Annotated in this window: 192 protein-coding genes and 8 pseudogenes (1 of these 200 cut by a window edge); 97 read left to right on the top strand and 103 right to left on the bottom strand. The window is 70.5% G+C overall.

Going from position 1 to position 230,686, the window contains the following annotated elements; all coding sequences use genetic code 11:
- Positions 1-576, bottom strand: the 5' portion of a protein-coding gene (locus tag J7E88_RS02220; RefSeq protein ID WP_215176609.1) for a sensor histidine kinase KdpD. It extends 537 nt beyond the left edge of the window; 576 of the gene's 1,113 nt are visible here — the first part of the coding sequence; its start codon is at positions 574-576; the stop codon falls past the left edge of the window.
- A 5-nt stretch (positions 577-581) separates the two neighbouring features.
- Positions 582-1,283: a response regulator transcription factor gene (locus tag J7E88_RS02215; protein ID WP_215176608.1), complete on the bottom strand. Its 702-nt coding sequence runs from the start codon at positions 1,281-1,283 to the stop codon at positions 582-584.
- Between the two features lie 375 nt (positions 1,284-1,658).
- Here J7E88_RS02215 and J7E88_RS02210 point away from each other — a divergent pair, with 375 nt between their 5' ends.
- Positions 1,659-2,051: a VOC family protein gene (locus tag J7E88_RS02210; RefSeq protein WP_215176607.1), complete on the top strand. Its 393-nt coding sequence runs from the start codon at positions 1,659-1,661 to the stop codon at positions 2,049-2,051.
- On the opposite strand, the gene J7E88_RS02205 is transcribed toward J7E88_RS02210, so the two are convergent.
- Positions 1,991-2,737: a helix-turn-helix domain-containing protein gene (locus tag J7E88_RS02205; RefSeq protein WP_215176606.1), complete on the bottom strand. Its 747-nt coding sequence runs from the start codon at positions 2,735-2,737 to the stop codon at positions 1,991-1,993. The genes J7E88_RS02210 and J7E88_RS02205 overlap by 61 nt on opposite strands.
- A gap of 31 nt (positions 2,738-2,768) precedes the next feature.
- Positions 2,769-3,992, bottom strand: coding sequence for a YihY/virulence factor BrkB family protein (locus J7E88_RS02200; RefSeq protein WP_215176605.1), 1,224 nt, complete (start codon positions 3,990-3,992; stop codon positions 2,769-2,771).
- A gap of 17 nt (positions 3,993-4,009) precedes the next feature.
- On the opposite strand from J7E88_RS02200, the gene J7E88_RS02195 reads away from it, so the two are divergent.
- From J7E88_RS02195 to J7E88_RS02135, 14 genes are all read left to right on the top strand, one after another.
- Positions 4,010-5,650 (top strand): acyl-CoA dehydrogenase family protein, encoded by a 1,641-nt coding sequence (locus J7E88_RS02195; RefSeq protein WP_215176604.1) that lies wholly within the window; start codon positions 4,010-4,012, stop codon positions 5,648-5,650.
- A 315-nt stretch (positions 5,651-5,965) separates the two neighbouring features.
- Entirely contained in the window at positions 5,966-7,246 is a 1,281-nt protein-coding gene (locus J7E88_RS02190) for a GAF domain-containing protein (protein WP_308307238.1), read from the top strand.
- A gap of 212 nt (positions 7,247-7,458) precedes the next feature.
- Positions 7,459-8,028, top strand: a complete 570-nt coding sequence (locus J7E88_RS02185) for a GNAT family N-acetyltransferase (RefSeq protein ID WP_215176602.1) — start codon at positions 7,459-7,461, stop codon at positions 8,026-8,028.
- Between the two features lie 110 nt (positions 8,029-8,138).
- Positions 8,139-8,222: a putative leader peptide gene (locus J7E88_RS37270; protein WP_310650533.1), complete on the top strand. Its 84-nt coding sequence runs from the start codon at positions 8,139-8,141 to the stop codon at positions 8,220-8,222.
- A 116-nt stretch (positions 8,223-8,338) separates the two neighbouring features.
- The gene (locus J7E88_RS02180; protein WP_215176600.1) at positions 8,339-10,036 is read left to right on the top strand and encodes a nitrite/sulfite reductase; all 1,698 of its coding nucleotides are present in this window, start codon (positions 8,339-8,341) and stop codon (positions 10,034-10,036) included.
- The gene (locus J7E88_RS02175) at positions 10,033-10,212 is read left to right on the top strand and encodes a hypothetical protein (RefSeq protein ID WP_215176598.1); all 180 of its coding nucleotides are present in this window, start codon (positions 10,033-10,035) and stop codon (positions 10,210-10,212) included. Before J7E88_RS02180 ends, J7E88_RS02175 begins: the two co-directional genes overlap by 4 nt.
- Positions 10,209-10,904, top strand: coding sequence for a phosphoadenylyl-sulfate reductase (locus J7E88_RS02170; protein WP_215176596.1), 696 nt, complete (start codon positions 10,209-10,211; stop codon positions 10,902-10,904). The genes J7E88_RS02175 and J7E88_RS02170 overlap by 4 nt, the downstream gene beginning before the upstream one ends.
- On the top strand, positions 10,886-11,470 hold the full coding sequence (gene cysC / locus J7E88_RS02165) for an adenylyl-sulfate kinase (RefSeq protein WP_215176594.1): 585 nt from the start codon (positions 10,886-10,888) through the stop codon (positions 11,468-11,470). Before J7E88_RS02170 ends, cysC begins: the two co-directional genes overlap by 19 nt.
- The gene (gene cysD, locus J7E88_RS02160) at positions 11,467-12,405 is read left to right on the top strand and encodes a sulfate adenylyltransferase subunit CysD (RefSeq protein WP_215176592.1); all 939 of its coding nucleotides are present in this window, start codon (positions 11,467-11,469) and stop codon (positions 12,403-12,405) included. The genes cysC and cysD overlap by 4 nt, the downstream gene beginning before the upstream one ends.
- Positions 12,406-12,407: 2 nt before the next feature.
- Positions 12,408-13,751, top strand: a complete 1,344-nt coding sequence (locus J7E88_RS02155; RefSeq protein ID WP_215176590.1) for a sulfate adenylyltransferase subunit 1 — start codon at positions 12,408-12,410, stop codon at positions 13,749-13,751.
- Positions 13,752-13,969: 218 nt separating this feature from the next.
- The gene (locus J7E88_RS02150; protein WP_215176588.1) at positions 13,970-15,079 is read left to right on the top strand and encodes an aliphatic sulfonate ABC transporter substrate-binding protein; all 1,110 of its coding nucleotides are present in this window, start codon (positions 13,970-13,972) and stop codon (positions 15,077-15,079) included.
- A 36-nt stretch (positions 15,080-15,115) separates the two neighbouring features.
- A complete protein-coding gene (locus J7E88_RS02145; RefSeq protein WP_215176587.1) occupies positions 15,116-15,904 on the top strand; it encodes an ABC transporter ATP-binding protein in 789 nt (262 codons plus the stop codon).
- Complete coding sequence (locus J7E88_RS02140; protein ID WP_215176586.1) at positions 15,891-16,787, top strand: ABC transporter permease; 897 nt, start codon at positions 15,891-15,893, stop codon at positions 16,785-16,787. The genes J7E88_RS02145 and J7E88_RS02140 overlap by 14 nt, the downstream gene beginning before the upstream one ends.
- Positions 16,788-16,795: 8 nt before the next feature.
- Positions 16,796-17,578, top strand: a complete 783-nt coding sequence (locus J7E88_RS02135) for a sirohydrochlorin chelatase (RefSeq protein WP_215177395.1) — start codon at positions 16,796-16,798, stop codon at positions 17,576-17,578.
- Positions 17,579-17,629: 51 nt separating this feature from the next.
- Here J7E88_RS02135 and J7E88_RS02130 read toward each other — a convergent pair whose 3' ends face one another.
- From J7E88_RS02130 to J7E88_RS02110, 5 genes are all read right to left on the bottom strand, one after another.
- Positions 17,630-18,226, bottom strand: a complete 597-nt coding sequence (locus tag J7E88_RS02130; protein WP_215176584.1) for a TIGR03086 family metal-binding protein — start codon at positions 18,224-18,226, stop codon at positions 17,630-17,632.
- Positions 18,227-18,287: 61 nt separating this feature from the next.
- Complete coding sequence (locus tag J7E88_RS02125) at positions 18,288-18,932, bottom strand: DsbA family protein (RefSeq protein ID WP_215176582.1); 645 nt, start codon at positions 18,930-18,932, stop codon at positions 18,288-18,290.
- Between the two features lie 125 nt (positions 18,933-19,057).
- Complete coding sequence (locus J7E88_RS02120) at positions 19,058-19,462, bottom strand: DUF4440 domain-containing protein (RefSeq protein WP_215176574.1); 405 nt, start codon at positions 19,460-19,462, stop codon at positions 19,058-19,060.
- Positions 19,455-20,003: a DUF1697 domain-containing protein gene (locus J7E88_RS02115; protein ID WP_215176572.1), complete on the bottom strand. Its 549-nt coding sequence runs from the start codon at positions 20,001-20,003 to the stop codon at positions 19,455-19,457. The genes J7E88_RS02120 and J7E88_RS02115 overlap by 8 nt, the downstream gene beginning before the upstream one ends.
- Before the next feature lie 186 nt (positions 20,004-20,189).
- Positions 20,190-21,389 (bottom strand): S8 family peptidase, encoded by a 1,200-nt coding sequence (locus J7E88_RS02110; protein ID WP_215176570.1) that lies wholly within the window; start codon positions 21,387-21,389, stop codon positions 20,190-20,192.
- 377 nt (positions 21,390-21,766) lie between these two features.
- Here J7E88_RS02110 and J7E88_RS02105 point away from each other — a divergent pair.
- Positions 21,767-22,138: pseudogene (locus J7E88_RS02105) on the top strand (hypothetical protein); the annotation flags it as partial.
- Between the two features lie 408 nt (positions 22,139-22,546).
- Here J7E88_RS02105 and mgt read toward each other — a convergent pair.
- The 4 genes from mgt to J7E88_RS02085 all read right to left on the bottom strand — a co-directional run bounded on the left by mgt (position 22,547) and on the right by J7E88_RS02085 (position 27,381).
- Complete coding sequence (gene mgt / locus J7E88_RS02100; protein WP_374196208.1) at positions 22,547-23,758, bottom strand: macrolide-inactivating glycosyltransferase; 1,212 nt, start codon at positions 23,756-23,758, stop codon at positions 22,547-22,549.
- 586 nt (positions 23,759-24,344) lie between these two features.
- On the bottom strand, positions 24,345-25,637 hold the full coding sequence (locus J7E88_RS02095; protein WP_215176566.1) for an ABC transporter substrate-binding protein: 1,293 nt from the start codon (positions 25,635-25,637) through the stop codon (positions 24,345-24,347).
- Positions 25,637-26,479, bottom strand: coding sequence for a carbohydrate ABC transporter permease (locus J7E88_RS02090; RefSeq protein WP_215176557.1), 843 nt, complete (start codon positions 26,477-26,479; stop codon positions 25,637-25,639). The genes J7E88_RS02095 and J7E88_RS02090 overlap by 1 nt, the downstream gene beginning before the upstream one ends.
- Complete coding sequence (locus tag J7E88_RS02085) at positions 26,476-27,381, bottom strand: carbohydrate ABC transporter permease (protein WP_215176556.1); 906 nt, start codon at positions 27,379-27,381, stop codon at positions 26,476-26,478. The genes J7E88_RS02090 and J7E88_RS02085 overlap by 4 nt, the downstream gene beginning before the upstream one ends.
- Before the next feature lie 158 nt (positions 27,382-27,539).
- Here J7E88_RS02085 and J7E88_RS02080 point away from each other — a divergent pair, with 158 nt between their 5' ends.
- Entirely contained in the window at positions 27,540-28,400 is an 861-nt protein-coding gene (locus J7E88_RS02080; protein ID WP_215176554.1) for a phosphotransferase enzyme family protein, read from the top strand.
- A gap of 467 nt (positions 28,401-28,867) precedes the next feature.
- Here J7E88_RS02080 and J7E88_RS02075 read toward each other — a convergent pair whose 3' ends face one another.
- Positions 28,868-29,593, bottom strand: a complete 726-nt coding sequence (locus J7E88_RS02075) for a 3'-5' exonuclease (RefSeq protein ID WP_215176552.1) — start codon at positions 29,591-29,593, stop codon at positions 28,868-28,870.
- 117 nt (positions 29,594-29,710) lie between these two features.
- Positions 29,711-30,946, bottom strand: a complete 1,236-nt coding sequence (locus J7E88_RS02070) for an SAV2148 family HEPN domain-containing protein (RefSeq protein ID WP_215176551.1) — start codon at positions 30,944-30,946, stop codon at positions 29,711-29,713.
- A 525-nt stretch (positions 30,947-31,471) separates the two neighbouring features.
- Here J7E88_RS02070 and glgX point away from each other — a divergent pair.
- Together glgX and treY are read left to right on the top strand one after the other, a co-directional pair.
- Entirely contained in the window at positions 31,472-33,592 is a 2,121-nt protein-coding gene (gene glgX / locus J7E88_RS02065; RefSeq protein WP_215176550.1) for a glycogen debranching protein GlgX, read from the top strand.
- Positions 33,593-33,798: 206 nt separating this feature from the next.
- On the top strand, positions 33,799-36,261 hold the full coding sequence (gene treY, locus J7E88_RS02060; protein WP_215176549.1) for a malto-oligosyltrehalose synthase: 2,463 nt from the start codon (positions 33,799-33,801) through the stop codon (positions 36,259-36,261).
- Here the strand turns inward: treY and J7E88_RS02055 are convergent.
- The 3 genes from J7E88_RS02055 to J7E88_RS02045 all read right to left on the bottom strand — a co-directional run bounded on the left by J7E88_RS02055 (position 36,218) and on the right by J7E88_RS02045 (position 38,341).
- Positions 36,218-37,171: a cytochrome P450 gene (locus J7E88_RS02055; RefSeq protein ID WP_215176548.1), complete on the bottom strand. Its 954-nt coding sequence runs from the start codon at positions 37,169-37,171 to the stop codon at positions 36,218-36,220. The genes treY and J7E88_RS02055 overlap by 44 nt on opposite strands.
- A 71-nt stretch (positions 37,172-37,242) precedes the next feature.
- A complete protein-coding gene (locus J7E88_RS02050; protein WP_215176546.1) occupies positions 37,243-37,635 on the bottom strand; it encodes a hypothetical protein in 393 nt (130 codons plus the stop codon).
- Between the two features lie 157 nt (positions 37,636-37,792).
- Positions 37,793-38,341, bottom strand: a complete 549-nt coding sequence (locus tag J7E88_RS02045; protein ID WP_215176545.1) for a DUF1707 and FHA domain-containing protein — start codon at positions 38,339-38,341, stop codon at positions 37,793-37,795.
- Between the two features lie 333 nt (positions 38,342-38,674).
- Between J7E88_RS02045 and J7E88_RS02040 the strand changes: the two genes are divergently transcribed.
- On the top strand, positions 38,675-39,571 hold the full coding sequence (locus J7E88_RS02040) for a GNAT family N-acetyltransferase (RefSeq protein ID WP_215176543.1): 897 nt from the start codon (positions 38,675-38,677) through the stop codon (positions 39,569-39,571).
- Between the two features lie 115 nt (positions 39,572-39,686).
- Here the strand turns inward: J7E88_RS02040 and J7E88_RS02035 are convergent, their stop codons facing one another.
- Positions 39,687-41,054 carry a GH1 family beta-glucosidase gene (locus J7E88_RS02035; protein ID WP_215176542.1) on the bottom strand — a complete coding sequence of 456 codons (1,368 nt, stop codon included), beginning with the start codon at positions 41,052-41,054 and terminating at the stop codon, positions 39,687-39,689.
- 156 nt (positions 41,055-41,210) lie between these two features.
- Between J7E88_RS02035 and treZ the strand changes: the two genes are divergently transcribed.
- Positions 41,211-42,914, top strand: coding sequence for a malto-oligosyltrehalose trehalohydrolase (treZ, locus tag J7E88_RS02030; RefSeq protein WP_374196221.1), 1,704 nt, complete (start codon positions 41,211-41,213; stop codon positions 42,912-42,914).
- A gap of 20 nt (positions 42,915-42,934) precedes the next feature.
- Here treZ and J7E88_RS02025 read toward each other — a convergent pair whose 3' ends face one another.
- The 3 genes from J7E88_RS02025 to J7E88_RS02015 all read right to left on the bottom strand — a co-directional run bounded on the left by J7E88_RS02025 (position 42,935) and on the right by J7E88_RS02015 (position 45,953).
- Positions 42,935-44,056: a Xaa-Pro peptidase family protein gene (locus tag J7E88_RS02025; protein ID WP_215176541.1), complete on the bottom strand. Its 1,122-nt coding sequence runs from the start codon at positions 44,054-44,056 to the stop codon at positions 42,935-42,937.
- Positions 44,057-44,255: 199 nt separating this feature from the next.
- A complete protein-coding gene (locus J7E88_RS02020) occupies positions 44,256-45,227 on the bottom strand; it encodes a DUF1444 domain-containing protein (RefSeq protein WP_215176540.1) in 972 nt (323 codons plus the stop codon).
- A 105-nt stretch (positions 45,228-45,332) separates the two neighbouring features.
- Positions 45,333-45,953 carry a nucleoside/nucleotide kinase family protein gene (locus J7E88_RS02015; protein ID WP_251022003.1) on the bottom strand — a complete coding sequence of 207 codons (621 nt, stop codon included), beginning with the start codon at positions 45,951-45,953 and terminating at the stop codon, positions 45,333-45,335.
- Between the two features lie 45 nt (positions 45,954-45,998).
- On the opposite strand from J7E88_RS02015, the gene J7E88_RS02010 reads away from it, so the two are divergent.
- Both J7E88_RS02010 and J7E88_RS02005 read left to right on the top strand, forming a co-directional pair.
- Positions 45,999-46,367 (top strand): VOC family protein, encoded by a 369-nt coding sequence (locus J7E88_RS02010; protein ID WP_215176536.1) that lies wholly within the window; start codon positions 45,999-46,001, stop codon positions 46,365-46,367.
- Between the two features lie 32 nt (positions 46,368-46,399).
- Positions 46,400-47,887, top strand: coding sequence for a hypothetical protein (locus J7E88_RS02005; RefSeq protein WP_251022002.1), 1,488 nt, complete (start codon positions 46,400-46,402; stop codon positions 47,885-47,887).
- On the opposite strand, the gene J7E88_RS02000 is transcribed toward J7E88_RS02005, so the two are convergent.
- Entirely contained in the window at positions 47,884-49,062 is a 1,179-nt protein-coding gene (locus tag J7E88_RS02000) for a lactonase family protein (protein WP_215177381.1), read from the bottom strand. The two genes, J7E88_RS02005 and J7E88_RS02000, sit on opposite strands and share 4 nt — an antisense overlap.
- 297 nt (positions 49,063-49,359) lie before the next feature.
- Between J7E88_RS02000 and J7E88_RS01995 the strand changes: the two genes are divergently transcribed.
- The 5 genes from J7E88_RS01995 (at position 49,360) to J7E88_RS01975 (ending at position 53,010) form a co-directional block, all read left to right on the top strand.
- Positions 49,360-49,632 carry a hypothetical protein gene (locus J7E88_RS01995; protein WP_215176534.1) on the top strand — a complete coding sequence of 91 codons (273 nt, stop codon included), beginning with the start codon at positions 49,360-49,362 and terminating at the stop codon, positions 49,630-49,632.
- A 103-nt stretch (positions 49,633-49,735) separates the two neighbouring features.
- Positions 49,736-50,545, top strand: a complete 810-nt coding sequence (locus J7E88_RS36930; RefSeq protein ID WP_215176533.1) for a MerR family transcriptional regulator — start codon at positions 49,736-49,738, stop codon at positions 50,543-50,545.
- Positions 50,542-51,531, top strand: a complete 990-nt coding sequence (locus J7E88_RS01985; protein ID WP_215176532.1) for a BtrH N-terminal domain-containing protein — start codon at positions 50,542-50,544, stop codon at positions 51,529-51,531. The genes J7E88_RS36930 and J7E88_RS01985 overlap by 4 nt, the downstream gene beginning before the upstream one ends.
- A 199-nt stretch (positions 51,532-51,730) precedes the next feature.
- Positions 51,731-52,765 carry a helix-turn-helix transcriptional regulator gene (locus J7E88_RS01980; protein ID WP_308307234.1) on the top strand — a complete coding sequence of 345 codons (1,035 nt, stop codon included), beginning with the start codon at positions 51,731-51,733 and terminating at the stop codon, positions 52,763-52,765.
- On the top strand, positions 52,762-53,010 hold the full coding sequence (locus J7E88_RS01975) for a DUF397 domain-containing protein (RefSeq protein WP_215176531.1): 249 nt from the start codon (positions 52,762-52,764) through the stop codon (positions 53,008-53,010). The genes J7E88_RS01980 and J7E88_RS01975 overlap by 4 nt, the downstream gene beginning before the upstream one ends.
- Positions 53,011-53,074: 64 nt before the next feature.
- Here J7E88_RS01975 and J7E88_RS01970 read toward each other — a convergent pair whose 3' ends face one another.
- Both J7E88_RS01970 and J7E88_RS01965 read right to left on the bottom strand, forming a co-directional pair.
- Entirely contained in the window at positions 53,075-54,445 is a 1,371-nt protein-coding gene (locus tag J7E88_RS01970; RefSeq protein WP_215176530.1) for a PQQ-binding-like beta-propeller repeat protein, read from the bottom strand.
- A gap of 169 nt (positions 54,446-54,614) precedes the next feature.
- Positions 54,615-54,764 (bottom strand): annotated as a pseudogene (locus J7E88_RS01965) (peptide-methionine (R)-S-oxide reductase); the annotation flags it as partial.
- A 29-nt stretch (positions 54,765-54,793) separates the two neighbouring features.
- Between J7E88_RS01965 and J7E88_RS01960 the strand changes: the two are divergent.
- Together J7E88_RS01960 and J7E88_RS01955 are read left to right on the top strand one after the other, a co-directional pair.
- Positions 54,794-54,910, top strand: a pseudogene (locus tag J7E88_RS01960) (DUF397 domain-containing protein); the annotation flags it as partial.
- A 133-nt stretch (positions 54,911-55,043) separates the two neighbouring features.
- Positions 55,044-56,246, top strand: a complete 1,203-nt coding sequence (locus J7E88_RS01955; RefSeq protein ID WP_215176529.1) for an SUKH-4 family immunity protein — start codon at positions 55,044-55,046, stop codon at positions 56,244-56,246.
- 90 nt (positions 56,247-56,336) lie between these two features.
- Here the strand turns inward: J7E88_RS01955 and J7E88_RS01950 are convergent, their stop codons facing one another.
- The 6 genes from J7E88_RS01950 to J7E88_RS01925 all read right to left on the bottom strand — a co-directional run bounded on the left by J7E88_RS01950 (position 56,337) and on the right by J7E88_RS01925 (position 62,730).
- Positions 56,337-58,148 (bottom strand): hypothetical protein, encoded by a 1,812-nt coding sequence (locus J7E88_RS01950; RefSeq protein ID WP_374196207.1) that lies wholly within the window; start codon positions 58,146-58,148, stop codon positions 56,337-56,339.
- Complete coding sequence (locus tag J7E88_RS01945) at positions 58,145-59,206, bottom strand: ATP-binding protein (RefSeq protein WP_215176528.1); 1,062 nt, start codon at positions 59,204-59,206, stop codon at positions 58,145-58,147. Before J7E88_RS01945 ends, J7E88_RS01950 begins: the two co-directional genes overlap by 4 nt.
- Before the next feature lie 163 nt (positions 59,207-59,369).
- Positions 59,370-59,777, bottom strand: coding sequence for a peptide-methionine (R)-S-oxide reductase MsrB (gene msrB / locus J7E88_RS01940; RefSeq protein ID WP_215176527.1), 408 nt, complete (start codon positions 59,775-59,777; stop codon positions 59,370-59,372).
- Positions 59,778-59,788: 11 nt separating this feature from the next.
- A complete protein-coding gene (gene murC, locus J7E88_RS01935; RefSeq protein ID WP_215176523.1) occupies positions 59,789-61,183 on the bottom strand; it encodes a UDP-N-acetylmuramate--L-alanine ligase in 1,395 nt (464 codons plus the stop codon).
- An 83-nt stretch (positions 61,184-61,266) separates the two neighbouring features.
- Entirely contained in the window at positions 61,267-61,737 is a 471-nt protein-coding gene (locus J7E88_RS01930) for an indole-3-glycerol phosphate synthase (protein WP_215176522.1), read from the bottom strand.
- Positions 61,738-61,929: 192 nt separating this feature from the next.
- Positions 61,930-62,730, bottom strand: a complete 801-nt coding sequence (locus J7E88_RS01925) for a pyrimidine reductase family protein (RefSeq protein WP_215176521.1) — start codon at positions 62,728-62,730, stop codon at positions 61,930-61,932.
- Between J7E88_RS01925 and zapE the strand changes: the two genes are divergently transcribed.
- The 3 genes from zapE to J7E88_RS01910 all read left to right on the top strand — a co-directional run bounded on the left by zapE (position 62,729) and on the right by J7E88_RS01910 (position 65,775).
- A complete protein-coding gene (zapE, locus tag J7E88_RS01920) occupies positions 62,729-63,844 on the top strand; it encodes a cell division protein ZapE (protein ID WP_215176519.1) in 1,116 nt (371 codons plus the stop codon). The two genes, J7E88_RS01925 and zapE, sit on opposite strands and share 2 nt — an antisense overlap.
- 35 nt (positions 63,845-63,879) lie before the next feature.
- The gene (locus J7E88_RS01915) at positions 63,880-64,308 is read left to right on the top strand and encodes an OsmC family protein (protein ID WP_215176513.1); all 429 of its coding nucleotides are present in this window, start codon (positions 63,880-63,882) and stop codon (positions 64,306-64,308) included.
- Between the two features lie 108 nt (positions 64,309-64,416).
- Positions 64,417-65,775, top strand: a complete 1,359-nt coding sequence (locus J7E88_RS01910; RefSeq protein WP_215176511.1) for an alkaline phosphatase PhoX — start codon at positions 64,417-64,419, stop codon at positions 65,773-65,775.
- Positions 65,776-65,893: 118 nt separating this feature from the next.
- Here the strand turns inward: J7E88_RS01910 and J7E88_RS01905 are convergent, their stop codons facing one another.
- Positions 65,894-66,307: an organic hydroperoxide resistance protein gene (locus J7E88_RS01905; protein ID WP_215176509.1), complete on the bottom strand. Its 414-nt coding sequence runs from the start codon at positions 66,305-66,307 to the stop codon at positions 65,894-65,896.
- A gap of 123 nt (positions 66,308-66,430) precedes the next feature.
- On the opposite strand from J7E88_RS01905, the gene J7E88_RS01900 reads away from it, so the two are divergent.
- Positions 66,431-66,955: a MarR family winged helix-turn-helix transcriptional regulator gene (locus tag J7E88_RS01900; protein WP_215176507.1), complete on the top strand. Its 525-nt coding sequence runs from the start codon at positions 66,431-66,433 to the stop codon at positions 66,953-66,955.
- Between the two features lie 148 nt (positions 66,956-67,103).
- On the opposite strand, the gene J7E88_RS01895 is transcribed toward J7E88_RS01900, so the two are convergent.
- Together J7E88_RS01895 and J7E88_RS01890 are read right to left on the bottom strand one after the other, a co-directional pair.
- Positions 67,104-68,417, bottom strand: coding sequence for a S1 family peptidase (locus J7E88_RS01895; RefSeq protein ID WP_215176505.1), 1,314 nt, complete (start codon positions 68,415-68,417; stop codon positions 67,104-67,106).
- 155 nt (positions 68,418-68,572) lie between these two features.
- Positions 68,573-69,076 carry an AraC family ligand binding domain-containing protein gene (locus tag J7E88_RS01890; protein WP_215176503.1) on the bottom strand — a complete coding sequence of 168 codons (504 nt, stop codon included), beginning with the start codon at positions 69,074-69,076 and terminating at the stop codon, positions 68,573-68,575.
- A gap of 191 nt (positions 69,077-69,267) precedes the next feature.
- Here J7E88_RS01890 and J7E88_RS01885 point away from each other — a divergent pair, with 191 nt between their 5' ends.
- Positions 69,268-70,155, top strand: coding sequence for a polysaccharide deacetylase family protein (locus J7E88_RS01885; protein ID WP_215177377.1), 888 nt, complete (start codon positions 69,268-69,270; stop codon positions 70,153-70,155).
- Positions 70,156-70,174: 19 nt separating this feature from the next.
- Here the strand turns inward: J7E88_RS01885 and J7E88_RS01880 are convergent, their stop codons facing one another.
- The 3 genes and pseudogenes from J7E88_RS01880 to J7E88_RS01865 all read right to left on the bottom strand — a co-directional run bounded on the left by J7E88_RS01880 (position 70,175) and on the right by J7E88_RS01865 (position 72,855).
- Positions 70,175-70,378, bottom strand: a complete 204-nt coding sequence (locus tag J7E88_RS01880; protein ID WP_215177370.1) for a hypothetical protein — start codon at positions 70,376-70,378, stop codon at positions 70,175-70,177.
- An 865-nt stretch (positions 70,379-71,243) separates the two neighbouring features.
- Positions 71,244-72,134: pseudogene (locus J7E88_RS01870) on the bottom strand (ATP-binding cassette domain-containing protein).
- 43 nt (positions 72,135-72,177) lie between these two features.
- Positions 72,178-72,855, bottom strand: coding sequence for an AIM24 family protein (locus J7E88_RS01865; protein WP_215176501.1), 678 nt, complete (start codon positions 72,853-72,855; stop codon positions 72,178-72,180).
- A gap of 79 nt (positions 72,856-72,934) precedes the next feature.
- Here J7E88_RS01865 and J7E88_RS01860 point away from each other — a divergent pair, with 79 nt between their 5' ends.
- The 8 genes and pseudogenes from J7E88_RS01860 (at position 72,935) to J7E88_RS01825 (ending at position 82,691) form a co-directional block, all read left to right on the top strand.
- Positions 72,935-73,690 carry a peptidyl-tRNA hydrolase gene (locus tag J7E88_RS01860; protein WP_215176499.1) on the top strand — a complete coding sequence of 252 codons (756 nt, stop codon included), beginning with the start codon at positions 72,935-72,937 and terminating at the stop codon, positions 73,688-73,690.
- A gap of 739 nt (positions 73,691-74,429) precedes the next feature.
- Entirely contained in the window at positions 74,430-74,840 is a 411-nt protein-coding gene (locus J7E88_RS01855; RefSeq protein WP_215176497.1) for a YciI family protein, read from the top strand.
- Between the two features lie 8 nt (positions 74,841-74,848).
- Positions 74,849-76,018, top strand: a pseudogene (locus J7E88_RS01850) (RNA polymerase sigma factor); the annotation flags it as partial.
- Between the two features lie 507 nt (positions 76,019-76,525).
- On the top strand, positions 76,526-77,299 hold the full coding sequence (locus tag J7E88_RS01845) for a DUF4142 domain-containing protein (RefSeq protein WP_215176495.1): 774 nt from the start codon (positions 76,526-76,528) through the stop codon (positions 77,297-77,299).
- Between the two features lie 198 nt (positions 77,300-77,497).
- Positions 77,498-79,057 (top strand): DUF692 domain-containing protein, encoded by a 1,560-nt coding sequence (locus tag J7E88_RS01840; RefSeq protein WP_215176493.1) that lies wholly within the window; start codon positions 77,498-77,500, stop codon positions 79,055-79,057.
- Positions 79,058-79,062: 5 nt separating this feature from the next.
- Positions 79,063-80,067, top strand: a complete 1,005-nt coding sequence (locus J7E88_RS01835) for a TIGR04222 domain-containing membrane protein (protein ID WP_215176490.1) — start codon at positions 79,063-79,065, stop codon at positions 80,065-80,067.
- Positions 80,068-80,141: 74 nt separating this feature from the next.
- Complete coding sequence (locus tag J7E88_RS01830) at positions 80,142-80,948, top strand: TIGR04222 domain-containing membrane protein (protein WP_215176488.1); 807 nt, start codon at positions 80,142-80,144, stop codon at positions 80,946-80,948.
- Between the two features lie 123 nt (positions 80,949-81,071).
- Positions 81,072-82,691 carry an alpha/beta hydrolase gene (locus J7E88_RS01825; RefSeq protein ID WP_215176486.1) on the top strand — a complete coding sequence of 540 codons (1,620 nt, stop codon included), beginning with the start codon at positions 81,072-81,074 and terminating at the stop codon, positions 82,689-82,691.
- Between the two features lie 178 nt (positions 82,692-82,869).
- Here J7E88_RS01825 and hemQ read toward each other — a convergent pair whose 3' ends face one another.
- Both hemQ and hemG read right to left on the bottom strand, forming a co-directional pair.
- A complete protein-coding gene (gene hemQ, locus J7E88_RS01820) occupies positions 82,870-83,583 on the bottom strand; it encodes a hydrogen peroxide-dependent heme synthase (RefSeq protein ID WP_215176484.1) in 714 nt (237 codons plus the stop codon).
- Between the two features lie 4 nt (positions 83,584-83,587).
- Complete coding sequence (gene hemG, locus J7E88_RS01815) at positions 83,588-85,015, bottom strand: protoporphyrinogen oxidase (RefSeq protein ID WP_215176482.1); 1,428 nt, start codon at positions 85,013-85,015, stop codon at positions 83,588-83,590.
- Between the two features lie 141 nt (positions 85,016-85,156).
- On the opposite strand from hemG, the gene J7E88_RS01810 reads away from it, so the two are divergent.
- From J7E88_RS01810 to J7E88_RS01800, 3 genes are all read left to right on the top strand, one after another.
- Positions 85,157-86,125 carry a DUF4349 domain-containing protein gene (locus J7E88_RS01810; protein WP_215176474.1) on the top strand — a complete coding sequence of 323 codons (969 nt, stop codon included), beginning with the start codon at positions 85,157-85,159 and terminating at the stop codon, positions 86,123-86,125.
- A gap of 27 nt (positions 86,126-86,152) precedes the next feature.
- A complete protein-coding gene (locus J7E88_RS01805; protein ID WP_215176472.1) occupies positions 86,153-87,529 on the top strand; it encodes an FAD-dependent oxidoreductase in 1,377 nt (458 codons plus the stop codon).
- 95 nt (positions 87,530-87,624) lie between these two features.
- Positions 87,625-88,137: a hypothetical protein gene (locus J7E88_RS01800; RefSeq protein WP_215176470.1), complete on the top strand. Its 513-nt coding sequence runs from the start codon at positions 87,625-87,627 to the stop codon at positions 88,135-88,137.
- A 60-nt stretch (positions 88,138-88,197) separates the two neighbouring features.
- Here the strand turns inward: J7E88_RS01800 and hemE are convergent, their stop codons facing one another.
- Positions 88,198-89,226 (bottom strand): uroporphyrinogen decarboxylase, encoded by a 1,029-nt coding sequence (gene hemE, locus J7E88_RS01795; protein ID WP_215177368.1) that lies wholly within the window; start codon positions 89,224-89,226, stop codon positions 88,198-88,200.
- Positions 89,227-89,393: 167 nt separating this feature from the next.
- Between hemE and J7E88_RS01790 the strand changes: the two genes are divergently transcribed.
- The 5 genes from J7E88_RS01790 to J7E88_RS01770 all read left to right on the top strand — a co-directional run bounded on the left by J7E88_RS01790 (position 89,394) and on the right by J7E88_RS01770 (position 97,029).
- Positions 89,394-90,065, top strand: coding sequence for a DUF3000 domain-containing protein (locus tag J7E88_RS01790; RefSeq protein ID WP_215176468.1), 672 nt, complete (start codon positions 89,394-89,396; stop codon positions 90,063-90,065).
- Between the two features lie 263 nt (positions 90,066-90,328).
- The gene (locus J7E88_RS01785; protein WP_215176464.1) at positions 90,329-90,991 is read left to right on the top strand and encodes a response regulator transcription factor; all 663 of its coding nucleotides are present in this window, start codon (positions 90,329-90,331) and stop codon (positions 90,989-90,991) included.
- A 525-nt stretch (positions 90,992-91,516) separates the two neighbouring features.
- Positions 91,517-92,803, top strand: coding sequence for a ribonuclease D (locus J7E88_RS01780; protein WP_215176462.1), 1,287 nt, complete (start codon positions 91,517-91,519; stop codon positions 92,801-92,803).
- Between the two features lie 885 nt (positions 92,804-93,688).
- A complete protein-coding gene (locus J7E88_RS01775; RefSeq protein WP_215176460.1) occupies positions 93,689-94,903 on the top strand; it encodes an acetyl-CoA C-acyltransferase in 1,215 nt (404 codons plus the stop codon).
- A complete protein-coding gene (locus J7E88_RS01770) occupies positions 94,900-97,029 on the top strand; it encodes a 3-hydroxyacyl-CoA dehydrogenase NAD-binding domain-containing protein (RefSeq protein ID WP_215176458.1) in 2,130 nt (709 codons plus the stop codon). The genes J7E88_RS01775 and J7E88_RS01770 overlap by 4 nt, the downstream gene beginning before the upstream one ends.
- Before the next feature lie 71 nt (positions 97,030-97,100).
- On the opposite strand, the gene J7E88_RS01765 is transcribed toward J7E88_RS01770, so the two are convergent.
- The 5 genes from J7E88_RS01765 to J7E88_RS01745 all read right to left on the bottom strand — a co-directional run bounded on the left by J7E88_RS01765 (position 97,101) and on the right by J7E88_RS01745 (position 103,785).
- Positions 97,101-98,168 carry a C40 family peptidase gene (locus J7E88_RS01765; protein WP_215176456.1) on the bottom strand — a complete coding sequence of 356 codons (1,068 nt, stop codon included), beginning with the start codon at positions 98,166-98,168 and terminating at the stop codon, positions 97,101-97,103.
- Positions 98,169-98,188: 20 nt separating this feature from the next.
- The gene (locus tag J7E88_RS01760; RefSeq protein WP_215176454.1) at positions 98,189-98,671 is read right to left on the bottom strand and encodes a poly-gamma-glutamate biosynthesis protein PgsC/CapC; all 483 of its coding nucleotides are present in this window, start codon (positions 98,669-98,671) and stop codon (positions 98,189-98,191) included.
- Positions 98,668-100,182 (bottom strand): poly-gamma-glutamate synthase PgsB, encoded by a 1,515-nt coding sequence (gene pgsB / locus J7E88_RS01755; RefSeq protein WP_215176452.1) that lies wholly within the window; start codon positions 100,180-100,182, stop codon positions 98,668-98,670. The genes J7E88_RS01760 and pgsB overlap by 4 nt, the downstream gene beginning before the upstream one ends.
- Before the next feature lie 3 nt (positions 100,183-100,185).
- Positions 100,186-102,411 carry a HAMP domain-containing protein gene (locus J7E88_RS01750; protein WP_215177365.1) on the bottom strand — a complete coding sequence of 742 codons (2,226 nt, stop codon included), beginning with the start codon at positions 102,409-102,411 and terminating at the stop codon, positions 100,186-100,188.
- A gap of 207 nt (positions 102,412-102,618) precedes the next feature.
- Complete coding sequence (locus tag J7E88_RS01745; RefSeq protein ID WP_215177363.1) at positions 102,619-103,785, bottom strand: CapA family protein; 1,167 nt, start codon at positions 103,783-103,785, stop codon at positions 102,619-102,621.
- A 59-nt stretch (positions 103,786-103,844) separates the two neighbouring features.
- On the opposite strand from J7E88_RS01745, the gene J7E88_RS01740 reads away from it, so the two are divergent.
- Positions 103,845-104,834 (top strand): hypothetical protein, encoded by a 990-nt coding sequence (locus J7E88_RS01740; RefSeq protein WP_251022000.1) that lies wholly within the window; start codon positions 103,845-103,847, stop codon positions 104,832-104,834.
- A 51-nt stretch (positions 104,835-104,885) separates the two neighbouring features.
- Here J7E88_RS01740 and J7E88_RS01735 read toward each other — a convergent pair whose 3' ends face one another.
- Positions 104,886-105,977: a hypothetical protein gene (locus J7E88_RS01735; RefSeq protein WP_215176451.1), complete on the bottom strand. Its 1,092-nt coding sequence runs from the start codon at positions 105,975-105,977 to the stop codon at positions 104,886-104,888.
- A 107-nt stretch (positions 105,978-106,084) separates the two neighbouring features.
- On the opposite strand from J7E88_RS01735, the gene J7E88_RS01730 reads away from it, so the two are divergent.
- Both J7E88_RS01730 and putP read left to right on the top strand, forming a co-directional pair.
- Positions 106,085-106,468, top strand: coding sequence for an NYN domain-containing protein (locus J7E88_RS01730; RefSeq protein ID WP_215176450.1), 384 nt, complete (start codon positions 106,085-106,087; stop codon positions 106,466-106,468).
- Between the two features lie 476 nt (positions 106,469-106,944).
- Positions 106,945-110,523: a sodium/proline symporter PutP gene (gene putP / locus J7E88_RS01725; RefSeq protein WP_215176449.1), complete on the top strand. Its 3,579-nt coding sequence runs from the start codon at positions 106,945-106,947 to the stop codon at positions 110,521-110,523.
- Between the two features lie 492 nt (positions 110,524-111,015).
- On the opposite strand, the gene J7E88_RS01720 is transcribed toward putP, so the two are convergent.
- The 9 genes from J7E88_RS01720 to ngcE all read right to left on the bottom strand — a co-directional run bounded on the left by J7E88_RS01720 (position 111,016) and on the right by ngcE (position 123,208).
- Positions 111,016-112,530, bottom strand: a complete 1,515-nt coding sequence (locus tag J7E88_RS01720; protein ID WP_215176448.1) for an amino acid permease — start codon at positions 112,528-112,530, stop codon at positions 111,016-111,018.
- A gap of 261 nt (positions 112,531-112,791) precedes the next feature.
- On the bottom strand, positions 112,792-114,708 hold the full coding sequence (dxs, locus tag J7E88_RS01715) for a 1-deoxy-D-xylulose-5-phosphate synthase (RefSeq protein ID WP_215176447.1): 1,917 nt from the start codon (positions 114,706-114,708) through the stop codon (positions 112,792-112,794).
- A gap of 170 nt (positions 114,709-114,878) precedes the next feature.
- A complete protein-coding gene (locus J7E88_RS01710; RefSeq protein ID WP_215176445.1) occupies positions 114,879-116,171 on the bottom strand; it encodes a sugar ABC transporter permease in 1,293 nt (430 codons plus the stop codon).
- Positions 116,168-116,956: an ATP-binding cassette domain-containing protein gene (locus tag J7E88_RS01705; RefSeq protein WP_215176443.1), complete on the bottom strand. Its 789-nt coding sequence runs from the start codon at positions 116,954-116,956 to the stop codon at positions 116,168-116,170. The genes J7E88_RS01710 and J7E88_RS01705 overlap by 4 nt, the downstream gene beginning before the upstream one ends.
- A gap of 203 nt (positions 116,957-117,159) precedes the next feature.
- A complete protein-coding gene (locus J7E88_RS01700; RefSeq protein ID WP_215177360.1) occupies positions 117,160-118,224 on the bottom strand; it encodes a substrate-binding domain-containing protein in 1,065 nt (354 codons plus the stop codon).
- Positions 118,225-118,393: 169 nt separating this feature from the next.
- Positions 118,394-119,593: an ROK family transcriptional regulator gene (locus J7E88_RS01695; protein WP_215176440.1), complete on the bottom strand. Its 1,200-nt coding sequence runs from the start codon at positions 119,591-119,593 to the stop codon at positions 118,394-118,396.
- Positions 119,594-119,843: 250 nt separating this feature from the next.
- Complete coding sequence (locus J7E88_RS01690; protein WP_215176439.1) at positions 119,844-120,788, bottom strand: carbohydrate ABC transporter permease; 945 nt, start codon at positions 120,786-120,788, stop codon at positions 119,844-119,846.
- 14 nt (positions 120,789-120,802) lie between these two features.
- Positions 120,803-121,735 (bottom strand): carbohydrate ABC transporter permease, encoded by a 933-nt coding sequence (locus J7E88_RS01685; protein ID WP_215176436.1) that lies wholly within the window; start codon positions 121,733-121,735, stop codon positions 120,803-120,805.
- Positions 121,736-121,765: 30 nt separating this feature from the next.
- Positions 121,766-123,208, bottom strand: a complete 1,443-nt coding sequence (gene ngcE / locus J7E88_RS01680; protein WP_215176435.1) for an N-acetylglucosamine/diacetylchitobiose ABC transporter substrate-binding protein — start codon at positions 123,206-123,208, stop codon at positions 121,766-121,768.
- A gap of 501 nt (positions 123,209-123,709) precedes the next feature.
- On the opposite strand from ngcE, the gene J7E88_RS01675 reads away from it, so the two are divergent.
- The 4 genes from J7E88_RS01675 to J7E88_RS35445 all read left to right on the top strand — a co-directional run bounded on the left by J7E88_RS01675 (position 123,710) and on the right by J7E88_RS35445 (position 130,324).
- Complete coding sequence (locus tag J7E88_RS01675) at positions 123,710-127,552, top strand: GH92 family glycosyl hydrolase (RefSeq protein ID WP_215176433.1); 3,843 nt, start codon at positions 123,710-123,712, stop codon at positions 127,550-127,552.
- 137 nt (positions 127,553-127,689) lie between these two features.
- A complete protein-coding gene (locus J7E88_RS01670) occupies positions 127,690-128,622 on the top strand; it encodes a VCBS repeat-containing protein (RefSeq protein ID WP_215176427.1) in 933 nt (310 codons plus the stop codon).
- Between the two features lie 452 nt (positions 128,623-129,074).
- Positions 129,075-129,785 carry a hypothetical protein gene (locus J7E88_RS35450; protein WP_251021998.1) on the top strand — a complete coding sequence of 237 codons (711 nt, stop codon included), beginning with the start codon at positions 129,075-129,077 and terminating at the stop codon, positions 129,783-129,785.
- Entirely contained in the window at positions 129,782-130,324 is a 543-nt protein-coding gene (locus tag J7E88_RS35445; protein WP_285427500.1) for a TatD family hydrolase, read from the top strand. The genes J7E88_RS35450 and J7E88_RS35445 overlap by 4 nt, the downstream gene beginning before the upstream one ends.
- Before the next feature lie 520 nt (positions 130,325-130,844).
- Here the strand turns inward: J7E88_RS35445 and J7E88_RS01660 are convergent.
- Positions 130,845-131,339, bottom strand: a complete 495-nt coding sequence (locus J7E88_RS01660) for an SMI1/KNR4 family protein (protein ID WP_215176426.1) — start codon at positions 131,337-131,339, stop codon at positions 130,845-130,847.
- Positions 131,329-131,880 (bottom strand): hypothetical protein, encoded by a 552-nt coding sequence (locus tag J7E88_RS01655; RefSeq protein ID WP_308307229.1) that lies wholly within the window; start codon positions 131,878-131,880, stop codon positions 131,329-131,331. The genes J7E88_RS01660 and J7E88_RS01655 overlap by 11 nt, the downstream gene beginning before the upstream one ends.
- 75 nt (positions 131,881-131,955) lie before the next feature.
- Here J7E88_RS01655 and J7E88_RS01650 point away from each other — a divergent pair, with 75 nt between their 5' ends.
- The 3 genes from J7E88_RS01650 (at position 131,956) to J7E88_RS01640 (ending at position 133,819) form a co-directional block, all read left to right on the top strand.
- Positions 131,956-132,339, top strand: a complete 384-nt coding sequence (locus tag J7E88_RS01650) for a DUF4240 domain-containing protein (RefSeq protein WP_308307228.1) — start codon at positions 131,956-131,958, stop codon at positions 132,337-132,339.
- Between the two features lie 239 nt (positions 132,340-132,578).
- Positions 132,579-132,986, top strand: a complete 408-nt coding sequence (locus J7E88_RS01645; RefSeq protein WP_251021996.1) for a hypothetical protein — start codon at positions 132,579-132,581, stop codon at positions 132,984-132,986.
- Positions 132,987-133,057: 71 nt separating this feature from the next.
- The gene (locus tag J7E88_RS01640; RefSeq protein WP_215176425.1) at positions 133,058-133,819 is read left to right on the top strand and encodes a DUF4253 domain-containing protein; all 762 of its coding nucleotides are present in this window, start codon (positions 133,058-133,060) and stop codon (positions 133,817-133,819) included.
- Between the two features lie 59 nt (positions 133,820-133,878).
- On the opposite strand, the gene J7E88_RS01635 is transcribed toward J7E88_RS01640, so the two are convergent.
- From J7E88_RS01635 to acnA, 8 genes and pseudogenes are all read right to left on the bottom strand, one after another.
- Positions 133,879-134,274 carry a DUF5958 family protein gene (locus J7E88_RS01635; protein ID WP_215176424.1) on the bottom strand — a complete coding sequence of 132 codons (396 nt, stop codon included), beginning with the start codon at positions 134,272-134,274 and terminating at the stop codon, positions 133,879-133,881.
- Entirely contained in the window at positions 134,271-134,927 is a 657-nt protein-coding gene (locus tag J7E88_RS01630) for a Fic family protein (protein WP_251021995.1), read from the bottom strand. The genes J7E88_RS01635 and J7E88_RS01630 overlap by 4 nt, the downstream gene beginning before the upstream one ends.
- Positions 134,924-135,529 (bottom strand): hypothetical protein, encoded by a 606-nt coding sequence (locus tag J7E88_RS01625; RefSeq protein ID WP_251021994.1) that lies wholly within the window; start codon positions 135,527-135,529, stop codon positions 134,924-134,926. The genes J7E88_RS01630 and J7E88_RS01625 overlap by 4 nt, the downstream gene beginning before the upstream one ends.
- 188 nt (positions 135,530-135,717) lie before the next feature.
- The gene (locus J7E88_RS01620; protein WP_215176423.1) at positions 135,718-136,635 is read right to left on the bottom strand and encodes a hypothetical protein; all 918 of its coding nucleotides are present in this window, start codon (positions 136,633-136,635) and stop codon (positions 135,718-135,720) included.
- The gene (locus tag J7E88_RS01615) at positions 136,632-138,146 is read right to left on the bottom strand and encodes a S1 RNA-binding domain-containing protein (RefSeq protein ID WP_215176422.1); all 1,515 of its coding nucleotides are present in this window, start codon (positions 138,144-138,146) and stop codon (positions 136,632-136,634) included. The genes J7E88_RS01620 and J7E88_RS01615 overlap by 4 nt, the downstream gene beginning before the upstream one ends.
- A 41-nt stretch (positions 138,147-138,187) precedes the next feature.
- Positions 138,188-138,331, bottom strand: coding sequence for a helix-turn-helix domain-containing protein (locus J7E88_RS01610; protein WP_251021993.1), 144 nt, complete (start codon positions 138,329-138,331; stop codon positions 138,188-138,190).
- A 14-nt stretch (positions 138,332-138,345) separates the two neighbouring features.
- Positions 138,346-138,690, bottom strand: a pseudogene (locus J7E88_RS37265) (DUF6188 family protein); the annotation flags it as partial.
- A 487-nt stretch (positions 138,691-139,177) separates the two neighbouring features.
- Positions 139,178-141,907 (bottom strand): aconitate hydratase AcnA, encoded by a 2,730-nt coding sequence (gene acnA, locus J7E88_RS01605; protein ID WP_215176420.1) that lies wholly within the window; start codon positions 141,905-141,907, stop codon positions 139,178-139,180.
- 394 nt (positions 141,908-142,301) lie between these two features.
- On the opposite strand from acnA, the gene J7E88_RS01600 reads away from it, so the two are divergent.
- Both J7E88_RS01600 and J7E88_RS01595 read left to right on the top strand, forming a co-directional pair.
- Positions 142,302-142,550, top strand: coding sequence for a hypothetical protein (locus J7E88_RS01600; RefSeq protein ID WP_215176419.1), 249 nt, complete (start codon positions 142,302-142,304; stop codon positions 142,548-142,550).
- Between the two features lie 99 nt (positions 142,551-142,649).
- Positions 142,650-142,838, top strand: coding sequence for a hypothetical protein (locus J7E88_RS01595; protein WP_215176413.1), 189 nt, complete (start codon positions 142,650-142,652; stop codon positions 142,836-142,838).
- 191 nt (positions 142,839-143,029) lie between these two features.
- Here the strand turns inward: J7E88_RS01595 and J7E88_RS01590 are convergent, their stop codons facing one another.
- Entirely contained in the window at positions 143,030-143,410 is a 381-nt protein-coding gene (locus J7E88_RS01590) for a hypothetical protein (RefSeq protein ID WP_251021992.1), read from the bottom strand.
- Positions 143,411-143,895: 485 nt separating this feature from the next.
- Between J7E88_RS01590 and J7E88_RS01585 the strand changes: the two genes are divergently transcribed.
- A complete protein-coding gene (locus J7E88_RS01585; RefSeq protein WP_215176411.1) occupies positions 143,896-145,425 on the top strand; it encodes a UDP-N-acetylglucosamine 1-carboxyvinyltransferase in 1,530 nt (509 codons plus the stop codon).
- Between the two features lie 267 nt (positions 145,426-145,692).
- On the opposite strand, the gene J7E88_RS01580 is transcribed toward J7E88_RS01585, so the two are convergent.
- The gene (locus J7E88_RS01580) at positions 145,693-146,094 is read right to left on the bottom strand and encodes a hypothetical protein (RefSeq protein ID WP_251021991.1); all 402 of its coding nucleotides are present in this window, start codon (positions 146,092-146,094) and stop codon (positions 145,693-145,695) included.
- Positions 146,095-146,545: 451 nt separating this feature from the next.
- On the opposite strand from J7E88_RS01580, the gene J7E88_RS01575 reads away from it, so the two are divergent.
- From J7E88_RS01575 to J7E88_RS01545, 7 genes are all read left to right on the top strand, one after another.
- On the top strand, positions 146,546-147,052 hold the full coding sequence (locus tag J7E88_RS01575) for a hypothetical protein (protein ID WP_215176409.1): 507 nt from the start codon (positions 146,546-146,548) through the stop codon (positions 147,050-147,052).
- Between the two features lie 349 nt (positions 147,053-147,401).
- Positions 147,402-147,797, top strand: a complete 396-nt coding sequence (locus tag J7E88_RS01570) for a hypothetical protein (protein WP_215176408.1) — start codon at positions 147,402-147,404, stop codon at positions 147,795-147,797.
- A 268-nt stretch (positions 147,798-148,065) separates the two neighbouring features.
- Positions 148,066-148,206 (top strand): hypothetical protein, encoded by a 141-nt coding sequence (locus J7E88_RS01565; RefSeq protein WP_215176407.1) that lies wholly within the window; start codon positions 148,066-148,068, stop codon positions 148,204-148,206.
- On the top strand, positions 148,203-149,180 hold the full coding sequence (locus J7E88_RS01560; protein WP_308307227.1) for a hypothetical protein: 978 nt from the start codon (positions 148,203-148,205) through the stop codon (positions 149,178-149,180). Before J7E88_RS01565 ends, J7E88_RS01560 begins: the two co-directional genes overlap by 4 nt.
- Before the next feature lie 325 nt (positions 149,181-149,505).
- Positions 149,506-149,751, top strand: coding sequence for a transposase family protein (locus J7E88_RS37260; protein ID WP_215176406.1), 246 nt, complete (start codon positions 149,506-149,508; stop codon positions 149,749-149,751).
- Positions 149,724-149,906, top strand: a complete 183-nt coding sequence (locus J7E88_RS01550) for a transposase (RefSeq protein ID WP_215176405.1) — start codon at positions 149,724-149,726, stop codon at positions 149,904-149,906. Before J7E88_RS37260 ends, J7E88_RS01550 begins: the two co-directional genes overlap by 28 nt.
- A 254-nt stretch (positions 149,907-150,160) precedes the next feature.
- Positions 150,161-154,603, top strand: a complete 4,443-nt coding sequence (locus J7E88_RS01545; protein WP_251021990.1) for a hypothetical protein — start codon at positions 150,161-150,163, stop codon at positions 154,601-154,603.
- 43 nt (positions 154,604-154,646) lie between these two features.
- On the opposite strand, the gene J7E88_RS01540 is transcribed toward J7E88_RS01545, so the two are convergent.
- Positions 154,647-154,949 (bottom strand): hypothetical protein, encoded by a 303-nt coding sequence (locus tag J7E88_RS01540; protein ID WP_215176404.1) that lies wholly within the window; start codon positions 154,947-154,949, stop codon positions 154,647-154,649.
- Between J7E88_RS01540 and J7E88_RS35440 the strand changes: the two are divergent.
- Positions 154,840-155,560, top strand: a pseudogene (locus tag J7E88_RS35440) (DDE-type integrase/transposase/recombinase). The gene J7E88_RS01540 and the pseudogene J7E88_RS35440 overlap by 110 nt on opposite strands.
- Before the next feature lie 245 nt (positions 155,561-155,805).
- On the opposite strand, the gene J7E88_RS01530 reads toward J7E88_RS35440, so the two are convergent.
- The gene (locus tag J7E88_RS01530; RefSeq protein ID WP_215176403.1) at positions 155,806-156,330 is read right to left on the bottom strand and encodes an SMI1/KNR4 family protein; all 525 of its coding nucleotides are present in this window, start codon (positions 156,328-156,330) and stop codon (positions 155,806-155,808) included.
- Between the two features lie 152 nt (positions 156,331-156,482).
- Complete coding sequence (locus J7E88_RS01525) at positions 156,483-156,863, bottom strand: hypothetical protein (protein WP_215176401.1); 381 nt, start codon at positions 156,861-156,863, stop codon at positions 156,483-156,485.
- A gap of 904 nt (positions 156,864-157,767) precedes the next feature.
- On the opposite strand from J7E88_RS01525, the gene J7E88_RS01520 reads away from it, so the two are divergent.
- The 3 genes from J7E88_RS01520 to J7E88_RS01510 all read left to right on the top strand — a co-directional run bounded on the left by J7E88_RS01520 (position 157,768) and on the right by J7E88_RS01510 (position 165,217).
- Positions 157,768-159,831, top strand: coding sequence for a SpoIIE family protein phosphatase (locus J7E88_RS01520; protein WP_251021989.1), 2,064 nt, complete (start codon positions 157,768-157,770; stop codon positions 159,829-159,831).
- A gap of 614 nt (positions 159,832-160,445) precedes the next feature.
- On the top strand, positions 160,446-164,432 hold the full coding sequence (locus J7E88_RS01515; protein WP_215176399.1) for a glycoside hydrolase family 2 TIM barrel-domain containing protein: 3,987 nt from the start codon (positions 160,446-160,448) through the stop codon (positions 164,430-164,432).
- A gap of 329 nt (positions 164,433-164,761) precedes the next feature.
- The gene (locus J7E88_RS01510) at positions 164,762-165,217 is read left to right on the top strand and encodes an SPW repeat protein (RefSeq protein ID WP_215176396.1); all 456 of its coding nucleotides are present in this window, start codon (positions 164,762-164,764) and stop codon (positions 165,215-165,217) included.
- Positions 165,218-165,303: 86 nt separating this feature from the next.
- On the opposite strand, the gene J7E88_RS01505 is transcribed toward J7E88_RS01510, so the two are convergent.
- The 3 genes from J7E88_RS01505 to J7E88_RS01495 form a co-directional block, all read right to left on the bottom strand.
- Entirely contained in the window at positions 165,304-166,782 is a 1,479-nt protein-coding gene (locus J7E88_RS01505) for an MFS transporter (RefSeq protein WP_251021988.1), read from the bottom strand.
- 372 nt (positions 166,783-167,154) lie between these two features.
- Complete coding sequence (locus J7E88_RS01500; RefSeq protein ID WP_215176392.1) at positions 167,155-167,553, bottom strand: RidA family protein; 399 nt, start codon at positions 167,551-167,553, stop codon at positions 167,155-167,157.
- A complete protein-coding gene (locus J7E88_RS01495; protein WP_215176390.1) occupies positions 167,550-168,674 on the bottom strand; it encodes an acyl-CoA dehydrogenase family protein in 1,125 nt (374 codons plus the stop codon). Before J7E88_RS01495 ends, J7E88_RS01500 begins: the two co-directional genes overlap by 4 nt.
- A gap of 132 nt (positions 168,675-168,806) precedes the next feature.
- On the opposite strand from J7E88_RS01495, the gene J7E88_RS01490 reads away from it, so the two are divergent.
- Both J7E88_RS01490 and J7E88_RS01485 read left to right on the top strand, forming a co-directional pair.
- Entirely contained in the window at positions 168,807-170,423 is a 1,617-nt protein-coding gene (locus J7E88_RS01490) for an AMP-binding protein (protein ID WP_285427496.1), read from the top strand.
- A gap of 4 nt (positions 170,424-170,427) precedes the next feature.
- Positions 170,428-171,243, top strand: coding sequence for a PaaX family transcriptional regulator C-terminal domain-containing protein (locus tag J7E88_RS01485; protein ID WP_215176388.1), 816 nt, complete (start codon positions 170,428-170,430; stop codon positions 171,241-171,243).
- Here J7E88_RS01485 and J7E88_RS01480 read toward each other — a convergent pair whose 3' ends face one another.
- Positions 171,244-173,547, bottom strand: coding sequence for a bifunctional salicylyl-CoA 5-hydroxylase/oxidoreductase (locus J7E88_RS01480; RefSeq protein ID WP_215176386.1), 2,304 nt, complete (start codon positions 173,545-173,547; stop codon positions 171,244-171,246). It abuts the gene before it with no gap.
- A gap of 1 nt (position 173,548) precedes the next feature.
- A complete protein-coding gene (locus tag J7E88_RS01475; protein WP_215176384.1) occupies positions 173,549-174,376 on the bottom strand; it encodes an enoyl-CoA hydratase family protein in 828 nt (275 codons plus the stop codon).
- Between the two features lie 222 nt (positions 174,377-174,598).
- Between J7E88_RS01475 and J7E88_RS01470 the strand changes: the two genes are divergently transcribed.
- Positions 174,599-175,018, top strand: coding sequence for an ATP-binding protein (locus tag J7E88_RS01470; RefSeq protein WP_215176382.1), 420 nt, complete (start codon positions 174,599-174,601; stop codon positions 175,016-175,018).
- A gap of 213 nt (positions 175,019-175,231) precedes the next feature.
- Here J7E88_RS01470 and argF read toward each other — a convergent pair whose 3' ends face one another.
- The 17 genes and pseudogenes from argF to J7E88_RS01385 all read right to left on the bottom strand — a co-directional run bounded on the left by argF (position 175,232) and on the right by J7E88_RS01385 (position 200,488).
- Positions 175,232-176,239: an ornithine carbamoyltransferase gene (gene argF, locus J7E88_RS01465; protein ID WP_215176380.1), complete on the bottom strand. Its 1,008-nt coding sequence runs from the start codon at positions 176,237-176,239 to the stop codon at positions 175,232-175,234.
- 62 nt (positions 176,240-176,301) lie between these two features.
- The gene (locus tag J7E88_RS01460; protein WP_215176378.1) at positions 176,302-177,534 is read right to left on the bottom strand and encodes an arginine deiminase; all 1,233 of its coding nucleotides are present in this window, start codon (positions 177,532-177,534) and stop codon (positions 176,302-176,304) included.
- 642 nt (positions 177,535-178,176) lie between these two features.
- Entirely contained in the window at positions 178,177-180,750 is a 2,574-nt protein-coding gene (locus tag J7E88_RS01455) for a polynucleotide kinase-phosphatase (RefSeq protein WP_215176376.1), read from the bottom strand.
- Entirely contained in the window at positions 180,747-182,222 is a 1,476-nt protein-coding gene (locus J7E88_RS01450; protein ID WP_215176374.1) for a 3' terminal RNA ribose 2'-O-methyltransferase Hen1, read from the bottom strand. Before J7E88_RS01450 ends, J7E88_RS01455 begins: the two co-directional genes overlap by 4 nt.
- An 87-nt stretch (positions 182,223-182,309) precedes the next feature.
- On the bottom strand, positions 182,310-183,215 hold the full coding sequence (gene mmuM, locus J7E88_RS01445; protein ID WP_215176373.1) for a homocysteine S-methyltransferase: 906 nt from the start codon (positions 183,213-183,215) through the stop codon (positions 182,310-182,312).
- A gap of 15 nt (positions 183,216-183,230) precedes the next feature.
- Positions 183,231-184,154: an LLM class F420-dependent oxidoreductase gene (locus J7E88_RS01440; protein WP_215176370.1), complete on the bottom strand. Its 924-nt coding sequence runs from the start codon at positions 184,152-184,154 to the stop codon at positions 183,231-183,233.
- 119 nt (positions 184,155-184,273) lie between these two features.
- Positions 184,274-184,801 (bottom strand): DUF6099 family protein, encoded by a 528-nt coding sequence (locus tag J7E88_RS01435; protein ID WP_215176369.1) that lies wholly within the window; start codon positions 184,799-184,801, stop codon positions 184,274-184,276.
- Positions 184,802-185,058: 257 nt separating this feature from the next.
- On the bottom strand, positions 185,059-185,391 hold the full coding sequence (locus J7E88_RS01430; RefSeq protein WP_215176368.1) for a nucleotide pyrophosphohydrolase: 333 nt from the start codon (positions 185,389-185,391) through the stop codon (positions 185,059-185,061).
- Positions 185,388-186,557 (bottom strand): AAA family ATPase, encoded by a 1,170-nt coding sequence (locus J7E88_RS01425; RefSeq protein ID WP_215176367.1) that lies wholly within the window; start codon positions 186,555-186,557, stop codon positions 185,388-185,390. Before J7E88_RS01425 ends, J7E88_RS01430 begins: the two co-directional genes overlap by 4 nt.
- A gap of 56 nt (positions 186,558-186,613) precedes the next feature.
- A complete protein-coding gene (locus tag J7E88_RS01420; RefSeq protein WP_215176365.1) occupies positions 186,614-187,012 on the bottom strand; it encodes a cell division protein SepF in 399 nt (132 codons plus the stop codon).
- Positions 187,013-187,097: 85 nt separating this feature from the next.
- Entirely contained in the window at positions 187,098-192,482 is a 5,385-nt protein-coding gene (gene pulA / locus J7E88_RS01415; RefSeq protein ID WP_215176364.1) for a pullulanase-type alpha-1,6-glucosidase, read from the bottom strand.
- Between the two features lie 98 nt (positions 192,483-192,580).
- Positions 192,581-193,963 (bottom strand): annotated as a pseudogene (locus J7E88_RS01410) (alpha-amylase family protein); the annotation flags it as partial.
- Positions 193,964-194,417: 454 nt separating this feature from the next.
- A complete protein-coding gene (locus J7E88_RS01405; RefSeq protein WP_215176363.1) occupies positions 194,418-195,482 on the bottom strand; it encodes a LacI family DNA-binding transcriptional regulator in 1,065 nt (354 codons plus the stop codon).
- Positions 195,470-197,119, bottom strand: coding sequence for a glycoside hydrolase family 13 protein (locus J7E88_RS01400; RefSeq protein WP_215176362.1), 1,650 nt, complete (start codon positions 197,117-197,119; stop codon positions 195,470-195,472). Before J7E88_RS01400 ends, J7E88_RS01405 begins: the two co-directional genes overlap by 13 nt.
- Before the next feature lie 47 nt (positions 197,120-197,166).
- Positions 197,167-198,078, bottom strand: coding sequence for a sugar ABC transporter permease (locus J7E88_RS01395; protein ID WP_215176361.1), 912 nt, complete (start codon positions 198,076-198,078; stop codon positions 197,167-197,169).
- A gap of 22 nt (positions 198,079-198,100) precedes the next feature.
- Entirely contained in the window at positions 198,101-199,108 is a 1,008-nt protein-coding gene (locus J7E88_RS01390) for a carbohydrate ABC transporter permease (protein WP_215176360.1), read from the bottom strand.
- A 105-nt stretch (positions 199,109-199,213) separates the two neighbouring features.
- Positions 199,214-200,488 (bottom strand): extracellular solute-binding protein, encoded by a 1,275-nt coding sequence (locus tag J7E88_RS01385; RefSeq protein WP_215176358.1) that lies wholly within the window; start codon positions 200,486-200,488, stop codon positions 199,214-199,216.
- 350 nt (positions 200,489-200,838) lie between these two features.
- On the opposite strand from J7E88_RS01385, the gene J7E88_RS01380 reads away from it, so the two are divergent.
- The 3 genes from J7E88_RS01380 to J7E88_RS01370 all read left to right on the top strand — a co-directional run bounded on the left by J7E88_RS01380 (position 200,839) and on the right by J7E88_RS01370 (position 204,057).
- Entirely contained in the window at positions 200,839-201,873 is a 1,035-nt protein-coding gene (locus J7E88_RS01380) for a LacI family DNA-binding transcriptional regulator (protein WP_215176357.1), read from the top strand.
- Positions 201,874-202,519: 646 nt separating this feature from the next.
- Positions 202,520-203,212: a TetR/AcrR family transcriptional regulator gene (locus tag J7E88_RS01375; protein ID WP_215176356.1), complete on the top strand. Its 693-nt coding sequence runs from the start codon at positions 202,520-202,522 to the stop codon at positions 203,210-203,212.
- On the top strand, positions 203,212-204,057 hold the full coding sequence (locus J7E88_RS01370) for an endo alpha-1,4 polygalactosaminidase (RefSeq protein WP_374196205.1): 846 nt from the start codon (positions 203,212-203,214) through the stop codon (positions 204,055-204,057). The genes J7E88_RS01375 and J7E88_RS01370 overlap by 1 nt, the downstream gene beginning before the upstream one ends.
- A 48-nt stretch (positions 204,058-204,105) precedes the next feature.
- On the opposite strand, the gene gdhA is transcribed toward J7E88_RS01370, so the two are convergent.
- Complete coding sequence (gene gdhA, locus J7E88_RS01365; protein WP_215176355.1) at positions 204,106-205,461, bottom strand: NADP-specific glutamate dehydrogenase; 1,356 nt, start codon at positions 205,459-205,461, stop codon at positions 204,106-204,108.
- A 168-nt stretch (positions 205,462-205,629) separates the two neighbouring features.
- The gene (locus J7E88_RS01360) at positions 205,630-207,288 is read right to left on the bottom strand and encodes an FAD-dependent monooxygenase (protein WP_215176353.1); all 1,659 of its coding nucleotides are present in this window, start codon (positions 207,286-207,288) and stop codon (positions 205,630-205,632) included.
- 257 nt (positions 207,289-207,545) lie between these two features.
- Here J7E88_RS01360 and J7E88_RS01355 point away from each other — a divergent pair, with 257 nt between their 5' ends.
- The 7 genes from J7E88_RS01355 (at position 207,546) to J7E88_RS01325 (ending at position 212,820) form a co-directional block, all read left to right on the top strand.
- Positions 207,546-208,664, top strand: coding sequence for a SchA/CurD-like domain-containing protein (locus tag J7E88_RS01355; protein ID WP_215176352.1), 1,119 nt, complete (start codon positions 207,546-207,548; stop codon positions 208,662-208,664).
- 80 nt (positions 208,665-208,744) lie between these two features.
- A complete protein-coding gene (locus J7E88_RS01350; protein ID WP_215176351.1) occupies positions 208,745-209,188 on the top strand; it encodes a cupin domain-containing protein in 444 nt (147 codons plus the stop codon).
- Positions 209,185-210,453, top strand: coding sequence for a beta-ketoacyl synthase (locus tag J7E88_RS01345; protein WP_215176350.1), 1,269 nt, complete (start codon positions 209,185-209,187; stop codon positions 210,451-210,453). Before J7E88_RS01350 ends, J7E88_RS01345 begins: the two co-directional genes overlap by 4 nt.
- Complete coding sequence (locus J7E88_RS01340) at positions 210,450-211,697, top strand: ketosynthase chain-length factor (protein ID WP_215176349.1); 1,248 nt, start codon at positions 210,450-210,452, stop codon at positions 211,695-211,697. The genes J7E88_RS01345 and J7E88_RS01340 overlap by 4 nt, the downstream gene beginning before the upstream one ends.
- A gap of 11 nt (positions 211,698-211,708) precedes the next feature.
- Positions 211,709-211,966, top strand: a complete 258-nt coding sequence (locus J7E88_RS01335; RefSeq protein ID WP_215176348.1) for an acyl carrier protein — start codon at positions 211,709-211,711, stop codon at positions 211,964-211,966.
- Position 211,967: 1 nt separating this feature from the next.
- Positions 211,968-212,447, top strand: a complete 480-nt coding sequence (locus J7E88_RS01330; RefSeq protein WP_215176347.1) for an SRPBCC family protein — start codon at positions 211,968-211,970, stop codon at positions 212,445-212,447.
- Between the two features lie 40 nt (positions 212,448-212,487).
- Entirely contained in the window at positions 212,488-212,820 is a 333-nt protein-coding gene (locus J7E88_RS01325; RefSeq protein ID WP_215176346.1) for a TcmI family type II polyketide cyclase, read from the top strand.
- 63 nt (positions 212,821-212,883) lie between these two features.
- Here J7E88_RS01325 and J7E88_RS01320 read toward each other — a convergent pair whose 3' ends face one another.
- Both J7E88_RS01320 and J7E88_RS01315 read right to left on the bottom strand, forming a co-directional pair.
- Complete coding sequence (locus J7E88_RS01320) at positions 212,884-213,912, bottom strand: methyltransferase (protein WP_215176344.1); 1,029 nt, start codon at positions 213,910-213,912, stop codon at positions 212,884-212,886.
- Between the two features lie 68 nt (positions 213,913-213,980).
- Entirely contained in the window at positions 213,981-215,051 is a 1,071-nt protein-coding gene (locus tag J7E88_RS01315; protein WP_215176343.1) for a nitrous oxide reductase family maturation protein NosD, read from the bottom strand.
- A 151-nt stretch (positions 215,052-215,202) separates the two neighbouring features.
- Here J7E88_RS01315 and hemC point away from each other — a divergent pair, with 151 nt between their 5' ends.
- Positions 215,203-216,138: a hydroxymethylbilane synthase gene (gene hemC, locus J7E88_RS01310; RefSeq protein ID WP_215176342.1), complete on the top strand. Its 936-nt coding sequence runs from the start codon at positions 215,203-215,205 to the stop codon at positions 216,136-216,138.
- A gap of 36 nt (positions 216,139-216,174) precedes the next feature.
- Here the strand turns inward: hemC and J7E88_RS01305 are convergent, their stop codons facing one another.
- On the bottom strand, positions 216,175-216,771 hold the full coding sequence (locus J7E88_RS01305) for a hypothetical protein (protein WP_215176340.1): 597 nt from the start codon (positions 216,769-216,771) through the stop codon (positions 216,175-216,177).
- Positions 216,772-216,936: 165 nt separating this feature from the next.
- Here J7E88_RS01305 and J7E88_RS01300 point away from each other — a divergent pair, with 165 nt between their 5' ends.
- On the top strand, positions 216,937-217,797 hold the full coding sequence (locus J7E88_RS01300) for a metallophosphoesterase (RefSeq protein ID WP_215176339.1): 861 nt from the start codon (positions 216,937-216,939) through the stop codon (positions 217,795-217,797).
- 111 nt (positions 217,798-217,908) lie between these two features.
- Here J7E88_RS01300 and J7E88_RS01295 read toward each other — a convergent pair whose 3' ends face one another.
- Entirely contained in the window at positions 217,909-218,799 is an 891-nt protein-coding gene (locus J7E88_RS01295) for a trypsin-like serine protease (RefSeq protein ID WP_215176338.1), read from the bottom strand.
- 247 nt (positions 218,800-219,046) lie between these two features.
- Between J7E88_RS01295 and J7E88_RS01290 the strand changes: the two genes are divergently transcribed.
- Together J7E88_RS01290 and J7E88_RS01285 are read left to right on the top strand one after the other, a co-directional pair.
- Positions 219,047-219,487 carry a hypothetical protein gene (locus J7E88_RS01290; RefSeq protein WP_215176337.1) on the top strand — a complete coding sequence of 147 codons (441 nt, stop codon included), beginning with the start codon at positions 219,047-219,049 and terminating at the stop codon, positions 219,485-219,487.
- A 252-nt stretch (positions 219,488-219,739) separates the two neighbouring features.
- Positions 219,740-219,940 carry a type II toxin-antitoxin system VapB family antitoxin gene (locus J7E88_RS01285; RefSeq protein WP_215177341.1) on the top strand — a complete coding sequence of 67 codons (201 nt, stop codon included), beginning with the start codon at positions 219,740-219,742 and terminating at the stop codon, positions 219,938-219,940.
- Between the two features lie 62 nt (positions 219,941-220,002).
- On the opposite strand, the gene J7E88_RS01280 is transcribed toward J7E88_RS01285, so the two are convergent.
- Both J7E88_RS01280 and J7E88_RS01275 read right to left on the bottom strand, forming a co-directional pair.
- Positions 220,003-222,780 carry a SpoIIE family protein phosphatase gene (locus J7E88_RS01280; RefSeq protein ID WP_215176336.1) on the bottom strand — a complete coding sequence of 926 codons (2,778 nt, stop codon included), beginning with the start codon at positions 222,778-222,780 and terminating at the stop codon, positions 220,003-220,005.
- 248 nt (positions 222,781-223,028) lie between these two features.
- On the bottom strand, positions 223,029-223,697 hold the full coding sequence (locus tag J7E88_RS01275) for a metalloregulator ArsR/SmtB family transcription factor (RefSeq protein ID WP_215176332.1): 669 nt from the start codon (positions 223,695-223,697) through the stop codon (positions 223,029-223,031).
- A gap of 95 nt (positions 223,698-223,792) precedes the next feature.
- On the opposite strand from J7E88_RS01275, the gene J7E88_RS01270 reads away from it, so the two are divergent.
- Together J7E88_RS01270 and J7E88_RS01265 are read left to right on the top strand one after the other, a co-directional pair.
- The gene (locus J7E88_RS01270) at positions 223,793-225,151 is read left to right on the top strand and encodes a rhodanese-like domain-containing protein (protein ID WP_215176321.1); all 1,359 of its coding nucleotides are present in this window, start codon (positions 223,793-223,795) and stop codon (positions 225,149-225,151) included.
- Complete coding sequence (locus J7E88_RS01265; RefSeq protein ID WP_215176319.1) at positions 225,148-226,425, top strand: MFS transporter; 1,278 nt, start codon at positions 225,148-225,150, stop codon at positions 226,423-226,425. Before J7E88_RS01270 ends, J7E88_RS01265 begins: the two co-directional genes overlap by 4 nt.
- Positions 226,426-226,509: 84 nt before the next feature.
- Here J7E88_RS01265 and J7E88_RS01260 read toward each other — a convergent pair whose 3' ends face one another.
- Entirely contained in the window at positions 226,510-226,647 is a 138-nt protein-coding gene (locus J7E88_RS01260) for a hypothetical protein (protein ID WP_215176317.1), read from the bottom strand.
- A 10-nt stretch (positions 226,648-226,657) separates the two neighbouring features.
- The gene (locus J7E88_RS01255) at positions 226,658-227,731 is read right to left on the bottom strand and encodes an Lrp/AsnC family transcriptional regulator (protein WP_215176315.1); all 1,074 of its coding nucleotides are present in this window, start codon (positions 227,729-227,731) and stop codon (positions 226,658-226,660) included.
- Positions 227,732-227,835: 104 nt separating this feature from the next.
- Between J7E88_RS01255 and J7E88_RS01250 the strand changes: the two genes are divergently transcribed.
- The 3 genes from J7E88_RS01250 to J7E88_RS35430 all read left to right on the top strand — a co-directional run bounded on the left by J7E88_RS01250 (position 227,836) and on the right by J7E88_RS35430 (position 229,458).
- Positions 227,836-228,225, top strand: a complete 390-nt coding sequence (locus J7E88_RS01250; protein WP_215176313.1) for a VOC family protein — start codon at positions 227,836-227,838, stop codon at positions 228,223-228,225.
- 97 nt (positions 228,226-228,322) lie between these two features.
- Positions 228,323-228,832 (top strand): hypothetical protein, encoded by a 510-nt coding sequence (locus J7E88_RS01245; protein ID WP_215176311.1) that lies wholly within the window; start codon positions 228,323-228,325, stop codon positions 228,830-228,832.
- Positions 228,829-229,458: a hypothetical protein gene (locus J7E88_RS35430; RefSeq protein WP_251022156.1), complete on the top strand. Its 630-nt coding sequence runs from the start codon at positions 228,829-228,831 to the stop codon at positions 229,456-229,458. Before J7E88_RS01245 ends, J7E88_RS35430 begins: the two co-directional genes overlap by 4 nt.
- A gap of 253 nt (positions 229,459-229,711) precedes the next feature.
- On the opposite strand, the gene J7E88_RS01235 is transcribed toward J7E88_RS35430, so the two are convergent.
- Entirely contained in the window at positions 229,712-230,275 is a 564-nt protein-coding gene (locus tag J7E88_RS01235) for a GNAT family N-acetyltransferase (protein ID WP_215176309.1), read from the bottom strand.
- Positions 230,276-230,686 lie beyond the last annotated feature (411 nt).

The following is a 230,686-nucleotide window of genomic DNA, read 5'->3' as shown; positions in this document are numbered from 1 at the left end:
ACGGATCTGGCGGAAGTACCGCTCCGGGTCCTGGACGACACCGTCCTCCAGCGCCTCCGACATGGCGCGCAGCCCGGCGAGCGGCGTGCGCAGGTCGTGGGAGATCCAGGCGACGAGTTCGCGCCGGGAGGTCTCCAGGGCGCGTTCGCGCTCCCGCGAGGCGGCGAGCCGCTCACTGGTCGCGGCCAGCTCCCGGCTGAGCTCGTCGAGTTCGGCGGTCGACGAACGGCCCGGCGCGGCGAAGGAGCCGCCGTCACCGAAGGAGCGTGCCGCGCGGGCGAGTTCCCGGCTGCGGGCGACGACCCAGCGGCCCAGCAGCAGCGCCGTGGCGAGCGAGACGACGGCGGCCATGGCCACGACCATGGTGACGACGGTCAGGTCGTGCGCCGACAGGAACATGGCCTGGGCGACCGCCAGGGTCCCGGCGAGCATCGCCGTGACGGTGACGGCTGCGACGACGGTCAGCGACACGGCCACCGAGCGGTGGCGCAGGACCCGTAGCACCAGGGCGCCCGCCATCCCGGCGGCGGCCGCGCCCAGAAGGGCGTACAGGGCGATGAGCAGCATGTCCCGCACCGCGGTCAGTCCTCCTCGGGCACGTCGAAGCGGTAGCCCACGCCCCATACGGTGTGGATGAGACGCGGCCGGGCCGGATCGTCCTCGATCTTGCCGCGCAGCCGTCGCACATGGACGGTGACGGTGGACAGGTCGCCGAACTCCCAGCCCCACACCTCCTGCATCAGCCGCTCCCGGCCGATGGCTTCCCCCCGGTGCCGCATCAGATGGGCGAGGAGGTCGAACTCGCGCAGGGTCAGGGACAGTTCACGGCCGTCCTTGAGCGCGCGCCGGGCCGCCGGGTCCAGTTCGACGCCCCCGGCCGCGAGCACGGGACCACCGCGCCGCGCCCGCGCCGCGCCGCCGCGCCGCAGGACGGACTCCACGCGGAGCACCAGCTCGCGCGGGCTGAACGGCTTGGTCACATAGTCGTCGGCGCCGATTTCGAGGCCCAGGATCCGTTCGTCCTCGTCGCCGCGCGCGGTGAGCATGATCACGGGCACGGACGCCGCCGTCACGTCGGCGCGCAGGCGGCGGCACACCTCAAGTCCGTCCATGCCCGGGAGCATCAGGTCCAGCACGACGAGATCGGGCCTGCGCCCCGCGGCCAGCCGCAGCGCCTGGAGCCCGTCGGCCGCATGGTCCACGGCGAAACCAGCGCGCTCCAGATATCCGGTGACGACCTCGGCGACGGTGGGATCGTCGTCGACGACCAGAATCGTGTGCATACGCCCAGTGTCCTCGCCTCCGGCACCGTCGCGGGAGCGGGCCGCCTTACGAATCCATGACGGCGGGGCGCTCATGACGTGGGGCCGCGCTCGCCGGCCGACCACCGCCGTGGCCCGCCGCCGTGGCCCACCGCAGTGGCCCGGGGCCGTACCTGCCGGGCGGCAACCGCTGGGTGGCCCCAAGCAGAGCTCGCGGGCGAGCGCACCGCGACCACCACCGTGACCCCGTGGGGCCCAACGCGCCCCCGCCCGCCGACCGCCACGTACCACCGGCCGCCCAGCGCGCCCCGCCCGCCAACCACCGCCGTACGCCCCCCGCCTGGCGTGACCGATTCGTTCAAGACCGCCGCGCGGCCGCCGCCCTACCGTGGCGCCATGACTCCACGATTCGACGCCATCGGCCTCGTCGTCTCCGACATGGCCGACTCCCTCGCCTTCTACCGCCGCCTCGGCCTGGACATCCCCGCCGGGGCCGACTCCGCCCCGCACGCGGAGGCGGTCCTGCCCGGCGGGTTGCGGGTGCTGTGGGACACCGAGGAGACCGTCCGCTCCTTCGATTCCGGCTGGACCGCCCCGTCGGGCGGGGAGCGGACCGGGCTCTGCTTCCGCTGCGAGGGCCCCGCCGAGGTCGACACCCTCTATGAAGAGCTGGTCTCCGCCGGGTACCGGGGCCACCTCAAGCCGTGGGACGCGGTGTGGGGGCAGCGTTACGCGGTGGTGCTCGATCCGGACGGCATGGGAGTCTCCCTCTTCGCGGATGCCGCGTAGGCGCTGAGGGTGGTCCCGGCCAGGGCGCGCATCTCCCGGGCGAGGTGGGCCTGGTCGGCGCAGCCCGCCGCGAGCGCCGCTTCGGCGTAGGGGACGCCCCGGCGCACCAGGGCGAGCGCCCGCTGGAGCCGAAGGATGCGGGCGAGCGTCTTGGGGCCGTAGCCGAAGGCGTCGAGGGAGCGCCGGTGCAACTGGCGGGTGCCGAGTCCGGCCGCGTCCGCGGCGGCGGCGACCGTGCCGCCGGCATCCAGGTGCCGGACGATCCGCGCGTACAGCGGGTCCGGCTGCGGTGTGTGGGCGGCACGGGCCAGCGCCACGGCCTCCAGCCCGACGGCCGGGTCCGTGGCGTCGCCGACGCGCTCGGCGAGTGCGCGCGCCTTCGCCGCGCCCCACAGGTCGGCGAGCTCGACCCGCCGGTCGCGCAGCTCCTGGGCCCGGACGCCGAAGAACGCGGGAGCGGCGCCGGGTGCGAACCGCAGGCCCGCCCAGGCCTCCCCGGCTCCGCCGCCCGGGTGGTACGCCGTGGTGTCCGGTCCCGCGACGAGCAGCCGGCCCTCGTTCCACAGCAGGTCCATGCAGCCGTCGGGCAGCACCGGATGCACGAGATGAACCGGGCCGTCGCGGCGGTCCGCGGTCCTGGTCCAGGAGACGCAGCCGTCCAGCCGTGAGGGCCGTTCCTGGTACATACGACCGAGGATAGGGGCGCCGCCCCGGCTGTCACCTGCGGTTGTCGCGCCCGTTGTCCCCGGCATCGTCCCGACCGGGCTCCCGCCCAGGGTCACGCGGCTGCTGCCTGCCGTTGTCGCGACCGTTGTCCCTGGCCGTGTCCCGCCCCGTGTGCAGGCGCGACTTCACGTCGTCCGGTGGCAGGAACTTCGACCAGCGCTCGGGGAACTCGGACGGCATGTCGCCGCCGCCCTCCTCCTCGTCCTCGTCCTCGTACACATGCGCGGCCCTCGCCCGCGCCAGCAGCTCGGCGGCGTCGGCGGCGCGGGCCCGCTCGTTGGCGGCGCGGGCCGCGGCCGTGGCGACCGAGGGCCAGACCCGGTCGATGGCGGCGTTGACGGCCGCGCCGACGAGCACGGCGAAGGCCGAGATGCCTATCCACAGCAGGAACGCGATGGGTGCCGCGAGCGAGCCGTAGATGGTGGGGCCCTCGACGGTGCTGGTCAGGTAGATGCGCAGCAGGAAGCTGCCGACCACCCACATCCCGAGCGCCACGAGTGCGCCCGGCACGTCCTCCACCCATGGCGAACGCACCGGCACGGACACGTGGTACAGGGTGGTGAGGAAGGCGATGGAGAGCAGGATCACCACCGGCCAGTAGAGGAGCTCGACCACCTCCGTGCCCCACGGCATCAGCTCCACGACCCGGTCCGGGCCGACGACGGCGAGCGGCAGCACGACCGCGCCGATCAGCAGGGCGATGATGTAGAGGAGGAACGCCAGCAGCCTCGTCGCGACGATGCCGCGCTGCCCGTCCAGCCCGTACATCACGGTGATGGTGTCGATGAAGACGTTGACCGCGCGGGAGCCGGACCACAGCGCGATGGCGAAACCGATGGAGATGAGGTCCGGCCTGCCGCCGTGGGTGACGTCCTCCAGCAGCGGTTTGGCGATGTCGTTGACGCCCCGGTCGGACAGCACGGTGCCGACGGCGGTGAGGATGTTCTCCTCGATCGAGGCGACGGTGGTGGTGTTGGTCCAGTCGTCGATGTAGCCGAGCAGGCCCAGCAGGCCCAGCATCAGTGGCGGCACCGACAGCAGCGTGAAGAACGCCGCCTCGGCGGCCAGGCCCAGGATGCGGTACTCGATGCAGGAATTGACGGTGTCCTTGACCAGCAGCCATGCCATCTTCCGCTTGGAGACATTGCGGTAGAGGACTCGCGCTCGGTGGAGCCGCCCATGGGGCCGCCCGGGTGTTTCATTTGCTGCCTGCACCTCCTTACCGTATCCGCATGGCAGACAGCACCCACACAGTGACCAACCAGGCCCCGCCCCTGGTGGGGTACGACGTCTACACCGCCGATCGTGCTCTGACGGAGGCGGTCGAGCGGCATGTCGCGCCCGAACTGCGGGACGTGGCGCACGAGGAACTGTCCGCCCTCGGGCAGACGGCGGGCTCGTCACAGGCCCAGGAATGGGGGACGCAGGCCAACGAGAACCCGCCGAAACTGCGCACCCACGACCGCTACGGGAACCGGATCGACGAGGTCGACTTCCACCCCGCCTGGCACCGGCTGCTGGGCCACGGCGTCTCCGCGGGCCTGGTGAACGCCTGGAACCGGCCCGCCGGGCATGTGCGGCGGGCCGCCGGATTCCTGGTGTGGACCCAGGCCGAGGCCGGCCACGGCTGTCCCCTGTCGATGACGCACGCCTCCGTGCCCGCTCTGCGCACGGACCCGGCGCTCGCCGCGGAGTGGGAGCCGCGGCTGACGTCGACGGTGTACGAGCAGGGCCTGCGCCCGGCGGCCGAGAAGGCCGGTTCGCTGTTCGGGATGGGCATGACCGAGAAACAGGGCGGCAGCGATGTGCGCGCGAACACCACGCGCGCCGAGCCGCTGGCCGCCGACGGCGAGTACGTGCTGACCGGTCACAAGTGGTTCTGCTCCGCGCCGATGAGCGACGGCTTTCTGGTCCTCGCCCAGGCGGCAGGAGGGCTGACCTGCTTCCTGGTGCCGCGGGTCCTCGATGACGGGACGCGGAACGTCTTCAGGATCCAGCGGCTCAAGGACAAGCTGGGCAACCGGTCCAACGCCTCCAGCGAGGTCGAGTTCGACCGGACCTGGGCGAGGCGGGTCGGCGACGAGGGCCGCGGGGTGCGGACCATCATCGAGATGGTGGCCGCGACCCGGCTCGACTGCGTCCTGGGCTCGGCCGCGCTGATGCGGCAGGCGGTGGCCCAGGCCGTGCATCACTCGGCGTACCGCAGCGCTTTCGGCGGGCTGCTCATCGACAAGCCGCTGATGCGCAATGTGCTGGCCGACCTGGCGCTGGAATCGGAGGCGGCGACGACGCTCGGGCTGCGGCTGGCCGCCGCGTACGACGCCGCCGCGGATGACGCCGGGGAGCGGGCGTTCCTGCGGCTCGCGGTGCCGGCGGCCAAGTACTGGGTGACCAAGCGGTGCACGCCGGTGGTGGCCGAGTCCCTGGAATGCCTGGGCGGCAACGGCTACGTGGAGGAGTCGGGCATGCCCCGGCTGCTGCGCGAGTCGCCGCTGAACTCGATCTGGGAGGGCTCGGGCAACGTCCAGGCGCTCGACGTGCTGCGCGCGCTGCAGAGGGAGCCGGAGGCGCTGAACGCGTTCCTCAAGGAGGTCGGCACGGCGCGGGGCGCGGACCACCGGCTGGACGCGGCAATCAAGAACCTGCTGACGGAGCTCGCCGATCTGGAGGGCATCGAAGCGCGGGCGCGGCGGCTCGTCGAGCGCATGGCGCTCGTGCTGCAGGGCTCGCTGCTGGTGCGGTGGGCCCCGCCGGAAGTGGCCGACGCCTTCTGCGCCTCGCGGCTGGGCGGCGACTGGGGGACTGCGTTGGGGACGCTGCCGCACTCGCTTGACCTGGCGTCGGTGGTGGAGCGCGCCCGCGCCGTGGTGTGACGCCGAACGGGCGCGGACCGGGGTGAGGCCACCGGACACGGACCGGGGTGACGTCGAACGGGCGCGGGCCGTGGTGCGACGGCCCGCGCCCGTGACGTTTGTTGGGTGGTGCTGCGCCGACACGGCACCACCCCCACACCGGCGGACCGGTGCTCCGTCACCTTCATACAGGCGCACGTCCGTTCGCGACGGTTGCAAAGGGTTGCATCCTTGTATGGCATATGGCAGCGCGTTGTGCCCGAAGAGGGGGAGGATGGCGGGACACGCCCCAGGCCACCCCCCGCTCCGGACGCTGGCGTCACCGAGGAGGCCCCAGTGCAGAACGCAACGCTCGACCTCGCAAGGCTCGCGGCCATGGACACCGCGGAGGCCAGCAGGCTGCTGAAAGGCGTACGGGACGCGGCGCTCGCCGGACGCCGGCCGCAGGTGGGCCCCCGCACGGAGATCGACGAGTCGTGGCAGCGGATGCTGCGCGGCGGGGTGGATCCCGACCGGGACCGCAGGGCGGGCCTGCTGCCGCTGGAGGAGATCGAACGCCGCAGGCTGGCCTCGCCACTGCTGGACGTGCTGCCGGTGCTCCGCGACGGTCTGGTCTCCATCGCGGAGGCGGCGCACCACATCATGGTGATCTCGGACGCGGAGGGCCGGCTGCTGTGGCGGGAGGGCAGCGCGGCGGTGCTGCGCAAGGGCGACGCGCACGGCTTCGTCCTCGGCGCGGACTGGTCCGAGAGCGTGGTCGGCACCAACGGCGTCGGCACTCCCCTGGTGACCCGCCGTCCGGCCCACGTGCACTCGGCCGAGCACTTCGTCGCCACGCACCACACCTGGACCTGTGCGGGTGCCCCGCTCACCGATCCGCGCGACGGGAAGCTGATCGGCGTCGTCGACATCAGCGGGCCGCTGTCCACCATGCATCCGGCGACGCTCGCACTGGTCACCTCGGTCACCAAGCTGGCCGAGGCCGAGCTGCGCAACCGCCATCACGAGGCGCTGGACCGGCTGCGCAGTGCGGCGGTGCCGCTGCTGGGCCGGATCGGCGGCCGTGCCGTGGCCGTGGACGGCAACGGCTGGCCGGCCGCGGTGGCCGGGATGGCACCGCCCGGCAGACTGGCGCTCCCCAAGTCGGTGCGCGCGGGGCGGCTGTGGCTGCCGTCGCTCGGCATGTGCTCGGTGGAGCCGCTGCCGGGCGGCTGGCTGGTGCGGGTGGACGAGGAGAACGCCGGGCCCGTGGTGCCGGGGCGGGTGGTGCTGGACCTGAGCCGGCCGCGGCGGCCGTCGGTGCGGGTGTCGGGCGGCCTCGGCAGCTGGGCGTACGAGCTGAGTCCGCGCCATGCCGAGCTGCTGTACCTGCTGGCGCTGCACCGGGACGGGCGCAGCGCGGCGCAGCTGGCGGAGGACATCTTCCAGGACCGGACGCGGACGGTGACGGTGCGGGCCGAGATGTCGCGGCTGCGGCGGTATCTCGCGCAGGTGCTGGCACACCGGCCCTACCGGTTCGCCGAGGACCTGGAGGTGGAGGTGGTCACGCCGCAGGAGCCCGGTGACCTGCTGCCGCACTCGACGGCCGCGGCCGTACGGCAGGCGCGGGCGGCCTGACCCCCGCACGGCGGGCACGACCGGGCCCGACCACCGCACACCGGCACGACCACCGCACACCCGGCACCACCGACCCCACAACCCGGCACCACCTCACCCCCGGCACCACCGACCCCACCACCCCACACCCGGCACCACCGGCCCCGCGCCCGGCAGGAGCCGCCCGAAACCGGCGCTTGGCCGGATCTCGGCGGCGTGGTTGTCTGGCGCGCATGAGCATCACTGTGACCACGTGGTCCCTCCACCAGACGTCGCCCGCCGATCAGCTGCCGGCGTCCCTGCCCGAGGGGGACGTACGGATCGTGCGGGCGGAGGTTCCCTCGCCCGAGTTCAGCCGCTTCCTCTATACGGCCGTCGGTGGCGACATCTGCTGGACGGACCGGCTGGGGATGTCCTACGCCGCCTGGCAGGAATGGCTGGACCGTCCGGGCGTCGAGACATGGGTGGCGTACGACAGGGGCACTCCGGCGGGCTACGTGGAGCTGGAGGCGCAGGACGACGGCGCCGTGGAGATCGTCTACTTCGGGCTGATCCCGGCGTTCCGCGGCCGCAGGATCGGCGGGCATCTGCTGTCGTACGGTGTCGCGCGGGCCTGGGACCTGGCCGACCGCTGGCCCGGTCTCGCGCAGACGAAGCGGGTGTGGCTGCACACCTGCTCCAAGGACGGCCCGCACGCGATGGACAACTACCTGCGCCGTGGCTTCACGCTCTTCGACACCAAGGTCGACGAGGAGGCGGACGACGGGACGGCCACCGGCCCCTGGCCCGGCGCCGGCGTCTGAACGCCCCCTCAGCGGTGACCCATGACACACTGTCTCGCGATGCGGGACAGTGTTGTCCACATTTTGGATGTCGGTGGACTGAGTCCAAACTCCCATGACACGCTTCCGTCATGTCTAGCACTGGAATTGCCTTGGTGAGTCGGCGGCACGTCGACCTCGGCCGCATGTCCAGCGCCATCTGTCCGGCCTGCTGACAGCCCAGCACAGCCGCGCTTTCCCCTTCTTCACCACCGCCCTGCGCACCGTCGCGCCCTCGCCGCGAGTGTGCAGCTCAGAGCCGCCCTCCTGCAGTCTCGAAGGACATACCGCCATGGCCGCCACCCCCGAAAAGCCCGTCCCCGCGACGCCCCGACGCAAGACCGGACGCCACCGCGGCGAGGGCCAGTGGGCCATGGGTCACCACACGCCGCTCAACGGCAACGAGCAGACCAAGAAGGACGACGACGGTCTCAATGTGCGGACACGCATTGAGACGATCTACGCCCACCGCGGTTTCGACTCCATCGACGGGGCCGACCTTCGCGGACGTATGCGCTGGTGGGGCCTGTACACCCAGCGCAAGCCCGGGATCGACGGCGGCAAGACCGCGATCCTGGAGCCGGAGGAGCTGGACGACGAGTTCTTCATGCTCCGGGTGCGCATCGACGGTGGCCGGCTGACCACCGAGCAGCTGCGCGTCATCGGCGAGATCTCGCAGGAGTTCGCACGCGGCACGGCCGACCTCACCGACCGGCAGAACGTCCAGTACCACTGGATCCGCATCGAGGACGTCCCGGAGATCTGGCGCCGGCTGGAGGCCGTCGGCCTGTCGACGACCGAGGCGTGCGGCGACACCCCGCGGACGATCCTCGGCTCTCCGGTGGCCGGTATCGCCGAGGACGAGATCGTCGACGGCAGCCCGGCCATCGACGAGATCCACCGCCGGTTCATCGGCAACAAGGACTTCTCCAACCTGCCGCGAAAGTTCAAGACCGCGATCTCCGGTTCCCCGCTCCTGGACGTGGCGCACGAGATCAACGACGTCGCCTTCGTCGGGGTCGACCACCCCGAGCACGGCCCGGGCTTCGACCTGTGGGTGGGCGGCGGCCTGTCCACCAACCCCAAGCTGGGTGTGCGCCTGGGTGCCTGGGTCCCGCTGGAAGAGGTCCCGGACGCCTGGGAAGGCGTCATCTCGATCTTCCGGGACTACGGCTACCGCCGGCTGCGCAACCGCGCCCGGCTGAAGTTCCTCGTCGCCGACTGGGGCGCCGAGAAGTTCCGCCAGGTGCTTGAGGACGAGTACCTGAAGCGCAAGCTGGTCGACGGCCCCGCTCCCGAGCAGCCCGTCGAGCACTGGCGCGACCACGTCGGCGTCCACCGCCAGCAGGACGGCCGCTTCTACGTCGGCTTCGCCCCGCGCGTGGGACGTGTCGACGGCGCCACCCTCACCAAGATCGCCGACCTGGCCGCGGCGCACGGCTCCGGCCGGCTGCGCACGACCGTCGAGCAGAAGATGATCGTGCTCGACGTCGCCGAGGACCAGGTCGACTCCCTCGTGGCCGGCCTGGAGGCGCTGGACCTGAAGGTCAAGCCGTCTCCGTTCCGACGGGGCACGATGGCCTGCACCGGCATCGAGTTCTGCAAGCTCGCCATCGTCGAGACGAAGGGCCGCGGCTCCGCGCTGATCGACGAGCTGGAGCGCCGGCTCCCCGAGTTCGACCAGCCCCTCACCATCAACATCAACGGCTGCCCCAACGCCTGCGCCCGCATCCAGGTGGCGGACATCGGTCTCAAGGGCCAGCTCGTCCTCGACGACGCGGGCAACCAGGTCGAGGGCTACCAGGTGCACCTGGGCGGCGCGCTGGGCCTGGAGCCCGCGTTCGGCCGCAAGGTCCGCGGTCTGAAGGTCACCTCCGAGGAGCTGCCCGACTACGTGGAGCGGGTCCTGAAGCGCTTCGAGGCGGAGCGCGAGGAGGGCGAGCGCTTCGCGACCTGGGCGGCGCGTGCGAGCGAGGAGGCCCTGTCGTGAGCGAGCGGGCCGCCCCCTTCTACTGCCCGTACTGCGGCGACGAGGACCTGCGTCCGAGCGAGCAGGGTCACGGTGCGTGGGAATGCGCGGCATGCAACCGGGCCTTCCAGCTGAAGTTCCTCGGGCTCCTGGCCCGGGGGCTCCAGACAGACAGCAGTGGGAGGGAAGAGATATGACGACTGTTCAGCAGGACCTCAAGTCCCTTGCCGAGCAGGCCGGACGCGACCTCGAGGACGCCTCCGCGCCGGACATCCTGCGGTGGGCGGCCGACACCTTCGGCAAGCGGTTCTGCGTCACCTCCTCCATGGAGGACGCGGTCGTCGCCCACCTCGCATCCCGCGTCTTCCCGGGCGTCGATGTCGTCTTCCTCGACACCGGCTACCACTTCGAGGAGACCATCGGCACGCGTGACGCCGTGGACGCCGTCATGGACGTCAACGTCATCACGCTGACCCCGCGCCAGACCGTGGCCGAGCAGGACGCCGAGTACGGCCCGAAGCTGCACGACCGTGACCCCGACCTGTGCTGCGCCCTGCGCAAGGTCAAGCCCCTCGAAAAGGGACTGACCGCGTACGACGCGTGGGCCACCGGCCTGCGCCGCGACGAGTCCCCGACCCGGGCCGGCACCCCGGTCGTCGGCTGGGACGAGAAGCGGCAGAAGGTCAAGATCTCGCCGATCGCCCGCTGGACCCAGGACGACGTGGACGCGTACGTCGCCGAGCACGGTGTCCTGACGAATCCGCTGCTCATGGACGGCTACGCCTCCGTCGGCTGCGCCCCCTGCACCCGCCGGGTGCTTGAGGGCGAGGACGTGCGCGCCGGCCGCTGGGCCGGGCGCGGCAAGACCGAATGCGGGTTGCACGGCTGATGACGAACACTCAGAAGGACCAGGAGACCAACGTGACCGGAGCCACCGTCTGGCTCACGGGTCTGCCGAGCGCCGGCAAGACCACCATCGCGTACGAGCTGGCCGGCCGGCTGCGCGCGGAGGGCCACCGGGTCGAGCTGCTCGACGGCGACGAGATCCGCGAGTTCCTCTCGGCGGGCCTCGGCTTCAGCCGCGAGGACCGGCACACCAACGTGCAGCGGATCGGCTTCGTCGCCGAACTGCTCGCCTCTCACGGCGTGACGGTGCTCGTCCCCGTCATCGCCCCGTACGCGGACAGCCGCGAGGCCGTGCGCAAGCGCCACCAGCAGGAGGGCACCGCCTACGTCGAGGTGCACGTCGCCACTCCGGTGGAGGTCTGCTCGGTACGCGACGTGAAGGGCCTGTACGCCAAGCAGGCGGCCGGCGAGATCAGCGGGCTGACGGGCGTCGACGACCCGTACGAGGAGCCGGAGTCGCCCGACCTGCGGATCGAGTCCCAGAACCAGACCGTGCAGGAGTCCGCCCAGGCGGTTCACGCGCTGCTGACAGAGAGGGGTCTCCTGTGACCACGAGTGTGCATGTCCTGAGCGAGGGCACCGACAGCCCTTACGCCCTCTCCCACCTCGACGCGCTCGAGTCCGAGGCGGTGCACATCTTCCGCGAGGTGGCGGGCGAGTTCGAGCGGCCGGTGATCCTGTTCTCCGGCGGCAAGGACTCCATCGTCATGCTGCACCTGGCGCTGAAGGCGTTCGCACCCGCCGCGGTCCCCTTCACGCTGCTGCACGTGGACACCGGGCACAACTTCCCCGAGGTCATCGAGTACCGCGACCGTACGGTCGAGAAGCACGGGCTGCGGCTGCACGTCGCCTCCGTGCAGGAATACATCGACGCCGGCAAGCTGCGCGAGCGCCCCGACGGCACCCGCAACCCGCTGCAGACCGTGCCGCTGACCGAGGCCATCCAGCAGCACCGCTTCGACGCGGTGTTCGGCGGCGGCCGCCGCGACGAGGAGAAGGCCCGCGCGAAGGAGCGGGTGTTCAGCCTCCGCGACGAGTTCTCCCAGTGGGACCCGCGCCGCCAGCGGCCAGAGCTGTGGCAGCTCTACAACGGCCGCCACGCCCCCGGTGAACACGTCCGTGTCTTCCCTCTGTCCAACTGGACCGAGCTGGACGTCTGGCAGTACATCCAGCGCGAGGGCATCGAGCTGCCGCAGATCTACTTCGCCCATGAGCGCGAGGTGTTCAAGCGGGCCGGCATGTGGCTGACCGCGGGCGAGTGGGGCGGCCCGAAGGAGTCCGAGACGACCGAGAAGCGGCTGATCCGCTACCGCACCGTCGGCGACATGTCCTGCACCGGTGCCGTCGACTCCGACGCCACCACGCTGGACGCCGTGATCGCCGAGATCGCCGCATCCCGGCTCACCGAGCGGGGCGCGACCCGCGCCGACGACAAGCTGTCCGAGGCCGCGATGGAAGACCGCAAGCGCGAAGGGTACTTCTAGAGATGACCAGCACCACTGAGCAGCTGGCCGAGCAGCTTTCGGCCACCACCCTGCTGCGCTTCGCGACCGCCGGGTCCGTCGACGACGGCAAGTCCACGCTGGTGGGCCGGCTGCTGCACGACTCCAAGTCGGTCCTCGCCGACCAACTGGAGGCCGTCGAGAGAGCCTCCCGGGGCCGCGGCCAGGAGGCTCCCGACCTGGCGCTGCTCACCGACGGTCTGCGGGCCGAGCGCGAGCAGGGCATCACGATCGACGTCGCGTACCGCTACTTCGCCACCGCGCGCAGGCGGTTCATCCTCGCCGACACCCCGGGTCATGTGCAGTACACCCGGAACATGGTGACCGGCGCGTCGACCGCCGAACTCACGGTGATCCTGGTCGACGCGCGCAACGGAGTCGTCGAGCAGACCCGCCGCCACGCGGCGATCGCCGCGCTGCTGCGCGTTCCGCATGTGGTGCTCGCCGTCAACAAGATGGACCTCGTCGACTATGCGGAGTCCGTGTTCGCCGCCATCGCCGAGGAGTTCACGGCGTACGCGCTCGAACTCGGCGTCCCGGAGATCACCGCGATCCCGATCTCGGCGCTGGCCGGCGACAACGTGGTGGACCCGTCCGCGAACATGGACTGGTACGGCGGCCCGACCTTCCTGGAGCACCTGGAGACGGTCCCGGTCAGCCACGACCTGAGCCACTGCCACGCACGGCTGCCCGTGCAGTACGTGATCCGGCCGCAGACCGCCGAGCACCCGGACTACCGGGGCTACGCGGGCCAGATCGCGGCCGGCACCTTCCGTGTCGGCGAGGCGGTCACCGTGCTGCCCTCGGGGCGCACGTCGCGCATCTCCGGCATCGACCTTCTGGGCAAGCCGGTCGACGTGGCCTGGACGACCCAGTCGGTGACCCTCCTGCTGGAGGACGACATCGACGTCTCGCGCGGCGACCTGATCGTGCCGAGCAAGGACGCGCCCCCGACCACCCAGGATGTCGAGGCGACCGTCTGCCACGTCGCCGACCAGCCGCTCACCGTCGGCCACCGCGTGCTGCTCAAGCACGGCACCCGCACGGTCAAGGCGATCGTCAAGGACATCCCGTCCCGGCTGACCCTCGACGACCTCTCCCTGCACCCCCACCCGGGCCGGCTGGTCGCCAACGACATCGGCCGCGTGAAGATCCGTACGGCCGAGCCGCTGCCGCTCGACTCGTACGCCGACTCCCGCCGCACCGGCGCGTTCATCCTGATCGACCCGGCCGACGGCACCACGCTCACCGCGGGCATGGTCGGCGAGTCGTTCGCGTCGCCGGAGCCGGTCAAGGACGAGGGCGACGACGACGGCTGGGACTTCTGACATGACCGACATCTTCAGGACCTTCGCCAAGGAAGGCGGCCGCATCGGCAGCGGCGTCCTCGGCGCGGGCACGGGCGGGGTGGCGCGATGCCGGCGATGACGTACGCGCACTGCTCGCGCGCCCGCACCCCCCGCACCAAGCACCGACGAAGACCGCCGACGCCCCGGCCGCGTCCCACCTGACGCCGAGGCCGGGCCACCGAGAGGACAGCCCACCCGTGCCAGCCATCCGCACCACCGTCCGTCGCAGCCTCGCCGCTGCCGCCGCCCTGCCCCTGCTGGCCGTGGCGCTCACCGCCTGCGGCTACGGCTCCCAGGCGAAGGACGAGAAGGTCGCTCACGCAGCCAAGGGTGAGAAGATCGGCGGTCTGGACACCGTCAAGCTCGGGTACTTCCCGAACCTGACGCACGCGACCGCCCTGGTCGGTGACCAGGAGGGCATCATCCAGAAGGAGCTCGGCGGCACGAAGCTGTCGACGGCGACCTTCAACGCGGGTCCGTCCGAGATCGAGGCGCTCAACGCCGGCTCGATCGACATCGGCTTCATCGGCCCCTCCCCAGCGGTCAACGGCTATGTGAAGTCCCAGGGAAAGAGCCTGCGGATCATCGGCGGCTCGGCCTCCGGCGGCGTCAAGCTGGTCGTGAACCCGAAGAAGATCAAGACCCTGGACGACGTCAAGGGCAAGAGGATCGCCACCCCGCAGCTCGGCAACACCCAGGACGTCGCATTCCTCAACTGGATCGCCGAGAAGGGCTGGAAGGTCGACCCGCAGAGCGGCAAGGGCGACGTCTCCGTGGTCCGCACGGAGAACAAGGTCACGCCGAACGCCTATCTGTCCGGCTCCGTCGACGGTGCCTGGGTGCCGGAGCCGACCGCGTCGAAGCTCGTCAGCGACGGGGCGAAGGTGCTGCTCGACGAGTCGACGCTGTGGCCCGACAAGAAGTTCGTCATCACGAACGTGATCGTGTCGCAGTCGTTCCTCGAGGAGCACCCGGACGTCGTCGAGGCGGTTCTGCGCGGCACGGTGAAGACCAACGAGTGGATCAACGCCAACCCGGACAAGGCGAAGGCCTCCGCCAACGCCAAGCTCCAGGAGCTCACCGGCAAGGCGCTGCCGCCGGAGGTGATCGACCCGGCGTGGCCCTCGATCCGCTTCACCGACGACCCGCTGGCCGCGACGCTCGACGCGCAGGCAGGGCACGCGGTGAAGGCGGATCTGCTGGAGCGGCCGGATCTCGCCGGGATCTACGACCTGCGGCCGCTCAACAAGGTCCTTGAGGCCGAGGGCAGGCCCTCGTTCGCCGACGCCGGGCTCGGCGTCAAGTAACTGCCCTATCAGCCGAGTTCCCAGGAGGTGACGACCATGGCCACTGCCATCGCCAAGGCCGACGACCGCGTGCGCACCGAGTACGCGGCCCGGATCGGGCATGTCTCCAAGTCCTTCGCCGGGCCCGCCGGCACCCAGCTCGTCCTGGACGACATCACCCTCGATGTCGCTCCCGGTGAGTTCGTCACGCTCCTGGGGGCCTCGGGCTGCGGCAAATCGACGCTGCTCAACCTGGTCGCGGGCCTCGACCGGCCGTCCGTGGGGTCCATCGAGACCCCCGGCGGCCGGCCGGCTCTGATGTTCCAGGAGCATGCGCTGTTCCCGTGGTTGAGCGCGGGCAAGAACATCGAGCTGGCGCTGCGTCTGCGCGGGGTGCCGAAGGCGGAGCGCAGAGGCGAGGCGGAGCGGCTGCTGGAGCTGGTGCGGCTCGGCGGCGCGTACGGCAAGCGGGTGCACGAGTTGTCGGGCGGCATGCGGCAGCGGGTCGCGATGGCCCGTGCGCTGGCGCAGGACAGCCGGCTGCTGCTGATGGACGAGCCGTTCGCGGCGCTGGACGCCATCACCCGCGACGTGCTGCACGACGAGCTGACCCGTATCTGGAGCGAGACGAACGTCTCGGTCCTGTTCGTCACGCACAACGTGCGGGAGGCGGTGCGCCTCGCGCAGCGCGTGGTGCTGCTGTCGTCGCGGCCGGGGCGCATCGCCCGTGAGTGGACCGTGGAGATCGATCAGCCGCGGCGCATCGAGGACCCCGCCGTGGCGGAGCTGTCCGTCGAGATCACCGAAGAACTGCGTGGGGAGATCCGCCGACATGGCCAGCACTGACACGACCGCGAAGGCCACGGCCGGGAACGACGACCTCGCGGGCCTCGAAGCCGGTCTCGACGCGCTGGAGGCCGTGCAGGTCACGCGTACCCCGGTGCGCGAGGTGCTGCTGAAGAAGGTCCTCCCGCCGCTGGCCGCCGTCGCCCTGGTGCTGGTGGCGTGGCAGGTGCTGGTCTGGGCCGAGGTCACCGAGGACTACAAGCTGCCCGCGCCGTCCGCCGTGTGGGACAGTCTGTCCGAGATGTGGTTGCAGGGCACCCTGTTCGAGGTCATCTGGACGAGCGTGTCCCGCGGCCTGCTGGGCTTCCTGCTCGCCCTCGCGATCGGTACGCCGCTGGGCCTGCTGGTCGCCCGGGTGAAGTTCGTCCGCGCCGCGATCGGGCCCATCCTGTCCGGTCTCCAGTCGCTGCCTTCGGTGGCCTGGGTGCCGCCCGCGGTGATCTGGCTCGGCCTGAACGACTCGATGATGTTCGCCGTGATCCTGCTGGGCGCGGTCCCCTCCATCGCGAACGGGCTGCTGTCGGGCGTCGACCAGGTGCCGCCGCTGTTCCTGCGGGCCGGCCGCACACTGGGGGCCACCGGGCTCAAGGGCACCTGGCACATCGTGATGCCCGCGGCGTTGCCCGGATACATCGCGGGCCTCAAGCAGGGCTGGGCGTTCTCCTGGCGGTCGCTGATGGCCGCGGAGATCATCGCCTCCTCGCCCGACCTGGGCCTGGGCCTCGGCCAGTTGCTGGAGAACGGCCGCAACAACGCCGACATGGCCGGGGTGTTCTTCGCCATCATCCTGATCCTGATCGTCGGCATCGCGATCGACCTGCTGATCTTCAGCCCGCTGGAGCGGTGGGTGCTGCGCAGCCGCGGTCTCCTCGTCAGGAGCTGAAGTCCATGATGCGCAGTCCCGTCCTCCTCGTCATCGCCCACGGCAGCCGCGACCCGCGCCATGCCGCGACGGTGCACGCCCTCGTCCGGGGTGTGCGGTCGCTGCGGCCGGGGCTGCGCGTCGAGGTCGGCTTCCTGGACTTCAACCTCCCCTCCGTGACGGGCGTGCTGGAGCGGCTCGCCGCCGAGGACGTGCGCGAGGTAGTGGCGCTTCCGCTGCTGCTGACACGTGCCTTCCATGCGAAGGCGGACATCCCCGCCGTCCTGCGGCAGGCGCCCGCGTCGCTGCGCGTACGCCAGGCCGAGGTGCTCGGCCCGTCGCCGCTGCTGCTGTCCGCCGTCCACCGGCGGCTGTACGAGGCGGGGCTGACCCCCGCCGACAAGAGCTCGACCGGCCTGGTGCTGGCATCGGCGGGCTCCACGGACCCGGAGGCGATCGCAGTGATCGCCGAAACAGCGCGGGAGCTGCGGCACACCGGTTGGTGCGCCGTGCGACCTGCGTTCGCCTCCGCATCTCTGCCCCGCACCGAGGACGCGGTGCGCGAGCTGCGCGCCCTCGGCGTGCGCCGGGTGGCGGTCGCGCCGTACGTGATCGCCCCCGGCCGCCTCCCGGACCGCATCGCCGAGGGCGCGCGCGACGCGGACGTGCTGGCCGATGTGCTGGGACCCGGGCCGGAGCTGGCCCGCCTGCTGCTGACCCGCTACGACGGGGCGCGGGCGCGGGACCAGGTGCTCGCGGTGACCGCGTCGGCCTGTCTTTCCGGACCGGTCGGTCACGCGGTGACCGCATAGGTCTGCCGTCCGGACCCGGACCCGGAGCGGATCAGCCGGTAGATCAGCCGGTCACGCGGTGACGTGCGCGCTCCAGCGGGGATCGCGCCCGGCGGCCGCGAGGGCCCGCTCGAACGCCGTCGCCGACGGGGGCGCTGCGACGGGGGCGGCGAACCCGTCGTACTGCCGGTAGACCTCGGCGTGGGCGTCGACGACGGCGAGGACGAACGCGCCGGCCGCGTCGGAGATGCGGTGCTCCTGTCCGGTGGCACGGGCCAGGTCCCAGCCGTGGACGGCCAGTTCCTTGGTGATCAGGGAGGCGATCTCGCCGGCCGGCATGCCCGTGAAGCCGAGGTCCACCTCACCCGCCCACACCGCCGGGTCCGACCAGGCGGAAAGGGCGCGGTCCAGCTGCTCGGCGTATCCCTGTGCCCAGTCCCCGTCCGCCGTGAAGTCTCGACCGGTCAGTTCCTCGGGGAGCTGCTTGCGCAGGGCGCGGTGTTCCAGGCCGTGGGAGGTGTAGAGCACGAGATGGTTGACGAGCGCCGCGACGTCCCAGCCGGTGCACGGCGTCGGCCCGGTGAGCGCGCCCGCGCCCACACCCCGGGCGAGGCGTGCGGTCTCGGCGGCGCATTCCGACAGATACGGGTACACGGTGTCCTTGTCCATGCCGCACATCCTGCGCCGCGCCGTACGAGGGGGTCTTGAACAAACGCGACAGTGCGACCGGTCAGTCGAAGACGAGGTTCCCGGTGCGGGCGCGCTTCACCTCGAAGAGGTCGGGGTGGTTCGCGAGAACGCGGAAGCTGTCGAAGAGGGCGACGGCCTTCTCGCCCCTGGGGATGGCGTTGAGGACCGGGCCGAACCAGACGGTGCCGTCGACGTGGAGGGTGGGTGTGCCGACGTACCCATCGGCCGCCGGGTCCTTGCCCCTGTCGTGGCTCGTGCGGACCGCCTTGTCGTACGACGCGTCGTGTGCGGCTTCGGCGAGCGACGCGGGCAGGCCGAGCTCGGCCAGGGACTCGGCGACGACCGCGGCGAAGTCGTCGTTCCTGTCCCGGTGGATACGGGTGCCGAGTGCGGTGTAGAGGTCGCGCAGCACCCCGTCGCCGTGCTGTTCGGCAGCGGCCGCCAGGACCCGTGCCGGGCCGACGGAGCGGTCGACGAGATCGCGGTACCAGTCGGGCAGTTCGTTGCCGATGTTGTGCAGGAAGAGGCTCATCTGGCGGAACCGGAGGTCGAGCGCGCGCTCGCGCTCGACCTGAAGGATCCAGCGGGAAGTGATCCAGGCGAAGGGGCAGACGGGGTCGAAGTAGAAGTCGACGACGCTCTTGCCGGCGCTGCTTCCGCCTTCGGTGTTCGGCGCGGTGTCCATGTCGTCGACCCTAGCCAGGAAGTGGCACTCCCCCGTGGTCCACTTGACACCTGGTCCTCTGGGCCATTCCGGCGCGCGCGGCCCCCGGCTCGCTCCGCCGCCTCACCCCCGGCTCACTCACCGGCTCACTCCGCCACGGTGGGCGACGGCGCGTCCGCTTCCGCCTCCGTGAAACGGGTGCCCTGGTGGAAGTAGAGCAGCCACTCGCCGCCGGTCAGCCGCCAGATGGAGCTGCGGTGGGCGCGATGGCCGCCGGACTCGGTGTCGAAGGTCAGATGCACCACGTCGGGGGCGAGCTGCACACCCTGCATCCGGGACGCGGTGATCGGCCGGGGCGCGGGCGCGTCGTGCGACTGCAGTCCAGCCAGGATCGAGGCACGGTTCCAGAGCCGGCCCGAGGTGCCGAACTCCCCGTAATCGGGGTGGAGGAGCTGCGCGAGCAGTGCGGGCGTGGACCGCACGGCCGGGTCGAGCAGCCGGAACTCCGCCTCCATCGCGGCGTTCACGGCTTCGGTCGCTGGTTCAGTCACGGGTCTTCTCCACCAGTTCGAGGACGGTGTTCCAATTGCGGGTGGTGGCGACCACACCCTCCAGCAGCCGGGGTCGCGCCAGGGTGGCGGCGAGCTTCGAGCGGCCGAGGCCGCCCGGTGTGTACAGGTAGATGGCCCGGTCCCCGAGCCGGAACTCCTCCGGCAGGTGGGCCGCTACATCGACGGACGCCAGCCGCTCCGGCGCGATCGGCTCGGAGAGGAAGATCACGTGCAGTTGCCTGCCCGGCAGCGCGGGCGCGGGGAAGGGGCAGGCATCGGCGATCGCCCGCAGGTAGGCGCCGTCGCGCACCAGGGTGTCGACACGGAAGCCGAAGGTCTTCTCCAGGGCCGCCTCGATCCCGGCCGCGAGCGCCTGCTGGTCACGCGCCGGGCCGGCGAAGACCGCGTTGCCGCTCTGCAGATAGGTGCTGACGTCACGGTGTCCCAGATCCTCCAGAACCGCGCGGAGTTGGGCCATGGGGACCTTCTTGCTGCCACCCACGTTGATTCCGCGCAGCAGCGCCGCGTACCTCTTCGTCATGTGCGCACCTTCGTCATGCGCACACGATAAGGCGGCCGCCGCGCCCCGTGGGGGAGAGCACGGCGGCCGCCGGCTCACGGCGGGCGCGCCGCAGGGGTGCCGCTCGGGGGCCGTGGAACGGCCGGCCCGGACGACACCCCTTGGGGCCCTGCTCACGTCATGGTCGACGGGAGACAGGGCCTTTGGTCACTCGACGACCTTGAGCAGCTTGTTCGGCGTGCCCGCGGACGGGTTGGTGATCTTGTCGGCCGTGGCGCCGTCGGTGAGCGCCTTCGCGACGTCCGCCGGGGTGGCGTCCTGGTGTCCGGCGAGGTAGACCGCGGCGGCGCCGACGACGTGAGGGGTCGCCATGGAGGTGCCGGAGATGGTCTTGGTGCCCTCGTCGCTGTCGTTCCAGGCCGACGTGATGTCCGAGCCCGGAGCGTAGATGTCCACGATCTCGCCGAAGTTGGAGAAGTCCGACTGGGTGTCGTCCTTCGTGGACGAGGCGACCGTGAGGGCCTCCTGGACGCGGGCCGGGGAGCCCTGGCTCGCGTCGCTGGACTCGTTGCCCGCCGCGACACCGAAGGTGACACCGGCGGTGATCGCCTTGCGGACCGCCTCGTCGAGCGCCTCGTCGGCGCCGCCGCCGAGGCTCATGTTGGCGACGGAGGGACCCTGGTGGTTCTGGGTGACCCAGTCGATGCCCGCGACGACCTGCTCCGTGGTGCCGGAGCCGTTGTCGTCGAGCACCCGCACCGCGACGATCTTCGCCTTCTTGGCGACACCGTGCGCGGCACCGGCTATGGTGCCGGCGACGTGGGTGCCGTGGCCGTTGCCGTCGTCGGCGGAGTCGTCGTTGTCGACGGCGTCGAAGCCGTGGGTGGCGCGGCCCTCGAAGTCCTTGTGCGAGATGCGGACTCCGGTGTCGATCACATACGCCGTGACGCCTTCGCCGGCGGTGTCGGGGTAGGTGTACTTGCTGTCCCCGGCGGTGTCGGCCTGGTCGACGCGGTCCAGGCCCCAGGACGGCGGGTTGTCCTGGGTGGCGTTGATCGTGAACTTCTTGTTCTGCACGACCTTGGCGACGGCCGGGTCGGCGGCGAGGCGCTTGGCCTCGGTCTCCGAAAGGCCGCTGGCGGAGAAGCCGTTGATGGCGGAGCTGTAGTTGCGCCGCAGCTTGCCGCCGTACTCCGAGGCCAGCTCCTTCTTGTCGGCCTTCTGGTCGAGCATCACGATGTAGCTGCCTGCGACGGCGCCTTCGGCGTTCGCGCCGTAGATCTTGCCCTCGGCGGGCGCCGCGGCGCCGGCGAAGGTCGTGTTGAGAAGCGTGACTCCGGCTGCCGCCGCGACGGCCGTGATGGCCGCGGTGAGCTTCATCCGGTGGGAGCGCTTGTGAGTTGCCATGAAGAGGGGTCTCCTCGTCATCATTTGTGGGGGGATTGGCCCGCGGACGGAAATTCTCCGGGGGCTGGCTCGAAACCCTGACCGATTGACACGCTCAGATCAAGACCTTCATGTACCTGTGACTTACTCAACAAGGTTTCGCAATAAGAAATCGGCCAGGGCCTCACAAGTCGGACGCGGACCCCAACTCCCCACGGATGTAAGGGGCTTCCATCTCCTATGTCGGGGATGTGCCCCCTTCCGAAGGAGGAAGGAATTGCCGTTCGCAGTCGTCGGCCGGCAGGACGAGTCGACCTGATTACGCCCTTGGCTTCGAAACGGAAACGGCGGCGGGCCGCCGCTATTTGTGGAGCGAAGCACGAGGGAGTGTAAAAGTTATGGGGAGAGCCGGAGGAGGTCCGCTAGGGATAGCCGCGCGGGCGGGCGGCTGGAGCGCTCGGCACCGCTGGGCAGCCGAGGGGATCTGGGTGCTGTTCGTCCTGCCGGCCATGGTCACGGGATCGGCCACGGGCCGGGCCGAACTCAAGGACAGCGAGCAGCTGTCGGGCGAGACGACTCAGGCGGCCCGCATCGCCGAGGAGGCCGGCATCGACGAGACGGCGGGCGAGACCGTGCTCCTCCAGGCCCGGGACGGCTCGGTCAAGGCGACGGACCCCGCCTTCCGCACGGCCGTGGACGAGGTGATGAAAGCGGTCGACGGCACCCGTGAAGAGGATGTGCCGGGCCCGCGCGAGCCGGAGCGGGTGAGCGCGTAGCCGGGCCGTAGGCGGGGGATCCCCCGCCTACGCCTCACGTCCCGGGGCGACTCCAGCGCGCCGACGTGGGGGACGAGGGGGGACGCCGGGGGCGCCGGGGGGCGCGGAAGACCGCCCGAGCCCGGGCCCGAGAGCGGCGGCCGACCGAGGTCAACTTCTGTCGGCGATGGAGGCGTCGGGGCACGGAGACCGGACCCTCGGCAGGACGCCGAGCCGAAAGCAGCGCCCCACCGAACACAACCCCGCCGACGAACGAGGCACCGGGGCACGGAATCCGGAGCTCCGGCACGACACCGAGCCAAGAGCAGCGCCCCCACCCGACACACAACCCACCGGCGAACGAGACGCCGGGGCACGGGGGCTGCGCCTCCGGTTCGGAAAGGGCGGGGAGGGGAAACCCCCTCACGCCACCAGCTCCGCCTCGATCAGATCCGCCGCCCTCCCCGTCCCGCCCTCGTGGGACATCTCCTCCTGGATCCGGGCCAGTCGGGCCGACACCTCGCCGTCCGACACCAGCGACAGCACCGCCTCCCGCAGGTCGTGCGCCGTCGCCTCCTCCGTCGACAGGCGGCTTGCCACCCCCAGTCCCACCAGCATGTCCGCGTTGCCGAACTGGTCCACCGCCTGCGGGACCGCGACCATCGGGGTGGCCGTCGCAAGGCCCTCCTGGCTGCCGCCCGCCCCGGCATGCGTGACGAACGCGTCCGCCTGGCGCAGCACCGACAGCTGCGGCACCCAGTCGTGGACCTCCACGTTCGACGGCAGCTCGCCGAGCTCCGCCGGCGAGACATGCCTGCCGATCTGGAGCACCAGGTGCCAGCCGGGCAGCCCGCCGAAAGCCTTCACGCATTCCCGGTAGAACGCCGGCTGCTTGGTGAACGTCGACCCCAGTGACACCAGCACGACCCTTTGGGCACCTTCCGGCCGCTGCCACTCCCCCTGGTCCCCGCGGTCGCCCTGGCACGCGCCGACGAAGGAGTACACGGACTCCTCGACCCGGTCGGCGTTCGGCTGGAGGGCGCGCGGGATCAGGACGATGCTGCGGCGCGGGCGGCCGACGAACCGGTCCGGGTGCGTCGTGATCCCGTTCTCCGCCAGCCAGGCCGAGAAGCGGGCGTAGTACGCCTTGCCGCGCTCGGACGCGCGCAGATCGGCGGTCATGGACTCGGCGACTTCCTCCTCGTACCCCTCCCACGCGACCAGGTTGGGAGAGAGGGAGACGGCGGGGACGCCCCACCGGTGGGCGAGCACGATCGCCGGGTACGAGGTGATGTCGTGGATGACGAGGTCCGGCTCGTCACCGGCGAACGCCTCGGCCAGCTGCGGCAGCGCCTGGACGGCGTCAGTCAGGAACGGCTCGATGTTGTCGATCAGTTCGGTGCCCCAGGCGTCCGGATCGTCCCCCGTCGGCAGAGTCGAGGTGTAGACGACCGGTTCGGCACCGGTGGCCGCGACCCTGTCCGCGAAGGAGGCGGGGATCGCGTAACTGACGCGGTGGCCCCTGGCCACGAGCTCCCGGATCACTTCGAGACTCGGGTTCACGTGCCCGGGGGCCGCGATGGAGAACATGGCGATATGGGCGCGGTCTGTCGTCTGCGTCATGCCTTCCACCATAACGAGACGAGACGTCTCGTGCAATTATTTACGGGCGCGTGCGCCCCCCACCCGCAGCTCGGTGCAGCACCCCTTACAACCGGAGCCACTGCCCGGGCGCGACGAAGGCCGCCACCAGGCCATGACCGCCGACCGGTCAAGGCCCGCCCCGGAACGCCGCATTCAGCCGGCGCACCGGGTGACCGTCGTCGCACAGCAAGGCGTACAGAGAACCGCCGCGCCGCGGAAGCCCGTTTCGACGGCCGGCGGTACGCGCCGCATCGCCAGGTGCCGGCGGTACGCACCCAACGCCAGGTGCCGGCAGCTGCCACGTACGTCGTTCGATGCGAACGATGCCGGTGCCGACGCGCGGCACAGGGCGGAACTCCTCGCGTCGCGCCCCGTCGAGCAGGCACCCGCGCCACTGCGGTCAGTGGGCAACGGTGAGTTGTGACCAACGGCCGTAGTCGCCGCGGCGCTTGCGGGCGTACGAGACGCGCCGAATTCGGGCAGGTGACGGCCGGGGCCCGGGGGCGCGACCCGGACGAAGCATCCGGTCCGCACCCGGGAGGCCGGCACCGGGCACCGGGCACCGGGCACACCACCGTCAGCGCTGATAGCGCGCCAGCACCGAATTGCCGTCATCGACCAGCCGTTTCCGCAGCTCGCCGACGTCGATCGCGCCGCTGTAGAACTCCTGGTACGCCGGCGTCGCGACCTTGTCCTTCCACTCCGGGTAGCCGCGCACCGACTGCGCCGGAGCCGGCCGCAGATGCCGCGCGAGCGCGGCGCCCACGGCCCAGCCGTCCTTGTCGGTGTGCAGGGCCGGGGCGCCGAGGGCCTCGGTGCCAGTCGGCAGCATCCAGTCGCCCTTGGCCAGCCGCACCATGTTCTGCGGCTGGAGCATGAAGTCGATGAACTGCGCCGCCTCCCTCTTGTGCGGGCTGTCCTCGGCGATCGACAACGTCTGCGGGCTCACCCCCTGCGCCGGGCCCTCGGGGCCGGCGGGGGCGGGCAGGACCGTCCACTCGAATCCCTCGGGAGCCTGCTGGACTATCTGCTGCCGGTAGGAGAAACCCAGCGGCACCATGGCGTACTTGCCGCCGAAGAAGCCGGGCAGGGCGTCCGAACCGCCCGCGCCCAGCGTGCTGCGCGAGGCGCTCCCATCGACGTTGACCTGGTCACGGACGGTCCCGGGCACCACTGCGTCGGCGTCGGTGAACTCGATGGTGACCTTGCCGTCGCCCCCGCGGTGGAAGAGCTGACCGCCCGTGGACAGGCCGAGGTTGAGTGTCACGGACACCGGTTCCTTCAGGGGCCAAGCGATGCCGTACTTTCCCTTCCCCATGTGCTCGGTCAGGTCCTTGGTGACCTGCCGGAACTCCTCCCAGCTCCACGGCCGCCCGGCTGTGGGGACGCGGACCCCGGCGTCGTGCAGCACCTTCTTGTTGGCGATGAGGACGCGCGGCTCCTGGAGGAACGGCACGCCGTACACGCCCTCGCCGAAGGTCGTCGTCCGCCAGCTCTGCCGCGGGATGTCGGCTTTGAGCCGCTCGGGGAGCAGGTCGGTCAGGTCGGCGAGGTAGCCGCCGTACGCGAAGTCGGCGAGATCGTCGGAGGCGTCGTGGATGATGTCCGGCGCCTCGCCGCCCTCGAACGAGGTGAGCAGCTGATCGTGCACGCTGTCCCAGCTGCCCTGGACGTATGCGACCTGGACGTCCGGGTGGGACGCGTTCCACTCCTTCACCAGTTCCTTGTTGGCGTCGACCGACTCTTTCTGCCAGGCCAGGGACTGGAAGCGGAGCTGGATTTTTCCGTCGGGGCGGTCGCCGTCACCGCCGCAGCCGGTCAGGAGCAGGGCGAGAGCGGTGGCGGCCGCCGTCAGCAGTCGTGCGCGCATCAGTTCTTCACCGCCCCGGCGAGCATGCCGCCTGTGATCCGCTTCTGGATGATCGCGAAAATGACGAGTGAGGGAAGCGTCGCGAGGAACGCGGCCGCCGCGAGCGGCCCGAGATCGGCGACGCCCTCCGCGCCGAGGAAGTGTGTGAGAACGACCGGCAAGGTCTGCTTCTCCGCGGTCTTGAGCAGGACGAGCGCGAAAAAAAACTCGTTCCACGCCGTGATGAACGCGAACAGCGCGGTGGCGACGATCCCCGGTGCGAGCAGCGGCGCGGTGACCGACACGAGCGTACGCAGCCGCCCGGCGCCGTCCACGGCCGCGGCCTCCTCCAACTCGCCCGGCACCGCCCGCACATAGCCGACCAGCATCCACAGCGCGAACGGCAGCGACCAGACGACATAGACCATGACCAAGCCGGACAGGGTGTTGACCAGGTGCAGGTTCTTCAGGATCAGGAACAGCGGGATGATCACCAGAACGAACGGGAACGCCTGGCTGACCACGACCCAGCCGGTGGCCGCGGCGGTCAGTCTGCTGCGGTGGCGGGCCATCACATAAGCCATGGGCGTGGCGATGACGACGGCTATCAATGCCGCGGCGAGGGCCGCGAACAGACTGTTGCCCGCCGCCCGCAGGAGCGGCTGTTCGTCGAAGGCCTGCCGGAAGTTCTGGAGAGTCGGGTCCTGCGGTATCCAGGTGGGGTGCAGAGAGCCCAGTTCCCGCGCCGGCTTGAACGCGGTGGAGAGCAGCCACAGGAACGGGAAGGCAAGGAAGACCAAGTAGCAGAACAGCGCGACGTACTGCCCGGCGCGGCCGGACCTGCTGGTGCGCAACGCGCTCATTTCCCGTCCCCTCCCTTGAGCCGGCCCACCAGGTAGAAGGCGAGCATCACCGAGATGACGGCGACCATGACGCAGCCCATGGCGGCCGCATAGCCGAACTGGCCGTAGCGGAAGGCCTCTTCATAGGCGAAGAGCATGGGCAGCCGGGTCCGTCCGCCCGGACCGCCGTTGGTCAGCACGTACACCAGGGCGAAGGCGTTGAAGTTCCAGATGAAATTGAGCGCGGTGATAGCGAAGGCGACGGGTCTGAGCGCTGGCCATGTGACGGTGCGGAACCGGCGCCAGGCGCCCGCCCCGTCCAGTGCGGCGGCCTCGTGGAGCTCGTGCGGGGTGTTCTGGAGACCGGCGAGCAGTGCCACCGTGGTCTGAGGCATGCCCGCCCAGATGCCCACGACGACCACGGCGGGCAGGGCGGTGGCGAGGCCGGTCAGCCAGTCGCGGCCGTCACCGAGGCCCAGGTCGCGGACGGTCTCGTTGAGGATGCCGGCATCCGCGTTGTAGACCAGCCGCCACATGATGCCGACGACGACCTCGGGCATCGCCCACGGAATGATCGCGAGCGCGCGGGCGAGCCCGCGCAGCCGCAGCCGCTGATCGAGCAGCAGGGCGAGGCCGAGTGCGAGAAGGAACTGCGGAACGGTGACGCCGACCGCCCACAGCAGTCCGATGCGGAACGAGTCCCAGAACAACGTGTCGTGCAGCAGGTCCTGGAAGTTGAGCGTCCCGACCCACTCGGTTGGCTCCGTGCGGCCGGCCTGTGCGTCGGTGAAGGCCAGCGCGATGCCGTAGAGCAGCGGACCGACGCTCAGCACCAGAATCGGGATCAGCGCGGGGAGGACGAGGAACCAGGCCCCTGACGCCGGTCTCCTCCCGGACCGCGCCGTTGCGGTCGCCGATGTCACGTAGTCGACTCCTTCGGGCGGCCCGGCCCTGACCGGGTCCTGATCCGCCGCCCCGGCGGCTCCGTCATCGTGCTGACGGGTCGTCGGCTCGTCAAGACAGCGTGCGCCGATGCGAGACTTTGCCGGACAGGCGGCAGGCACGGCGCTGGGAGAGACCGATGGACGAGGCACAGGCACGCGACCTACTGGCGGCGGCCGGGCTTGCGGCCGCCGCCCAGGACGCCGCTCTCCTGGCCCTCGGCGAGAACGCAGTCTTCGCGGCCGGCGACATCGTGGTCAAGGTCGGCCGGGACGCGGAACTGCTGCCTCGCGCCGAGCGGGAGCTGGCGGTGGCCTCCTGGCTGGCGGGTGCAGGTGTCCCCGCGGTGCGCGCCGCCGAGTCGGCGCCCCGGCTCGTCGACGGCCACCCGGTCACCCTCTGGCACCGGCTGCCCGCTGCCGTGCGCCCGGCTGAACCGGCCGATCTCGCGCGGTTGCTGCTCCGTGTCCATGCGCTGGGTTCCCCTTCCTTCGCACTGCCCCGCCGCGATCTGCTGGGCGGGGTCGAGCGGTGGCTGCGGCTCGCCGGGGACTCGATCGACTCCGCCGACGCCGCCTTTCTGCGCGAACGCCGGGACGGCTACGCCGAGGCGGCGGCAGCGCTCACGCCCCACCTGCCCCCCGGCCCCATCCACGGCGACGCACTGCCCCGCAATGTCCATGTGGGCCCGGACGGGCCGGTGCTGGTCGACCTGGAGACCGTCTCCTTCGATCTGCGCGAGCACGACCTGGTGGTCATGGCACTGTCCCGCGACCGCTACGGCCTCGACCCGGCCGCCTACGACGCGTTCACCGCGGCCTACGGCTGGGATGTGCGCGAGTGGGACGGCTGCGCGGTGCTGCGCGGCGCGCGCGAGACGGCAAGCTGTGCCTGGGTGGCCCAGCACGCACCCACGAACCCCGAGGCACTCGACGAGTTCCGCCGCCGGGTGGCGTCCCTGCGCGACGGCGCCCCCGAGGTGCGCTGGTACCCCTTCTGACACCACGCCCCATCAGGTGCCGGTGCCTGCCGGGCGGCGCTCCTGTCGGCAGCGGAGGCTGCCAAGGCCACGCCCAGGACACGGACCGCCAAGACGTGAGACCCGGCGAGAAGCGGGCGCGGCGTCATGCCCCGCCTGCCTCAGGTCCCAAGACGGAGACCGCCGAAGGGCGAGGAGCGCCGAGAAGCACGGACCGCATCGGGTCCGGCCCGCCGCAGTTCCCAAGAGACGGACCGCCGGGAGGCGAGAACCGCCCCCAGGTCCTTTGACAACGACCGCCCAGAAGCACAGGCCGCATCAGACCCAGCCGCCGCACGTCCCAAGACGCCGACCGCCCGGACGCGAGAACGACCCCCAGGTCCTTTGACAACAACCGCCCAGAAGCACAGGTCGCCTCAAGGCACGGACCACAGTCGCAGCAGGGCCGGCGAAGGACACGGACCGCCGACAGGCGGGGCGGGGCCGCGTCAGGCGCCGGCCGCCCGCGCGAGCTCGCGCAGCGGCCAGGAAGCGTCCACCACGGCCTCGGGGCTTCCCTTGCGGCGCAGGAAGCTCTGAAAGTCGGCCGCCCACTGCGCGTACCAGCTCACCTGACGCTCATGCAGCAGGCCCGGGTCCAGCTGCGCCACCGACGGGTGGCGCTCCGCTATCGCCCGCGCCACAAGCACCGCGGCGAGCGCGTCCGCGTCCGCACGGTGGGCACGGTCGAGGACGACGCCGTATTCCGCGCAGACCGCCTCCAGATTGCGCTTGCCCTTGCGGTATCGGTCGACGGCGCGGTCGATCGTGTACGGGTCGATGACCGGGCCTATCGGGCGCCCGTCCAGCCGCTCGCTCAGCGAGGCGAGCCCGTACCGGTGCAACTCTGCGGTCAGCAGCGTCAGATCGAAGGCCGCGTTGTACGCGACGACCGGCACACCCCGCTGCCAGTATCCGGTCAGCACCTGGGCGACCTCCTCGGCCACCTCGCGCGCGGGCCTGCCCTCCGCCGCGGCACGTTCGTTGCTGATGCCGTGAATGGCCGACGCCTGCTCCGGAATCCGTATCCCCGGGTCCGCCATCCAGCCGCGGCCGAGCACCGGCTCCCCCGCGCGCAGTTCGACGACGGCGGCCGTCACGATGCGCGCGTCGAGCGGATCGGTGCCGGTGGTCTCCAGATCGAAGCCGGCCAGTGGTCCCCCGTGCCAGGACATGATGCCCCTCCTCCATGGTGCGATGGTGCTTCCCCCCGCTGGATCATCACCTTCCCACGCACCACTGACAACGAGGCCGCGGGCAGCGACAGGCCGGGGACGGCTGCGCCGGGCGGATCAGGACACAGGCCGCGAGTCAGCCCATACCGACTCGAACTCCTCGCGGTAGGTCTGGAAAAGTCCCGTTTCGCTGTCCTGTCCGGAGCGGACCACCGAGCGCCCGCCGCCGCGCAGGACGAGGACGGGGGCCTCCATGCCGCGGGCGCGGCGCAGATAGGACTGGACGACGGCGAGGCCGTCCGGGCCGTCGCCGTCGACGAGGTAGGCGGTGAAGCGGGGGGTCTCGTCGAAGACCTGGATCTCGAAGGCGCCGGGGTCCCGCAGCTTGGAGCGGACGCGGCGCATATGGAGGATGTTCATCTCCACGGTGCGGCTCAACTCGCCCTTTTTGATGCCGAGTTCCCGTTCGCGGCGCTTGACGGCGCTGCTGGCCGGGTTGAGGAAGAGGAGCCGGACCCGGCAGCCGGACTCGGCCAGGCGCACCAGGCGGCGGCCGGAGAAGTTCTGCACGAGCAGGTTCAGGCCTATGCCGATCGCGTCGAGGCGCCGCGCCCCGCCGAAGAGGTCCTCGGCGGGCAGCTGGCGCTGGAGTCTGACCCGGTCGGAGTGGACGGAGACGACGTCCGCGTACCGGTCGCCGACCAGGTCCTCGACGGCGTCGACGGGGAGGCGGTCCGCGGAGGGGACTCCCGTGCCGCTGCCGAGTATCTCCAGCAGGCGCGCGGAGGCGCGCTCGGCCTGGGCGAGGACGGCCTCGTTGAGTGCCCGGTTGCGGGAGACGACGTTGCGCGCGACCTCCAGCTCGTCCAGGGCGAGTTCGACGTCGCGCCGGTCGTCGAAGTACGGCTCGAAGCAGGGCCAGTGCTGCACCATCAGCTCGCGCAGCTGCGGCAGGGTGAGGAAGGACAGAACATTGTCGTCCGCCGGGTCCAGCAGGTAGCCCTTACGGCGCGAGACCTCTCGTACGGCGACCGCTCGCTGCACCCACTCCTGACCGGCCGGCCCGGCCGCCGCGACGACCCAGTCCTCGCCGTGCACGGGGTCGTAGATGGGCCGCAGCACGGCAGCGACCACTGCCCGCAACCGCTGCTCCACCAGATTCAGCCAGATGTAGGCGCGCCCGGCCCGCTGGGCGCGCGTACGCACCTCGCTCCAGGCGTCCGCGCCCCAGTCCAGCTCCGCCCCGATCTCCATCGGCCGCGCGAGCGAAACCGCTCCTGGCGGGACCTCGGCGGAGTCTCCCCCCTCATGACCCGCGTCACCGGGGGGTAGCTCCAGCCCTCCCGAGCTCACCCGCGCACCGCCTTCTGCTTCTCCTGGACGACCGTCTTCAACGATCAAGGAAGCGTACTCCGCGAGCGGGAGACGGTGCAGCAGGATGGACCGGGTTGTTTCTCAACTCCCGTGATTGTGATGTCCGTTCCGACCGGCGGAAGCTGCCGGAGTGAGCGGATTCATAGACGTCACGTCCTGTGCGGCGCGCGCAAGACCCTGCCGGTGGACCGGCAGGGGCCGCCGGGCTCACCCCGGACGATGGAGCGGAACCCGATGTTGACGGACCGTGCCGGGCGGGTGGGCAGGGCCGGGCGGGATCAGCGCGACGGTCTCGCTCCGCTCGCCGGCCGGTGCGGCGAGCGCCGGACACCCCGGCTGTACACCCGTTCGACGGATCCTGCCGCGCACATCCCCTCTTTCCCCGGAATCCGCATCGGTCACCCGGTAGGACGGTACGAAGTCCTAGGAGCTTGCCCCACTTTGGGGGAGGATCTTGGCCGAGTAGTCCCCCGCACCCGGATCAGAAATGGAAGAGTCGAATCTATGCAGGTCTGGCCGGGACAGGCGTACCCGCTCGGCGCCACCTACGACGGCGCCGGGACCAACTTCGCCGTGCACTCAGAAGCCGCGCGGCGCATCGAGCTGTGTCTGCTCCACGACGACGGCTCGGAGACCGCGGTGGAGCTGCGCGAGACCGACGCGTTCGTGCGGCACGCGTATCTGCCGGGGGTGATGCCCGGTCAGCGCTACGGCTTCCGTGTCCACGGCCCGTACGAGCCCGCACGCGGGCAGCGCTGCAATTCCGCGAAGCTGTTGCTCGACCCGTACGCGCGGGCGATCAGCGGCTCCATCGACTGGAACGAGTCGGTCTACGGCTACCACTTCGGCAGACCGGACTCCCGCAACGATCTCGACTCGGCACCGCACACGATGTCCTCCGTCGTGGTCAATCCGTACTTCGACTGGGGCGACGACCGCCTGCCGCGCACCGACTACCACCGCACCGTGATCTACGAGGCCCACGTGAAGGGCCTGACCATGCTCCACCCGGAGCTGCCGCCGGAGCTGCGCGGCACATACGCGGGCCTCGCGCACCCGGCCGTCATCTCACACCTGACGGAACTGGGGGTGACCGCGCTGGAATTGATGCCGGTGCACCAGTTCGTGAACGACCACCGGCTGGTGGACTCGGGGCTGAACAACTACTGGGGCTACAACACCATCGGCTTCTTCGCCCCGCACAATGCCTACGCCTCCTGGGGCGACCGCGGCGAGCAGGTGCTGGAGTTCAAACAGGCCGTGCGGGCGCTGCACAAGGCCGGTATCGAAGTCATCCTCGACGTCGTCTACAACCACACCGCCGAGGGCAACCACCTGGGCCCGACCCTGTCCTTCCGGGGCCTGGACAACGCCTCGTACTACCGGCTGATGGACGACCGCCGCTACTACATGGACACCACCGGCACCGGGAACTCCCTGCTGATGCGCAGTCCGCACGTCCTCCAGCTGATCATGGACTCACTGCGGTACTGGGTGACGGAGATGCACGTCGACGGCTTCCGCTTCGACCTCGCGGCGACACTCGCACGCCAGTTCCACGAGGTGGACCGGCTCTCCTCGTTCTTCGACCTGGTGCAGCAGGACCCGGTGGTCAGCCAGGTGAAGCTGATCGCGGAGCCCTGGGACGTCGGCGAGGGTGGCTACCAGGTGGGCAATTTCCCGCCGCTGTGGACCGAGTGGAACGGCAAGTACCGCGACTGCGTGCGGGACCTGTGGCGGGGCGAGCCGCGCACACTGGCCGAGTTCGCCTCCCGTCTGACCGGCTCCTCGGACCTCTACCAGGACGACGGCCGCAGGCCGCTGGCCTCGATCAACTTCACCACCTGCCACGACGGCTTCACCCTGCACGACCTCGTCTCCTACAACGGCAAGCACAACGAGGCCAACGGCGAGAACAACCGGGACGGCGAGAGCCACAACCGCTCCTGGAACTGCGGGGCCGAGGGCGACACGGACGACCCCGGGGTGCTGGAGCTGCGCGAGCGGCAGATGCGCAACTTCATCGCGACGCTGATGCTCTCCCAGGGCGTGCCGATGCTCAGCCACGGCGACGAGTTCGCGCGCACCCAGGGCGGCAACAACAACGCCTACTGCCAGGACAACGAGATCTCGTGGGTGCACTGGCCCGATCCGGGCGAGGACGAAGAGGGCTCGCTGCTGACGTTCACCAAGACGATGGTGTGGCTGCGGCGCGACCACCCCGTCTTCCGGCGGCGCCGCTTCTTCCACGGCCGGCCGGTGGAGGGCACCCACGACGAGCTGACGGACATCGCCTGGTTCACGCCGAAGGGCGAGGAGATGATCCAGCGTGACTGGCAGGCGGCACACGCCAAGGCGCTGTCGGTGTTCCTGAACGGTCACGCCATCTCCGAGCCGGGGCCCCGGGGCGAACGGATCTCCGACGACTCGTTCCTTCTGATGTTCAACGCGAGCGCCGACGAGCTGGATTTCACGATCCCCGTCAACCATGGCGAGGAGTGGCAGGTCGTGGTGGACACCGCCCGCCGCGAGGGCGTACCACCGGGCAAGGGCCCGATGGTGGCGGCCGGCGAGGTGCTGCGCCTGCTGGGCCGCAGCCTGACCGTGCTGCGCCGGCCCGCGTAGTGGCAGCCACCGCAGCCTGACCGTGCCGCGCCGGCCCGCGTAGCTCCGGCCTGACGGCACGGCGCCTCCGCAGGGCCCGTGCGGCGTCGCCTGCCTCGGGAAGCCGACCCCCCGCGGAAGTTCCCGGTGGGGCCGACGATCACTCGATCGACCGAACGGCCGGGACCTGCGGCACAGAAGCGTGCGGGGCGGGTACGTATGTTCGCATGACACCCACGGCCACCTACCGGCTCCAGCTGCAGCCGGAATTCCCGTTCGCGGCCGCCGAGGCGGCGGTTCCGTATCTCGCCGCCCTCGGCGTCTCCCATCTGCACCTCTCGCCGGTGCTGGAGGCGGTGCCGGGGTCCACCCACGGTTACGACGTCGTCGACCACGGCCGCATCCGCGAGGAGCTCGGCGGCGAAGCAGGGCTGCGACGGCTGTCGCACACGGCCCGGGAGCACGGGCTCGGTCTGGTCGTCGACATCGTGCCGAACCATATGGCGGCGGTCCCCCGGTACAACCGCGCCCTGTGGGAGGTGCTGCGCGAGGGCCCGGCCTCGCCGTACGCCCGCTGGTTCGACATCGACTGGGCGGCCGGGGACGGCAAGGTGCTGCTGCCGGTGCTGCCCGGTCGCATCGGCGGCGAGCTGGCGGAGCTGCGGGTCGAGGGCGAGGTCCTGCACCACGGGGAGCAGCGGTTCCCGCTGCGCGCGTCCACCGCGCACCTGCCGCTGCCCGCGCTGCTGGACGCCCAGTGGTACCGGCTCGCCTGGTGGCGCCTGGCGCGCACCGAGCTCAACTACCGCCGGTTCTTCACCGTCTCGGACCTCATCGGGGTCCGGGTGGAGGACCCCGATGTCTTCGACGCGACCCACGCCAAGATCCTGGAGCTGGTGCGGGACGGGGTCGTCGACGGCCTGCGGGTCGACCATCCGGACGGCGTGGCGGACCCCGAGGGCTATCTGCGCAGACTCGACGAGGCGACCGGCGGCTGGGGCCCCCTCCCACGGCCGCCGGGTCGTAGGGGGAGCTGGATCGTCGTGGAGAAAATCCTCACCGGGAACGAGCGGCTTCCGGCCGGCTGGCCCGTCGCGGGTACGACGGGGTACGACGCGCTCCGCCGGGTCGACGGCCTGTTCACGGACCCGGCCGGCGTGCGGCAACTGGTCGGCCTCTACCGGGATTTCACCGACGTGGACGACAGCCTGGGCGGCCGGTGGGAGGCGACCGCGCGGCGTGCCGCGTACGAGGTCGTGACGTACGAGCTGGCCGCCGAGACGGCGACGCTCGTCAGACTCGCCGAGCGGATCTGCGCCGCCGATTCCCGGCTGCGCGACCATGCCCCATGGGCGCTGCGTGCGGCGGTGCGTGAGCTCCTGGTCCGCGTGCCCGTCTACCGGCCGTATCGGGTCGACGCCGAGTCGGCGCTCCCCGACGACGCGGCCCGGGCGGCACGGGAGACGTTCGCGGTGGCCGACGAGGCGGCGGCGGTGGACGTGGTGCGGGACCTCGCGCTGGGCCGGCTCGGCGACGGGCCGGACCAGGTCCGGTTCCGTGCGCGCTTCGCCCAGACGGCGTCGGCGCTGCGTGCCAAGTCGGTGGAGGACACGGCCTTCTACCGGTACTCGCCGCTGATCTCGGCGAACGAGGTGGGCGGGGACCCGGGCAGCCCGGCGGTGGAGCCGGCGGCGTTCCACGCCTTCTGCGCCCGGCTCGCCCGCGACTGGGCGGACACGGGCACGGTGCTGACCACGCACGACACCAAACGCAGCGCGGATGTGCGAGCACGGATCGCGGTGCTGTCCGAATGTCCGGAGCGGTGGGCCCGGTTCCTGGAGCGGATCACCGAGGAGGCCGAGAGCCCGTCCGGGGGCGGTGGCGCGCCCGACGCGCAACTGGCGTGGGTCGCCTGGCAGACGGCCGTCGGCTTCGGTATCCCGGACGCGGACCGGCTGGAGGCGGCGCTGCTGAAGGCGGTGCGGGAGGCCGGGGTGCACACGAGCTGGACCGAGTCGGACCCGGCGTACGAGAAGGCCGTGTCGGCGTTCGTGGGGACGGGTCCGGCCGGGTCACCGCAGCGTTCGGTGGCCCGCTTCGTGCGCGAGCTCGCCCCCTATGTGCGGGCGAACGTGCTGGGTGCGGCGCTGCTGCATCTGACGATGCCGGGTGTGCCCGATGTGTACCAGGGCTCGGAGCGCGAGTTCCTGGCACTGGTCGATCCGGACAACCGGGCCCCGGCCCGCTTCGGCCCCCCGCTGCCCGACCCGTTGACCGGTGGCGCGACCGGCGGCCTGGCGGCGGACCCGGTCGGCGGCCTGAGCGCGGAGAAGGAGGCGCTGACGGCCACGGCGCTCAGACTGCGCCGGGCGCGTCCGGACCTGTTCGGCAACCGGGCGGCGTACGAACCGCTCACCGCAGCCGGCCCGGCGGCAGGGCACTGCGTCGCGTTCCGCCGAGGTGAGGAGGTGGTCACGGCCGTCACCCGGCTCTCGCTGCGCCTGGAGAGCGACGGCGGCTGGCGGGGCACGGCTCTCACGCTGCCCCCGGGCCGGTGGACCGATCTGCTGGGCGGCGACGAGGAGTTCACCGGTGAGGTGCCCGTGCCGGTGGCCGAGCTGTTCGCGGCGCGGCCCGTGGCTCTGCTCAGCCGCGTGGGCGGACCAGCAGCGCCTTGGGGGACCGGGTGATCAGGCCACTGGCGACCGGGCGGAAACCGTCGGCCCAGCGCAGCCGGGGCATCGCCTCGATCAGCGCCCGCAGTCCGTACTCGGCCTCCATGGCCGCGAGTTCCACCGCCGGGCAGCCGCCGAGACCGTAGGTCAGCTGGCCGGGGTCGCTCCTGAGCGGGTCGAAGTGGTGGGGGTCGCGGAACCGCTCGGGGTCCCGCCCGGCGGCGCCGATCAGGCAGGCGACGGCCGCGCCCGCGGGCAGCGTGCCACCGCTGAGCGCGACCTCGGCGGCAGTCCTGCGGATCACCACCAGGACGGGTGGGTCGCGCCGCAGCGACTCGGTCCAGGCCCGTGCGATCAACCGCGGATCGGTCCGCAGCGTGGCCAACCGGACGGGGTGGTCGAGCAGATTGGCGAAGAACGAGGCGAGGGCCTTCTCCCGCACCGAGATCTGGGAGACGCACCGCCCGGCGAGGAGCGCCCTGCCTGTCGTGCTCCCCCGCACGCCGACGGCGCCGGACGGCAGCCACCGGCAGTACTCCTCCACGAGGTCGGCCTGCTCGCGCCCCGCGATCCGCCGGGCGAGGACGTACGCGGTGCGCTGGACGGTCTCGCGCATGGCGTGCGGGACGGGCGCCAGATGCGCGGCGCACCCCACGTCGCCCGGCCGGTGGCCATGGGTGAAGCGAAGATCGGTCAGCGCCGTCGCGACGTCGCGGTAGCGGCTGAGCAGCCAGGCGCCGACGGACGCGTCGTAGGTGAGGGGATACTCCTCGCGCAGCCGGCGGTACCCCTCGTACAGCTCGTGCTCGTCGCCCGTCGGCAGGCCGGGCAACGGAGAGCCGGGGCGGTGCGACGCGGACCCGGCCGACGGGGCCGAGCGGGTGGGCGGGGTGGGCTCGGGGACCGGGCGTATGTCCGCGTGCATGGTGTGTGCTCCCCTGTCACGGCCGCGGTTCTCGTGCTCGCGGTTCCCTTCAGGCGACCACTGCGCCGCCGTCACCGCAGTCCGCGTACGCCCGTACGGGTGAGGTGAGGAGCGGGTACTCCATTCGGGCGCGAGGTCTGCAGCAGCCGGGCGAAGGGCCCCTCCACCAGGGGCTCCATGGCGCACCGCACCCGGCTGTTGTCGGCGAGTTCCTCCAGCCGTACCGAGGGGGCGTCCGGCCGGTCGTCGAACCGGACGACGAGGACGATCCCCTCCTCGTCGGACGGACGACCGGTCCCTGCCAGTGCCGGGGCGGCGGCCCCACCGCGGGGTCGACGGTGCCGCGACGGAGGGCCGGCCGTTCCCGTCGCGGGCGGCCGCAGGCCGGCCCCCGCCGCCGGCGGGCTCGCGCTGACCGTGCGGCGTGGCACGGTCGGCGGCCCGCCGCACACTCTGCCCGGCATGCGCGCGCCTCGCCCTGTGACGGCTGATCAGTACATGCGCGATAGCACCGCGTGATGCCGGGTGGTGCCGGGTGGTGCCCGGTCACTGGACACCGCAGGCTTATCGCAGGGAGTTGTCCCCGCCGACCGCGTCGGGGTGGCCTGTGGGATGCCGGGGTCAGCGCGCGGTGAGGCGGAAGTTCATGCTGCCGAATCCCACCATGTCACCGTCCTGGACCACGATCGAGCCGGTCACCCTGCGGCCGTTGACCGTGGTGCCGTTGGTCGAGCCGAGGTCGCGCAGGACCCACAGCGTGCCCTGGTGGCTCAGCTCGGCGTGCAGCCGGGAGACCGTGTCGTGGCTCAGCCGCAGTCCGTTGACCGGGTCGCGGCCGATGCGCAGGGGGTACGGTCCCGGCTCGGGCAGCAGCAGCGGCGGCAGCTTCTCCGCCTGCCAGGCCCTGCGCAGACGGACGGAGAAGGCCGAGACCCGCCTGACCGCGCTGTAGATGCGTCGGGAGAACCGGCCTTCGTGGACGAGGTCGGCGGTGAGCGCGTCCAACTCCTCGGAACGGCGTGCGGCCAGGACCAGTTCCATGCGGTGCACAAAGGTCTCGTGCGACAACCTGCCCTGGGCCGCGCCCTCTCTGAGCACATCGAGGACACGCTCGCGCTCGGCGTCGGACAGCCGCGCGGGATACGTGTGGGGCTCGTAGGAGGACGTCACATCGCAGATTGTCGGGCCGAAGGGGGCCGGGTGTCCAGAAGAGGGCGTGTGCCGCTGTCCGTCGCGACCGCTCTGACCTGCACGGAAGGTGGTGTTCCGCCCGCCTCGCCGCCCGATGGGGCAACGTGCGCCCCGCACAGGGACCCCGAGTGGCGGCGAAAAGGCGCTGGACCCGCGTGCGCGGCGCGGTCTAGGGTGCACCGACGCCTGTGACGACGGAAGGAGGCGAGTGCCGTGTACACCACACAAATTCTGCGCTCCCGCCCCGTCCGCCCGGCGTTCAGTGTCTGACCGGGAGCGCTCGACGCACATCTCATCCCGGAGGACTTCCTCATGACCGATCTGGTCATCCGCGCGCTCGATGCAAGCGACGCCCATCTTTTCGACACCCTGCCCGACCCTCTCGGCGCCGCCGAGGGCCACGCCCGCACCGTCCACCGCCCGCAGTGGAAGCGGGTCGCGCTGCGCGACGGCAAGGTCGTCGCCCGAGGTGCCTGGTGGGGCGGCCCGAACGACGAAACGCCCCTGAACGTCAACTGGTTCGACATCGCCGACGGCGAGGAGGAGGCGGGCGCCGAACTGCTGCGCACCGCCCCCTTCCAGGTCGAACTGGAGCTCAACCTGCCCGCCGGGTGGCGGGACGACCCGGTCGCCCGGGCGGCCGGTGAGGCCCGCGTCCGGGCGGCGCAGGCGGCCGGATTCACGGCGCTCGTCGAGCGGTTCATGTACTGCTGGACGCCCGAGTGCGGTCTGCCCGAACGGCCCGGGCGGCTCGTCTTCCGGCCGGAGCCGGACGACGCCGTGTTCTTCGACGCGCTGAAGCGCATCCACTCGGTGACGCTGGACGCCCACGCGCTGCGCGCGATCGCCGAGGGCGGTCTCGACCAGGCGGCGCAGGAGGAACTGGACTTCTTCCACTGGTGCCCGTCGCCGCGCGAGTGGTGGCAGCTGGCGCACACACCGCAGGGCGATCTGGCCGGCATCCACATCCCGGCGCACAATCCGGGCGGCCCGTGCATCGGCTTCATCGGCGTCGTCCCGGAGCAGCGCGGCCGCGGCTACGCGTACGACCTGCTCGCCGAGTGCACGCACTTCCTCGCCGAGCGGGGTGCCGAATTCATCAAGGGCGCCACCGACCAGGGGAACTTCCCGATGGCGGCGAACTTCGCCAAGGCGGGCCACCCGGTGGTCAGGGAGCGGATCAACTTCGTTCCCCCTGCGGGGAACTGAACCCACGCGGGGGTGTCCGGGCAGGCGGCCCCGGACACCCCCGTGTCACTTGCGGCCCGGGCTCTGCGCGGCGATCGTGTCCCGGCACCAACAGACCGCCCCGGACGCCCCCGTCTCACCGCCACCCGCGGCCTTTCTGCGCGGCGATCGTGTCCCGGTACCAGCGGTACGACGCCTTCGGCGTGCGCTCGAGGGTGTCGTAGTCGACATGGACGAGTCCGAAACGCTGCGACGTTCCCTCGGCCCATTCGATGTTGTCGGTGAGCGACCAGGCGACGTAGCCGCGCACGTCCACGCCCTCCGTGACCGCCTCGTGCAGGGAGCGCAGGTGGGCGTCGAGGAAGGCGATACGACGCCGGTCGTCGAGGCCGTCGTAGGAGCAGCCGTTCTCCGTGACGACGACGGGCGGCAACCGGTCGCCGTACCGGTCCTTCAGCGAGACGAGGACGTCGCGCAGGCCGTCGGGGACGACGGGCCAGCCGAAGTCGGTGCGCTCGGCGGTGGCGATCTCCCGCAGCCCGAACGGCAGTTCCGCGGGCATCGCGACGCCGCCGAAGCCGTCGAGTGCGTCGCCGTCGGGCGCGCCGACGAGCATCGGGTGGTAATAGTTCACGCCGTAGAAGTCCAGCGGCTGCGCGATGACGGCGAGGTCGTCGGCGACGGAGCCCGGCATCAGGGCGGCGATGTTCTCGTCGGGGTAGGCGCCGGTGAGCAGCGGGTCGGCGAACAGCCGGTTGGTGAGCGTGTCGTACAGCTCGGCGGCGAACCGGTCCTCGTCGGTGTCCCCGGCCGTCCACACGGGCGAGTGGGAGACGGCGAGGCCGACGGACGTGGCGCCGGCCGCACGGAGCGCCTGGACGGCGAGGCCGTGGGCGAGCAGCTGGTGGTGGGCGGCGGGCAGGGCGTCGAAGAGGAGCCGGCGGCCGGGGGCGTGCTCGCCCAGTGCGTAGCCGAGGAGGGTGACCTCGGCCGGTTCGTTGACGGTCATCCACATCGGTACGCGGTCGGCGAGGCGTGCCGTGACGGCCGCGGCGTACTCGGCGAACCGTTCGGCGGTGTCGCGGCGCAGCCAGCCGCCCGCCTCGTCGAGCGGGAGCGGGGTGTCCCAGTGGTAGAGGGTCGGCGCCGGGGTGACGCCCCGGGCGCACAGTTCGTCGACGAGCCGGTCGTAGAAGTCGAGGCCGCGGGTGTTGACCGGGCCGCTGCCCCCGGGTATCACCCGCGGCCAGGCGACCGAAAAGCGGAAGACGTCGGCGCCGAGGCCGGCGAGGAGGGCGACGTCCTCGCGGTAGCGGTCGTGGAAACCCGTGCCGCGGGCGGCGTCGGCGCCGTCCTTGATGCGTCCCGCGGCCGCGAAGGCGTCCCAGCCCGATGGGCCCTTGCCCTCGGCGTCGGCGGCTCCCTCGGTCTGGAAGGCGGAGGCGGCGGCTCCCCACAGGAAGCCGGGTGGGAACAGGGGCAGCGGCTCGGTCGGGATCGGCATGGCCCGTGACCTTAATGGCCCAAGCACGCCGCCTGAAGACCCCGGACTTGCCAGGATGGACGGGACATACGGGATCGACGGGACCGGCATCGACGACGAGGGGATGCGCCAGTGCTGTTGTTCGAGGTGTGGGCGCCGCGGGCCGAGGAGCGGGTCATGCTGTGGCTGGAGGGCGCCGAGCGCCCGATGGAGCGTGACCAGGGGCGAGTGGGCTGGTGGATCGCCGAGGCCGAGGCCGGTGACGGCGACCGGTACGGCTTCACCCTGGACGGCGGTCCCCTGCGGCCGGACCCGCGGTCGCGGCGGCAGCCGGACGGCCCCGACGCCCCGAGCGCCGTCGTCGATCACGACGCGTACACGTGGCGGCAGGAGTGGGCGGGCCGGGGGCTTAACGGCGCGGTCGTGTACGAACTGCACGTGGGCACCTTCACCCGCGAGGGCACCCTCGACGCGGCGGCCGCCCACCTCGGCGAGCTGGCCGACCTGGGCGTCACCCATGTCGAGCTCATGCCGCTGTGCCCGTTCCCCGGGGTGCACGGCTGGGGCTACGACGGAGTGGACCTGTGGGCGGTGCATGAGCCGTACGGCGGCCCGGAAGCGCTGAAGCGCTTTGTCGACACCGCGCACGGACTCGGGCTGGGCGTGGTGCTGGACGTCGTCCACAATCACCTCGGTCCGTCCGGGAACCATCTGCCCGCCTTCGGCCCGTACTTCACCGACACCCACCACACCCCCTGGGGCTCCGCGGTCAACCTCGACGCCCCGGGGTCGGACGAGGTGCGGGCCTTCCTGCTGGGCAGTGCGCTGGCCTGGCTGCGTGACTACCGGATCGACGGACTACGGCTCGACGCGGTGCACGCGCTGGCGGACACCCGGGCCGTGACCTTCCTGGAGGAGCTGTCGGCCGCCGTCGACGCCCTGGCCCGCGACCGTGGCCGCCCGCTGTTCCTGATCGCCGAGTCCGACCGGTGCGACCCGCGTACCACCACTCCGCGCGCCGAGCGGGGACTCGGGCTGCACGCCCAGTGGAACGACGACTTCCACCATGCTCTGCACGCCGCCCTGACCGGCGAGTCCCAGGGCTACTACGCCGACTTCGCGCGCGCGCCGATGGCCGCGCTCGCCAAGACGCTGAACCACGTCTTCTTCCACGACGGCACGTACTCGACGTTCCGCGGCCGCACCCACGGCAGGCCCGTCGATGTGGCCACCACGCCCGGGCACCGCTTCCTCGCCTATGCCCAGACCCACGACCAGATCGGCAACAGAGCCGTCGGCGACCGGCTCTCGGCCTCTCTCACGCCGGGTCTGCTGGCGTGCGCCGCGACCCTGGTGCTGACATCCCCGTTCACACCGATGCTGTTCATGGGCGAGGAGTGGGGCGCGGGCACGCCGTGGCAGTACTTCACCGACCACACCGATCCCGAGCTCGCCGAGGCCGTACGGGCGGGCAGGCGGCGCGAGTTCGCCGAGCACGGCTGGTCGGCCGAGGACGTGCCGGACCCGCAGTCGCCGACCACCCGGGAGCGTTCGTGTCTGGACCGCTCGGAGCGCGAGCGTGAGCCGCACGCCGCGCTGCTCGCCTGGTACCGGGAGCTGATCGCCCTGCGCCGTACGCTGCCGGACCTGACGGACCCCGACCTCGCGGCGGTGAAGGTGGCCTTCGACGAGCAGGGCCGCTGGCTGGCGTACCGGCGCGGCGATCTGCGGGTCGCGGTGAACCTCGGCAAGGAGACCGCCGTGATTCCGCTGGGCGGTGGCGGACGGATCGCCGCGGCCTGGGGCAAGGTCGAAGTCCCGGCCGGTGACGGCGCGTTGCGGCTGGCACCGGAGAGCTGCGTGGTGCTCGCCGTGTCCTGACCCGGCTACTCGACACCCGGCTACTCGACGATCGCCATCTCGCGTGAGGTGTTGTTGAAGCGGCGGACGCCGTCCTCGGTGACGGTGACGATGTCCTCGATACGGACGCCGAACCGGCGGGGCAGGTAGATTCCGGGTTCCACCGAGAAGCACATGCCCGGGACGAGCGGCTGCGCCTCGCCCTCGATCATGTACGGCGGTTCGTGGGTGGTCACGCCGATGCCGTGGCCGGTGCGGTGGATGAACAGATCCCCGTACCCGGCCTCCTCGATGATCTCGCGGGCGGCCCGGTCGACCTCCTGGCAGGCCACGCCCGGCCGCACCGCGTCCACCCCGGCCTGCTGCGCCTCGCGCACGACGTCGTGGATGTGCTGTTCGGCGACGCTCGGCTCGCCGACGTGGACGGTGCGGGTGGTGTCGGAGCCGTAGCCGTCCTTGAGACCGCCGAAGTCGAGCACGACCATGTCGCCGTGCAGGATCGTGCGATCGCCCGCCTCGTGGTGCGGGTTGGCGCCGTTGGGACCCGAGCCGACGACGGTGAAGTCGACCTGCGAGTGCCCGAACCGCAGCAGCAGCGCGGCCAGATCGGCGGCGACGTCGCTCTCCCTTCGGCCGGCGAACGGCACCTTGAGGATCTCGCCGTACGCCTGGTCCGCGGCGGCGCCCGCCGCTTCGATGCGGGCGAGTTCGCGTGCGTCCTTCACCGCGCGGAGCATGGGCAGCGCCTGCGTGAGCGACACGTACGACGCGCCGGGCAGCTCCCGCTGGAGGCCCAGCAGATGCAGGGCCCAGGTGTTGTCGCTGACGGCGAACCGGCCCGACGTGTCCATCAGCGGCGCAACGGCGGCGTAGGGATCCTTGCCGTCGGTCCAGTCCCGCACGGTCAGCGCCGGTGCGCCCGGGGCCGCCTCGGCGTCCGGCGCCTCCAGGGTGGGGACCACGAGAACCGGGTCCCGGTCGGCGGCGAGGACGAGGACGGTGAGCCGTTCGGTGGCCACGGGCCGGTAGCCGGTCAGGTGGACGAGATCGGGGCCGGGCGCGATCAGCACCCCGTCGAGGCCGGCGTCGGCCGCGGACTGGGCTGCGCGGGTCATCCTGGCGCGGTAGTCGTCGGCGGTGAACGGCGTCGGCGTGCTGGTCATGGGGCCTCCTGCGCGAGGGTCGTGGGGCTCCTGCCCGGCCTGCGGTCTGCTCCTCGGGGCATTCTGCCCGCCATCCTCCTTCGGCCCACCGACGCCCGCGAGTGCGGCCGACGCGATCCGACCGGGCCTGCCGCGCAGGCAGAGGGCGTCGGCCGTGGTCGCCCGGTGATCCGACCGGGCCAGGCCGGCCGCGCGGGGGTCAGCCGTCGTCGCCCGGCCGACCGCTCTCCTCGGTGACCAGCCGCTCCAGGAGTTCGTGGAATTCGTCGCCGACCATGATCCGCAGCCCGTCCCCGTCCTCGTCGCGGTCGCTGAGCTGGGTCAGGGTTCCGGCGCGCCACCAGTAGACGTAGGGACTGATGGCGCCCGGCGTGTCCTCGTAGCCGGTGGCCGCGAAGGAGGCCATGGCGTTCAGCGCGAGGATCATGCCGGTGTCGTGGATGGCGTGGAAGGCGAGCTGATGACGGAACGGGATCGCCACGAGCGCGCCGTCGGCCGTCAGCTCCTCGCCGGTGACCTGGCGCACGAGGGACTCCAGCGCGAGGACCCGGCTCGCGGTGTAGAAGGAGTCCCCGAGCACGACCTCGAAGCGCATTCCCTCGTCGTCGGCGACGGTCTCGTGGGCCTCGATCGGCAGGCCGCGAAGGTTGTAGAGCGCCTGGTCGCGCAGGTAGGGCAGGTCGCCGAGCGGTTCGAGGGCCTCGTCGGTGAGCATCATGACGCTCTCGGGGAGGTCCAGGGCCAGGATCTCGAACAGGCCGGGCGCGAGGGTGCGCGCGTACGCGAAGCTCTTCGGGTCGAGTCCCTCGGCGCCGACGACGCGGGGGTAGAGCTGGGCACGGATCTGCTCGGTGGGCAGGGTCTCCAGGGCGGACGGCGCGTCCATGGTGCGCAGGACCATGCCGACGTGCTGACGGACGAGTTCGGGCCAGGCGCGCGGGCCGCGTTCGTCGTTGTGGCAGACGGCGGCGAGGTTGCCGAGGCCGAACTGACGGCCCGCGCTGTCGGACACCATGTCCGAGTAGACGGTCACCTCCAGGCCCGCTTCGGCGAACGCCTCGCGCACCAGGCCGCGAAAACGCGTGCCTTCGCCCGCGGAGAAGAAGGCGAACTCGGGGTCCCGGGGCGCATCGCGTCCGTCACGCTTCGGCCCTCGCCGGAACAGCCCCACGCCGACCGCCCTTCCTGCCTGTCACTCGTCACATGTCCTTCTTCGAGCCTACCGAGCGCAGGTGAACGGCGGGACGGGCAGGTTCGGCAGCCCGCAGAGGGGCCGTCAGCTCACCGTGACCACGAGATCCGCCCGGTCGCGCCCGAGGCCGATCAGACGGGCGTTCGCCTCGTCGGACTCGCGGACCCAGCGCTCGGCGTACGGCCGCTCCTTGCCGAAGGACACATGCCGGTCGACAAGCCTGCGCACGCGCGTCGGCTCGTCGAGTTCCAGGAACCAGATCTCGTCCATGAGGGGGCGCACGCGGGCCCAGTGCCCTTCGTCGTGGAGGAGGTAGTTGCCCTCAGTGACGATGAGGGGGATCTCGGGCCCGACGGGGATGCTGCCCGCGACGGGCTCCTCGATCGTGCGGTCGAAGGCGGGCGCGTAGACCGTGGTGTCCGGCTCGGGTGCGCGCAGACGGGCGAGCAGCGCGGCGTATCCGGCGGCGTCGAAGGTCTCGGGTGCGCCCTTGCGGTGGGCGAGGCCGAGGCGCAGCAGTTCGCTCTGGGCAAGGTGGAAGCCGTCCATGGGGACGAGGACGGCGAGGCCGTCCAGCGCGGTGACCAGGCGCCGGGCGAGAGTGGACTTGCCGGCGCCGGGCGCTCCGGCAAGCCCCAGGATGCGGCGCCGCCCGGGGACGGCGAGGGCGCGGGCGCGGTCCAGGAGGTGCGGCGGGAACGTCATGGAATGCATTGTTCCACCCCGCCATCATACGTATAACGTATCCCCATGCCCCTCATCGCCTTGGTCTCCGTTGTCGTCCGCGACTACGACGAGGCCATCGCCCTCTACACCGGCGCCCTCGGCTTCGAGCTGGTGGAGGACACCGACCGCGGGGACTCCTCGCGCTGGGTGGTGGTCCACCCGCCCGGCGGCGCCGGCGGCACGGGCCTGCTGCTCGCCCGCGCCGAGGACGACGCCGAGCACGCGAGCGTGGGGGCGCAGACGGGCGGCCGGGTCGGCTTCTTCCTGCACACCGACGACTTCGCCCGCGACCGCGCCCGGATGTCGGCGGCGGGGGTGCGCTTCCTGGAGGAGCCGCGGTACGAGCCGTACGGCACGGTCGCGGTCTTCGAGGACCTGTACGGCAACAAGTGAGACCTCCTGGAGCCCCATTAGGCTTCTGCCGCATGACCGATCCTGCCCTCGACCTGCTTCGCGAGCGACCGGACCTGGCCGAACTGGCCGCGTTCCCCTTCGACTTCGACATCGGTCGCGCCGACCACGTCGAGGACGTGCACCTGGCGTCCGGTGCGTCGCTGGAGCCGGTCGCCGGTGACGACACCGGCGGCACGTACTTCGTCTGTGAGGACGGCACGGTCCTCTACGCCTCCTCCGAGGGAGATGCCGGAGTGGTCGGCGACAGCGTCTCCGAGGCACTGGAGGTCATCATCCGGCTCCCCTTCCCGGGGCACTGCCAGGGCCTCCTCCCCGACCTCGACGAGGCGGCGCTGCTCGCCGAGGTCAGCGCGGCGGACGAGGAGGCCCGTGAGTCGTTCGCCCCCGAACTGGACGCGCAGCGGGCGGCGTTGCTGAGCGGCCTCGGGCTGCCGTCCCGATCCCTCGTCGAGCTGAACGCCATGATGCACGCCGCCGCCCGGCGCACCGAGCCGGACTATCTGCTGCTCAACTCCGCCGAACTGTGCGCCTACGGGCTGCTGGACGAGGACGCAACGGAGCCGCTGCGCGACGTCGTCCTCGCCCCCGGACGGGCGGCGCTGGAGCGTATGCGGTCCGGCGGCCCGGCGGCCTGGGCGGAGGTGGACGGGGACCCGGTACTGCGGGCCGGGGTGCTGCGGGCGGCGCAGTACGACCGCCGCGTGGACGACCTGCCGCTGCTGCGCTTCCTGCTGGAAAGCGAGAACGCCGAGGAGAACGCCGAGCGGACGCGGCGATACGAGGAGCGGTGGCTCGCCGCGGTGCTGGTGGCCCTGCACGGGCGGGCGGCGGATGTGCCGCTGGTCCGGTCGGCGAACACCATGTGTGCGCCCGAGGACCCGGCGGGCGTCGTCGCGTGGGCACAGGAGCAGGACGCGAAGCGGTACGGCCCGGATGCCGCGACGGAGAGCGAGTTCACCTGGATCGACCTGGCCCGCCGCCAGGGCCGCATCGAGCACGCGCGCGTGGCGCTGATCCGCATGCTGGACGACACCGGTCCGGACGCCGAGCGGCTGCGCGCCCTCAGCCGGACTCTGGAAGACCTCGGGGACCACGGGCAGGCGGCCCGCGCCCAGTTCAACCTCGCCTCGCTCCAGGACACGGGCTGGGACCGGGCCGCGGAGACCTACGCCCTGGCCCGTGTACAACGCCGCAAGGGCGATCTCGCCGCCGCGGGCGAGGCGCTGGGGCGGGCACGGGCCGCCGTCGGCCTGCGCGACGGCGCCGCACCCGACGACACGGTCCCGGACTGGCACCGCCGTGGCCTGGGCCGGCAGATCACGGAGCAGCATCTCGAGCTCGTGCTCGCGGCGGTCGAGGCCGGCGATCAAGCCCTCGCACGGGAGACGATGGCCCACGCCAAGGTCCTGCTGAAGACGATCGCCCGGCAGTTCCGCAGCTCCTTGAGCGAACTGTCGACCCGGGCCAGGTGGGCGGTCGCGGCCCTGCCGGAGATCTAGAGCGGCAGCGCGCACGCCACCGCGGGGAACTTGAACGCCCCACCCGCCGACCGGAGTTCGCCCGTTCGCGCGTCCACGTGGAGGACGGTGACCGTGCCGGAGCGCTGGTTCGCCGCGAAGAGCAGACCGCCGGAGGGCGACAGGGCGGTCTGGCGGGGGAAGTCACCGCCGACCGGCACCGTGTCCAGCAGCCTCAGCCGGGCGCCGCCGGCCTCAACGGCGTACCGGGTGAGCGTGTTGGGGCCGCGGTTGGCGTGGTAGGCGTACGCGCCGTTCAGCGTCACCACGAGCTGTGCCGGGTAACTGGTTCCGGGGCCGGTGCCGGTCGACTGCGGCTCGCCGGGCCGCAGCGTGCCGGTCTCCGGGTCGTAGGCGCAGACCGTCACCGTGTTGTCCAGCTCGTTCGCGAGGTACGCGTGGCGGCCGGAGGGGTGGAAGGTCAGGTGGCGCGGGCCCGCCCCGGGGCGCACGGTCGCGCGGGAGACCTCCGTCAGGGCTCCGGCCCGGGTGTCGAGGCGGTAGGTGTACACGGTGTCGTTGCCGAGATCGACGGCGAGGACGTGGCCGCGGTCGGGTGTGGTGATGATCTGGTGGGCGTGCGGCGACGTGCCGGTGTGCCGGACGAGGTCCGTGCGTTCGCCGAGCGCGCCGGAGTCGTCGATGGGGTGGACGGCGACGCTTCCGGACCCGAAATTGGCGCTGAGCAGCCAGCGCCCGGAGGGGTGCACGGACAGATGGGCGGGCGCGGCCCCGCCCGTGGACCGGCTGCCCAGCACCCGGTGGCCGCCGTCGTCCGCCAGACGCACGGCGGTCACGGCACCGTCCGCACGCTCGTTCACGGCGTACAGGGTCCGCCCGGAGGGATGCACGGCCAGGTACGAGGGGTCCCCGACGCCCTCGATGACGCCCGCCCCGGTGACGTGTCCCGTCGTCTCGTCGTACGCGGCGACGCCGATCCCCGTCCCGCCCCCGTCGACGGAGGTGTACGTCCCCAGGTACAGCGGCCGGACCCGCCGGGCACGGGACGTGGGCGTGACCGCCGGCTGCGACCCCTGCGACCGCGCCCGGGGTCCGGGGTCCTCGGCCGCCCCGCACGCGGGCAGCACGGCCGCGGCGGCGACGCCCGAAAGACCTTGGAGAAAACGACGCCGGCTTGTCGCTCCCACGTTGCCCATGCCAGGCAGCCTAGCCACGAGCGGCGTCCGGCACAGGTCGGTCACTGCGCGTTCCCGCTCCTCGGCGAGCGGATCCTCGGCGCGGACGACGGTGAAGGCCAGGTCCGGACGGCGATCGAGCACACCGGCGTCGTTGCAGCCGGCGATCAGCCCGCGCACACCGTCCGGCGTGGATGCGCCGCCGGCGGCTCCGCCACCGCCGGCGTCCGGCATTCGAGGATGATGACCACATGACCGCGCACAACGATCTGGCTCCCGGGCCGGAACCGATCCCTGCGGACTGCGGGCCTCACCGGCATGCTCCTGTTCGTGGCCCTGGCCGCCGTGCTGTGGCTCGTCGCCGATGCCTTCGCGACCCGGAAGTGTTTCGACAGCGGCTACGGGTTGGGCGACAGCACCAGCATGACCGAGGAGGGTTGCGAAGTGACCGTGCGGGCCGCCGACGGCGACAGGAGCACGGTGCTCCCCACCCTCGACGAGCCGATCTCGACGGCGGCACTGATCGCGGGACTGGCCGGTGCCGTACCGCCCGGCATCTGCCTCTGGCCGGCAACACGGCGCACACGCTGACACAGCCTTGTCCTCCCGGCTCCCGGTGTGAGAGGGCGGCCTTGGGGCCGCCAATGAGTACAGCATTGGACTCTCCCACCGTGGGAGAGTCCACCATGATGGCGTGCGAGACGAACTTCTCACCATCGGGCGCTTCGCCCGCCTGTGCCGGCTCAGCGTCAAGCAGCTACGGCACTACGACGAGATGGGGCTCTTGGCTCCTGCCCGCGTGGACGCCGGCTCCGGCTATCGCTATTACGCACCTGAACAGGCACGCGATGCCCTGACCATCGCCCTGCTGCGCGAGATGGATCTCCCCTTGGCTGTGATCGCCCAGGCGCTGGCTGCCGAGCCCGAGTCCAGGGCACAGATCCTGCGCGCGGAGCGGGACCGGCTGGCCGAGCGGATCAGCAGGGACCAGGCACGGCTGGAGATGCTGGAGCGCCTGGCGGAGGGCGGCCTGCCCGGCTATGAGGTGACGATGGGCAGGGAGCCGGAGCGACGGTTGGCAGTGGTGCGAGCGGTCTGCACCCCTGCGGAGATCGGGGAGAAGGTCGAGGAGTGCGTAGGCCGGCTGCTGCCCGTGCTCGGCAAGGCGGGCATCGCATGGGAGCCGCCGCTGTGGGCGCTGTACCCGCTGGACCTGGAAGAGCGGATGCAGATCGCCGTCGGAGTGCAGACGCCGCAGGGGGAAGGAGGCACGTCCGGCGTGGAGTTCGAGGTGCTGCCCGGCGGACCCGTGGCCGAGACCGTGCACATCGGGCCCTACGCCCAGCTGCCCTTGGCCTACAACGCGCTCTTCGCCGCCATCCACGAGCGCGGTCTGCGCCCGCAAGCGCCCGTACGTGAGGCCTGTCTCGTCGGGCCGACAGAGGCACCGCAAGAGGAACTGATGACCCGGCTGATCATCCCCGTCCAGGAGAGCATGGCATGACCACGGTGAAAGACATCGATGCCCGCGGCACGCAGCACTGTGAGACGACAGCTCTGGGGGTGCTGCTGCGGCACCAAGGACTCGATCTGTCCGAGCCCATGCTCTTCGGCCTCGGCTCCGGTCTGTCCTTCATCTACTGGGACAGCAAGAACATGGGCTTTCCCTTCCTCGGGGGACGGGTCAAGCCTTTCGACCTCACCAGAAACCTGGCCACCGGGCTCGGGCTGGAGCTCCTGGTCCAGGAGACCACCTCCCCCCGCAGGGCATGGGAGAACGTGGCAGCCCCCATCGACGCCGGCCACCCCGTCGGACTACAGCTCGACAGCTACCACCTGGACTACTTCGGGTCGAAGGTGCACTTCGGCGGTCACGTCGTCGCCATGTACGGCTACGACGACCACGACGCCTACCTGGTGGACACCGACCAGCAAGGCGGAACGGTATCCACCAGCCTGACCAGCCTCGCCCAGGCCAGGGCCGCGCGCGGCCCGATGACCGCCAAGCACCGGTCCTTCACCCTCACCGCTCCGAGGAACCTGCCCTCCCCGAAGGGCCAGATCGTTCCCGCCATCACCGCCTGCGCCGACGCCTTCCTCAACCCGCCCATCGCCAACCTGGGCCACCGTGGCATCGAGAAGGCCGGCAAGCTGGTACGCACATGGCTCCAGCGGACCGACAACCCGCAACGGGACCTGCCCCAAGCCGCCCTCCTGATGGAGAAGGCCGGCACCGGCGGCGCCCTGTTCCGTAATCTCTACCGCGACTTCCTCGCCGAATGCACCCAACTACTCGACAGCAGCCACCTGCGCACCGGCCACGGGCTGTACACCGAGGCAGCCACCCTGTGGACGGAGGCCGCAGCACTGATCACGAAAGCCGGTGAATCAGGCGATGCGCAGTACCTCGCGCAGGCAGGCACCATCCTCGGCGATCTTTCCCGCATGGAGCGCGAGGCCATGCAGACGTTGAGCTGCCTGCGGGAGTGAGTCACCGAACTGCCCGCCACGTCGACGTCCGGCCCCGCCACCGCGCCACCCCGCGTACGACCAACGCCGCGTGAACACCCACCGTCCCTGGCGACGGCCCGGTGAATGCCGTCCGAACACTCCTGGCAGCCGTCGCAGCCCCCGCTGACGCGCTCGTAATTTGGCGCACATCTGTATCCGGTCAGCACGGGAGTCGGCGGTGGACGGTTTTCCCTGGGAGTCGACGATCGCCATCCTCGGTCTGGCCATCCCCTTGGCGGCCGCCGCGTGGGAGTTCGCGCTCGTCGGCCGCAAGCGTCTCGGCTACCGGATCCAGATGGACACCACCGCGCCCGACGCCGCCGAGGCCCCGCACGCCGGAGTGCTGCGGCAGATGCAGCGGGACGACGCCTCGCTGCGCGACCCCTCGTTCGCGCTGCTGCGCATCGAGAACAGCGGCTGGACCCTGATCGACTCCGACGACTACGTCTCCCAGGGCTCCACCGACGTCGGCATCGAGGTCCAGGAGGAGTTCGCGCCACGCGTGCGGTACTCGCTGCCGACGGTCGCCTCGATCGAACAGGGCAGGCGATTCCCCCCGGCGGCCTTTGTCGACCGGGCGGAAGAGGTACTGGACGCGTTCGGCACGATCAGGGGCGCGGCACGGCACCTGTCGCGGCGGCCGGGCCTGGCGACCTGGTTCCGCCAGTGGGCGGGCCTGGAGGCGGAGGCGGTGAGCCTCTACACGTACGAATGCCGGTTGATCCCGGGGCTGTTACAGACGGAGGCGTACGCGCGGACACTGTTCACGAACCAGTTGCCGCCACTGGGTGACGAGCAGATCGAGGCACAGCTCGTGGCGCGGCAGGAACGCCAGCGGTTGCTGCGGGAGCGGCCGAACACGGCGTACAGCTTCATCCTGGAAGAGCACCTGTTCCGACGGCGCACCGGCGGGAAGCAGGTCACGCTGGACCTCATCGACCACATCCTCGCCCTCGCCGAACTGCGCAACATCGAGATCCAGATCATGCCGCTGGTGCGCGAGGACCACGCCGGTCTGCACGGTCCCATGCAACTGCTGGAGACCCTGGACAACCGCTGGCTCGGCTACTGCGAGGGGCAGGAGAACGGCCAGTTCATCTCCGACCCGAAAGTGGTCAGCATGCTCCAGATGCGGTATGCCAGGATGCGGTCACAGGCTCTTACCCTGGAGGACTCCCTGAGCCTGTTGCGGCAGATGCGAGGAGCGGTATGAGCACCACAGAACTGGTCTGGTTCAAGAGCAGCTACAGCGGCAGCTCCGGTGATTCGTGCGTCGAAGTCGCCCTCTCCTGGCACAAGTCCAGTTACAGCAGCGGCTCCGGCGACTCCTGCGTCGAGGTCGCAGCCTGCCCCGACACCGTCCACGTCCGCGACTCCAAGGACACCGAGGGTCCCCAACTCGCCCTCTCCCCCGCCTCCTGGACCGCCTTCGTCCCCTTCGCCGCCGCACGGGCCTGACGTCCAGGGCGCGAACGCGCGCGGCTGTCCGCTTCGGCGGAAGCGGACAGCCTGTCCGGACCCGTCACCAGCGCTCGTACGCGGAGAAGGGCCGCACGCCCTCGCCCCAGCGCACGGCGATGACCAGGTCCTTGTAGGTGAGCACGTCCGCGAGCTCGTCGTAGCCGCTGACCGGGTCCTCGCGGAAGGCGCGGTCGTCCTCCTCGTCGCCCGTGGCGGCGTCGAAGACCATCAGCCCGTCCCCGTACTTCGGGGAGCTGGTCAGGACCGTCATCCGCCCGTCCTCCACGTGCAGCGCCGCGACGTCGTACGAGCCGCCCGGGCCCTCCCCCCGCCACGCCTCGTCACCGCTCGCCAGGTCGAAGGCGACGAGCCGATCGAGGTTGACATTGTCCTCGTGCTCGGCGGCGGCGAAGAGTTTCCCGTCGGCGACGGCCACCTTGTTCGGCTTGTCCAGCGGGATCTTGCCGTAGTCGCCGGTGGCCTCGATCTGCGCCTGGGGGCGGCCGTCATGGCCGAAGGCGAGGAAGGCGTTCACGCCTCGCTCTCCCTCCGCGACGCGCAGCACGGCCGGTTCGGCGGACAGGAAGGTCACGTCCGCGCTGGTGACGGCACGCCGTGCGCCGAGGGGAACGGTCCACCGCTCCTTGCCGTCGGCCGGGTCGAACGCGGTGAGCTTCAGTTCGTCGTCGCAGCCGACGACGGCGAGGACATGCTTCGCGGCGGCGGCGACCCGGTGCGGGACGCAGCCCTTCGGTACGGCGGCCTTCCAGCGCGGGGTTCCGGTTCGCAGGTCGAAGGCGCGCACGGCATGGACGCCGGACCGGCCGGAAGCCTTCTCCATCTCCCTCACCTGCCGGGAGCCGTCGCTGTCCCGGAGTACGGCCAGTCCTCCGCCGGTGGCGACGAGGTCGGGTTCGGCGGTCACGTCGCCGGTTGCCGGTGCGCGGGGGGTGTGCCACAGTTCGCGGCCGTCGGTGAGGGCGATCGCGGCGACGGTGGCGCAGCCCTTGCCCTTCTCCACCTCGGTGCTTCCCGCCGCGCCCGCCTCGCCGTAGGCGATCAGCACGACGGAGCCGTCGGCGACGGTGCTGACCGCGCAGATATCGGCCCGGCGGGGCACGACGTACTCCCAGCGCTTCTTGCCCGACCCCGCGTCGAAGGCGGTGACGGCGTCGAAGCGGCTGCGGACGACGGTGTCGCCGACAAGCCAGTTGCCGTTGCCGTGTTCGGCCGCCTTGCGGTCGACCGGGGTCTCCCAGACGACCCTCATGGAGAAGAAGGGCAGATAGCCCGAGCCGGCCAGGAAGACGGAGGCGATGCCGCCGACGACGGCGAGCCCCACACCGCCCACGATCAGTACGCCGATCAGCTTCCGCCACCGGCTCGCCGGTGCCCTCCCACCGGGCCGGCCATCATTCCCTTGTGTCGACACGCGGACCCCCACCCCTTTGCGACCATCGAACGCCCTGAGAGTACGGGATCGTTGATCGCCCAACGGACCGCCTGCCTACCGCGATTGTCCTCATCCACATCCGCGGCCGTGGACAGGCCGTGGAGCCGTACGGGACCGGTTGGCCAACGCCCCGCTGGGACCGACTGTCTCAGTCTTGCTCTTCGTCCGGAGCCAGTCGCAACGAGATCGAGTTGATGCAGTACCGCTGGTCCGTCGGCGTCGGGTAGCCCTCGCCCTCGAAGACATGGCCCAGGTGCGAGCCGCAGCGGGCGCAGCGGACCTCCGTGCGGATCATGCCGGCCGGACTGCGCAACATCGAGATCCATCATGCGCGGCGGCTCCGGCGACTCCTGTGTCGAGGTCGCCGCCTGCCCCGACACCGTCCACGTCCGCGACTCCAAGGAGGTGGAGGGCCTCCACCTCGCCCTCTCCCCCGCCTCCTGGACGGCCTTCGTCCCGTTCGCCGCCGCCCGGGCCTGGCACCGGGCTCGCGGCACCCGTCAGGCCGTTGTCAGTGGCCGGTCCTACTGTGGTTGTTGCGAAGGATCAGCACCACGAACGACCGACCGGGGGCATCATGACGGGCACGACCATCACCATGCCGGAGCACGCGTTCGATCCGGAGTTCAGGCACGATCCGACGCGGCGGCGGCTGACCGCCGGCGGACTGCCGGACGGGCACGCCCTGATGCGCTTCGGTCCGCTGTCCGAGGCACGGTCGCTGACCGTCCGCCAGTACGTGCTCGACATGGGCGCGGACGCGTCCGTACTCGCCCCGGACACCGGCTCCTTGTTCGTCCTGGGGCATCTCCTGGTCCAGGGTGACGAGGCGGACGAGATCGTGGTTGACGGGACGACGGGCCGTGTGTTCAGCATGTGGCTGTTCGACAAGCACCCGGAGAGCGCCGAGGTGTTCCCGCTCGCCCCCTCCGTCGACGCCCTCGCGCGCTTCCTGTCGGCTGTCGACGACTTCACCGCGCTGCGGGGCGACTTCGCCGACCTGGTGGGCCGCACGGGCCCGGAGGTGGTGGAGGAGGCCACGGCGCGACTGCTGTCCGTCTTCACCGACGAGGAGTGGGGAGACGGCGGCTGGGGCGCTGCCGGGGATCCGCAGGAGTGGGACCACGCCGTCCCGGCGTTCTGGCGGATCGCCGCGCTGATACGTCCCCTGGCCCTGATCGCCGCGCCGGGCGATGGCCTGCGGCTCGATCTTCCGAAGGGTTTGCTGGACGAGGAGTTCGGGCCGGGCGAAGTGGTCCGTATGGCTCCGGCGGACCTGCCGGCCGCTCTGGAGCACGAGCCGACACGCAGGTTCCTCACGGAGGTCGGGCTCCCGCAGGACGGTCTCATGTTCGAGCTGTGGCGCGACGACTACCTGCTGCAGACGCTGCCCGAGAGGGAGGAGACCGGGGAGGACGGGGGCGAGCGGCTGCCGGCCGGTGCGGAGTGGCTGGTGTGCCTGGGGAGCCTGGTCCACGACTTCGAGGCCCTGATCGATGGCCGCACGGGCCAGGTGCACTACCGGGAGTACCACTCGGACACCGTCACCCCGGTCAACGCGGACATCTCCACGCTGGCCTTCACGGTGTGGATGCACAGCCGGGAGCAGACGCTCGACAAGGAGCACGATTTCACCGACGACTTCTACGACTGCCTCGCCGACACGATGGCCGCCGCCCTCGCCTCGGTCGACCCGGTCGCCTGCCTCCCCGCGGCAAGCCCCGATGACTACCGCTACTGGCCGGAGGTGTTCCACGACGAGGCGGGCGGAGTCCTGTGAACTGCCTTGCCCGTCCGCTTTCGGCCACCACCACCCCCGCGCACCGGCCCTCTGCGGCGCTCGGGGTCCGCCCCGAACTGCCCCGCGCCATCACGTCAGCCGGAAGACCGGGCCTCGGGGCGTGAACGGCAGTGACGCGCCCTGGGGGATCAGGAAGGCGTGCTCGCGGCGGACGCGCAGCGTGTCGCACCATCCGTCGGTGATGACCAGGACCGGGGCGTTCGCGGGGAAGTCGTCGGCGCGGTGGATCAGGTCGATGCCCGGCTGGAGCACCGTCCCGCCGCGCCCGCGGACCCGTACCCGGCCGGCGATCTCCGCCGGGGGGAGGTATCCGGCGTCGTAGGCCGCCGCGTCGCAGAAGACGACGCGGGCGGCCGGGACGTCACGGGCCTCGGCGTACGAGGCGATCGCGCCGAGAGCCTTGCCGAGCAGGGCGCTGTTCATCGAGCCGGACGTGTCGAGGACGACACCGAAGGTGCAGCGGGGCGTCTCCTCGGACGGGAAGTACCGTCCGGCGCGCGGGATGTCGGGGGTGGACGCCTGCCGGCGGGCCGGGCGCGCATAGGACCGTACGGGCTCGGGCCGGGGCACGTACTCGTCGAACCAGCGGGCCAGTTGGGCGTCCCACGGCACAGGCGGGTGGGCCAGGGCGCGGATCTCCTGGACGAGACCGGCGGGCAGCAGACCGCGCTCGCCGTACTGGTGCAGGTCGAAGCCCTGCACCAGGCCGCGCCGGTAGAAGTCGTCCAGGTCGGCGTAGGGGCGGGCATCCGGGTGCGGCAGCGGCTCGCCGAGGATGTCGCCGGCGCCCTTGCCGCGCAGGGTCGCCAATCGGCGACGGCGGCGCAGGTCGGTGGCGATGCGGTCGTAGACCTCCTCCACCGACAGGTCCTTGAGGTCGGGGTCGTACAGCAGCCCCTCGGGCATCTCGCCGACACGCATCTGGACCAGCCAGCCGTTGACGACGAAGTCGGCGGCGACGTTGAAGAGCACCGGGTCGCGGGCGCCGCGGCGTTCGCCGTGGCGCAGGGCGGCGTGCAGCATCTCGTGCGCCAGGATGAAGCGCCACTCCTCGTCGGTGAAGGTCCGCAGCGGATTGATGTAGATCTCGCCCGCGACGGAGCTGACGGCGGCGATGGAGATGTCCTGCGTGCGGGCGAGTTCGGCGTCGGCGACGACCGTGAGGCCGGCCGCCAGGCCGCCGAGCAGGGGGTACGAGGAGACGAACCAGTTCAGGGCCCGGTCCCAGGGCCGCTGGGGCACGCGCTCGCCGGTGACGCGGTCGCGACGGCCGCCCGCCACGTCCATGGCGGCGGAGACACTGCGGGTGAGCGCGTGGGCGAAGGCGGTCTCCCAGTCGGGCGGGGCAGTGTTCCACATCTGCCAGGGCACCAGGACCTGGTCGGGGTGCTCGCCCGCGGTGCCGCAGCGCTCGTAGGCGGCCGGGATGCCGTCGCGGCGCCAGCGGGCGGCGAGCATCGCCTCGTCGCCGCCCGGATACGCCTCGGGGAGGTGGCCGGGAGGGCGGCCCACCGGGAAGGTGAGCAGGAAGCGGTTGACCACCGTGCAGCGTGCGGCCCGCTCGAAGCGGTCGGGCTGCTCGCGCCGTGCCTCCTTGGCCGCGGGCACGTGCCCGAACCCGAGGTGCAGCAGGCAGTGCGCGAGGGTCCAGGCCCAGTCGTCCGGTTCGGCACGCCGGGAGGGGTGGACGTGGACGACGCCGTTGGAGTCCACGGCCGCAAGCCCCCCGGCGGGCGTGGCGGCGCACTTGCCCTGCCGGCAGAACTCGGCCTCGACGGCGGCGAAGGCCGGGTTCCGCTTGACCATGGCGAGCCCGGCAGCGAACGCTTCGGTGGCCGGGTCGGGCTTGCCGCCCTGCTGCCCCGCGGCGGCCTTCTTCACCGCCGGGCCTCCACCAGCCGCGGCATGTCGCGGGCGGCCTCGACGAGGAACCAGGAGGGCAGCACGGGCTGCCCGTCGGTGTCGTCCGCGATGACGGTCTGCGCGACCTCGACGGAGATCTCGGCGAGCTGCACGAGCAGCGACTTGGCCCGGTAGGCGGTCTGCCGCATCGACGGCGACACGTGCTCCTTCTGCCGCGGCAGCTCCTTCACCAGCCGCCCCCGGAACGCCTCGGCCAGGTAGTAGAGCAGGTCCCGGTCCTGAAGGCGGTTCGGCCAGGAGGCGTCACCCTTGAGGATCGCCTCGATGCCGAAGGTGTGCCGCACGATCTTGGCGTAGCCGCAGAAGGAGACGGCGTGGGCAGGCGTGAGGGTGCCGTGGACGACGACTTTGAGGGTGTCCTCGTCGATGCCCGGACCGAAGGAGTGCAGGGCGTCGGAGAGCATGTGCCAGGAGCGGGGCGTGGAGAACGGCTCCTCGGTCTTGGGCGGCTGCGACCAGAGGTGGTCGGGGCGGTCGGTGAGGTAGTCCGTCACCCAGGGGTGGATGCCGTGCTCGCCCGCCCAGACCAGCCAGTCCGCCGACGACGCCTGGAGATGCACATGGGTGAGGCGGTTCACCAGCGCCGACGCGATGGGCCGCGCGAGGGCGTTGTCGGTGGCGCGGTTCCCCGCGCCGATGACGATCGAGCCGGCGGGCAGCTCGTAGGACCCGATGCGCCGGTCCAGGATCAGCGAGTAGAACGCCTTCTGGACGTCGGGGGACGCGGCGTTGAGCTCGTCGAGGAAGAGGCAGTACGGCTCGTCGCGGGCGATGGCCTCGGGCGGGCAGAACACGGACCGCCCGTCACGAATCTGCGGCACCCCGATCAGGTCCTCGGGCGCCAGCTGCGTCCCGAGCAGACTCACGCACTCCAGCCCGAGCGATTCGGCGAACCTCCGCACGAGCGACGACTTCCCGATCCCGGGCGCGCCCCACAGGAAGACGGGCCGCACGGTGGCGAGCCCGAGCAGCAGTTCGGGAACCTGGGCGGGAGTGACGGTGACAGCGGCCTGCACGCGGAAGTGTTCCTTCGGTTCGCGGGGACGGGAACGGGCCCGCCCAGTCTGGGCGGGCCCGGCAGTCGGCGCAGCCGATTTTTCTCCCGGCCGGTGCCGCGAGCGGCAATGTTCGCCGGAAGGGGCACCGGTCCACGACCGGCGGTGTCCGCCGGGAGGAGCCCTAGTCCGCGTCCGGCTCCAGCCGCAGCGAGATCGAGTTGATGCAGTACCGCTGGTCCGTCGGCGTGGGGTAGCCCTCGCCCTCGAAGACATGGCCCAGGTGGGAGCCGCAGCGTGCGCAGCGGACCTCGGTGCGGACCATGCCGTGGGAGCGGTCCGCGATCAGCTCGACCGCGTCGGTGTCCCTGGGGTCGTAGAACGAGGGCCAGCCGCAGTGCGACTCGAATTTCGTGTCCGAGCGGAACAGCTCCGCCCCGCAGGCACGGCAGGAGTAGGTGCCGGCCGTCTTGGTGTCCGTGTACTCACCGACGAACGCGGGCTCGGTCCCGGCCTGGCGCAGAACCGCGTACTCCGCCGGGCTCAGCTCCGCCCGCCACTGCTCGTCCGGCTTCTCGACCTCGTACGACATCAACCGCTCCCTCAGTTCGACAGGCGGGCCAGGATCATCGGACCGAGGTCCGTCACATCGCCCGCGCCCATCGTGAGAACGAGATCGCCGGGCCGCGCCATTCCCGCGATCACCTCGGGGACGGCCGCCTTGTCGTGGACGGCGGTGACCTCGGCGCCCGCGGTGCGCGCCGCGTCGATGATCAGCTCGCTGGTGATGCCGGGGATCGGGTCCTCGCGGGCCGGGTAGATGTCGAGGACCACCGAGGCGTCGGCCAGCGCCAGGGCCTGGCCCATCTCCGCGCCGAGTTCCTGGGTGCGGGAGAAGAGGTGCGGCTGGAAGACGACGAGCAGCCGCGAGTCGGCGGCCGCGCCGCGCATGGCCTCCAGGTCGGCGGTCATCTCGGTCGGGTGGTGGGCGTAGGAGTCGATGACCTGGACGCCCGCGGCCTCGCCCTTGAGCTGGAGGCGGCGCTTGACGCCGGTGTACGTGCCGAGGGCGGAGGCCAGGTTGTGCGCCGGGATGCCGAGGGCGACGCCGGCGGCGAGCGCGGCCACCGCGTTGTGGGCGTAGTGGCGGCCGGGGACGGAGACGGTGAAGGTGAGGAGGCGGCCGTCGAGCATGACCGTGACCTCGCTGGTCAGGCCGCGCGGGGTGACCTTGTGGATGCGGACGTCGGCACCCTCGGACTCCCCGTAGGTGACGACCTTCAGGGACGACCGGTCGCGGACGCGGGAGGCCAGCTCGACCGCGCCGGGCTGGTCGGCCGCGATGACCAGCGTGCCGCCGGGGACGACCTTGCCGACGAATGTCTCGAAGGACTCGTAGATCTCGTCCATCGAGGCGTAGTTGGCGTGGTGGTCGAGCTCGACGTTGAGGACGATCGCGACCTCGGGGTCGTACTTCTGGAAGCTGCGGTCGCTCTCGTCGGCCTCGGCGACGAAGATCTCGCCCTCGCCGTGCCGTGCGTTGGTGCCGGGGCCCTCGAGGTCGCCGCCGATGGCGTACGAGGGGTCCAGACCCAGCTCGGTCAGGGCCACGGCCAGCATGGACGTGGTGGTGGTCTTGCCGTGCGTGCCCGCGACGGCGATCGAGCGCAGTCCGGTCATCAGCGAGGCGAGCGCGTCGGAGCGGTGGACGACCGGAACGGACAGTTCGGCGGCGCGGGCGAGCTCCGGGTTGTCGGCGCGGATGGCGCTGGAGACGACGACGCAGCTGGCGTCAGCGGCCAGGTGCTCGGCGGCGTGCCCGATGTGCACGGTCGCGCCCAGCGCCCGCAGGGACTCGGCGGTCGCGGACTCCTTGGCGTCGCTGCCCGCGACCTTCGCGCCGCGCTGGGCGAGGATCTTCGCGATCCCCGACATACCGGCTCCGCCGATGCCGATGAAGTGCGGGCGCTCCATGGCGCTGGGAACGGCGGGTGCCATGTGTCTGTCTCCCCGGGGTGTGCGTACACGTGCAGGGGCCCACCCTATTGCCTGCTCCTGCCTGCGGACGCGCCCCCGGTCGGCTACTCGCTGTGCGCGAAGAGCTTCAGCACCGGTACGCCGACCTTGTGCCGGGCCCGCGACGCCCAGTCCCGGTGGAAGAACTCCTCCACGTAGTGCGGCTCGGTCAGCACGATCACCTCGTCGGCGGCTTCCTCGTCGACGACGGCCTGCAGCTTGTCCAGCGGGTGGGCCTCGATGACCTGGCCCACGGCGTCGCATCCGCGGGCGCGCAGGGCGGCCAGGGTGCGTTCGAGGCCGTGCTGGGCAGGGGCCTTTGCCTCCTCGCCCGCCGGCTCCTCGGCCTCGCGGACGGCCTCCTTCAGTTCTCCGAGCGCCACGTCGTCGATGGCACGCAGCAGCACGTCGGCCTGGTCACCGCGCGGCTGCATCAGCACGACGAAAGAGACGGCCTCGTCCCCGTGCAGGGTGGTGACGAACTCCACGTCCTCGGAGGTGAGGGGCTTCTCGATCATCAGTACGCTTGTGAACACGTTCAGGAGCCCTTCTGCGGAAACCATCCGTCCCCCGTGACGGCACGGGGTCTGCGAGATAAGTGTGCCCCTCCGACGCTAAGCGGAACGATAAATTCCACGATTGTCACCGACCAGCGCGCCAGACGCGCGACGGTCACCGGCCCCTGTGGCCACCGGCCCGCGCACCACGCGCGGCGCGTCCGGCACGCCTCACACCCGGCGGTACCGGGTGAAGAGGAAGCCCTGCTCCTCCAGCACCGACGCCAGTGCGAACCGCGCCGGATCGGCCAGCGCCGGTCCGCCCGCGATGCGCTGCGCGTCCCCGACCGTCATCGTCGGCGACACCGTCAGGCACAGCTCGTCCAGTACCCCGGCAGCCGCGAACTGACCCAGCATCCGCGGTCCGCCCTCGGTCAGCAGTCGCACAAGGCCGCGCTCGGCGAGCGCCCGTACGGCCCGCGCGGGCTCCACACCCGGCCCGTCACCGGCCACGACGACGTCGGCCCCCGCCTTCTCCGCCTCCCTGATGCGGTCGGGGGCCGCGGCGGCTCCGGTGAGCACCAGCGTGGGCACCAGCGGTTCGGTGAACAGCGGCAACGAGAAGTCGAGGTCGAGCGAGGCGCTGACCACCGCGATCGCGGGCGCGGGCCCCTGCCCGGCAGCAGCCCTGCGCTCCGCGAAGGCCCCTCGCGCCCGGGCAGGCCGGTAGCCCTCGAGCCGTACGGTCTCGGCACCGACCACCACGGCGTCGGCGAGACCGCGCAGGGCGCCGAAGATCCGCATGTCCGCGTCGGAGGAGATGGGCTGCGAGCGGCCGTCGTGCTGGGCCGCGCCGTCGAGCGAGGAGACCATGTTGGCCCGCAGCCAGGCACGCGCGCGGCCGGCGCCGCCCTCGTGAGGCACGTCGGCGGGGTAGGCATAGGCGTCGGCCAGCTCGTCCAGCGACCACTCCCGGTCTTCCCGGACGTCGGCGGGCGGTGTCTGGTCGGTCACAGGGAACAGGCGTCGCATGTCCTGCAGTCTTACACGCCCCTTACAGTTGAGTACTGTGCCGACCAGCCCGATAGCCGAAGCCGCGCCCCTGTCGCTGTGCGCCCGCGAGCCGCACGTTCCCGCCGACCGTCTGGTCGCGGAGATGGTGCCGCCGCCGCGTTTCGACGCGGTGCGCTTCGACACCTACGTCCCCGATCCGCAGCAGCCCAGCCAGATCGAGGCCGTCAAGGTGCTGAGCGACTTCGCGTCCGGCCTCGGCGACGCGCACGCCTCTGGCGGCGGCAAGCGGCGCTGGTTCGCGAGGGCCCCCAAGAACACGGCCCCCGCCGCGCCGCGCGGCGTCTACCTCGACGGCGGCTACGGCGTCGGCAAGACCCACCTCCTCGCCTCGCTGTGGCACGCCACCCCGGCCGAGCCCTCGCTGAAGGCCTTCGGCACGTTCGTGGAGCTGACGAACCTGGTCGGCGCGCTCGGCTTCCAGCAGACCGTCCGGACGCTCAGCGGGCACCGTCTGCTGTGCATCGACGAATTCGAGCTCGACGACCCGGGTGACACCGTTCTCGTCTCCACCCTGCTCGGCAAGCTGGTCGACGCGGGTGTGGCGCTCGCCGCCACCTCGAACACGCTGCCCGGCAAGCTGGGGGAGGGCCGCTTCGCCGCCGCCGACTTCCTGCGCGAGATCCAGGGCCTGTCGGCCCACTTCCGCCCGCTGCGGATCGACGGCGAGGACTACCGCCACCGCGGCCTGCCCGAGGCCCCTCCTCCGTACTCCGACGAGCAGGTCGCCAAGGCCGCGTACGCGACCGAGGGCGCTTCCCTGGACGACTTCCCGCACCTGCTGGAGCACCTGGCCAGGGTCCACCCGAGCCGCTACGGCGCGCTGACCGACGAGGTGCGGGCCGTGTGCCTCACCGATGTCCAGCCGGTGCCCGACCAGTCGACCGCGCTGCGGCTCGTCGTCCTCGCCGACCGGCTGTACGACCGGGAGGTTCCGGTGCTCGCCTCGGGCCTGCCGTTCGACCGGCTGTTCAGTGACGAGATGCTGAACGGCGGCTACCGCAAGAAGTACTTCCGGGCGATCTCGCGGCTCACCGCGCTGGCGCGGGACGCGAAGGCCTTGGTGGCGCAGTAGGTTGGGGCGGTAGACCCGATCTGAAGGGAACCATCATGGCCACCACGCGTCAGGCTCACAACGTCTGGGAAGGCAGCCTCCTCGAAGGCAAGGGCGTCGTCTCTCTCGACTCCTCCGGCATCGGCGAGTACCCCGTCTCCTGGGCGGCGCGGACCGAGCCCGCCGAGAGCGGTCGCACCAGCCCCGAGGAGCTGATCGCAGCGGCCCACTCCAGCTGCTTCAACATGGCCTTCTCACACGCCCTCGCGGGCGCCGGCACGCCGCCGGCCCGCCTGGAGACCAAGGCCGATGTGACCTTCCAGCCCGGCGAGGGCATCACCGGCATCCACCTGACCGTCGTGGGGACGGTCCCCGGTATGGACGAGGCCGCCTTCGTCAAGGCCGCCGAGGACGCCAAGGTGAACTGCCCGGTGAGCCAGGCGCTGAGGGCCACGCCGATCACGCTCACCGCCACGCTGGGCTGAGCGGAGCGCACCACGGGCCACAGTGGCCCGCATGGTTACGCAGCGGCCGTCTGCGTGATACACACATGCGGGTCACATTCCTGTCCGCCAGCAGGGAGTTGGTGCCTCATGACCGCTACACGACGTCAAGTCCTGGCCCAGGCCGGTGCGGTGGGTGCGGGGATCGCGTTCACCGGTGCGTTCTCCGAACTCTTCGCGGGCACGGCCGCCGCCCGCGGTCACGGCGGGTACGGCCCGCTGGTGCCCGATCCCGACGGCCTGCTCGATCTGCCGAAGGGCTTCCGCTACAAGGTCCTGTCCAGGGAAGGCGACCAACTGAGCCTCGGGCAGGGTCCGGTTCCGAGCAACCATGACGGCATGGCGGCCTTCGCCGGCCGCCGCGGCCGGGTCCACCTGGTCCGCAACCACGAGAACAGGCACAACGCCAGAATCGGCGTACCGGCCGTCGAGGGCCTGACCTACGACCCGATGGGCAAGGGCGGGTGCACGGCGCTGGAGCTGGACGGCCGCAACAACGTGCTGTCGCAGCAGGTCGCCATCGCCGGTACCGCGGTCAACTGCGCGGGTGGCCCCACCCCTTGGGGCACCTGGCTGACGTGCGAGGAGACCGAGGACAGGGCCGGCACCAACGGCTACACCAAGGACCACGGCTTCGTCTTCGAGGTCGACGGCGCCGATCCACACCGCACCGGGGCCGTGCCGCTCACCGCGATGGGCCGCTTCCAGCACGAGGCGATCGCCATCGACCCGTCGAGCGGAATCGTCTACGAGACGGAGGACGCCTTCGAGCGTCCGTTCGGCCTCTTCTACCGCTTCCTGCCCGACAAGCCGATGGGCGGGACCGGTTCCCTGCGCGCGGGCGGGGCGCTGCAGGCGATGCGGGTGCCGGGCGTGCCGGACCTGTCGGAGATCCAGGAGACCGGGGCACGCTTCGACCGGATCGAGTGGGTGCCCGTACCGGACAGCCAGGCGAAGCAGACGCCCATCAGGCTCCAGGACTTCGGCCCCAAGGGCATCACCCACGCCCAGAAGCTGGAGGGCTGCTACTGGGGCGGCGGCGCGGTCTACTTCGTGTCCAGCTTCGCGCGCAGTGCGGAGGGATCGGCTGGGGACCACTACGGGCAGGTGTGGAAGTACGAGCCCGGGCGGCGGCGCCTCACCCTGGTGATCGTCTTCGGCCCCGACTCGGACGTCCAGCTGCCGGGCGAGTCCCCCGACAACATCTGCCTCGCACCGAGCGGCGGCCTGATGGTGTGCGAGGACGGGAACGGCGCGCAGCACGTGTACGGGCTCACCAAGCGGGGTCGGGTGTACCCGATGGCTCGGAACGCGCAGAACATCGGTACCCCGGAGGAGCCCGAGTGGGGCGAGTTCGCGGGCGTCGCGTTCTCACCGGACGGCGGCACGATGTATGTGAACTGCTACACGCCGGGCACGACGTTCGCGATCACGGGCCCCTGGCACTGACCGGTCCGGCCTGAACGCGCCCGTGGGCGCGGCACCGCTCTGCGCGGTGCCGCGCCCACGGGCGTCTGACGTCCCGACGGCGCATGGTCACGGGCCGGGCCGGGCGGCGGGGCCCGGATTACTCGATGACGATCTCGACCGGCAGGTTGCCGCGGGTCGCCTTGGAGTACGGGCAGTACGCGTGCGTCTTCTCCAGCAGCTCGCGGCCGGGCTCGCCCTGGAGGTGGTCGGGGAGCTCCACGCGCATGATCACCGAGAGGGCGAAGCCGCCGTCGGTGTCCTTGCCGATGGACACCTCGGCGGTGACGGAGGCGTCCTTGACGTCGATCTTCTCCTGGCGGCCGATGGCGCCCATCGCACTGGCGAAGCAGGAGGCGTAGCCGGCGGCAAACAGCTGCTCCGGGTTGGTGCCCAGTCCGTTGCCGCCGAGGGCGGCCGGGAACGCGAGCGGCAGGTCTATCTGGCCGTCCGAGCTGACGGCACGGCCTTCGCGGCCGTTCGCGGTGGCGACAGCGGTGTAGAGCGCGTCCATGAGTACATCCCTTTTCGTCCGGTAGTTCCTGCGGTGGTCCGCCGGGGCGGATCGACCACCCAAATAAAGCACACAATTAAGTTGTGCACAACTTAATCGCGCACGGCTTGGTACTCTGAAGGCATGGACGCACCCACGGACAAGAAGACGCTGCAGGATGTGGCGGACGAGGACTTCCTGCGCCTCGACCACCAGATCTGCTTCTCGCTGCACGCGGCGTCGCGCGCGTTCAACGGCGTCTATCGCTCGGCGCTGAAGGACCTGGGCCTCACCTATCCCCAGTACCTGGTGATGCTGGTGCTGTGGGAGCACGGCGAACTGCCGGTCAAGCAGATCGGCGAGCATCTCCGCCTGGAGTCCGGCACGCTCTCCCCTCTGCTCAAGCGTCTGGAGGCGGCGGGGTACGTGGAGCGCAGGCGCAGCGCGGCGGACGAGCGCTCGGTGACGATCCGGCCCACCGCACAGGGCGAGGCCCTGCGGGGCCGGGCGCTGGGCGTGCCGCGCAGGATCGCGGAGGCCACGGGCCTGTCGCTGGACCGTATCCGTGCCCTGCGCGCCTCACTGGACGCGCTGACCGCGACGCTCGACACGGCGGGGAGCGGCGCGGGGGCCGGCGACTGCGTGGCGGGAGGTCCGGACGAGGGGTGAGGCCGGGCACAGGCCGCACAGAACGGCGGGGCCCTGGGCCATCAGGCACCCGGGCCCCGCCGCCCCCCGTCACACGGGCTCAGCCGAGCTGCTGGGCGAAGCCGCTGCCGTCGGCCTCGCCGACGCCGCCCTGCCGGCCCGCGCGGTTCTACTGACCCGAGCCGTCCTGCTGACCCAAGCCGTCCTGCTGACCCGAGCCGTCCTGCTGGCCCGAGCCGTCCTGCTGGCCCAAGCCGTCCTGCTGACCGGCATCCGCACCACCGACGCCGTCCTGCCCGCCGGAGCCCGCACCGTCACCGTCACCAGCGCCGCCGGGGTTGCCGTTACCGTCACCGGCGCCGTTGCCCGCGCCCGTACCGATCTCCGCGCCGACCGCGGCCAGCGCTGTGGTCACCGGCTGGAAGAACGTCTCGCCGCCCGATGTGCAGTCGCCGCTGCCGCCCGACGTCAGACCGATCGCGACGCCCTCGCGCGTGAACAGCGCTCCGCCGCTGTCGCCGGGCTCCGCGCAGACGTCGGTCTGGATCAGGCCGGTGACAGTGCCCTCGGGGTAGTTCACGGTCGCGTTCAGACCGGTGACCTGCCCGTCGTCGAGGCCGGTGGTGCTGCCCATACGGACCACCTGCTGGCCGACCGCCGCGTCGTCCGCGCCCACGATGTCCAGCGTTCCGGCGTCCCCGAGGTCGACGGTGCTCGGGGCCTGTGTCGCCGGGTCGTCGTAGGTGACCAGGGCGAAGTCGCCGTCGCCGGGGAAGGTCGCCGCCTGGACCGTGCCGATGGGCGCGCCGCCCTCGTCCTCGGACCACTTGTCGGCGGCCACACCGCAGTGGCCCGCGGTGAGGAAGCCGGGCGCGCCGTCCTGCGTGGTCACGTTGAAGCCGAGCGAACAGCGGGCGCCACCACCGAAGATGGCGTCGCCGCCTTCCAGGAAGGTCCTGAACTCGCCCGCGGACTTGGCGATACGGGCCGTGCCGGAGCCCAGCGACTTGACGGCCGACTCCAGTTTGTCCCAGCGTGCGCCCTGCACGGTGCGGTCCGCGGTGACGCGGATCTCATTGGTCCGCGGGTCGACGGCCCAGGCCGTGCCGGGAATGGTGGCCTTCGCGGCCAGGGTGTTCGCCGCCGACTTCAGCTCTCCCATGCTGTTCTCGACGTTTCTGGCAACGGCACCGGCCTCGTTGACCTGGTCGACCGCCTCGTTGTCGTCTCCGGCGACGTTGACGACGAGCCGCTGCCGGTCTGCGTCGTAGTACGCACCCGCGTACGCGTCGCCCAGTTCGGGGCCCAGCCGCGTCAGCAGATCCTGGGCGGAAGCGGCGCTCATGGTCCTGGGGGCCGCGTCGCTGCCGGAATCCGACTGTGACGCATTGGCCTGTGGCAGCAGGATTGCCGCCGCGGCGATGCCCACCGCCCCGGCTCCTGCAAGCACGGCCTTTCGCTTGGGTATTCGCCTGTGACTCAACTCGCTGCCTCCTGCGGGGGGTACGGAATCCGGTTGCCGACGGGAACCGGGGGGACGCGTCCGACCCTTGATACGCATCAGGCGTGCGTTGTGCTCACCGATGACCGTCGCGATGGCGAATTGCGCATCACCGACGGGGCGTCAGGAGACCTGAATCACCGGGGCAGTTCGGTGCCGCATCGGCTGCAGTACCGTGCGCCGGCGTCCTCGGCGGGACGGTCGCAGCCGGGACAGATCCGGTGGAGCAGACAGGCGGACTCGCCGCCCTCCGCGGCAGCGCGGGCGGTGGCGGAGGGAGCTGCGGACCTGATGGACAGGCCCGGTCGGCGGCGGTGGGCCGTGACGTAGACGAGCCCGTCGGGCCCGGCGGCGAGGGCGCGCTCGGTGCCGTGCGGCAGCCAGGCCACACAGCCGCGCTCCAGGCGCTGGGTCTCGCCGCCGACGGTGAGCTCGCCGCTGCCGGTGAGCACACACAGCAGGACGTCCAGGTCGGGCTCGACATGGCGATCGACGCGGTCGCGGGGCGCGACACGGATGACGTTCGCGTCCAGCTGGCGCGCGGCGGGATCCAGTCGCCACACGGCGCCGCCCCGGTCCTCCGGCACGGCGAGGACGTCCTCCATGGTGGTGAGCACACCGGCCGTGGGGGGCAGGGCCATCCCGTTCCTCCTGTACGCGAGGTCCGTGCAGCGGACCGTGAAACAGGGGGCATCATTGCACGGTGCAAGGGACGGGGCCGACCGCTGCGCCGCGAAAGGCAACCCTGATGCAGGAGCGTCCCTGACGATCCATCGGTGCGATGATCGTATATTTTCCGTCAGTGACCACTCGTGTACGAAGATTTGCGGTGATGGCCGCCCTGGGCGCCGTACTTGCCGGGTGCGGCACCGACCCCGGAGCCGATCGCGGCACCGATCCGGGTGCCGCCGCGCTCAAGCCGCCCTCCTCCCCCACCGCAACGGGCGGGGCCGCCGCATCGCCGCAGCCGGGCAAACCCCTGGAACAGCAAGTGCCGCAGCGGCCGAAGGCGCCGACCCTCGCTCCCGGCCCGCAGGGGCTGACTCCCGTCTTCCGGCGCGCAGCGGCCCCTTCCGCCACCGCGCCCAGGACCGTCGCGCTCACCTTCGACGCCGACATGACCGCCGACCAGGGTCCGCGCGCCGCACAAGGGGAGCGCTTCGACAACCCCGGCCTCATCGCCGCGCTGCGCGCGCTGAAGGTGCCCTCCACCGTCTTCATGACCGGCCGCTGGGCCGAGGAGTACCCGGCGCAGGCAAAGGCCATCGGCACGGACCCGCTCTTCGAGATCGCGAACCACTCCTACAGCCACTACGCCTTCACGTCCGGCTGCTACGGGCTGCCCGTCGTCGCCGCGAAGGACATGCGGGCGGACGTGGACCGCGCCTTCAGGTCGTTCGAGAAAGCCGGGGCGCGCAATGTCGTGCCGTACTTCCGCTTCCCCGGCGGCTGTTACGACGACGCCGCGCTGCGCGCCCTCGCACCCGCCGGGGTCACCGCGGTGCAGTGGGACGTCATCAGCGGAGACGCCTTCGCGACCGACGCGGACGCCGTCGCCGACGAGGTCCTCGCGGGCGTGCGACCGGGATCGCTGGTGGTCATGCACTGCACGCGCAGCGCGGCCCCGGTCACCGAGGAGGCGGTGCGCCGGATCGTCCCGGAGCTGCGCCGCCGCGGGTACCGCTTCGTGAAGGTCTCCGACCTGATGCGCGCCTCGTAGCGCGTCCGCCCGCCGCCGCTCAGCCGGAGCAGGCCGACCGCTCGGCCTCCCGCCATTCGCAGACGGGGCACAGCGGAGCGCCCTTGACGGACGCCGGGTACTCGGTCGGCTCGCGGCACAGCACGCACTCGGCGAACGCCTCGCCGGGGCCTGCGTCCGCGGCCGGTCCGGCACCGGTGCCGGAGTCGGTCGAGGTCTCGCAGTACGACTCGTGCTCGTTCATACGTACGACTGTAGTCCGCGGCCGGAGGCGACGCGGGTCCCTCTCCCAGGCCGACGCCTCTCCCCCGTCCGCGCCCCGCAGGGAGCACAGCAGGCAGGTGATCGCGGCCGCCGCGGCCGCGATCAGCGCGGCGGCCGCCAGGGCGGGCACCGGCAGGTGGATCGTCCCGGTCCGCGAGCCGGTGACCAGGCCGCTCACCGCGTGCTTCGCCGGTGATCCGGTAGTCACCAGGGCCAGCAGCGCCGCCGTCGCGGTGGCCGGCAGCGACCAGCCGCGCGCGTGCAGCAGGGGGCGGGTGCACAGCGCGCCCACCGCCGCGCCGACCAGGACGCTCACCGCGCACGCGAACAGCCCGGCGGCCACGGCCGGCAGCAGGGGGACCGCGACCTTGTGGTCGGCGGGCATCGCGTCGCTGATCAGGGCGACGACCCCGGTCGCCACGGCGCCGACCGCCCCGGCGCAGGCCACGGCGGCGAGCAGGGCCGACAGGTGCACCCGCGGCGGACCCGCGGCGGCGGCCGTGAGGGCGCGCGCGGCGGGCGGCTCCTGGGTGGCGCAGACGCGCACCAGCCAGGCGGTGACCGGCAGGAGCGCGGCGGCCGTCCAGCCGAAAGCGTCCAGCACCGGACTGCCGACCTGTATACCGACGGCCAGGGTGATGGCGTAGAGCAGCACGGGCGGCAGCCAGCGCTGGGAGCGCTGCAGGAGAGCGGCCTGATAGCCGACGAGAGCGGTCATGGTGTGCCGTGTCCCGTGATCGTGTGCGTGCGGGTGGCCGCTTCGCCGGACGCGTCGCTATCCGGCGCCCCCGAGGCACGGCCCGGCCCTGCGTCCGGCGGCGCGGGACATGCGGCAGCGTCCTCCGTCACGTGGCCGGGACCGCCCCGCGCCCCCGCGGCACGGCCGACCGGGTCTCCCGTGCCGGCGGCAGGTTCCGCAGCGGGCCCGCCTGGGGGCACTCCCGGGCGAAGCCCTGGGGGAGGGTCGAGCCGGCGGATGTGCCACGGCGGCCGGGAGATGAGCAGCGCCCGGAGCAGAGCGTCCGAGTGCGCGGCGGCGACGGAGAACACCGTGGCGCCGTTCTCGCCCGGGCGCTGTCGGGCGCGCCGGGCAGGTCCCCGGGCGGTGCCGCGCCCGGGGGTCCCACCGCCACGATCCGAGTGCGCGGCCCCGGCGGCCCGTCGGCGGACCGCGGTACGGCCCGCGCCGGCCGGCCCTCCCGTACGGCGTGCACGGCATCGACCGCCCCCGCCAGCCGGCGCGGATCGTGGTCGACGAACACGACCGCAGCCCCCGCCGCCACACGTTCGGCGACGGCCCGGTCGAGTTCCTCGCGCGCCGCCGCGTCCAGTCCGGTCCACGCCTCGTCGAGCACCAGCAGCTCCGGCCCGGCGAGGAACGCCTGGGCTACGACGACTTTCTGGCTGGTGCCCTTGGACAACTCCCCGAGCGGCGTACGGGCGTGGCCGGCGGCCCCGAAGCGCTCCAGCCACTCCGTGGCGGCAGCGGAAGCGGCACGCCGGGCGAGGCCGTGGATCCGTCAGAGGTGAACCAGGTAACCGTGTGCGGTGAACGGCAGCGCGGCCGGGAACCGTTCGGGCACGTACGCGGTGCGCGGCCTGCCCGTGACGCGGCCCTCGGTCGGTACGTCGATACCGGCGAGCAGCCTGAGCAGTGTCGACTTGCCGCTGCCGTTGGCACCTTCGACGCGGACCAGGGTGCGCGGCGCGACGTCGAGGTCGACGTCGCGCAGCACCCAGGGGCGCCGAGGCCGTAACGGCGGCCGACTCCTTGCAGCCTCAGCTCTGGGCCGCCTTCTGCGGAGTGGCCTCGCTGGGCCGGACGATCACGAAGCCCTCGCCCTCCAGCTTCAGTTGGACCGCCTCGCCGGAACCACCGCGGATCATCGACCCGATGGACTGCGAGCGGTGCAGCGAGGTGTTCAGATGGGCGCTCCAGCCGACGACCGCGTCCGTGTCGACGTACACCGGCTGCTGGTGGGAGACGGGGATCACGATCGGGTTGCCCTCGCAGATGACCGCGAGCTTCCCGTAGCCGGTGAAGACGCTGTTGAAGAGGCCGCCGCCGGTCATGCCTGCGCCCTTCACCGTCTTTATGTCGTACGACAGGGTCGCGTCGAAGCACAGCACGTTGCGGCCGTTGATGGTCAGCGCGTCGCCCTGCTCGATGTCCACGATGAAGCAGTTGGCCGCCTCGTGCGCGAACCACGCCTCGCCCTGGCCGCGCACCGCCATCAGCGCCAGGCCCTCGCCGGTGACGGCGCGCTTGAGCATGCCGCCGATCCCCTGGCCCTTGCGCTCGAACTGGAGATTGCCCCGGAAGGCGATCATCGAGCCCTGGCGCGCGTGCATCTCCCCGTTGACCGCGTACTTCACCGACTTGGCGTTCTGGAGGGTCATCCCCGGCACCGTCGCCTGCTGCGCCATGTTCTCGCTGCTGAACAGATCGCTCTTCATGGGAGGCATCGTCGCCCGGAGGCAGTCGTTCCGCCAACTGCCCCGAATGGCCCGGCGTGGCGGCTGGCACACTGATCGGGTGAGCAGTGAAGACCCCCGCGCCGAAGCCGCCCGGCCCACGGACAGTCCCTTCCGGCACGAGAACCGCCTGCGTGACGAGGCACCGCAGTTCGTCCTGCCGCTGGTCGTGCGGATCGAGAAGGCCGAACCGCCCGCCCGCACCGACGCGCTGGAGACCTCGGCCCGTGCCGTCCTGGAGATCCTCGATGACGAGCGGTCCACGGGCGAGGGCGAGTGGGCCCGGGCCATGCGGGACTGGCAGGACGCCCGGATCCGCAAGGTGGTGCGCCGGGCGCGCGGCGCGGAGTGGCGCCGGGCGTCCGCGCTGCCGGGCATCACCGTGACCGGCCGGCGGACCGAGGTCCGGGTCTTCCCGCCCGTACCGCTCGACGGATGGCCCAAGGAACTCGCCAAACTCCAGGTGTCCGGCACCGATCTCGACGACCCGGAGCCGCCCGCGGCCCCCGACCCGGAGGCACCGGTGCTCTGGCTGAACCCGGAGCTGGACATGTCGGCAGGCAAGGCGATGGCCCAGACGGGCCACGGCGCCCAACTCGCCTGGTGGGAGCTGTCGGAGGCGGAGCGGAAGGCATGGCGGACGGCCGGGTACCGCCTGTCGGTGCGCACCGCCGATCCGGCACACTGGCGCGCACTCACGGACAGCGGACTGCCGGTGGTCCGCGACGCGGGCTTCACGGAGATCGCCCCCGGGAAGACTCTTGTAGTCGAAGGGGGCAGCCGATTCTGCCCTCTCCCACGCAGACGACGGCCGTAGGCAGTTCACCCCGAGCCGCCGCGCGATCGCCGGCACCGTGGTGTCGTCGAGCCGCAAGGCTGACGGCCCTCCCCCACTCTCGGCTCCGCTCGAGCGGGGGATCCCCATCGCCGCCTGGCTGGTGAGCTTGGCACGCGGCGGGGCGAAGTCGTGCGCCTCGGTCCAGGTCCCTCGACGACACGAGGGTCGGGGCAGCGCCGGATCCGCTCGCGCCACCGCACCCGCACCCGCACCCGCACCCGCGTGCCGAAGCACGGGGCGTCGTGCAGGAACCGGACGTGCAGGCCGTGGCCGACCGCGACTACCCCGCAGTCCGGACAGCCGGTCAGATCGGCGTCGGACCTCGGCGTCGGACCTCGGCGTCGGACTCGGCGTGCAACACCACCAGACCCTGTGCACGGCCGACGTCGGGATCGCGGGTGGCGTCGAGTACGTGCATGCCCTCCAGGCCGAACAACTCACCGGTCCGAGCACACCAAGACGCGCCAGGACCACACGTACAGTGACGCGTGCGAAGCCTTCTCCTGATTCGGTTGCTCGGTCGCCGCTGATCTTGGAAGGTCTCGTTCCGTCTCGGCCTCGCGCCGCTCCGTGGACCCGGACACCGCGAGGCGGCTCATCCAGGGCTCATCTACGAGAGCCAAAAAAATCGCACGGCTATGTCGAGAAACCGTGACCGGTTCCGTCCCCGAGATGAGCGCGACCACAATGGGTCGCACCAGCACCGAGGAGAAACACGATGGCCAAGTACTTGCTGCTCAAGCACTACCGCGGCGCTCCAGCAGCGGTCAATGACGTGCCGATGGACCAGTGGACGCCGGAGGAGATCTCGGCGCACGTGCAGTACATGAACGACTTCGCGGCCCGGCTGGAGAAGACCGGCGAGTTCGTCGACAGTCAGGCGCTCGCCCCCGAGGGCACGTTTGTCCGGTACGACGGTGCGGGGCACCCGCCGGTCACCGACGGCCCGTTCGCCGAGACCAAGGACCTCATCGCCGGCTGGATGGTGATCGACGTCGACAGCTACGAGCGCGCCGTCGAGCTGGCCGGGGAGCTGTCGGCCGCCCCCGGGGCGGGCGGGAAGCCGATCCACGAGTGGCTCGAGCTGCGCCCGTTCCTCGGCGCGCATGCCAGTTGCATCACGGAGTGACCACTCAGATGAACGAGGCCCTGCTCCGGAGCCTCACACCTGGCGTTCTCGCCATCCTCGTCCGCCGCGGAGCCGACTTCGCGGCGGCCGAGGACGCCGTGCAGGAGGCGCTCGTCGAAGCGGTCCGCGTCTGGCCGGCCGACCCGCCGCGCGATGCGAAGGGCTGGCTGGTCACCGTCGCCTGGCGCAAGTTCCTCGACCAGGCCCGGTCGGACGCCGCCCGCCGCCGGCGTGAGGACCGCCTCGACGAGGAGCCGGCGCCCGGCCCCGCGCCCGCGGTGGACGACACGCTCCAGCTCTACTTCCTGTGCGCCCACCCGTCGCTGACGCCGTCGTCCGCGGTCGCGCTCACGCTGCGCGCCGTCGGCGGGCTCACCACCCGCCAGATCGCCCAGGCCTACCTGGTGCCCGAGGCGACCATGGCGCAGCGCATCAGCCGTGCCAAGCGCACCGTCTCCGGCGTGCGGTTCGACCAGCCCGGCGACGTCGCCACCGTGCTGCGCGTCCTCTACCTGGTCTTCAACGAGGGCTACTCCGGCGACGTCGACCTCGCCGCCGAGGCCATCCGGCTCACCCGGCAGCTCGCGGCCCAGGTCGACCATCCCGAGGTGGCGGGGCTGCTCGCCCTCATGCTGCTCCACCACGCCCGGCGCGCCACCCGGACCGCGCCCGACGGCAGCCTGGTGCCGCTCGCCGAGCAGGACCGCGGCCGCTGGGACACCGAGGCGATCGCCGAGGGCGTCGAGATCCTGCAGGCGGCCCTCGCCCGCGACCAGCTGGGCGAGTTCCAGGCCCAGGCCGCCATCGCGGCACTCCACGCTGACGCGCCCACCGCCGAGGAGACTGACTGGGTGCAGATCGTCGAGTGGTACGACGAGCTCGTGCGCCTGACCGACAGCCCGGTCGTCCGGCTCAACCGCGCGGTGGCCGTCGGCGAGGCCGACGGACCGCGCGCCGGCCTCGCGGCGCTCGCGGCGCTGGACGACTCCTCAAGCTCTTCGAGCAGGGGATACTCCTTGCCCCGCCACGCCGCGGTGGCGGCGTACCTCCACGAGCGCGACGGCGACCCGGCGACGGCGGCACGGCTGTACGCCGAGGCGGCCCGAAAGGCGCCCAACCTCGCCGAGCGCGATTACCTGACGCGCCAGGCCGCCCGGCTCAACGCCCGCCGGAGTCGCCTGACGGGCCGCGCTCGGATCTTCCCGCAGCACTTGGCGCCGTCCCGTGGCCAGAGCGGTCGCCTCACAGTGAGCAGGCAGATCGAGACCACTGCACGACGCGTTGCCGACGGGGAAGCTCAGCGACGACAGGCGCGCTGGAAGCGTGGTGTCTCAATAGACCCGCCCGGTGAACGTGACCCGCCTGCGACGGTTCGGCTGCCCGAAGAGCGGCTCACCCAGGCTGAGCTACGAAGAGCCCGGAAGCAGGCAGGAAGAGAAGCAGGTGAGAAGCACAGTCCGAGGTCGGGTCCCGATCGAGACCGCTCCGGGGTCGTGCACGGGGGTCGCCGATCATCCGTCGCTTCGCGGCTGAACATCGCGGGCCCCGGATGCGTACTCTCCGGTACCGCCACGTAAGTTGACCGGCTAGGTTCTACCGGCGGGACGGCCGGCTGGACTGACCCGCCAGTCAGTTGGGGGACGGTTTCGGCTGCCGTTTCACGCATCGGCTCTGGAGGCACATTGTTGCGGCGCATCAACGGGACAGCACTCATCATCGCGGCTCTCGTCGTCACGGTCGGCGCGCTGGCGTTTCCCGTCTGGTCCTACGCCGACCGCTCCGGTACGGGACAGGCCAACCTCAACGCCTCGACCGTCGCGACCCAGTGGGGTCCCCTCTCGGCCACCGACCGCGATCTGCTGGTGAAGGTGCGGCTGGCCGGGCTGTGGGAGCTCCCCGCGGGCCAGCAGGCCATCGAACGCGCGCCGAGCAAGGCGATCAAGGACGCGGGCGACCACCTTGTCGTCGGCCACACCGACCTGGACCGGCGCTCGCGGGACGTGGCGGCGAAGCTGGGCGTCGAGCTGCCGAACCAGCCCACCGAGCAGCAGCAGGGGTGGCTGCGCGAGCTGTCAGCGGCGAGCGGACAGGAGTACGAGCGCAAATTCGCCAACCTGCTGCGCAATGCGCACGGCAAGGTCTTCGCCGTGATCGCCGAGGTCCGGCACACCACCCGGAACGCGCTGATACGGCAGCTCGCGAGCGACGCGAACGTGACCGTGCTCGACCACATCACGATGCTGGAGGCGACCGGGATGGTCGACTTCGACGCGATCGCGAACGAGGCGGCGGGCGGGGCGACGGCCAGTCCCTCCGGCCCTCCGCCGCCGGACGGGAACCTGCCGCCGGCACCGCAGCCGGCGGAGCCGACCGGTGAACAGTCCTTCACCTCCCAGCCCTCGCCCGGTGCTCCGGGCACGGTGAACACGGACCGTCCCGAGGTGCCACCCGCCGGGTGACCGCCGGGTGACCGGCCCCCGCCGGGGATCTCGTCCCCGGCGGGACCCCTGCGGGACCCCGGCAGGAACCCCTGGCCCGGGAACCTCAAATGAAGCTCTGAACGTCCCCTTCTGCGGATTCACCCGTGCCCGGCGGGGCCATGACCTCTGCACATCACATGCCGGACACAGGCCTGTCGGGCAGAGGAGGGGGACGTCATGGAACTCGGCATCGGAATCGGCTGGCGGCCGGAGATCGCGGAGACGGTGGAGCGCCTGCCCGGCGTCGACTGGGTCGAGGTCGTCGCGGAGAACCTCTGCCCGGGGCACCTGCCGGCGTCGCTGACCCGGCTGCTGGAGCGGGGCACCCGGATCGTCCCGCACGGCGTCTCCCTCGGCCTCGGCGGCGCGGACCGCCCGTCGCCGCGCCGCCTCGCGGATCTCGCGGAGCGGGCCGAGGCGCTGGACGCGCCGCTGGTGACCGAGCACATCGCGTTCGTACGGGCCGGGGGCGCGCTCACCGCGTCCCCCGTGCTGGAAGCGGGCCATCTGCTGCCGGTACCGCGCACCTGGGACGCGCTGGCGGTGCTGTGCGAGAACGTACGCATCGCCCAGGACGCGCTGCCGGTGCCGCTGGCGCTGGAGAACATCGCGGCACTGATCTCGTGGCCGGACGAGGAGCTCACGGAGGGCCAGTTCCTCGCGGAGCTGGTGGAGCGGACGGGCGTACGGCTCCTGATCGACGTGGCGAACCTGCACACGAACCATGTGAACCGCGGTGAGGACCCGTCGGCGGCGCTGGACGCGCTCCCGGTGGAGGCGATCGCGTACGTGCATGTGGCGGGCGGCGTCGAGCGCGACGGCCTCTGGCACGACACCCACGCCCACCCGGTGACCCGGCCGGTCCTGGACGTGCTCGCGGACCTCCGCACGAGGGTGCGCCCGCCGGGGGTGCTGCTGGAACGGGACGACGACTTCCCGGCGCAGGACGTCCTGGCGTCGGAACTGTCGAGCATTCGCGAAACACTCCGGGTCGCGGCGGAACGGCCCACGCCCGCTCGCGTCACCACGCGGGAGGGCGCCACGCCCCACCTCGGCCCTGCTTCCGAGCCCGTCCCGCCCGAGGACGACGCGACCCTGCGGGCCGAGCCCGCGGCCGCGCAAAAGGGCGCCGCGCCCGCGCGGGCCGCCGAGCCGTCCGGCACCGCACGCCCGATCACGGCAGCAGTCACCACCGTCCCAATGGCCTCCGCCGCGCGGACACCGGCCGCGGCCGGGGCCGAACGCACCGACGCCGCACCCGCCGACGGCCGCACCGACCACCCGGCCGCCACGCCCGAGCGGGCCAGGCCGGCCTGTGTCACCGCCGCCCGGGAGCGGCTGGGGCTGGGGCAGGCCGCGCTGGTGTCCGCTCTTGTCGCGGGGACACCCGCGCCCGAGGGTTTCGACGCGCGGCGGCTGCGGGTGCAGAGCAGAGCGCTCATGGCAAAGCGGGCCGACATCGTCGCGAAAGTGGCCCCCGAGCTGCCCGGCATCCTCGGCCGCGCCTACCGTCCCGCGTTTCTCTCGTACGCCAAGGACCGCCCCCTGCAGGCCGGTTACCGAGGCGACGCGCTCGACTTCGCCGGGCATCTGCTCGCCACCGGCCGCCCCGAGGACGCCGCCGCCCGCCGCCGGCTCACGCTCTGGTGGCAGGAGCGCGCCGCGCCCCGGCCCCCGCGGCGGGCCGCACGGATCGCGCACGCCGCACGCGCCGCCCTCGCCGGCATCGGAAGGTGAACCTCATGTTCTTCGCCGCACTCGCCCTCTACCTCGCCGTCGGCCTCTCTTCCACGCTGCTGATCCTGAAGGTCTCCGCCGCGCTGCGCAGCGCCTCGCACGGCGAGCCGCGCGTCCACGACGCATACGAGGCCGCCTTCCTCGCCGGCGGTCCGGCCCGCGTCGCCGATGCCGCGCTCGCCGCGCTGCACACGGAAGGCCGCATCGTCATCGGCGGCCCCGGTGTGGTCACCGCCCTGCGTCAGGTCGCGCACGACCCAGTCGAGCGCGAGGTGTTGCAGGCGCTGGCCGCCGCCCCCGGCTGCGCGCTCCACGTCCTGCGGCGCGGGGTCATGCGCAGCCCCGCCGTGCAGGAGATCGGCCACGCCCTGGCGGCCCGCGGCCTGATGACGCCGCCACGGCAGCACAGCGGCCTCGCGGCCTGGGGCCTGACGCAGGGCATCCTGTGCGTCATCGGCCTGCCGGTCTCGTTCTTCGTGACGGTCGTGCAGTTCATGGGCACCGGCCACCAGCCGATCGGACTGCCGTTCGTCGTGACAGCGCTGCCCGCCCTGATCCCCGGCGTGGTGATCGGCTTCAACGGGGCCGGCCGCGCGAGCCGTCGCGTCACCCCCGACGGCCGCCGGGCCCTGCACCACTACAGGGCGGCGTACGCCCACGCCGCCCCGGGAGTCGTCGCGACCGTCGCTCTGCGCGGGGCACGCGCACTGCAGGACCGGGATCTGTGGACCCAGTTGACCGCGGCTGCGCGGCACGGCGCGCGATCCCGCTCCACGGTCTCGCACGCGCCGTACGCGTACAGCGTTTACGACGCGTCGGCCTCGGAGCCCCTCTGGTGCGCGGGCTCGGGCCCGGGCTCGGGCTGCGGGTCCGGCGGCGGGGCGGGCTGCGGCGGGTCCGGCGGCGGTTCGAGCTGCGGCGGCTCGTCCGGATCCAGCTGCGGCGGCTCCTCCGGCTCCAGCTGCGGAAGTTCCTCCGGCTCCAGCTGCGGCTCGTCCAGCAGCTCGTGACACACCACCCCGGCATACGTCCACATGGCGAACAAGCTGTGGCGCTACGCGCACTCCTCGCGTAGAACTCGCCCATGCTCTGGCTCATCCTCGTCCTCCTGGCGTGGGCCGTCGCGGCGGTCAGCTGCCTGCGGCTGTGCCTGGCTGCCGCCGACGCTCCCCGTCACCTGGACGAGGGGGCCGAGGAGACCCACGACGACATGCGCGCGCCGTACGAGCTCACGCTCCCCGAGGCCGCGTTCCTGGCCGGCGGCCCCCAGCGCGTCACCGAGCTGACGCTCGTGTCGATGCACCGCGGGCGCCGGCTGCTGCTGGCGCACACGGGGTGGGCGACGGTCGTGGACCCGGACGGCGAGAACGACCTGGAGCGCGCGGTCATCGGCGCGATCGGCCCCTCGGGCCAGGCCCCCACCGCGGCGGTGCGGGCCGCCGTGTCCGCCGCCGCATCCGTCGGGTCCCTCGCCGACCGACTGGTCCGCGCGGGCCTCGCTGTCCCCGACGCCGCCAGGAATCCGGTCGTCTCCGCGCTCCGCGCCGTCCGCGGGTCCACCGTGCTCACCGTGGTCCTGGCGGTCGGGGCACTGCTGACGCTCCCTCAGGGCCAGCGGCCGGGCGCCGTCATGGCCTGGTTCGCGCTGCCGCTCGTCCTGACGCTGGGCTGCCTGGCCATAGCCCGTTTCGAGGTGCACGCCTACACCGGCTGGGCCTCGCCGCTGGGCAACCGGCTGCTCGACTCGCTCATCGAGCAGGCAACTGCCGCCACCGGCGCGGGTGAACGAGCTCGGCTCACCCAGGTCGCCGTCCACGGAGTCCACGCACTCGACGATCCGCAGCTGCGGGCCGCGTTCGGATGCGGCCGGGCGGCCGACCGGATCCGCTGACCCCTGGCGGTCGGCGCCGACACGCGACACGCACATGAGGTGCTTTACAACATCAATCGCCCCACCAAGGATCCTTTTCGTCCCGTGGCCCTCGGGCCGCCGCACGTGCACGAAGGGAACGCGATGAGAGCAGTTGCGAAGTTCGGGGCCGTGGCGGGCCTCGTTTCCTTGGTCCTCACGACACTCACCGTCCCTCCGGCCGGCGCCGTCCACCCGGCCGACGGCTTCGCGGGCGCGACCGCCGAGGCCCACGGCACCGCGGTGGCCGCCGCACGCGCGGCGTCCACCGGCATCGCCTTCGGCGCCTGCCCCGAAGAGGAGGGCCTGCCGAAGCCGGTGACCTGCGGCACGGTCCGGGTCCCGCTGGACTACGCGAAACCGTCGGGTCGTCAGATCGCCCTGACCGTCAGCCGCGTGCGGGCGAGCGGCCCGTCGGCCGAGCGTCAGGGTGCGCTCGTGTACAACCCGGGCGGCCCGGGCGCCTCCGGCATGTACTTCCCCATGGCGGCCGAGCTGCCCGAATGGAAGAGGATCGCGCGGGCCTACGACATCGTCGGCTACGCGCCCAGGGGCGTGGGCCGCTCGGCACCGCTGTCCTGCCAGGACCCGGCGGATTTCATCAAAGCGCCCACCCCGGCCCCGACGCACCCGTCCCCCTCGTACAAGCAGGAGCGGATCGCGCAGGCGAAGGCGTACGCGCGGGGGTGCGCCCGCAAGGCCGGTGCGGCACTGACTCACTACACGTCACTCAACAACGCCCGTGACCTCGATGTGCTGCGCGCGGCGCTCGGCGAGAAGAAGCTGACGTTCATGGGCGCGTCGTACGGCACGTACTTCGGCGCGCTGTACACCACACTGTTCCCCGGCCATGTGCGCCGCATGGTGTTCGATTCGGCGGTCAACCCCGACCCGAGCCGGATCTGGTACCGCAACAACCTCGCCCAGTCGGTGGCGTTCGAGACGCGCTGGGCCGACTTCCGTGTCTGGGTGGCCAAGCACGACGCCACGTACAAACTGGGCGCCACCCCGAAGGAAGTGGCCCGCAGTTACGAGCAGGTGCGCGCCGAGCTGGCGCTGAAGCCGGCCGGCGGGAAGGTCGGCCCGGGGCAGCTGCACGCGGCGATGCTGAGCGTGGGCTACCACGACGACTACTGGCCGCTGCGGGCGCACGCGCTGTCGGCGTACCTGAAGGACGATCCGAAGCCGCTGATCGCGCAGGCCGCCCCCCGGCCGGACACGGCGAAGGAGACGGAGAACTCCAACGCCGTGTACACGGCGGTGGAGTGCAACGACGCCCCGTGGCCCGATGACTGGAAGATCTGGGATCACGACAACACCCAGATCGCGCGGGTCGCGCCGTTCGAGACGTGGGACAACGCGTGGATGAATCTGCCGTGCGCGTTCTGGACGGCGCCCCGGCAGCAACCGGTGGACGTGCGTACGCAGCCGGGCGAGCTGCCCACGACGCTGATCCTGGCGGCGGAAAGGGACGCGGCGACGCCGATCGAGGGTGCGCACGAGCTGCAGCGGCGGCTGGACGGCTCGGTGCTGATCACGGAGGAGGACGCGGGCACGCACGGCATCGGCGGTGGCGGCAACGCGTGCGTCAACGCGTACCTGGAGGACTACCTGCTGCGCGGTAAGACGCCGGTGCGGCGCGCATCATGCGCGCCGCACCCGGAGCCGGACCCGGTGTCGCTGGACCGACGCGCGGAGCAGCGCAAGCTGCCGCACGCCGTCTGATCTTCCAGGTCAGTGCTTGACCAAGTCCGTGGCCGACCAGGGCGGGGGCCGCTGACGGTCCCGCCGGTGGCCGGTCTCCACGGGCCTGGCCGAGACGACCGGGCCCGACGGGCCCGGTCGTGGACGGCTGGGTTTCCGCGCGGGACGCGGTGAAACCTCGCCGTCAAAACGGTGCGGACTACGCGAGACCCGCCACCAGATCCGCCACGCTCTTGCGGCGGCCCGTGTAGAACGGGACCTCCTCGCGCACGTGCATACGCGCCTCGGACGCGCGCAGGTGGCGCATCAGGTCGACGATCCGGTACAGCTCGTCCGCCTCAAAGGCCAGCATCCACTCGTAGTCGCCGAGCGAGAACGACGCGACCGTGTTGGCGCGCACGTCCGGGTAGCCGCGGGCCATCTTGCCGTGGTCGGCGAGCATGCGGCGGCGGTCCTCGTCGGGCAGCAGGTACCAGTCGTAGGAGCGCACGAAGGGGTAGACGCTGACGTAGTTGCGCGGCGTCTCGTCGGCCAGGAAGGCCGGGATGTGCGACTTGTTGAACTCGGCGGGTCGGTGCAGCGCCATGTTCGACCAGACCGGCTCGAGTGCGCGGCCGAGACGGGTGCGGCGGAAGCGGTTGTACGCGTCCTGGAGCTCGTCCGAGGTCTCCGCGTGCCACCAGATCATCACGTCGGCGTCGGCGCGCAGGCCGGAGACGTCGTACGTGCCGCGCACGGTGACGTCCTTGGCGGCGAGCTGGTCGATCAGCTCCTGGACCTCTTCGGCGTAGCCGGAGCGGTCCTCGGGCAGTGCATCGCGCAGCTTGAAGACGGACCACAGCGTGTACCGGATGACCTCGTTGAGGTCCTTGGCCTTCTTGCCTGCGTTCGGGATCTTTTCGGGCGCACTCATACGGCTATTGTCCCGCGTCCCGATCAGTGCCCTGCGCCAGGGTCGGCGTGGCGAGGATCTCGTCCGCCGCACGCCGGCCGCTGCCGATGCAGGCGGGGATGCCGACACCGTCGTACACCGCTCCGCAGACCCTCAGTCCGGGCAGCTTCGCCACCTCCTCGCGGATGCGGGCGACCCGGGCGAGGTGCCCGACGGGGTACTGGGGCAGGCCGCCGGTCCAGCGGGTGACCTCCGACGCCACGGGAGCGGCCGTGAGGCCGATCGCCTCGGCGAGGTCGGTGAGGGACACGTCGACGAGTTCGGGGTCCTCGCGTTCCAGCGCCTGCTCCTCGCCGTAGCGGCCGACGGAGGTGCGCAGGACGAACAGCTCACCCGCCCCCTCGGCCACCCAGCTCCACTTGTTGGCGGAGAAGGTGGACGCCTTGATCGCCCGGCCGTCCACGGGTGGGACGAGGAAGCCGCTGCCCGGCGGCGGCGAGCCGAGGTCGGCGCGCCGGAAGGCGAGGGTGATCAGGGCCATGGAGGCGTACTCGACGCGGCCGAGTTCGGCGGCCGCGGCCGGGGACTCGGCGGCGAGCAGCACGGACGCGGACCAGGCGGGGGTGGCGAGGACGACGGCGTCGGCGGTCAGCGGCTCGCGGTCGGTGCGGATGTGCCAGCCGGAGCCGGTGCGGGTCAGCCCGAGGACCGCGGTCGAGGTGCGGATGTCGCCGCCGAGGGCCCGTACGGACGCTGCGACCGCGGCGGGCAGCGTGCCCATGCCGCCGGCGAGGCCCATGAAGACGGGGCCGGCACCCTGCTGCGCCGCGCCCTTGGCCTGGACCTCGCGTACGCCGTCGAGCAGTGTGTCGTGGTGCCGCAGGGCCTCGAAAAGCCCGGGGACCGCGGCGCGCATCGAGATCCGGTATGCGTCGCCCGCGTACACCCCGCCGAGCAGCGGCTCGACGAGCCGGTCGACGACTTCGCGGCCGATGCGCTCGGCGACGTACGCGCCGACGGCCACGTCGTCGCCGACGGCGACGGGCGGCAGGTCGCGCTCACGCCCGATGCGCTCGATCCCCTCGGGCGAGATCAGCCCGGCGAGCGCGTCCCGGGTGCCGGGCACACCCATGACATGGCCCTTGGGCATGGGGCGCAGGGCGCCTCGGGTCCATACCGCGGAGGTGGCGACGGCGGGCGGCTGGAGCCGGTCGCCGAGGCCGACCGCGCGGGCCAGGTCGGTGCCCTCGGTCCGGCGCGCGAGCATCGACTCGGCGCCCAGGTCCACCGGGACGCCCGCGACCTCGCCCCCCTGGAGCTTGCCGCCGATGCGGTCGGTCGCCTCGACGAGGGTGACGCGCACACCGGCCGTGGCGAGCCGGTGGGCGGCAGCCAGACCGGCGATGCCGCCACCGATGACGACGACATGACGCGCAGCTGTGTCCACGTTCATGAGGCAACTCTCTCAAACGCCGCGCCAACCCCCGTACCGAGTCCCGACCGTGACCGGTTCGGGATCGGAATCGGGCAACCCGCGGCGGATGCGGGGCGTCGAATCGGCAACCGCTCACCACATTTTCCGCCCGGGGGTCTCATGGGTGCACGACTGGCCGCACGACTGGCTGCACGACGGACATGCGCGGTACTGCTGCTGGCCGCCTCGCTCGGCCTCGTCGGCTGCGGCGCGAACGACTCGTCGTCCGGCGACGCCGCGCGGGCCGACTCCAAGCCCGCCCTTCGCGAGGGCGACAAGGCGGCCGGATCCGGCTATGCGGCCGACAAGCCGGAAGGCGAACCGGCCGGCGGCGCGGCACGCGAGGACGCCGCCGGACCGTCCGCGCCGCCGACGGAGCACATCATCCGGACCGCCGAGCTGGGCGTGGAGGTGAAGGATGCCGCCAAGGCGCTCGCGAACGCGCGCGCGGTGGTCGAGAAGGCCGGCGGACGGGTCGAGAACGAGACCACGGAACGTCTCGACGACACCCATGTGACCTCGCATGTCGTCCTGCGCGTGCCGCAGGACGAGTACGGGGCGGTCCTCGCCGAACTCGCCGGCGCCGGAAAGCTGCTCTCCCGCAAGGCCGACGCCAAGGACGTCACCGACCAGGTGGTGGACGTGGAGAGCCGGATCGCGACGCAGCGGGCGAGTGTGGCGCGGGTACGGGAGCTGATGGAGCGGGCGACGCGGCTGTCCGACGTGGTCGCTCTGGAGGGGCAGCTGAGCACGCGTCAGGCGGAGCTGGAGTCACTGCTGGCGCGGCAGGCGTCGCTGAAGGACCGCACGACGCTGGCGACGATCACGCTGACGCTGAACGAAGCGGAGACGGAGGACGCGCGGGAGGACGACGACCCCGGTTTCCTGGACGCGCTGGGCGGCGGCTGGGACGCGCTGGTGGCGACGCTGCGGTGGATCACGGTGGCGATCGGCGCGGTCGCTCCCTTCGCCGCGATGCTGGGCCTGCTGTACGCGGGGTGGCGGTGGCTGGTGCGTCCTCTGCTGCGGCCGCGGCCCGGGCCGGCTCCGGCCGCGGAGGTGACATCTCCTCCCGCGGCGGAGGACTGAACGGGCCCTCGGCCGTAGCGTGTTCCCATGACAACGGAGCGACTGGTGGTCGTGGGCGGCGATGCGGCGGGCATGTCCGCCGCATCGCAGGCACGCAGGACGAAGGGCCCGGACCAGTTGGAGATCGTGGCGTTCGAGCGCGGGCACTTCAGCTCGTTCTCGGCGTGCGGGATCCCGTACTGGGTGAGCGGCGACGTGTCCGAACGGGACGAACTGATCGCACGTTCGCCCGAGGAGCACCGCGCCCGCGCGATCGATCTGCGCATGCGCACCGAGGTGACGGAGATCGACGTGGCGGGCGGCCGGGTGCGCGCCCGCGACCTGGAAACGGGCACCGAGGCGTGGACGGGCTACGACAAGCTGGTGATCGCGACCGGCGCCCGCCCGGTGCGGCCGGCGCTGCCCGGGATCGACGCGGCCGGGGTGCACGGTGTGCAGACCCTCGACGACGGCCAGGCGCTGCTGGACACCCTCACGCACACGGAAGGCCGGCGCGCGGTGGTCGTGGGGGCCGGGTACATCGGCGTGGAGATGGCGGAGGCACTGCTCAAGCGCGGCTACGAGGTGACCGTGGTGACGCGTGGCCGGCAGCCGATGGCCACGCTGGATCCCGACATGGGCGCCTTGGTCCACCGGGCGATGGACGGGCTGGGCATCACGACGGTGACGGGGTCCGCCGTCACCAAGATCCTGGCCGGTGACGACGGGCGGGTGCGCGCGGTGGCCACCGACGACGCCGAATACCCGGCGGACGTGGCGGTCCTCGGCATAGGAGTCGAGCCGGAGACGGCGCTCGCCGGTGCCGCCGGCCTGCCGCTCGGCCGCTACGGCGGCCTGCTCACGGACCTGTCGATGCGGGTCCGCGGCCAGGAGAACATTTGGGCGGGCGGCGACTGCGTCGAGGTGCTGGACCTGGTCTCGGGCCGCGAACGCCATGTCCCGCTCGGCACGCACGCAAATAAGCACGGCCAGGTCATCGGCGCGAACGCGGGCGGCGGCTACGGGACGTTCCCGGGCGTGGTGGGCACCGCGGTGAGCAAGGTCTGCGATCTGGAGATCGCCCGAACGGGCCTGCGGGAGAAGGACGCGCGGGAGGTGGGTCTGCAGTACGTGACGACGATGATCGAGTCGACGAGCCGCGCCGGGTACTACCCCGGCGCGGCCCCGATGACGGTCAAGATGATCGCGGAGCGCCGTACGGGCCGGCTGCTGGGAGTCCAGATCGTGGGGCGCGAGGGCGCCGGGAAGCGGGTGGACGTCGCGGCGGTCGCCCTGACGGCGCGGATGACCGTGGAGCAGATGACGGCGCTGGACCTCGGTTACGCGCCGCCGTTCTCCCCGGTGTGGGACCCGGTCCTGGTGGCGGCCCGCAAGGCGTCGGCGGCGGTGCGGAGGGGAGGATAGACCATCAGGGACGGGGGTGTTCCTGCGTGCGACCGGACGGCCGAGTCGACCCAGAGTCACGAATTGCGACCGCTCAATCACCATGGGTTAACTCAATGATCCGACACACAGTGCGCGCCCTCTGCGCCGCCTCACTCGTCATAGCACCGCTCGCTCTGAGCTCCCCCGCCCACGCCGTGACGTCGTGCACGGTCAACGGCAGTCCCGTCTCGGGCCCCACCGTGAACGGCACGCCCGGCAACGACGTGATCCTCTGCGCCACGGTCGACGCCGGCGCCACGGTCAACGGCCTCGGCGGCGACGACAACATCGTCGTCGCGGGCTCGGTCAACGGCACCGTCAGCGGCGGAGCCGGAAGGGACCACCTGTCGGGCGCCGCGTCCGGCTCGGTCAGCGGCGTCGTCAGCGGCGACGGCGACGGCGACGGCGGGGACGACTACATCACCGTGGTGGGCGTCGTCACGCCCAGCGGCGACATTCTGGGCGGCGCCGGAAACGACTTCCTGCTCGTCGGCGTGAACAACGGCCTCGTCGACGGAGGCGACGGCTCCGACTTCTGCCGGGTCGTCTCCGGCAACGACCCGGTCGGCCTCGAATACCCGCTCTGACAAACGAACCGCTCGCCGCGGGACAGGGCGCCCCGCGGCGAGCGGCGTGTCGGGGCGTTCTCAGCGCGCCGTCGACTCGTGCACGTACTCCACCAGCCGCGTCAACGCGTCCGGGTCCGTCGTCGGCAGCACGCCGTGTCCGAGGTTGAACACATGGCCCTCCAGGCCCGCCGCCGCGTCCAGCACCTCGCGTGCCTTGGTGCGCACCGCCTCCGGGGAGGAGAACAGCACGGCCGGGTCCAGGTTCCCCTGGAGTGCCTTGCCCGGGCCCACCCGGCGGGCGGCCTCGTCGAGGGGGACGCGCCAGTCGACGCCGACCACGTCCGCGCCCGCTTCGCCCATGAGGCCGAGGAGCTCTCCCGTGCCGACGCCGAAGTGGATGCGCGGGACGCCGTAGGAGGCGACCGAGTCGAAGACCTTCGCGGAGGCGGGCATCACCGAACGCCGGTAGTCGGCGGGCGCGAGGGCACCCACCCAGGAGTCGAAGAGCTGGACGGCGGACGCGCCGGCCTCGATCTGGACCTTGAGGAAGGCGGAGGTGATCTCCGCGAGGCGGTCCAGCAGGTCGGCCCACAGCTGCGGGTCGCCGTACATCAGGGCCTTGGTGTTCTCGTGATTGCGGGAGGGCCCGCCCTCCACGAGGTAGCTCGCGAGGGTGAACGGCGCACCCGCGAAGCCGATCAGCGGGGTCGTACCGAGCTCTCCGGTGAGCGCCCGGATCGCCTCGGTGACGTAGGAGACGTCGTCCGGTGTCAGGTCCCGCAGCCGTGCCAGATCGGCGCGGGTGCGGATCGGTTCGGCGACGACCGGGCCGACGCCCGGCTTGATGTCGAGGTCGACGCCGATGGCCTTGAGCGGAACCACGATGTCGCTGAAGAAGATCGCCGCGTCGACCTTGTGCCGCCGTACCGGCTGCAGCGTGATCTCGGTGACGAGGTCGGGCCGCATGCACGAGTCGAGCATCGGGATGCCCTCGCGCACCTTCAGGTACTCGGGAAGCGAGCGCCCGGCCTGCCGCATGAACCAGACCGGCGTGTGCGGCACGGGTTCACGCCGGCACGCCTTCAAGAACGCTGAGTCGTACGTCATCTTCTGCCGGTCCCGGGTCGGGGTGTCCCCCGCTCGGGCGGAGCCTCGAGTCAGGGGAAGGTCGTTGGCGCTCACGTCCAGAATCTTCGCACGTGCAGAAGAAGTGGCCGCCCCGGGCCGGGTGTCCCTCCCTGCGCGACGACCCCGTTCCCCTTACTCTTCCCCGCATGGCTGCGGCTCAGGGACATTTTTCCGATCATTCCAACGGCAACGATGCGCCGGAAAGCACGGAGCAGGGCGGGGTGCCGAGCGCGTTCCTCCAGGCGGTCGACGCCTTGCGGTCCGCTCGGCTGCGAGCGGAGATCGAGATCGATCCGACCCGGCCGCCGCAAAAGCTCGCCCCGCACGCCTACGCTCTCGAGGCCGCGGTCGTCGACGGCGAGGACGATCTCGCCGACGGCCGGCTCGTCCTGCTGCACGACCCCGCGGGCCACGACGCCTGGCAGGGCACCTTCCGTCTGGTGACGCTGGTCCGGGCGGAGTTGGAGCCGGAGATGGCGGCCGACCCGCTGCTGCCGGAGGTCTGCTGGTCCTGGCTGACGGGCGCGCTGGAGGCGCGCGGGCTGGCGTACGGGGAGCCGAGCGGCACCGTCACCCGAGCGGGTTCTCACTATTTCGGTGGACTGTCCGACCGCCGCCCTGCGACCCAGATCGAGATCCGCGCGTCATGGACGCCGCGGGAGGATGCGGAGGGCGTCCCGGACACGGCCGCACACCTTGCTGCCTGGTGCGATCTGCTCTGCCAGGTCGCCGGGCTGCCCCCGTCGCCGGCTGGTGCCGCGGACGGCACGACGGGTGTGGTGAGCCTTCCCCAACGGCGCGGGCCGCAGCAGCCCTGAACGGCGGGCCGCGTACGCCCCGGGACACTGGCGCGGGGCCGTGCCACCACGCGCCCCGCCCGCACCGAACAGGCAGCCGCGGCGCTGCTCGCTCGTAGGATGATCGATAACCTGTCCGAATTGCCCCGATTGTTACTCACTAAATCGTGATCATTCTCTAAAGGCGGGCGGGTTTGGTGCCGAAGAGGTCAATGACCTAACTGCACGGTTCGCCCCGGCTTCACCCCCGAGCCGGCTCCGTCCCCACCTTTCCAGGAGGCCTGGTGTCCGTTCTTCTCGAGCAGCCCGCAAGCCTGGTCGCCTACCGCCCGAACAAGCCGACGGCCATGGTCGTCGTGGCCGACCCGCGCGTCCGTTCCACCGTCACCCGCCACCTGTGGGCACTCGGGGTCCGCGACGTGATCGAGGCGTCGTCCATCGCGGAGGCCCGTCCCCGCGTCGGCAACCCGCGCGACATCTGCGTGGCCGACGTCCACCTGCCCGACGGTTCCGGGCTGACCCTCCTGTCCGAAACGCGCGCCGCGGGCTGGCCCAACGGGCTCGCGCTGTCCGCCGCCGACGACATCGGCGCCGTGCGCAACGCCCTCGCCGGCGGGGTCAAGGGCTACGTCGTCACCGGCACCCGCACCAACATCGGCCACCCCACCCGCCCCGGCGTCGCTCCCCTCGGCTCCGCGGCCGGCCGTATGCACCGCCGCCCCCCGGGTGTCCCGAGCCACCCGGGCGGCTACCGCGAGCTGTCCGGCCGCGAGGTCGAGGTGCTTCGTCTGGTGGCGGAGGGCCAGTCGAACAAGGCGATCGGCGTCTCGATGGGCCTGTCCGCACTGACGGTCAAGAGCCACCTCGCCCGTATCGCGCGCAAGCTGGGCACGGGTGACCGGGCCGGGATGGTGGCGGTGGCTCTGCGTACCGGCATCATCCACTGAAACGCCCGACACATCTCGGTGCCCGTCGACGGAACGTTCCGTCGGCGGGCGCGTTGCGTCGGCGGGCGCGTTGCGTTCGCACCCCTTGAGCTGTTCGACTCCTGGCCTGACCCGGGCGGCGGCCCCCTTGCGAGCTGCCGTCTCGATGAGCGGATGTGCGACTCGAATCGCCGGAGCCGCGGGTACAGCCGTCGAAGGCCTCCAGAACGTCTCGTACGGGACCGTGTGATGCCGAGCGGCGTCACCGAGCACCCCGACACAGATGTCACGGACGGCGCGGGGCAGGGGCAAAGTCCGGTTCGTCACGGAGGGGATGGGTGGCCTCGCTGGTCACGGGCAAACCGATCTCGGCCTTCGAAGTACGGGAAGCGTGTGCGAGGTGACCATCGAGGGCACGTCCGGGGCACTCGGTAGCAGCAATCGCAGGGAGACGTCGAAAACCACTGAGAGGCGTTTTCGCAGGTCAGCGCGGCCCCTGCTCGAAGGTGCAGGTCAGGAGGCCGGGCGGGCAGATACCCTTGACTCGTGACCGACGCCCAAGAGACCGCAGCGCAGACATCACTGCGAACCACCGGGGGCGCTCCTCCGGACGACGGCGTACCCTCCGACGGGCTGCCGATCCCCCTGTTGGAGCCCCGTGACGGCATCCCGCCGGTGGTCGCCGACCAGGACGCGCTCGCCGAGGTGATCGCGGCCTTCGCCGCGGGCACCGGCCCCGTCGCCGTCGACGCCGAACGCGCCTCCGGCTACCGCTACGGCCAGCGCGCCTACCTGGTGCAGCTGCGCCGCGAAGGCGCGGGCACCGCGCTCATCGACCCGGTGGGCTGCCCCGATCTGTCCGAACTCGGCGAGGCCCTCGCCGACACCGAGTGGATCCTGCACGCCGCCACCCAGGACCTGCCCTGCCTGCGCGAAATAGGCATGGTGCCGACACGGCTGTTCGACACCGAGTTGGCCGGCCGCCTCGCGGGCTTCCCGCGCGTCGGGCTCGGCGCGATGGTCGAGGGCGTTCTCGGCTACGCGCTGGAGAAGGGCCACTCCGCGGTCGACTGGTCCACCCGTCCGCTGCCCGAGCCATGGCTGCGGTACGCCGCCCTCGACGTGGAGCTCCTGGTCGACCTGCGGGACGCGCTGGAGAAGGAGCTGGAGCGGCAGGGGAAGCTGGACTGGGCGGTCCAGGAGTTCGCCGCGATCGCCTCGGCCCCGCCGGCGCCCCCGCGGAAGGACCCCTGGCGTCGTACCTCGGGTATGCACAAGGTGCGCCGACGCCGTCAGATGGCGGCCGTACGGGAGCTGTGGACGGCCCGCGACAGGGTCGCGCAGCGGCGCGACGTGTCGCCGGGCAAGGTGCTCGGCGACGCCGCGATCATCGAGGCGTCGCTCGCGCTGCCGGCGAACGTGCAAGCCCTGACGGCCCTGCCCGGTTTCGGGCACCGGATGGGACGGCGTCAGCTGGAGCAGTGGCAGGCTGCCATCGACCGGGCCAAGGCCCTGCCGGATGCCGAACTCCCCCAGCCGGGCCAGCAGGTGGCCGGTCCGCCGCCGCCCCGCGCCTGGGCCGACAAGGATCCGGCGGCAGCCGCACGTCTGTCGGCTGCGCGTACGGCGGTGTCCGCGCTGGCCGAGGAACTGAACGTGCCCCAGGAAAACCTGATCACGCCCGACACGGTGCGCCGGGTCTGCTGGGAGCCGCCGGCACCGGTGACCCCGGAGTCGGTGGCGCATCTGCTGACTTCGCTGGGCGCGAGGAAGTGGCAGATCCTGCTGGTCGCTCCACTGCTGGTGGGCGCACTGGTGGCGGGCCCGGCGTAGGGCCCGCCGGGCGCCGTCTGCTCCACGGACGCGCCTCACCGGCCTCCGGCCCATGTGCCCTTCCCGTCGACCGTCGACCGGGGGCTCACCCGAGCGCGGTTCCTGCCGGGTACCGCGACAGGCCTGCCGCCTGCCGTCCCGGCGGGACGCCGGCCCTTTTGGCAAGTGGCCGCACCCGGCCGCCGCCCGCGAGCGCACGACGCTCGCTGCGCGTGCCGCGTGCCCGCCCCTGGGCGGCACAGCCGGAGCGTGCCCGCGCGGGCCGCCACGATCGGGGAGCCCTGCCGACGCGGCTGCCCGCGGCATGAAACCCCTCCTCGGGCAGGTGCCCAAACAAGCGCCGCCTGCGCGGGCACGACGCTCGGTGCCGCATGCTGCCCCCGCTGGCCCAGCGCCCGCCGACACGGCTGAACGGCACAACCAGAGCGCCGCCCGAGCGAGGGCACAACGCTCGGTGCCACGTGCCGCGTACCGCCTCTGGCCCAGCACCCGCCGACACGGCTGAACGGCACAGCCAGAGCGCCGCCCGAGCGAGGGCACCGCGATGAGGCCCGTTGCCCGGCCCGAACAGGCCCCGTGCTCGGGGGTCCTCCGTCCGGGACGCCGTACCGCGCCGAAGCGTTGCCTCGTCGGGCGTCCCCGGTCAATGTGCCGGCGTTCCGCCTCCCGAGCCGCCCGCGTCGCATGCCCGGACCCCAGCCTCCACCCGGCTCGGAAGGGCCTCGCAGAGCACCGGTGAGGGCACCCTGAACGTGTGACCTTCACCGCCCCGCCTCCAGGGGGCTGGGCAGCATGGTTACCCGTAAGTAGCATGGGGGAAGCAAGCGCACGCTCAGGCGTTGCGCGCCGCAGCAGTGCAACCCCGCACCCTGGAGGAGAGCCATCGTGCCTCGTACCGTCAGGGATGTCGTCTTCGTCGACGGCGTCCGCACCCCGTTCGGCAAGGCGGGCCCGAAGGGCATCTACCACGAGACCCGCGCCGACGATCTCGTCGTGAAGGCCATCCGGGAGCTGCTGCGGCGCAACCCGGCTCTCGACCCGAAGAAGATCGACGAGGTCGCCATCGCCGCGACCACGCAGATCGGTGACCAGGGCCTCACCCTCGGCCGTACCGCCGGTATCCTCGCCGGGCTGCCGCAGTCCGTGCCGGGCTACTCCATCGACCGCATGTGCGCCGGTGCCCTCACCGCCGTCACGAGCGTCGCCGGCTCCATCGCCTTCGGCGCGTACGACGCCGTCATCGCCGGCGGTGTCGAGCACATGGGCCGCCACCCCATGGGCGAGGCCGTCGACCCGAACCCGCGCTTCGTCAGCGAGAAGCTCGTCGACGAGTCGGCCCTGTTCATGGGCATGACCGCGGAGAACCTGCACGACCGGTACCCGCACATCACCAAGCAGCGCGCCGACGAGTACGCCGTGCGTTCGCAGGAGAAGGCCGCCAAGGCGTACGCCGACGGCAAGATCCAGCAGGACCTCGTGCCGGTCTCCGTGCGCCGCACCAACCCCGACGTCGGCGAGACCGGCTGGGGTCTGGTCACCGCCGACGAGCCGATGCGTCCGGGGACGACCCTGGAGAGCCTGGCCGGTCTGAAGACGCCGTTCCGCGTCCACGGCCGCGTCACCGCCGGTAACGCCGCCGGTCTCAACGACGGTGCCACCGCCTCGATCATCGCCTCCGAGGACTTCGCCCGCGAGCACAACCTCCCGGTCAAGATGCGCCTCGTCTCGTACGCCTTCGCCGGCGTCGAGCCGGAGGTCATGGGCTACGGGCCGATCCCGGCGACCGAGAAGGCCCTCGCCAAGGCCGGCCTGTCCATCGAGGACATCAACCTCTTCGAGATCAACGAGGCGTTCGCCGTCCAGGTCCTGGCCTTCCTGGACCACTACGGCATCGCCGACGACGACGCGCGCGTCAACCAGTACGGTGGCGCCATCGCGTTCGGTCACCCGCTGGCCTCGTCCGGCGTGCGTCTGATGACGCAGCTCGCGCGGCAGTTCGAGGAGCAGCCCGAGGTCCGTTACGGCCTCACCACCATGTGCGTCGGCTTCGGCATGGGCGCCACGGTCATCTGGGAAAACCCCCACTGGGAGGGCAAGTGAGCACCACCGCTGAGCTGTTGAAGGGCGCCGCGGAGCTCTTCCCCGACGAGGTCGTCACGCAGGCGCACGTGCGCCACCTCGACCTCCCCGCCGGCGCCGGGCGCTTCGCGCTCATCACGCTGGACAACGGCCTGGACCACACCAAGCCGACCACCTTCGGACCGCAGTCGCTCGCGAACCTGAACACCGCGATCGACCAGGTGGAGAAGGAAGCCGCCGAGGGCACGATCGTCGGTGCCGGTATCACCGGCAAGCCGTTCATCTTCGCCGTCGGCGCCGACCTCAAGGGCGTCGAGCTGCTGAAGCGCCACGAGGACGCGCTCGCCATCGGCAAGGGCGGCCACGACGTCTTCAAGCGCCTCGCGGGTCTCGCGGTCCCGACCTTCGCGTACTACAACGGCGCTGCCATGGGCGGCGGTGTCGAGGTCGGTCTGCACTGCTCGTACCGCACCGTCTCCCAGGCGATCCCGGCCTTCTCGCTGCCCGAGGTCTTCCTCGGTCTCGTCCCGGGCTGGGGCGGCTGCACCATCCTGCCGAACCTGATCGGCGCGGACCGCGCGGTCTCGGTCGTCATCGAGAACTCGCTCAACCAGAACAAGCAGCTCAAGGGCAAGCAGGTCTTCGAGCTCGGCATCGCCGACGCCATCTTCGAGGGCGCCGACTTCCTGGAGCAGTCCCTGCTGTGGACCGCCAAGGTCCTCACCGGTGAGATCGCCGTCGAGCGCGCCGACGTCGACCGCGGCGAGGCCTGGGACCAGGCCGTCGCCCGCGGCCGCTTCATCGCGGACTCCAAGGTGCACGGCGCCGCCCCTGCCGCCTACCGCGCCCTCGACATCATCGAGGCCGCCAAGGACGGCGACCTGCAGAAGGGCTTCGACGCCGAGGACACCGCCCTCGCTGACCTCATCATGGGCGGCGAACTGCGCTCGGGCATCTACGCCTTCAACCTGGTGCAGAAGCGCGGCAAGCGCCCCGCCGGCGCGCCCGACAAGAGCCTGGCCCGCCCGGTCACCAAGGTGGGCGTCGTCGGCGCCGGCCTGATGGCCTCCCAGCTGGCGCTGCTGTTCCTGCGTCGCCTGGAGGTGCCGGTCGTGCTGACCGACATCGACCAGGAGCGCGTCGACAAGGGTGTGGGCTACGTCCACGCCGAGATCGACAAGCTGCTCGGCAAGCGCCGGATCAACCAGGACAAGGCCAACCGCCTCAAGGCCCTGGTGACCGGTGTGCTGGACAAGGCCGAGGGCTTCGCGGACGCGGACTTCATCATCGAGGCCGTGTTCGAGGAGATGGGCGTCAAGCAGACGGTGTTCGCGGAGGTCGAGGCGGTCGCCCCGGCGCACGCGATCCTCGCCACCAACACCTCCTCGCTGTCGGTCTCGGAGATGGCCGCCAAGCTCAAGCACCCGGAGCGCGTGGTCGGCTTCCACTTCTTCAACCCGGTCGCCGTCCTCCCGCTGCTGGAGATCGTGCGTGGTGAGAAGACGGACGACGCCTCGCTGGCCACCGCGTTCGGTGTCGCCAAGAAGCTGAAGAAGACCGCGGTCCTCACCAAGGACGCCCCGGCGTTCGTCGTGAACCGCATCCTGACCCGCTTCATGGGCGAGATCCAGAACGTCATCGACGAGGGCACCCCGGTCGCCACCGCCGAGAAGGCCATCGAGCCGCTCGGTCTGCCGATGTCGCCGCTGGTACTGCTGGAGCTCGTCGGCCCGGCCATCGGTCTGCACGTCTCGGAGACCCTGAACAAGGCGTTCCCGGACCGCTTCAAGGTCTCCCCGAACCTGAAGGCGGTCGTCGAGGCGGGCAAGCGCGGCTTCTACGTGTACGACTCCGGTAAGCCGGAGCTGGACCCGGAGGTCGCCGCCCTTCTGAAGCAGGGCGACACCGTCCTGACGGAGGAGCAGGTGCGCGATCGCGTCCTGGACGCGGTGGCGCAGGAGATCGGCCTGATGCTGGACGAGGGTGTCGTGGCCGAGGCGCAGGACATCGACCTGTGCCTGATCACGGGCGCCGGCTGGCCCTTCCACCTGGGCGGCATCACGCCGTACCTGGACCGTGAGGGTGTCTCGGAGCGTGTGAACGGCAAGCGGTTCCTGGCGCCGGGCGTGGCCAGCGTCCCCGCGTAAGTACCGTCAAAACGGCGAACGGGCCGTACGGGAGAGATCCCGTACGGCCCGTTCCGCGTGTACGGCGCCGGTCAGAGGCGCTTGGCGCTGCGCAGGGTCGTCGCGTAGAAGCCGTTGCCGTCGAGGCGGGACGTGCCGCCCTTGTCGCCGATCGTCGGGCCGTTCGCTTCCTCGCGGCTGGAGACGAACATCATGTGGCCGTCGGTGTCGTGGCCGAGGTAGATGCCGATGTGGTCGAGGCGCTTCTTGGTACGCGTGTCCAGGTCGAAGAAGACCAGGTCGCCCGGCTGCAGCACGCCCAGTGCGGTGGGCCGGTCGGAGGCGCCCAGACCCTTGAGCGGGATGACCTCGGCGCCGATGTCGGAGCGGGCCATGCCGTCGGCGGTGCGCGGCAGGCCGTCGCCCACCCTGTCGGAAGCGGCGAGCGGGTAGCGGGCGCGGTAGCCCCACACCAGTCGCATGAAGCCGGAGCAGTCGACCGCGCGGGCGCGTTCGGTCTCGGGCTGCATGGACGTCCCGTCACGGAAGGTGTACGGGATGCCGAGGTAGTCGTAGAAGTCCGAGGCCTCCTTGCGAAGGTCGTTGCCCTCGCTGCCGTTCGGGTTGAGCGGTCCGAAGGAGGCGTCGCCCGTGTAGGCGATCCCCTCGTCGTCCTTCTTCACTGGCGCGCCCTCGACATACTGGAAGGCCGTCGCGAAGACGTCGTCCTCCTCGCTGCCGTAGAACTCCTTGAACCAGTCCTTGAACCACTGCTCCTTCTCGGCACCCTTGCGCCAGGGCTCCGGCATCAGCCGCACCCAGTCCTCGGTCACCACACGGGACTTGGTGTTGGCCGCCTCGGTGAAGATACGGCTCGGGCCCTTGAGGGTCGCGGTGCGGGCGTCGTCGGTGAAGGTCGCGAGGACCTGTCCGCCTTCGCCGAGCAGTACGGAGCGCTCGGGGTTCTTCAACCGCTCCCAGGTCTGCTTGCCGCCCTTCTGCCCGGTGCTCGACTCCAGGAGAGGGGTGTCGGTGACGGCCTGGACGGCCGGCGCCTTGGCCTGCTCGTCCTTGCGCAGCTCCACGGTCAGGTAGGCGCTCGATGCGAGCAACCCCAGTACGACCGCCGCGTGCACGGCAGGCCTCTTCTTCTTCGCCATGATGGATACGGCTCCGGTGGTCAGACGGACGGCATGACGCCGAGGAGGATCCCGGCGGTGAGAACGACATAGGCCATGAGCGTCACCGAGCCGGTGGCGAGCAGGGTGGGCCCCTTGGGCTGGCGGACCAGCTGGTAGGCGATCAGGCCGGGGACGATGAAACCGAGTGTCTGGTTGCTGTACATCAGCGGGAATTCGAGCGACAGCACGATCATCAGCGTGGCCTGGAGGGTGACGCCCGTGAGCACGACGGCGGCGAACAGCCGCTTGCCGTAGAGGATCACGAAACGCTGCATCAGCAGGGTGCAGACATAGGTGAGGACGGTGACACCGACCACCATCGCGGCACGCTGGAGATCCTCGACGAGGGTGAGGGCGAGCCAGCCCGGGGTGATCATGCCGCCGGGCGAGAGGTTGGTCGTCAAATAGCAGACCAGGGAGAAGAGCAGCCCCAGTGCGATGCCGACGGCGGCGATCTCGGGGGTGAGGACGGAGGGAATCAACGCTGTTCTCCTGGGCTGTACCACTGCTGGTCGGTGTCTTCGGCGATCGGCGCCGGGGGGCGGCGCGGCTCGAACAGCCCGCTCCCGCGCGGCAGGTGTGGTTCGGGTCCGGGCACCGGCTCCGAAGATGGCACCGGTTCGTGGGACGGCTCCGACCGGCGGCGCTGCACGGGCACGTTCTGCTGATGCGCGTACCGCTCTTCATAGGCCGGCGAGTACGGCTGGTACGGATCGATGCGCGGGGCGTACAGCTGCATCGTCTCCGTCGGATCCGCAGGCACGGGGACGGGTGCGGGTACGCCCTGCCGCGCCGGCGGTTCGGTGTCGCTCTCGTCGGCCGGGAGCTCGGCGAGGTGCTCCAGGAGCAGTTCGCCCTGTCCGTGGATGTTGCCGATGGCGACGAGGGAGGAGTCGGGGCTGATGCGGCCGAGGAGTTCGGCCATGAACTCCTCGGGGTCGCGCCGGTCGCCTCCCAGGTCGACCGCGCGCGAGCGGAACTCGGCGGGGATCGCGTCGATCGCCGACCTGGCGGGGTGGCCGATGACGAAGACCTGCTCGGGGTCGAGGTCAGGGATGATCTCGCCCATCTGGCCGTTGCGTTCGACACGGTCGGGGCGGCAGTTGATGACCACGTTGAGCGGCCGTTCGATGGCGCCCAGGTCCAGCAGCTGGTTGATGTTCATCAGCGTCGACTCGGGGTCGTTGGCCGCGAAGACGTTGGCGAAGCGCAGCCGCTTGCCGTCCGCGGTGGTGTACCGCTCGACGGACAGCACACCCGGGTCGGGCGGCGCGTCGTACATGCCTTGCAGGGCCGTCTGCCGTTCCACGCCGAGGAGTTCGGCGACGGTCAGCGCGATGGCGACGTTCTCCTTGAAGGTGAACCAGCTGAAGCCGCGCAGTTCTTCGTCGCTGACGGATTCCGGGTCGGCGTAGACGAGCTGGCAGTCCCGTGCGTCGGCCTCCTCCTGGAGGATGCCGAAGCGCTCCTTCTCGGCGGTGACGCAGATGCCGCCCTCCGGCATGGACCGGCACAGCGATCGGGCCACGTCGTCCAGGGTCGGGCCCATCTCGGCGAGGTGGTCCTCACGGACGTTGCAGAGCACGCCGATCGTGGAGCGGATCAGCTTCGACTGGTTGATCTCCTGGAGTGCGGGCATGACGGCCATGCACTCGATGACCAGGGCGTCGGGGTTGTACGCGGCGGCGCGGCGCACGATGCCGATCTGCTCGACGACGTTGGCGATGCCGAACTTGCGGTAGACGGGCTCCTCGGTGGCATCGGGGTGGATGAACCGGGCGGCGGTGCCGGTGGTCTTGGCGACCGTGACCAGCTCGCCGCCGCGCAGGGCGCCCGCGCACAGCCGGGTGATGGACGACTTTCCGCGGATGCCGTTGACGAGCACACGGGTCGGGATGTGCTCCAGGTTGGCGAAGTGGCGCCGCTGTTCGACGACACCCGCGATCAGCAGGACGGCGCCGCACACCACCAGGACGGTGTAGAGGAAGAGCAAGGGTCAGATCCTTCCGGCGGGGTGGGGCACGTCGTCCCGCTTGCGTTGCTGGGCCGGCAGCTGCTGCCGGATCAGCTCAAGGCTGCGGACGACGGCGCCCACCTCGTCGTGGTGGCGCGGGTAGAGAACAGTGCGTCGGTCACCGTCGGCGAGCGCCTCGGCCTGCCCGGCGAGGGCCCGCAGCGGACGTACGACGACGATGAACAGCCAGCCCAGGCAGGCGGTGGCCGCGGTGACGCCGAGCAGGCCCGCCAGAACCGTGCGGTTCTGAAGGTGGTACTCGGCGATCGCAAGGCGGGACGCGGGCTGCCAGCTGACCACGGTCCAGCCGAGGGACTCGGCCGCGCCGCCGCCGGTGAACGGGGCTGCCGCCGCGATCTGGATGTCGCCGCCGTCGCGGTACAGCACGCCGCTGGGCCGGGGGCTCGTGCCGACCTTCTGGTTGGTGCCTTCGACGAGCGCGTCGAGGCGGCTGCCCGGCAGTCCCTGGAATGCCCGGTAGCCGGTGTTCCCGGCAACGATGCGGCGCTCGGTGTCGACGACGCGGACGACGCCGAGTCCAGGACGCTTGAGCAACAAGTTGATGAAGTCGATCCGGAATTCGCCGACGACTGCGGCTCCGCGTCGGCCGGGTATCTCGGCGGTGCCGACGACGACCGGTTCCTCGCTGCTGTCATCGAGGACCCGGATGGGCCGGTCGGACGGGCTCTCGCCCTCGGGGCTGCGGGGGTCGCCACCGGTCTCGGCGAGGACGCGTCCGTCGGCGTCGAGCACGTACAACGACTCGTACCGCAAGTGCTGGTTCGCCGTCCGTTCCAGCACCTCGGTCATCTCGGAGGGCTGGGTGCGGTCCCCGATGAGGGTGGCGACCGACAGGAGGTCGGCATGCCCCTCGTTGAGGGAGCGGCGCACCCTGTCGGCGAGGGTGTCTGTGCGTTCGCGCTGGTCATTGACGATCTGCTGCGGTACGACGACGGTGTCGCCGGCCCGGTTGAGCAGCAGCAGGAGCGGGGCGCACCACACAAGCAGCAGTACTCCGCAGACGGCGAGGAGGCTGCGGCTGCCAAAGCGCCGGCGCCGGGTGTCCGTCGCGGGGGTGGGCTCGCCGAGCAACTGGTGCCGGAGCCGTTCCAGCGCCTCCCCGATCCGGGCGGCCTCGCCGCGCCGGGGCACGGTCACGGGCCGGGCGAGATCGCCGCGGGTGAGGCGGCGGCTCTCCAGGAACAGCCGGATCAGGGGCCGTTGGACGGTGCCGATGAGCAGGGCGACGGTGACGCCGCCGATCAGGAGCAGGGCACCCGCCGCGAGGACGCCGAACAGGGGACTGCTGGCCGCCGTGGTGTCCTCGGCGACCTTGACCATGGCGACGACTGTCAGTCCGAGGCTGCTGGCGACGGTGGACTCACCCGCCTCGGGGGCCGCCAGGGTCGCGTAGCCGGCGATGGAGCGGTCGCCGAGGTGGCTGCCGCCGATGAGGCTGCCGCTGACGCCCTGGAAGCCACCGGAGCCGGGCTCCTTGGACTTGATGGGGTGCTGCTTGGCCTTTTCGGTGGCGGCCGCGGCGAACTTCTTCAGTTGCTTGTTCGACTGGGCGACCTCTTCGCGCTGCAGGTCGGTGAGTACCTGCTCGGGCTCGGGGACGCCGTCCTGGCTGAGTACGCGGCCGTTCTGGTCGATCACGGCAATGGCCCGGAACCCACCCAGGCTGATGCCGGGGAACTTCAGTCCGCTGGAGGCGACGATCAGCTTCTGCGGCTCGCCCTCCCAGTGCAGCAGGCCGAAGGAGAGCAGCCGTGTCTCGCCGTTGGGCAGGCGGACCATACGCGGTGCGAGGCCTTGCTCGTCGCGGAGAGCCGAGCGGTCGATCGCGGTCAGCGGCACGTTCTCGCCGCGTGCGGCGAGCAGCCTGCCGGACGATATCTCGACGACGGCCGTGCCCAGCCACTTCTGGTAGACGTTCCCCAGCTTGTCGAGGACGGCGTCGGCAGGCACGGGGTCGGCAGCATTGAACAGCTCGGTGGTCCGGGCGAGGTCGGTGACACTTTCGTCGATGGAGGCACGCATGCCGACCGCGCCGTCCTCGGCGAAGTGCTGCTGCGAGGTGAGAACGGCCTTGGGCACGCGGTCGTGACCGACGCGTCCGAGGGAGAGGGCGGTGATGCCCGCCAGGGCAAGAAGCAGGACCGACAGGACGGCGATGGGCGGTCGGATTCCGCCCAGCAGTGACATGTCGGCCCTTCGGCGGGCTTTCTGCCGCCGCTTCGAGGGCGAAGCGGCCAACGAGGGCTCCTCTCGGAAAAATCGTGAACATCACAGGGCACGCACGGGCATGCGTCGTCGACACAACTCACGTGCGACCCGGTCACATTCGACTGATACAACACTCAAACGGTTGTACGGATGTGATCAGGGCTACACCGGAAATCCGCGGACTCATCACGGCAGCTCTTGCAGCGGCTCGAGACCGTCCTGGCCGGCGCCGCGGTTGAGCATCGTCCCCGCGGTGCGCTCGAAGGCGAGCCGGTAGCGCGAACGCCGCTGCTCGCCGAGTTTGTCGGCGTCGCGGAGGGTGGCCGCGACATCGATCAGCCGGTGGTTCTCGACGGCCCCTTCGGGCAGCGAGCCGGACTCGTCGGGGTCGGGCGGGATGTCCACGAACGTGGGCACGTACTTCGCCTTCACGTCCCATGTGCCATCGCGCTCGGTGAACTCGAACCAGCCGATGACGCCCTCCTCGGTCAGACCGGTCGGCACCTCGTGGCGCGCGACCTGGTTGCCGAGGCCGTAGGCGATCCACGTGCCGTCGACCTTCTCCATGGGCTGCACGACGTGGGCATTGTGGCCGATGATCAGGTCGATGCCGGTCTTCTCGGCGAGCTTGCGGCCCAGTCGCAGCTGGGAGCGGCTGGGATCGGGCCAGTTCTCGCGCCCCCAGTGGATGCTGAGGATGACCACGTCGGCGCCCTCCTCACGGGCCTTCTTCTCGGCGGCGGCGATGTGCGCGAAGTCCGTCCGGTTCGTGAGCCACGGCTTGTTCTCGGGGACCTCGAAGCCGTTGAAGCCGAACGCGTACGAGATCTGGGCGACCTTGACGCCCTTGACCTCGACGATCGCGGTCCTGGCCGCCTCCGCGGCGTTACGGGCGGAGCCAGTGTGCTTCAGCCCGGCCGCGTCCAGCGCGTCCAGGGTGCGCACCACTCCGGCGTAGCCGTGGTCGAGGGTGTGGTTGGAGGCGGTGGAGCACATGTCGTAGCCGGCGCCCTTGACGGCGGTGGTGATCTGCGGCGGAACGAGGAACGCCGGATGGCTCCGGAACGGCCCCTCCGGCTTGCCGACCACCGGCTCGAAGTGACAGATGCCGAGGTCCGCCTTGCTGATGACCGGTGCGACGCCGGACATCAGCGGCCCGAAGTCGAGGCCCTTGACCCCCTTGCCGGTCTCCTTGGCGTCCTTGCGTGCCTGCTCGGTGAGTTCCGGGTGAATGAGGATGTCTCCTGCGGCCGCGACGGTGAAGGCCCGGCCTGTCTCGCTGCCGGCAGAGGCGTCGTCGCCGTCCGAGCCGAGGGGGCCGCAGGCGGTGGCACCCGCGAGCAGAGCGAGCATGGCAAAGCCGGTCGTCACCGACCGGCGCGAGGATATTCTCGTCACTCAGATATCTTCGTATGACTATGACCACGAAGCGGACACGTCAGGTAACGATTACACCACTGATCATCCTGATCGCGGTTGTGGTCGCCGGATTCTGGGCACTGCTGGCAGTCGGCACCGGTTCCCCGGATCGTAGCGAGCGTCCCCGCGGAGGCGACAAGGCACCCGGGGATACGGTGGATCTGGCCCGCCGGATCGAGCGCTACACCGCGCGCTTCGACGAGGACTCCGGCTACCGGCGGCCCACACGCGCCGACCGCGAAGCTGTCGCCCGGGGCGTGGGGCTGCTGCTCGACGGCCGCCAGGACAAGGCCCGCGAGCAGCTGTCCGACGTGGACATGGATGTGCGGACCCTCGTCGACAGCGTCGGCGGACGACGCTACGCGGAGGTGGCCGACCGCAGCGACGACGGCCCCTCCCCCCGCGGCTGGGGGCGGATCTACGTCGGCCTGGACGCGCCCGCACGCTGGTCGGTGCAGGTGCCGCACCCGCGTTCCGACGAGGCCACCGAGCAGCTCGGTGTGGCCGTGCTGCGCGGCAGCCCGGGTGGCGTTCTGGTGATTGCGGGTGCGCATCGCAAGGCAGGCAGTGGTAACGCGTCGGATGTAGCGCACCGGCGGGACAGCGTGTTCCACGCGGTCTGCGACGAGCTCGTACGGCGTGGTGCACCCGGTCTCCAACTGCACGGATTCGCGAGCGGTTCGGCTCCCGACCACGACGTCGTCGCGTCCACGGGTGAGGGCTCCGCAGCGCGCGACGACGGCCGCGAGCTGGCGGATGCCCTGCGCGAGAAGGACTTCGACGTCTGCCGTGCCTGGGTGCGCAACTGTCCGCTGGAGGGGCGCACTAACGTTCAGGGACGCAGCGCGGCTGAGGCCGGCGTCCCGTTCCTCCACGTCGAGTTCAGCCGCAGGGTGCGGATGAGTTCCGAGGCGTCGGCGGAGGCGGCCGACGCACTGGTCACCGTGACGGACGCCTGGTCGGCGCGCCGCGGTGCGGAGTGACGGCGCACCGCACACTGCGCGCGCGTCATCCGCCCCGTCGCTGCCGCCCCTTCACACCAGCGGCTTCCAGCGGCCCAGCGCGAATCCGCCGGCCGCCGTCTTCTGACGCGTGGCCATCGGTACGCCGTCGCCGGTGAGGGCCATGGCGATCAGCCCGCCGTCGCTGTCCTCCCGCATGGCCAGCGGCATCGGGCCGTCCGTGCCGGTGGCGGCGCCGGTGGAGGTAGGGGTCCACCAGGCGCCCGCTTCCTCGTTCTCCGCGGGGTACGCCGCGAACGCGACCTCGGCCCCCTCGCCCGTCTCCTGGGCGAGGACCGTGCAGGGGTAGCCCTCGATCATCACCGGCGCGAGGTGGAGCGGACCGGTACCGGCCGCCTTCATCAGCGGCCGGGGATGCGGGTCCCGCTGCGGGGCCCAGACCTGGACGACTCCGTCGTCGTCGACGAAGAACAGAGAGACAGAGCCGGACACTGTGGCCAGCGCCGAGAGCGTGCCCGGCGCGGCATGCACGTCCAACCGGTCCGCCAGGGCGAAGGGGGCGCCCGGCTTCTCCTGCGTGTACCGCGCGATCGTCTCCTGGTCGGGCACGAAGATCTCGACGAGCCCTGCGCCGTCGACGGCCGCGGCCAACGACTCCTGGACTCCGGAGCCGCCGAGGTCCTGCCAGCGCCCCCAGCCACCGCGAGCCCCCTGGCTCCGGCAGCTGACGCCGGAACCGCCGTTGCGCAGGGCGACGTAGAGACGGCCTTCACCGTCGACGACGGCCGCCGGGTTGCCCGTCCACCGCGGAACCTTGTTGGGGTGCCCGAACACATCCCAGCCCAGCAGGGGACGCCCGGTCTGGAACTGCACTGCGTGCACCAGCTCGATGCCGTCTCCGGAGCCGACCGGACGCATGCCCACCAGGTGGATGTACCCGTCCGCTCCCTGGGCGACGGTGAGCCGGGGCAGCAGTCCCGGTGCGGGCAGCCGGTCGGGGCCGACCCAGCCCGCTCCCTTCTGCGTCCAGCGCAGTACCGCGCCTTCCGCGGGCGCGCAGGCGGTGAGCAGTCCGTCCCTGCCCCGGGTCAGCCAGTGGCCCGAGAGTCGTTCGGAGCCGGTCCACTCCGGCTCTCGGAGTGTCGTCGCACGCACAGCAGTCATGGCAGGTCCAGTGCGTCCAAACAGATCGGGTACGGGGTCGTTCATACCGCGTTCATTGTCTCAGCCCGGCTCCGGACGCTGCGCCGCGGCCCTGGGATGCTGGCCCCATGGACACAGTCGTGATCGTGGACGGCGCCAATGTGGTCGGCTCGGTGCCGGACCGGTGGTGGCGGGACCGCCACGGCGCCGCCGCACGGCTGCGGGACTCGCTGGCGGCTCCCGGCGGGCAGTCGGCGGCGACGGGTCCCGTGGAGATCGTTCTGGTCGTCGAAGGGGCCGCGCGGGGCGTCGCGTCGGTGCCCGGTGTGCGGGTGGAGGCGGCGTCCGGCAGCGGCGACGACCTGATCACAGAGCTGGCCGCGTCGGCAAGGGGTGCCGGGCGGCCCTGTGTCGTGGTCACCGCCGACCGGGAGTTGCGAGAGCGGGTGACGCGCTACGGAGCGCAGTGCGCCGGTCCACGCTCGGTACGCCGGCGCATGGACACCGCCTGACACGGACACGCTCCGGCCCCGTGCACACCGCTACGGGGCTGGAAGCCCGCTGCCGGATTGCCGCCGGTGGCTCTGGAACCGTGGGGGGTGCGCTGACCTGGTGGTGTCTGTGAGCACGTGCGGACGCCGGGCCCGGTGGGGGTGGCCCGGGCGCCCAGAGCGTGGCCATGCGGAGGGATGCATCCCGCCCCTGACCCCGGGGACGCTCAGAACCGGCGCCGAGTACGAACTCGACGTGCCGACCGGCTCCGGGCGGCCTGGTAGGGCGAGCTCACCCAGGTCTCACCCTCCGGCCCGGCGCGGGTTCTCCCCGGCCGGCCGCACTTCGAGGCCGACCGGAGCTGTGATCACGGCACCCGTGAGGAGGATGTCGGCCGTCCCTGCCGGCGCTGAATCTGTAGATTTGTATGACAGGGCAAGGTGCAGACCTGCCACTGGCCGTGCTTGTGCTCATCAGCCTCGCAGGCGAGGAAGACATGTCCGACCTGAGCGCGCCGATCCTGGCCACGTTTGTCGTCTATGTGCTGGTCATGATCGCAGTGGGTGTCTGGGCGTACCCCCGCACGCGCACCTTCGCCGACTTCGCCCTCGGCGGCCGCAGACTCAGCCCGCTGGCCGCCGCCCTGTCCGCAGGCGCCAGCGACATGTCCGGGTGGCTCTTCCTGGCGCTCCCCGGAGCCGTGTACGCGGCGGGCATCGGCGCCGGCTGGATCGCCGTCGGCCTGGCGATGGGCACCTACCTCAACTGGCTGTTCGTCGCGCCGAGACTGCGCACCTACACCGAGCGCGCCGGTAACGCCGTAAGCCTGTCGGCCTACCTGGAGGAGCGATTCGAAGACCGTACCCGGATGCTCCGGCTGGTCTCGGCGGCGGTCACTGTCGTGTTCTTCACCGTCTACGTCGCCAGTGGTCTGGTGGCCGGGGGGTTGCTGTTCGAGCAGGTCTTCGACGTCGACTTCGCGCTCGCGGTGTCCCTGACCGCCCTGGTGATCGTGGTCTATTCGTGCCTCGGCGGCTTCCTCGCGGTGAGCCTGACGCACGTGATGCAGGGCATTCTGATGTTCCTCGCCCTCATCGTGCTCCCGGCGATCAGTATCGGGGCGCTCGGTGGCTTCGGGGCGCTGAAGGACGCCCTGGACAGCAAGACGCCGGCCCTGCTGGACGTGGGGGCCGAGGCACGCTTCGCCGATGGTCAGTGGACGGCCGGCGGCTCCCTCGGCGCTGTGGCCATCGTTTCGCTGCTCGCCTGGGGCCTCGGCTACTTCGGTCAGCCGCACATCCTGGCCCGCTTCATGGGCATCCGCAGCACCCATGCCGTCCCGGCGGCCCGGCGTATCGGAACGGGCTGGGTGCTCGTCGTGCTCGCCGGCGCCATCCTCGTCGGCCTCGTGGGAGCCGGGCAGCTCGGCGCACCGCTGGAGAACCCGGAGACCGTTTACATCGCCTTGAGCCAGGCCCTGCTCAACCCCTGGGTCGCCGGGGCGATGCTGGTCGCCGTACTGGCCGCGATCATGTCGACCGCCGACAGCCAGCTTCTCGTGTCGTCCGTCGCGCTCACCGAGGACTTCTACCGGGCGTTCCTCCGTCGCCGGGCCTCGGACAGGTCGCTGGTGTGGGTCGGTCGCGGCACCGTGGTGGTGGTGATTCTGGTCGCCTGCCTGATCGCGCTCAACGGTGGCGGAGTGCTGAACATCGTCGCCTATGCCTGGGCCGGCTTCGGAGCGGCCTTCGGGCCGGTCGTCCTCCTGTCGCTCTACTGGCCGCGTATGACCTGGGCTGGGGCCATGGCCGGAATCGTGTCGGGCGCGGCCACGGTGCTTCTGTGGAAGAAGATCAATCCGCTGCTCGGGCCGTTCGAGTCGGGGATCTACGAGATGGTTCCGGGCGTGCTGGTCGCCACGGCCGCCGCGCTGGCCTTCGGCAGGTTCGTCGGCCGGCCACCGGAACGTGCCTTCTGGCGGATGCCAGGAGGCGGGGTCAGCCAGCTGAGGCTCGAACCGTTTCTCGCACACGCACCGGTCGGTGTGGCCGTCCTGGACACGGATCTGCGCTACGTCTGGGTCAACGACATCCTGTCGCGCCTGATCCCACTCGAACAACGGCTGGGGCGGCAGGTGCAGGAGGTGCTGCCGAGGCTGGAGGCGGAGGCGTTCGAGAAGAACATGCAGACGGTGCTTCGGACCGGGGCTCCGGTGATGGACTACGAGTTTCGCGGCCCCACGTACGCAGATCCCCACCGGGAGCGTGCGTACTCGGCCTCCTTCTTCGGGATGAAGGACCGCCACGGCCGGACCGTGGGTGTCTGGTACATGATCATCAGCGTCACCGAGCGCTGGCGGGCCCAGGAGCGCCTGGCCCTGCTCAACGACGCCAGTGCCCGTATCGGCAGCGCGCTGGATGTGCCGCTGACCGCGCAGGAGCTGGCCGACAACGCCGTGCCGTCCGTCGCCGACTTCGTCGCCGTGGACCTGCTGGACTCTGTCATCAGAGGCGAGGAACCGGACCCCGGGCCGGTCGACACCGGCCCCGTCATTCGTCGCGCGGGGCAGAAGTCGGTGCGCAAGGGCAGCCCGGAGGCGAGACTGGCCGTGGGGCAAGCGGTCCAGCGCGACCCGTCCTCGCCCGTCGCCCGCTGCCTGCTGGAGAGCAGGACCTTGGTGGAGGACCTGGATTCCTCCACCGGCTCGTGGGTGGCCATGGACCCGTCGCTGGGCGCCGTCATCCGCGAGTTCAAGTTCCGCTCGGTGATGGTGGTGCCGCTGCGGGCTCGCGGCGTCACCTTGGGCGTGGCGACGTTTGTCCGGTCCGGGCGTCTGGGCCCCTTCGAGGAGGACGACGTACGTCTCGCCGAGGAGCTCGTCTCCCGTGCGGCTCTGTGTGTCGACAACGCACGCCGTTTCACCCGGGAGCGCACCGCGGCCCGTTCGATGCAGCGCTACCTGCTGCCGCAGGAGCTGACAGGAGGATCCGCTCTGGAGGTGGCGTCGTGGTACTACCCGGCGGATGCGCCAAGCGGTGTGGGGGGTGACTGGTTCGACGTGATTCCCCTCTCCGGGACCCGGGTCGCCTTGGTCGTCGGGGACGTGGTCGGACATGGAATCAATTCCGCGGCGACCATGGGGCGGCTCCGCACGGCGGTACGCACCCTCGCCAACCTGGACCTGCCCCCCGACGAATTGCTGGCCCACCTGGACGACCTGGTCATCGGCCTCATGGAGGCACACGGCAGCGATGGGTCGGCGGCGGCCGAGAACGAGGGAGTGGGCGCCGCGATGATGGGCGCCACCTGCCTGTACGCCGTGTACGACCCGGTCAGCAGACAGTGCACGCTGGCCCGGGCCGGTCACCTCCCGCCCGTGATCGTCGGCCCCGAGGGCGCCGTCGACTTCTTGGACCTGCCCGCCGGACCGCCGCTCGGTCTCGGCTCCCTGCCCTTCGAATCCGTCACACTGGAGCTGGCCGAAGGCAGCCTCATCGGGCTCTTCACCGACGGCCTCATCGAGACCTGCGATCGCGACATCGACGTCGGGCTCTCCCGGCTCAGCAACGCCCTCGCGGTGACGCGGCCGACGCTGGAGGAGATCGGAGACAACGCGGTCAACGCTCTGCTGACCGGTCCGCCGTCCGACGACGTCGCCCTGCTCCTCGCCCGGACGCACCTCCTGGGCTCGGACCGGGTCGCCTCCTGGGACCTGCCCTCCGACCCCGCCGGCGTGGCGAATGCCCGCAGCCTCGCCGGTCGGACGCTGTCGGAGTGGGGCCTGGACGATCTGCTGTTCACCACGGAACTGATCGTCAGCGAACTGGTCACCAACGCCATCCGCCATGCGACCGGACCGATCTCTCTGCGCCTGATCCGGGACCGCGCCCTGATCTGCGAGGTCTCCGACGCCAGCAGCACCTCACCGCGCCTGCGCCACGCCCGGACCACGGACGAGGGAGGCCGGGGCCTGCTGATCGTCGCGCAGCTCGCCCGGCGATGGGGCACCCGCTACACGAAGACCGGCAAGATCATCTGGGCGGAAGAGGCCATTCCTGACGAACCGACGAGCTGATCCTGCGTCATGTGGCGCCGTACTTGCGCCTCCTCTCCCGATTCCGCCGGCAAAGCGCGTGCGCAGGACGCCAGGGGCGACCACCTGGCAGTGCGCGGAACTTGAGACCGACAACGACGGGCCCCGGAAGGTGCCGGGGCCCGTCGTTGTCGGCGCTCCTACCGGAGCCGCCGATCAGCGGGAGGACTGACGCGTCGCCCGTCCGGATCGGCGGGCCCGTGCTCGTTCCGCGCGTACGTACGTCGCGTGCCCTTCTCGGTTCCGAGCCACCTCGGGGCCGAGGTCCACGCCGTTCATCTCCGCCAGGACCGTCAGGGGGAGGAAGACGTCCGCCGGCTCCTCCCCGAGGTCGGGCAGCCCCTTGCGCCAGCCGGTGAGGGCTTCGCCGACTCGGCGGTGAGAAGGCGGAACGCCAAGGCCGCGTCAGTGGTGTTGAACCCCTTGAGGTGGGCCCCACCACGCACTGATCCGGCCTGATCGGCATGAAGAACCCTAGTAGACGGCGTCCTTGCCGACGCGTCCGAGGCGGCTGTTCCTGCGCCCGTACAGGGCGTACACGACAAAGCCGAACGCCATCCAGACCGCGAAGCGGAACCACGTCTCGGCCGGCAGGTTGAGCATCAGCCAGACCGAGGCGGCCACGGAGAGGATCGGGACGACAGGGACCCACGGGGTGCGGAAGGAGCGCGGCAGGTCCGGCCGGGTGCGGCGCAGGATGATGACGCCGAGCGCGACGACGACGAAGGCGAAGAGCGTGCCGATGTTCACCAGCGTGGCCAGCTCGTTGATGCTGGTGAAGCCGGCGATGACGGCGATGAGCACGCCCAGCAGGATCGTCGGCCGGTACGGGGTGCGAAAGCGCGGGTGGGTCACGGAGAAGAACCGGGGCAGCAGCCCGTCGCGGCTCATGGCGAAGAAGACCCGGGTCTGACCGAGCAGCAGGATCATGCACACGGTGGTCAGGCCGACGGCCGCGCCGAAGCTGATGACACCGCCGTAGAACGGATGCCCGACGGACTTGAAGGCGTCGGCGAGCGGGGCGCTGACCGACAGTTCGCTGTAATGCTGCATACCGGTGACCACGAGCGAAACGGCGACGTAGAGCACGGTGCAGATGAACAGTGAGCCGAGGATGCCTCGGGGCATGTCGCGCTGCGGGAGCTTGGTCTCCTCGGCGGCGGTGGCCACCACGTCGAAGCCGATGAAGGCGAAGAAGACGATGGAGGCGGCCGTGAAGATGCCCATGACGCCGAAGTTGGTGGGCTCGTAGCCGAACAGGAGCTGCACCAGCGGCGCGTCCCAGCCGGACCCTTCGATCTGGCCCTGCGCATCGGGGATGAACGGCGAGTAATTGTCGGCCTTGACGAAGAACAGGCCCGCGAAGATGACGATGAGAACGACGGTGACCTTGATGGCCACGACGATCGCGGTGATCCGGGCGGACAGCTTCATACCCACGACGAGAATCGCGGTCAGCACGAGGATCAGCAGGAAAGCCAGGAGGTCGAAGCTGCCGCCCGGCACATCGGGCCCCTGCAGCGCGGCGGGCAGATGCCAGTCCACGTTGTCCATCAGCGAGCGGACATAGCCCGACCAGCCGACCGCGACGACGGCGGTGCCGAGGGCGAACTCCAGCACCAGGTCCCAGCCGATGACCCACGCGGGCAGCTCGCCGAGGGAGGCGTACGAGAAGGTGTACGCCGAGCCGGCCACCGGGACGGTGGAGGCGAACTCGGCGTAACAGAGGGCCGCCAGTGCGCAGACGATGCCCGCAGCGACGAAGCCCAGCGCTGTCGCCGGGCCCGCCGTCTCCTTCGCGACCTTGCCCGTGAGCACGAAGATGCCGGTGCCGATGATGACACCCACGCCGAAGACCGTGAGGTCCAGGGCGGAGAGGGACTTCTTGAGTGCGTGCTCCGGCTCCTCCGTGTCCCGGATCGACTGCTCGACCGTCTTGGTACGGAAGACGCCCCTGTTACTGCCCGCGGGGTCTGTCTCTGTGCTCACCGCTGCACCTCCACGCTTGTCGTCTCCGCCATGATCGGGACAGTGGGTGGTCGACGGAGAGCCGCAACGGTGCCGTTGAACCGAATGGGCCGGAGGGACCACCCTTACAGGGTGACCTTCCGGCCCATGGTCAGCAGCTTCTGCACACGAACGGTCCGATGTGTCCACACACCGGCCGGGTGCGTGGCGGCGCGTCAGTCGCCGGGGAGTGCCGACCGCGCGCGTGGAGTGCGTCAGTCGCGGGGGGCGTGCGACCGCGCGTCAGTCGCGGGCGGGCTCGACCGCCTCGCTGTCGACGATGCGGCCGTCCAGCCTGGAGACGAGGCCGGTGACCTGACGGGCGATGTCGGGCGCGGTCAGCCCGATCTCCACGAGGACCTCCTTGCGGGAGGCGTGGTCCAGGAAGCGCGGCGGAATGCCGAAGTCACGCAGCGGCACGTCCACGCCGGCGTCGCGCAGGGCCTGGGAGACGGCGGAACCGACGCCGCCGACGCGGCTGTTGTCCTCGACGGTGACCACGACCCGGTGCCGCTCGGCGAGCGGGGCCAGCGCCTCGTCGACGGGCTTGACCCACCGCGGGTCGACGACCGTGGTGGAAATGCCCTGGGCGTCGAGCAGGTCGGCGATCTCCAGGCACATCGGGGCCAGCGCGCCGACGGAGACGAGCAGCACGTCCGGCCGGGCGCTGTCGGCGTACCGCAGGACGTCCATGCCGCCCGCGGTGCCGACGGCCTGCACCGCCGGGCCGACGGCGCCCTTGGAGAAACGGACCACGGTCGGCGCGTCGTCGACCTCGACGGCCTCGCGCAGCTGGGCGCGGACCTGGTCGGCGTCGCGCGGGGCGGCGATCCGCAGGCCCGGGACGACCTGAAGAATCGACATGTCCCACATGCCGTTGTGCGAGGCGCCGTCGGTGCCGGTGACGCCGGCCCGGTCGAGCACGAAGGTCACGCCGCACCTGTGCAGGGCGACGTCCATGAGGACCTGGTCGAAAGCGCGGTTGAGGAAGGTGGCGTAGACGGCGAAGACGGGGTGCAGACCGCCGGTGGCGAGGCCCGCCGCGGACACCGCGCCGTGCTGCTCGGCGATGCCGACGTCGTAGACGCGGTCGGGGAAGGCCTTGGCGAACCTGTCGAGGCCGACGGGCTGCAGCATCGCCGCCGTGATGGCGACGATGTCCTCGCGCTCCTTGCCGAGCTTGACCATCTCCTCACCGAAGACGGAGGTCCAGTCGAGGCCCGAGCTGGAGATGGGCAGACCGGTGTCGGGGTGGATCTTGCCGACGGCGTGGAAGCGGTCCGCCTCGTCCGCCAGGGCGGGCTGGTAGCCGCGGCCCTTCTCGGTGAGGCAGTGCACGATGACGGGCCCGCCGAAGCGCTTGGCGCGGGCGAGGGCGGACTCCAGGGCTTCGATGTCGTGGCCGTCGATGGGGCCGACGTACTTCAGGCCGAGGTCCTCGAACATGCCCTGGGGGGCGATGAAGTCCTTGAGGCCCTTCTTGGCGCCGTGCAGGGTTTCGTAGAGCGGCTTCCCGACGACCGGGGTGCGCTCCAGGATGTCCTTGCCGCGGGCGAGGAAGCGTTCGTAGCCGTCGGTGGTGCGCAGGGTGGCCAGGTGGTTGGCGAGTCCGCCGATCGTGGGGGCGTAGGAGCGCTCGTTGTCGTTGACGACGATGACGAGCGGGCGGTCCTTGGCCGCGGCGATGTTGTTGAGCGCCTCCCAGGCCATGCCGCCGGTGAGCGCTCCGTCGCCGATGACGGCGACGACATGGTCGTCCCTCCCCAGCACCTCGTTCGCCTTGGCGAGGCCGTCCGCCCAGCCGAGGACGGTGGAGGCGTGGGAGTTCTCGATGACGTCGTGCTCGGACTCGGCCTGCGAGGGGTAGCCGGAAAGGCCGCCCTTCATCTTCAGCTTCGAGAAATCCTGGCGGCCGGTCAGCAACTTGTGCACATAGCTCTGGTGACCGGTGTCCCAGAGGACCTTGTCCTTCGGGGAGTCAAAAACCCGGTGGAGCGCGATGGTGAGCTCGACGACGCCCAGGTTGGGACCGAGGTGGCCGCCGGTCTTGGAGACCGCGTCCACCAGGAAGGTCCGGATCTCTGCCGCCAGCTGCTCCAGCTGCTCCGGGCCGAGCCGGTCCAGGTCGCGCGGTCCCTTGATACGGGAAAGCAGAGCCACCCGTGCCTCCTTGCTTCGAGCTGCGTTCGAGCTGATCGAGCCTTGCCGATTGCCCGAGTCTAATGTTCCGGTCCGGATCCCGGATGCGCGGCCATGCGTTCTCGCTCGGCCGGCAGCCGCACACAGCAGTGCCCGGCACCGCCGTGCGGTGCCGGGCACTGCTGGCTGCGTCAGGCGCGACCAGCCGTCTTCTGTGTCTTGCGGGTGATGGAGTCGATCACGACAGTGGCGAGCAGCACACCACCGGTGATCATGTAGACCACGGGTGTCGCGATGCCCTCCAGGGCGAGGCCGTACTGGATCGAGACGATCACCATGACGCCCAGGAGGGCGTTCCAGGTGCGGCCGCGGCCGCCGAAGAGGCTGGTGCCGCCGATGACGGCCGCCGCGATGACGTTCATCAGCAGGTCACCGGTACCGGCGCTCTGGTTGGCCGCGGCGATCTTGGAGGCCCAGAACAGTCCGCCGACCGCCGCGAAGAACCCGGCGAGGGCGAAGACGGAGATCCGGACCGCGGTGACGTTGATACCGGCACGGCGGGATGCCTCGACGCTGCCGCCCAGCGCGAAGATCTTGCGGCCGTACGCGGTGCGGCGGAGCACGAAGTCCGTGATCACGAGGACCGCGAGGAACAGCACCAGCGCCAGGGGCAGGCCCTTGTACTGGTTGAACATGATCGCCGCCGCGAAGGCGACGACCGCGAGGAGCCCCGTGCGCAGCACGACGTCGGACAGCGGCCGGGAGGGGACGCCCGCGGCCTCCCGGCGGCGGTTGTCGAAGTACGACGTCACGAAGAACACGGCCACGGCCACGGCGGCGAGGCCGTAGGCGGCGGCGACGTCCGAGAAGTAGTACGTGGTCAGCTTGCCGACGACGCCATCGGAGTCCAGGTTGATCGTTCCGGCGTCGCCGAGGAGCTGGAGCATGAAGCCGAGCCAGAACAGCAGGCCCGCCAGTGTGACGGCGAACGCGGGGGCGCCGATCCGGGCGAAGAAGAAACCGTGCAGCGCGCCGATGGCGGCTCCGCCGGCGAGGGCGACGAGGACGGCGACCCACTCGTTCATCCCGTGGCTGACGCTCATGACGGCGACGATGGCACCCGCGACACCGCTGACCGAGCCGACCGACAGGTCGATTTCGCCCAGCAGCAGCACGAAGATGATGCCGACGGCCATCATGCCCGTGCCGACCATGGTGACGGCGATGTTGTTGAGGTTCTCCGCGGAGAGGAAGGCGGAGTTCAGGCTCTGGAAGATGATCGCGATGATCACCAGGCCGAGGACGACCGGGATCGAGCCGAGGTCACCGGCGTGCATCTTGCGCCGGAACTCGGAGACGTATCCCTTCAGGCCCTGCTCGCGAACCAGCAGCCGGGGGTCGACCGCGGTGACCGCGTCATGCGCGGCGTCCGGGTTGACGACGGGCGCCTCGACGGGGGTGGTGGAGGTCTTCTCGATATTCACTTCTGAACCTCCGCGTTGCGCGCCGCACGGCGGGTCACGGCGTTGTCCGTGGCGCCGGTGATGGCGGAGATGATCTCTTCCTGCGAGGTCGACTTGACCTCGAAGACGCCGTTGTTCTGGCCCAGCCGCAGCACGGCGACCTTGTCGGCGACGGCCTTGACGTCTGCCATGTTGTGGCTGATCAGGATCACGGCGTGGCCGCGCTCCCGCAGCCGCTCCACGAGGTCGAGCACCTGTGCGGTCTGCTCGACGCCGAGGGCGGCGGTGGGCTCGTCGAGGATGACGAGCTGGGGCTCGCCGAGCATCGAACGGGCGATGGCCACGGTCTGGCGCTGACCGCCGGAGAGCGAGGCGATCGGGATGCGGACGCTGGGGATGCGGATCGACAGCGTCTTCAGCAGTTCGAGCGCGCGTCGCTCCATCTCGACCTCGTCGAGCACACCGCGCTTGCGGAGCTCGCGGCCGAGGTAGAGGTTGCCGACGACGTCGATGTTGTCGCACAGCGCGAGGTCCTGGTAGACCGTCGCGATGCCGAGATTCTGGGCGTCGTGCGGCCGGTTGATCGACACGCCCCTGCCCTCCCATTCGATGACGCCTTCATCGATGGGATGCACGCCGGCGATCGTCTTGACCAGCGTGGACTTTCCGGCGCCGTTGTCGCCGACCAGGGCGACAACCTCACCGGCGTGGACCTCAAGCTCTACGTCGGTGAGCGCCTGGACGGCACCGAACCGCTTGGAGACCCCGCGCAACGCCAACACGGGCGTAGCGGACACGTGAACCATCTCCTTCGCCGCCTGACCGGCGGGGATGCCGCGCCGGGGGAGGCGGCGCGGAGGCTGAGCAGTGGAATGCGCGAGTGTTCCGACCGGTGCCCCTCCCGCAGCGGGGGCTGGTTGGCGGGAGGGGGCACCGGAAGGTTTCTGCGGGACGGTTCCGTCCCGGCTGGACCGGAGCCGCGTGGGACACGGGGCTCCGGCGAGCGGCCTTACTTCAGGCCCAGCTCATCACACGCGGCCTTGAACTTCGGGGTGCAGATCTCCTGGACGGTGTAGACACCGTCCTTGATCACCGTGTCGTTGATGTTGTCCTTGGTCAGCGAGACGACCGGGACCAGGACCGACGGGATGCCCTTGTTGGTGGGGCTGTCGACCTTCTCCTTGGCGATCGCGTCGAGCTTCTCGCCCTTGGCGAGCGCCACGGCCATCTCCGCGGCGGCAGCGGCCTCCGGCGCGTACGGCTTGTAGACGCTCATGAACTGCTCACCCGCGACGATGCGCTGCACACCGGCGAGCTCGGCGTCCTGGCCGGTGACCGGGGGAAGCTTGGTGAAGCCGCCGGCCTTGAGGGCGGTGATGATGCCGCCCGCCATGCCGTCGTTCGCGGAGTAGACGCCGATGATCTTGTCCTTGCCGAGGGACGAGATCGCTGCCTCCATGTTGGCGTTGGCGTTCTCCGGCTTCCACTCCTTGGTGTCGTACTCCTTGCCGATGTTCACCTTGCCGTCGAGCTCGGCGTGGGCGCCCTTCTTGAACAGCGCGGCGTTGGGGTCCGTGATCGCGCCGTTCATCATGACGATCTGGCCGTCCTTGGCCTTGTCGCCGAGGGCCTCGAGCAGCGCCTTGCCCTGGACGTGACCGACCTCTTCGTTGTCGAAGGAGGTGTAGGCGTCGATCGGGCCCTCGGCGAGGCGGTCGAAGGCGACGACCGGGATACCGGCGTCCTTGGCCTTCTTGACGCCGCCGGCGATGGCCTTGGAGTCGACCGCGTCCACGATCAGGGCGTCGACCTTGTTGGTGATCATGGTGTCGACCTGCTGCGTCTGCAGCGTGGCGTCCTGCTTGGCGTTGGCGTAGACGACCTTGCCCTTGCCGTCCGTGAGCTCGCTGATCTTCTTCTCGATGAGCGGCTTGTCGAACTTCTCGTAACGAGCGGTCTGGTTCTCCGGCAGGAGAAGACCGATGGTGATGTCGTCGCCCTTCTTGCCGGCCGTCTCGTCGGCGGCGTCGCCCGACTCCCCCGCCTGACCACAGGCCGCGAGCGACACGGCCATGGTGGTGGCGGCGACTGCAACGGCGGCACGACGCAGATGTGCGTTCACGATGTAAACCTCCCTGACGAGGCCGCGTCGCTGCGGCCGAGGTGGCTGGAAGTCAACTCGGCCCCGCCGCCAGCGTCAAGGAGTAAATCCTTAACGAGATGACAACGGTGCCATCCGTTATCTAAGTGAAGGCGGGTGCCCCGGCGGGCAACGCGCTCCCAAGAAGGGTCGAATCACCCATTTCGCTGAGCACGAGCGCGAGGGCACCCAGCACCTCGGCACGCCCGCCGAGGGCTCCGGGCGCCACCGAGAGCTGCCTCGCCGCGCTGGGGATGGCATAGCGGGAGACGGACTCCCGGATGGGTCCGAGTACCAACTCTCCAGCCTCCGCCAGATCGCCGCCGAGCACCACCCGACTGGGGTTGAGCAGGTTGCACAGGTTGGCTACGCCGCTGCCGATGTGGCGGCCGACGTCGGCAACCACGCGCCGGCAGCCCGGATCGCCCTCACGGGCGAGCCGGACGACCTTCTCCATGGTCAGCCCGTCCCCGTGGCTGGGCCGGAGCAGCGGCAGCACGTACCGCGCCGCGGCGAAGGTCTCCAGGCAGCCGCGGTTGCCGCAGCGGCACACCGGGCCCGATTCGTCCAGCGTGATGTGCCCGATCTCGCCCGCGGTGCCGCCGGGCCCGCGGTAGATCTGGCCGTCTATGACGAGCCCGGCGCCCACACCGCTGGCGACCTTGATGTACGCGAGGTCCTTCACCCCGCGTCCGCTGCCCCACACCAGCTCACCGAGCGCGCCGAGGTTGGCGTCGTTGTCGACGTACACCGGGACGCCCAGCCGCCCCGAGAGCTCGTCGCTGGGGTTGATGCCGGTCCAGCCCGGCAGGATGGCGGTGGACCCGAGCGTGCCCGACTCCACGTCGATGGGTCCCGGCACGCCGAGCCCGACGCCGATGATCTTTCCGGGACCGATCCCGGTGGCCTCGACCAGGCGGTTGACCAGGGTCTCCGCCCGGTCGAACCCCTCGGCCGACGAGGCGTCCACGTCCAGCGGCTCGGCCTCTTCGGCGAGCACCTGGTGGGCGAGGTTGCCGACGGCGACGCGCAGGTGGGTGTGGCCGAAGTCCACGCCGATCACGATGCCCGCGTCGCCGCTGAGAGAGACGCTGCGGGCGCGCCTGCCGCCCGCGGAGGTGGGCGTCACCTCGACCGTGCCCCCGTCCTTCAGCTCACGGACGATGTTGGAGACCGTGGCCGCGGAGAGGCCGGTGCTCCTGGCGATCTCCGCCTGCGTGAGCGAGCCGGCCATGCGCACCGCGCGCACGACCCGCTCGAGGTTGGCCCGGTGCAGAGATGTCTGCGATCCCGGAGTCTCCATCGACTCATCCACTCCTGCCCCCGGCGGGCGGCACGACGACCGCCCCCGGCCGGGGCCATCGCGAACGGCAACCCCGACGTCTCTCCAACTTGTGAACCCTAAGCTCAACTCTCGGGGGCCTTTCGCGTCAAGACCTTGAGCAAGGGCGGCAGGGCGTCCGTACCGCAGGAATGAAAGGCCCGGGCCCCGTTCGACGCGGTGTCGTACGGGGCCCGGGCGGGTGCCGCCATGGGCGGCATGTCCGTATTCGTTACTTGAGCGTGCCCGCAGTGAGACCGGACTGGACCTGCCGCTGGAAGGACAGGTAGACGACGATCACCGGCAGCATGGCGATCGTCATTCCGGCGAAGATCACCGGCAGGTCGCCCTCGTAGCCCTGCTGCTGGTTCAGCAGGACCAGTCCCTGGGTCAGCACCGAGCGGTCCTTGTCGAAGCCGCTCTGCTGCTGCATCAGGGTCATGGGGAGGATGTACTGGTTCCACTGGCCCAGCACGTTGAAGATGCCGACGCTGAGCAGACCCGGCTTGGCCATCGGGACCATGACCTGGAAGAAGATCCGGGTGTGGGAGGCGCCGTCGATGACCGCGGCCTCGTGGATGGCCGTGGGCAGTGTCCGGAAGAACGCGTGCATGAAGAAGACGGTGAACGGCAGCGAGTAGGCGATGTAGACCAGGATCAGTCCCTGGTACGTGTTGAGCATGCCGAACATGTCGACGAGGAAGTACAACGGCACCAGGCCCAGATAGACCGGGAACATCGCGCCGGCGACGAAGAAGTAGTAGAAGAAGCGGTTGCCCGGGAACTCGTAGCGGGCCAGCACGTACGCCGCCATCGCGCCGAGCAGCATCGTCAGCGGGATGGAGAAGGCGAGGACGATCAGGGTGTTGGCGAAGTAGTCGCCGATCCCCTTCTCCCAGGCGCGGCCGAAGGCGTCGAAGTTCCAGTTCGAGGGCCACGACCAGGCGCTGGCACCGATCTCCGTGTCGGTCTTGAAGGAGCCGATCAGCAGCCAGAAGAGAGGCAGCACGATCATCACGGCCCACAGGATGAGGAAGCCGTGCGAGAAGACGTTGAGGACCCTGCCCTCCCCGTCGCCGCCGCCGGAGCCGGGGCGGCCGCCCGTACCGTTCTTCGAGATGCGCGGGGCGGGTACGGCGTCCTTCTCGACGCCGGTGATCAACCGGGTGTTCGACATAGCGTGTTCCCCGCTCAGTATTCGATGCGCTCGCGGCGGCTGGCCCGCAGCGTGACGAGGGACAGGATCAGGGTGAGGACCAGGATCACGACTCCCATGGCACAGGCGTAACCGCTCTTTCCGAAGGAGAGGAAGTTGCGCATGAGGTAGGTCGCCATGACCTCGCTGTTGTGGTCGGGACCGCCGCCGTAGCTGTTGCCCGGTGTCATGACGGAGATGAGGGCGAAGCAGTCCATGGCGAGGATCGCGAGATAGACCCACGCGGTCTGCACGGTGTCCCACAGCAGCGGGAGCGTGACCCGGAAGAAGGACTGGGTCCGGCTGGCGCCGTCCAGCAGAGCGGCCTCGTAGATTTCCTTCGGCACCGACTGCATCGCGGCGGAGAACAGCACGAGGTAGAAGCCGACGCCCCACCACAGCAGCACGAAGGCCACGCACCACAGCACGAGATCGGGCTCGTTGAGCCATTCGATCGGGTGCGCGGGGTCGGAGAGACCCAGCTCGATGAACACGCCGTTGATCAAGCCGGCGACGTCACCGCGGTAGATCGCCCGCCACAGCACGGCGAGGATGGCGATCGAGAGCACATGCGGAACGAAGAAAAGGATCTTGTACAGACCCGAGCCCTTCACTCCGCGGATGCCGCCGGAGCCACCCCGCCCGCCCACGTTCACCATGAAGGCGAAGAAGAGGGCGAGCAGGATGGTCGCGAGGGGGAGGAAGATCAGGAGCAGAATGTTGTGCCACAGGGCCTTCAGGAACACCTCGTCGGAGAACAACGCGGTGTAGTTTTCGAGTCCGACGAAACTCATCTCCTGCGACTGGCCCTGCCAGTTCGTGAAGGAGTATCCGAAGGTCTGCAGATACGGCCAGATCATGAAGACCGCGTACAGCACGACCGGAACGATCAGAAATCCGGTGACGAACCGGTACTTTCCCTGTTGCATGGCACCCTGCCCCTGGTTTCCGGCCCTCGGCTACTGACGCTTGTTGTTCTTGCTCGCCGGGTCCTTGGCCGCCTTGTCGACCGCGGCCTGCGCCCGCTTGAGCCATTCGTTCGGCTGGATGCGCTTGGCCATCAGCTCGGCGGACGCGGTGCGGATGGACTCGTCCATCTCGCTGTACCAGGTGGTGTAGAAGTAGTCGAAGCGCTGCTCGACCGGGCAGGCGTCGACCGCCTCGACGGCCGACTTGGTGCCGGGGCGCAGGGTGACGCCCTTGTCGACCCCGTCCTGGAGGATGGTCAGCGAGTTGGCCACCTGGGCGAACTTCGTCGACCACTCCTTGGACAGCATCATCCGCAGGAACTCCAGGCCACCCGCCTTGTTCTTGGCCTTCTCCGGGACGATGTACGGCTCACCCGCGCCGGCCCGGATGGCCTCGAAGGGCAGCTTGCTGTCCGGCAGCAGCGGCATCGGCAGGAATTTCATGTCGAAGTCCGCCGGGGTCTGCTTCAACTGCTCGTTCTCCAGCCAGGAACCGGAGGGGATGAAGACGGCCTTGCCCTCGTTCCACGCGGTTTGGGACTCGATGTGGTCCAGGGAGTTGGTGCCCGGCATGAGCAGGCCCTTGTCGACGATCTCGTAGATCGCCTCGATGGACTGCTTGGCCACGTCGCTGCCGACGAAGGCCTTGGGGTCGAGGTTGTCGATCGCCTTCATGGCGTCCAGTCCGCCGGTCTTGGCGATCAGGTCCATGATCATGACGTTGATGTAGTACGGATGCTTGCCCTGGTGGGCGAGGCCGCCGATGCCGTCCTTCTTGGCCTCCTGCATGATGCCCAGGAAGGCGTCCCATGTCTTCGGGACCTCCCAGCCCTTGTCCTTGAAGAGCTTGCCGGAGTACCACACGCCCCAGACCGTGTAGACGTAGTTGAGCGCGTGCATCTTGCCGCCGATGAAGCCCTTGTCGGCGGTGCCCGGGATCAGAACGTCCTTGACCTTCTTGCTCGGGTCGTCGACCGACGGCGCCTCGAGGAGCTCGCTGAGGTCGGCGAGTTGGCCGTTCTTGTGCAGCACGTCCAGCTTGATCTGCTGGGCGCCGGAGTCGTCGACGACGTCCGGCGGGTTGCCCGCGTTGAAGCGGGGCTGGAGCTTGCCGGTGATCTCCTGGGTGCCCAGGTGGCTGATCTGCGGCCCGTACTTGGCCTTGTAGAGCTTTTCCCACTCGATGGCGTACTGGTCGCCGAAGCCGCCCTTGAAGATGACGACGTCAAGGGTGCCGCCCTTGGTGACGCCGAACGGGTTGTCCTTCGTCACCTCGCCCTTCTGCTTCTCCTGGTCGTCGCCGCTGCCGCTGCTGGCACACGCGGACAGGAAACTCATCGTCGGGACGGCGATCAGGCCCAGTGCGGCCGACCGCTTGATCAGATTTCGACGGCTGAGGCCCTCATTGTTCGTGTGGGCGGAGGTGGATCCCATGCTCAAGTCCTCGCCTTCTCCAGGACTCAGGCGGTGTACCGGTCGCCCGTACTGCTCGCCTCAGGCGAAGGGCCCCGCCACCGCGGTCAGTTGCTGTGTTTTCCCGAAGGGAAACTCAGTGAAGCTCGGGTCGTGCACCGGCCGGCAGGGGAAAGGACCATTTTCACGGCTGCCGGTCCGCATGGCCCCGACCGCCGCCCGTCCCCCTGCCCGCAACCTTGAACAGCTATGCGGACGCCGACAGGTATAGTCCACTTCCCGCCACGTGAGCAAGATCGAATGCAAGGTTGGGCGGCAGTCTTTCCCGAGTTGAGACCTCACGGATACATAGGCCCCGTCCGCACCCTTACGCCCACAGCATTCCTCGCGGAACATTCCATTCCGACCGCTCGGCGCAGCCAACACCCTTGACAGCCCAGGTCACTTACCTCCCTACTGGATCCTGCACTTCGCGCCTGACAACGTTGTCCTACGCGCCTTCCCCTGGAGGAATGACCCGGGATGCAGCCAAGACTCCGACCTCGGCTAAGACCAGCCCATGCGGTCACCCTCGCGGTGAGCGCCTCACTCCTGATGTTGACGGCCCCCTCCGCCGCCGTCGCCCTTCCCGCGCACCCCGGACAATCCCCCACCGCAGCCCGGGAATTCACCTCATCCTTCGAGGCGGACGAAAAACAGCCCAATTGGCGTAATACCGTCGAAGTCGGTGCTGACGGAAAGAAGCGGTCGTCGGGTGTCGACGGCGGATTCTCGAGCGGAATCCCGGGCAATGTCACCGACAAGGTGATCGAACTGCGCGCCAGCGGCGAGAACACCGGCGCCGGCGAGACGAAGGAGAATCTCGTCGATCTCCTGCCGGGCAGCAAATGGCTCACCTTCGAGCCGACGGCATGGGTCGAGTTCGACACCGACGAGCCGGTCAAGGTCGCCACGTACGCGCTGACCTCCGCCAACGACTACGCCGAGCGCGACCCCAGGGACTTCACGCTCAAGGGGTCGGCCGACGGAAAGACGTGGACCGTCCTCGACACGCGTGCGGGCGAGACGTTCGCCAAGCGCTTCGAGACGAAGACGTACGACATCGGCTCGCCGTCCGAGGTGACGGCGTACGCGCACTACCGCCTGGAGATCACGAAGAACAACGGCGCGTCCGGTATCACGCAGCTCGCGGACGTCCAGTTCTCGGGCGGGGACACGACCACCCCCGTCCCGGACGACATGCGAACCCAGGTCGACCGCGGTCCCAGCGGCTCCCCGACCGCCAAGGCCGGTGCCGGGTTCAGCGGGAAGCGGGCCCTGAGGTACGCGGGCACCCACCAGCCGGACGGCCGCGCCTACTCCTACAACAAGGTCTTCGACGTCGACATCGACGTGCGCCGCGACACCGAGTTGTCGTACAAGGTCTTCCCCGCCATGGCGGAGTCGGATCTCAACTACCCCGCCACGAACGTGGCGGTCGACCTCGCCTTCACCGACGGCACCTACCTGAGCGACCTGAAGGCCGTCGACTCGCACGGCGGGCTGCTCACCCCCCAGGGGCAGGGCGCCGCGAAGCGGCTGTACGTCAACCAGTGGAACGCCGTCGCCTCGGGCATCGGCACGGTCGCCGCGGGCAGGACGGTCGACAGGGTCCTGGTGGCGTACGACTCCGCCAAGGGGCCTGCGGCGTTCCAGGGATGGATCGACGACATCACGATCAGGCCCCAGGCGCCCGGGAAGCGGCTCGCGCACCTGTCGGACTACGCCTCGACGACCCGCGGCACCAACTCCAGCGGTTCGTTCTCCCGCGGCAACACCTTCCCCGCCACGGCGGTCCCGCACGGCTTCAACTTCTGGACCCCGGTGACCAACGCGGGCTCCAAGAGCTGGCTGTACGAGTACGCGCGCGGCAACAACGCGGACAACCTGCCGGCCGTGCAGGCCTTCAGCACCAGCCATGAGCCGAGCCCGTGGATGGGCGACCGGCAGACCTTCCAGCTGATGCCGTCCGCCGCGGCCGGCACTCCGGACACCACGCGCACCGGCCGGGCGCTGCCCTTCCGGCACGACAACGAGACCGCGCGCCCGCACTACTACGGCGTCACGTTCGAGAACGGGCTCAAGGCCGAGATGACGCCGACCGATCATGCGGCGATGATGCGCTTCACCTACCCGGGTGACGACGCGAGCGTCGTCTTCGACAACGTCACCAAGGAGGGCGGGCTCACCCTCGACCCGGCGAACCGCTCCTTCACCGGCTTCTCCGACGTCAAGAGCGGTCTGTCGACCGGCGCCACGCGGCTTTTCGTGTACGGCGTCTTCGACGCTCCGGTCACGGACTCGGGCGCCGACGGCGTCAACGGCAGGTACCGGTTCGACGCGGGCGAGGACCGCACCGTCACCCTGCGCATCGCCACCTCGCTGATCGGCGTGGACCAGGCGAGGAAGAACCTCGCCGACGAGATCCCGGCCGGCATCCACTTCGAGCGCGTACGCGGCAAGGCGCAGGCCGCCTGGGACGAGCTGCTGGGCAGGGTGGAGGTCGAGGGCGCGACGCCCGACCAGCTGACCACCCTCTACTCCAGCCTGTACCGGCTCTACCTGTACCCGAACTCGGGCTTCGAGAACACCGGCAGCAAGAACAAGCCCCGGTACCAGTACGCGAGCCCCTTCTCGCCGATGCCCGGGCCCGACACCCCGACCCGGACCGGCGCGAAGATCGTCGACGGCAAGGTGTACGTCAACAACGGCTTCTGGGACACCTACCGCACGACCTGGCCGGCGTACTCCTTCCTGACGCCGCAGAAGGCGGGCGAGCTGGTGGACGGCTTCGTCCAGCAGTACAAGGACGGCGGCTGGATCTCCCGCTGGTCCTCCCCGGGCTACGCGGACCTGATGACCGGGACCAGCTCGGACGTGGCCTTCGCCGACGCCTACGTCAAGGGCGTGGACTTCGACGCGGAGGCGGCGTACGAGGCGGCGCTGAAGAACGCGACCGTGGTTCCGCCGTCGTCGGGTGTGGGCCGCAAGGGCATGGAGACCTCACCCTTCCTCGGCTACGCCTCCACCGAGACCCACGAGGGCCTGTCCTGGTCGCTGGAGGGCTACCTCAACGACTACGGGCTCGCCGAGATGGGCCGGGCGCTGTACGAGAAGACGAAGAAGCCGCGCTACCGGGAGGAGTCGGAGTACTTCCTGAACCGGGCGCGCAACTACGTGACGCTTTTCGACCCCAAGGCCGGCTTCTTCCAGGGCCGCGACCTCAAAGGCGACTGGCGCGTCCCCTCGGGCCGGTACGACCCGCGGGTGTGGGGCTACGACTACACGGAGACCAACGGCTGGGGCTACGCCTTCACCGCGCCGCAGGACTCGCGCGGGCTCGCGAACCTCTACGGCGGCCGCTCGGGCCTCGGCAAGAAGCTCGACACCTACTTCGCCACGCCCGAGACGGCGTCGCCGGAGTTCGCCGGCTCGTACGGCTCCGTCATCCATGAGATGACCGAGGCGCGCGACGTGCGGATGGGCATGTACGGCCACTCCAACCAGGTGGCCCACCACGTCACCTACATGTACAACGCCGCCTCCCAGCCGTGGAAGACGCAGGAAAAGGTGCGCGAGGTGCTCTCCCGTCTGTACACGGGCAGCGAGATCGGACAGGGCTACCACGGCGACGAGGACAACGGCGAGCAGTCGGCCTGGTACCTCTTCTCGGCGCTCGGGTTCTACCCGCTGGTGATGGGCAGCGGGGACTACACCATCGGCTCACCCCTGTTCACCAAGGCGACCGTGCACCTGGACAACGGGCGCGAGCTGGTCGTCAGGGCCCCGAAGAACAGCGCGAGGAACATCTATGTGCAAGGCCTGAGGGTCAACGGCAAGAAGTGGAACTCCACTTCCCTTCCCCACAAGGCGATCGCCGAGGGCGGCACGCTCGACTTCACGATGGGCCCCGAGCCGTCCGCCTGGGGCACGGGCAAGGACGCCGCTCCCGTCTCCCTCACCAAGGACGACGAGGTCCCCGCACCCCGGCGCGATGTGACCACGCCCGGCGGGCCGCTCCTCGACGACTCCTCCGGCACATCGGCGGCGTTCACCTCGGTCGACCTGCCTGTGGCGCCGAAGACGCGGGCGGTGCAGTACACGCTGACGTCCGCGGCCAGGAACAAGGCGCCGTCGGGCTGGGTCCTGCAGGGCTCGGCCGACGGGCAGTCGTGGACGGACCTGGACAAGCGGTCGGGCGAGTCGTTCGGCTGGGACCGGCAGACGCGGGTCTTCGGCGTGGCCGAGCCGGGGGCGTACGCGCACTATCGGCTGCTCGCCACGGACGAGGCGACGCTCGCGGAGGTGGAGCTCATCGGCCGGTGACGCCCGCCGCTGTTCAACGGCTGGACACAACAAAAGAATTGATCTGTGAAGACCTTATGGAAGGATAGGGGTGAAACAGTGGCTCGCCTCGCCTCGCGAGGCGAGCCACTTCTGTCGATCCTCGTTTGGAGAACTACGTGGCCGAACTCTCTGGCCTCAAGCGCGGCCGGGTACGCGCCCGCCTCGCTGCCGCGGCGACCGCCGCCGCACTCCTCGTCACCGGCACGGCCGCGGGCACCGCGTCCGCCGCTGACGAGCCCGCCTCCGCGCCGGCGACTGCCGCGAGCACGCCCGCGTCGGGCGGCTCCGCCTTCGGCATCCAGGCCGAGCCCGGCGACGCCCCGATCAACGCCCTCTACGGCGTGAACTCCCCCGGCGACGTGTACGGCTACCCGCCGAACGGCGACGGCGGTCTGGACAGCCGCATCTGGAGCGGGGACGGCTGGGACGTCATCAAGCACGCCACCCAGGTGGACAACGACGCCGACGGCAACTCCGACGGCTTCTGGCAGATCAACAGCGCCGGCGGTGTGTACTACGGCGGCTGGGGCCAGGAGCCCTTCTCCATCGGCTCCGGCTGGCAGATCTACAACAAGATGGTCTCACCCGGGAACCTCGCGGGCGGTGTGGCCGACGACCTGATCGCCCGGGACGGTTCCGGTGTGCTGTGGATCTACCTGGGCTACGGCGACGGCAAGGTCAACACGCGCAAGAAGGTCGGCGGCGGCTGGCAGATCTACAACCAGATCACCGGCAAGGGCGACCTGACCGGGGACGGCAAGGCCGACATCGTCGCCCGCGACAGCGGCGGCACGCTGTGGCTCTACAAGGGCACCGGCAGCCACACGGCGCCGTTCGCCACCCGCACCAAGATCGGCACGGGCTGGAACCAGTTCAACGCCCTGATCTCCGTGGGTGACATCGACATCGACGGCAGGACGGACCTGATCGCGCGCGACAAGCTCGGCGCGCTGTACCTGTACAAGGGCACCGGCAGCGCCGCGGCGCCGTTCAAGTCCCGCGTCAAGATCGGCAACAGCGGCTGGAACACGTACCGCCTGTTCTTCTGATCCGTAACACGCCGGGGCCGCACTCCCTTGCCGGGAGTGCGGCCCCTTCGCGTTGTCGCCGATCCGTCAGCCGCGGCTGTGCTTATCCACGGATGAGGTTGCGCAGCACGTACTGCGACGTGCTCCCGCTGCACGGTAGTTCTGCAGGATTTCGAGGACGATGGCGTTCTGAGCAGTGATCCTCGCATCAGATCGCCAAAATGCGCATAGTTTCCGGGCGTGGAGAGCATATCTGGCTGAGTTTTCCTACCGCCAACGCAGCACCTCAACACGCGCGGCACGGTGAGTCAGCGTGCTCCGTTGGCGGTTGCCCCGTGTTCCGCCCGCTGCTATGGCGGCGGGTCCGGGTCCTCGAGTGACCGGGCCCCTGTGCGCCCCTTCATTGCCGATCCCCGACCTCTCGCCAGTAGATGCTTCGGCGCGATCTCCTCGGCCTCTGCAAGGCTGAAGGCATGGCCGACTCCGACGACCCGATCTGCTTCACGCTCGGCATGCTGCGCTTCCTCGGCGACGACGTCGCCAGCACCTTGTCGGAGCGCGGCTGGGCGGTGGCCGACCCGGACGTCGTGCCGCTCGAGTGGTTCTGGCCGCCCACCGCCCCGGTCGGCTACGGCGGTCTTCCCGAGATGGCGAGCGAGACCATGCGGAAGCGGCCGCACCTCTTCGGACCGCGTCACACGCCGTGGACGGCCCCGACCCGGCTCACGAAGACCGGGACGACATGGACGCTCGAGTACGGCAAGGCCATCGCGAAGTCGCCGGACGCCCCGCGCGCATACGCGGACGAGGCCGAGTTGCGAGCGGACCTCGAACGCATCGAGTGCTGGCCGATGCCCGTCGACGAAGCCAAGCGCCTCCGTGCGGAACGGATCGTCGCCGTCACCACCGCGATCGCCCACGACAACCACTACCTCGCGGTCTTCCCCACCGACCCGCCTGCACGTGGTCACCGCCAGCCGAGCGGTCATCGCCCACCACCGTCGGGCACCGGACGGAGCCGGGCAGACCATCCGGGACTCCGGGCACGTCATTGCCCTCGAGCGAGCCGTCCTCACCTCGTTCTCCGACAAGGCACCCTGCCGCACCAAGGTCCGCCGACCTCCGTCGGCCGCGGCCCAGGCGGAAGCCGAAAAGCTTCGCGGCCGACCGCTTCGCTGCGCTGAGCGCTCGTACGGCATATGTCAGCGAGGTGGGGCTGGATGGCAAGTCGCGTGTCCCCATGGAGACGCAACGAGCGACACTCGCCGCGGTGCTGAGGGTGTTGCAGACGTCCCCGCGGATTGCGAGCATCCATAGCTTCGCGGCAACCGATGCCGTACTTGATTGTCTCGCCGAGCGGCCGATCCATGGAGCGGTGTTGCACTGGTGGCTGGGCGATGCGATGCCGACCCGGCGGGCAGTCGACCTCGGCTGCTTCTTCTCGGTTAACACCGCCATGTTGCGGCAGCCCGATCTGGCCTCACGATTGCCGCTCGAACGGGTCCTGCCAGAGACCGACCATCCCTTCGGGGATCGATCTGGCAGCCGCGGCCGGCGGCCAGGAAGAGTGGACGATGTCGAGCAGGCCCTGGCTCGGATTCACCAGCTGACGCCGGAGGAGGTTCGGCGGATCACCTGGCGAAACCTTGGTGAGCTCACCCGCAAAACTCGGTGTGGCATGCTGCTGCCGCGGCAAGCACGGGTGACGCTCGCGGCATCATGAGATTCCCGATTCTCATCCGTTGCTGACAGCCAGCGGGAACGTGATCAGAAGTTCCATGGGGAAGGTCGAGAAGAGCCCGGAGCGGGTGTGCATGGAACTGCCACGATTCGCCTGTTGATGCCGCTCGGAGCCGGCAATTCGGTACGCACTGTCCTGGTGATCGACGGAACGTATCGGCCTTCACCGAACGAGGGCGTCAGCCTGGATCCGAAGGCTTACGCAGTGGGAGAACCTCTGGCGCCAGTGAACCCGCATCGGTGGCGAGTGGAGCGGACGTCGCAGGCAAGGAGCTGACTCCGGCTTTGTGGTGCATGTCGTCGGCCTGTTGGGAAACGATCTCTGGTGATCCGAGAAGCGATCTTCGAATGCCTCTGGAGTGCCTGGTCAGGCGTAATCGTGATCACCTGTTACCGCACCGTCATCCACGCTGTCGCAGCAGCGCTGGAGGCCAACCCCACCAGCGCCTTTCGTTCCCGCCGCAGAATGCGACAACCAGACGTTCGACCGTCTCTACGGCTGCTCACTCGAACCGGCTGAGAGGCTGAAGGCCCTCCACGAATGCCCGGAAGTCTGCCGCGAGCGGCAGTTCTGCGCCGGAGTCGGTGTCGAACCAGGTCATAGACGGCTCCCCCAACTCGCCGCAGGACCGGTAGTCGAGCCCTATCCAGTAGTGGCCGTCACCGGACAGCAGCACGACTGGAGACGGCAGTCCCCACTCTTCCACCAGGTACGGCGTGTCCAGCAGCGACAAGCCGTGCTCGCTGGTGCCGATCCCCATCAACTCGGTGAACGGGATGTGGTCCTCGCTCCATGAGCTTGGCTGGCTGGTCGGAAAGGCGTCCCGGTCGGCCGTCACGCCGCCGCCGTTTTGCACACGCAGAAGGTCGAGCAGTGATTCGGGGAGTCGTAGCCCGAGGACTCGCTCCGCGTCGGCGACGGTTGCTTCGGTCAAGGCGGGCTGGACACCGTAGGTATGTGCGCTCCAGAAGGACGCCTTGATCTCATCAAACTTCATCGGCTCCTCCGTTCGGGCCGTCGTGGCGAATCAGCTGGTCCAGCTCTTCGGCGGAGTCGGCGGCGAGGCGGTAGATGCCCTGGAGGCTCGTTGAACGGATCAGGCGCCCGTCCTCGACGTGCTTGAGCAGTCGCTCGCCCCGGCGGGATGTGTACGTCAGCCGCTCCAGTAGGTCCCCTGGAACGACCGTGTCGAACCTGAGCGGGGCACCTGGCGGCCCGATGAGCACTTCGGTGACACATCCGGTCTTGAGCGGGCGCCAGTCCAGCAACTTCACGTAGTCGTCATCGGGAAGCGCCGAGCCGGCGTTCTCGTAGGGGACGATGCGAGCTACCTCCAGCACCCCCAGCACATGGAGACGGGTGCGGTGGGCTCGCACGGGGTAGATGTGGTCGCCAGGCTGCACCCCTGCGCGCTGGAAGCTCGGCAGCGACTGGTGCGGCCCGCCGAACAGCATCGTCAGCCGCTGACCGGTATAGCCGGACCGCTCAAGCGCTCGGCACAAGTCGTTGGTCCACAACGTCGTATAGGAGTTCGGCACGCCAGCACGGTAGCCGTGTCCGCTGACAAGCACCGCCCCAGACTGATGTCAGTACGTAGTGGCATGCTCGCGTCCATGAACAAGGAGCAGTTCTGGAAGCTGATCGAGAAAGCCCGTGAACACGCACCTGACACCAGGGACGGTTCCGATATCGCCGGCCGTGCCTCCGCGTTGCTTGCTCGCCGCTCAGCCCAAGAGATCACCGCGGCACAGCAGACCCTGTGGGATCTCATGGCCGACTCCTACCGGAACCCGCTGTGGGCCGCCGCCTACGTCGTCAACGGCGGGTGCTCGGACGATGGCTTCGACTACTTCCGCGGCTGGCTGATCGCACAAGGACGCACAACATTTGAGCGCGTCCTCGCAGACCCCGACACCCTTGCTGAACTCCCCGGCGTCCTCACTGCCGTTGCTGAGGGTATCGGCCTCGACTGCGAAGACATGCTGAGCGTCGCCTGAACGCCCACCAGAAGGCCACTGGCCAGGACCTTCCCGCCGACGCCTTCACCATCCGGCACCCGGACCTGGACCCTGCCTGGAACTTCAATTTCGACGACCGTGAAGAGATGACTCGCAGGCTCCCCGCCTTGACCGCCCTGTATTCGTACTGACAGTAGTCGGCAACATCCCGTGATTCCGACAGGGCCCAGCCTGAGCTGACCCACCGTAACCGCTACTCGAGTCCTATCCGGAAGGCCATGATGAGCTGGGACGTGATCCTCCTTCGCCTGCCCGCCGGCGTCACCTCGGTGCAGGAGATCCCCGCCGACTACACCCCGGAGTCGCTCGGCCGACGAGACGACGTACTCGCGGCTGTCATCCAGGCCGTGCCCGATGTTGATCTCTCGGACCCCGCGTGGGGTGAACTTTCCGGCCCCACGTGGTCCATCGAGCTCAACATCGGCTCAGAGGAGCCGGTGGACTCCGTCATGCTCCACATCCGGGGCTCCGGGGACGACGTGCTGACGCCCGTCCTCCGTCTTGCCGACGCTCTGCGGTGCAAGGCGCTCGACTGCGCCGAAGGGGACCTGATCACCCCGGGTCAGACGTCGGGCTGGCACGCTTTCCAGCAGTTCCGCGATCGAGCGACGGGACCCTCTCAGTGATACGTCCCGGTCAAAGCGCCAGCATCCGCCCCATGGACCCCGGAGCCCGATTGGGCCTTCCGCCCGGTCGGATGGTCACGTCCGATGAGGGCGACGGAGATGTACAACCCCTCTGGCTCAGTGACGGACCGGCCACGGCCGAGCTGTGGACGCGGATGCACGCCGAACACACACGCTCCGGCCTGTGGCCGCTGCTGCTCGACTCGCTGGATTCGAGCGACAGCGAATTCCGCCCATGGGGATCCGGGGAGGTCTTCCCCGAGCAGATGTCCTCCCCGGCAAGCCACGACCCTGCCAGCCTCCTCGCACAATGGTGGGCGACCTACACAGCCGTCGACGAAGGCGACGACATGCTCGACACCGACAGGTGCCTTGCCGTCACGGCTCCCTTCGGACAGACCTGGCCCGGCCTCGCGTCCCGGCGGGAGACGGCCTCGCGTCCCGACCATCTGGCCGCCGAGTACGCGCAGGCGTTCCTCGCCGACCGCCCCCAGACACGCCTCGGGCTGGTCACCGCAGCGTCTGGTGCCGAGGCGCTGACGGTCGCGGGCTGGTCCGGGCCCTGCAACTACGACAACGACACCGCGAAGTTCTCCGCGGTCATCCGAGATTGGGAACATCGGTTCGGTGTTCGTGTCGTCGCGGTCGGCTTCTCCACGCTGCACCTCAGCGTTGCCGCGCCACCGGTGGACGAGCACGAGGCTCTCCTGGTCGCGGCCGAGCACTTCGCCTTCTGCCCGGACAACATCTGGCAGGGCAGCAGGCCGTACACACTGGCCGCATACGCCGAGCGGATCAGCGATGCCCACCACTGGGACTTCTGGTGGGACTGATCCGCTCCCCAGAAGACGTTCGACAGGGAAGTGGCCTTCAGGCGTGCGGTGCTGGGCTGTCAGGCGACGGGCAGTCTGTGCCACCAGTGACTGCACCCGCCAGAGCAGAAGCGCTCGCGGCGCCGCGCGTCGGCAATCGAGAGCACCGCGATCAGCAGCCTGAACGCCTTGCGGCGTTCGTCGAGGGGTGTGAGGCAGGCGACCTTCCCCAGTTGTTCGTCGATCCGGCCTCGTGAGATCAGCACTGCGGGCGTATGCGTCGGGCGCAGCCCGGAACGGCGGATGCTCTCTGGCGCGTCCTCGGTGACTGCGCGCGCCTGGACGCAGTGGTGGCGCAGGAACAGCAGCGCATCGGACTGCTCTTCCTGGCCGAGGCCGTCGAACCATTCGATGCCCTCTGATATCGGGCGCATCCCCTGCGCGAGCTCGTTGAGCAGGACGTCACGTTCGTTCATGACTGCCTCCCGTGGGACGGACGCCGCTCCGCAGCGGTGATCAGGATTCCGAGCAGCACCGCCAGATCGGCCGCGCCTTCGGCGTCGTCGGCCCAGCGGGTGGTCTGCAGTGGGTGAATCTGGTCGAGGAGGACGCCTTCCCGTGCCAGGACGAAGGCCAACGCCAGCATGGCCGCGCGCGCGTTGCCGTCCCCGAACGGATGAAAGAAGAGGATGTCCAGGTAGGTCCGGGTAGCGCGTGACGGGAGGGGCAGATCCGGTTGAGCGCTCTCGGACAGACAGCGCTCGAAGCGGGCCCGCGAATCGGGTGCCATGCCGTAGCGCTCCCGTCCGCCCTTCGCGAAGGCCGGCATCGTGCGGAACCCGACGAGGTCGTGGTCCAGCACGGTCCGCTGCCACTTCGTCATGAGGGCGAAGGTCAGTGGTGTGCCCTGCTCAGCGTCGGCGAAGGCCAAGTCGAGAGCGGTCAGGACCCGCGAGGTTCCCTCGCTGTCGCGTCCGCCTCGTATTGTCATGAGGAAATTTCGGAAGCTGTCGGGGGCCGGCGCCTCCGAGACGAGGCGTGCGCCGCACCAGGACGGCCAGGAGATCTCCGTCCGGATGCGCAGCCAGTCGGCAAGGCTGTCCTTCGGCTGGCCGGGTCCGGGAGTCATCTGATTTCGCCCACGCCTCTGGCGAACCGCGAGCTCACCGCGTCGACCACGGGAACGTCAGGTGCGATCCAACTGCCGAACCGGCCGCCGACCGCGTTCTTGACCATCTCCTGGGCCTGGCCCTCGTCGATGTCGTTGTAGGCGAGGAACCATCGGAGGACCTGCATGCAGTGCCCGTACCAGCCGCTCTCGGCCTGGGTGCGGCCGGCCACCACAGTGACCAGGCGGGTGCATGCTCGCTCCCAGTACCAGTGGCCCGCCGAAGTCACCGGGGTGTTCCCCGGCGGAGTCAGGGCCGCAAACCGTTCCGCCAGGTCCTCCAGCCAGCCACGCCATTCCTGAAGGGCCTCAACAACCAGCGGGGCAGTCGTATCTGGGGTCGTCACGGAGTCGGATGAACAGCACCACACCTCGACGACGCCTCCGTCGACGTCACCCTCGCCGACCGACCAGTTCCATCCGCAGGCCCATCGGCCGTACCGGCCCGCCAGGAACTCGGTGACCGGCTCCAATGAACGCCAGCGATCCTCGCGAGCGACTTCAGCGCTGGGCAGGAAGGGCACGACAAGGCCCGCCAACTCCTCCGCCGCATCGTCGTCCATCTCGAACGAATGTCGAGCCGGATCCACATCTGCCCACGTCAGGGCATGCGCCCACAGTTCACTCACCGCCCCACTCTGCCTCGCGCAGCCACCCTGACTCCGCTCCACGTCGGCCCTGCGTTCCCGAGGCTGTCGCCACGGTCTAGCTGCGGCTGACGATCAATCCCGTCGGCCGTCATTGTCGGCGGTCATGTGGTCGTCGGAGCGTTGTCGGTCGTTTCGGGGACGTAGCCGCAAAGCTGCGGCGCGCATTCGGCCTTGTGGTCTCGGCTCCAAAGGGAGGTGTCTCGCTCGATGGAGCGGACACGGTGGACGAGTCGCAACTGGGCCTTGCGGGGCAGAGTCGAGGGCAACGCTGTGAAGGTCTCCGGGCGTACGGCGACCAGGCCGCTGACCTGCTCTCCGTTGCACATCTGCAGCAGCGTGGTGCACTGCCACCAGTCGATCTTGCCGCCGCGACCGTCTGGGGTGCCGGGCCAGTAGTAGTGGGCCGGGTCCGGGAGCAGATAGTGGACGCCGTCGGGGGCAAGATGAGCCCGGAGCCATGCTGCGCTTCCACTCAGGCCGAGCCGGAGCCGTCGGGCCTCGTCGTGCAGGGCACAGATTGCTTCGGTGTCGACGGCCTTGAGAACGTTCGCTACCGGAGGCAGTGGCTGGCGCCCGGCTGGAGCCTTGACCGGCCAGCGCCCGAGTAGAAGGCTGACCCATTGCTGCGGTGTCCTCGGCGACGGGTCCCTGCGGGACGCGGGCAGTGGCGGGGGTGGCGTCCAGCTCAGTCCTGTCTGCTCGATGTGACGCAGCATCCACGCCCGCGCCTCGGGGCCGGCGGTGTTCCAGACCCAGCTCATCGGTCGTTCGGCCATCGCCTGATCGAAGCGCCCGGGGGACTTGCCCCGACGGGACGGCTTCCTGGGGCGTGGCCGCGCGACGCCCGGAAGATTGTGGCTCAAGTTGGCCAGGAATCTGATGCGTTCCAGAGCCTCGTCAGGGGAGTTGTCCTGCGCCGCGTGCTGCGCGCCTCCGGCCAGATGACGGATCTCGGTGAACGCCCTGGCCGCGAGAAGCGCGGCTACGTCCCGGTCGATCTCGGCCTCCTGGCTCCTCATGCCGATCCGTCCTTACTGCCGCCCTCAGGGCGGCTTGTGCGGGCCTGGGTATGCGACAAGGCAATGCGACGGCGTGCGATATCGACATCGATGATCTTCACAGTGAGGGCGTCACCGACCTCGATGTCGTTCCCGGACGATTCATCCAGCTCGCTGGTGTGTACCAGCCCCCAGAAGCCGTCCTCTCGGTCTTCGATGCGGACGAAGAGGCCGAACGGGACGATCTTGGTGACCGGTCCGGTGACCACCTGCCCGATTCGCTGTGCGACCTGCGGCCACGGGTCTTCCTGCACTGCTCGGAGCGACAGCGGCACCCGCTCCCGGACCATGTCGACGTCGAGAACCTCGGCCGTGATCTTTTGGCCGACGCTCACGACGTCGGACGGCTGGTTGAAGGGACGCCAGGACAGCTCCGGAATATTGATCATCGCGGTGAAGCCGCCGATGTCCACGAAGGTGACGCCGAAGCTGGCGATGGTCGTCACCGTGCCGGTGACGACCTGGCCGCGCCGCAGGGTCTTCAGGAAGGCCCAGTCCCGGTCGCTGGGCGTTGGTTCGGTCTGCCAGCGTGCGCGGAGAACGCTGTCCCTGTCGGGCAGTACAGCGGTGAACAGCGGGAGACCTTCACCGGCATACATGGATACGACGCCGGCAGCACGCGCGCTGGCCAGCTGGGAGATCACTGCCTCGAACTGGGTCTCGTCCGCGACCGTGCTGGTGATCTGCTCGTCCTGGTTCTCCCAGATGATCTCCACCAAGCCTTCGTCGGGTAGAGCGGCCATGGCCACGTCGACGTCGGTGAGCAGGTCCGGCCAGACCGCCAGCTGGGAGCGCGGGGTCAGCCGGGAGCGCACGGTCTCGATGTTGTCGCGGGTGAGGCGGTGCCAGCGGGAGGCGTTCGCGGCGTAGGTCTCCTCCAGGAACGTGGCGCGGTGGCCGCTGATCGTCCAGTGCAGGCGGTCCCAGAAGTCGGCGTCGGCCGGGCGCTGTACGTGCTGTGGGTCATCGGGGGCGAAGTCGTACGGCGATGCGTGCACGCGTGCCGGGAAGAGTCCGAGCGAGCGGGTGCGGGCCAGCGCCGCTTCGCAAGGGCGGCTGCTGCCGATGTAGAGGTACTGGTCCCAGCCGACGTGCACGGCGAATGCTCCCTCCGCCTCCAGACGGCACCAGGCGCCGTTGTCGCGGAGCATGGCCCGGACGAGTTCCAGGCCGGCGGCGATCGGTACCAGGGCACCGTCGTGGAACCCGGTGAGGCCGGCTGGGAAGAGGTCGGCCAGGCCGTAGCCGTCGACCGGTGGCGCCAAGCCGAAGTCGGCGAAGCCGCCGATCTGCGGCTCGCGGATAGCCAACTGTTCGACATCGGCTTCTTCGGCGAAGGCGGCGATGGCCTGCAAGTATGCGGTTTCGACCGGTCCGTGGTCACTGGTCGCAGGCTCGACGCCGGCGTAGTGGCCGTGCTGATCGCGGTCGGCAGGGTCGTACTTGGTGACCTGGTAGACGTATGGCAGCACGTCACTGCCCGCCGGAGGTTGAAGGCGCTGCTGCTGGGGGCCTAGTGGCGTTCAAGGACGCGGTACACCGTGGCGCGGCTGACGGAGAAGAGCTCGGCGAGGTCGGCGATGGTGTGCTCGTCGGACTGGTGCTGCTGGACCGGGTGACGGCGAGGTCGCCACCGGGCAACGAGATGAAACTCCATCCTCGTGGTTCTGTGACCTGCCAGGCTTCGAACGATGCGTCGGCCGAACATGTCAGATGCGTGCCACTGTCGAACACCATCCGCAGGACGCCGGACTTGAACGCAACCGCGGACAGAACCTTCGCCCCGAATAGTGGAAGAGCCAAAGCCACGTCCTGGGACTCCGGCGTCAGTGGCAGATCAGGACTGGTGTGGAGTGACCCGGTCGAGAGCCGAGCTGGTGTTTCCAGCACGACTTCCCACCCTGCATCCAGGACGAGGGTCAGCCGGAAGTCGATGCTGATCCTGACGACACTCAGGCCTCGGAGGTTCAGGACCCACCGGTCCTCGTGCTCGACCGGCTCCACTTCAGTACTCATCACGACACCATGGTCCACTTCGTCGCAGGCACCAAGGGATTTTGCTCCTCCTCGGCATCACCCTCTGCTGAGGTGTCGATGCTCACTGCCGCTGGACGTTCCGCAGAAGCCAGCTTCGCTGAGAACGCGAGGAGAGGCGTTCGCAGCCATCCTGGCAAACCGGCAGCTCAGGGCAAGACCAACGGACAACTGCAGTGCGCCGGGACACGAGAGGCCGCCCCATCAGTGGGAAACGATCTTCGGCTGACTGGGAAGCGATCTTCAACCGTTGCTGTCCCGCCTGGTCAGAGACACTCGTGAACACCCCACAGAAGAACCCCGCGCCTGGTACCAGGTGCGGGGTCTTCGTCGTCGTAGGATGCGCAGCTCCGCTCCGGGAACAGATCGCGTGCGATCACGGTCGCAGGCGGCGCCTTCCGCACCGTCGAGCGCGAGCGCCCCGCCCCCCTGCGCGAGATACAGGGGCAGGGCGCTCGTTCACGTCAGGTCAAGAACCGACAAGTTGGCGAAGCACGTACTGCATGATGCCGCCGTTGCGGTAGTAGTCCGCCTCGCCGGGGGTGTCGATGCGGACGACCGCGTCGAACTCCACGCCGGTGTCGGTGGTGACCTTGACCGTGCGCGGCGTGGTGCCGTTGTTGAGCTCGGTGACGCCGGTGATGGAGAAGGTCTCCTCGCCGGTCAGGCCGAGGGACTCGGCCGAGGTGCCCTCCGGGAACTGCAGCGGCAGCACGCCCATGCCGATGAGGTTCGAGCGGTGGATGCGCTCGTAGGACTCGGCGACGACGGCCTTGACGCCGAGCAGCGCGGTGCCCTTGGCGGCCCAGTCACGGGACGAGCCGGAGCCGTACTCCTTGCCCGCCAGGATGACCAGCGGGACGCCGGCGGCCTGGTAGTTCTGCGAGGCGTCGTAGATGAACGACACCGGCGCATCCGCCTGGGTGAAGTCGCGGGTGTAGCCGCCCTCGGTGCCCGGCGCGATCTGGTTGCGCAGGCGGATGTTGGCGAACGTACCGCGGATCATGACCTCGTGATTGCCTCGGCGGGAGCCGTAGCTGTTGAAGTCGCGGCGCTCGACGCCGTGCTCCGTGAGGTACTTGCCGGCCGGGGTGTCGGCCTTGATGGCACCGGCCGGGGAGATGTGGTCGGTGGTGACCGAGTCGCCGAGCTTGGCGAGCACGCGAGCGCCGGCGATGTCGGAGACCGGGGTGGTCTCCATCGTCATGCCCTCGAAGTAAGGGGGCTTGCGCACGTAGGTGGACTGCGGGTCCCACTCGAAGGTGTTGCCGGTCGGGATCGGCAGCGCCTGCCACTGGGCGTCGCCCGCGAAGACGTCGGAGTAGGACTTGGAGAACATGTCCTCGCCGATGGCGTTGGCGACGACGTCGTTGACCTCGGCCTCGGTCGGCCAGATGTCGGTCAGGAAGACCGGCTTGCCGTCCTGGTCGGTGCCCAGCGCGTCCTTGGTGATGTCCACCTTCATGGAGCCCGCGAGCGCGTACGCGACGACCAGCGGCGGGGAGGCGAGGTAGTTCATCTTGACGTCGGGGTTGATCCGGCCCTCGAAGTTGCGGTTGCCGGACAGCACCGAGGTGACCGCGAGGTCGTGCTCGTTGACGGCCTTGGAGACCTCCTCCGGCAGCGGGCCGGAGTTGCCGATGCAGGTGGTGCAGCCGTAACCGACCAGGTTGAAGCCGACCTTGTCGAGGTAGGGGGTCAGCCCCGCCTTGTCGAAGTAGTCGGTGACGACCTTGGAGCCCGGCGCGAGGGTGGTCTTGACCCACGGCTTGCGGGTCAGGCCCCTCTCGACCGCCTTCTTGGCCACCAGCGCGGCGGCGACCATGACGTACGGGTTCGAGGTGTTGGTGCAGGAGGTGATCGCGGCGACGGTGACGGCGCCGTGGTCGATCTCGTAGGTCGACCCGTCGGGGGCCGTGACCAGGGTCGGGCGGGTCGGGACGCCGTTGTGCTCGGCCGGGGCGTCGGAGGCCGGGAAGGACTCCTTGCCCGCCTCGTCGTCGTCCTCGACGTAGTTGCGCACGTCCTGCGCGAACTGCTGGGCGGCGTTGGCCAGGACGATGCGGTCCTGCGGGCGCTTCGGGCCGGCGATGGAGGGGACGACCGTGGAGAGGTCGAGCTCCAGCTTCTCGGAGAAGTCCGGCTCGGCGGCCGGGTCGAGCCAGAGGCCCTGCTCCTTGGCGTACGCCTCGACGAGCGCGACCTGCTGCTCGGAGCGGCCGGTGAGCTTGAGGTAGTTCAGCGTCTCGCCGTCGATGGGGAAGATCGCGGCGGTGGAGCCGAATTCCGGCGACATGTTGCCGATGGTGGCGCGGTTGGCGAGGCTCGTCGCCGCCACGCCCTCGCCGTAGAACTCGACGAACTTGCCGACGACGCCGTGCTTGCGCAGCATCTCGGTGATCGTGAGGACCAGGTCGGTGGCGGTGGTGCCGGGCTGGAGTTCACCGGTCAGCTTGAAGCCGACGACGCGCGGGATGAGCATGGAGACCGGCTGGCCGAGCATGGCGGCCTCGGCCTCGATGCCACCGACGCCCCAGCCGAGCACACCGAGGCCGTTGACCATGGTGGTGTGGGAGTCGGTGCCGACGAGGGTGTCGGGGTACGCCTGGCCACCGCGCACCATGACGGTGCGGGCCAGGTGCTCGATGTTCACCTGGTGGACGATGCCGGTGCCGGGCGGGACGACCTTGAACTCGTCGAAGGCGGTCTGGCCCCAGCGCAGGAACTGGTAGCGCTCCTTGTTGCGGCCGTACTCCAGCTCGACGTTCTGCCCGAAGGCGTCCGCGGTGCCGAACTTGTCGGCGATGACGGAGTGGTCGATGACCAGCTCGGCCGGGGCGAGCGGGTTGATCTTCGCCGGGTCGCCGCCGAGCTCCTTGACGGCCTCGCGCATGGTGGCGAGGTCGACGACACAGGGAACACCCGTGAAGTCCTGCATGATCACGCGGGCCGGCGTGAACTGGATCTCCTGGCTGGGCTGGGCCTGGGAGTCCCAGTTGCCGAGCGCTCGGATGTGGTCGGCGGTGATGTTCGCGCCGTCCTCGGTGCGGAGCAGGTTCTCCAGGAGGACCTTGAGGCTGTAGGGGAGGCGCGCGGAGCCCTCGACCTTGTCCAGCCTGAAGATCTCGTACGACTCGTCGCCCACGCGCAGCGTGCTGCGGGCGTCGAAGCTGTTCGCCGACACGACAGTCTCCTTCATCAATGTGCGCGTACTACCTCAATGCTGCCGCCACGGCTCCTCGCCGATCCGCTAAGGTAAGGCTTAGTTAGGTAACCCTTACCGAATGGCGGCTTGCGGTACGCCTTCGGCAGATATCTCGATGTCGAGATAACTCTAGTACATGGCCGCGGCCCGGTCATGCCCGGACGCCCATTGACCGCTGTCATCCAATCGAGGCGTTCGACAGCGAACCCAGTCGTTTCGGCTTTCTTGCCGGCGAACCTAGTCGTACGAGATGACGCGCTGGGGGTGCTGGGTGGCCGTACCGGTCGGGGTGGATCTTGCAGAGCCGTGCGTCGGCTCGTGGCGACCATGGAGGAGACCTTGCCCCTGCACAACCACCCGCCGGGGAGCCTGGTCAAGCTGTCACCCGATGACCGGGTCTCTGTCGGGCCGGTTGGCCCGGCTGCCCGTCCAGCTCGCACCGCGACTCGGTGAGGAACCCGACTCGTTCATCCGGCGTCTCGCCCGCGCCAACCACCGCAAGCCCACCTATCTGCACGGACATCTCCGCGGGCCGCCGTTCTGGTTCGGCAAACCCCTCCTGGACCGGCTCGCCGACGCCGCCGGGCGGTCTCCCGAAGTGCTTGAGCGCGCGCTCGCTGACGCAAACTCGCCCTGAAGACGCGCCAAGCCCAACCCCCGCTACCCAGGCAATGAACTGTTCCCGCGCCGTGGTGAACCCTCCTGCCTCATCTCCGATGACGCCCGCGACGGGACCATGACCGTCCGTGCGCTGGCCGAGCGTTACGAGGTCCCGCAGCGGACAGTCCGGCTGCTGCGGGACACCGCACGACCCGCTGATCGTGATGTGAAGTTCCGCAACGACCCGGTCATGGTCCCCGTCATACGGCTGGTCGACGACATGCTCGCCCGGGGGCTCGCGGCAGAGCCATCTGGGCGGAATTGATGGACGAGCACGACTACTCCGTCTCCTACTCGTCCCTGCTCTACTACGTCCACCGCGGCCGTCACATGAAGCGCTACCCCCAGCAATGAGGAACCGGCGAAAGCGAGCCCACCCTCGTCCGGACCTTGTTCCAAGCGCTGCCGCGAGAAAGCCCGCAGACGCCGCGCGCAGGACCATAAGAGCCAGGCGGGCTAGCAGTGATAGCCATCAGGACACTCAGCGAGCAGTACACCGAAGACCCAGAAGAAGAGGACCGGCACGCTGGACACCGCTCCCATGATGGCGAAGCGCCGGCGCGCCTGCCGTCGACGCCCGATGAGCGCCACCACGAACCCCACGGCAGGCGCGACCACCGCACTACCCAGAGCAGCCAGCCCGAATATCCTGCCGAACTCCTCCCGCACCTCCGGAAACCCCATCGCGAGAACGATCACAGGAGTCAGCAAGATGAAGGGAGCAGCCACCCACCAACACGACAACCCCGTGATCACCCAGTCCACCCCGGAAGGCATGCGGCGATCAGGCGGCACATCGCCGGAACGCGGGTCCGGACCGACACTGAGAGATGACATGCCCAAACCATAGGCAGTCCCTGCGGCCCAGCAGCACTTTTCGGCGGAGGTTGCGGTCGGGGTCTTTGACACTCAACTTGATCCGCCGAGGTCACGCGGCACCTCAGCGACTGACTTCGCTGTCAAAGGACAGCCCATGCCGCCCCATGGAAGCGCCGGCGACGTCGACCGCCGGCGCCCGCCCCCGGCGGCGGGCTCGCAGGCCACTGGCGGCACGCGCGATTCGGCCACCCCGGGACAGCGCCCGGCGAGCCGCTTACCCGATGCCCTGACCACCCATCAGGGCAGCCGTGCGGCGGCAGCGCGATTGCGGCGGATGCCGGGCACCCGCCCCACGAAGCGGGCCGCACGGGCTATATGCGACCAAAGAGGGCAAAATATCTCGCTGTACGCACCTACCGGCGAACGGCCGTCCCCCGGGGCGACATCACCCGGACGGCCCATGCCCGCGCGATCACATCTCATATGTGAGATAGCCTCCAGCCATGGCAGACGACTACCTCGTACGCATCGGCAAGCTCATCCGTGACGCCCGCCAGCATCGTGGCTGGACACAGAGTCAGCTCGCCGAAGCGCTCGGCACCAGCCAGAGTGCGGTCAACCGGATCGAGCGCGGCAATCAGAACATCAGCCTTGAGATGATTGCGCGCATCGGTGAGGCACTCGACAGCGAAATCGTCTCGCTGGGCTACGCGGGACCCATGCATCTGCGGGTGGTCGGCGGGCGCCGGCTCTCCGGATCCATCGACGTCAAGACGAGCAAGAACGCGTGCGTGGCGCTGCTGTGCGGCGCGCTGCTCAACAAGGGCCGTACGGTGCTGCGGCGCGTGGCCCGCATCGAAGAGGTCTACCGCCTGCTCGAAGTGCTCAACTCCATCGGTGTGCGCACCCGTTGGATCAACGAGGGCATGGACCTGGAGATCGTCCCGCCGGCCGGTCTCGACATGGACTCGATGGATGCCGATGCCGCACGCCGCACACGTTCGATCATCATGTTCCTCGGCCCGCTGCTGCACCGGATGGACACCTTCCGCCTGCCGTACGCCGGTGGCTGCGATCTCGGGACGCGGACCATCGAGCCGCACATGATCGCCCTGCGCCGCTTCGGCCTGGACATCACGGCGACCGAGGGCATCTACCACGCACAGGTGGACCGTTCGACCTCGCCGGACCGGCCGATCGTCCTGACCGAGCGCGGCGACACGGTGACCGAGAACGCGCTGCTGGCCGCCGCCCGCCATGACGGGGTGACCGTCATCCGCAACGCCTCCTCCAACTACATGGTCCAGGACCTGTGCTTCTTCCTGGAGGCGCTGGGCGTCAAGGTCGAGGGCGTCGGCACCACGACGCTGACCGTGCACGGTGTGCCGAACATCGACGTGGACGTCGACTACTGCCCCTCCGAGGACCCGGTCGAGGCGATGAGCCTGATCGCCGCCGCCGTGGTGACCGAGTCGGAACTGACGATCCGCCGGGTGCCGATCGAGTTCCTCGAGATCGAGCTGGCGGTCCTGGAGGAGATGGGCCTCGACCACGACCGCTCGGGCGAGTACGCGGCGGACAACGGCCGCACCCGTCTGGTGGACCTGACCGTGCGGCCGTCCAAGCTGGAGGCGCCGATCGACAAGATCCACCCGATGCCGTTCCCCGGGCTGAACATCGACAACGTGCCGTTCTTCGCGGCGATCGCGGCCGTGGCGCAGGGCCAGACGCTGATCCACGACTGGGTCTACGACAACCGCGCCATCTACCTGACGGATCTCAACCGCCTGGGCGGCCGACTGCAACTGCTCGACCCGCACCGGGTGCTGGTCGAGGGCCCGACCCGCTGGCGCGCCGCGGAGATGATGTGCCCGCCGGCGCTGCGGCCGGCAGTGGTGGTCCTCCTCGCGATGATGGCGGCCGAGGGCACGTCGGTGCTGCGCAACGTGTACGTGATCAACCGCGGCTACGAGGAACTCGCGGAGCGCCTGAACACGGTGGGGGCGCAGATCGAGATCTTCCGGGACATCTGAACGGCGAATGCCGCCGCACCCCCTTTGACCTGCGCAGCAGCGGGTCAGGAAGGGGTGCGGCGGCATCCGTGGACTTCTCTGGGACTCCGGGCGTGATCCGGGCCCCTACGGGCGCTGCCGGAGTCGACCCCCGTCCGGCCCGAGGCTAGCCGGCGGACCGACCGTGCTGGAGCGGCACGGGTTGCGTGCACGGGGGGCCTCGACGGCGGCGTGAAGAACGCTGGACAGCGTCGCCCAGACGAGGCGGATCGAGGTCGGGCTGAGGTCCTACTCCAGCCGCTTCTTCCAGTGGCGCAGCACCTGCGTGCCGATGCCGTTCAGCGGCTGCGCACCGAGGTGCGAAACGATGGGCCGGCGCAGCCTCTGCTCGATGCGCGCGATGGTGGACGGGTCGCCGCTCTGCATGGGCCACCAGTGCGCCTCGATGTACTCCTTGAGGGAGATGGCACCGTCACGCGGATCGACGAACTCGCCTCGGCGAGCGTCCGTTCGAGCCTGGGCAAGCCAGGTCTTGGCGTCCTTGAGCGTGTCGAACGAGCGGTCCTTGACTCCGGGGATGCCCCCGCCGCGGTAGCGCGTGCACTTGCCGTGCATGGCCGTGCGCTCGCGCTTGCCGGTCTTGGGATTTGGGCGCTTCTTCAGCCATCGGTCTTCTGTGAGGGAGGTCATGGAGGGCATCGCGCCGGATTTCCAGCCGCTGTCCCTGAGTTCCTGTCACTCGGTACCGGCACGGAGGTGCTGTCGCCGGCGCCCGGTTGCCGCGTCCATCCTCAACACCGCCCACTGCTCCGGCGCTGGCCGCGGCGTCTATCGATCGCTCAACGCCTGATGCGAGCGTCTCCACCCGTGACAGGAGTGACCAGTCGGGCCGGGCCCCAGGAACCTGGTAAGCAGCACGATCAGGCCAGTGCTGCGGGCCGTACGCGAGTGCGCGGGCAGGAAGTTCGTTGCCCTGGCCGCAGACGTGGACATAAGCTCGCCCCCGTCAGGCCAGGATTCGAACACGTTACCGATACAAGGGCGCCCAACCGGCTGTCCCGCCCCTGGCGACTGTCCGGCAGGGGGCGCATTGCCATGGCCTGGTTGTTCACACGCCAGCACGAAATCCGAGGGGAAAACCGTGCAGTTAAGAACCATTGCCCGCTCCCAAGCGGCCCGTAAAGCCGCCGGAGCTGCAACCGTCGGTCTCCTAGCGACCGCCTACGCCTCTCCCGCCGCCGGGCAGGAGACCGTCAAGTCCCCTGCCACCGTCAATGCCGCTTCGAAGAGCGATCCGAAGGACCCTGCCGCTTCCATAGCCACCGTCGCGGGGGTGCCCATCTCTCCCACAGCGACCAGCACCACGCGCACGATCGCCGCATCTGACCCTCAGGCAGTCCAGGCCACATCCAACCTGTGCGGATCCGGCTACTACCTCCAGTACGCCGAGCAGCTTCCCGACGAGCGGCGGTGGGGAACCCTGTTCACCTACCAGAGGAACGTAGCACCCTTCAACAGTTGCGCGATCTTCGACAACAACCTCGGCACCACGAAGTACATGAAACTCAAGCTGTGTCCGAACGACCTCAGCAAGCCGTGCAGCGTGGATGAGGGCAACTTCAGCCAGTACGCGGCCCGGTCCGTGTAACCGATGGTCTGTGCGCGAAGGTCACCGCGATCATGAAGAACTCCAAGACCTCCACCACCGCGCTCATCAACCGTCAGTTCCACGTCCCTCCGTGCAACTGACAGGGAACGGACGTCACATGATGAGCCGTACTGCTGCGCGCCCGCCCCTCTCGCGCCGCGCTTCTTTCGCTGTGAGCGCGGCCGCTGTGGCGGTCGGCGTTCTGTGTACTGCCTGCGCGGGGCCACAGGCCGACGCGTCGGCCTCTGCCCCGAAGACGCCGTCCGTGCGGGTCTCTCCGAGCCCGGCAGCCACTGCCCCGGCATCGCCCGGCACCAGCTCTGCCCCTGCCCCGAAGTGGACGGACGAGGTGAGCAGGGAACGGGCCGCCGCCGCGGCGAGCGGGGATCCGGTCACGCCCTCGACGAGGCCCGGAGGCAGTGTGTCGGGAAGTGAAGACTTCGGACCGACCGTCGCGACCCGGGGGGATGTGAGCGTCTTCTCTCCGGTCAGGGAGGGAGATGCGCTGAGGGTGCCGCTGAAGATAACGAACACCGGCAGCGGGCGGGCCGTCTACCGGGTAGAGGTGCGTGTCACCGGTCCCAGCGGGTTCGACGCGAAGGTTTCCATGGAAACCGGAACCGTTGGTGTCTATCCGGGCGGGTCGTGGCCGACGGAGTTGACCTTCACCGACCCCGGCAAGCCGGTTCCCGACCATCCGCGTGTCTCGATCGTGAAGAGCACGCGCGAAGTCCTCCGTGGCTGACCCCCACACCCCATAGACCACCAAGGCCGGAGCACGCGCCCGTATGCATGCTCCGGCCCTGGCCCCCGCTTACCTTCCCGGCACAGACAGGTGAGCCCGCTCCTCCCTAGGGCGCTGCGAACGGGATGGCCAGGCCCAAGGGTTCCGACAAGGACTGTCCCTCGGCGATCCCGGGCAGCAAGCGCAAGGAGATCGCCGGCAGCGCCGACGACCGGGTTCTGACCACGTCCGGGGACGTCACCGCTGCTCCGACGTGGACTGCTACCGCGTGTACCACAACTCCGGTTTCGGTGGCCCGTCCCAGTACTTCCGCGACCGCGACCCGTACAAGAACTGCAACCACACTGACCTGATCTCCGCACCGAAGAACAGCAACGCCTCGCAGCACTTCGCGAAAGGAAAAACGTGACGTCCCCGCGGAAAGCACTCGCCCTCGCCGTACTGACCTCGGTCGGTTTGCTGTCTGCCTGCACGGCCACTCCCGCTGCGGACAACGCAGCTGAAAACCGCCCGATCGTCGACAAGAGCAACTGGCCAGAAGCTGTTCCTGAGCGGGGCCTGACCAAGGGACTGACTCTTCCGCTGGAGTTCTACATGGTCTCCTACGCCGACTACGTCGCCATCGAGGAAGCCACCACCACGCTTCAGCAGCAGTGCATGGCAGATTACGGCTTCCAGGGCATCGTCTTCCCCCAGCCCGGCGCGAACCCGCCGCCCAGCGACAACGACGCCAACATCGAACGTCGCTACGGCATCACCGACCGCACGATGGCCGAGAAGTACGGCTACGGACTGCCCGAAGAGTTGACCCGCCACACGGACCAGAAGATGCCCGACCTGACCGGTGTGCAGTTCGAGGTCCTGACCGGACACACCAAGCCGGAGATGCCTAAGCCACCCAAGGGTGCGAAGGACGGCTCCTACCTCGGCGCGCCGACGACGAAGCCTGCACGGGCCGAGCACAACGGCAAGAAGCTCCATGTGGGCGGCTGCATCGGCTGGAGCAAGAAGAAGGTCGCCCTCCACGAGGAAGACACGGTCGTGGTCAGCAATCTCTCCGGAGAGAGCCTGACCGCCTCGATGACGTCCGCTCCCGTCCAGGCGGTGATCAAGGACTGGGCCGCGTGCATGAAGACCAAGGGCCACACGCTCGCCAACCCGTACAAGGCCATGGACCAGGGCGTCAGCGAGGCTGACCCCCAGAAGTCCATCACTCTGGCTCTGCACGATCTCGCCTGCAAGGAGAAAACCAAGCTGATTCAGGTCTGGTTCGACGAGGAGTCGACCATCCAGAAGCAGGCGATCAAGGACCACAGCACGGAGCTGAAGGCGGTCAAATCGCGCCACGCCCTCACCATGACCGCAGCGCGCAGTTACGGCTGAAGTACCCCGACAAAGGAAGCACTTGACATCTCCCCCAGTTCAAGCAGGGGGATTCTTCCCTCGCAGGACGACGCTTCTGCTTCACGGCCGGTTGCCGACCCGAAGTAACGGGTCTTCGAACTTGAGGGGGGGCGGTGGCGACCTGACGGTCGGTCACCGCGCCTAAGAAATCTGGGATGCGGCCCCGACGCAAGGAGTCCGCAGGCCTTCGTGATCATGGTTGTTCTACAGGCAACAGATCACGAAAATCGGCGGGCTCGAGCATTGACGATTTCGGGATCAGCGAGGCTGCGACACCACTGCTGGGGCGGAGGGGGTGGGTGTGATGCAGGTCAAGAACGACGGGGTGGGCGGTGCGGTGGTGTGCGTGGTCACGACCGAGGACTCCACCCGGGCATGCCCGTCCTGCGGGGTCTTCGTCACCCGGCTGAAGGACTGCCAAACGACCCGGCCCACGCACCTGTCCTGCGGAGGACGCCCGGTGAGCATCTGGTGGGACAAGGCACGCTGGCACTGCACCGAACCGGCTTGTAGGCGAGCCAGTTGTGTGACGGCATCGAGACGTACCTGACCACCGGGATCTCCAACGCCGCCTCCGAAGGCAACAACCGCGTCATCAAGATCGAAGCCCGTAACGCCTTCGGCTTCAGGAGCCGAGCCAACCAGCGCCTGCGCCCACGCTGTGCCACCACTTGGCGAAGCCGACGGGAGGCACATCCCCGCTGAATTCGAAGACCCGAATCAACGGGGGGTGTGCCGCCCATCGGTCTTACATCAGCTCCATAGACCTGACTTCCCGCCAGCCCAGCGGTAGGCCCGGCCGGCTTGGTTTTCGCCGACCGGGCCCGCTGACCGTACATGCTCTTTGCCGCTGGTTGGGACTGGGATCCGCCCTGACGGCGAATCCCAACTCCTTGTCCTGCTCCGCAGGAGCCTCGTTCCTCCCCCGGCTGAAGCCGGGGGTATCCCGAGAGGACCCGATGAGACATCAACTTCTGTGGCGGGCGGTGACGATCACCGCATGCACAGCCATGCTGGCAACGGGATCGGTCACTCAGAGCCTGGCCGAACCCACACCCTCCCAAGACGCGGCCAGCGGCTGGAGCAGCCCTGAGCCGAAGAAGGTCACGCCGAAGCCGTCCGTGATCCCGGAGAAGGAGCGGAACGCCCTCCTCGGCGGCAACTACAAGACATCGCCGGACGTCGTGGTCACCACGACAGGAGACGGCACCGGCTTCCACATCATCACCGCAGCCGAGCGTGACGGCTACCAGATGAAGACAGCTGCCACCCTCTTAGAAGGCGGCTTCGCCTCCGACACCTGGATAGGCAACACCTGTACTACCCAGTCGGGAAAGTACGCGGCCGTCGCCTACGCCCCGCGCATGTTCACCAACAAACCCGAGCTGATGGTGCGCGGCGCGTTCGCCGCGATCGTCAATCTGGAATCGGGCGACATCACCAAGCTGCCGTTCCAGACATCACTGGCGTACTTCTCCCCCGGCTGTGGCACAGGCGACCAGGTCGTCTTCACCCAGCTCTCCCACGACGGTGATGAGAAGCAGCAGACCCGGCTGATCACCGTGAACGCGGCCACTGGAAAGCAGACAGGCAAGGACACCTACCCCGGCCAGGTCACCTCCGCCATCCCCACAAAGGACGGCATCGTCGCCGCTCACGGGGCGAAGGTGGTCCGCATCAACGGGAAGAAGGAGAAGGTCCTCGCGCACGCCATCACCGTCCCGTTCCAGATCACGACTGACGCCGACGGCGGTGTCACCTTCATCGACCGGCAGATGGACAAGGACGCCGGCAAGACGCCGACGAGCTGGGCGAAGCACCTCGGCGCGGAGAAGGTGAAGGCCGGTGCGAAGAGCAAGCCGGTCGCGGTGGCGTCGGGCAGGCTCCACGCGTGGGACCTGACGAGCACCGCACGCGGTGAGGTGTTCATCACCGGCAGCGCCGCCTCTCGGGGCACGCTTCCCCCGCGGGTCAGGAACCCCGGCCATCTGGCCAAGGACGCTTCGATGTCCACCCACGGGCACACTGCCCTGTCCACCACCTGGGCGGACGGCAAGACCACGCTGATCAACCCCAAGGACGCCTCCAAACCGCGTTCGGCACGCACCACGCTGCGTGTGCTGGCCACGGGCAGGGAAACCGCGCTGGATCTGACACCGGGCGCACACCTCACGGGATCGGCGGAGACCGCAGCCCAGGGAACGGCCAAGTCCCCGGCGCTGCCGGACGCGGGGCCGGTCGAATCCGGCCCCACTAAGGGCGATGAGGACGGTGTGTCCACGCAGACAATGCGCACGCAGCTCATCGCCGGCACGGTGGACAATCCGAGCGAGGGCACGGGCGAGCGGTACTGCGCGACGCCCCGTAACGATGTGAAGAAGCAGGCGTTCCAGCCCACCCCGCGTCAGGTCGAGTGGGCGGTGGACCAGGCGGTCGTCGGAGAGCTGAACTTCTACCGCTCTCCGAACTGGAAGAACACCGGTACCGGCGGCTATCAGCCACAGGGGCTGTTCCCGCCGACGGTTCTGGCGGGTGACCCCAACGGGACGCTCGACAACGAAGACCCCGACGTCACCGACCGCTGGCACATTCCCTCGCAGGTGATGCTCGGCATCACCGCGCAGGAATCCAACATGTGGCAGGCCACACGGTTCGCCGTACCCGGTGTCACCGCGAACTCCCTGATCGGGAACTACTACGGCGTCGACTACGCCGCCTCCGGCGAACAACTCGATCCGTGGCGGATCAACTGGGCGGACGCCGACTGCGGCTACGGCATCACGCAGGCCACTGACGGCATGCGGCTGGCGGGGAAGACGAAGCCGGGTGAGACCGCTCTGTCTCCGCTGGCTCAGGACGCTGTCGCTCTGGACTACACCGCGAACATCGCGGCCGGGGTGCGGATCCTCTCCGAGAAGTGGAACCAGACCTACAACGCCGGGATGACCGTCAATGGTGGTCATCCGAAGTGGATCGAAAGCTGGTTCTTCGCCCTGTGGGCCTACAACTCCGGCTTCTACGCCACCGCTGACTCCGCCGGACACAGTGGCGTGGGCTGGACGAACAACCCGGCCAACCCGCTGTGGAAAGCCAACCGTGTCCCGTTCCTGGAGTCCGCCTCCGACCCGTCGAAGGACGACTACAGCCACGCCGCACGCCCGCAGGAATGGCCGTACCAGGAGAAGGTCATCGGCTGGGCGGCACGCCCGATCTCGGCGATGTTCGCCCCCGGCGACTTCCGGCCCGGATACCTGGCCTCCTGGTGGAACTCCGTCTATGACCGGTCCAACGCCAAGCCGCCGGTCGACCTGTTCTGCTCGGAGGTGAACTTCTGCGATCCCTCCAAGATCGCTGACAATGACTCCAATGATCCCGGCCTCGGCGCGTGCATGATCGATAGCGACGAGAGCAACCCGCACTGGCTGCACTGCTGGTGGGACCAGCCAGTGGAGTGGAAGAACTGCGATATCGACGCCTCGTGCGGCTATCAGGTTCACCGGTTCAACACCAGCTACCCAGAGCAGCCGGACGCCAACTCCTACCCGCCGAACTGCACGGCCACAGGTCTGCCGTCCAACGCGCTGATCGTCGATGACCTGCCGAACGGCTCCGTCCCCGCAGGGTCGGATTCACGAGGGTGCGGGGCGGTGACATCAAAGGGCACCTTCAACTTCAGCTTCGTCCCCTGGGACACCCAGATGGACCTCACCAACGACGGAATGGACAACCCCACCACCGTCACCACCTACCCCGGCAAGATCGACACCCACCAGATCGGCGCGGGCTACGGCAACCACTTCTGGTTCACCCACGCCCGTTCGCCCGAGTCCTACCCGGGCAACGCCAGCCGGATGAAAGTCGCCGGCACCTGGACGCTCGGTCAGAAGATCACCACACACAACGGGCAGGCGAGGGTCTTCGCGCACATCCCCGACCACGGGGCGCAGACCGGTGCGGCCACTTACAAGATCACCACAGTTGATGGGGTGCGGGAATCGACGATCTCGCAGAAGGCCAACCAGTCCAACAAGTGGGTCGATCTGGGTGCCTACTTCTTCGGAGAAGTCACACCGCAGGTCACCCTGGACAACTTCAACGGCGAAAGCGGAACTCCCGACGTTGCCTTCGACGCCATCGCGTTCGCCCCGGGCGAGTGGAACGGCATGAAGATGGGGACGTTCCCGAACCCGGACCCCAACGCTCCGGAACCGGCTGCGGTGGAGCCGCCGGCCACCGTCGAGGGAAACTTCTTCCCTCTCAGCGCGGCATCAAGCAGCGCCACCATGCAGACAGCAGCGGCAACAACGGCCACGTCCCTGTCATCGTGCTCGGTCACCGAAATCTCCGTAACCTACGACCGTGACAACGTCTGCGTCCACGACAAGATTACCTTCGGGCACTTCAAGAACAACGTCATGGATGGGACTGCGACATTCGACTACCGCAACACGATCACCACTGATCCCAAGAGCGGCACGTTCACTCAGATCAGCCACGTCAAGCTTGACTCGATGACCGGAGTGACGACCAGCTTCGATTTCGACATCGACTACGCCTGTCGCGGATACTGCTCCGTCGTCAGCTCGACCTGGGCCGGGTCCGACAAGTGGATTAAGGGCGACACGCACACGGCGACCATCGACACCACGATGAAGTGGACGCCGAGCGGTACCGGCATCAGCGACGGAATCACCCCGCACTGGACGTTCGGAGGCACCATCAACGGTGCAAGGATCACGACCCCGGCCAAGGTCGAAAAGAGTGAACTGACGATCCGCTGCGACAACATTGTTGTCAACGCGGGAGCCGGCTGCGTGTTCTCCTGGTACAAGCCGACGTACGTCATGAACTCCAAGATGTATCCCGGCGCGGCGTCCCACATCCGCCTGATGTGGGACAAGACGAAGATCACCTGGGGCAACCGTAACGGCGGAAAGCCACTGAAGTACCTGGGGAAGAAGACCGTCATCGGCGGCACCAAGCTCCAGAGCACGCGGAACCGGGAGATCATCTGCAAGAACTCGTGGACGACGTATCCGGGAACCGGCCTCTACACTGACCTGTGGGGGACGACAGACCAAAAGTCGTGCGACGAGTTCTCCTTCGCCGCCAGCTACCAGAGCGGGGGCACGCCTACCGCCAATGGTGGCACCAACCCGGTGACGAAGAACGGCAGCGAGTGCGTCCAGACCTACATCAAGCGCAACGCGGACAACACCTCGTCCATCCATCTGCGGCCGGACTATCCGCAGCCAACCTGGAGAGAGCCCTGCGGCCGGTCCAGCATGTCGAACTGGCAGAACACCCAGTCCATGCGGCCCTTCGGTGACTTCATCAAGAACCAGCGCCTGCTCCAGGATGACGAGTACTGGGTCGATCTCGACGGATTCACCCTGCCGTAACCTGTAACAACCAAGAGGGCCACCAGGATTCTGGTGGCCCTCTTCAGGCGAGAACCCCGCCACCGGCGCCACCCGAACCACCCCCGAAGCGGCCGGCCCAGCGGGCCGTCGCCGTCAACGGCAAGACCGTGCGAGGCACGCGCACCCAGACCGCGACCGTGATCCAGTTGCCGGCCGTGATGGACCACCACGGCGCAGTCCTGGCCCAGCGGCAGATCGCCTCCGTTGCGTTGTAGTTGTACCGGTCCCGTCCGGAAGCGACGATCAAGTCGGTCGCCACCGACCTCGGAGTGAACACCGAGACGCTGCCGAACTGGATCCGCGTGTGGGAGGAGGAGCGGGACATCCTGCGCAAGGCAGCCCGGTCTTTCGCGGGAGAGACGCGCTGGTAACCCTCTGCCAGTTCGTTGAGGATCACCAGCGCCGATTCGGCATCAAGCGGCTCTGCGACATCCTGGGCATCGCCCGCTCGAGCTTCTACTACTGGCGCGCACCGCCCCGGACCGCACGGCCCGGCGCACCGCCGATGAGCGGCCCGGGGCCGGGTGGCGATCGCCGACCACATGCGCACCGAGCTCGTCACCGACGCCCTCGCGGCGGCCGAGCGGACTCGCGGCAGCCTCGCCGAGCCGTGATGCACACCGATCACGGGGCCCAGTACACGAGCCGGGCCTTCGCCGCCGCCTGCCGCCGGGCCGGCGTCCGCCAGAGCATGAGCACAGTAGGCAGCAGCACGGACAACGCCGCCACGGAATCGTTCAACACAAGCTTCAAAAGGGAGACGCTGAGGGGGCGAAAGGGCTGGTCGAGCGAGCGTGAGGCCCGCCTCGATGCCTTCCGCTGACTGTGCCGCTACAACAGCCGACGTTGGCCTTCCCGGCTCGGCGCCAGCGATCCCCGATCGCTTACGAGAACACCTTCCACTCAACATCAACTACCCTGACCCGAGCCGCATAGACGTGTTCAAGATCCGGGGTCAAAGCCCAACCACCGCGATGGAATCCGCCGTCTCGATGGTGCCGCGACCTCGCCACCGGGAAGCTGACGATCTAGCGCGTCTACCTGATCACCGGCCTGGATGCCTTCGGCGCCACCCCGGCCGAGCCCGCCGCCTGCATCAGGGGCCACTGGCACGGGCGAACTGTCGAGCAGGTCAGCCACCGAATCCCGCTGACGAATCGAGGCCAATCCTCGTGCGCGTATCAGTCGATCCAGGAAACGAAACCGTTACGGAATGTGGCCGTTTGGATTCCGTGAGAGCTGTTCATCTCCTCGAATTCCCCTACGAAGAAGGCGGCAAGCGACGGGAACACTGCGGGCTCCAACTCGCCATAGTCACCCCACTTGCCCACCTCGCCGGTACGAACATCGATGAACATGCCGCACATTCCATCTTCATCGGAGGCGAAAGGTATCCAGTGCTGATCCCAGACAACACCATCTCCTTGGTTGTTCCATGCCCAGCGCTGATGATCGTAGTTCTTCTCCATCAGACTCAGGTTCAACAGTTCGTGAGCGCACGGAAGAACGTAGTGGCAGTCGTCACCGACAAGAGCCTGGGGGTCATCTGGATGAGGATGGCCGTTGTTGATCTGAAGGAACTCCCGCAACTGGACAGGGAACTCCACACCGAGACGCGCCTCGGTGGAACGTATCTCCTCCTGCGTCGCGGGGCCGCCCAGTGTGGCTCTGCTGGCCGGGGCGTGCTCCTCCAGCCATGCCAGCACTTGCCCCCACGCTTCTCGTACTTCACTCATCATTGACCTCCAGGATTCCATCAACTTGACCCCGCCCTGAAGGGCCGGGCTTGGAGGTAGTGCCCAACTGGCTGGTCTGCTTCCCAGTTCTTCCCCAGAGTCAAGCATGGTCGGATATTCCGCTATGCGCATACACAGATTGAGGTGCTGGAGCCCTGGTCCGCCACTCCAGCCTCGAGAAGCCCGCCGGAGGCGAGCTGACCGAGGCCCAGCAGACCTACAACAAGGATCGATCGCCTGCACGTAACCACGTGCCCACTGCAGCCAGCATCGGGCGCGGCCGGATCCGCCTCTTCCTGAGCGCTGTCCAACTCGGCGAGACGACGTTCCAGGGCGTCGCAGTACTCGCCCAGTGCAGCCGCCTCCCGCCAACGCCTGGCCTCTTCGCCGAGCTTCTCGGCGAGTTGGTCCTGAACAGCTTGCTGCTTGGCCTTCTCCAGCGCCGCCTGCCAGCGGATCTCACGTTCCGCCCTGTGTGGCGTTGCCTTCGGCGAGGTATGCATTCCACGCGTCTGGATCGGCGGGTGTGGGACTCCCGTACCAGCCCGTTCCCCTTGTGGGACTCCAGCAGACGCAGGTCGTCAAGTTGGTGCACGACACGGATCGACCCGAGCGTAGGGCTCGCGCTGAGCAACTCGTGTCCGACGCTCACCGCGGCATCGAGATCTCCTCGTCGGACGTGGACGTCCACGAGGACGATGCGGCTCATTGCAAGAGACCGTGTCCGTCCCACTTCCCGCAGCGTCCGCTTCCCCGGCTTGTGTCAGAGCCTGGTCGTGATTCTCCAGGTCGCTCAGGATCAGCGCGGATTCGCTCGCGAGCGCTGGGGCGTCGAAGGGACTCAGCCAGGGATGCGCCACATCCGCCCTCTTGTCGAGCCCGTCCTGATTGATCGCCACGCGCGGGCTCCTCACCCTCTCTCACGAGCTGATCGAGCAGACCCGGCCCGGCGGAACCATCCGCGTCCCGCTCTCGGATGGCTCTACTCCTGCGAATTGGCCCGGCTCACCGTCCACGCCGACGGGACAGCGTCACGCGGTGGCGCGCTGCTGGGGCACCGCCATTGGAGCGATTCAAGATCGCCGCAACACCCGACCGGCCGTCGATGACCTGGCCGTCAGTGTGAGCAAGCCTGCGCGCCGCCCCACAGAAACATCGACCTGCGCCCGGTGCCGGAAGCGGCCCGGCCCAACGGTAACGGTCCGGGTCGGCGAGCGGCTGGAAGCCAGTCCGCCTCGACCGGGCTGACGAGGTGGGGCCCCACCCGACGTGGAGAGGCTCGCGGAGCCCGCCATTCCTCGCAGGTCGCCGTGACGATGCGCATGATGCTGAAGGGGCGACGTGGCGGTTGCGCGTCGATACTGGAGAACGGGAACGGGGCGTGCGCGGCAGATACGGAGTGTGGTGATGCGGGCACCCGTGGACGATGTTTCCGGTGGTGCTGCCTGGGACGCGGGCGGCTGGCTTGGGGAGCTACGGATCGCGGTCGTGGCCACAAGCGCTGAGGGGACGATCGTGCGCTGGGACCACGGGGCCGAGGCTCTGCTCGGTTATCCCTCGCGAGAAGTCGTGGGCCGGCCCATCGCCGAGCTGCTGCATCCCGGCACCGACCGCAGCCTCGGCCGGTCTCTGTGGGACAGCGCGAGCACCGACCGCGGGGTCATGGCCACCGTGACCACCTGGCACCGCGATGGACATCCACTCGAGCTGGAGATATGGGCGGCCCCCGTCCCGGCGCGCCACCGCGGCGGCACCACCGTACTGATCTTCGCGGCAGACGCCCATACCGCTCGTGGCATCCGCGGTTCCTCCGCGGTATGGGACGGGCTGTTCGTCCGCTCCCCCGTCGGCATCGCCGTGCTCGACACTCAGTTGCGATTCCTCCGCGTGAATCAAGCCTTGCAGGCCATGAACGGCCTGCCCGAGAACGCCCACATCGGACGCCGCGTAGTTGAGCTGCTGCCCACGGTGAACGCCGCCGACATGGAAGCCGCCATGCAGCAGGTCCTGACAACCGGGCAACCAATCCTCGACTTCCGCCGCACCGGCCGCACGCCCGCGGACCCCGACCACGATCGGGTCTGGTCCTGCTCCTACGTCAGGCTGGAAGACCCCGACGGACGAGCCATCGGGCTGACCGCCTCCCTGATCGACATCACCACCCAACAGCAGGCCCAGCTCGAAGCCGAAGCGGGCCGGCGCCGCCTGGCCCTGGTCAACGAAGCCAGCGTCAAGATCGGCACCAGTCTCGACCTGGAGCGCACCGCTCAAGAGCTCGCGGACGTCGCCGTGCCCGACCTGGCCGACGCCGTCACCGTCGATGTGGTCGACTCACTCACCACGGGCGATGACCTCGGCCCGGGCCTGCTCGGCGGCACCGCCCTGCGCCGCCTCGGAAAGGCTCCCCTGGCCGGCTCGCGTATCGCGGACCTCCTCGCCCCGCTCGGACGAACCCTCACCTTCCCCGCCGGAGCGCCCTACACTCAGGTCCTCGCTGATCGTGAACCGTTCGTCATCGCACGGCTCGACGACAAAGCCATCGCCCCTGCTGCCCGCCACTCGCCGGCCCCGGCACGACTTCTCGAGCAGGGAGTCCACTCGTTCATGATGGTGCCGCTGTCCGCCCGCGGCGTCGTGCTCGGCCTCGCCACCCTGTACCGCAGCCGGCCCGTCGGCCCGTTCACCGACGAGGACGTGAGCCTCGCCGTCGAACTCGCGGCCCGCGCCGCCGTCTGCGTGGACAACGCCCGCCTCTACCACCGCGAACACGACACCGCCCTCATCCTCCAGCGCAGCATGCTGCCCCAGTACATCCCCTCCCCCGTGATGATCGAGGTCGCCCACCGCTACCTGCCCGCCGGCGACGTCAACGAAGTCGGCGGCGACTGGTACGACGTGATCCGCCTCGATGACGGCAAGACCGCGCTCGTCATCGGCGACGTCATGGGACACGGCACCGCGGCCGCAGCCGTCATGGGGAGACTGTCCGCCAGCGTCCGCGCCCTGGCGCGCCTCGACCTCCGACCCGAGAACCTCCTGCGCCAGCTGGAAGCCGTACTGGAAGACCTCGCCGAGCCGATGCTCGCCACCTTCCTCTACGCGATCATCGACCCCGTGAGCGGCCTGTGCCGCATGGCCTGCGCCGGCCACCCCCCGCCCGCCGCCGTCTCACCCGACGGAACCGCCCGCCTCCTGGACGTGCCACCCGGCGTCCCGCTCGGCGTCGGCGGCACCCCTTACACCACCACCGAAGTCACCCTCCAGCCCGGCAGCACCCTCCTCCTGTACACCGACGGACTCGTCGAAGCCCGCGGCAGCGACATCGACGAACGCCTCGCTGAACTCACCCACCTCCTCACACAGCCCGCGCCATCCCTCGGCGACCTGTGCGACCGCCTGCTCACCCACCTGACACCCGCCTCCGCCGACGACGACATCGCACTCCTCGCCGCCCGCCTCAACTCCAGCTGAACCTCCGCCGACCGGCCCCGCGACCATCCTCGTCACGCTCTGCGGATGGCTCCATTCCTCCGAATTGGCCGGCTCACCGTCCACGAGGACGGGACAGCGTCCGGCCGCTTCCTCGGCGGTCAGATCTCCTTCCATCCCGCCCGGCCGCAACTGCCGCCGCTACTCGGGCTGCTTGCCGATCTCGACGAAGGCGACGAACTTCAGGCGCTTCTCAGGGCCGACACCTTCAGCGACTGCAACACGCGATCTGTCGCACGGCTCGCCGCCCCACAGTGCTCAGCGCGCTGTGCGCCGCGGACAGCGGCAGCGCGTCAACCACCGGTATGGCGAAGTCGGTTCCGTCGGCCTTCCACCTCAGGATCTAAAGGGTGGTCGTGTGTGACCCGATGCCCCGGCAATTCGAACTATCGGACGGCATGCGGAATTTCGATCGCCGAAGAATGTCGCCCTCGGTGAGCCTTCGTCAACGCCCTTGCGCCAAAAGGAGACATGCACCGACGAGCCGTTGACACGCTTCCTCTCGCGTCACTACCGTCGCGCCCAGCATTTCGAACGTGTGACGAAATATCGAACGCCAGGTAGCGCCGACGTCCCACGCAAGGAGCCGCATCGACATGACGACCAGCAGACGTACGGGAGCCGGCGCCGGGGCGGGCCGCGCCCATCAGCCCGCCCGCCGTCCCGAAGACGTCAGCCGCCGCCGACTTCTGGGGAGCGGAGCCGCAGGCTTCGGCGCGCTCGCCCTCTCCGCCCTCCCCACGGCCCTGCCCGCCGGCGCCCCCGTACACGCAGACGCCGCGCCCGCCGCCTGGGAACCGCCGGCCAACGGCTCCCCGGAGTGGACCGACAACATCGCGATCTTCGACGTCGGCTCCGAGCCGCCGCACACCACGCTCATGCCGTACGCGGACGTCGATCAAGCCCTGGCCGGTGACCGGACCCGCTCGCCATGGCGGCTCGATCTCGACGGGACGTGGCGATTCGCCTGCGCCGACCGCCCTGACCACCGCGACCCCGACTTCCATCGCACCGACCTCGACGACAGCTCCTGGGACACCATCCCGGTGCCGTCGTGCTGGCAGCTGCACGGGTACGACTTCCCGATCTACACCAACATCACGTACCCCTGGTGGGGCGCCAACGGCCAGGGCGAGGAGGCTCAGCCGCCCTTCGCACCGACCCGCTACAACCCCGTCGGCCAGTACCGCCGCACCTTCACCGTCCCCCGGCAGTGGGCGGGACGGCAGGTGTTCCTGCACTTCGAGGGGGTGAAGTCCGCACACTACGTGTGGATCAACGGCGAGCCGGTGGGCTACCGCGAGGACTCCTTCACCTCCGCGGAGTACGACATCACCCCGCACCTCAGGCCCGGCCGCAACCAGATCGCGGTGGAGGTCTACCGCTTCTCCGACGGCGACTGGATGGAGGACCAGGACATGATCCGGCTGAGCGGGATCTTCCGCTCGGTCCACCTCTTCTCCACCCCCACCGTCCACCTGCGGGACTTCAAGCTCGACACCCCGCTCCGCGACGGCTACACGGCCGCCGAGCTGTCCGTCACCGCCTCCGTGCGCGCTTACGGCCCCGACGGGGCATCCGGGAACGGGACGTACACCGTCGAGACCCAGCTCTACGACGCGGACGGGCACCCGGTCTGGCCCCGCCCGCTGCGGCAGCCCGCCGACCTGGGCTCCGCTCCCGCAGGGGAAGACGTGACCGTGCAGGCCGCCAAGGCCGTACCGGAACCGAAGCTGTGGTCCGCCGAGCACCCGAACCTCTACACCGCCGTGCTGCGGCTGCGCGACCCGGCGGGCAGGGTGACCGAGACGCTGTCGCACCGGGTGGGCTTCCGGGAGTTCGCGCTCAGGGACGGGCTGATGCGCATCAACGGCAAGCCCGTCTCCCTGCGCGGCACGAACCGGCACGAGATGCACCCCCGCCGGGGCATGTCGCTGACCCGCGCGGACATGGTCAAGGACATCGAGGTCGTCAAGCGGCTGAACATGAACAGCGTCCGCACCTCGCACTACCCCAACAACCCGCTGTGGCTGGAACTGGCCGACGAGTACGGCCTGTACCTGGTGGACGAGACCAACCTCGAGACCCACGGCATCCGTGACAACTACCCGGGAAACCACGCGGACTGGACGAAGGCATGCGTGGCCCGCGCCAAGAACATGGTCCACCGCGACAAGAACCACGCCTCCGCCGTCATCTGGTCGCTCGGCAACGAGGCCGGCAGGGGCTCCGCCTTCGTCGCCATGAACCAATGGATTCGCTCCTACGACCCCACCCGGGTCATCCAGTACGAGGGCGACGACCGTCCCGGGATCAGCGACATCCGCTCGGAGATGTACACCAAGCCCGCGCAGGTCGAGCAGCGCGCCAAGGACACCGCCGACACCCGGCCGTTCGTCCTGATCGAGTACTCCCACGCGATGGGCAACTCGAACGGCAACTTCAGGAAGTACTGGGACGTCATCCGCCGCTTCGATGTGCTGCAGGGCGGGTGGATCTGGGACTTCGCCGACCAGTCCCTCAGCTGGCCCACTCCGACGCGCAAGCTGTTCACCGAGGCCGGACCCGGCGCGGTGAGGGGCGAGATCCTCGCCCCCAGTGGCACCTTCGACCGCGACAGGGGCGTCAGCGGGGGCACCGTCTTCCAACGCGACGCCGGGCTCGACATCACCGGCTCACTGACCCTGGAAGCCTGGGTGACACAGCAGGTCACCGGCCGCCACCAGCCCGTCCTCGCCAAGGGCGACACCCAGTACGCCCTCAAGCAGACGGGCGGCAACCTGGAGTTCTTCATCCACTCCGGCGGCCGGTGGATCACCGCGAGCTGGCCGCTGCCGCAGAGCTGGACCGGCGCCGAGCACCACATCGCGGGCGTCTTCGACGCGGCGGCGGGCACGCTGGCCCTCTACGTCGACGGCGAGGCCAAGGCCACCAGGACCACTTCCAAGAGGCCCGACAGCACCACCACGCCGCTCGCGCTCGCCACCGACGCGGACAACTGGACCCGGGAGTTCAGCGGCACCATCCGGCGGGCGCGCGTCTATGCCCGCGCCCTGAGCGCGGCCGAGCTCGCCTCCGACTCCCGCGGCCCCGGCGACGACGACGTGCGGTTCTGGTTCGACGCGGCCACAGTCGGCTTCAAGGAGAGGCGGCCCTTGGAGCCGACGTTCCTCGCCTACGGCGGTGACTGGGGCGACAGTCCCAACGACGGCAACTTCGTCGCCGACGGCATCGTCACCGCCGACCGCGGGCACACCGGTAAGGCCGCGGAGATCAAGCAGGTCCATCAGGCGATCAATGTGACGGCCGCCGGCGGTGACGCGGCCTCCGGGCGGGTCACCGTCACCAACGAGTACCTGTTCACGAACCTCCGCGAGTTCCATGGCAGCTGGGCCCTGATCGCCGACGGCGAGACGGTGCAACGCGGAGAGCTGACCCGCGCCCAGCTCGACATCGCCCCGCTGTCCGGCAAGGAGATCACCGTCCCCTTCACACTGCCGGACGACCCGGCGCCGGGCGCCGAGTATTTCCTCCGGCTGTCGTTCACCACCAAGGAGCCAACGAAGTGGGCGAAGGCCGGATTCGAGGTGGCCGGGCAACAGCTCGCCGTCGAGGCCGGCGGCCCCGCCGTGACGCCCCGGCCGCTGGACTCCGTGCCGGCCCTGAGCTACGAGGAAGGCGACGGCTCCGTGACGGTGGCGGGCGAGGACTTCTCCGTCACCGTCGACAAGGGCAGCGGCATCATCACCTCGTACGAGTCGGGCGGCGACCGGCTGATCACTTCAGGCCCCGCGCCGAACTTCTGGCGTGCCCCGACCGACAACGACGTCGGCAACGGACAGCCCCGCCGGAACGGCACCTGGCGCTACGCCGGCAGCGACCGCAAGGTGACGGAGGTCCAGGTGCGCGGGCTGGGCGATCGGGCCGTCGAGATCACCGTGAGGGGAATCCTGCCCACCTCGACGGAGTCCGCGTACACCACGACCTACACGGTCTTCGGCAACGGCGAGATCAAGGTCGACAACACCCTGCACCCGGGCGCGCCAGGTCTTCCGTACATCCCGGAGGTCGGCACGATGCTCTTCCTGCCCGGGCGTCTGGAGCACCTGCACTATTACGGCCGCGGGCCCGAGGAGAACCACTGGGACCGCAACAACGGCACCGACGTGGGGCTGTATTCCGGCACCGTCTCCGAACAGTGGACCCCCTACATCCGCCCGCAGGAGAACGGCAACAAGACGGACGTGCGGTGGGTGGCGCTGACGGATGGCAGCGGCAAGGGGCTGCTCGCCTCCGGAGAACCACTGCTGGAGGTCAACGCCTCCCATTTCACCCCGGAGGACCTGTCGGTCGGTGCCCGCCACGACTACCAGCTGACCCCGCGGGACGAGGTCGTACTACGGCTGAACCACCGGCAGATGGGTGTGGGTGGTGACGACAGCTGGGGCGCGCACACGCACGACGAGTACAAGCTGTTCGCGGGCGAGGACTACTCCTACACCTACCGGCTGCGCCCGCTGGCCGGCGCCCGCGACGCGATGGCGGCGTCGCGCCGGCCGACGGCGACGGAGTTCTCCGCCTAGCTCCGTCTTCGTTCCGGGCTCTGGGGTGCGGAGTGGTCACGTCGCCGAGGGCCCGTGGTCACGTCGCCGAGGCCCGGTTGTCGGCGACATCCTGTCGACGACAGGATGTGTTTGCTGTCTTTTTGAATCTTGCAGTTTCGAACAGATCAGGTGCCAGTAAGGATCAGGTCCGCACTTCGGCCCTCGCATGCCGGACCACCGGACACCAACGGCGTTCGTTGTCTCGCTGCCGTCCGCCGCGCGGAGATGGCCCATTTGACCTCGCGGCCCGACAGGCGTTCCATAGGACATAAAGGACAGATAAGGCTGCTGACAGGAGGCGGCCCACCATGACCACCCGTTCAGACATCACACAACACCCGGACCTGGCCGAGATGCGTTCCCGCTTCGAGCGGGCGACGACCAATCCCCTGGCCCAGGCCGTCGAAGCACTGGCACTGGTGACCGGCGTCTATCTCGCGGCATCGCCGTGGATCGCCGGCTTCAGCGGCGTCACCGCCCTGGCGGTGACCAACCTGATCCTCGGTATCGCCTATGCGGTCTGCATGAGCGGCCTGGGATCCGCGTACGAACGCACTCACGCCATGGCATGGGCGGCATGCCTCATCGGCGCCTTCACGATCATCTCGCCGTGGCTCGTCGCCGGAAACGTCGACACCACGCGAACCGTTGTCAACAACGTGATCGTCGGCGTCGTCGCCCTTCTGTGCGCCCTGGCCATGGCCGCCGGCGCTCGGACCGAACGCGGACGCGGCCGGTCCGTTGGTCCCTCTGCGATGAGCTGACCTGTCACAACCAGCAAGGGCCCCGGCACGAGTGCCGGGGCCCTTGCCGACCGCTCCGACCACAGCTATGGGCCGCGGCGTGACGCTCACGGCCCCGGCGTCGTGCCGCCCTTGAGGCGTTCCAGGTCGTCGGGGCGGACCTGGATCACGATCAGGGCGATCACCGCGGAGAGGGCGGTGAAGACCGCGGCCACGATGAAGGCGGCGGACACGCCGGAGGTCAGGACCTGGTCGCTCCACGGGGCCGGCAGCTGGCCCGTGCGCACGAACCGGAGCCGTTCCGCCGGTGTCGCCTGGGACATGAAGCGAGGGATCTGGTCCTTGGCCTCGTTGGTGCTGGCCGTGCCGAAGACGGTGACCAGGATGGACAGCCCGAGCGAACCGCCCACCTGCTGGGTGGCGTTGAGCAGGCCGGACGCGGCGCCGGACTCGTGCACCGGCACCCGCGAGAGCGCCATCAGGGTCAGTGAGACGAACTGCATGCCCATCCCGAGGCTGAAGACCAGCATGGGGCCGAGGACGCTGCCCGCGTAGGTGGAATGGACGTCGGTCAGGGTCAGCCACGCCAGGCCGATCGCGGTGAGCAGCGCACCGGTCACCATGAAGGGCTTCGGGCCGTACTTCGGCAGCAGTTGCGAGGCCGTTCCCGCGCCCACCGCGATCACGGCGCTGACCGGCAGGAAGGCGAGTCCGGCCTGCAGAGGGCCGAAGCCCAGCACGTTCTGGACGAAGAGGGTGAGGAAGAAGAACATCCCGAAGATCGCCGCAGCGAGGCACAGCATGATGCCGTACGTGCCCGCCCGGTTGCGGTTGTCGAACATGTGCAGCGGGGTGATCGGCTGTTTCGAGCGCCGCTCGACGGTGATGAAGAGCGCGAGCAGCACCACGGCCGCCGCGAAGGACGCCAGCGTGAAACCGTCGCGCCAGCCTTCCTGTGCCGCGCGGATGAACCCGTAGACCAGGGCCGCCATGCCCAGGGTCGAGGTCAGCGCGCCGAGGAGGTCGAAGTGCCCGGGGTGCCGCTCGGACTCCCTGAGGTGGCGCGGGGCGGCGAGCGCGATCAGCAGTCCTATCGGCACGTTGACGAACAGCACCCAGCGCCAGTCGAGCCATTCGACGAGCATGCCGCCCGCCAGCAGCCCGATCGCGCCGCCGCCCGCCGAGACGGCCGCGAAGGCGCCGAAGGCCCGGTTGCGTTCCGGGCCTTCCTTGAAGGTGGTGGTGATCAGGGCCAGCGAGGTCGGTGAGGCGATCGCCCCACCGACGCCCTGGAGGGCACGGGCGGCGAGCAGCTGGCCGCCGTTCTGGGCGAGTCCGCCGAGCAGCGAGGCGACGACGAACAGCAGCACACCGAAGATGAAGACGCGGCGACGGCCGAGGATGTCACCGATGCGCCCGCCGAGCAGCAGCAGTCCGCCGAAGGTCAGCGTGTAGGCGTTGACCACCCACGACAGGGTGGTGGTGGAGAAGTCCAGCGACCTCTGGATGTGCGGCAGCGCGATGTTCACGATGGTGATGTCGAGGACCACCATCAGCTGGCAGGAGGCGATGACGAGGAGCGCCATCGCGTTCCCGCCTCCGCCCCGTTCGGGGGCGGTGTCCGATGTCGCTGATGCCGGTCGCGGGGTGGTCATGGCGCATCGTGCCTCTGTCGTGGCACATCCCTTTCGGATGTCACCCGTTCAGCGGGTTTGCAGACGGCTTCGTCCACTGTTCGACGTTAAGCCCGGCCCCGAGGGGGTCACCACTCGATCATGGGCGGGCGCCGGGCGGCTCCGGCATGAAGGACCGCTGCGGCGGCCGGTTTCACCGGTTGGTCTGCCGCCACCCGCGCCCGGCTGTCCCCGGTCTCAACACGCTCCCCGGCGCTCGCAGTTGACCGGTCGGCGACCGTGCGGCAGGAGGGCGACGGGCAGGGGGGCGGGTGCGGCCGCAGGTCAGGGCAGGACGGCCGTCCCGTCCACCTCGACCAGGCACGCGTCGTCCCACAGCCTGACCACGCCGATCACCGCCATGGCCGGGTAGTCGCGGCCCGCCAACCGACGCCAGATACGGCCCAGTTCGACGGCATGGGCGCGGTAGTCGGCGACATCCGTGGCGTAGACGGTGACGCGGGCGAGGTCGTGCGGGGTGCCGCCGGCCGCGGCCAGCGCGGCGAGCAGATTGGTCAGGGCCCTCTCGAACTGCTCGGGCAGCGTGCTTCCGACGACTTTGCCCTCGGTGTCCAGGGCGGTCTGGCCCGCGAGGAACACCAGCCGGGTACCGGAGGCGGTGACGGCGTGGGAGAAGCCGGTGGGGGGCGACAGCTCGACCGGGTTGTGCCGTTGCAGGCTCATCGGGACGCCTCCCCCGCGTACAGCTCCTTGGCGATGATCGTGCGCTGGACCTCGGTCGCACCCTCGTAGATGCGGGGGGCTCGGACCTCTCGATAGAGGTGTTCGAGCAGGTGGCCGCGCTGGAGGGCGCGGGCGCCGTGCAGCTGGACTGCTGAGTCGACGACGTACTGCGCGGTTTCCGTCGCGAGCATTTTGGCCATCGCGGAACGTGTCGGCACGTCGGCCGCTCCCTCGTCGTACGCGCAGGCCGCCGCGTACACCATCAGGCGGGCGGCCTCGGTGCGGGTGGCCATCTCGGCGACCGTGTGGGCGACCGACTGCAGGTCCTTGAGCGCGCCGCCGAAGGCCCTGCGGTGCGCGGTGTGCGCAAGGGTCGCGTCCAGGGCGGCGCGCGCCATCCCCACGGCGAACGCGCCGACGCTGGGGCGGAAGAGATTGAGCGTGTCCATCGCGACGCGGAAGCCGCGGTCCGGCTCGCCGAGCAGGTCGTCGGCCGTCACCGGGACGTCGTCGAAGGTGAGCGCGCCGATCGGGTGCGGGGAGAGCATGTCGAGAGCGGTGCCGGTGAGTCCGGGCCGGTCGGCTGGGACGAGGAACGCGGTGACGCCGCGCGCGCCCGCGCCTTCGGTGGTCCGCGCGAAGACGGAAGTGAAATCGGCCTCCGGGGCGTTGGAGATCCACCGCTTCTCGCCGCTGAGCCGCCAGCCGCGCCCGTCCGGCACCGCCTTCAGAGTGAGCGCGGCGGCATCCGAGCCGGCGTCGGGCTCGCTCAGCGCGAAGGCCGCGACCGCCCGCCCGGCCATGACCTCGGGGAGCCAGCGCCGGCGCTGGGCGTCGGTGCCCGCCCGGACCAGCGGGGAGGTGCCGAGGCCCTGGAGCGCGAGGGCGGTCTCGGCCTCGGTGCAGCCGTACGCCAGCGACTCGCGCAGCAGGCACAGTTCGAGGGCGCCGGCCGTGAAGAGGCGTTCCAGCAGCCCGAGTTCGCCGAGGGCCGCCACCAAGGGGCGGTTGACGTGCCCCGGTTCGCCCTTCTCCGCGAGAGGGCGCAATCGGGTGGCGGCCAGCGTGCGCAGCTCGGCACACCAGGCGGTCTGTACCGGATCGAGTGAGAATACGGGCATTCGCGCCCCACTTCGTACGGCTGGAGGTCCGGGGTGTCCCCCGGCGAAAAGCACGGTATCGCGGACCGTTGACTGTCGTCACCATCACGATACGCTCGTTTCGCGACCCCACCACCAGAAGAGGGGCGAACCATGGAGCTGACACCCTCGGCCCACCTGGACACCTTTGCGCGCGACCGTCTGCCGCCCGTCGACGAGTGGCCGGAGATGGTCTTCGATCTGCCCTCGCTCCGGTACCCGCGACGCCTCAACTGCGCCGCCGAGCTCCTGGACGGCACCATCGCGCGCCACGGCTCCGGCCGGCCCGTCTTCCGTACGGGCGCAGGCGGGGTCTGGACGTACGGCGAGCTGCGTGAGCAGGTCGACCGGATCGCCCATGTCCTCACCGGTGACCTGGGCGTGGTCCCCGGCAACCGGGTCCTGTTGCGGGGGCCGACCACGCCCCATCTCGCGGCCTGCTGGCTCGCCGTCCTCAAGGCGGGCGCGGTCGCGGTCACCGTGCTGGCCCAGCAGCGGGCGAAGGAGCTGGCCACGGTGTGCGAGATGGCCGCGGCCCGCCACGCCCTGTGCGACGTCCGGTCGGTCGACGACCTGGTCAAGGCCGAGGTGCCCGGGCTGCGGATCACCACCTACGGCGGCGAGGGGCCCGAGGACCTGCTGCGGCTGGCGGCGGCGCGGCCCCCGGAGCCGTACGAGGCGGTCGCGACGGCCGCCGACGACGTCGCGCTCATCGCGTTCACCTCCGGCACCACCGGCCGTCCCAAGGGCTGCATGCACTTCCACCGGGACGTCCTGGCGATCGCCGACACCTTCTCGGCCCATGTGCTGCGGCCCGAGGCGGACGATGTGTTCGCCGGCAGTCCCCCGCTGGGGTTCACCTTCGGGCTCGGCGGTCTCGTGGTCTTCCCGATGCGGGCCGGGGCGTCCACGCTGCTGCTGGAACAGGCGGGCCCGGCGCAGTTGCTGCCCGCGATCGCGGAGCACCGGGTGTCGGTCCTGTTCACGGCCCCCACCGCCTACCGCGTGATGCTGGACAACCTCGACGGCCACGACATCGGCTCGCTGCGACGGTGTGTGTCGGCCGGTGAGAACCTGCCCGCGGCGACCTGGCGGTCCTGGCACGAGCGGACCGGTCTGCGCCTCATCAACGGCATCGGTGCCACCGAACTGCTGCACATCTTCATCTCCGCGGCGGACGACGCGATCCGGCCGGGCACCACCGGCATCCCCGTACCGGGCTGGCAGGCCCGCGTGGTGGACGAGCAGGGCATGCCGCTGCCCGACGGCGAGCCGGGGCTGCTGGCCGTACGCGGTCCGGTCGGCTGCCGCTATCTGTCCGACCCCCGGCAGCGGGAGTACGTGCGCGGCGGCTGGAACATCACGGGCGACACCTACGTACGCGAACCGGACGGCTGGTTCCGCTACGTCGCACGCGCCGACGACATGATCATCTCGGCCGGGTACAACATCGCGGGCCCCGAAGTGGAGGACGCCCTGCTGCACCACCCCGACGTGGCCGAGGCAGCGGTCGTCGGGCGGCCCGACGAGCTGCGCGGCCAGATCGTGGTCGCCTGTGTCGTGCTGCGCGAGGGCGCGGAGCGCGGCGACGGCACGGCCGAGAAGCTGACCGAGTCGGTCAAACAGCGCCTCGCGCCGTACAAGTGCCCGCGCGAGATCGTGTTCCTCGACGCCCTGCCGCGTACACCGACCGGCAAGCTGCAGCGCTACCGGCTGCGCGCTCTAGAGTGATCACGTGGCCGAGCAGCACACCCCCCGATCCCTGATCGTCACCCTGTACGGCGCCTACGGACGCGAGCACACGGGTTCCCTCGCCGTGGCCGAGCTCATCCGGCTGCTGGGCGCCCTCGGCGTGGACCCGCCGTCGGTGCGGTCCTCGGTGTCCCGGCTCAAACGCCGCGGACTGCTGGTGGCCGAACGCACCGCGGACGGCGCGGCCGGTTACGCGCTGTCCGCGGACGCCCGTCAGCTCCTCGACGACGGCGACCGGAGGATCTACGCGGCCTCGTCGGCCGACCTCGGCGACGGCTGGGTCATCGCCGTCTTCTCCGTCCCCGAGGCGGAACGTCACAAGCGGCATCTACTGCGCTCCCGCCTGGTCAGGCTGGGCTTCGGGGCGGCGGCACCGGGCGTGTGGATCGCTCCGGCCCGGCTGTTCGACGAGACGCAGCACACCCTGCGCCGCCTCCAGCTCGACGCGTACGTGGACCTGTTCCGCGGCGAGCATCTCGGTTTCACGCCCACGGCGGAGGCGGTCTCGCGCTGGTGGGACCTGGCGGCGATCGCCAAACAGCACGAGGAGTTCCTCGATCTGCACGAGCCGGTGCTGCGCTCGTGGGAGGCGAGGGAGGACACCCCCGCAGAGGACGCCTACCGGGACTATCTGCCGGCCCTGGATTCCTGGCGACGGCTGCCGTACGCGGACCCGGGGCTGCCCGCCGAGCTGCTGCCCCAGGGCTGGCCCGGCGGGCGCTCGTGGGAGGTCTTCGCCCGGTTGCACGCGCGGCTGCGGGACGCGGGCGCGGCCTTCGTACTGGGCGCACGAGGCTGATCAGCTCAGGGCGAGCCGGGGCCGCGGGGCGTCGGTGCGGCCCGTCGGGGGCTTGCGGCTGCCCGCGCGGTACGGCAGCGGCCAGAGAGCGGCCTCTCCGGTGTAGTCCTGGTCGGCCGCCGCGTGCAGGGTCCAGTGGGGATCGTAGAGGTGCGGCCTGGCCAGGGCGCAGAGGTCGGCGCGGCCGGCGAGCAGGATCGAGTTGACGTCGTCCCAGGAGGAGATGGCGCCCACGGCGATGACCGGGACGCCCGTCTCGTTGCGGATCCGGTCGGCGTACGGGGTCTGGTACGAGCGGCCGTACTCGGGACGTTCGTCCGGCACGACCTGGCCGGTGGAGACGTCGATCGCGTCGGCGCCGTGGGCGGCGAAGGCGCGCGCGATCGCGACGGAGTCCTCGGGGGTGGTACCCCCTTCGGCCCAGTCGGTCGCGGAGACGCGGACGGTCATGGGCCGGTCCTGCGGCCAGATGTCCCGCATCGCGTCGAAGACCTCCAGCGGGAAGCGGAGCCGGCCCTCCAGGGAGCCTCCGTAGCCGTCCGTGCGCCGGTTGGTCAGCGGGGAGAGGAAGCCGGAGAGCAGGTAGCCGTGCGCGCAGTGAAGTTCGAGGAGGTCGAAGCCGCTGTCGGCCGCGCGGCGGGTGGCCGCGGCGAACTGGGCGCGGACCTCGGCGAGTCCGGCGCGGTCGAGTGCGTGCGGGACCTGGTTGACGCCGGGGCGGTACGGGAGCGGGGAAGCGGCGGACACGGGCCAGTTGCCCTCGTCCAGCGGCTGGTCGATGCCTTCCCACATCAGCTTGGTGGAGCCTTTGCGGCCGGAGTGGCCGAGCTGGACGCCGATCGCGGTGCCCGGCGCCCGGTGGTGGACGAAGTCGGTGACGCGGCGCCATGCGGCGGCCTGTTCGTCGGTGTAGAGGCCGGTGCAACCGGGGGTGATCCGGCCCTCGCGGCTCACGCACACCATCTCGGTCATCACCAGGCCCGCGCCGCCGAGCGCACGCGCACCGAGGTGGACGAGGTGGAAGTCGCCGGGGAGCCCGTCCTGCGCGACGTACAGGTCCATGGGCGAGACGACGACACGGTTGCGCAGGGTCAGTCCCCGCAGCCGGAAGGGAGTGAACATGGGCGGGGTGTCCGGCGGGCATCCGAAGTCCCGCTCCACGGCCCCGGTGAAGGCGGCATCACGCAGCCGCAGATTGTCGTGCGTGACCCGGCGACTGCGCGTGAGCAGGTTGAAGGCGAACTGCCGGGGCGGCTGGCCGAGATAGGTCGCGAGCTCCTCGAACCAGCGCAGGCTCGCGGCGGCGGCCCGCTGGGTGGACTCGACGACGGGACGGCGCTCGCTCTCGTAAGCGGCGAGTGCCGCGGCCAGGTCGGGATGCTCCTGGACGCAGGCGGCGAGGGCGAGGGCGTCCTCGACGGCGAGCTTGGTGCCCGAGCCGATGGAGAAGTGCGCGGTGTGGGCGGCGTCGCCGAGGAGGACGATGTTGGCGTGCGACCAGCGCGCGTTGACCACGGTACGGAAAGCGGTCCAGGCGGAGGAGTTGCCCCGCAGGGGACGGCCGTCGAGAGCCTCGCTGAAGATCTTGGCGCAGCGTGCGGCGGACTCCTGCTCGTCGAGCTCGTCGAAGCCCGCGGCGTGCCAAACCTCCTCGCGCATCTCGACGATGACGGTGGAGGCGTCGGCCGCGAAGGGGTAGCCGTGCAGCTGCATGACGCCGTGCTCGGTCTCGGCGATCTCGAACCGGAAGGAGGGGAAGGCGAAGTCGGCGGCGAGCCAGATGTAGCGGCAGCGGTGGGTCGTGATCCGGGGGCCGAACGCGTCGGCGTGGGCCTCCCGGGTGGCGCTGTGCACGCCGTCCGCGGCGATGACGAGGTCGTGGTCCGCGGCGAGGTCGGCGGCGGGCGGCGCGGGCGTGCGGAAGCGTAGGCGTACGCCGAGGGACGCGCAGCGCTCGTGCAGGATCTCCAGCAGCCGTCGCCGGCCGAGTGCGGCGAAGCCGTGCCCGCCGGAGGTGAGGACGTGTCCGCGGTGGACGACGTCGATGTCGTCCCACCGGACGAACTCGTCCCGCAGCGCGCCGTGGACCACGGGGTCGGCGTGCTCGATGCCGCCCAGCGTCTCGTCGGAGAGGACGACACCGAAGCCGAAGGTGTCGTCCGGCGCGTTGCGTTCGTAGACGGTGATGTCGCGGGCCGGGTCGAGCCGCTTGAGCAGCGCGGCGGCGTACAGTCCCCCGGGTCCGCCGCCGATGACGGCGACGCGCAGGGGGCGGGAGGCACGGGGCGGCGGGACAGGGGGCATGTCAGCGGCCCTGCCAGCTGGGCGGACGCTTCTCGGTGAAGGCGGCGTGGAACTCCGCGTAGTCCTCACCGTTCATCAGCAGCGCCTGGGTGGCCGCGTCCATCTCGACGGCGGCGGCGAGCGGCATGTCCAGTTCGGCGGTGAGCAAGGCCTTGGTCTGCGCGTACGCCAGCGCGGGCCCGTCCGCGAGATGCCGGGCCAGCTCGGCCGCACGCTTGTCCGCCTCGCCCTCGTCGACCAGTTCGCTGAGCAGACCGATCCGTTCGGCCTCGGGCGCGCGCACCGGTTCGCCGAGCATCAGCAGCCGGGTGGCGTGGCCGAGCCCGATGACCCGCGGCAGCAGGTACGCCGCGCCCATGTCGCCGCCGGACAGCCCCACCCTGGTGAACAGGAAGGCGAACTTCGCCGAGGCGTCGGCGATCCGGAAGTCGGCGGCCAGCGCCAGCACCGCGCCCGCTCCGGCGGCCACCCCGTGCACCGCCGCGATGACGGGGAAGGGGCACTCCCGGATCGCGCGGACGACCTGTCCGGTCATCCGGTTGAAGTCCAGGAGCTGGGCGGTGTCCATGGACAGGGTCGCGCCGATGATCTCGTCGACGTCGCCGCCCGAGCAGAAGCCGCGGCCCTCGCCGCCGAGCACGAGCGCCCGTACGGAGCGCTCGCGGGAGAGCTCGGCGAGCAGATCGCGCAGGTCGGCGTACGCGCCGAAGGTGAGCGCGTTGAGCTTGTCGGGCCGCTCCAGCGTGACGTTCGCCACGCCGTCCTGTCGTGTCAGCCGCAGGTGGCGCCACCGCTCGGTGCGCGTCGCGGAACCGGAAAAGGGGCTCATGGAGTGGGGCCTCCTTCGGCGGACGGTCGTGCTGCTGCCTGCCGTTCGAAGCTATCACTCATTCGTGACTGCCGTCACGAGTACGCGATATCCGTCTTGTGACAGTGCTGGGGGCGCGTCCCGGTTCAGGCACAGCTCCCGGCAGGGAGCCCTCGGGGCTCTTGTCGGGCGTGAAGGTGTTCGTAGGGTGAACACACCACCGCCACCGAACGGACATCCCCCGTGCCCGAAGCACCCGACTACGCCTCCTGGCGCATCGCGCTGCCGCACACCACGGCGGCCGTACCCATGGCCCGTGCGATGATCCGCGCCGCACTGATGGACATCGAGGCGTCGCCGGACAGCGACACGGCCGAGCTGCTCACGGCGGAACTGGTGGCCAACGCGGTGGAGCACACCTCGCACTGCGTGCCCATAGAGCTGGTGATCGAGCTGATGCCCACGGGCTGTCATGTAGAGGTGCACGACGCCGATCCGGCGCCTCCCGGCGATCTCTCACCGGCGGCGCCGGCTCATATGCCCGATCCGTGGCAGGAGCACGGCCGCGGACTGCTGCTCGTGAGGACGCTCAGCTCGACCTGCGGACACCGCCCTACGGACCGCGGCAAGGCGGTCTGGTTCACCCTGCCCGCACGGCGCTGACGAGCTCCGGCGTCCGGCAACGGATGACGGGCCGGCGGCCGGCGGCGAGCGGCGCCGGCCGTGGAGCGCGTAGGCGACCGCGCCGGCAAGCGGGCCGTGGCGCGCGCAGATCGTGCTCGTCGCGCACAAGGGAGTGGGGCCGGGCATGGGAGCCGGACCCCACCGATGACGGCCTGCCCGCCGCCGGTACATGCCGCCCACGTGGGGGCATGGCTATTCAGCGGCGGCGAGTGTGGCGACCATGACCGCCTTGATCGTGTGCATACGGTTCTCCGCCTCGTCGAAGACGACGGAGTGGGCCGACTCGAAGACCTCGTCGGTCACCTCCAGCTCCGAGAGCCCGTGGCGCTCATGGATCTCGCGCGCGACCGCGGTGTCCAGGTCGTGGAAGGCCGGCAGGCAGTGCAGGAACTTCACATCCGCGTTGCCGGTCGCGCGCAGCACGTCCATGGTCACCGCGTACGGACCGAGCGCCTTGATCCGCTCGTCCCACACCTCCTTGGGCTCACCCATCGAGACCCAGACATCAGTGGCGACGAAGTCCGCACCGCGCACACCCTCGGCGATGTCCTCGGTGAGGGTGATCCGCGCACCGCTCCCCTCGGCGGCCTGGCGGGCCGCGGCGACGATCTCCTCGGCCGGCCAGTACGCCTGCGGCGCGACGATGCGGACGTCCATGCCCAGCAGGGCACCGGTGAACAAGTAGGAGTTGCCCATGTTGAAGCGGGCGTCACCCAGGTACGCGAAGGAGATCTTCTCCAGCGGCTTGTCGGTGTGCTCGGTCATGGTCAGCACTTCGGCGAGCATCTGGGTGGGGTGCCAGTCGTCGGTGAGCCCGTTGTAGACGGGCACCCCCGCATACCGGGCCAGCTCCTCGACGGTCTCCTGCGCGTCACCGCGGAACTCGATCGCGTCGAACATCCGGCCCAGCACCCGGGCGGTGTCCTTGGCGGACTCCTTGCTGCCGATGTGGGAGCCGGACGGGTCGATATAGGTCGTGGACGCGCCCTGGTCGGCAGCGGCGACCTCGAAGGCGCAGCGCGTACGGGTCGACGACTTCTCGAAGATCAGCGCGATGTTCTTTCCACGCAGCCGCTGGACCTCGGCACCTGCCCGCTTGGCGGCCTTGAGGTCAGCGGCCAGGCCGATCAGGCCACGGAACTCCTCGGCCGTGAAATCCAGCTCCTTGAGGAAGTGGCGGCCTTCGAGATGTATCGCCATGGTGGCTGCTCCTGGATCGCGAAATGCGGTGACCATGGAAGTCTATACGACTGAATGCATCTCTATACAGCATCCCTCTCCACGGGACAGCTCATGCACCGTGGACCGCCCCTCCCCCGACCCAGCTCACTGCCCGGTATCTCGATCACCTCGATGCCCTGTTTGCGCAGATGGGTGTTGGTGGTGACGTTGCGCTCGTAGGCCACGACGACACCTGGTTCGACGGCGAGCACATTGCAGCCGTCGTCCCACTGCTCACGCTCGGCCGAGTGCACGTCCTGCGTCGCGGTCAGCACCCGGATGTCCTTCAGCCCGAGCGCCGCCGCGATCGCGTCGTGCATACGCTCCGGCGGATGGTCGCTCACCTTGAGCGCGCCGATGCCGTCGGCCGGTTCGATGGTGTACGAGCGGAGCATGCCGAGCCCCGCGTACTGCGTGAAGGTGTCCCCGTCGACCATCGTCATCACGGTGTCCAGGTGCATGAACGCCCGGCGCTTGGGCATGTCCAGGGCCACGATCGTGCGGGCCGAGCCTGCCGCGAACAGCCCGCGCGCCAGCATCTCCACGGCCTGCGGTGTCGTGCGCTCGCTCATCCCGATCAGCACCGCACCGTTGCCGATCACCAGCACGTCGCCGCCCTCGATGGTGGAGGGGTAGTCGTCCTGCCCCTCCGACCAGTGGTGGAACGGCTCGTCCTCCCCGCCCACGAAATGCGGATGGTGCTTGTAGATGGCCTCGAAGTGCACCGTCTCCCGCTGCCGGGCCGGCCAGCGCATCGCGTTGATGGAGACGCCGTCGTAGATCCAGGCCGAAGTGTCCCGGGTGAAGATGTGGTTGGGCAGGGGGTGGAGAAGGAAGTCGTCCAGGTCCATCACATGGAAGCGGACGGACGTCGGCTCGCTGTGACCGGCCAGGAACTCCCGCTTGGTCATCCCCCCGACCAGTGCCTCGACGAGATCGGAGGTGGGCAGCGCGTCGAACGCGGCCCGCAGGTGATCGGTCGCGAGCGGCCCGTACTCCTTCTCGTCGAAGACGCGGTCCAGCACGAGCTTTCTGGCCTCGGGGATCTCCAGCGATTCGCGCAGCAGATCGCCGAAGAGATGCACCTCCACCCCTCGGTCACGCAGAACGTCCGCGAAGCCGTCGTGTTCCTGACGTGCCCGGCGCACCCACAGCACGTCGTCGAAGAGCAACGCGGTCTTGTTGCTCGGCGTCAGCCGCTTCAGCTCCAGATCGGGCCGGTGGAGGATGACCTGGCGCAGCCGCCCGGCCTCGGAGTCGACATGGAATCCCATACCTCCATCCTCGCCGCGCGGACGGCCCTTCACCCGGCGAACGGCCGACCTTGTCACGGCGGTCGTGGCGTCGACGCGGCGGTCCACACCTCGACAGGGCCACAGGCATCGCAGGCCGGGCGGCGGGTTACCTCACTGCGTCAGCGACGTGGCACCTGGCAGCGTGGGGCCCGTGGGGCCGCGCGGTCGGTGAGGCGGGGTGTCGGGGGCGCGGCAGCCGGCGGCGTGGGCGGTGGGCTCGGCGCTGCCGATGGCATCCGGGCAGCCCGTGCGGCACGGCGTCGGGGCCGCGGCACCTGGCAGCATCGGGCCGGTGTGTCGGTGGGTCGGCGCGGCCGATGACGTGCGGGCAGCCTGTGGCGTCATGGCCTCACGGCGCACGGCGCCACGGCGCGGTACCTCCTGGCGCACGTCGCAGGCGAGCGCGCGATGCAGCGCCTCGGTCGCGGCGGCCTGCGTCGCGGGGCTCGGCGGCTTCGGTATCCGCTTCGCCACCAGAGGGGGCTGCGACTGCCAGGCCGGGCTCGCGTATGGACCAAGACGCCCACCGAACGCCGCGGTGCGTGACTAACGCATGCTCGGCGCTGCCACGGCGCTGCGGGGAGGCACTGACAGTGCCTCCCCGCAGCCGGCCGGACCTGTTCAGAGCCGGGGGTCGACCGGCTCCGATTCCAGGGCCAGCACCGCGAACACGGCCTCGTGGACCCGCCACAGCGGCTCCCCGTCGGCAAGCCGGTCCAGTGCCTCCAGTCCGAGGGCGTACTCGCGCAGGGCGAGTGAGCGCTTGTGGTTCAGGAACCTCTGGCGCAGCCGCTCCAGGTTCTGCGGACGGGTGTACTCCGGGCCGTAGATGATGCGCAGGTACTCACGGCCGCGGACCTTGATGCCCGGCTGCACCAGCCGGCCCCTGCCGTCCTTGGCGAGCGCCTGCAGCGGCTTGACGACCATGCCCTCGCCGCCGCGGCCCGTCATCTCCAGCCACCAGTCCACGCCCGCGCGCACGGACTCCTCGTCGCCGGTGTCGACGACCAGTCGCCGCGTGACCTGCAGCAGCCCGGTCGGGTCGTGCTCCACGAGCCGGTCCAGCCAGGCGAGCTGCTCGTCGTGCGCGACCGCGGCGAGCGAGCGGCCCCGGCAGGCGAGGACCTGGAACGGCGCGAGCCGCACCCCGTCGAGGCCGTCGGTCGTCCAGCAGTAGCGGCGGTAGGCGTCCGTGAACGCCGCGGCGTCGGTGGCCCGTTCGAGCTGCCGGGTGTGCAGGTCCGCCACGGCGACGCCTCGTGCGACGGCTGCCTCCAGCGCCGCGCCCGCCTTGGGCAGCACGGCGCCCGAGGCGGCGCCGACCGCCGCGTACTGGGAGCGCAGCAGACCGGACGCTTTCAGCGACCAGGGCATCAGTTCGCCGTCCAGCAGCAGCCAGTCGGTGTCGAGTTGGTCCCACAGCCCGGCCGCGCCGACGGCCGTACGCAGCCGCTGGAGGATCTCCTCGGTGACCGCCTCGTCGTCGAAGAACGGCCGCCCGGTACGGGTGTGCAGAGCGCCGGTGGGACCGTCCACGCCGAACCTCTCCCGGGCCGCGTCCGCGTCGCGGCACACGAGCGCGACCGCCCGCGATCCCATGTGCTTCTCCTCGCACACGACCCTGCTGATGCCGTCGGCCCGGTACTGGGCGAACGCCTCGGCCGGATACTCCAGGTACCCCTCCTCCCGCGACGTGGCGGTGGGTGCCATCGTCGGCGGCAGATAGGCCAGCAGCCGGGGGTCGACGGCGAAGCGGCTCATGACCTCAAGCGCCGCGGCCGCGTTCTCCTCGCGCACGCCGATGCGTGCCATGTGCCGGGTCTCGACGATCCGGCGGCCCGATACGTCGGCGAGGTCGAGCGGACGCCCCTCGCGGCCGCCGGGCGCCTCGGTGACGAGCGGCCTGGCCGGCTCGTACCAGACCTTCTCGGCCGGCACGTCGACCAGTTCCCGCTCCGGCCAGCGCAGCGCGGTCATCCTGCCGCCGAAGACGGCGCCGGTGTCCAGGCAGATGGTGTTGTTGATCCACGACGTGTTGGGCACCGGCGTGTGTCCGTAGACGACGGCTGCCCGGCCGCGGTAGTCCTCGGCCCAGGGGTAGCGCACGGGCAGCCCGAACTCGTCGGTCTCACCGGTCGTGTCGCCGTACAGCGCGTGCGAGCGGACGCGGCCGGAGGTGCGGCCGTGGTACTTCTCGGGCAGGCCGGCGTGGCAGACCACGAGCTTGCCCTCGTCGAGCACGTAGTGGCTGACGAGGCCGTCGATGAACTCCCGCACCTGCTCCCGGAAGGCGGGGTCGCGGGCGTCCTCCTTCTCCAGCTGCTCGATGGTCTCGGCGAGGCCGTGCGTGTGCTGGACGGCTCGTCCCTTGAGGTAGCGGCCCAGCTTGTTCTCGTGGTTGCCCGGTACGCACAGGGCGTTGCCCGCCGCGACCATGCCCATGACGCGGCGCAGCACTCCGGGGCTGTCGGGGCCGCGGTCGACGAGGTCGCCGACGAAGACAGCCGTACGGCCCTCGGGGTGAGCGCCGTTGTCGTAGCCGAGCTTGCGGAGCAGGGTCTCCAGCTCCAAGCTGCAGCCGTGGATGTCACCGATGATGTCGAACGGTCCGGTGAGATGGCGCAGGTCGTTGTAGCGGCGTTCGAGGACGATCTCGGCGCTGTCGACCTCCTCCGGGCTGCGCAGGACGTGGACCTTGCGGAAGCCCTCGCGTTCCAGTCCGCGCAGGGAGCGGCGCAGTTCGCGGCGGTGGCGCGCGATGACATGGCCGGGCATGCCGGCGCGGTCGGGGCGGGTGGCGTTGCGTGCGGCGCAGACGTCCTCGGGGAGGTCGAGGACGATGGCGATGGGCAGCACGTCGTGCTCGCGGCCGAGGCGTACGAGCTGCCGGCGGCTCTCGGTCTGCACGTTGGTGGCGTCGACGACGGTCAGCCGTCCGGCGGCGAGCCGCTTGCCCACGATGTAGTGCAGGACGTCGAACGCGTCACCGCTCGCGCTCTGGTCGTTCTCGTCGTCGGCGACGAGGCCGCGGCAGAAGTCCGAGGAGACGACCTCGGTGCGCTTGAAGTGCTTGTGGGCGAACGTGGACTTGCCCGAACCGGTGGCGCCGACGAGGACCACGAGGGACAGGTCGGTCACCGGGAGCCGCCGGCCGGGGGCGGCAGCGGTGGCGGTCGTTTCCGTGGTGCTGGTCATGCGGCGGTCGCCTGCTTCGTGGTCGTGTCGGTCGTCGTCTTGTCGAACACCGCCATCTGGGTCGGCGGGCCCACCTCGGGATCGTCGGGGCCGATGGGGACGAAGCGCACCGCGTAGCCGTGGCGCCCGGCGACGGCTTCGGCCCAGGTCCGGAACTCCTCGCGGGTCCATTCGAACCGGTGGTCGCCGTGGCGCACATGTCCGGCGGGCAGCGTCTCCCAGCGAACGTTGTACTCGACGTTCGGCGTGGTCACCAGCACGGTCTGCGGGCGCGCCGAGCCGAACACCGCGTATTCGAGGGCGGGCAGCCTGGGCAGGTCGAGGTGCTCGATGACCTCGCTGAGCACGGCGGCGTCGTAGCCCGCGAGCCGCTTGTCGGTGTATGTGAGGGAGCCCTGGATCAGTGCGACGCGGGCGGCCTGCCGCTCGCCGAGGCGGTCCAGCTTGAGGCGGCGCCCGGCGATGGTCAGGGCGCGCACCGATACGTCGACGCCGACGATCTCGGTGAACCGAACGTCCTTGAGCAGCGCCTGCACCAACTGGCCCTGCCCGCAGCCCAGGTCGAGGACACGGCTCGCGCCGACGGCGCGCAGCGCCTCGAGGATCGCTTCCCTGCGCTGTTCGGCGAGCGGCACCGGGCGCTCCTCGGTGTCGGTGGTCTCGTCCACGGCGTTGTCCACGTCCTCGACACGGAGGTCGTCGGCCTCGGCGAGGCGCACCAGTTCCAGGCGCTCCATGGCCTGCCGGGTCAGTCCCCAGCGGCGGGACAGGTAGCGGCTGGTGATGAGCTTCTGCTGGGGGTGATCGGCGAGCCAGCCCTCGCCCGCGCGCAGCAGCTTGTCGACCTCGTCGGGCGCGACCCAGTAGTGCTTGGCGTCGTCGAGGACGGGGAGCAGGACGTACAGCTGACGCAGAGCGTCGGCGAGCCGCAGCTCCCCTTCGAGCACCAGCTGCACATAGCGCGATGCGCCCCATTCGGGGAACTTCTCGTCCAGGGCCACCGGTTCGGCCTCGACCGAGGTCCAGCCGAGCGGTTCGAACAGCGCCCGGACCAGGTCGGCGCCGCCACGGGCGGCGACCGCCGGCACCTCGATGCGAAGCGGCAGCGTGGCCTCGGCCCGTTCGGGCAGGGCAGCGCACACACCGCGCAGCGCGGTCTTGAACACCGTGCTCAGCGCCACGGCCATCAGCGACGACGCCGCGTAGGGGCGGTCGTTGACGTATTGGGCGAGCGCGGAGTCGGGGGCGCCGCCACGGCCCTTGCCCTTGCCGCGCCGCACGAGCGCCACCGGATCCACCTCCAGCAGCAGTGCGGCCGTGCACCGTTCCGCGGACGCCTCGGGGTAGAAGACGTGTGCGGTGCCGTGCGAGGTGGAGAACGACTGCGCCTTGTCGGGGTGCTTGTGCAGCAGGAAGCCGAGGTCGGTCGCGGGACGTTCGGGGGTACCGGTCGTACTGATCGTCAGGAACACGTGTTTGAGTATCGTCCGCTCGGTCCGCCCCGACCAGCAGTTTTTGTCACAAGCAGGCCCCAGAGCGCCACCACCGCGCGGCAGGCGTCACCCCGTGCCCAGGAGCCGGGCCAGCGCCCCGATCTCCGCCGGGCCCACACGGCAGCAGCCGCCGACGAGCCGGGCTCCGCCGGCACACCAGGCGCGCGCCGCGGCAGGGTCGTACGCGCTCGCGCCCTGCCAGCGCCGCTCGGCGGCGTTCCATCCCTCCCCGCTGTTGGGGTAGGCGACCACGGGTTTGCCGGTGACCTCGGCGGCGGTGCGGACCGCCGCGGCCACCTCGTCCGGGTCGCAGCAGTTCACGCCGACTGCGAGCACGTCGCCCCGGTCCGCGGTCAGGGCGAACGCCTCGGCGAGGTCCTGGCCGGCCCGGGTCCGCCCGCCCGCGACGGTGTACGACAGCCACACCGGTACGCCGCATCCCTCGGTCGCCCGCAGCAGCGCCCGCGCCTCGTCGGCGTCCGGGACGGTCTCCAGGGCCAGCACGTCCGGACCGGCGGCCACGAGGGCCTCGATCCGCGGCCGGTGGAAGCGCTCCAGCTCCGCCGAGGTCAGCCCGTAGCGGCCCCGGTACTCACTGCCGTCGGCCGGCATCGCCCCGTACGGGCCGACCGAGGCGGCGACCCACACCTCGCGGGGCGCCTCCTCGGCCGCGCTGCGCGCCAGTGCGACGCTGCGGCCGAGGAGGCGGGCGGCCTCGTCGTGCCGGATGCCCCGGCGGGCGAACCCCTCGAACGTGGCCTGGTAGCTCGCCGTGATGAGCACCTGGGCGCCCGCCCGTAGGTATGCCGCGTGCGCCCCTTCGATCTGCCGTGGATCGTCGGCGAGCAGCCGTGCCGACCAGAGGTCGTCCGACAGGTCGCAGCCCTGTGCCTCCAACTGGTTGGACAGCCCGCCGTCGAGGACGAGGACGTCCCGGGCGAGCGCTTCGGCGAGTGTGCGGACAGGTCTCACGGTGGCTCCCGGGAATCAGGTCAACTGGGCCATGACCTGGTCGGAGATGTGCTCCAGGTGGTCCAGATCGTGCAGGTCCAGCACTTGGAGATAGATCCGGGACGAGCCGGCCGCCGCGTAGTGGCCGATCTTGTCGACGACCTCGGCCGGGGACCCGGCCAGTCCGTTCGCCTTGAGCTCGTCCACGTCGCGGCCGATCGCCGCCGCGCGGCGGGCCACCTCGCCGTCGTCCTTGCCGACGCACACCACCAGCGCGTTCGAGTAGATCAGGTCGTCGGGGGAGCGTCCGGCCTTCTCGGCGGCGGTACGGACCCGGCCGAACTGGCGCTCGGTGTCCTCGACCGAGGAGAAGGGCAGGTTGAACTCGTCGGCGTACCGCGCGGCGAGGCGGGGGGTGCGGGTCGCGCCGTGGCCGCCGATCAGCACGGGGATCTTGTCCTGGACGGGCTTGGGCAGGGCCGGGGAGTCGGTCAGCCGGTAGTGGTCGCCCTCATAGGTGAAGGTCCTGCCGACCTCGGTGGCCCACAGGCCGGTGACGATCTCCAGTTGCTCCTCGAGACGGGCGAACTTCTCCTTGGGGAAGGGGATGCCGTACGCCTGGTGCTCCGCCTCGAACCAGCCCGCGCCCAGCCCCAGTTCGATCCGGCCGCCCGACATCTGGTCGACCTGGGCGACCTGGATGGCCAGCACGCCGGGGAGCCGGAAGGTGGCCGCCGTCATCAGTGTGCCGAGGCGGATCCGCTTGGTCTCGCGGGCCAGCCCGGCCAGGGTGATCCAGGCGTCGGTCGGGCCGGGCATGCCGTCGGCGGAGCCCATGCGCAGGTAGTGGTCGGACCGGAAGAAGGCGTCGAAGCCGAGCTCTTCGGTGGCCTTCGCGACGCGCAGCAGGGTGTCGTAGCTCGCCCCTTGCTGAGGCTCGGTGAAGATTCGAAGATCCATGCATCCATCCTGCACCTTTCGCCGCCACGCAATCACGTCAGAGGGGCAGGTGACGAGGGCCGGTCACGCGGCACGTTCACCAGGCCAGGGTCACGCAGCGCCGGCTCACGCGGGCCGGTTCACACAGCACCGGCCGCCGGGCCCATCTCGGCGACGGGCCCCGCGGGGCCCGCCCGTCCGCGGACCGTTTCGGGAGGGCGGTCGGGCTCGTGCTCCGCGAGGCGGCGCAGCATGCCACGCACACGGTCGCTCGACTCGTCCGCGGTGTCTATCGTCTCGATGCACTGCCAGTAGAGCCCCTCGTCGTCCGTGGCGCAGGCGACGCCGACGAGAGCGATGCCGACCTCGCCGAGCAGGACGTTCAGCCCGATCAACGCGGCCTGCGGGTCGCTCACTGACGTCAGTTGCGTGGCCCGCACGCCTCCGCTGCGCACCATCGGATGGTCGAGCACACCGCACCCCCGCCCGCCGATCTCGCCGAGCCCCCGGGCCTCGCCTCGGACCTCGGCGGGCCCGCTCATCGCGAGCCGGCTGCCGATCGCCTGGGCCAGCGCCTGGATCTGCCAGGCCTCGGCCACGATCTCCGGCGCGGACCGGCTCTGCGCCAGTGCATGGCGGCTGATCTCGATGAGCCGTAACGCTTCCATGAGCGCGCCCCCGTTCGTACGACTTCCTGCCCACTCAGTTCATTACCCAGAGTGAAGGTCATTGACCAGAAAAGCCAAGGGAATTCGGAAATCTGTGGACACCAGGGCTGTTGTGGATAACTCGATAACTCCAAAGAGTGACGAAGGGGTGTCGAAGCAGCCGGGCCGTGACCTCACCACATCTGTCCGCAGCGCCCCCGCAACCCCCGGAGCACCCCGGCGATGCCCCGGCGTCGCCACGACGCGCCCCGGCGTCGCTACGGCGCCGGGAAACGCCCCTCGTTGCGGTCGATCTTGTCGGACAGGGCCTGAAGCGCGTCGATCCCGAGCACCTCGCAGAACTGCAGCAGATACGCGAGCACATCCGCGACCTCGTCGCGCACGCGGTGCGCCGTGCCGTCGTCCTCCATCACACGTGCCGACTGTTCGGGCGTCAGCCACTGGAAGATCTCGACCAGTTCGGCGGATTCCACGCTCAGCGCCACCGCCAGGTTCTTCGGGGTGTGGTACGGCTGCCAGTCACGCGCCGCCGCGAACTGCGCCAGCCTGCGCTGCAGCCCCGCCACGTCCAGCCCGTCGTCTCTCGTCACGGCACCAGGTCTACCACCGACACTCCGTCGACCCCGCGTGCGCACGACGCGTCAAAGACCGCCCCCGCCAGCCGGATGTGCCCTCTGGCGCACATCTCGGCCGCCAGGCCCACCAGTTCGCGCGCCTGCGCGGGATCCAGGCAGCGGTCGAAGCCGTCCGCCAGCACGGTCAGCGACTGGTACGCCGCCGGCACCTCTGCCACCTGGTCCACGGACAGCACGCCCGGACCGGTGAGCAGGACAAGAGCGAGGGCCAGGTACCTCAACTCCCCCTCCCCGAGCCGCCCGAGGGGCGTGTCGGCGCATGTGCCGCCGCGGGCGAGCAACGCCCGCACCGTGCCGTTCCCCAGCTCCTCCACGCGCAGGTCCGTCACCTCCCCCGCGCATCCCACACGCGCCGCCGCGGCGAGCCGCGCATGCCGCTTGCCGCATTCGCTGCGCGTACGGTGCAGGACCTCGGCCAGGTTGTCGCACCCGCGCCGCAGCCTGCCCGGGCCGGCCGCGACCGGCTTCCGCATCCGCTGGGGCCACGGGTCGCAGGCGAAGACCGACCGCAGCGCGAGGACCACCTGCTCGGCAGCGGCCAGCACCCGCAGCTGCGCCGGGGTCCTTCCGGCGACGTGCAGCGGCAGCAGGGCGGTGCCGAGCCGGTCGGCGGGCAGCCGGCCGCGGGTGACACCGGCCGCACCGGCGGTGTGCCAGGCGGCCTCCACCTCCGGGCGTGCGGGATCGCGCAGGGCCGTGGTGAGCAAGGTCCGTCCGCCGGCGGTCAGCCGCTCACCGACGACCTCCAGGCGCGGGACGGCCTGGACCGCGAGGTCGAGGCGCACGGGTCCGGCGGGCCCGTCCACCGTGCACCCGATCCGGAAGCCGCGGCGCCCCTGCCGGTCGGCCCGTGCCCCTTCCGGAACGCAGTCGGCCGCCTCGGGGAAAGCGGCCTCGAGATCGTGTCCGCAGCCGAGCAGGGCGAGTGCCTCGTACGCCTGGAGGGCACTCGACTTGCCGCTGCCGCTGGCACCCGCGAAGAGCGTCATGGGGCCGAGGGCGAGGACCGCCCCACGGTGCTTCCTGAAGGCGGTGAGCCGTAGTTCGGTGACCTGGGGCCGGGCGGCGCCGGCCTCGCCGGGCCGTGTGTGCGGTTCGACGACCGGTGCGTTCGCATCCATGAGCGGGACGGTACGCAGTGTGATCACCGCCGAACCGTTCCGCCGTGGCCGGCGTCCTACGAATGAGGGACGGCGTCGGCCTCGGCTCCTTCCACCTCGGTGCCGACGGGCGCCAGGAGGAACACGTTGCGGTCGACGCGGTGCATCGCGCTGCCGAGCCCGAAGACGACACCGCTGCTGAAGTCCAGGATGCGCTTGGCCACTTCCGTGTCGGCCGCCGTCAGGTCCAGCAGGACGGGCGTCCGGTTGACGAGGTACTCCGCGACCTCGCGCGCGTCGGCGAAGACCTGCACCCGCAGCACGACGAAGCGACGGTTCTCGGCGACCGCGTAGTCCTGCGGGACGGTCCGGTGGTCCACCCGCGACGGCCACTCGTCGCGACTGCGCAGCGGCACCACCTGGGCCAGGCCCTCCCACTGCTCGTCGGTGACGTCGTACCTCTCGTACCTACTCATGGGACCATCCTCCCGCCCCTCACCCGTTCGGCCCAACAGCGACACGGGTGAGGGACGGGAGAACCTTCGGTGGGCGCCGGAGGCGTCAGCCCCGCGCGAAAACGGCCACCGTGCGGGCCGGCACGGAGAACGTGCCCGTACTCCTTGCGTACGCCGAGGACTTGACGACCTCGTCCGCGCCCGTGCCCTGGATGCGGTGCAGCCCGTACGGCGTGCCCGCCAGTTCCGTGATCCGCTGGGTCTGCCGCTCCGGCGTGGCGTTGAACACCACGACCAGGTCACCGAGCCGCATGGTGATCACGCCCGGGGTCTCGTCCTTGCCGGACAGCGGGAAGGAGAGCGCGGACTGGACGTCCGCCGCGGTGGCCAGGCCGAAGGCGGGCTCGGTGGTCCGGACCTCGAGCAGGTCGCGGTAGGCGGCCGAGGCGCCGTCGATCTGGTCGCAGCCGACGGTGAGCGCCGGATTCGTCAGCAGCGGCTTCGCGTATCCCCACTTGGGCTTGTTGTCCGCGGCGGGCGGCAGGCCGCGGCCGAAGCCGTTGCCGTCGCGGCAGTCCCAGTGGACGGCGTTGAACCAGTCGCCGCTGTCGTAGGAGTTGCGGTCCAGCGACTTCGAGCGCAGCAGGTCGGTGCCCGCCTGGGAGAGCGCGGGCCCCTGCGACAGGGCCGAGGTCGCCATCGCGAGCACCTGCATGCGCGCCCGGTCCGCCGCCGGGGTGCGGGCGGGGAGCTTGAAGGCGAGGGCGTCGTACAGCGTCTCGTTGTCGTGGGCGTCCGCGTAGGCGAGCGCGTCACCGGGCGCCGCGGCGTAACCGGCCGGGGAGCCGTTGTAGTCGACCTCCGAGCCCTTGACCTCACGGCCGCTGGTGTCCCTGAAGGAGTACGACGCGAGGTTGCCGGACAGGCCCACCTTGATCAGGTCCTGGTAGTGCAGCAGCCGCGTCCGCTGCTCGGCCTCGGTGCCGTTGGCCTCGGAGGTGTTCGGGTCGGTGTAGAGGCCCGAGGCGAAGCCCTGCACCCCCGGATCCTCGTCGAACGGGCCGCCGCCGCGCACGGCGTCGCGCGCCCGGTCGGAGAAGGTCGCGATGCCGGTGCCGGCCATGTTCTTCTGGGTGGCCTGCACGAAGCGGGCGTCGTCGGCGATCTCGCCGAAGTTCCAGCCCTCGCCGTACAGGACGATGTTCTTCCCGTCGACGCCGTCGCGTTCGATGGTCAGCTTGTCGAGCGCGGCACGCACCGCGAGGATGTTGGCCTTCGGATGGTGGCCCATCAGGTCGAAGCGGAAGCCGTCCACCTTGTAGTCACGCGCCCAGGTCACCACCGAGTCCACGACGAGCTTGCCCATCATGGCGTTCTCGGGCGCGGTGTTCGCGCAGCAGGTGGAGGTGGCGACGGAGCCGTCGGCGAGCAGCCGCTGGTAATAGCCGGGCACGATCTTGTCGAGAACGGACTTGTCCGCCTGACCGCTCGCGACCGTGTGGTTGTAGACGACGTCCATGACGGTGCGAAGGCCGTCCTCGTTGAGGGACTTCACCATCTGCCGGAATTCGACCGTGCGCTTCGTGCCGTCGGGGTCGGTGGCGTAGGAGCCCTCGGGGACCGTGTAGTGCAGGGGGTCGTAGCCCCAGTTGTAGGCGTCCTTCGCGGCGGCCTCGGCGACGCAGGCCTGCTGCTCCTCCGAGTCGGGTGCGTAGATCTTCAAGTCGCAATCCGGCTGCTGCTGGTCGCCCTTCTTCTCGGGGATGGTGCCGATGTCGAAGGCGGGCAGCAGGTGGACGTAGGAGGTGCCGGCGCCGGCGAGTGCGCGCAGGTGCTTCGAGCCCTTGCTGTCCTTGTCGGCGAAGGCGAGGTAGGTGCCCCGGTGCTCGGCCGTCGGGTCGGCGACGGAGAAGTCGCGGATGTGCAGCTCCTGGATCTGGGCGTCCCGGAGCGGCACGGCGGCCGGCTTCTTCAGCGCCGACCAGCCGGGCGGAGCGAGAGAGGTGTCCGAGAGGTCGACGACGATGCTCTTCTGCGAGTTCGCTGTCAGGGCGAGCGCGTAGGGGTCGGTGACCTTGTTGGTGACGATCTTCTGGACGCTCGGGGCCCAGACCTTCACGGCGAAGCGGTACGTCTTTCCCTTCCAGTTCTTCCTGCCCTTGACCGACCAGACGCCGCTCGCGTCGTCGCGGCGCATGGCGACGGTCCTGCCGCCGAGCTCCAGGGCCACCTGCTGCGCCGTCGGCGCCCACAGCCGCAGCGTGGGCACGCCCTTGCTGTCGAAGGTGGCGCCGAGCGAGGTTTTGGTGGCCTTCGCGGCATAAAGGTCGTCGAGCACTCCGGCGATCTGGACGCCGGTGGCGGTGACCACGGCGCCGTTGGCCGCGTACTGCGCCGCCACGAGCTGCCCGCGAAGCGCCTCGCGCACCCTGTCCCGGTCACGCTCGTCGACGTGGTAGGCCGTGTACGCCTTGAGATGCGGGTACTTCGCCTTCTGCGCGTCGGTCAGTGCCGCCTTGTGCAGGCGCAGCACCCGCGCGTCGCCGGTCAGGGCGCCGTCCTCGACGGCGATGGAGCCGTCACGTGAGTAGAGCAGGGCGCTGGAGGCGGCGGCGTCGCTGCCGTTCCAGGCCACAGTGTTCTCGTCGATCCAGACTGCCTGCGCCTTGGCCAGGTCCAGGGCCGCGCCGCCGCCCTTGGGCTGCGGCAGAAGGTACTTCTCCTGACCGGCGAGCAGCCACACCTCGTGGCCGTTCGCCTTGAGATCGAGCGACTGGTCGGACGGCAGGTCCTTCTCGTCGCCCTTGTGCAGGATGTAGCTGAGCGAGGTCGCACCCGCCGCGAGCGGCACCTCGAAGACCGCGCCGTACGCGTCGGTCCGTACGGGCTCCAGCGGCTTGGACCAGTCGGTGGGGTTCGCCGCGCCGGTCCAGGTGTGCAGTCCCCAGCCCGCGTGGTCGCCGTCCGCCCGCTTGTAGTGCAGTACGGCCTTTGACGTGTCCTGGGGCGGGTAGGCACCCTCCGGCGCGGTCGCCAGGACCTCCGGCTTGCCCTGCTCGATCCAGACCTCGCCGGTCTTCGACAGGTCGATGGTGCGGTCGGCGTCGGTGTCCTTCACACCGTCCTTGTTCACGGCGATGAAGCCGACCGAGGAGGCGCCGGGCTTCAGCTTCACGTAGGCGAAGGCGCCGTACGCGTCCCGGCCGGTGAAGGGCTTGCCCGCGGGCCAGGTGGTGCCTTCGCCGTCGGCGATGTCACCCCAGGTGTACAGGCCCCAGTCGGCGTAGTCGCCGTCCGCCCGCTTGTAGTGGACGACCGCGTAGTCCCGCTGGGTGGCGGTCGGCGGCTGCTCGACGGCGGGCGCGCCGCTGGTCGTCGTGGCCGTGGCACTCGCGGTGCGGCCCGCGCTGTCGACGACGACGGCCTTGTAGCGCAGGGCGGTTCCGGCCGGAGCGGTGATGTGCTGGGTGACCTTGTAAGGGGCGTGGTCGGCGGAGCCGAGGACCTGCCACGTGCCGTTGCCGACCTGCGCGGCGAACACGACCCGGTTCAGCTGTCCGCCGTCGGTGTCGGCGGCGATCTCGACGGTGCCCGTCGCGCCCGCGTCGGGGGCCTTGAGCGTGACCGTGGGCTTCGCGGCGGGCGCGGCCAGCGGCTTCGCGGCCTTGAGCACGAGCGAGGAGAGCGCCGGGACGGTGACCTCGACCGTGGCGTCGCCGCCGCTGCGGACGGTGGCGTCACCGCCGTGGATCGCGATGAAGGCGGTGTCGGGCGAACCGGTCGGAATGCGGACGGTCTTCGCGGCGTCCGCGTTGTTCAGGGCCACGACGTACTCGGTCCTGGCCGCGTGGTCCGTACGGGAGAAGGCGTACACGGAGCCTTCTGCGTAGCGCTGCTGCTGGATGCCGTCCCGCAGCGCCGGGTGGGCCTTGGTCAGCTTCGACAGCGCGGCGACGGACCGGTACAGCGGGTGCGCGGTGTCGTACGCGTCCTCGGCGTGGGTGCGGCCGGTGCCGAGCTGGTCGTCGTCGAGATAGTCGGCGGTCTTCGACGCGAACAGGCTCTGGCGTGCGTCCTTGTCGCCGCCCGCACCGGTGAAGCCCTGCTCGTCGCCGTAGTAGACGACCGGGTTGCCGCGGATGAGGAACATGAGCTCGTTGGCGAGCCGGTAGCGCTTCAGCAGCTCGCTGTCGCCGGCCTGCGGGTTGTCCCGCCGCAGGAAGGTGCCGAAGCGGCCCATGTCGTGGTTGCCGAGGAAGGGCACGGACTCGTAGGCGTTGGCCTTGTCCGTGGTGTAGCGGTAGTCCTGCGCGAAAAGGTTCGCCAGCTTGTCGGCGGAGCCGCCCTGGGAGGCGTAGCCGCGTGCCGCTTCCTGGAAGGGGAAGTCGAGCGTGGCGTCGAGGCGGCCGCGGGTGACGTACGGCGAGGTGATCGCCGGATCGGCCGAGTAGACCTCGCCGAACATGAAGAAGTCGTCCCGGCCGCGCTTGGCCGCGTAGGCGTCGAGGGCGGTGGCCCACTGGGTCCAGAACTCGGTGTTGACGTGCTTGACCGTGTCGATGCGGAAGCCGTCGATGCCGAAGTCGCGCACCCAGCGCTGGTAGATCTTCGTCATCCCCTCGACGACCTCGGGACGCTCGGTCCACAGGTCGTCGAGGCCGGAGAAGTCACCGTGGGCGGCCGACTCGCCCGCGAAGGTCGAGTCGCCCCGGTTGTGGTACATCTCCGGGTCGTTGAGCCAGGCGGGGACCTTGACGTTCTTCTTCGCCTCGGGGACGACGGGCGTGCGCGGGAAGGAGTCCGGGCCCGTCCGCGGGAAGCCGTTGCCGCCGTCCGCGTAGTCGCTGTCGTCGAACGGCTCGCCGTCCTTCGTCAGGTACGGGAAGGCTCCCTTGGACAGATAGCCGTACGACTTCTCCTTGTAGTCGACGACATCGGCGGTGTGGTTGGTGATGACGTCGAAGAAGACCTTCATGCCCTTGTCATGGGCCTTGTCGATCAGCCTCTCCAGGTCGGCGTTGGTCCCGAAGTGGGGGTCGACCTGGGTGAAGTCGGTGATCCAGTAGCCGTGGTAGGCGGCGCTCGCGTCCTTGCCCTCGCCCTGGACGGGCTGGTTCTTGAAGATGGGCGCCATCCAGATGGCGGTGGTGCCGAGCCCCTTGATGTAGTCCAGCTTCTCGGTGAGCCCCTTCAGGTCACCGCCCTGGTAGAAGCCCTTGTCGGCCGGGTCGAAACCGGTGGTCGTCCGGGTGCCGGTGAGGCCGCCGCGGTCGTTGTCGGTGTCGCCGTTGGCGAAACGGTCCGGCAGCACGAAGTAGAACTGTTCGCGCGTCAGGTCGTGGCGGGCCGGCTGGGCGGCCAGGGCTCTGTCCGAGGGCGGCGGTGGCGGCTTCGGCGCGGCCGCCGCCGGAAGGGCGGGAACGAGCGCCGCGACCGTCGCCGCGGCGACGGCGGCCGCGCCCGGGCGCAGGCGGATACGGAGGCGTATCACACGGATCTCCTGGATGAGGGTGATGGTGAGCGGGTGCCAAGGTGGCGCCCCGCTCCGGGAGGAGGAGCGGGGCGGTGGGAGAGCTGCGGACGTCAGCCGCAGGTCCGTGCGCCGGTGTGCAGCGCGACCGCGGTGTTGGGGCCGAGGGTCGCCGTGAACTGGCCGGAGCCGTTCACCGTGACGGGCCTGTTGTTCTGGACGTCGCAGTAACTGCCCGAGGGCAGCGAGGTCTGGAAGGTGCGGGTCAGCGACCATGTCTCGTGGTTGATGGCCACATACGCCTTGGAGCCGCGCCCGAAGGCGATCTGGTCGCCGCCGTTGTCCCACCAGTTGGTCACGGACTGGCCGCGCGAGACATTGCGGAAGGCGACCATCGAGGAGATCTCGCGCCAGGCGTGCTGGCACTTCCACCCGTCGCTCCAGCAGGCGTTCACCTGTCCGCCGCCTGGCGGCCCGGCGTCCTTGTCCGACCACTCGTAGCCGGAGTGGACGTCGGGCGAGCCGTAGGGCCAGGCCAGCATGAAGACGCCTGCCAGGGTGTAGTCGGCGCCGTTCTTGTAGGTGAGGGTGTCGCCGCCGCGCTCGGTGTCGTGGTTGTCGACGAAGACGCCGGACTTCGCGGACTCCATGTAGCCCCAGCCCTCGCCGTAGTTCTTCAGGTAGGCGAGGTTCTCGTTCTGGAAGACGCGCTTGAGGTCGCGTGCGTAGCGGAACTCCTGCACGTCGCCGTTGCCGAGGTACTCGCTCGGCGAGACGGCTTCGCCCGCGCCGTATATGGCCTCCTGCTTCCAGTACACGGACGGGTTCGTCAGCTTGGCCTTGATGGCCGCGAGATCACCCGCGGCCATGTGCTTGGCGGCGTCGATGCGGAAGCCGTCGACGCCGAGCGACAGCAGGTCGTTCATGTATCCGGCGATCTTCGTGCGGACGTACTCCTCGCCGGTGTCCAGGTCGGCGAGCCCGACGAGTTCGCACTCCTGCACGTTCCAGCGGTCCTGGTAGTTGCTGATCTGCGAGGTGCAGTTGTTCACGTCGTACCAGGAGTACAGGCCCGGGTAGTCGTACTTCCCGTACGTGGAGCCTCCGGTGCCGGTGCCGGTGCCGGAGCCGGCCGCCATGTGGTTGATGACGGTGTCGGCGACGACCTTCACGCCCGCGGCGTGGCAGGTGTCGATCATGTTCTTGAAGGCGGTGCGGTCGCCGAGGCGGCCTGCGATCCGGTAGCTGACGGGCTGGTACGAGGTCCACCACTGCGGGCCCTGGATGTGTTCCTGGGGCGGCGAGACCTGGACGTAGCCGTAACCCGCGGGACCGAGCTGGTCCGTGCAGGCCTTGGCGACCGAGGAGAACTTCCACTCGAACATCACGGCGGTGACGTCCTTGTCGCCGGGCGGCGCGGCCTGTGCGGGCGCGGGCGCCGTGACGGCCACAGCGGCTCCCGCCAGGACGGCGAGCGCAGCGGCCACGGTGGTGCGGGCCATGGTTCCTCCTGCTCTTCAGGGAGGTGCGGATGCGAGGGTGCAGCCTCGTACGGTCAACGCGCCGTGCCCGCAAGGCCTTTGAGGATTCTTGTGCAAGAAGTCTGAAACTTGTTGCGGTCGAGACCGTACGACCCGCCCCGCGACCCGGTCAACCCTCTGGACAGGGCTTCATGACGACTGGATGACGACGGGAAAACGTGGCCGTTCCGTGTCCGCAAACTCTTTCGCAAGCTATTGCAGCGGTGTTACGTTCAACAACGACTCCGGTCCGGCCCTCACCTGGGCCGCGGTTGATCGGGGCAAGGGCCGTTGGCGGTCATCCCGAGTGGGTGGCTTCCACGGGGTCTGCGCCGGCCGGGGGTCCCGGTCCGTGCCGGGCCCCACGCGCCCGGCCGGCCGGACCGGTCCCCGCCGGCTGCCGGACCCGGCCGCGGAGAGCAGCCGGGTCCGGTCGCTAGAGAGCCGGGGGCGCGCCCGTGGAGCCGCGCACGACGAGCTCCGGCTGAAAGACGAACTCCGTGCGCTGCACCGGATTTCCGTCGATCTCCTCGATCAGCGCGTCCACCGCGGCCGTGGCCATCGCCTGTACGGGCTGACGCACCGTCGTGAGCGGCGGGTCCGTGAACGCGATGAGCGGCGAGTCGTCGAAGCCGACCACCGAGACGTCGCACGGCACGTCGAGGCCGCGGCCGCGCACCGCGCGGACGGCGCCGAGCGCCATGAGGTCGCTGCCGCACACGATGCCGGTGCATCCCGCGTCCAGCAGTGCGCCGGCGGCGACTTGGCCGCCCTCCACCGAGAACAGCGTGCGCCGGATGAGGCCCTGTGCCTCGTCATGAGTGCGGCCCAGCAGAGAATGCAGGGCGGCGACGAACCCCTCCGCCTTGCGGCGCGAGGGGACATAGCGGGTGGGGCCGACGGCGAGGCCGATGCGTTCGTGCCCCAGCTCCACGAGATGGCGTACGGCCATGCGCGCGGCCGAGCGGTCGTCGGGCGAGACGAAGTGCGCGTCGACGCGCTCGTTGAAGCCGTTGATGAGAACGAACGGCACGCCCCGGGAGGCCAGTTTCACATAGCGCGAGGGGTCGGCCGAGGTGTCCGCGTGCAGCCCGGACAGGAACACGATGCCCGTGACGCCGCGCTCCTCCAGCTGCTCGACGAGCTCGTCCTCGGTGGCGCCGCCGGGCATCTGCGTGCACAGCACGGGCGTGTACCCGTGCCCGGCCAGCACCTGCTCGATGACCTGGGCGAACGCCGGGAAAATCGGGTTCGTCAGCTCGGGGATGACCAGCCCGACCAGCCCGGCACTGCGCCGTTTGAGCCGCACGGGGCGCTCGTAGCCGAGCACGTCGAGCGCGGCCAGCACCCGGTGTCTGGTCGGAGCGGCGACACCCGCCTTGCCGTTGAGCACCCGGCTGACCGTGGCTTCGCTGACCCCGGCCTGGAGGGCGAGGTCGGCGAGCCTCGGGACGGCGTGCGTGGCGTCGCCCCGAGGCGGAGGGACCGTCACACCGCCCACCAGGCGGTGGTGTCGGCGGGCACCTCGGCCGCATCACCGTCGACGCGCACCGTCGAACTGGCCAGCAGCAGCTGCCCGTAGGCGGGCAGGGTGACGGGCTCGGACGTCGTGTTGGCGACGCAGACGAAGCCGCCGCGGCGCAGGACGAGCACGCCGTCGGGGGCGTCCAGCCACTCCACGGCGTCGCCCGCTCCGAGCTCCGGCCGGGCGCGGCGCACCGCGAGGGCGCTGCGGTACAGCTCCAGCGTGGAGCCCGGGTCGCCCGTCTGCGCCTCGACGCTGAGCGCGGCCCAGCTGTCGGGCTGCGGGAGCCAGCTGCCGCCGCTGCCGAAGCCGTACGAGGGGCCATCGACGGTCCACGGGATCGGCACCCGGCAGCCGTCGCGGAAGCCGTCCTGGCCGGCCGCGCGGAAGAACGACGGGTCCTGGCGCACCTCGTCCGGCAGGTCGGTCACGTCGGGCAGGCCCAGCTCCTCGCCCTGGTAGAGGTACGCGGAGCCGGGGAGCGCCAGCATCAGCAGTGTCGCCGCGCGGGCGCGGCGCAGGCCGAGCTCGCGGTCGCCGGCGGTGCGGATCTGGGTGCCGAGGCCCGCGGGGTTGGCGAAGCGGGTGGCGTGCCGGGTGACGTCGTGGTTGGAGAGCACCCAGGTGGCGGGGGCGCCGACCGGGCGCATCGCGTCGAGGGACAGGTCGATCACGGCGCGCAGCTCGACGGCGTCCCACGCGGTGCCGAGGTACTGGAAGTTGAACGCCTGGTGCAGCTCGTCGGGACGCACGTAGTTCGCGGTGCGTTCCACGGTCGGCGTCCATGCCTCGGCGACGGCGATCCGCTCCCCGGGGTACTCGTCGAGGATCTTGCGCCAGCTGCGGTAGATCGCGTGCACACCGTCCTGGTCGAAGAACGGCATGACGTCGTTGCCGAGCAGCTTGAGCTGGTCGTGGCCGCCCAGGTCGGGCAGGCCGTCGGCCTTGATGAGGCCGTGGGCGACGTCGACGCGGAAGCCGTCGACGCCCATGTCGAGCCAGAAGCGCAGGATGGAGCGGAACTCGTCGGCGACGGCGGGGTGTTCCCAGTTGAAGTCGGGCTGTTCGGGTGCGAACAGGTGGAGGTACCACTCGCCGTCCTCGGTGCGGGTCCACGCCGGCCCGCCGAAGATGGACTCCCAGTCGTTGGGCGGCAGTTCGCCGTTCTTCCCCTTGCCCGGCCGGAAGTGGTACCGGGCCCGCAGCGGGGACCCGGGCCCTTCGCGCAGCGCACGCTTGAACCACTCGTGCCGGTCCGAGGAGTGGTTGGGCACGAGGTCCACGATGATGCGCAGGCCGAGTGCGTGGGCGTCGCGGATGAGCGCGTCGGCGTCCAGGAGGGAGCCGAACATCGGGTCGATGGCGCGGTAGTCGGCGACGTCGTACCCGGCGTCGGCCTGTGGGGACGCGTAGAAGGGGCTGAGCCAGACGGCGTCGACGCCGAGGTCCTTCAGGTACGGCAGCCGGTCGCGCACGCCTTTGAGGTCGCCCATGCCGTCGCCGTTCCCGTCGGCGAAGCTGCGCGGGTAGACCTGGTAGATCACCGCGTCGCGCCACCAGCCCGGACGGGTGCTGTCGCGGGTGTGCGCAGGGGCAGTGAGGTGCTGGGTCATGTCTTCCCTGAGTAAGAGATGGCGGACGGGAACAGGTCGGGGGCGCGTCAGGACTTCGCCGCGCCGGCCGTGAGGCCGGTGACCAGGTGGCGCTGGACGAGATAGAAGACGAGGGAGGCGGGCAGGGCGATGAGGACCGCGGTCGCGGCCATCAGGTCCCACTGGGTGTCGTACTGGCTGACGAAGGTGGTCAGGCCGATCGACAGGGTGTACTTGCCCTGGCTGAGCATGAACACGGAGGCGTACGCGACCTCGCCCCAGGCGGTGAGGAAGGTGTAGAACGCCGCCACTGCGAGGCCCGGCCGGGCGAGCGGCAGGATCAGCCGGTAGAAGGTGCCGAACGGGGTGAGTCCGTCGACACGGCCGGCCTCGTCGATCTCGTGCGGGATGGTGTCGAAGTACCCCTTGAGCAGCCAGGCGCAGTACGGGACGGCCGTGGTGCAGTAGACGAGGATGAGCGCACCGTAGGTGTCCAGCAGGCCGAGATCGGCGACGATCTTGTACAGCGGCACCATCAGGATGGCGACCGGGAACATCTGGGTGACCAGGAAGGTCCACATCAGCTGCCGGTGGCCCGGGAAGCGCATCCGGGAGACGGCGTACCCGGAGCTCGCGGCGATGAACACGCCGAGCACACAGGTCCCGAGGGCCACGATCATCGAGTTGCCGAACCAGGTGAGGAACTCCGTGTCGGCGAGAACGGCCGAGTAGTTCTCGAAGCTGATCTTGCCGGCGATCTCGTCGGGGTGGAGGAAGTCGGTCTTGTCCGGGCCCAGCGAGATCCAGGCGATCCAGCCGACCGGGAAGAAGGCGATCAGGCTCGCCACGATCAGCGTCGCGTGGATGGCGATCGAGGCCCCGAGGCTGCGCTCGCCGCGGCGGCGGGCTCGGGTGCGCTCGGCGGAACCGGTAGGCCGCTTCACCGGGGCTGCGGCGGGACGTTCGGTGAGGGTGCTCATGTCGGTGGTGTCCTTGTCGGCATCAGGCGGCGGACTGCTCGTTGCGAGCGAGCCAGCGCCGGTAGAAGGAGGCGAAGACGATGAGCATCGACAGGATGATCACACCGTACGCGGCCGAGCCGGCGTAGTCGCGCGGGTCCTGACCGAAGCCGAGGCGGTACGCCCAGGTGACGAGGATCTGCGCCTCGGGGGCACCGGTCGCGCCGAAGAGCAGGAAGATCACGACGAACTGGTTGAAGGTCCAGATGACGCCGAGCAGGATCACGGTGGAGCTGACCGAGCGCAGACCGGGCAGCGTGACGTGCCGGAAGCGCTGCCAGGCGCTCGCGCCGTCCATCTCGGACGCCTCGTAGAGATCACCGTTGATGGACTGGAGGCCGCCGAGGAGCGAGACCATCATGAAGGGCACGCCGACCCAGACGTTGACCATGACGGCGGAGACGCGCTGCCAGAGGACGTCGCTGAGCCAGCCGGGCTGCGGCAACTGCAGCCAGCCGAGCGCCGTGTTCAGGATGCCGCCCTCGTCGGCCAGGATCAGCCGCCAGGAGAAGACCGTGACGAAGGTGGGCACGGCCCACGGCAGGATCAGGACGAGCCGGTAGAAGGTACGGCCGCGCATCTTGCGGTTGAGGAGCATCGCGAGTCCGAGCCCGATGCCGTAGTGGAAGGCGACACAGACCACCGTCCACACGATCGTCCACAGGAAGTGCGGCCAGAACTGGCCGTCCGCGCCCGAGAGGATCTCCGTGTAGTTGTCGAGGCCGACCCAGGAGAAGGAGTCCGGGATCTTGTTGACGCCGATGGTGCGGCCGATGTTCTGGCTGTTGGCGTCCGTCATCGACAGATAGATGCCGCGGATGAGCGGATACAGCACCAGCACGCCGAGCACGAGGACGACCGGGGCCACCATGGCCCAGGCGTACCAGTGCTTCTCGTACGACAGCTTCATACGGGCAAAGAGCCCGGGGCGCCCGGGGCGCGGGGCGCGCCCGCGCTCGGCGGAGGTTGCGCCCTCAGCGGCGACGGTCATCTTCGGCACCTTCTCGGCGTTCTTCTCGGCAGTTGACTGCGGTGTGTCGGGACGCGGCTGTGCGGCCGGCCCGCCCCGTCAGGAGGGCGGACCGGCCGCTCGGCTTCAGGAGTAGTCCTGCAGCAGCTTCTTGTAGGCCGCGGCGGTGTCGTCCAGGCCCTTCTGCACGCCGACCTTGTCCTGGAGGACCTTGGTGACGTTGGTCTCGAAGTCGGTGTACAGGGAGCTGTAGCTGGGGTCCGAGCCGCGCGCCTTGCCGCTCTCGGCGAGCACCGTCTGCATCTCGGCGAAGCCGGGCAGCGCCTTGACGTCGGCGGTGTACGCGGAGGTGCGGGTCGGCAGGGTGCTGTTCTTCAGCGCGATCTTCGCCTGCGTCTCACCGGAGGTCATGAAGCCGATGAACTTCTGCGCGGCCTTCTGGTGCGCGGCGTCGGAACCGGCGTAGAGGGACAGGTTGTGGCCGCCGATCGGGGCACCGGAGGCGCCGGTCGAGCCGGCCGGGACCTTGGAGACGCCCAGGTTCGCGGCGTCCTTGAACGCGGAGCCCTTGTAGATGTTGGTGAGCTCCCACGGACCCTGGACGATCATCGCGACCTTGCCGGTCGTGAAGGCGTCCTGCATGTGCGCGTAGGAGTCGGCGGAGACGTCGAGCTTGGCGACACCGTCGGCGGCGAGCAGGCTCTTGCTCGTCTCGATGGCCTTCACCGCCTTGTCCGAGTTGACGGTGATCTTCTTGCCCTCGGAGTCGATCAGGTCGACGCCCTCGCCGTAGAGGAACGGCATCTGGTAGTAGCCGGCCTTGTTCAGCCAGAAGCCGTCGGCGTCGGTCTTGTCGGCGACCGCCTTGGAGACCTTCTTCAGCTCCTCCCAGGTGGTGGGCGCCGCCTCGAAGCCGGCCTTCTTCAGGAGGTCCTTGTTCCACATCAGCGCGAGCGTGTCGGTGACGATCGGCGCGCCGTAGGTCTTGCCCTCGTACTGGGCCTGCTTGAGCAGAGCGGGCGTGATGTCCTCGGAGTTCTTCAGCGCCTCGGTGCCGTCGAGGGGCGCGAGGAACTGGGACTTGGCCCACGCACCGGTCCAGCCGACGTCGGCACGGATGATGTCGGGGGCGCCCTTGCTGCCGGCGGCGGTCTGGAACTTGTTCTGGGCCTGGTCGAAGGGGACGTTCACGTACTTGACCGTGATGTCCTTGTTGGCCGCCTCGAACTCCTTGATGAGGGCCTTGTAGTTGGGCGCCTCGTTGGTCGCGTTCGAGGTGTCCCACCACGTGATGGTGACCGGGCCGTCGGCCTCGCCCTCGTCTCCGCTGCCCCCACCGCACGCCGTCGCCGAGAGGGCCAGTGCCGCTACCAGCGCGGTGGCCGCTATGCCACGCCGCATGTGAACTCCTTCAACTGTGCCCGGAAGGGCGGGGGCGACCTCGTGCCTCCCACCGACCGCTCCCTCGCGGCGCCGGGTTGCCAGGAACGTAACAGGGCTGAAAAGCATCGGAAAGACCTTGCGGCAAATTTCTGCAAGGCCCGCTGATCGTTACATCCGCGTGTCCGGAGAGTTGCCATCGAATCGCTTGACACCGTTCCCGACACAGGGTGGGGCCTGCCGTAAGGCGTCCGCAACCACTCCGCAAAGTTTTGCAGACCTGTGATCGGACCCTCACGCCGTCGTGCCGCAACCGTCCGAATCCGGTGCGTGGTGGGCAATCCTCCGTACGAGCGGTACAGTCCACTGACATGACCGCGCGGCTCGCCGACATCGCAGCCCAGGCGGGGGTCAGTGAAGCCACAGTCAGCCGCGTGCTCAACGGCAAGCCCGGTGTGGCCGCGGCCACCCGCGAGTCCGTCCTTGCCGCGCTCGACGTGCTCGGCTACGAACGGCCCGTGCGGCTGCGCCAGCGCAGCGCCGGCCTGGTCGGTCTGATAACCCCCGAGCTGGACAACCCCATCTTCCCCGCGCTGGCGCAGGTGATCGGCCAGGCGCTGACCCGCCAGGGATACACCCCCGTCCTCGCCACCCAGACACCCGGCGGCTCCACCGAGGACGAGCTCACCGAGATGCTGGTCGACCGGGGGGTCTCCGGCATCATCTTCGTCTCCGGTCTGCACGCCGACACCACCGCGGACATGGAGCGCTACGACCGGCTGCGCGCCCAGGGCGTGCCGTACGTCCTCGTCAACGGCTTCTCCGCCAAGGTGCAGGCACCCTTCGTCTCTCCCGACGACCGGGCCGCCATGCAGCTGGCGGTGACCCATCTGGTCTCGCTCGGCCACACCCGGATCGGCCTCGCCCTCGGGCCCAGGCGGTTCGTGCCGGTGCTGCGGAAGATCGAGGGCTTCCAGGCCGCGATGCAGGAGCGGCTCGGGCTCACTCCGGAGGAGTCGCAGGAGCTGATCCAGCACTCCCTCTACACGCTGGAGGGCGGTCAGGCCGCCGCCTCCGGGCTCATCGCCCGCGGCTGCACGGCGATCGTGTGCGCCAGCGACATGATGGCGCTCGGCGCGATCCGCGCGGCACGGCAGCAGGGGCTGCACGTGCCGAAGGACATCTCGGTGGTCGGCTTCGACGACTCGCCGCTCATAGCGTTCACCGATCCTCCGCTGACCACCATCCGCCAGCCCGTGCAGGCAATGGGCCAGGCGGCGGTCCGCGCGCTGCTGGAGGAGGTGGGCGGGACCCCGGCCCCCCACAGCGAGTTCGTGTTCATGCCGGAGCTGGTGGTGCGGGGCTCGACCGCGTCGGGGACGAAGAGGTCCGGCTCCGACCAGTGACGCGGCCGGTGCGGCGGCCTGGGGATCCGGGCCCGCACGTCCCTGGCCGGGCCGGCCCCCGGGGGCGCTCCCACACGCTGCGCGCGGCCGGCCGGCGGGTGCCCGAGGACGTCGCGGTCGTCGGCTCCGACGACTCCCCGCCGGCCCGGCACCGATCCGCAGCTGACCACGGTCCGTCAGCCGGTGGAGGAGATGGGGCACACGATGACGGGCGTCCTGTTCGAGCAGATGCCCCGGGCGCGGCCGCGGGGCGGCGCAATGTGGTGCTCGCGACCGCGCTGATCCGCCGGCACAGGCGTGGGCATGTCCGCATCGGCGTCCGCCCGCAGGGCGGGGGACCACGGCGTCCGCCCGCAGGCCGGGGGACCACGGCGTCCGGTGCCGCTCGGGCTTTCGGCCAACTGCAGGGTGGGGGCTCCCGCGCCCGAGGCTGTGTGCAAGCGTGCTCGGCGGATCGGGCCGGGCCGGGTCGGCCTATGCCTGCACGACCTGGCGCCGTCGCCCACGCCGGAGCGCGCGCCGTCCGCGGTGAGCGGGCAAGCGCCGCGCACGCCCGGTGCGTGGCCCGTGAGCTCCTTGGGCGGCTGCTCGCCGGCGTGCAAACATGAAGACCTGTCCGCGCGACCCCCGGCCCCGAGGTACTGCTGTGACGAAGCCCGCCGCCCGCGAGCCGCAGAGGCGCAACTCGCGCTCCAACCGCGCCCGGATACTCGCCGTCGCACGCAGCGAGCTGGCCTTCAACCCGGACACCACGCTGGAGGAGATCGCGCGGGCCGCCGGCGTCGTGCGCCGCACCGTCTACGGACACTTCCCCGGTCGTACGGCCCTGCTCGAAGCACTCTCCGACGAGGCCGCCGAGGCGCTTCAGGCCGCCGTCGGCACCTTCACCGCGGCGGGCGCCGCGGACGAGTCGGCCGAGCGCGCGCTCGCCCGTTTCGTGCTCACCATCTGGCCGGTCGGCGACCGCTACCGCATGCTGATCGCCCTCGCCCGGCGCGACCTGGGCGCCGACCACGTCACCGAGGTCCTCTCCCCCGCACGCGCGGCGGTGAACGCGATCCTGGAGCGGGGCCAGACCGCGGGGTCGTTCCCCTCCCATGTGCCGGCGCCCGCGCTCAGCGCGGCCCTGGAGTCCCTGACGCTGTCGCTGCTGGAGAGTGTCAACGCCCGTTCGTGGAAGGACGACGGGCAGGCGACCGCGATCACGACGCTCATCGCGGCGGGCGTCCCTGCCCGCCGCGCGGAGGCCGAGGTGCTCGGCCTCGTGGCCCACGCCCGGCCCGCCTCCCGGGCGGCCGGCGAGGCGGAAGCGGACGTGGCCGCCGAAGCAGAGGGCTGATGCGCTCGATGTCCCGGCTGCGCGCCGCGGCCGCCGTCACCGTCCTGCTGATGGTGATGAGCGCGTGCTCCACGGGCGCCGAACCCGAGCCGCGCCCCACCGCGCCCGGTCCCCATGGGGACGGCGTCCGCCTCCCGGCCGCGGGCGCGGTGTTCGACTACCAGCTGGGCGGTGCCTATCCGCCGGGAGACGACGTGGAGGCCCTCTCCCGCGACCGCGGCGCCGAGCCCGTGCCCGGCCTGTACAACATCTGCTACGTCAACGCCTTCCAGACACAGCCCGGCGACGCCGTCACCTGGTGGCGCAAGCACCACCCCGATCTCCTGCTGCACGGGCGCGGCGGAGGACTTGTCGTCGACGAGGACTGGGACGAGCCGCTCCTCGACATCTCGTCGGCCGCCAAGCGCGGGGCGCTGCTCGACGTCGTCGGACCGTGGATCGACGGCTGCGCCGAGCGCGGATTCGACGCCGTCGAGCCCGACAACCTCGACTCCTACACCCGCTCGGACGGACTCCTCACCGAGGCCGACGCCATCGCCTTCGCCCGGCTGCTTGCGGGCCGGGCGCATGAGCGCGGGCTCGCGATCGCCCAGAAGAACACCGCCGAACTGCTGCACGCGCGCCAGGACATCGGCTTCGACTTCGCGATCGTGGAGGAGTGCGCGCGCCACGCGGAGTGCTCCGACTTCACCCGCGCCCACGACGGCCGCGTCTTCGACGTCGAGTACGAGCGGGGCGACTTCGCCGCCGCGTGCCGGGCCCGGGGCGCTCGTCTGTCCGTCGTGCTGCGTGACCGTGACGTGCACCCGGAGGGCGAGCCGGGCCACGTCCGCAGGACCTGCTGAACGTAGCGGGCCCGCCCGTCCTGTGCGGACGGGCGGGCCCGCTATGTCTCAGACGACTCCCTGCGCGAGCATCGCGTCCGCGACCCGCTCGAAGCCGGCGATGTTGGCGCCGGTCACATAGTCGCCCGGCACGCCGTAGCGCTCGGACGTCTCGTAGCAGACGCGGTGGATGTCGCCCATGATCAAGGTCAGTTCGTTCTCCACGCGGGCGGACGTCCAGGCGTCGCGGGAGGAGTTCTGACGCATCTCCAGGGCGCTCACGGCGACGCCGCCGGCATTGGCCGCCTTGCCGGGACCGAAGGCGACGCCCGCCTCCTGGAGGATGCGCACCGCCTCGGGCGTGCAGGGCATGTTGGCCCCTTCCGAGACCGCCCGCACACCGTTGCGGACGAGAGTGAGGGCGTGCGGGGCGTCGAGTTCGTTCTGGGTGGCCGAGGGGAAGGCGAGGTCGGCGGGCACGTCCCACACGCTGCCGCCCGGAACGTAGCGGGCGGAGGATCCGCGGCGCTGCGCGTAGTCGACGACGCGTCCGCGTTCCACCTCCTTGACCTGCTTGAGCAGTTCGACGTCGATGCCCTTCTCGTCGACGACGCAGCCCTGGGAATCGGAGCAGGTGACGGGATGGGCGCCGCTGTCGCTGAGCTTCTCGATGGTGTGGACGGCGACATTGCCTGAGCCGGACACCACGGCCGTCAGCCCCGCCAGTTCCTCGCCGCGGCGGCTCAGCATCTCGGCGGCGAACAGCACACTGCCGTAGCCGGTCGCCTGCGTACGGAACGCGGAGCCGCCCCAGGCGAGTCCCTTGCCGGTGAGCACCCCGGACTCCCAGCGGTTGGTGATGCGCCGGTACTGGCCGAAGAGGTAACCGATCTCGCGGGTTCCCACGCCGATGTCACCGGCCGGCACATCGGTGTGCTCTCCGATGTGCCGGTGGAGTTCGGTCATGAACGACTGGCAGAAGCGCATCACTTCGGCGTCCGAGCGGCCGCGCGGATCGAAGTCGCTGCCCCCCTTGCCGCCGCCGATGCCGAGCCCGGTGAGCGCGTTCTTGAACACCTGCTCGAAGCCGAGGAACTTCACGACACCGAGGTTGACCGAGGGGTGGAAGCGCAGACCGCCCTTGTACGGGCCGAGCGCGCTGTTGAACTCCACCCGGAATCCGCGGTTCACGTGGACCGCGCCGTGATCGTCCTGCCAGGGCACCCGGAAGATGATCTGCCGCTCGGGCTCGCAGAGCCGCTCGAGAAGCCCCGGCTCCGCGTACTCGGGACGCGTGGCGAACACGGGCCCCAAGCTCTCCAGGACCTCCCGGGCCGCCTGGTGGAACTCGGGCTCGCCCGGATTGCGGCGCTGAAGTTCCTCGCGGAGAGCGGTCTGCCGGTCCTTCGCGGGTGAAGCTGTCACAGCATGTCCCTTCCTGCCCGGCCGGCGCGGGCGGTGCCCGGCCGGGACGGTGGTCCGGTGTCGTTGCCGGCGAGGAGTACGGCCGCCCGGCCGGATGCGTTCATACGGGGCGGGCCCGCCGGACCCCTCCCGGCCGCCTGCCTGCGGACGCTATCAGGCAGGTGGCGCTCAGCCGCGTCCCGCAGGTGAACGGTGGAGCAACGACTCCAGCGCGTCCGAGAGCACCGCTTCGGGGTCGGGCACGGAGCCCGCCGATCGCCAGGCGACGAAGCCGTCCGGCCGTACGAGGAGGGCTCCTTCGCCGGTCGTGCCGTGCGCGGCCCGCCAGTCGACGCCGGTCTCGGGCACCAGGTCGGCGTCCGGGCCCTCGCCGATGCGGTACGCGTCGAGCGGTGCGCGCAGCCGGGCGGCGACGCGTGCTCCCGCCGCGTGCCAGGCGCCGCCGCCGGGTCCGGCGTCGCTCAGCAGCACGAAGGAGCGCTCGTAGAGGTCGAGGGTGGAGATCATGCGGTTGTCGCCGGCGCGGTGCACCCACAGGTGCGGGGCGCGGCTGCCGGGTTCGCCCGAGAGGACCAGTTGCCCGGGTACGACGGGCAGTTGGGGGTCGGCGCCCAGCACGGCGCCGCTGCGGTAGCGGTAGCCGAGCGCGACCGTGAGCATCCCGCTCTGCCGTCCGCCGCCGCCTGGGGCGGGCGAGTAGCCGGGGTGGCTGTGCTCCTCGGAGCGGGCGGAGGCCCGCTGGCCGGTGGCGACCGCGACCGGTCGGCGCTCGGCCTCGTAGGTCTCCAGCAGGCCGGGGCCCGCGGTGCCGCCCAGGACGGCGGCGAGCTTCCAGGCGAGGTTGTGGGCGTCCTGGATACCGGTGTTGGAGCCGAACGCACCGGTCGGCGACATCTCGTGTGCCGAGTCACCGGCGAGGAACACGCGGCGGTCCGCGTACCGTTCGGCGACCCGCTCGGCGGCGTGCCACGGCGCCTTGCCGGTGATCTCGACGTCCAGGTCGAGGACGCCGGTGGCCCTGCGGATGTGGGAGATGCAGCGCTCGTCGGTGAAGTCCTCGAGCGTCTCGCCGTCCTGGGGTTGCCACGGCGCGTGGAAAACCCAGTTCTCGACGTTGTCCACGGGCAGCAGGGCACCGTCGGCCGCCGGGTCGGTGAGGTAGCAGACGATGAAGCGGCGGTCCCCGACGACGGCCGCGAGACCGCGTGAGCGGAACGTGATGCTCACGTTGTGGAAGAGATCGCCCGGCCCCGACCGGCCGATGCCGAGCCGTTCGCGCACCGGGCTGCGAGGGCCGTCGGCGGCGACGAGGTAGTCGGCTCGCACGGTCTCCAGCCGGCCGGTCACCCGGTCCTCGACGACCGCGAAGACCCCGGTGTCGTCCTGTTCGAAGGAGCGCAGCTCGGTGGAGAACCGCAGATCGCCGCCGTGCTTGCGGGCGTGCTCCAGGAGAACCGGCTCCAGGTCGTTCTGGCTGCACACGCACCAGGCGGACGGGCTGAAGCGGGAGGCGCCGCTGCTGTGCTGCACCTCCTTGATCAGCCATTCGCCGGCGCCGGCGGTGAGCGAGGGGGTCTGGAGGATGCCGTGGTTGCCGGCGAGGACCTGGCCTGCCTCGCGGATGTGCTCCTCGACGCCCGCGGTGCGGAACACCTCCATCGTGCGCACGTTGTTGCCCCGCCCGCGGGGATGCCTGGACGTGTCGGAATGCCGCTCGACCAGCATGTGCTCGATGTCGAGCCGACCGAGGAAAAGTGACGTGGACAGCCCCACCAGGGAGCCGCCCACGATGAGGACCGGTACGCGTACTTCTGCGTGTTGTTGCATCGACAAGCTCCTGCTGCGGCCGCCGGAAAGGGGACGACCTTTCCATGCCCCTGGTGAGGGCCCTCGGGTCGCCCCTTCACCCGGCTGGTTCACATAACTCGCGCCACCGGTGGTACGTGGCGAGGATCGAGACCGGACCGCCACTGACGTTGACGGCGCTCGACGGACCGTACGCATCGGATCTCACGCTCGGGATCTCCGAGGACCGGTGTCGTACGCCGGTGTGGCGGGCTCACAGTCCAAGGAGAGGCGTGACCATGACGACGCTGTCCGAACGTATATCCCAGTCGGCCTTCGACGGCTCCCGGCTGCGCGTGGTGCTGATGCTCGATCTCTACGACGGCGCACAGCAGCAGTTCCTCGCCGCCTACGAGCACATGCGGCACCAGGTGGCGTCCGTCCCCGGGCACATCTCCGACCAGCTGTGCCAGTCCATAGAGAACCCGTCGCAGTGGCTGATCACCAGCGAGTGGGAGAGCGCCCCGCCCTTCCTCGCCTGGGTGAACAGCGAGGAGCACCTGGAAACCGTCCAGCCGCTCCACGACTGCGTGCGCGATACCCGTTCCTTCCGCTACAGCGTGCTGCGTGAGACGGACGGGGCGCGCGCCGCGGTCGCCGGACAGCGCCGCTCGGGCATCCAGCCGGCGCCCCGGGTCGGTGACGGCGTCGTACGGCACGCCCTCACCTTTACGGTCAGGCCGGGCAGCGAGCGCAAGGTCGCCGGCATCCTCGCCGACTACGTCTCGCCCGAGGCCCGCGTCGACGACACGACCCGGCTGCGCCGCACCTCCCTGTTCATGCACGGCAACCGCGTCGTGCGGACCGTCGAGGTGCAGGGCGACCTGCTGGCGGCGCTGCGGCACGTGGCCCGCCAGCCGGAAGTGCGGGCGGTCGAAGAGGCGATCAACCCGTATCTGGAGCAGGACCGCGATCTCGACGACCCGAAGTCGGCCCGTGTCTTCTTCACGCGCGCGGCGCTCCCCGCCGTCCACCACCTGGCGACGACCGGCGGCAGCACCCAGGACGTCGTGCGGCACGGTCTGTTCTACCCGGCGAAGAAGGGCTGCGGCATGACGCTCGCGAAGCTCCTGGCGCAGCAGGACGAGGCCGCCGCGGACGTTCCCGCCGGGCTCGTCGACAGCAGCACCGTCTTCCAGCGCGACGACATCGTCGTACGGCTCGTCGACGCGCGCGGTCCGCTCGACAAGGACCCGCTGCTCGCCATCGGCGCGCACGGCCCACGCAAGGCGGCCGTGCTGGCACGCCTGCTCGACCTCGAAGCACTCGGTGTGGACGGGTCGCCCACCGAGGACAAGGTGGCGGCGCGCCTCCTGCAGAGCGCCGACATGCGTCTGATCACCGACCGCCGCGCTTAGTTAGTGAACCGCGCCCGTCCGAGCGGAGCCACGCGCCGCACACCGCGGCTCCGCCTTCCGGCCCTGTGGAGGAAACAGCCATGAGCACAACACACCGCATCGTCGATCTCGGCGAGACCCAGCCCAACCGCAGGCGCGGTGGTGACTTGCGCGCCATGCTCACGCCCACAGCGGTGGGCGCCACGAGCGGCTTCATGGGCCTCGCGATCGTCGAGCCCGGAGACCGCATCGGTGAGCACTATCACCCGTACTCGGAGGAGTTCGTGTACGTGGTGGCCGGCGATCTCGAGGTCGACCTGGACGGCGAGACGTATCCGATCCGTACGGACCAGGGGCTGATGATCCCGCCGTACGTGCGCCACCGGTTCCGCAACGTGGGCCGCACCGAGGCCCGCATGGTGTTCCACCTGGGACCGCTCGCCCCGCGCCCGGAGCTCGGGCACGTGGACACCGAGGAGAACCCTGCCACTGAGGGCGCCGCCCGCGAGCACCGGCCGTCCGAGCCCACGGGAGCGGTTTCGTGAACCGACGTGTGGCGGTGACCGGCGTCGGCATCGTCGCACCCGGAGGCGTGGGCGCCCCGGCTTTCTGGGGACTGCTCGCGGACGGCCGGACCGCGACGCGGGGTATCACCCTGTTCGACCCGGCCGGCTTCAGGTCCCGTATCGCGGCCGAGGTCGACTTCGATCCCGCGGTCCACGGCCTGGACGCCCAGCAGGTGCGACGGGCCGACCGGTACGTGCAGTTCGCCATGGTCGCCGCCCGCGAGGCGCTGGCCGACGCGGGGCTGGACATGGCGCGGGAGGATCCGTGGCGGATCGGGGTGTCCATGGGCACCGCGGTCGGCGGCACGACGCGGCTGGAGCACGACTACGTGGCGGTCAGCAGTTCGGGCCGCCGCTGGGACGTCGACCACAGCGAGGCGGGGCCGCATCTGCACCGGGCGTTCTCGCCCAGTGCCCTCGCCTCCGAGATAGCCGAACTCACGGGCGCGCACGGACCCGTGCAGACGGTGTCCACGGGGTGCACCTCCGGTCTGGACGCGGTCGGTTACGGGTTCCAGGCCATCGAGGACGGCCGGCTCGACATCTGTGTCGCCGGCGCGTCGGACTCGCCGATCTCCCCGATCACCGTGGCCTGCTTCGACGCGATCAAGGCGACGTCACCGAACAACGACGACCCGGAACACGCCTCCCGCCCGTTCGACGCCAACCGGGACGGGTTCGTGATGGGCGAGGGCGGTGCGGTGCTCGTTCTGGAGGAGCTCGAACACGCCAGGGCCCGCGGTGCGAACGTGTACTGCGAGATCGGCGGCTACGCCACCTTCGGCAACGCGCACCACATGACCGGTCTCACGCGCGAGGGCCTGGAGATGGCCCGCGCGATCGACCACGCCCTGGACCACGCCCGGCTGAACGGCTCGGACGTCGACTACGTCAACGCCCACGGGTCCGGTACGCAGCAGAACGACCGGCACGAGACCGCCGCGGTCAAGAGGTCGCTCGGGCAGCACGCGTACAAGGTGCCGATGAGTTCCATCAAATCCATGGTGGGCCACTCACTCGGCGCGATCGGCGCGATCGAGGTCGTCGCCTGCGTGCTGGCACTCGTCCACCGGACGGTGCCGCCGACGGCGAACTACGAGACACCCGACCCCGAGTGCGACCTGGACTATGTGCCGCGCACCGCACGCGAGGCGGACCTGCGCACCGTGCTGTCGGTCGGCAGCGGGTTCGGCGGGTTCCAGTCCGCGGTGGTGCTGACCCGGCCGGGTGGGAGGAAACCATGACTGCTCGTCACAGCCGTCGCCCCGTCATCAGCGGAATCGGTGTCGTCGCCCCCAACGGAGTGGGCACCGACGCCTTCTGGAAGGCCACCCGCGAGGGCGTCAGCGCGCTCGACCGGGTGACCCGTGAAGGCTGCGGCCATCTGCCGCTGCGCGTCGCGGGCGAGGTCAGGGACTTCGACCCGGATGCGCTGGTCGAGCAACGGTTCCTGGTCCAGACCGACCGGTTCACCCACTTCGCGATGGCGGCGGCCGATCTGGCCCTCGCCGACGCGCGGTTGAGCCCCGGGGAACACGACGAGCCGTTCGCCGTCGGGGTCGTCACGGCGGCCGGGTCCGGTGGCGGCGAGTTCGGCCAGCGCGAGCTGCAGCGGCTGTGGGGGCAGGGGCCGACCTATGTGGGCCCCTACCAGTCCATCGCCTGGTTCTACGCGGCGAGCACCGGTCAGATCTCCATACGCGGCGGCTTCAAGGGGCCGTGCGGTGTCGTCGCCAGTGACGAGGCCGGCGGGCTCGATGCCCTGGCGCACGCCGCGTCCGCCGTTCGGCGCGGTACCGACACCGTGGTCGTCGGCGCGGCAGAGGCGCCGCTCGCCCCGTATTCGGTCGTCTGCCAGCTCGGCTACCGGGAGCTGAGCGCGGCCGAGGAACCGGAGCGGGCGTACCGCCCGTTCACGGCACACGCGTGCGGGTTCGTGCCCGCCGAGGGCGGCGCCATGCTCGTGGTCGAGGCCGAGTCCACCGCGCTCGCGCGGGGCGCCGCCGTGCGGGCGGTGGTCGCCGGACACGCGGCGACGTTCACCGGTGCCTCGCGGTGGGAGGAGTCCCGCGAGGGGCTCGCCCGCGCGATCCGCGGCGCGCTCGACGAGGCGGGCTGTGCGCCGGAGGAGATCGACGTGGTCTTCGCGGACGCGCTGGGGCTGCCGGAGGCGGACCGCGCCGAGGCGCTGGCCATCGCGGACGCGCTCGGTGCGCACGGCACCCGGGTGCCGGTGACGGCCCCCAAGACCGGCACCGGCCGGGCCTACTGCGGAGCGCCGGTGCTCGACGTCGCCTCCGCGGTGCTCTCGCTGGAGCACGGCCTCGTCCCGCCCACACCCCATGTGTTCGACGTCTGTCACGACATCGCCCTGGTGACGGGCACGGCCCGGCCCGCCGAGCTGCGCACAGCACTGGTGCTGAGCCGGGGACTGATGGGTTCGAACGCGGCGCTCGTGCTCCGGCGCGGTGCCGACAACCTCTCATGAAGGAGGACCGCATGACCGCACAACTGACCGTCGAGGAGCTGTCCGCGCTGATGAAGAAGGGCGCCGGCATATCCGTCGACCCGGGCCAGATGGAGGCCAGCCCGGACATCCCCTTCGAGGCGTACGGCCTCGACTCGCTCGGCCTGCTGGGCATCGTCGGCGAGCTGGAGAACCGGTACGCCCAGGCTCTGCCCGTCGACGCCGACCGCTGCAAGACACCGCGCGAGTTCCTCGACCTCGTCAACGACTCTTTGATGGCAGGAGCCTGACATGGCTGGGCACACCGAGAACGACATCATCATCGACGCACCACTGGACCTGGTCTGGGAGGTGACGAACGACGTCGACCACTGGCCGCAGCTGTTCACCGAGTACGCCTCCGTGGAGGTGCTCGAACGCGACGGCGACCGGACGGTGTTCCGACTGACCATGTACCCCGACGAGAACGGCAAGGTCTGGAGCTGGGTCTCGGAGCGGGTGGCCGACCGGGACGCTCTCACGGTCCGCGCCAAGCGGGTGGAGACCGGTCCTTTCCAGTACATGAACATCCTCTGGACGTACACCGAGACGCCCCAGGGCGTCCGGATGCACTGGACGCAGGACTTCGCGATGAAGCCGGACGCGCCGGTCGACGACGCGTGGATGACCGACAACATCAACAACAACTCCCGCACCCAGATGGCACTGATCCGGGACCGCATCGAACAGCGGGCCCGTGTCCGCGAGACCACGCCGGTCACGCCGGGCTGACGTCCTCCTCCTCCGACGGCCTCCGAAGGGACGCCCCCCGATGCATCAAGCACTGATAGTCGCCCGAATGGCACCCGGGTCGGCGCCGGACATCGCCGAGGTCTTCGCGGCCTCCGACAGCGGTGAACTGCCGCACCTCGTCGGCGTCAGGCGGCGCAGCCTGTTCCAGTTCGGCGACGTGTACCTCCATCTCATCGAGGCCGACCGGCCACCGGGGCCGGCGATCGCCAAGGTGACCGAGCACGCCGCCTTCCGGGACGTCAGCGACCGCCTCGCGGCCTTCGTCAGCCCCTACGATCCGCAGACCTGGCGGAGCCCGAAGGACGCGATGGCCACACAGTTCTACACCTGGCAGAGCGACCGGCCCGCCTGAGCGCGCACGGCACGAGCCGGCCCCGCGGTGATCGCGGGGCCGGCTGCTGTGTCCGCCGGTTGCTCAGCCGGGGACCACGCTCTCGAACGCGTGCAGATACGCGTTCACCGGGCGGACCTCCCCGACGACCAGCCCGGCGGCCTCCATCCGGCTGGTCATGCTCTTCATGGTGTGCTTGGCTCCGCCGACGTTGAGGAGGAGCAGCAGGTCCATGGAGGTGGTGAACGTCATCGACGGCGAGTCGTCGACGAGGTTCTCGATGACGACCACCCGGGCCTCGGGGCGGGCCGCCGTGACGACGTTGCGCAGGGTCCGTGCGGTGCTGTCGTCGTCCCACTCCAGGATGTTCTTGATGATGTAGACATCGGCGTCGACCGGGATGGACCGCCGGCAGTCGCCGGGGACGATGGTCACCCGGTCGGCGAGGGCACCGCCTTCGCGCAGCCGCGGGTCGGCGTTCTCGACGACTCTCGGCAGGTCGAGCAGGGTGCCCTTCAGGCCGGGGTGCTTCTCCAGCAGGGCGGCCAGCACATGGCCCTGGCCGCCGCCGATGTCCGCGACGGTCGACGCCCCGGTGAGGTCGAGGAGTTCGGCGACATCGCGCGCGGACTGCACGCTGGAGGTGGTCATGGCCCGGTTGAAGACCTGGGCCGACTCCGGCGCGTCCTCGTGGAGGTAGTCGAAGAACTCCTTGCCGTACAGCTCGCCGAAGACGCTGTCGCCCGTGCGCACCGCCTTGTCGAGCTTGGGCCAGGCGGCCCAGGTCCACGGCTCGGTGCACCACAGGGCGATGGAGCGCAGGCTGTGCGGATCGTCCTCGCGCAGCAGCCGGGACATCTCGGTGTGCGCGAACCGGCCGTCCGCCTCCTCGGCGAAGATCCCGTAGCAGGTCAGTGCGCGGAGCATGCGCCGCAGCGCTTTCGCGTCGGCCTTCACCGCCCCGGCGAGTTCCTCGGCGGACCGGGGCGTGTCGTCCAGGGCATCGGCGACGCCGAGCCGGGCCGCGGCGCGCACGGACGCGGCGCAGGCCGCGCCGAAGACGAGTTCCCGCAGCCTCATGGAGGTACGGGGAGTGGTGGGTGCGGTGGTCATGCCGCCTCGTTTCTGTTCAGTGGGGCCGGGCCGGGCGGCCCGGCCGGGACGTGCCCCGGCGGCGTTGCTCAGCACATTCCGGCGGGCTCGGAGACGCCGCACATGTTGGCGTCGAAGCGGTTGCCGGTGCCCTCGGAGTCCCGGTCTGCGAGGTCGGCCGTCGCATTGCGCAGGACCACGTTGTCGCGGATGACGTTGTCCGTGCCGGGGGTGCCGACGACGCTCTTGAAGAGGACGATCCCGCCGGAGAACGGTGAGTTGCCGACGTTGTCCCACACCGTGTTCGACTCGACGAGAGTGTCCTCGGTGCCGGTGAGGACGATCCCCGCGCCCTGGATCTCGGGCAGCCTGGCCGTGGCCGCGCACGCCTTGTTGTTGCGGACGATGTGGTTGTGGCGGACCGTCAGGGCACCCGCGCGAGGTTTGGATTCGTCGCCGACGAGGAAGAGCCCGGCGCAGTTCGTCGTCATCATGTTGCCTTGGACGGTCAGATTCCGCACCCGGCGGACCGTGGCCCCGATGCGGTTGTCCGTCATCATGTTGCCGCGGATCTGTGTCCCGTGAGTGTCGATGGCACCGGCTTCCTCGGAGACCGTGTTCGCGACGAAGATGCCGGCGTCACGGTTGGACCGGAGGAGGTTGCCCGCCAGGACGGACCGGGTGGAGCGCTGTTGGGCGATCCCCCAGGTGCCGTTCTTCTCGGAGATCACCCCCTGCACGGTCAGCCGGTCGGTCCCCGAGGCCCATACGCCGCTCTTGGCGAAGCCCGAGACCGCCAGCGCGTCGATGCGTACGCCGTCGACGGGCTGCTCGGCCGTGCCGAGCACACAGACGCCGTTGCCCTGGGCGGCACAGGCGTTCTCGGCCCGGGCGGTGTCCGCCGCGGGCTTGATCACGGTACGGGCACCCGCCCCGCGCAGTCTCAGGCCGGACTTCGTGATCAGCACGCTCTCGCGGTAGGTGCCTGCGGCGATGCTGACGGTGTCGCCCGGCTGGGCGGCGTCCACGGCGGCCTGGATCGACTGGCCGGGACTCACACGGTGGGTGACGCCGGTGTGGGAGGCGGGGGCTGCCGCGCCGACGCCGGAGGCCATGAGGAGGGCTGCGGATGCGAGGAGGGTGATTTGTCGTTTCTTCATAATCCGAAGCTATGCGCCGAAGCGGACGAAACGCCTCATACCTGGCCCGTCCGCGGTCGTGTCGCGCGCGTCGCTTCCCCAAGCAGAGCAACGCCCCCTCGCTGAAGGGCAACGGTCCCGGGCCGCCTCACCGACGCCCTATCGTGGTCGCATGACTGTGCCCGAGCGCATCCGCATCGTCTCCCGTTCCTCCCCGATGGCCCTTGCCCAGGTGGAGCGCGTCCGCGCCGAGCTGGCCGCGCTGCGTCCCGGCATCCGCACCGAGGTCGTGCCCGTCACCACGACCGGCGACCGGTGGATGGGCGACCTGGCCCAGGTCGAGGGCAAGGGTGCGTTCACCAAGGAGGTGGACGCCGCCCTGCTGGCCGGTGAGGCCGACCTCGCGGTGCACTGCGTCAAGGACATCCCGGCCGACCGCCCGCTGCCCGCCGGTACGACCTTCGCCGCCTTCCTCAAGCGGGACGACATCCGTGACGCCCTGGTCCACCCCGGCGGGCTCGCGCTCGACGAGCTGCCCGCCGGTACCCGGATCGGCACGTCGTCGGTCCGGCGCGCGGCCCAACTGGCCGCGTCCCACCCCGGCCTGGAGTGCGTCCCGATCCGCGGCAACGCCAACCGGCGCCTGGAGAAGCTGTACGCGGGGGAAGCGGACGCGCTGCTGCTCGCCGTCTCGGGGCTGGAGCGCATCGGCCGGACCGACGTGATCACCGAGGTCCTGTCGGTCGAGACCATGTGCCCGCCGATCGGCGCGGGTGTCCTCGCCCTCCAGTGCCGTGAGCACGACGACGCCGTGATCGACACGGTGAGTGCCCTCGGCGATCCGGACACCCACCGGGAGACCACGGCGGAGCGGATGTTCCTGCACGTCCTGCAGGGCCACTGCAACAGCCCGATCGCCGGTTACGCACAGGCCGAGCGCAACGGCGACCTGTCACTGCGCGCCAAGGTGTTCACCCCGGACGGCAAGACCGTTCTCAACGCGCACGAGTGGGCCGGACGGCTGGACCCGGCCACGCTCGGCACCTCGGTGGCGGTCGCGCTGCTGCGCCAGGGAGCGCGCGAGCTCATCGACGGCATCGCGCACTAGGGTCACCCGTCCGGGGGACGGCGGGGGTTGGGGCGGTCAGGACTCCTCGAAGTAGGCGTCGAGCACCGTGTCCAGCTCCGCCGTCCACTCCTTGAGCCGGCTCCTGGCGTCGGCCTCGACCTCGGCGTTGAACCACCGGTTGGCCGCGACGTGGACCGTCACGGTGAAACGGCGGCCGAAGCGCGGGGTCTTGACCTCGACCGCGCCGATCTCGTCCCAGCGGAAGTCGGCCTCCTGGTCGTCGAGCCGGAAGCGGACGCCCTCGCGGTTCGCGGTGATCGAGCCCCGGCGGTCGCTGACCTCGAAGACGGGTCCGGTGTCGTCGGCGTCGTCGGCCTCGGCTGTCGCGTCGTCGGCGCTGTCCTCGGTTCCGGTCCCGGTCCCGGCCTCGTCGGCCGTGTCGGAGACGTCGTCGGCTTCGGCATCGGCGGTCCCTGAGGCATCGTCGGCGTCGGCGTCGGTCCCCGGGGCGTCGGCCGCGGCAGCGGCGTCCTCCGGCTCCCGGTCCCCGCGCTCCCCCCTCCCGTCGGCCGCCCCGGGGGCGGGACGGGCGGCGGCGAGGCCAGGGAGGAAGGCCGGGTCCGTGCTCACGGCGAAGTCCGGCTTGATGTTCGGATCTATCTGCTGCTCCACGGCGGGCAGTATGGACGACGAAGCTGTGCGAGGCCAATGCGCCTCCTCGTGGCGGCCCTTGCCGCCACGGATTCTTGTCGCCGCCCAAGGGACCGGGCCCCGGCGTGCGGCACATGCGCAGGGCGGGGCCGTCGGGCGGTCCGGCCCGAGACGGGAGAAGTGCACATGGGACCGACCGCCGGAAGTCTCCTGGCCATCAGCGACCTGCACGTCGCCTACGAGGCGAACCGCAGGATCGTCGACGGGCTGCGCCCCGAGTCCGACGACGACTGGCTTCTGGTCGCGGGCGACATCGGCGAGATGTCGCACGACATCTCCTGGACGCTGGAGACCCTCTCCGCACGCTTCGCCCGGGTCGTGTGGGCTCCGGGCAACCACGAACTGTGGACACCGCGCCAGGACCCGCTCCAACTGCGCGGCGTCGAACGCTACCGGCATCTCGTGGAACTCTGCCGTTCCCTGGGGGTCGTCACCCCCGAGGACCCGTATCCCGTCTGGCCGGGCCCGGACGGTCCCGTCACCGTGGCACCGCTCTTCCTGCTGTACGACTACACCTTCCGCACCGGCCCGGACCTCAGCCGGGAGCAGGCGCTCGCGGACGCCTACGACAAGGGCGTGGTGTGCACGGACGAGTTCCTCCTGCACCCGGACCCGTTCGAGAGCCGGCAGGCGTGGTGCGAGAGCAGGGTGAAGGTGACGGAGGGCCGGCTCGCGGCGCTGGACCCGGCGATGCCGCTCGTCCTGGTCAACCACTATCCACTGGTGCGTGAGCCGATGCGGGTGCTGCACCACCCCGAGTTCGCCCTGTGGTGCGGCACGGAACGCACCGCCGACTGGCACCTGCGGTTCAACGTCGCCGCGATGGTCTACGGACATCTGCACATCCCGCGCTCGACCGTGTACGACGGGGTCCGCTTCGAGGAGGTCTCGGTCGGCTACCCGCGCGAGTGGCGCACCCCGGGCTTCCGGCGCACCGTGCCGCCCCGCCGCATCCTGCCGGCCGGGCCGCCGCCCGCGCGGCCGTGACGCGAACGGCGGTGCCGTCCGGACCCCGGCACCCGGCGAGGACCGCGTCCGGCTCCGTCCGGACGCGGCCCGACCGAGGCACCCGGGGTCGTCCGGCACCGCCTCGCAGCGTCAGCGCCCCAGCAGCTGCTTCATCCGCTTGCCCTCGCGGGACTCGCCGAGGGTGTCCCACAGCTTCTTCGAGCTGGTGGAGGTGTAGACGCCGGGCGCACCCTGCTCACCGCAGCCCTCGCCGTACGACACGATGCCGATCTGGTACGTACGGCCCGCGACCTTGCGGAACAGCGGTCCGCCGCTGTCGCCCTGGCAGGAGTCCTTGTCCTCGACGCCCGCGCAGACGTTGACGGCCCTGTTGTAGCCCGGGTACGTCGCCGTGCACTCGGCGTGCGAGAGCAGCGGCACCTTCACGCCGCGCAGCCGGTCGGGGAAGCTCGGCACCTCGGTGTCGGTGTTGCCCCAGCCGATGACCGTCGCCTGCGCGCCGGGGCGGAGCAGGGCGTCGGTGCCGGCGGTCGGCATCTTCACGGCGGCGGTGCCGGTGACCGGCTTGGCCAGCTCCAGCAGCGCCAGGTCGTACGCCTCGTTCCCCTTGACGTAGCGGGGGTGCGAGACGATGCTCAGCACGTTGCGCAGCTGCCCCTGGCGCTTGTCGGACAGCACGGTCCGGCCGACCGTGACCTCCAGCTTCTTCGGCTTGACGCCCGTCACACAGTGCGCGGCCGTCAGCACCACGGTGTCGCTGATCAGGCTGCCGCCGCAGAACTGGCGATCGGCCGGGTTCCCGGAGCCCTTGCTCAGCAGGGCCGCCATCCACGGGTGGGCACCGTTGGACTGCTCCACACCACCGATGATCTTGGCGCTGGGCCTCGTCCGCTCCTCGTCGGGTGCGGTCTGCGCCGCGGCCGTGGTGACGGCCGATCCGACGAGGGCCAGCGCCGCGCTCGCCACCAGCCCGGCGGAGGTTATCCGGCGAAGGCGGTGGCGGGTCGGGGAAACTCTCATGGGGGTTGGTCTCCACTTCTGATGAGGGACGCCGAAGGGCCGGACTGCGCAAGGGGGTTGGCCTTCGGCACTGTCGTGTCATCAGAGCGGCAAATCACGCGGGAGGTTCACTCGAATGCGGAGGTTTTCCGGTGCCGCGCGCTCGGATCAGCGGCTGCTGGTGCCGGCGGGATCCCCGGCCGGTTGCCGGTCATCCACTCCTGGACCAGGCGCACACCGGTCGCGGTACGTCTGACACGATCCCCGCATGCAGAGGGACGCCTGGCTCAATGACGCCGACCACTTCTCACCGGGCCGGGAACTGTTCCGCTCCGGTCGGAGTTTCAGGGTCTGGGCCTGCACGGTGAGCCACGGCCAACTCCTGCTGCGCAGCGAACCCACCGAGGGCGCACGGCGGATCGACGTGCTCTTCAAGCCCGTCGAGGCCGTGCAGACGCGCATGCGCTACGACGGCCTCGTCATCCGATGCGCCACGGCGGAGGAGCACACCCGCATCCTCGCGGCCACCGGAAGCACCCTTCGCAGCAATCGCGTTCACATCCTGGAGACCTCCGGCGGCGCCGACTACGTGATCTCCAACGCCGTCGGCTGGGGTATGGACGACGGTGACCTCCGCGCACCGGGCCGACTCGCCTCGTTCGCACCGGCGACCGATCCGGCACGCATCCTGCGGACGACAGAGCCGTGATTCCGCGCTGATCTTCACGGCGGACCTACGGATGGTGTTCGCTCCAAAGACCGAGTCCACGTGGTGAACTCACCGACTCGTACGCCGAATCGGCGCACGGGGCGCGGGCGCTTCGCCGGCCGCGAATCGAGCTGCCGCCGGCGGCAGCTCGCACGGTCCGTCCGCGGGTCCGGTCACCACCGCGGCACGAACAGCGGCGCTCTGCGCTCTTGAGGGGTTAGAGTCCGGATGGAACACGACGAGGGGGATCCCGTGGCCAAGGTCGACATCAGGCTCGACGCCGAGCTGGTGGTGGAAGTGATGGTCCTGGCCGGGGTCGGATCACCCCAGGACGCCATCGAGTTGGTGGTGCGCGACTACATCGCCCGCGGCCATCGCACCGAGGAGCGCACCGAACTCAAGGACCACAGGCTGCGCGAGGTCGAGGCCCGGCCCCAGGACCCGCAGGGCTGAGCATTGAGCCGTCCGGGCTCCTCGAAGCGGCGCCGGACGGACTGCACATCGCGACACTGCCGTCAAAGGGCTTCGTCGGGCCATTGGTCGAGCAGCGCGTCGCCCGGCACGCAGGGTTCCGCTGCCGCGCCGTTGAGGGACTGTTCCGTCCAGATCACCTTGCCGGCGGAGGTGTACCGCGTGCCCCAGCGTTCGGCGTACCGGGCGACGAGGAACAGACCGCGCCCGCCCTCGTCGGTGGTCTTGGCCCGGCGCAGATGGGGCGAGGTGCTGCTGCTGTCGGAGACCTCGCAGATCAGGGTGCGGTCGTGCAGCAGACGGACGGTGATGGGTTCGGCGCCGTAGCGGATGGCGTTGGTGACCAGCTCGCTGAGGACGAGTTCGGTGGCGAATCCGATCTCCTCCAGACCCCAGTCCGCCAGGCGGCGGGCGCAGGCCCTGCGGACCGGCGCCACCGCCGCGGGGTCACGGGGCACGTCCCACTGGGCGACCTTCGCGGGGTCGAGCCGACGGGTGCGGGCCACCAGAAGCACGATGTCGTCGCTGGGGTGGACGGGCAGCATGGTCTCCATCACCGCGGCGCAGGTGGCTTCCGGGGTGCGGCTGGGCCCGGCCAGGGCACTACGCAAGGCCTCCCGGCCGGCGTCCAGGTCGCGCCCGCGGTCCGCGACCAGTCCGTCGGTGTAGAGCACGAGCCGAGAGCCCTCGGGCAGGGTCAGCTCAGCGCTCTCGACGGGCAGGCCGGCTCCCAGGCCCAGCGGAGGTGAGACCGGCACGGCAGGGAACGTCACGGTCCCGTCGGGGTGGGCCACCGCGGGCCCCAGGTGGCCGGCGGTGGCGGCGGCCACCCGCCCGGAGACGGGATCGTAGACGGCGTACAGGCAGGTGACCCCGCTGATCTCCTGCCCGCCCCGTTCCTCGGCGGCGGCCTCGTCCGCGTCGAGGTGGGCCACCAGCTCATCCAGATGGCTCAGCAACTCCTCGGGCGGCAGATCCAGGGTGGAGAAGTTGTGTACGGCGGTACGCAGCCGGCCCATGGTGGCCGCGGCGTGCAGACCGCGGCCGACGACGTCGCCTACCACCAGGGCCACGCGGGCGCCGGACAACGGGATGACGTCGAACCAGTCGCCGCCCGCCCCGGCCTGGGCCGGCAGGTAGCGGTAGGCCACCTCCAGGGCGTTCTGCTCGGGCAGACCCCGGGGCAGGAGACTGCGCTGGAGGGTGACGGCCATGGTGTGCTCACGGGTGTAGCGGCGGGAGTTGTCGATCGCGACGGCCGCCCGGGCGGCCAGCTCCTCGGCGAGGGACGTGTCCTCCCCTTCGAACGGCGGGGAGGCATTCGCCCGCCAGAAGTTCGCCACGCCCAGCAGCGTGCCCCGCGCCCGCACAGGGACCGTGATCAGGGAGTGGATGCCGCGGTCCAGGGTTTGCTGGGCGCGCTCGGGGTCCTGATCCCGCCAGCCGTCCGAGGTGCTCAGGTTCGCCTCCAGAACCGCCCGGCCGCCGGCCACCCCGACGGAGACGGGGCTGGTGGGACCGAACCGGATCAGCTCGCCCACGGGGAAGAGGGAATGGTCGTCTGCCAGGCCGGCGGTCGCGGCGCGGCGCATCTCGGTGCGTTCCCCGGCCGGCTCCTCCCCCCGCAGGACCGGGTCCAGCAGTTCTACGGTGACGACGTCGGCGAAGTGGGGAACCGACACCTGTGCCAACTCCTCGGCAGTGCCCGTCACGTCCAGCGTGGTCCCGATCCGCATCCCTGCGTCGTAGAGCAGCTTCAGCCGCTCCCGCGCCACTTCCGCACGTCCGGTGACCGCCGCAAGCTCCGTGGTGTCCCGCAGGGTGACCACGCTGCCCGCCTGGCCCCCGTACGGGGCCGTGGGCCGCTTGTTCACCGCCAGCAGCCGGTCCCCGGCCGGATGCACCGCATCCGTGACCGGCTCGCCCGACACCAGCAGCCGCGCCGTGTCCGTGTCGAGCCCCAGCTCCTCCACCCGCTGCCGTTCCGCGTCCGCCGGCAGGTCCAGCAGCCGCCGCGCCTCGTCGTTGGCCAGCACCAGCCGCCCGTCCACGTCGACGATGAGCACGCCTTCCCGCACCGCGTGCAGCACCGCGTCGTGGTGCTCGTACATCCGCGTCATCTCCGCCGGGCCCAGGCCGTGCGTCTGCCGCCGCAGCCGCCGGGTCACCAGCGCGGTCCCGGTGGTGGACAGCGCGAGCGTTGCGGCGCCGGCGCCGAAGATGATCGGAAGCTGCCGTTCGACCAGGTCGGACACGTTCTCCACCGTGATCCCGGCGGACACCAGGCCGACCACCGACCCGTCGTCAGCGATCACCGGGACCACCGCCTGGACGGCCGCTCCCCGGCCCGCGGGCAACGGCGGACCGCCTGCGCGCTCAACGGTCGTGCGGCCTTCCAGCGCCGGTGCGATGGTGCCGACGAACTTCTTCCCGATCTCCTTCGGGTCGGGGTACGTAAGACGGATCCCGTCGGTGTCGAGGACGACGACGAAGTCCACGTTCGCCTTCTTCCGGGCCGCTTCGGCGCGTGGCTGCAGTGCGGCCGTCGGATTCGGACCGGTCAATGCCTCGACCGTGCCCGGGGCGTTCGCGAACGCCTCGGCCGCTGTCACCGACAGGCGCTCGGCCTCCCGTGCACTGGCACGATCGGCCTGGACTACCAGGGCGATCACCGCGGCCGCGACCAGAATCAACACGATCACGACCTGCAGCACGAACACCTGCCCGGCGGCGCTGCGCAGGCTCAGCAGGGAACGCGGTCCCCGCCCCGAACGACGTCGCGACGGCCGATCCGGGCGGCGGAAAAGCCCCTTTCCCTTCATGGCCACTTTCTACATCGCTTTCCACCCGGGGGCGACAGACCAGGCAGGCCCCGCGCCATGGGGCGCGGCGCTGATCGGCACCGTCGGCGGGGGTGGTACTCCGGGGGCCCGAGGGCGAGGACAGGTCCACGTGGCACACATCAGGGACGCCGGTGACGACGTGGACGACCGAGCCCGGGGCGGCCTCGGCGATGCGGGCACGCAGGGCGGAGCAGGAGGGTGACGCACAGCAGGCCGGTGCGCGGGGATCATGCGGCCCGCTCCGTCTCCACGGGCAGCTCGGCCAGCCGCCACTCCAGCATCCCATCGGTCAGCCGGACGGCCTTGCGGCCGTGCTCGTGCAGCAGGCGCACCGCGTCGTACGCGAGGACGCAGTAGGCGCCCCGGCAGTAGGCCACCACCTCCGCGTCGTCCGGCAACTCGGCCAAGCGGTCGGCGAGTTCCCCGACCGGGATGGAGAGGGCGCCGGGGATGTGCCCGGCGGCGTACTCCTCGGCGGGACGGACATCCAGGACGACGACCTCGCCCGCCGCCGCGCGGGCGAGCAGGTCCTCGCGGTCCACCTCTTCCGCCTCATCGGTACCGAGGTAGGCGGCGCGGGCCGGCTCGACGGCGGGCTGATGGAGGCGGGCGACCTGGCGCAGCAGGGCGTACAGGGCGGCGACGTCGTCTCCTGCCAGTCGGTAGTGGATACGGACGCCGTCGCGGCGGGTGCCCACCAGCCCGGCCTGCTTGAGGCTCTGCAGGTGTGCGGAGGCGGTGGTCAGGTTCAGTCCGGCGGCCTTGGCGAGGGCGTCGACGGTGCGCTCGCCCTGAGCCAGCAGATCGAGCAGTTCCAGGCGCTTTCCGCTGCTCAGGGCCTTGCCCGTGCGGGCGAAGGCGTCGTACAGCGCGGCCTTGCGCGCGGCGTCTCCCATGACAGAATCCCCATCCTCCATAAATCCATGGAATATTGTATCCAGGAGCGGGTGCGAAAGCGATCCGTCCCCTGCCGTGGCAACTGGAGGACCTGATGGGCTTCGCGGACGATCACCTGACACCGCTCGTCGACGAGGGGCTGGGCAACAGTGCCTACCTGATCGACCTGGGCGACGGCCGGGCGCTGGCCGTGGACGCGAGCCGGGACCTGCGCGCCCTGCGTACCGCCGCCCAACGGCACGGGCTCACGGTGGCCTTCGCCGCCGACACCCACCTTCATGCCGACTTCCTCTCCGGAGCGGTGCAGCTCGCGCATGACGAGGGAGCCGAGGTGCTGGCCTCCGCCGCCGGGCACCGGACCTTCCGGCACCACGGCCTGGGCGACGGAGACGAGGTCGACCTGGGTGGGCTGACTCTGCGGGTGCTGGCCACCCCCGGACACACCGACGAGCACCTGTCCTTCCTGCTCCTGGACGGCACCCGCGAGCTGGGCGTCTTCACCGGCGGCTCACTGATCGTCGGCTCCGCCGCCCGCACCGACCTGCTCGGCGCCGACTGCGCCGAGGACCTCGCCCGCGCGCAGTATCAGTCCCTGCGACGCCTGGCCGAACTGCCCGACCAGGTGGCCGTGTGGCCGACCCACGGGGCGGGCTCCTTCTGCTCGGCCCCGCCCGGCGCCGAGCGCACCACCAGCATCGGCGCCGAGAAGCGGGCCAACCCGCTGCTCGCCGCGCCGGACGAGGACTCCTTCGTACGGCAGCTCCTGGGCAGCCTCGGCTCCTACCCCGCCTATTTCGACCGCCTCGCAGAAACCAACCGGCGGGGTCCCGCCGTCCTCGGCTCCGCCCCGGGGCTCACCCCGCTCACCACGGCCGAGGTACGTCGGCTGCTCGGCCAGGGTGCACAGCTGGTCGATGTGCGTCCGGTCGCGGACTTCGCCGCCGGGCACATCCCCGGCGCCGTCTCCGTCCCGCTGCGCAACCAGTTCGCCACCTGGCTGGGCTGGCTGCTGCCCGACGACAGCCCGCTGGTCTTCGTCACCGCGCCCGGCCAGGATCTGGCAGAACTCACCTGGCAGGCCCTGAAGATCGGTTACGAACGACTCGCAGGGCACGTGTCCATGAGTGGGTGGGCCGCCAACGGCGGGGACCAGGAGACGATCGAACTCGTCACCGCCGCCCGCATGGCCGACCGCCCGGTCCTCGACGTCCGGCAACGCACCGAGCACACCGCGGGTCACATCCCCGGAGCGATCGGCATCGAGCTCGGCGAGCTGACCGCCCGTGCCGACGACGCCCCGGCCGGCGCGGTTGTGCACTGCGGGCACGGCGAACGCGCCATGACCGCCGCCAGCCTGCTGCAGCGCGCCGGACACCGTGGCTTCGCGGTCATGGTCGGCGGCCCCGCGGACTGGGCGGAAGCCACCGGCCGCCCCCTTCAGGCGGGCGCGTGACCGCCACCGCCTCCCAAGGAGACATCCGGCTCGGACTGCGCGCCAACCTCGCCCAGTTCACGCTGCTCGTCGCCGTCAACGCCCTGGTCGGCGGCATGCTCGGCCAGGAGCGCACCGTCCTGTCCCCGCTGGCCGATCAGGTCTTCGGCCTCGATGCCTATACCGCCGCCCTGACGTACATCCTGGCCTTCGGCGCCACCAAGGCCGTCACCAACTTCTTCGCCGGCACCCTCTCCGACCGCTACGGCCGCAAACCCGTCCTGATCGGCGGCTGGCTGCTCGCCCTCCCGGTCCCGGCCATGCTCGCCTGGGGACCCACCTGGGGCTGGATCATCGCCGCGAACATCCTGCTCGGCACCTCCCAGGGCCTGACCTGGTCCACCACCGTCATCATGAAAATCGACCTCGCCGGGCCCGCACGCCGCGGGCTGGCCATGGGCCTCAACGAAGCCGCCGGATACGTCGCGGTCGCCGCCACCGCCATGGCAACCGGCGCCATCGCCGCCCACGCGGGCCTGCGCCCCGAACCCTTCCTGCTCGGTGCCGCCTACGCCGCACTCGGCCTTGGGCTGTCGGTCCTCGTGGTACGCGAAACCCGCGACCACGCCCGCGCAGAAGCCGCGCTCCACCCCGTACAGGACGTGGCCGTGACCCGGTTGACCACCGGGCAGATCGCCAAGCGGACGAGCCTCACCGACAGAGCCCTGTCCGCCGCCAGCCAGGCCGGCATGGTCAACAACCTCAACGACGCCCTCGCCTGGGGCATCTTCCCCCTGCTCTTCGCCACCCACGGCCTGTCCATCGGCCGGATCGGCGTCCTGGCCGCCATCTATCCGGCCGTCTGGGGCGCGGGCCAGCTGCTCACCGGCTGGTGGTCCGACCGGATCGGCCGCAAACACCTCATCACCGCGGGCATGCTGCTCCAGGCCGCCGCCATCGCCCTCGTCGCCCTCGGCACCACCTTCGGTGTCTGGGCCGCCGCCCAGGCACTGCTCGGCATCGGCACCGCCCTGGTCTACCCCACCCTGCTCGCCGTCATCGGCGACGTCGCCCACCCCGCCTGGCGCGCCCGGGCTGTCGGTGTCTACCGGCTGTGGCGTGACGGCGGCTTCGCCGTCGGCGCCCTGCTCGCCGGCATCCTCGCCGACGCATACGGCCTGACTGCCGCCATCTGGGCCGTCGCCGCCCTCACCGCCGCCTCCGGTCTGCTCGTCGCGGTACGCATGTACGAAACCCATCCCCGGCCGGCGTCCCCGCCTCCGGTGACCAGGTGACCGGTACGCATGTACGAAACCCATCCCCGGCCGGCGTCCCCGCCTCCGGTGACCAGGTGACCGGCAGAGTGACGAGACCACCTGTCAGCACATGGCTGCGGGCCCGTAGTCGGGCGCCTGTGCCGGGGCGCGCGCCGTGCCCAGGATCTCCTCCACCACGCCCGGCATCCGCCCCGGGTCGTCCGGCAACGCCTCCCACCGGACCTGACAGGTGAGCAGCACAAGCGCGCCGTCAACTCATGTGGCCGACTCGGTGGGCTGTCGATCGTGGTGGGAATCGTCGAGCGCGTTCCCCCACAGCCGGCAGGAGGAGCGGGCCCGCCCGCTTGGCGCGGCGCTGGACAAGGGCGGTCTCCACCCGACCGATGCCGGGCAGCGCGGCCAACTCGCCGGCCAGGTAGTCGTACAGGGCACCGGTGTCACGGCACTGGACCATGGCGAAGACCGACGCCCGGCCCGTCGTGACGGCGGCGAAGGCGACTGCGGCATGCCGTGACAGCGCCTCCGTCACCTCGCCCAGCTGAGCCGGCGCCACCTCCAGCCACAGCAGCGCCTCCACCGGGAAGCCGAAGTGGGACGGGCTCACGTCCACCTCGAAGTGCAGCACCCCGGCGGCCCGCAGCCAGGCGACGCGGCGGCGCACGGTCGAGGCCGACCACCCGGTGACGGTGGCCAGCTGCGCCACGTCCGCCCGGCCGTCCAGGGCCAGTTCGCCCGCCAGCCGCGCCTCCGCCTCGCCCCAGCCGGACGCCTCCGCAAGGACTTCCGGGCCGTCCGGTGACTCCGGCACGGGGCCGACAAGAGCCGCCTGTTCGGACGCGTCCAGCGCGCTGGTCCGGCCTGCCCAGCCGCCGACCCCGGCGACCGGACGCAGCACGCAGCTCGCCTCGACGTCTCGTATTCCCGGGGTCCGGAGCAGGTGGTCGAAGAGCGGGCGACCACCGTCCGATCCCGCGGCCGGCCCCGCGGCCGGGGTGCGGACCATGCAGGTCAGCCGCGTCCCGCCGGCGAGCGGGGCAATCCACGAGGTGTCGTCCCGCTGCGCGAGGGCGGCGGTCAGCGCCTCAACGGCGTCCGGCGCGCAGTCGATGCGGACGAACCAGTCGAGCATGCCGATCCGCCGGCTGTCGACGAGCCCCACCACCCGGGCCACCAGGGCCGACCGCAGCCGGTGGTAGCGGCGCGCGACGGTGCGCTCCGGGGCCCCGAGCACGGTGGCGATCCCGCTGAACGAGGCGCGCCCGTCGATCTGGAGGGCATGGATCAGACGGCGGTCCAGCGCGTCGAGCGTGACGGATTGCGTCACCAGCTCCCCCTCCGAAGTCCGGTCGCGTCCATCCCGGCGACATTACAGCGCGCAGGGGAGTACCGGGCAGGACGCTGGCGGCGACCACCACAGAAAGGCAGACCATGTTGACCGTTCTTCCCATCAGGTACGTGGCCGACGTCGAGGCGTCCCGGGACTTCTACTCCGGGCTGGGGCTCGCCGTCCGGCAGGAGCCGGGCGCGGCCGTCTGGGTCCGGCTGACCGCCGCCGCGGGCGCCGTCGGCCTCCACGCCGCCGCCGTCTCGCAGGGTCTGCCACCCGGCGCCACCGAACTGGGCTTCGCGACGGACCAGCCGCTGGAGGAGGTCGCGCAGCGGCTCGAACGCAACGGCTACCCGTACGAGTTGGTCGAGGAGAACTTCGGCCGCAGCGTCCGCGTCACCGACCCGGACGGGGTCGTCGTGCAGATCCAGTGCATCGACCCGGACACCGTCCGCAGGTCGGCCGCGGCCGTGGCCGGCGACTCCGCCTGACCGGCAGGCGCGGGAGCACCCCGCCGGCCCGCCCCCGTATACCCAAGAGATCCGTCACGACACGTCACGACATCCATCACGGCAGGAAGGTCCGGACATGGAACCGCTCGTCACACTCGTCGCCGTCACAGGCCTGCTGCTGCTCGCCGGGGCGCTCGGGGCCGTACGGCTCCGTCGGCCGACCGCCGCCCTGCGGGGCGGCCTGGCGGCCATGTTCACGCTCACCGCGGGCGCCCACTTCGTCGGGATGCGCGAGGAGATGGTCGCCATGGTGCCGCCGGCCCTGCCGGCCCCGGGCCTGCTCGTCACACTGACCGGCATCGCCGAACTCGCCTGCGCGCTCGGGCTGCTGTGGTCGCGGACCGCCCGGGGCTCGGCCGCCGTGCTCAGTGCGATGCTGATCGTGATGTTCCCCGCCAATGTGTACGCCGCCGGCGGCGACGTGCCCTGGTGGGACCGGCTCGGCCCCCGGACGGCCATGCAGTCCGTCTTCCTGGCGGCCACGGTCACCGTGCTGGTCCGCCACGGCCGGGCATCTGCGGAGCCCTCTGCGGAACGCTCGCTCGGCTCCCCGCCGCCGCGACCGTTGCCGGGCCGAGGCCGGTGAGGGCGCCGAGCCTGCGGCACGTCCCGCCCCCGCCGAACCCGATCGGCTCGGCGGAACACGCCGACTACCTCGTGGAGCTCTCCAACATCGTCCGTCAGAGGTCCATCGGCCCGCGGGCGTCCCGGTCGCTGAGCCGCCTCGATCTGGTGCTGCGCGCACTGAGGGAACTGTCCCGTGACCCCGACGTCTCCGTCCACCTCGTCGCCGACACCCATCTGCTGGGCGCTCACCGGGAGTTCGCCGATCCGCAGGAGGTGCTGCGGCTGCGCCGGTGGGTCGCCGAAGGTCTGGTCGAGGAGGTACCCGACGCCGACGAGCGCATCCTGGACCTGGCCCGCATGACCGGTACTCGGTTCGTCACCGGCGACCGGTATGTCGACCATCGCGTCGAGCACCCGTGGATCCAGGGCAACACCACTACGGTTGAGAGCACGTCCTCAAACCGCTCGTCCGGCAGGGCCTCCTCGCCGTCGCCGCCGTGTGCCGGCGTCAGGTTGTCCCGTACCGTGCCGGTGAATACGTGCTGCTTCTGGGTCACGAGCACGATCTCGCGCCGTAGCTGCCCCACTGGCAGGGTGGTGACATCGGCGCCGCCTATCCGTACGGTCCCACGGGTCGGGTGGTGACGCCCGCCAGGGTGCGCCTCGGCGCCGATGGCGGCCTGGATCCGGCCGGCGCCCGCGAGCGCCTGGAGGACGCCGAGGCCGAGCGCGAGCAGTGACCACAGGTAGAGGCCGGCTTGGCCGGCGACCGGCTGCTGGACGCACGCGTGGAGTGGCACGCGCCGCCGACAGAACCGGCCGGGGACCCGGCCTTGTTGCTGACCGTGACGGTCGCGCCGGGCGACGGGTCCGCCCCCACCTGCCGCCTGCTGTCCGCTCAGGGGCAGGGCATGCTCATGTAGATCGCCTGCTCGCCCTCGGATTCGGTGCCGTGGTAGAGGGCCGTGTCCAGTCCGCAGAAGGCGAAGCCCATCCGCCGGTAGGCGTGGATGGCCGCGGCGTTGACGTTGGTGACCTCAAGCCAAATGTGCCCGGCGCCGCACTCGCGGGCGAATTCGACGGCGTGTCCCATCAGCGCGCGGCCGACGCCACGGCCCCGGTGGTCAGGGGCGACCTCGATGTCCTCGATGGTGAGGCGGCGGTTCCACGGGGAGTAGGAGACGGCGGCGAAGCCCGCCACCTCATTGTCGGCGCCGACGGCGACGAAGGTACGGCTGCCGGACTCCTCGCCGTCCTCGTCGCCGTCGTCGGACTCGTCCTCGGGGAAGACCTTGGTCAGTGGCGGGTCCACAGGGACCTCCCGGAACGCGAACCCCTCGTCGGAGACGGCCACTTGGAACACGGTGCTGGTGGTGAAGGAGCCGTCGACGCCCGCGATTGCCTCGGTGTCCTCGGGACGGGCGGCGCGGATCCGGTAAACCGTTTCGTCGACAGTGGTCATGGCACGACGCTACGACGGCCCTGACCGGGGGCGGCGGGTTCCAGCCGACACGGACCCGGCCGCACTCGGCACGGCGCGGCCGCGCCTGGGAACCGCCCGGCGCGCACGTCCTGGATCAGACCAACCGTACGAGCCCCTCACGCGATCACAGGCCGGAGTCGGCGGCCGAGGTGGGGCGCTCCTCGCCCACGGCGTGAACCTCCGCTCGCGCGCCGACGCCGACCAGGACAAGCCGAGCCGACCAGCCGCCCCACCCCGGCGGTTCCGGGGAGCCGGAGCACGGTGGTTCACGGTCAGCTCCATTGCCTCTCCTCCGCTGGACGGCGGGCCCCGCGCAACGTGAGCGCGGTCACCGAAGCGGGCAGCAGCTCGTACGTAGCTTGAGAAGTAGGAGCAGCGCGACTGAAGGAA

It is taken from the genome of Streptomyces sp. ISL-10, from assembly GCF_018614575.1.
Classification (GTDB): domain Bacteria; phylum Actinomycetota; class Actinomycetes; order Streptomycetales; family Streptomycetaceae; genus Streptomyces.
Note: the sequence above shows the minus strand (reverse complement) of the source record. Positions and strands in the feature narration are given on the sequence as shown.

Excerpts from the sequence above, each read along its gene's own strand:
- J7E88_RS02215 (WP_215176608.1), bottom strand. The coding sequence starts at position 1,283 with ATGCACACGATTCTGGTCGTCGACGACGATCCCACCGTCGCCGAGGTC.
- J7E88_RS02210 (WP_215176607.1), top strand. The coding sequence starts at position 1,659 with ATGACTCCACGATTCGACGCCATCGGCCTCGTCGTCTCCGACATGGCC.
- J7E88_RS02205 (WP_215176606.1), bottom strand. The coding sequence starts at position 2,737 with ATGTACCAGGAACGGCCCTCACGGCTGGACGGCTGCGTCTCCTGGACC.
- J7E88_RS02195 (WP_215176604.1), top strand. The coding sequence starts at position 4,010 with ATGGCAGACAGCACCCACACAGTGACCAACCAGGCCCCGCCCCTGGTG.
- J7E88_RS02185 (WP_215176602.1), top strand. The coding sequence starts at position 7,459 with ATGAGCATCACTGTGACCACGTGGTCCCTCCACCAGACGTCGCCCGCC.
- J7E88_RS37270 (WP_310650533.1), top strand. The coding sequence starts at position 8,139 with ATGTCTAGCACTGGAATTGCCTTGGTGAGTCGGCGGCACGTCGACCTC.
- J7E88_RS02180 (WP_215176600.1), top strand. The coding sequence starts at position 8,339 with ATGGCCGCCACCCCCGAAAAGCCCGTCCCCGCGACGCCCCGACGCAAG.
- J7E88_RS02170 (WP_215176596.1), top strand. The coding sequence starts at position 10,209 with ATGACGACTGTTCAGCAGGACCTCAAGTCCCTTGCCGAGCAGGCCGGA.
- cysC (WP_215176594.1), top strand. The coding sequence starts at position 10,886 with ATGCGGGTTGCACGGCTGATGACGAACACTCAGAAGGACCAGGAGACC.
- J7E88_RS02155 (WP_215176590.1), top strand. The coding sequence starts at position 12,408 with ATGACCAGCACCACTGAGCAGCTGGCCGAGCAGCTTTCGGCCACCACC.
- J7E88_RS02145 (WP_215176587.1), top strand. The coding sequence starts at position 15,116 with ATGGCCACTGCCATCGCCAAGGCCGACGACCGCGTGCGCACCGAGTAC.
- J7E88_RS02140 (WP_215176586.1), top strand. The coding sequence starts at position 15,891 with ATGGCCAGCACTGACACGACCGCGAAGGCCACGGCCGGGAACGACGAC.
- J7E88_RS02135 (WP_215177395.1), top strand. The coding sequence starts at position 16,796 with ATGCGCAGTCCCGTCCTCCTCGTCATCGCCCACGGCAGCCGCGACCCG.
- J7E88_RS02130 (WP_215176584.1), bottom strand. The coding sequence starts at position 18,226 with ATGGACAAGGACACCGTGTACCCGTATCTGTCGGAATGCGCCGCCGAG.
- J7E88_RS02125 (WP_215176582.1), bottom strand. The coding sequence starts at position 18,932 with ATGGACACCGCGCCGAACACCGAAGGCGGAAGCAGCGCCGGCAAGAGC.
- J7E88_RS02115 (WP_215176572.1), bottom strand. The coding sequence starts at position 20,003 with ATGACGAAGAGGTACGCGGCGCTGCTGCGCGGAATCAACGTGGGTGGC.
- J7E88_RS02110 (WP_215176570.1), bottom strand. The coding sequence starts at position 21,389 with ATGGCAACTCACAAGCGCTCCCACCGGATGAAGCTCACCGCGGCCATC.
- mgt (WP_374196208.1), bottom strand. The coding sequence starts at position 23,758 with ATGGTGGAAGGCATGACGCAGACGACAGACCGCGCCCATATCGCCATG.
- J7E88_RS02095 (WP_215176566.1), bottom strand. The coding sequence starts at position 25,637 with ATGCGCGCACGACTGCTGACGGCGGCCGCCACCGCTCTCGCCCTGCTC.
- J7E88_RS02090 (WP_215176557.1), bottom strand. The coding sequence starts at position 26,479 with ATGAGCGCGTTGCGCACCAGCAGGTCCGGCCGCGCCGGGCAGTACGTC.
- J7E88_RS02080 (WP_215176554.1), top strand. The coding sequence starts at position 27,540 with ATGGACGAGGCACAGGCACGCGACCTACTGGCGGCGGCCGGGCTTGCG.
- J7E88_RS02075 (WP_215176552.1), bottom strand. The coding sequence starts at position 29,593 with ATGTCCTGGCACGGGGGACCACTGGCCGGCTTCGATCTGGAGACCACC.
- glgX (WP_215176550.1), top strand. The coding sequence starts at position 31,472 with ATGCAGGTCTGGCCGGGACAGGCGTACCCGCTCGGCGCCACCTACGAC.
- treY (WP_215176549.1), top strand. The coding sequence starts at position 33,799 with ATGACACCCACGGCCACCTACCGGCTCCAGCTGCAGCCGGAATTCCCG.
- J7E88_RS02055 (WP_215176548.1), bottom strand. The coding sequence starts at position 37,171 with ATGCACGCGGACATACGCCCGGTCCCCGAGCCCACCCCGCCCACCCGC.
- J7E88_RS02050 (WP_215176546.1), bottom strand. The coding sequence starts at position 37,635 with ATGCCGGGCAGAGTGTGCGGCGGGCCGCCGACCGTGCCACGCCGCACG.
- J7E88_RS02040 (WP_215176543.1), top strand. The coding sequence starts at position 38,675 with ATGACCGATCTGGTCATCCGCGCGCTCGATGCAAGCGACGCCCATCTT.
- J7E88_RS02035 (WP_215176542.1), bottom strand. The coding sequence starts at position 41,054 with ATGCCGATCCCGACCGAGCCGCTGCCCCTGTTCCCACCCGGCTTCCTG.
- treZ (WP_374196221.1), top strand. The coding sequence starts at position 41,211 with ATGCTGTGGCTGGAGGGCGCCGAGCGCCCGATGGAGCGTGACCAGGGG.
- J7E88_RS02025 (WP_215176541.1), bottom strand. The coding sequence starts at position 44,056 with ATGACCAGCACGCCGACGCCGTTCACCGCCGACGACTACCGCGCCAGG.
- J7E88_RS02015 (WP_251022003.1), bottom strand. The coding sequence starts at position 45,953 with ATGACGTTCCCGCCGCACCTCCTGGACCGCGCCCGCGCCCTCGCCGTC.
- J7E88_RS02010 (WP_215176536.1), top strand. The coding sequence starts at position 45,999 with ATGCCCCTCATCGCCTTGGTCTCCGTTGTCGTCCGCGACTACGACGAG.
- J7E88_RS02005 (WP_251022002.1), top strand. The coding sequence starts at position 46,400 with ATGACCGATCCTGCCCTCGACCTGCTTCGCGAGCGACCGGACCTGGCC.
- J7E88_RS02000 (WP_215177381.1), bottom strand. The coding sequence starts at position 49,062 with ATGGGCAACGTGGGAGCGACAAGCCGGCGTCGTTTTCTCCAAGGTCTT.
- J7E88_RS01995 (WP_215176534.1), top strand. The coding sequence starts at position 49,360 with ATGCTCCTGTTCGTGGCCCTGGCCGCCGTGCTGTGGCTCGTCGCCGAT.
- J7E88_RS01985 (WP_215176532.1), top strand. The coding sequence starts at position 50,542 with ATGACCACGGTGAAAGACATCGATGCCCGCGGCACGCAGCACTGTGAG.
- J7E88_RS01975 (WP_215176531.1), top strand. The coding sequence starts at position 52,762 with ATGAGCACCACAGAACTGGTCTGGTTCAAGAGCAGCTACAGCGGCAGC.
- J7E88_RS01955 (WP_215176529.1), top strand. The coding sequence starts at position 55,044 with ATGACGGGCACGACCATCACCATGCCGGAGCACGCGTTCGATCCGGAG.
- msrB (WP_215176527.1), bottom strand. The coding sequence starts at position 59,777 with ATGTCGTACGAGGTCGAGAAGCCGGACGAGCAGTGGCGGGCGGAGCTG.
- murC (WP_215176523.1), bottom strand. The coding sequence starts at position 61,183 with ATGGCACCCGCCGTTCCCAGCGCCATGGAGCGCCCGCACTTCATCGGC.
- zapE (WP_215176519.1), top strand. The coding sequence starts at position 62,729 with ATGTCCTGCAGTCTTACACGCCCCTTACAGTTGAGTACTGTGCCGACC.
- J7E88_RS01925 (WP_215176521.1), bottom strand. The coding sequence starts at position 62,730 with ATGCGACGCCTGTTCCCTGTGACCGACCAGACACCGCCCGCCGACGTC.
- J7E88_RS01915 (WP_215176513.1), top strand. The coding sequence starts at position 63,880 with ATGGCCACCACGCGTCAGGCTCACAACGTCTGGGAAGGCAGCCTCCTC.
- J7E88_RS01910 (WP_215176511.1), top strand. The coding sequence starts at position 64,417 with ATGACCGCTACACGACGTCAAGTCCTGGCCCAGGCCGGTGCGGTGGGT.
- J7E88_RS01905 (WP_215176509.1), bottom strand. The coding sequence starts at position 66,307 with ATGGACGCGCTCTACACCGCTGTCGCCACCGCGAACGGCCGCGAAGGC.
- J7E88_RS01900 (WP_215176507.1), top strand. The coding sequence starts at position 66,431 with ATGGACGCACCCACGGACAAGAAGACGCTGCAGGATGTGGCGGACGAG.
- J7E88_RS01890 (WP_215176503.1), bottom strand. The coding sequence starts at position 69,076 with ATGGCCCTGCCCCCCACGGCCGGTGTGCTCACCACCATGGAGGACGTC.
- J7E88_RS01885 (WP_215177377.1), top strand. The coding sequence starts at position 69,268 with ATGGCCGCCCTGGGCGCCGTACTTGCCGGGTGCGGCACCGACCCCGGA.
- J7E88_RS01880 (WP_215177370.1), bottom strand. The coding sequence starts at position 70,378 with ATGAACGAGCACGAGTCGTACTGCGAGACCTCGACCGACTCCGGCACC.
- J7E88_RS01865 (WP_215176501.1), bottom strand. The coding sequence starts at position 72,855 with ATGAAGAGCGATCTGTTCAGCAGCGAGAACATGGCGCAGCAGGCGACG.
- J7E88_RS01855 (WP_215176497.1), top strand. The coding sequence starts at position 74,430 with ATGGCCAAGTACTTGCTGCTCAAGCACTACCGCGGCGCTCCAGCAGCG.
- J7E88_RS01840 (WP_215176493.1), top strand. The coding sequence starts at position 77,498 with ATGGAACTCGGCATCGGAATCGGCTGGCGGCCGGAGATCGCGGAGACG.
- J7E88_RS01835 (WP_215176490.1), top strand. The coding sequence starts at position 79,063 with ATGTTCTTCGCCGCACTCGCCCTCTACCTCGCCGTCGGCCTCTCTTCC.
- J7E88_RS01830 (WP_215176488.1), top strand. The coding sequence starts at position 80,142 with ATGCTCTGGCTCATCCTCGTCCTCCTGGCGTGGGCCGTCGCGGCGGTC.
- J7E88_RS01825 (WP_215176486.1), top strand. The coding sequence starts at position 81,072 with ATGAGAGCAGTTGCGAAGTTCGGGGCCGTGGCGGGCCTCGTTTCCTTG.
- hemQ (WP_215176484.1), bottom strand. The coding sequence starts at position 83,583 with ATGAGTGCGCCCGAAAAGATCCCGAACGCAGGCAAGAAGGCCAAGGAC.
- hemG (WP_215176482.1), bottom strand. The coding sequence starts at position 85,015 with ATGAACGTGGACACAGCTGCGCGTCATGTCGTCGTCATCGGTGGCGGC.
- J7E88_RS01810 (WP_215176474.1), top strand. The coding sequence starts at position 85,157 with ATGGGTGCACGACTGGCCGCACGACTGGCTGCACGACGGACATGCGCG.
- J7E88_RS01805 (WP_215176472.1), top strand. The coding sequence starts at position 86,153 with ATGACAACGGAGCGACTGGTGGTCGTGGGCGGCGATGCGGCGGGCATG.
- J7E88_RS01800 (WP_215176470.1), top strand. The coding sequence starts at position 87,625 with ATGATCCGACACACAGTGCGCGCCCTCTGCGCCGCCTCACTCGTCATA.
- hemE (WP_215177368.1), bottom strand. The coding sequence starts at position 89,226 with ATGACGTACGACTCAGCGTTCTTGAAGGCGTGCCGGCGTGAACCCGTG.
- J7E88_RS01790 (WP_215176468.1), top strand. The coding sequence starts at position 89,394 with ATGGCTGCGGCTCAGGGACATTTTTCCGATCATTCCAACGGCAACGAT.
- J7E88_RS01765 (WP_215176456.1), bottom strand. The coding sequence starts at position 98,168 with ATGGCGAAGAAGAAGAGGCCTGCCGTGCACGCGGCGGTCGTACTGGGG.
- J7E88_RS01750 (WP_215177365.1), bottom strand. The coding sequence starts at position 102,411 with ATGTCACTGCTGGGCGGAATCCGACCGCCCATCGCCGTCCTGTCGGTC.
- J7E88_RS01745 (WP_215177363.1), bottom strand. The coding sequence starts at position 103,785 with ATGCTCGCTCTGCTCGCGGGTGCCACCGCCTGCGGCCCCCTCGGCTCG.
- J7E88_RS01740 (WP_251022000.1), top strand. The coding sequence starts at position 103,845 with ATGACTATGACCACGAAGCGGACACGTCAGGTAACGATTACACCACTG.
- J7E88_RS01735 (WP_215176451.1), bottom strand. The coding sequence starts at position 105,977 with ATGACTGCTGTGCGTGCGACGACACTCCGAGAGCCGGAGTGGACCGGC.
- J7E88_RS01730 (WP_215176450.1), top strand. The coding sequence starts at position 106,085 with ATGGACACAGTCGTGATCGTGGACGGCGCCAATGTGGTCGGCTCGGTG.
- putP (WP_215176449.1), top strand. The coding sequence starts at position 106,945 with ATGTCCGACCTGAGCGCGCCGATCCTGGCCACGTTTGTCGTCTATGTG.
- J7E88_RS01705 (WP_215176443.1), bottom strand. The coding sequence starts at position 116,956 with ATGGTTCACGTGTCCGCTACGCCCGTGTTGGCGTTGCGCGGGGTCTCC.
- J7E88_RS01700 (WP_215177360.1), bottom strand. The coding sequence starts at position 118,224 with ATGGCCGTGTCGCTCGCGGCCTGTGGTCAGGCGGGGGAGTCGGGCGAC.
- J7E88_RS01695 (WP_215176440.1), bottom strand. The coding sequence starts at position 119,593 with ATGGAGACTCCGGGATCGCAGACATCTCTGCACCGGGCCAACCTCGAG.
- J7E88_RS01690 (WP_215176439.1), bottom strand. The coding sequence starts at position 120,788 with ATGTCGAACACCCGGTTGATCACCGGCGTCGAGAAGGACGCCGTACCC.
- J7E88_RS01685 (WP_215176436.1), bottom strand. The coding sequence starts at position 121,735 with ATGCAACAGGGAAAGTACCGGTTCGTCACCGGATTTCTGATCGTTCCG.
- ngcE (WP_215176435.1), bottom strand. The coding sequence starts at position 123,208 with ATGGGATCCACCTCCGCCCACACGAACAATGAGGGCCTCAGCCGTCGA.
- J7E88_RS01675 (WP_215176433.1), top strand. The coding sequence starts at position 123,710 with ATGCAGCCAAGACTCCGACCTCGGCTAAGACCAGCCCATGCGGTCACC.
- J7E88_RS35450 (WP_251021998.1), top strand. The coding sequence starts at position 129,075 with ATGGCCGACTCCGACGACCCGATCTGCTTCACGCTCGGCATGCTGCGC.
- J7E88_RS01660 (WP_215176426.1), bottom strand. The coding sequence starts at position 131,339 with ATGAAGTTTGATGAGATCAAGGCGTCCTTCTGGAGCGCACATACCTAC.
- J7E88_RS01650 (WP_308307228.1), top strand. The coding sequence starts at position 131,956 with ATGAACAAGGAGCAGTTCTGGAAGCTGATCGAGAAAGCCCGTGAACAC.
- J7E88_RS01645 (WP_251021996.1), top strand. The coding sequence starts at position 132,579 with ATGATGAGCTGGGACGTGATCCTCCTTCGCCTGCCCGCCGGCGTCACC.
- J7E88_RS01640 (WP_215176425.1), top strand. The coding sequence starts at position 133,058 with ATGGTCACGTCCGATGAGGGCGACGGAGATGTACAACCCCTCTGGCTC.
- J7E88_RS01635 (WP_215176424.1), bottom strand. The coding sequence starts at position 134,274 with ATGAACGAACGTGACGTCCTGCTCAACGAGCTCGCGCAGGGGATGCGC.
- J7E88_RS01630 (WP_251021995.1), bottom strand. The coding sequence starts at position 134,927 with ATGACTCCCGGACCCGGCCAGCCGAAGGACAGCCTTGCCGACTGGCTG.
- J7E88_RS01625 (WP_251021994.1), bottom strand. The coding sequence starts at position 135,529 with ATGGACGACGATGCGGCGGAGGAGTTGGCGGGCCTTGTCGTGCCCTTC.
- J7E88_RS01620 (WP_215176423.1), bottom strand. The coding sequence starts at position 136,635 with ATGAGGAGCCAGGAGGCCGAGATCGACCGGGACGTAGCCGCGCTTCTC.
- J7E88_RS01610 (WP_251021993.1), bottom strand. The coding sequence starts at position 138,331 with ATGGAGTTTCATCTCGTTGCCCGGTGGCGACCTCGCCGTCACCCGGTC.
- acnA (WP_215176420.1), bottom strand. The coding sequence starts at position 141,907 with ATGAAGGAGACTGTCGTGTCGGCGAACAGCTTCGACGCCCGCAGCACG.
- J7E88_RS01600 (WP_215176419.1), top strand. The coding sequence starts at position 142,302 with ATGACCGGGTCTCTGTCGGGCCGGTTGGCCCGGCTGCCCGTCCAGCTC.
- J7E88_RS01595 (WP_215176413.1), top strand. The coding sequence starts at position 142,650 with ATGACCGTCCGTGCGCTGGCCGAGCGTTACGAGGTCCCGCAGCGGACA.
- J7E88_RS01590 (WP_251021992.1), bottom strand. The coding sequence starts at position 143,410 with ATGTCATCTCTCAGTGTCGGTCCGGACCCGCGTTCCGGCGATGTGCCG.
- J7E88_RS01585 (WP_215176411.1), top strand. The coding sequence starts at position 143,896 with ATGGCAGACGACTACCTCGTACGCATCGGCAAGCTCATCCGTGACGCC.
- J7E88_RS01580 (WP_251021991.1), bottom strand. The coding sequence starts at position 146,094 with ATGACCTCCCTCACAGAAGACCGATGGCTGAAGAAGCGCCCAAATCCC.
- J7E88_RS37260 (WP_215176406.1), top strand. The coding sequence starts at position 149,506 with ATGCAGGTCAAGAACGACGGGGTGGGCGGTGCGGTGGTGTGCGTGGTC.
- J7E88_RS01545 (WP_251021990.1), top strand. The coding sequence starts at position 150,161 with ATGAGACATCAACTTCTGTGGCGGGCGGTGACGATCACCGCATGCACA.
- J7E88_RS01540 (WP_215176404.1), bottom strand. The coding sequence starts at position 154,949 with ATGTCCCGCTCCTCCTCCCACACGCGGATCCAGTTCGGCAGCGTCTCG.
- J7E88_RS01525 (WP_215176401.1), bottom strand. The coding sequence starts at position 156,863 with ATGCATACCTCGCCGAAGGCAACGCCACACAGGGCGGAACGTGAGATC.
- J7E88_RS01520 (WP_251021989.1), top strand. The coding sequence starts at position 157,768 with ATGCGGGCACCCGTGGACGATGTTTCCGGTGGTGCTGCCTGGGACGCG.
- J7E88_RS01515 (WP_215176399.1), top strand. The coding sequence starts at position 160,446 with ATGACGACCAGCAGACGTACGGGAGCCGGCGCCGGGGCGGGCCGCGCC.
- J7E88_RS01510 (WP_215176396.1), top strand. The coding sequence starts at position 164,762 with ATGACCACCCGTTCAGACATCACACAACACCCGGACCTGGCCGAGATG.
- J7E88_RS01505 (WP_251021988.1), bottom strand. The coding sequence starts at position 166,782 with ATGGCGCTCCTCGTCATCGCCTCCTGCCAGCTGATGGTGGTCCTCGAC.
- J7E88_RS01500 (WP_215176392.1), bottom strand. The coding sequence starts at position 167,553 with ATGAGCCTGCAACGGCACAACCCGGTCGAGCTGTCGCCCCCCACCGGC.
- J7E88_RS01495 (WP_215176390.1), bottom strand. The coding sequence starts at position 168,674 with ATGCCCGTATTCTCACTCGATCCGGTACAGACCGCCTGGTGTGCCGAG.
- J7E88_RS01490 (WP_285427496.1), top strand. The coding sequence starts at position 168,807 with ATGGAGCTGACACCCTCGGCCCACCTGGACACCTTTGCGCGCGACCGT.
- J7E88_RS01480 (WP_215176386.1), bottom strand. The coding sequence starts at position 173,547 with ATGCCCCCTGTCCCGCCGCCCCGTGCCTCCCGCCCCCTGCGCGTCGCC.
- J7E88_RS01475 (WP_215176384.1), bottom strand. The coding sequence starts at position 174,376 with ATGAGCCCCTTTTCCGGTTCCGCGACGCGCACCGAGCGGTGGCGCCAC.
- argF (WP_215176380.1), bottom strand. The coding sequence starts at position 176,239 with ATGGCGATACATCTCGAAGGCCGCCACTTCCTCAAGGAGCTGGATTTC.
- J7E88_RS01460 (WP_215176378.1), bottom strand. The coding sequence starts at position 177,534 with ATGGGATTCCATGTCGACTCCGAGGCCGGGCGGCTGCGCCAGGTCATC.
- J7E88_RS01455 (WP_215176376.1), bottom strand. The coding sequence starts at position 180,750 with ATGACCAGCACCACGGAAACGACCGCCACCGCTGCCGCCCCCGGCCGG.
- J7E88_RS01440 (WP_215176370.1), bottom strand. The coding sequence starts at position 184,154 with ATGGATCTTCGAATCTTCACCGAGCCTCAGCAAGGGGCGAGCTACGAC.
- J7E88_RS01435 (WP_215176369.1), bottom strand. The coding sequence starts at position 184,801 with ATGGAAGCGTTACGGCTCATCGAGATCAGCCGCCATGCACTGGCGCAG.
- J7E88_RS01425 (WP_215176367.1), bottom strand. The coding sequence starts at position 186,557 with ATGGATGCGAACGCACCGGTCGTCGAACCGCACACACGGCCCGGCGAG.
- J7E88_RS01420 (WP_215176365.1), bottom strand. The coding sequence starts at position 187,012 with ATGAGTAGGTACGAGAGGTACGACGTCACCGACGAGCAGTGGGAGGGC.
- J7E88_RS01400 (WP_215176362.1), bottom strand. The coding sequence starts at position 197,119 with ATGACCCAGCACCTCACTGCCCCTGCGCACACCCGCGACAGCACCCGT.
- J7E88_RS01395 (WP_215176361.1), bottom strand. The coding sequence starts at position 198,078 with ATGAGCACCCTCACCGAACGTCCCGCCGCAGCCCCGGTGAAGCGGCCT.
- J7E88_RS01390 (WP_215176360.1), bottom strand. The coding sequence starts at position 199,108 with ATGACCGTCGCCGCTGAGGGCGCAACCTCCGCCGAGCGCGGGCGCGCC.
- J7E88_RS01385 (WP_215176358.1), bottom strand. The coding sequence starts at position 200,488 with ATGCGGCGTGGCATAGCGGCCACCGCGCTGGTAGCGGCACTGGCCCTC.
- J7E88_RS01380 (WP_215176357.1), top strand. The coding sequence starts at position 200,839 with ATGACCGCGCGGCTCGCCGACATCGCAGCCCAGGCGGGGGTCAGTGAA.
- J7E88_RS01370 (WP_374196205.1), top strand. The coding sequence starts at position 203,212 with ATGCGCTCGATGTCCCGGCTGCGCGCCGCGGCCGCCGTCACCGTCCTG.
- J7E88_RS01360 (WP_215176353.1), bottom strand. The coding sequence starts at position 207,288 with ATGCAACAACACGCAGAAGTACGCGTACCGGTCCTCATCGTGGGCGGC.
- J7E88_RS01355 (WP_215176352.1), top strand. The coding sequence starts at position 207,546 with ATGACGACGCTGTCCGAACGTATATCCCAGTCGGCCTTCGACGGCTCC.
- J7E88_RS01350 (WP_215176351.1), top strand. The coding sequence starts at position 208,745 with ATGAGCACAACACACCGCATCGTCGATCTCGGCGAGACCCAGCCCAAC.
- J7E88_RS01340 (WP_215176349.1), top strand. The coding sequence starts at position 210,450 with ATGACTGCTCGTCACAGCCGTCGCCCCGTCATCAGCGGAATCGGTGTC.
- J7E88_RS01335 (WP_215176348.1), top strand. The coding sequence starts at position 211,709 with ATGACCGCACAACTGACCGTCGAGGAGCTGTCCGCGCTGATGAAGAAG.
- J7E88_RS01330 (WP_215176347.1), top strand. The coding sequence starts at position 211,968 with ATGGCTGGGCACACCGAGAACGACATCATCATCGACGCACCACTGGAC.
- J7E88_RS01325 (WP_215176346.1), top strand. The coding sequence starts at position 212,488 with ATGCATCAAGCACTGATAGTCGCCCGAATGGCACCCGGGTCGGCGCCG.
- J7E88_RS01320 (WP_215176344.1), bottom strand. The coding sequence starts at position 213,912 with ATGACCACCGCACCCACCACTCCCCGTACCTCCATGAGGCTGCGGGAA.
- J7E88_RS01315 (WP_215176343.1), bottom strand. The coding sequence starts at position 215,051 with ATGAAGAAACGACAAATCACCCTCCTCGCATCCGCAGCCCTCCTCATG.
- hemC (WP_215176342.1), top strand. The coding sequence starts at position 215,203 with ATGACTGTGCCCGAGCGCATCCGCATCGTCTCCCGTTCCTCCCCGATG.
- J7E88_RS01300 (WP_215176339.1), top strand. The coding sequence starts at position 216,937 with ATGGGACCGACCGCCGGAAGTCTCCTGGCCATCAGCGACCTGCACGTC.
- J7E88_RS01295 (WP_215176338.1), bottom strand. The coding sequence starts at position 218,799 with ATGAGAGTTTCCCCGACCCGCCACCGCCTTCGCCGGATAACCTCCGCC.
- J7E88_RS01290 (WP_215176337.1), top strand. The coding sequence starts at position 219,047 with ATGCAGAGGGACGCCTGGCTCAATGACGCCGACCACTTCTCACCGGGC.
- J7E88_RS01280 (WP_215176336.1), bottom strand. The coding sequence starts at position 222,780 with ATGAAGGGAAAGGGGCTTTTCCGCCGCCCGGATCGGCCGTCGCGACGT.
- J7E88_RS01275 (WP_215176332.1), bottom strand. The coding sequence starts at position 223,697 with ATGGGAGACGCCGCGCGCAAGGCCGCGCTGTACGACGCCTTCGCCCGC.
- J7E88_RS01270 (WP_215176321.1), top strand. The coding sequence starts at position 223,793 with ATGGGCTTCGCGGACGATCACCTGACACCGCTCGTCGACGAGGGGCTG.
- J7E88_RS01250 (WP_215176313.1), top strand. The coding sequence starts at position 227,836 with ATGTTGACCGTTCTTCCCATCAGGTACGTGGCCGACGTCGAGGCGTCC.
- J7E88_RS01245 (WP_215176311.1), top strand. The coding sequence starts at position 228,323 with ATGGAACCGCTCGTCACACTCGTCGCCGTCACAGGCCTGCTGCTGCTC.
- J7E88_RS01235 (WP_215176309.1), bottom strand. The coding sequence starts at position 230,275 with ATGACCACTGTCGACGAAACGGTTTACCGGATCCGCGCCGCCCGTCCC.